This is a genomic window from Clostridium sp. BJN0013, from assembly GCF_040939125.1.
GTDB lineage: Bacteria > Bacillota > Clostridia > Clostridiales > Clostridiaceae > Clostridium_B.
In genome coordinates, this window is the sequence record NZ_CP162495.1 from 2,126,522 (window position 1) to 2,357,207 (window position 230,686).

At 31.2% G+C, this 230,686-nt stretch carries 205 protein-coding genes, 12 pseudogenes and 2 riboswitches (1 of these 219 only partly in view); of the genes and pseudogenes, 74 read left to right on the forward strand and 143 right to left on the reverse strand.

Annotated elements, in window-relative coordinates:
• Positions 1-76 precede the first annotated feature (76 nt).
• A pseudogene (locus tag AB3K27_RS10900) lies at positions 77-2,010 on the reverse strand (serine hydrolase domain-containing protein).
• Between the two features lie 308 nt (positions 2,011-2,318).
• Between AB3K27_RS10900 and AB3K27_RS10905 the strand changes: the two are divergent.
• Complete coding sequence (locus AB3K27_RS10905) at positions 2,319-3,029, forward strand: fibronectin type III domain-containing protein (protein ID WP_368487473.1); 711 nt, start codon at positions 2,319-2,321, stop codon at positions 3,027-3,029.
• Positions 3,030-3,153: 124 nt separating this feature from the next.
• Here the strand turns inward: AB3K27_RS10905 and AB3K27_RS10910 are convergent, their stop codons facing one another.
• Complete coding sequence (locus AB3K27_RS10910; protein ID WP_368487474.1) at positions 3,154-3,378, reverse strand: hypothetical protein; 225 nt, start codon at positions 3,376-3,378, stop codon at positions 3,154-3,156.
• A gap of 15 nt (positions 3,379-3,393) precedes the next feature.
• Positions 3,394-3,525: a hypothetical protein gene (locus AB3K27_RS10915; protein WP_368487475.1), complete on the reverse strand. Its 132-nt coding sequence runs from the start codon at positions 3,523-3,525 to the stop codon at positions 3,394-3,396.
• 327 nt (positions 3,526-3,852) lie between these two features.
• On the opposite strand from AB3K27_RS10915, the gene AB3K27_RS10920 reads away from it, so the two are divergent.
• Together AB3K27_RS10920 and AB3K27_RS10925 are read left to right on the forward strand one after the other, a co-directional pair.
• Positions 3,853-4,428 carry a PadR family transcriptional regulator gene (locus AB3K27_RS10920; protein ID WP_368487476.1) on the forward strand — a complete coding sequence of 192 codons (576 nt, stop codon included), beginning with the start codon at positions 3,853-3,855 and terminating at the stop codon, positions 4,426-4,428.
• A 5-nt stretch (positions 4,429-4,433) separates the two neighbouring features.
• Complete coding sequence (locus AB3K27_RS10925; protein WP_368487477.1) at positions 4,434-6,032, forward strand: hypothetical protein; 1,599 nt, start codon at positions 4,434-4,436, stop codon at positions 6,030-6,032.
• Between the two features lie 488 nt (positions 6,033-6,520).
• Here the strand turns inward: AB3K27_RS10925 and AB3K27_RS10930 are convergent, their stop codons facing one another.
• The 3 genes from AB3K27_RS10930 to AB3K27_RS10940 form a co-directional block, all read right to left on the reverse strand.
• Positions 6,521-7,705 carry an IS91 family transposase gene (locus AB3K27_RS10930; protein WP_368487478.1) on the reverse strand — a complete coding sequence of 395 codons (1,185 nt, stop codon included), beginning with the start codon at positions 7,703-7,705 and terminating at the stop codon, positions 6,521-6,523.
• Positions 7,698-8,546, reverse strand: coding sequence for a site-specific integrase (locus tag AB3K27_RS10935; protein WP_368487479.1), 849 nt, complete (start codon positions 8,544-8,546; stop codon positions 7,698-7,700). The genes AB3K27_RS10930 and AB3K27_RS10935 overlap by 8 nt, the downstream gene beginning before the upstream one ends.
• A 382-nt stretch (positions 8,547-8,928) precedes the next feature.
• Positions 8,929-9,867: a DMT family transporter gene (locus tag AB3K27_RS10940; protein WP_368487480.1), complete on the reverse strand. Its 939-nt coding sequence runs from the start codon at positions 9,865-9,867 to the stop codon at positions 8,929-8,931.
• Positions 9,868-10,425: 558 nt separating this feature from the next.
• Between AB3K27_RS10940 and AB3K27_RS10945 the strand changes: the two genes are divergently transcribed.
• The 3 genes from AB3K27_RS10945 (at position 10,426) to AB3K27_RS10955 (ending at position 13,293) form a co-directional block, all read left to right on the forward strand.
• The gene (locus AB3K27_RS10945) at positions 10,426-10,809 is read left to right on the forward strand and encodes a MerR family transcriptional regulator (RefSeq protein ID WP_368487481.1); all 384 of its coding nucleotides are present in this window, start codon (positions 10,426-10,428) and stop codon (positions 10,807-10,809) included.
• Between the two features lie 67 nt (positions 10,810-10,876).
• Entirely contained in the window at positions 10,877-11,710 is an 834-nt protein-coding gene (locus AB3K27_RS10950) for an EFR1 family ferrodoxin (RefSeq protein WP_368487482.1), read from the forward strand.
• A gap of 215 nt (positions 11,711-11,925) precedes the next feature.
• Complete coding sequence (locus AB3K27_RS10955; RefSeq protein WP_368487483.1) at positions 11,926-13,293, forward strand: PLP-dependent aminotransferase family protein; 1,368 nt, start codon at positions 11,926-11,928, stop codon at positions 13,291-13,293.
• A gap of 495 nt (positions 13,294-13,788) precedes the next feature.
• Here AB3K27_RS10955 and AB3K27_RS10960 read toward each other — a convergent pair whose 3' ends face one another.
• From AB3K27_RS10960 to AB3K27_RS10970, 3 genes and pseudogenes are all read right to left on the reverse strand, one after another.
• On the reverse strand, positions 13,789-14,244 hold the full coding sequence (locus tag AB3K27_RS10960) for a hypothetical protein (protein WP_368487484.1): 456 nt from the start codon (positions 14,242-14,244) through the stop codon (positions 13,789-13,791).
• A pseudogene (locus tag AB3K27_RS10965) lies at positions 14,126-14,850 on the reverse strand (IS5 family transposase). Before AB3K27_RS10965 ends, AB3K27_RS10960 begins: the two are co-directional and overlap by 119 nt.
• A 348-nt stretch (positions 14,851-15,198) precedes the next feature.
• Entirely contained in the window at positions 15,199-15,927 is a 729-nt protein-coding gene (locus AB3K27_RS10970; RefSeq protein ID WP_368487485.1) for an alpha/beta fold hydrolase, read from the reverse strand.
• A gap of 646 nt (positions 15,928-16,573) precedes the next feature.
• On the opposite strand from AB3K27_RS10970, the gene AB3K27_RS10975 reads away from it, so the two are divergent.
• Positions 16,574-17,176 (forward strand): dienelactone hydrolase family protein, encoded by a 603-nt coding sequence (locus AB3K27_RS10975; RefSeq protein ID WP_368487486.1) that lies wholly within the window; start codon positions 16,574-16,576, stop codon positions 17,174-17,176.
• Between the two features lie 337 nt (positions 17,177-17,513).
• Here the strand turns inward: AB3K27_RS10975 and AB3K27_RS10980 are convergent, their stop codons facing one another.
• From AB3K27_RS10980 to AB3K27_RS10995, 4 genes and pseudogenes are all read right to left on the reverse strand, one after another.
• Positions 17,514-18,074, reverse strand: a complete 561-nt coding sequence (locus AB3K27_RS10980; RefSeq protein ID WP_368487487.1) for a DUF6143 family protein — start codon at positions 18,072-18,074, stop codon at positions 17,514-17,516.
• 303 nt (positions 18,075-18,377) lie between these two features.
• Positions 18,378-19,142 (reverse strand): GNAT family N-acetyltransferase, encoded by a 765-nt coding sequence (locus AB3K27_RS10985; protein WP_368487488.1) that lies wholly within the window; start codon positions 19,140-19,142, stop codon positions 18,378-18,380.
• Between the two features lie 165 nt (positions 19,143-19,307).
• Positions 19,308-19,652 carry a DapH/DapD/GlmU-related protein gene (locus AB3K27_RS10990; RefSeq protein WP_368487489.1) on the reverse strand — a complete coding sequence of 115 codons (345 nt, stop codon included), beginning with the start codon at positions 19,650-19,652 and terminating at the stop codon, positions 19,308-19,310.
• Positions 19,653-19,757: 105 nt separating this feature from the next.
• Positions 19,758-19,895, reverse strand: a pseudogene (locus AB3K27_RS10995) (maltose acetyltransferase domain-containing protein); the annotation flags it as partial.
• Positions 19,896-20,181: 286 nt separating this feature from the next.
• On the opposite strand from AB3K27_RS10995, the gene AB3K27_RS11000 reads away from it, so the two are divergent.
• Positions 20,182-21,705 carry an IS1634 family transposase gene (locus AB3K27_RS11000; RefSeq protein ID WP_368487490.1) on the forward strand — a complete coding sequence of 508 codons (1,524 nt, stop codon included), beginning with the start codon at positions 20,182-20,184 and terminating at the stop codon, positions 21,703-21,705.
• Between the two features lie 635 nt (positions 21,706-22,340).
• On the opposite strand, the gene AB3K27_RS11005 is transcribed toward AB3K27_RS11000, so the two are convergent.
• Positions 22,341-22,688, reverse strand: coding sequence for a VanZ family protein (locus AB3K27_RS11005; protein ID WP_368487491.1), 348 nt, complete (start codon positions 22,686-22,688; stop codon positions 22,341-22,343).
• Positions 22,689-23,056: 368 nt separating this feature from the next.
• Between AB3K27_RS11005 and AB3K27_RS11010 the strand changes: the two genes are divergently transcribed.
• The gene (locus AB3K27_RS11010; protein WP_368487492.1) at positions 23,057-23,293 is read left to right on the forward strand and encodes a hypothetical protein; all 237 of its coding nucleotides are present in this window, start codon (positions 23,057-23,059) and stop codon (positions 23,291-23,293) included.
• 615 nt (positions 23,294-23,908) lie between these two features.
• Here the strand turns inward: AB3K27_RS11010 and AB3K27_RS11015 are convergent.
• Positions 23,909-24,178, reverse strand: a complete 270-nt coding sequence (locus AB3K27_RS11015) for a hypothetical protein (protein WP_368487493.1) — start codon at positions 24,176-24,178, stop codon at positions 23,909-23,911.
• Positions 24,179-24,744: 566 nt separating this feature from the next.
• Here AB3K27_RS11015 and AB3K27_RS11020 point away from each other — a divergent pair.
• A complete protein-coding gene (locus tag AB3K27_RS11020) occupies positions 24,745-24,885 on the forward strand; it encodes a hypothetical protein (protein WP_368487494.1) in 141 nt (46 codons plus the stop codon).
• 48 nt (positions 24,886-24,933) lie between these two features.
• On the opposite strand, the gene AB3K27_RS11025 is transcribed toward AB3K27_RS11020, so the two are convergent.
• From AB3K27_RS11025 to AB3K27_RS11095, 15 genes and pseudogenes are all read right to left on the reverse strand, one after another.
• Positions 24,934-25,335 carry an FMN-binding protein gene (locus AB3K27_RS11025; RefSeq protein WP_368487495.1) on the reverse strand — a complete coding sequence of 134 codons (402 nt, stop codon included), beginning with the start codon at positions 25,333-25,335 and terminating at the stop codon, positions 24,934-24,936.
• Positions 25,336-25,583: 248 nt separating this feature from the next.
• Positions 25,584-34,775, reverse strand: coding sequence for a beta-ketoacyl synthase N-terminal-like domain-containing protein (locus AB3K27_RS11030; RefSeq protein WP_368487496.1), 9,192 nt, complete (start codon positions 34,773-34,775; stop codon positions 25,584-25,586).
• Between the two features lie 12 nt (positions 34,776-34,787).
• On the reverse strand, positions 34,788-35,969 hold the full coding sequence (locus AB3K27_RS11035) for an MFS transporter (protein WP_368487497.1): 1,182 nt from the start codon (positions 35,967-35,969) through the stop codon (positions 34,788-34,790).
• Between the two features lie 6 nt (positions 35,970-35,975).
• Positions 35,976-41,660, reverse strand: a complete 5,685-nt coding sequence (locus AB3K27_RS11040; protein ID WP_368487498.1) for an amino acid adenylation domain-containing protein — start codon at positions 41,658-41,660, stop codon at positions 35,976-35,978.
• 250 nt (positions 41,661-41,910) lie between these two features.
• Positions 41,911-42,618, reverse strand: coding sequence for a thioesterase II family protein (locus AB3K27_RS11045; RefSeq protein ID WP_368487499.1), 708 nt, complete (start codon positions 42,616-42,618; stop codon positions 41,911-41,913).
• Between the two features lies 1 nt (position 42,619).
• The gene (locus tag AB3K27_RS11050; protein WP_368487500.1) at positions 42,620-43,321 is read right to left on the reverse strand and encodes a 4'-phosphopantetheinyl transferase superfamily protein; all 702 of its coding nucleotides are present in this window, start codon (positions 43,319-43,321) and stop codon (positions 42,620-42,622) included.
• Positions 43,322-43,639: 318 nt separating this feature from the next.
• A complete protein-coding gene (locus AB3K27_RS11055) occupies positions 43,640-45,271 on the reverse strand; it encodes a hypothetical protein (protein ID WP_368487501.1) in 1,632 nt (543 codons plus the stop codon).
• Between the two features lie 5 nt (positions 45,272-45,276).
• The gene (locus tag AB3K27_RS11060; RefSeq protein ID WP_368487502.1) at positions 45,277-46,065 is read right to left on the reverse strand and encodes an ABC transporter ATP-binding protein; all 789 of its coding nucleotides are present in this window, start codon (positions 46,063-46,065) and stop codon (positions 45,277-45,279) included.
• Positions 46,066-46,433: 368 nt separating this feature from the next.
• The gene (locus AB3K27_RS11065) at positions 46,434-46,694 is read right to left on the reverse strand and encodes a hypothetical protein (RefSeq protein ID WP_368487503.1); all 261 of its coding nucleotides are present in this window, start codon (positions 46,692-46,694) and stop codon (positions 46,434-46,436) included.
• Between the two features lie 20 nt (positions 46,695-46,714).
• The gene (locus AB3K27_RS11070; protein ID WP_368491215.1) at positions 46,715-47,041 is read right to left on the reverse strand and encodes a cupin domain-containing protein; all 327 of its coding nucleotides are present in this window, start codon (positions 47,039-47,041) and stop codon (positions 46,715-46,717) included.
• A 95-nt stretch (positions 47,042-47,136) separates the two neighbouring features.
• The gene (locus tag AB3K27_RS11075) at positions 47,137-47,814 is read right to left on the reverse strand and encodes a hypothetical protein (protein ID WP_368487504.1); all 678 of its coding nucleotides are present in this window, start codon (positions 47,812-47,814) and stop codon (positions 47,137-47,139) included.
• A 54-nt stretch (positions 47,815-47,868) separates the two neighbouring features.
• Positions 47,869-48,904, reverse strand: a pseudogene (locus tag AB3K27_RS11080) (PEP-utilizing enzyme); the annotation flags it as partial.
• A gap of 241 nt (positions 48,905-49,145) precedes the next feature.
• On the reverse strand, positions 49,146-50,267 hold the full coding sequence (locus AB3K27_RS11085) for an IS4 family transposase (RefSeq protein ID WP_368487505.1): 1,122 nt from the start codon (positions 50,265-50,267) through the stop codon (positions 49,146-49,148).
• 125 nt (positions 50,268-50,392) lie between these two features.
• Positions 50,393-52,027 carry a phosphoenolpyruvate synthase gene (locus tag AB3K27_RS11090; protein WP_368487506.1) on the reverse strand — a complete coding sequence of 545 codons (1,635 nt, stop codon included), beginning with the start codon at positions 52,025-52,027 and terminating at the stop codon, positions 50,393-50,395.
• A gap of 76 nt (positions 52,028-52,103) precedes the next feature.
• Complete coding sequence (locus AB3K27_RS11095; RefSeq protein WP_368487507.1) at positions 52,104-52,721, reverse strand: TetR/AcrR family transcriptional regulator; 618 nt, start codon at positions 52,719-52,721, stop codon at positions 52,104-52,106.
• Between the two features lie 338 nt (positions 52,722-53,059).
• Here AB3K27_RS11095 and AB3K27_RS11100 point away from each other — a divergent pair, with 338 nt between their 5' ends.
• Positions 53,060-53,284, forward strand: coding sequence for a hypothetical protein (locus AB3K27_RS11100; protein ID WP_368487508.1), 225 nt, complete (start codon positions 53,060-53,062; stop codon positions 53,282-53,284).
• A gap of 181 nt (positions 53,285-53,465) precedes the next feature.
• On the opposite strand, the gene AB3K27_RS11105 is transcribed toward AB3K27_RS11100, so the two are convergent.
• The 7 genes and pseudogenes from AB3K27_RS11105 to AB3K27_RS11135 all read right to left on the reverse strand — a co-directional run.
• A complete protein-coding gene (locus AB3K27_RS11105; protein ID WP_368491216.1) occupies positions 53,466-53,636 on the reverse strand; it encodes a cysteine-rich KTR domain-containing protein in 171 nt (56 codons plus the stop codon).
• A 77-nt stretch (positions 53,637-53,713) separates the two neighbouring features.
• A complete protein-coding gene (locus tag AB3K27_RS11110) occupies positions 53,714-54,484 on the reverse strand; it encodes an ABC transporter permease (RefSeq protein WP_368487509.1) in 771 nt (256 codons plus the stop codon).
• On the reverse strand, positions 54,485-55,243 hold the full coding sequence (locus AB3K27_RS11115; RefSeq protein ID WP_368487510.1) for an ABC transporter ATP-binding protein: 759 nt from the start codon (positions 55,241-55,243) through the stop codon (positions 54,485-54,487).
• Positions 55,227-55,601, reverse strand: a complete 375-nt coding sequence (locus AB3K27_RS11120) for a DUF1048 domain-containing protein (RefSeq protein ID WP_368487511.1) — start codon at positions 55,599-55,601, stop codon at positions 55,227-55,229. The genes AB3K27_RS11115 and AB3K27_RS11120 overlap by 17 nt, the downstream gene beginning before the upstream one ends.
• 9 nt (positions 55,602-55,610) lie before the next feature.
• On the reverse strand, positions 55,611-55,958 hold the full coding sequence (locus AB3K27_RS11125; protein ID WP_368487512.1) for a DUF1048 domain-containing protein: 348 nt from the start codon (positions 55,956-55,958) through the stop codon (positions 55,611-55,613).
• A complete protein-coding gene (locus tag AB3K27_RS11130) occupies positions 55,958-56,284 on the reverse strand; it encodes a PadR family transcriptional regulator (RefSeq protein WP_368487513.1) in 327 nt (108 codons plus the stop codon). Before AB3K27_RS11130 ends, AB3K27_RS11125 begins: the two co-directional genes overlap by 1 nt.
• A 355-nt stretch (positions 56,285-56,639) precedes the next feature.
• Positions 56,640-56,862, reverse strand: a pseudogene (locus tag AB3K27_RS11135) (relaxase/mobilization nuclease domain-containing protein); the annotation flags it as partial.
• 117 nt (positions 56,863-56,979) lie between these two features.
• Between AB3K27_RS11135 and AB3K27_RS11140 the strand changes: the two are divergent.
• The 5 genes and pseudogenes from AB3K27_RS11140 to AB3K27_RS11160 all read left to right on the forward strand — a co-directional run.
• Positions 56,980-57,119 (forward strand): annotated as a pseudogene (locus AB3K27_RS11140) (IS4/IS5 family transposase); the annotation flags it as partial.
• Between the two features lie 60 nt (positions 57,120-57,179).
• On the forward strand, positions 57,180-57,494 hold the full coding sequence (gene lepB, locus AB3K27_RS11145) for a signal peptidase I (protein WP_368487514.1): 315 nt from the start codon (positions 57,180-57,182) through the stop codon (positions 57,492-57,494).
• A 47-nt stretch (positions 57,495-57,541) separates the two neighbouring features.
• The gene (locus AB3K27_RS11150; RefSeq protein ID WP_368491217.1) at positions 57,542-57,718 is read left to right on the forward strand and encodes a S26 family signal peptidase; all 177 of its coding nucleotides are present in this window, start codon (positions 57,542-57,544) and stop codon (positions 57,716-57,718) included.
• A gap of 30 nt (positions 57,719-57,748) precedes the next feature.
• Positions 57,749-58,537, forward strand: a complete 789-nt coding sequence (locus AB3K27_RS11155) for a hypothetical protein (protein WP_368487515.1) — start codon at positions 57,749-57,751, stop codon at positions 58,535-58,537.
• Positions 58,538-59,143, forward strand: coding sequence for a hypothetical protein (locus tag AB3K27_RS11160; RefSeq protein WP_368487516.1), 606 nt, complete (start codon positions 58,538-58,540; stop codon positions 59,141-59,143). It begins immediately after the preceding gene.
• A gap of 429 nt (positions 59,144-59,572) precedes the next feature.
• On the opposite strand, the gene AB3K27_RS11165 is transcribed toward AB3K27_RS11160, so the two are convergent.
• From AB3K27_RS11165 to AB3K27_RS11225, 13 genes and pseudogenes are all read right to left on the reverse strand, one after another.
• Positions 59,573-60,199 carry a metal-dependent hydrolase gene (locus AB3K27_RS11165; protein ID WP_368487517.1) on the reverse strand — a complete coding sequence of 209 codons (627 nt, stop codon included), beginning with the start codon at positions 60,197-60,199 and terminating at the stop codon, positions 59,573-59,575.
• A gap of 160 nt (positions 60,200-60,359) precedes the next feature.
• Positions 60,360-62,663 carry a heavy metal translocating P-type ATPase gene (locus tag AB3K27_RS11170; RefSeq protein ID WP_368487518.1) on the reverse strand — a complete coding sequence of 768 codons (2,304 nt, stop codon included), beginning with the start codon at positions 62,661-62,663 and terminating at the stop codon, positions 60,360-60,362.
• Between the two features lie 32 nt (positions 62,664-62,695).
• The gene (locus AB3K27_RS11175) at positions 62,696-62,962 is read right to left on the reverse strand and encodes a metal-sensing transcriptional repressor (protein ID WP_368487519.1); all 267 of its coding nucleotides are present in this window, start codon (positions 62,960-62,962) and stop codon (positions 62,696-62,698) included.
• Positions 62,963-63,537: 575 nt separating this feature from the next.
• Positions 63,538-63,771 (reverse strand): SHOCT domain-containing protein, encoded by a 234-nt coding sequence (locus tag AB3K27_RS11180; RefSeq protein WP_368487520.1) that lies wholly within the window; start codon positions 63,769-63,771, stop codon positions 63,538-63,540.
• A 96-nt stretch (positions 63,772-63,867) separates the two neighbouring features.
• Positions 63,868-64,182 carry a hypothetical protein gene (locus tag AB3K27_RS11185; RefSeq protein WP_368487521.1) on the reverse strand — a complete coding sequence of 105 codons (315 nt, stop codon included), beginning with the start codon at positions 64,180-64,182 and terminating at the stop codon, positions 63,868-63,870.
• 370 nt (positions 64,183-64,552) lie between these two features.
• The gene (locus AB3K27_RS11190; RefSeq protein WP_368487522.1) at positions 64,553-65,017 is read right to left on the reverse strand and encodes a hypothetical protein; all 465 of its coding nucleotides are present in this window, start codon (positions 65,015-65,017) and stop codon (positions 64,553-64,555) included.
• Positions 65,018-65,153: 136 nt separating this feature from the next.
• A complete protein-coding gene (locus AB3K27_RS11195) occupies positions 65,154-66,581 on the reverse strand; it encodes a sensor histidine kinase (protein ID WP_368487523.1) in 1,428 nt (475 codons plus the stop codon).
• A complete protein-coding gene (locus tag AB3K27_RS11200) occupies positions 66,578-67,249 on the reverse strand; it encodes a response regulator transcription factor (protein WP_368487524.1) in 672 nt (223 codons plus the stop codon). Before AB3K27_RS11200 ends, AB3K27_RS11195 begins: the two co-directional genes overlap by 4 nt.
• 429 nt (positions 67,250-67,678) lie before the next feature.
• A complete protein-coding gene (locus AB3K27_RS11205) occupies positions 67,679-68,095 on the reverse strand; it encodes a hypothetical protein (RefSeq protein ID WP_368487525.1) in 417 nt (138 codons plus the stop codon).
• Positions 68,096-68,683: 588 nt separating this feature from the next.
• Positions 68,684-69,724 carry a cell wall-binding repeat-containing protein gene (locus AB3K27_RS11210; protein ID WP_368487526.1) on the reverse strand — a complete coding sequence of 347 codons (1,041 nt, stop codon included), beginning with the start codon at positions 69,722-69,724 and terminating at the stop codon, positions 68,684-68,686.
• A gap of 220 nt (positions 69,725-69,944) precedes the next feature.
• Complete coding sequence (locus AB3K27_RS11215) at positions 69,945-70,208, reverse strand: hypothetical protein (protein ID WP_368487527.1); 264 nt, start codon at positions 70,206-70,208, stop codon at positions 69,945-69,947.
• A 161-nt stretch (positions 70,209-70,369) separates the two neighbouring features.
• Positions 70,370-70,621 (reverse strand): annotated as a pseudogene (locus tag AB3K27_RS11220) (C40 family peptidase); the annotation flags it as partial.
• 80 nt (positions 70,622-70,701) lie between these two features.
• Positions 70,702-71,415, reverse strand: coding sequence for a coiled-coil domain-containing protein (locus tag AB3K27_RS11225; protein WP_368487528.1), 714 nt, complete (start codon positions 71,413-71,415; stop codon positions 70,702-70,704).
• A gap of 346 nt (positions 71,416-71,761) precedes the next feature.
• On the opposite strand from AB3K27_RS11225, the gene AB3K27_RS11230 reads away from it, so the two are divergent.
• The 9 genes from AB3K27_RS11230 (at position 71,762) to AB3K27_RS11270 (ending at position 77,235) form a co-directional block, all read left to right on the forward strand.
• Positions 71,762-71,944: a lipoate protein ligase C-terminal domain-containing protein gene (locus tag AB3K27_RS11230; RefSeq protein ID WP_368491218.1), complete on the forward strand. Its 183-nt coding sequence runs from the start codon at positions 71,762-71,764 to the stop codon at positions 71,942-71,944.
• Between the two features lie 69 nt (positions 71,945-72,013).
• Positions 72,014-72,865: a lipoyl synthase gene (gene lipA, locus AB3K27_RS11235; RefSeq protein WP_368487529.1), complete on the forward strand. Its 852-nt coding sequence runs from the start codon at positions 72,014-72,016 to the stop codon at positions 72,863-72,865.
• 252 nt (positions 72,866-73,117) lie between these two features.
• Positions 73,118-73,270, forward strand: coding sequence for a hypothetical protein (locus AB3K27_RS11240; RefSeq protein WP_368487530.1), 153 nt, complete (start codon positions 73,118-73,120; stop codon positions 73,268-73,270).
• Positions 73,271-73,410: 140 nt separating this feature from the next.
• Positions 73,411-73,506, forward strand: a riboswitch (guanidine-I (ykkC/yxkD leader).
• Between the two features lie 159 nt (positions 73,507-73,665).
• Positions 73,666-74,121, forward strand: a complete 456-nt coding sequence (gene tnpA, locus AB3K27_RS11245; RefSeq protein WP_368487531.1) for an IS200/IS605 family transposase — start codon at positions 73,666-73,668, stop codon at positions 74,119-74,121.
• A 185-nt stretch (positions 74,122-74,306) separates the two neighbouring features.
• Entirely contained in the window at positions 74,307-74,627 is a 321-nt protein-coding gene (locus AB3K27_RS11250; RefSeq protein WP_368487532.1) for a multidrug efflux SMR transporter, read from the forward strand.
• Between the two features lie 115 nt (positions 74,628-74,742).
• On the forward strand, positions 74,743-75,450 hold the full coding sequence (locus AB3K27_RS11255) for a B3/4 domain-containing protein (RefSeq protein ID WP_368487533.1): 708 nt from the start codon (positions 74,743-74,745) through the stop codon (positions 75,448-75,450).
• A gap of 19 nt (positions 75,451-75,469) precedes the next feature.
• Complete coding sequence (locus AB3K27_RS11260) at positions 75,470-76,159, forward strand: radical SAM protein (RefSeq protein ID WP_368487534.1); 690 nt, start codon at positions 75,470-75,472, stop codon at positions 76,157-76,159.
• 167 nt (positions 76,160-76,326) lie between these two features.
• Complete coding sequence (locus tag AB3K27_RS11265; protein WP_368487535.1) at positions 76,327-76,524, forward strand: hypothetical protein; 198 nt, start codon at positions 76,327-76,329, stop codon at positions 76,522-76,524.
• 531 nt (positions 76,525-77,055) lie between these two features.
• Positions 77,056-77,235 (forward strand): hypothetical protein, encoded by a 180-nt coding sequence (locus tag AB3K27_RS11270; protein WP_368487536.1) that lies wholly within the window; start codon positions 77,056-77,058, stop codon positions 77,233-77,235.
• Positions 77,236-77,322: 87 nt separating this feature from the next.
• Here the strand turns inward: AB3K27_RS11270 and tnpA (AB3K27_RS11275) are convergent, their stop codons facing one another.
• The 5 genes from tnpA (AB3K27_RS11275) to AB3K27_RS11295 form a co-directional block, all read right to left on the reverse strand.
• Positions 77,323-77,778, reverse strand: coding sequence for an IS200/IS605 family transposase (tnpA, locus tag AB3K27_RS11275; protein ID WP_368487531.1), 456 nt, complete (start codon positions 77,776-77,778; stop codon positions 77,323-77,325).
• Between the two features lie 81 nt (positions 77,779-77,859).
• Positions 77,860-78,087 (reverse strand): 4Fe-4S ferredoxin, encoded by a 228-nt coding sequence (locus tag AB3K27_RS11280; RefSeq protein ID WP_368487537.1) that lies wholly within the window; start codon positions 78,085-78,087, stop codon positions 77,860-77,862.
• The gene (locus tag AB3K27_RS11285) at positions 78,087-78,314 is read right to left on the reverse strand and encodes a hypothetical protein (protein ID WP_368487538.1); all 228 of its coding nucleotides are present in this window, start codon (positions 78,312-78,314) and stop codon (positions 78,087-78,089) included. The genes AB3K27_RS11280 and AB3K27_RS11285 overlap by 1 nt, the downstream gene beginning before the upstream one ends.
• Before the next feature lie 24 nt (positions 78,315-78,338).
• Complete coding sequence (locus tag AB3K27_RS11290) at positions 78,339-79,385, reverse strand: FAD-dependent oxidoreductase (RefSeq protein WP_368487539.1); 1,047 nt, start codon at positions 79,383-79,385, stop codon at positions 78,339-78,341.
• On the reverse strand, positions 79,378-80,676 hold the full coding sequence (locus AB3K27_RS11295) for an FAD-binding protein (RefSeq protein ID WP_368487540.1): 1,299 nt from the start codon (positions 80,674-80,676) through the stop codon (positions 79,378-79,380). Before AB3K27_RS11295 ends, AB3K27_RS11290 begins: the two co-directional genes overlap by 8 nt.
• Positions 80,677-81,110: 434 nt before the next feature.
• On the opposite strand from AB3K27_RS11295, the gene AB3K27_RS11300 reads away from it, so the two are divergent.
• Positions 81,111-82,409: an IS110 family transposase gene (locus AB3K27_RS11300; protein ID WP_368487541.1), complete on the forward strand. Its 1,299-nt coding sequence runs from the start codon at positions 81,111-81,113 to the stop codon at positions 82,407-82,409.
• A 162-nt stretch (positions 82,410-82,571) separates the two neighbouring features.
• Here the strand turns inward: AB3K27_RS11300 and AB3K27_RS11305 are convergent, their stop codons facing one another.
• Positions 82,572-83,363, reverse strand: a complete 792-nt coding sequence (locus AB3K27_RS11305) for an electron transfer flavoprotein subunit beta (RefSeq protein ID WP_368487542.1) — start codon at positions 83,361-83,363, stop codon at positions 82,572-82,574.
• Between the two features lie 313 nt (positions 83,364-83,676).
• Between AB3K27_RS11305 and AB3K27_RS11310 the strand changes: the two genes are divergently transcribed.
• From AB3K27_RS11310 to ubiE, 6 genes and pseudogenes are all read left to right on the forward strand, one after another.
• The gene (locus AB3K27_RS11310; protein ID WP_368487543.1) at positions 83,677-84,498 is read left to right on the forward strand and encodes a polyprenyl synthetase family protein; all 822 of its coding nucleotides are present in this window, start codon (positions 83,677-83,679) and stop codon (positions 84,496-84,498) included.
• A gap of 36 nt (positions 84,499-84,534) precedes the next feature.
• Positions 84,535-85,092, forward strand: coding sequence for a FixH family protein (locus AB3K27_RS11315; protein ID WP_368487544.1), 558 nt, complete (start codon positions 84,535-84,537; stop codon positions 85,090-85,092).
• A gap of 18 nt (positions 85,093-85,110) precedes the next feature.
• Positions 85,111-86,493 carry a 4Fe-4S binding protein gene (locus tag AB3K27_RS11320; protein WP_368487545.1) on the forward strand — a complete coding sequence of 461 codons (1,383 nt, stop codon included), beginning with the start codon at positions 85,111-85,113 and terminating at the stop codon, positions 86,491-86,493.
• A 71-nt stretch (positions 86,494-86,564) separates the two neighbouring features.
• Positions 86,565-87,476, forward strand: a complete 912-nt coding sequence (menA, locus tag AB3K27_RS11325) for a 1,4-dihydroxy-2-naphthoate octaprenyltransferase (protein WP_368487546.1) — start codon at positions 86,565-86,567, stop codon at positions 87,474-87,476.
• 4 nt (positions 87,477-87,480) lie between these two features.
• A complete protein-coding gene (locus AB3K27_RS11330; protein WP_368487547.1) occupies positions 87,481-88,101 on the forward strand; it encodes a lysostaphin resistance A-like protein in 621 nt (206 codons plus the stop codon).
• Positions 88,102-88,116: 15 nt separating this feature from the next.
• Positions 88,117-88,823, forward strand: a pseudogene (gene ubiE / locus AB3K27_RS11335) (bifunctional demethylmenaquinone methyltransferase/2-methoxy-6-polyprenyl-1,4-benzoquinol methylase UbiE).
• Positions 88,824-88,874: 51 nt separating this feature from the next.
• On the opposite strand, the gene AB3K27_RS11340 reads toward ubiE, so the two are convergent.
• The 5 genes from AB3K27_RS11340 to hprK all read right to left on the reverse strand — a co-directional run bounded on the left by AB3K27_RS11340 (position 88,875) and on the right by hprK (position 93,805).
• Positions 88,875-90,260, reverse strand: coding sequence for a sensor histidine kinase (locus AB3K27_RS11340; RefSeq protein WP_368487548.1), 1,386 nt, complete (start codon positions 90,258-90,260; stop codon positions 88,875-88,877).
• A 1-nt stretch (position 90,261) separates the two neighbouring features.
• Positions 90,262-90,957, reverse strand: a complete 696-nt coding sequence (locus tag AB3K27_RS11345; RefSeq protein ID WP_368487549.1) for a response regulator transcription factor — start codon at positions 90,955-90,957, stop codon at positions 90,262-90,264.
• Positions 90,958-91,192: 235 nt separating this feature from the next.
• Positions 91,193-92,035 (reverse strand): PrsW family intramembrane metalloprotease, encoded by an 843-nt coding sequence (locus tag AB3K27_RS11350; RefSeq protein WP_368487550.1) that lies wholly within the window; start codon positions 92,033-92,035, stop codon positions 91,193-91,195.
• Between the two features lie 305 nt (positions 92,036-92,340).
• Positions 92,341-92,895, reverse strand: a complete 555-nt coding sequence (locus AB3K27_RS11355) for a 5-formyltetrahydrofolate cyclo-ligase (RefSeq protein ID WP_368491219.1) — start codon at positions 92,893-92,895, stop codon at positions 92,341-92,343.
• Positions 92,879-93,805, reverse strand: coding sequence for an HPr(Ser) kinase/phosphatase (gene hprK / locus AB3K27_RS11360; protein WP_368487551.1), 927 nt, complete (start codon positions 93,803-93,805; stop codon positions 92,879-92,881). Before hprK ends, AB3K27_RS11355 begins: the two co-directional genes overlap by 17 nt.
• Positions 93,806-94,062: 257 nt before the next feature.
• Here hprK and AB3K27_RS11365 point away from each other — a divergent pair, with 257 nt between their 5' ends.
• A complete protein-coding gene (locus tag AB3K27_RS11365) occupies positions 94,063-94,233 on the forward strand; it encodes an aspartyl-phosphate phosphatase Spo0E family protein (protein ID WP_368487552.1) in 171 nt (56 codons plus the stop codon).
• Positions 94,234-94,310: 77 nt separating this feature from the next.
• Here the strand turns inward: AB3K27_RS11365 and AB3K27_RS11370 are convergent, their stop codons facing one another.
• From AB3K27_RS11370 to AB3K27_RS11390, 5 genes are all read right to left on the reverse strand, one after another.
• On the reverse strand, positions 94,311-94,808 hold the full coding sequence (locus AB3K27_RS11370) for an ECF transporter S component (protein WP_368487553.1): 498 nt from the start codon (positions 94,806-94,808) through the stop codon (positions 94,311-94,313).
• 71 nt (positions 94,809-94,879) lie between these two features.
• The gene (locus AB3K27_RS11375) at positions 94,880-96,592 is read right to left on the reverse strand and encodes a B12-binding domain-containing radical SAM protein (protein WP_368487554.1); all 1,713 of its coding nucleotides are present in this window, start codon (positions 96,590-96,592) and stop codon (positions 94,880-94,882) included.
• A gap of 63 nt (positions 96,593-96,655) precedes the next feature.
• Positions 96,656-97,165 (reverse strand): class I SAM-dependent methyltransferase, encoded by a 510-nt coding sequence (locus tag AB3K27_RS11380; RefSeq protein WP_368487555.1) that lies wholly within the window; start codon positions 97,163-97,165, stop codon positions 96,656-96,658.
• A gap of 80 nt (positions 97,166-97,245) precedes the next feature.
• Positions 97,246-97,962, reverse strand: a complete 717-nt coding sequence (locus AB3K27_RS11385) for a zinc dependent phospholipase C family protein (RefSeq protein ID WP_368487556.1) — start codon at positions 97,960-97,962, stop codon at positions 97,246-97,248.
• 43 nt (positions 97,963-98,005) lie between these two features.
• Complete coding sequence (locus AB3K27_RS11390) at positions 98,006-99,313, reverse strand: hypothetical protein (protein WP_368487557.1); 1,308 nt, start codon at positions 99,311-99,313, stop codon at positions 98,006-98,008.
• Between the two features lie 194 nt (positions 99,314-99,507).
• Here AB3K27_RS11390 and spoVB point away from each other — a divergent pair, with 194 nt between their 5' ends.
• Entirely contained in the window at positions 99,508-100,839 is a 1,332-nt protein-coding gene (spoVB, locus tag AB3K27_RS11395) for a stage V sporulation protein B (RefSeq protein ID WP_368487558.1), read from the forward strand.
• On the opposite strand, the gene AB3K27_RS11400 is transcribed toward spoVB, so the two are convergent.
• From AB3K27_RS11400 to AB3K27_RS11425, 6 genes and pseudogenes are all read right to left on the reverse strand, one after another.
• Positions 100,834-102,459 carry an oligosaccharide flippase family protein gene (locus AB3K27_RS11400; RefSeq protein ID WP_368487559.1) on the reverse strand — a complete coding sequence of 542 codons (1,626 nt, stop codon included), beginning with the start codon at positions 102,457-102,459 and terminating at the stop codon, positions 100,834-100,836. The two genes, spoVB and AB3K27_RS11400, sit on opposite strands and share 6 nt — an antisense overlap.
• Positions 102,460-102,502: 43 nt before the next feature.
• Entirely contained in the window at positions 102,503-103,462 is a 960-nt protein-coding gene (locus AB3K27_RS11405; RefSeq protein WP_368487560.1) for an RluA family pseudouridine synthase, read from the reverse strand.
• A gap of 243 nt (positions 103,463-103,705) precedes the next feature.
• Positions 103,706-104,878, reverse strand: a complete 1,173-nt coding sequence (locus AB3K27_RS11410; RefSeq protein ID WP_368487561.1) for a M20 family metallopeptidase — start codon at positions 104,876-104,878, stop codon at positions 103,706-103,708.
• 29 nt (positions 104,879-104,907) lie between these two features.
• Positions 104,908-106,989 carry a cell division protein FtsA gene (locus AB3K27_RS11415; protein ID WP_368487562.1) on the reverse strand — a complete coding sequence of 694 codons (2,082 nt, stop codon included), beginning with the start codon at positions 106,987-106,989 and terminating at the stop codon, positions 104,908-104,910.
• Positions 106,990-107,465: 476 nt separating this feature from the next.
• The gene (locus AB3K27_RS11420) at positions 107,466-108,257 is read right to left on the reverse strand and encodes a folate family ECF transporter S component (RefSeq protein ID WP_368487563.1); all 792 of its coding nucleotides are present in this window, start codon (positions 108,255-108,257) and stop codon (positions 107,466-107,468) included.
• 304 nt (positions 108,258-108,561) lie between these two features.
• Positions 108,562-109,107, reverse strand: a pseudogene (locus AB3K27_RS11425) (IS982 family transposase); the annotation flags it as partial.
• Between AB3K27_RS11425 and AB3K27_RS11430 the strand changes: the two are divergent.
• The 5 genes from AB3K27_RS11430 (at position 109,019) to AB3K27_RS11450 (ending at position 113,179) form a co-directional block, all read left to right on the forward strand.
• Positions 109,019-109,216 (forward strand): helix-turn-helix domain-containing protein, encoded by a 198-nt coding sequence (locus AB3K27_RS11430; protein WP_368487564.1) that lies wholly within the window; start codon positions 109,019-109,021, stop codon positions 109,214-109,216. The pseudogene AB3K27_RS11425 and the gene AB3K27_RS11430 sit on opposite strands and share 89 nt — an antisense overlap.
• Before the next feature lie 221 nt (positions 109,217-109,437).
• Positions 109,438-109,626 carry a hypothetical protein gene (locus AB3K27_RS11435; protein ID WP_368487565.1) on the forward strand — a complete coding sequence of 63 codons (189 nt, stop codon included), beginning with the start codon at positions 109,438-109,440 and terminating at the stop codon, positions 109,624-109,626.
• Positions 109,627-110,297: 671 nt separating this feature from the next.
• The gene (locus AB3K27_RS11440; RefSeq protein ID WP_368487566.1) at positions 110,298-110,558 is read left to right on the forward strand and encodes a hypothetical protein; all 261 of its coding nucleotides are present in this window, start codon (positions 110,298-110,300) and stop codon (positions 110,556-110,558) included.
• A 924-nt stretch (positions 110,559-111,482) separates the two neighbouring features.
• Entirely contained in the window at positions 111,483-111,866 is a 384-nt protein-coding gene (locus AB3K27_RS11445) for a hypothetical protein (protein ID WP_368487567.1), read from the forward strand.
• The gene (locus AB3K27_RS11450; RefSeq protein WP_368487568.1) at positions 111,863-113,179 is read left to right on the forward strand and encodes an arsenic transporter; all 1,317 of its coding nucleotides are present in this window, start codon (positions 111,863-111,865) and stop codon (positions 113,177-113,179) included. Before AB3K27_RS11445 ends, AB3K27_RS11450 begins: the two co-directional genes overlap by 4 nt.
• Positions 113,180-113,540: 361 nt before the next feature.
• On the opposite strand, the gene AB3K27_RS11455 is transcribed toward AB3K27_RS11450, so the two are convergent.
• The 4 genes from AB3K27_RS11455 to AB3K27_RS11470 form a co-directional block, all read right to left on the reverse strand.
• Entirely contained in the window at positions 113,541-113,666 is a 126-nt protein-coding gene (locus AB3K27_RS11455; protein ID WP_368487569.1) for a hypothetical protein, read from the reverse strand.
• Positions 113,667-113,867: 201 nt separating this feature from the next.
• Positions 113,868-114,749, reverse strand: a complete 882-nt coding sequence (locus AB3K27_RS11460) for a hypothetical protein (RefSeq protein WP_368487570.1) — start codon at positions 114,747-114,749, stop codon at positions 113,868-113,870.
• A 144-nt stretch (positions 114,750-114,893) separates the two neighbouring features.
• Complete coding sequence (locus tag AB3K27_RS11465) at positions 114,894-115,073, reverse strand: hypothetical protein (protein ID WP_368487571.1); 180 nt, start codon at positions 115,071-115,073, stop codon at positions 114,894-114,896.
• Between the two features lie 92 nt (positions 115,074-115,165).
• Positions 115,166-115,375, reverse strand: a complete 210-nt coding sequence (locus tag AB3K27_RS11470) for a hypothetical protein (protein ID WP_368487572.1) — start codon at positions 115,373-115,375, stop codon at positions 115,166-115,168.
• Positions 115,376-115,645: 270 nt separating this feature from the next.
• Here AB3K27_RS11470 and AB3K27_RS11475 point away from each other — a divergent pair, with 270 nt between their 5' ends.
• Positions 115,646-116,917, forward strand: coding sequence for an IS110 family transposase (locus AB3K27_RS11475; protein ID WP_368487573.1), 1,272 nt, complete (start codon positions 115,646-115,648; stop codon positions 116,915-116,917).
• A gap of 502 nt (positions 116,918-117,419) precedes the next feature.
• Positions 117,420-118,643, forward strand: coding sequence for an IS256 family transposase (locus AB3K27_RS11480; protein ID WP_368487574.1), 1,224 nt, complete (start codon positions 117,420-117,422; stop codon positions 118,641-118,643).
• Positions 118,644-119,076: 433 nt separating this feature from the next.
• Here the strand turns inward: AB3K27_RS11480 and AB3K27_RS11485 are convergent, their stop codons facing one another.
• From AB3K27_RS11485 to AB3K27_RS11495, 3 genes are all read right to left on the reverse strand, one after another.
• A complete protein-coding gene (locus tag AB3K27_RS11485) occupies positions 119,077-119,862 on the reverse strand; it encodes a hypothetical protein (RefSeq protein ID WP_368487575.1) in 786 nt (261 codons plus the stop codon).
• Positions 119,863-120,963: 1,101 nt separating this feature from the next.
• A complete protein-coding gene (locus tag AB3K27_RS11490; protein ID WP_368487576.1) occupies positions 120,964-121,929 on the reverse strand; it encodes a glycosyltransferase in 966 nt (321 codons plus the stop codon).
• A 38-nt stretch (positions 121,930-121,967) separates the two neighbouring features.
• The gene (locus AB3K27_RS11495; protein WP_368487577.1) at positions 121,968-122,219 is read right to left on the reverse strand and encodes a glycosyltransferase; all 252 of its coding nucleotides are present in this window, start codon (positions 122,217-122,219) and stop codon (positions 121,968-121,970) included.
• Between the two features lie 808 nt (positions 122,220-123,027).
• Here AB3K27_RS11495 and AB3K27_RS11500 point away from each other — a divergent pair.
• From AB3K27_RS11500 to AB3K27_RS11535, 8 genes and pseudogenes are all read left to right on the forward strand, one after another.
• Positions 123,028-123,183: a Spo0E family sporulation regulatory protein-aspartic acid phosphatase gene (locus AB3K27_RS11500; RefSeq protein WP_368487578.1), complete on the forward strand. Its 156-nt coding sequence runs from the start codon at positions 123,028-123,030 to the stop codon at positions 123,181-123,183.
• A 130-nt stretch (positions 123,184-123,313) separates the two neighbouring features.
• On the forward strand, positions 123,314-123,457 hold the full coding sequence (locus tag AB3K27_RS11505) for a cyclic lactone autoinducer peptide (RefSeq protein WP_368487579.1): 144 nt from the start codon (positions 123,314-123,316) through the stop codon (positions 123,455-123,457).
• A gap of 276 nt (positions 123,458-123,733) precedes the next feature.
• A complete protein-coding gene (locus AB3K27_RS11510; protein WP_368487580.1) occupies positions 123,734-124,900 on the forward strand; it encodes a sensor histidine kinase in 1,167 nt (388 codons plus the stop codon).
• Positions 124,893-125,300, forward strand: a pseudogene (locus tag AB3K27_RS11515) (accessory gene regulator B family protein). Before AB3K27_RS11510 ends, AB3K27_RS11515 begins: the two are co-directional and overlap by 8 nt.
• A 3-nt stretch (positions 125,301-125,303) precedes the next feature.
• Positions 125,304-125,477: a hypothetical protein gene (locus AB3K27_RS11520; RefSeq protein ID WP_368487581.1), complete on the forward strand. Its 174-nt coding sequence runs from the start codon at positions 125,304-125,306 to the stop codon at positions 125,475-125,477.
• Positions 125,478-125,610: 133 nt separating this feature from the next.
• Positions 125,611-125,799, forward strand: coding sequence for a hypothetical protein (locus AB3K27_RS11525; protein WP_368491220.1), 189 nt, complete (start codon positions 125,611-125,613; stop codon positions 125,797-125,799).
• A gap of 657 nt (positions 125,800-126,456) precedes the next feature.
• Positions 126,457-126,630, forward strand: coding sequence for a hypothetical protein (locus AB3K27_RS11530; protein WP_368487582.1), 174 nt, complete (start codon positions 126,457-126,459; stop codon positions 126,628-126,630).
• Between the two features lie 232 nt (positions 126,631-126,862).
• On the forward strand, positions 126,863-127,357 hold the full coding sequence (locus tag AB3K27_RS11535; RefSeq protein ID WP_368487583.1) for a four-helix bundle copper-binding protein: 495 nt from the start codon (positions 126,863-126,865) through the stop codon (positions 127,355-127,357).
• Positions 127,358-127,497: 140 nt separating this feature from the next.
• On the opposite strand, the gene AB3K27_RS11540 is transcribed toward AB3K27_RS11535, so the two are convergent.
• Both AB3K27_RS11540 and AB3K27_RS11545 read right to left on the reverse strand, forming a co-directional pair.
• Entirely contained in the window at positions 127,498-127,704 is a 207-nt protein-coding gene (locus AB3K27_RS11540) for a type II toxin-antitoxin system prevent-host-death family antitoxin (RefSeq protein WP_368487584.1), read from the reverse strand.
• A gap of 496 nt (positions 127,705-128,200) precedes the next feature.
• Positions 128,201-128,605 (reverse strand): hypothetical protein, encoded by a 405-nt coding sequence (locus AB3K27_RS11545; protein WP_368487585.1) that lies wholly within the window; start codon positions 128,603-128,605, stop codon positions 128,201-128,203.
• Positions 128,606-129,188: 583 nt separating this feature from the next.
• On the opposite strand from AB3K27_RS11545, the gene AB3K27_RS11550 reads away from it, so the two are divergent.
• Positions 129,189-129,734, forward strand: a complete 546-nt coding sequence (locus AB3K27_RS11550; protein ID WP_368487586.1) for a histidine phosphatase family protein — start codon at positions 129,189-129,191, stop codon at positions 129,732-129,734.
• A gap of 861 nt (positions 129,735-130,595) precedes the next feature.
• Here the strand turns inward: AB3K27_RS11550 and AB3K27_RS11555 are convergent.
• Complete coding sequence (locus AB3K27_RS11555; RefSeq protein ID WP_368487587.1) at positions 130,596-131,936, reverse strand: DUF2334 domain-containing protein; 1,341 nt, start codon at positions 131,934-131,936, stop codon at positions 130,596-130,598.
• A gap of 290 nt (positions 131,937-132,226) precedes the next feature.
• Here AB3K27_RS11555 and AB3K27_RS11560 point away from each other — a divergent pair, with 290 nt between their 5' ends.
• The 3 genes from AB3K27_RS11560 (at position 132,227) to AB3K27_RS11570 (ending at position 133,275) form a co-directional block, all read left to right on the forward strand.
• The gene (locus AB3K27_RS11560; RefSeq protein WP_368487588.1) at positions 132,227-132,376 is read left to right on the forward strand and encodes a hypothetical protein; all 150 of its coding nucleotides are present in this window, start codon (positions 132,227-132,229) and stop codon (positions 132,374-132,376) included.
• A gap of 362 nt (positions 132,377-132,738) precedes the next feature.
• The gene (locus AB3K27_RS11565) at positions 132,739-132,912 is read left to right on the forward strand and encodes a hypothetical protein (protein WP_368487589.1); all 174 of its coding nucleotides are present in this window, start codon (positions 132,739-132,741) and stop codon (positions 132,910-132,912) included.
• A 156-nt stretch (positions 132,913-133,068) separates the two neighbouring features.
• The gene (locus AB3K27_RS11570; protein WP_368491221.1) at positions 133,069-133,275 is read left to right on the forward strand and encodes a small, acid-soluble spore protein, alpha/beta type; all 207 of its coding nucleotides are present in this window, start codon (positions 133,069-133,071) and stop codon (positions 133,273-133,275) included.
• Positions 133,276-133,738: 463 nt separating this feature from the next.
• On the opposite strand, the gene AB3K27_RS11575 is transcribed toward AB3K27_RS11570, so the two are convergent.
• Entirely contained in the window at positions 133,739-134,338 is a 600-nt protein-coding gene (locus AB3K27_RS11575; protein ID WP_368487590.1) for a recombinase family protein, read from the reverse strand.
• A gap of 921 nt (positions 134,339-135,259) precedes the next feature.
• Here AB3K27_RS11575 and AB3K27_RS11580 point away from each other — a divergent pair.
• The 7 genes and pseudogenes from AB3K27_RS11580 (at position 135,260) to AB3K27_RS11610 (ending at position 141,098) form a co-directional block, all read left to right on the forward strand.
• Positions 135,260-136,420, forward strand: a complete 1,161-nt coding sequence (locus AB3K27_RS11580) for a sorbosone dehydrogenase family protein (protein WP_368487591.1) — start codon at positions 135,260-135,262, stop codon at positions 136,418-136,420.
• Between the two features lie 32 nt (positions 136,421-136,452).
• Positions 136,453-136,707, forward strand: coding sequence for a hypothetical protein (locus AB3K27_RS11585; RefSeq protein WP_368487592.1), 255 nt, complete (start codon positions 136,453-136,455; stop codon positions 136,705-136,707).
• Between the two features lie 306 nt (positions 136,708-137,013).
• Positions 137,014-137,229: pseudogene (locus AB3K27_RS11590) on the forward strand (helix-turn-helix transcriptional regulator).
• Positions 137,216-137,395, forward strand: a complete 180-nt coding sequence (locus AB3K27_RS11595) for a hypothetical protein (protein WP_368487593.1) — start codon at positions 137,216-137,218, stop codon at positions 137,393-137,395. The pseudogene AB3K27_RS11590 and the gene AB3K27_RS11595 overlap by 14 nt, the downstream one beginning before the upstream one ends.
• 769 nt (positions 137,396-138,164) lie before the next feature.
• Positions 138,165-139,064, forward strand: a complete 900-nt coding sequence (locus tag AB3K27_RS11600; RefSeq protein WP_368487594.1) for an acyl-CoA dehydratase activase-related protein — start codon at positions 138,165-138,167, stop codon at positions 139,062-139,064.
• Positions 139,061-140,158, forward strand: a complete 1,098-nt coding sequence (locus tag AB3K27_RS11605) for a 2-hydroxyglutaryl-CoA dehydratase (RefSeq protein WP_368487595.1) — start codon at positions 139,061-139,063, stop codon at positions 140,156-140,158. The genes AB3K27_RS11600 and AB3K27_RS11605 overlap by 4 nt, the downstream gene beginning before the upstream one ends.
• Positions 140,139-141,098, forward strand: a complete 960-nt coding sequence (locus AB3K27_RS11610) for an acyl-CoA dehydratase activase (protein ID WP_368487409.1) — start codon at positions 140,139-140,141, stop codon at positions 141,096-141,098. Before AB3K27_RS11605 ends, AB3K27_RS11610 begins: the two co-directional genes overlap by 20 nt.
• A gap of 763 nt (positions 141,099-141,861) precedes the next feature.
• Here AB3K27_RS11610 and AB3K27_RS11615 read toward each other — a convergent pair.
• On the reverse strand, positions 141,862-142,668 hold the full coding sequence (locus AB3K27_RS11615) for a hypothetical protein (protein WP_368487596.1): 807 nt from the start codon (positions 142,666-142,668) through the stop codon (positions 141,862-141,864).
• Positions 142,669-142,992: 324 nt separating this feature from the next.
• Here AB3K27_RS11615 and AB3K27_RS11620 point away from each other — a divergent pair, with 324 nt between their 5' ends.
• Both AB3K27_RS11620 and AB3K27_RS11625 read left to right on the forward strand, forming a co-directional pair.
• A complete protein-coding gene (locus AB3K27_RS11620; protein ID WP_368487597.1) occupies positions 142,993-143,751 on the forward strand; it encodes a hypothetical protein in 759 nt (252 codons plus the stop codon).
• 6 nt (positions 143,752-143,757) lie between these two features.
• Complete coding sequence (locus tag AB3K27_RS11625; RefSeq protein WP_368487598.1) at positions 143,758-144,285, forward strand: hypothetical protein; 528 nt, start codon at positions 143,758-143,760, stop codon at positions 144,283-144,285.
• A 495-nt stretch (positions 144,286-144,780) separates the two neighbouring features.
• Here the strand turns inward: AB3K27_RS11625 and AB3K27_RS11630 are convergent, their stop codons facing one another.
• The gene (locus AB3K27_RS11630; protein ID WP_368487599.1) at positions 144,781-144,993 is read right to left on the reverse strand and encodes a hypothetical protein; all 213 of its coding nucleotides are present in this window, start codon (positions 144,991-144,993) and stop codon (positions 144,781-144,783) included.
• 972 nt (positions 144,994-145,965) lie between these two features.
• Here AB3K27_RS11630 and AB3K27_RS11635 point away from each other — a divergent pair.
• Together AB3K27_RS11635 and AB3K27_RS11640 are read left to right on the forward strand one after the other, a co-directional pair.
• Entirely contained in the window at positions 145,966-146,529 is a 564-nt protein-coding gene (locus AB3K27_RS11635) for a sigma-70 family RNA polymerase sigma factor (RefSeq protein WP_368487600.1), read from the forward strand.
• A complete protein-coding gene (locus AB3K27_RS11640) occupies positions 146,526-147,986 on the forward strand; it encodes a DUF4179 domain-containing protein (RefSeq protein WP_368487601.1) in 1,461 nt (486 codons plus the stop codon). Before AB3K27_RS11635 ends, AB3K27_RS11640 begins: the two co-directional genes overlap by 4 nt.
• Positions 147,987-148,277: 291 nt before the next feature.
• Here the strand turns inward: AB3K27_RS11640 and AB3K27_RS11645 are convergent, their stop codons facing one another.
• From AB3K27_RS11645 to AB3K27_RS11670, 6 genes are all read right to left on the reverse strand, one after another.
• Positions 148,278-148,826: a hydrolase gene (locus AB3K27_RS11645; RefSeq protein ID WP_368487602.1), complete on the reverse strand. Its 549-nt coding sequence runs from the start codon at positions 148,824-148,826 to the stop codon at positions 148,278-148,280.
• Between the two features lie 236 nt (positions 148,827-149,062).
• Complete coding sequence (locus AB3K27_RS11650) at positions 149,063-150,229, reverse strand: iron-containing alcohol dehydrogenase (RefSeq protein ID WP_368487603.1); 1,167 nt, start codon at positions 150,227-150,229, stop codon at positions 149,063-149,065.
• A gap of 289 nt (positions 150,230-150,518) precedes the next feature.
• A complete protein-coding gene (locus tag AB3K27_RS11655) occupies positions 150,519-152,417 on the reverse strand; it encodes a sigma-54-dependent Fis family transcriptional regulator (RefSeq protein ID WP_368487604.1) in 1,899 nt (632 codons plus the stop codon).
• A gap of 509 nt (positions 152,418-152,926) precedes the next feature.
• The gene (locus AB3K27_RS11660; protein WP_368487605.1) at positions 152,927-154,567 is read right to left on the reverse strand and encodes a radical SAM protein; all 1,641 of its coding nucleotides are present in this window, start codon (positions 154,565-154,567) and stop codon (positions 152,927-152,929) included.
• 205 nt (positions 154,568-154,772) lie between these two features.
• Positions 154,773-154,878: riboswitch (SAM riboswitch) on the reverse strand.
• 247 nt (positions 154,879-155,125) lie between these two features.
• Positions 155,126-158,182 carry an efflux RND transporter permease subunit gene (locus AB3K27_RS11665; RefSeq protein ID WP_368487606.1) on the reverse strand — a complete coding sequence of 1,019 codons (3,057 nt, stop codon included), beginning with the start codon at positions 158,180-158,182 and terminating at the stop codon, positions 155,126-155,128.
• Positions 158,183-158,196: 14 nt separating this feature from the next.
• Complete coding sequence (locus AB3K27_RS11670) at positions 158,197-159,450, reverse strand: efflux RND transporter periplasmic adaptor subunit (protein ID WP_368487607.1); 1,254 nt, start codon at positions 159,448-159,450, stop codon at positions 158,197-158,199.
• A 192-nt stretch (positions 159,451-159,642) separates the two neighbouring features.
• Between AB3K27_RS11670 and AB3K27_RS11675 the strand changes: the two genes are divergently transcribed.
• The 3 genes from AB3K27_RS11675 to AB3K27_RS11685 all read left to right on the forward strand — a co-directional run bounded on the left by AB3K27_RS11675 (position 159,643) and on the right by AB3K27_RS11685 (position 161,484).
• Positions 159,643-160,308 (forward strand): TetR/AcrR family transcriptional regulator, encoded by a 666-nt coding sequence (locus AB3K27_RS11675; RefSeq protein WP_368491222.1) that lies wholly within the window; start codon positions 159,643-159,645, stop codon positions 160,306-160,308.
• 306 nt (positions 160,309-160,614) lie between these two features.
• A complete protein-coding gene (locus AB3K27_RS11680; protein WP_368487608.1) occupies positions 160,615-161,022 on the forward strand; it encodes a toll/interleukin-1 receptor domain-containing protein in 408 nt (135 codons plus the stop codon).
• 18 nt (positions 161,023-161,040) lie between these two features.
• Positions 161,041-161,484 carry a DUF4231 domain-containing protein gene (locus AB3K27_RS11685; protein WP_368487609.1) on the forward strand — a complete coding sequence of 148 codons (444 nt, stop codon included), beginning with the start codon at positions 161,041-161,043 and terminating at the stop codon, positions 161,482-161,484.
• 107 nt (positions 161,485-161,591) lie between these two features.
• Here AB3K27_RS11685 and AB3K27_RS11690 read toward each other — a convergent pair whose 3' ends face one another.
• Entirely contained in the window at positions 161,592-161,870 is a 279-nt protein-coding gene (locus AB3K27_RS11690; RefSeq protein WP_368487610.1) for a hypothetical protein, read from the reverse strand.
• A 221-nt stretch (positions 161,871-162,091) separates the two neighbouring features.
• On the opposite strand from AB3K27_RS11690, the gene AB3K27_RS11695 reads away from it, so the two are divergent.
• Positions 162,092-162,229 (forward strand): hypothetical protein, encoded by a 138-nt coding sequence (locus AB3K27_RS11695; RefSeq protein ID WP_368487611.1) that lies wholly within the window; start codon positions 162,092-162,094, stop codon positions 162,227-162,229.
• A 40-nt stretch (positions 162,230-162,269) separates the two neighbouring features.
• Here the strand turns inward: AB3K27_RS11695 and AB3K27_RS11700 are convergent, their stop codons facing one another.
• The 7 genes from AB3K27_RS11700 to AB3K27_RS11730 all read right to left on the reverse strand — a co-directional run bounded on the left by AB3K27_RS11700 (position 162,270) and on the right by AB3K27_RS11730 (position 172,989).
• Entirely contained in the window at positions 162,270-162,902 is a 633-nt protein-coding gene (locus AB3K27_RS11700; protein ID WP_368491223.1) for a K(+)-transporting ATPase subunit C, read from the reverse strand.
• 231 nt (positions 162,903-163,133) lie between these two features.
• Positions 163,134-165,188 (reverse strand): potassium-transporting ATPase subunit KdpB, encoded by a 2,055-nt coding sequence (gene kdpB, locus AB3K27_RS11705; RefSeq protein ID WP_368487612.1) that lies wholly within the window; start codon positions 165,186-165,188, stop codon positions 163,134-163,136.
• A 13-nt stretch (positions 165,189-165,201) separates the two neighbouring features.
• The gene (gene kdpA / locus AB3K27_RS11710; RefSeq protein WP_368487613.1) at positions 165,202-166,914 is read right to left on the reverse strand and encodes a potassium-transporting ATPase subunit KdpA; all 1,713 of its coding nucleotides are present in this window, start codon (positions 166,912-166,914) and stop codon (positions 165,202-165,204) included.
• 21 nt (positions 166,915-166,935) lie between these two features.
• On the reverse strand, positions 166,936-167,013 hold the full coding sequence (gene kdpF / locus AB3K27_RS11715; RefSeq protein WP_368491224.1) for a K(+)-transporting ATPase subunit F: 78 nt from the start codon (positions 167,011-167,013) through the stop codon (positions 166,936-166,938).
• Between the two features lie 331 nt (positions 167,014-167,344).
• Positions 167,345-168,061, reverse strand: coding sequence for a response regulator (locus AB3K27_RS11720; RefSeq protein WP_368487614.1), 717 nt, complete (start codon positions 168,059-168,061; stop codon positions 167,345-167,347).
• Positions 168,054-170,753: a DUF4118 domain-containing protein gene (locus AB3K27_RS11725; protein ID WP_368487615.1), complete on the reverse strand. Its 2,700-nt coding sequence runs from the start codon at positions 170,751-170,753 to the stop codon at positions 168,054-168,056. The genes AB3K27_RS11720 and AB3K27_RS11725 overlap by 8 nt, the downstream gene beginning before the upstream one ends.
• Positions 170,754-170,979: 226 nt before the next feature.
• A complete protein-coding gene (locus AB3K27_RS11730; RefSeq protein WP_368487616.1) occupies positions 170,980-172,989 on the reverse strand; it encodes an ATP-dependent helicase in 2,010 nt (669 codons plus the stop codon).
• A 140-nt stretch (positions 172,990-173,129) separates the two neighbouring features.
• Between AB3K27_RS11730 and AB3K27_RS11735 the strand changes: the two genes are divergently transcribed.
• Positions 173,130-174,611, forward strand: a complete 1,482-nt coding sequence (locus AB3K27_RS11735; protein WP_368487617.1) for a nicotinate phosphoribosyltransferase — start codon at positions 173,130-173,132, stop codon at positions 174,609-174,611.
• A gap of 134 nt (positions 174,612-174,745) precedes the next feature.
• Here AB3K27_RS11735 and AB3K27_RS11740 read toward each other — a convergent pair.
• A pseudogene (locus tag AB3K27_RS11740) lies at positions 174,746-175,108 on the reverse strand (histidine phosphatase family protein); the annotation flags it as partial.
• 177 nt (positions 175,109-175,285) lie between these two features.
• Complete coding sequence (locus AB3K27_RS11745) at positions 175,286-175,894, reverse strand: CoA pyrophosphatase (protein ID WP_368487618.1); 609 nt, start codon at positions 175,892-175,894, stop codon at positions 175,286-175,288.
• 254 nt (positions 175,895-176,148) lie between these two features.
• On the opposite strand from AB3K27_RS11745, the gene AB3K27_RS11750 reads away from it, so the two are divergent.
• Positions 176,149-177,411 carry a D-alanyl-D-alanine carboxypeptidase family protein gene (locus tag AB3K27_RS11750; protein WP_368487619.1) on the forward strand — a complete coding sequence of 421 codons (1,263 nt, stop codon included), beginning with the start codon at positions 176,149-176,151 and terminating at the stop codon, positions 177,409-177,411.
• 105 nt (positions 177,412-177,516) lie between these two features.
• Here the strand turns inward: AB3K27_RS11750 and gap are convergent, their stop codons facing one another.
• The gene (gene gap / locus AB3K27_RS11755; protein ID WP_368487620.1) at positions 177,517-178,572 is read right to left on the reverse strand and encodes a type I glyceraldehyde-3-phosphate dehydrogenase; all 1,056 of its coding nucleotides are present in this window, start codon (positions 178,570-178,572) and stop codon (positions 177,517-177,519) included.
• 445 nt (positions 178,573-179,017) lie between these two features.
• On the opposite strand from gap, the gene gltX reads away from it, so the two are divergent.
• Entirely contained in the window at positions 179,018-180,472 is a 1,455-nt protein-coding gene (gene gltX / locus AB3K27_RS11760; RefSeq protein ID WP_368487621.1) for a glutamate--tRNA ligase, read from the forward strand.
• Between the two features lie 108 nt (positions 180,473-180,580).
• Here gltX and AB3K27_RS11765 read toward each other — a convergent pair whose 3' ends face one another.
• Both AB3K27_RS11765 and purB read right to left on the reverse strand, forming a co-directional pair.
• Positions 180,581-181,672 carry a hypothetical protein gene (locus AB3K27_RS11765; RefSeq protein ID WP_368487622.1) on the reverse strand — a complete coding sequence of 364 codons (1,092 nt, stop codon included), beginning with the start codon at positions 181,670-181,672 and terminating at the stop codon, positions 180,581-180,583.
• A gap of 143 nt (positions 181,673-181,815) precedes the next feature.
• Positions 181,816-183,246 (reverse strand): adenylosuccinate lyase, encoded by a 1,431-nt coding sequence (gene purB / locus AB3K27_RS11770; RefSeq protein ID WP_368487623.1) that lies wholly within the window; start codon positions 183,244-183,246, stop codon positions 181,816-181,818.
• A 212-nt stretch (positions 183,247-183,458) separates the two neighbouring features.
• On the opposite strand from purB, the gene AB3K27_RS11775 reads away from it, so the two are divergent.
• On the forward strand, positions 183,459-183,674 hold the full coding sequence (locus AB3K27_RS11775; protein ID WP_368487624.1) for a DUF378 domain-containing protein: 216 nt from the start codon (positions 183,459-183,461) through the stop codon (positions 183,672-183,674).
• 71 nt (positions 183,675-183,745) lie between these two features.
• On the opposite strand, the gene AB3K27_RS11780 is transcribed toward AB3K27_RS11775, so the two are convergent.
• The 39 genes from AB3K27_RS11780 to dprA all read right to left on the reverse strand — a co-directional run bounded on the left by AB3K27_RS11780 (position 183,746) and on the right by dprA (position 228,078).
• A complete protein-coding gene (locus AB3K27_RS11780) occupies positions 183,746-184,006 on the reverse strand; it encodes an HPr family phosphocarrier protein (protein ID WP_368491225.1) in 261 nt (86 codons plus the stop codon).
• 19 nt (positions 184,007-184,025) lie between these two features.
• Positions 184,026-185,219, reverse strand: coding sequence for a pyridoxal phosphate-dependent aminotransferase (locus tag AB3K27_RS11785; protein WP_368487625.1), 1,194 nt, complete (start codon positions 185,217-185,219; stop codon positions 184,026-184,028).
• A 50-nt stretch (positions 185,220-185,269) separates the two neighbouring features.
• The gene (locus AB3K27_RS11790) at positions 185,270-185,626 is read right to left on the reverse strand and encodes an SMR family transporter (RefSeq protein WP_368487626.1); all 357 of its coding nucleotides are present in this window, start codon (positions 185,624-185,626) and stop codon (positions 185,270-185,272) included.
• Positions 185,627-185,630: 4 nt separating this feature from the next.
• The gene (locus AB3K27_RS11795; protein WP_368487627.1) at positions 185,631-186,914 is read right to left on the reverse strand and encodes a hypothetical protein; all 1,284 of its coding nucleotides are present in this window, start codon (positions 186,912-186,914) and stop codon (positions 185,631-185,633) included.
• A gap of 18 nt (positions 186,915-186,932) precedes the next feature.
• Positions 186,933-187,793, reverse strand: coding sequence for a decaprenyl-phosphate phosphoribosyltransferase (locus AB3K27_RS11800; RefSeq protein ID WP_368487628.1), 861 nt, complete (start codon positions 187,791-187,793; stop codon positions 186,933-186,935).
• Positions 187,794-188,015: 222 nt separating this feature from the next.
• Positions 188,016-188,276 (reverse strand): stage V sporulation protein SpoVS, encoded by a 261-nt coding sequence (gene spoVS, locus AB3K27_RS11805; RefSeq protein ID WP_012101836.1) that lies wholly within the window; start codon positions 188,274-188,276, stop codon positions 188,016-188,018.
• 154 nt (positions 188,277-188,430) lie between these two features.
• Positions 188,431-189,975, reverse strand: coding sequence for a ribonuclease Y (rny, locus tag AB3K27_RS11810; RefSeq protein ID WP_368487629.1), 1,545 nt, complete (start codon positions 189,973-189,975; stop codon positions 188,431-188,433).
• Positions 189,976-190,309: 334 nt separating this feature from the next.
• Positions 190,310-191,401 (reverse strand): recombinase RecA, encoded by a 1,092-nt coding sequence (gene recA / locus AB3K27_RS11815; RefSeq protein WP_368487630.1) that lies wholly within the window; start codon positions 191,399-191,401, stop codon positions 190,310-190,312.
• A 133-nt stretch (positions 191,402-191,534) separates the two neighbouring features.
• A complete protein-coding gene (pgsA, locus tag AB3K27_RS11820) occupies positions 191,535-192,122 on the reverse strand; it encodes a CDP-diacylglycerol--glycerol-3-phosphate 3-phosphatidyltransferase (RefSeq protein WP_368487631.1) in 588 nt (195 codons plus the stop codon).
• A complete protein-coding gene (rimO, locus tag AB3K27_RS11825; RefSeq protein ID WP_368487632.1) occupies positions 192,106-193,446 on the reverse strand; it encodes a 30S ribosomal protein S12 methylthiotransferase RimO in 1,341 nt (446 codons plus the stop codon). The genes pgsA and rimO overlap by 17 nt, the downstream gene beginning before the upstream one ends.
• 224 nt (positions 193,447-193,670) lie before the next feature.
• Positions 193,671-195,956 (reverse strand): DNA translocase FtsK, encoded by a 2,286-nt coding sequence (locus AB3K27_RS11830; protein ID WP_368487633.1) that lies wholly within the window; start codon positions 195,954-195,956, stop codon positions 193,671-193,673.
• 157 nt (positions 195,957-196,113) lie between these two features.
• On the reverse strand, positions 196,114-196,812 hold the full coding sequence (locus AB3K27_RS11835; RefSeq protein ID WP_368487634.1) for a ClpP family protease: 699 nt from the start codon (positions 196,810-196,812) through the stop codon (positions 196,114-196,116).
• Positions 196,813-196,869: 57 nt separating this feature from the next.
• Positions 196,870-198,069, reverse strand: a complete 1,200-nt coding sequence (dapG, locus tag AB3K27_RS11840) for an aspartate kinase (RefSeq protein ID WP_368487635.1) — start codon at positions 198,067-198,069, stop codon at positions 196,870-196,872.
• Between the two features lie 120 nt (positions 198,070-198,189).
• Entirely contained in the window at positions 198,190-198,462 is a 273-nt protein-coding gene (locus AB3K27_RS11845; protein ID WP_368487636.1) for a YlmC/YmxH family sporulation protein, read from the reverse strand.
• A 167-nt stretch (positions 198,463-198,629) separates the two neighbouring features.
• On the reverse strand, positions 198,630-199,928 hold the full coding sequence (locus AB3K27_RS11850) for a M16 family metallopeptidase (protein WP_368487637.1): 1,299 nt from the start codon (positions 199,926-199,928) through the stop codon (positions 198,630-198,632).
• A gap of 92 nt (positions 199,929-200,020) precedes the next feature.
• On the reverse strand, positions 200,021-202,147 hold the full coding sequence (locus AB3K27_RS11855) for a polyribonucleotide nucleotidyltransferase (RefSeq protein ID WP_368487638.1): 2,127 nt from the start codon (positions 202,145-202,147) through the stop codon (positions 200,021-200,023).
• A 71-nt stretch (positions 202,148-202,218) separates the two neighbouring features.
• Positions 202,219-202,482: a 30S ribosomal protein S15 gene (gene rpsO / locus AB3K27_RS11860; RefSeq protein WP_012101825.1), complete on the reverse strand. Its 264-nt coding sequence runs from the start codon at positions 202,480-202,482 to the stop codon at positions 202,219-202,221.
• 115 nt (positions 202,483-202,597) lie between these two features.
• Positions 202,598-203,536, reverse strand: coding sequence for a bifunctional riboflavin kinase/FAD synthetase (locus tag AB3K27_RS11865; protein WP_368487639.1), 939 nt, complete (start codon positions 203,534-203,536; stop codon positions 202,598-202,600).
• A gap of 11 nt (positions 203,537-203,547) precedes the next feature.
• Positions 203,548-204,417, reverse strand: coding sequence for a tRNA pseudouridine(55) synthase TruB (gene truB / locus AB3K27_RS11870; RefSeq protein WP_368491226.1), 870 nt, complete (start codon positions 204,415-204,417; stop codon positions 203,548-203,550).
• Positions 204,417-205,382: a bifunctional oligoribonuclease/PAP phosphatase NrnA gene (locus AB3K27_RS11875; RefSeq protein ID WP_368487640.1), complete on the reverse strand. Its 966-nt coding sequence runs from the start codon at positions 205,380-205,382 to the stop codon at positions 204,417-204,419. The genes truB and AB3K27_RS11875 overlap by 1 nt, the downstream gene beginning before the upstream one ends.
• Complete coding sequence (gene rbfA / locus AB3K27_RS11880; protein ID WP_368487641.1) at positions 205,369-205,734, reverse strand: 30S ribosome-binding factor RbfA; 366 nt, start codon at positions 205,732-205,734, stop codon at positions 205,369-205,371. The genes AB3K27_RS11875 and rbfA overlap by 14 nt, the downstream gene beginning before the upstream one ends.
• Positions 205,735-205,764: 30 nt before the next feature.
• Positions 205,765-207,849, reverse strand: coding sequence for a translation initiation factor IF-2 (infB, locus tag AB3K27_RS11885; protein WP_368487642.1), 2,085 nt, complete (start codon positions 207,847-207,849; stop codon positions 205,765-205,767).
• Between the two features lie 17 nt (positions 207,850-207,866).
• Positions 207,867-208,184: a ribosomal L7Ae/L30e/S12e/Gadd45 family protein gene (locus AB3K27_RS11890; RefSeq protein ID WP_368487643.1), complete on the reverse strand. Its 318-nt coding sequence runs from the start codon at positions 208,182-208,184 to the stop codon at positions 207,867-207,869.
• Complete coding sequence (gene rnpM, locus AB3K27_RS11895) at positions 208,174-208,443, reverse strand: RNase P modulator RnpM (protein WP_012101818.1); 270 nt, start codon at positions 208,441-208,443, stop codon at positions 208,174-208,176. Before rnpM ends, AB3K27_RS11890 begins: the two co-directional genes overlap by 11 nt.
• Before the next feature lie 12 nt (positions 208,444-208,455).
• Complete coding sequence (nusA, locus tag AB3K27_RS11900) at positions 208,456-209,523, reverse strand: transcription termination factor NusA (RefSeq protein WP_368487644.1); 1,068 nt, start codon at positions 209,521-209,523, stop codon at positions 208,456-208,458.
• A 17-nt stretch (positions 209,524-209,540) separates the two neighbouring features.
• On the reverse strand, positions 209,541-210,002 hold the full coding sequence (rimP, locus tag AB3K27_RS11905; protein WP_368487645.1) for a ribosome maturation factor RimP: 462 nt from the start codon (positions 210,000-210,002) through the stop codon (positions 209,541-209,543).
• 296 nt (positions 210,003-210,298) lie between these two features.
• Positions 210,299-214,621, reverse strand: coding sequence for a PolC-type DNA polymerase III (locus tag AB3K27_RS11910; protein ID WP_368487646.1), 4,323 nt, complete (start codon positions 214,619-214,621; stop codon positions 210,299-210,301).
• A 224-nt stretch (positions 214,622-214,845) separates the two neighbouring features.
• Entirely contained in the window at positions 214,846-215,895 is a 1,050-nt protein-coding gene (gene ispG / locus AB3K27_RS11915) for a flavodoxin-dependent (E)-4-hydroxy-3-methylbut-2-enyl-diphosphate synthase (RefSeq protein ID WP_368487647.1), read from the reverse strand.
• Between the two features lie 63 nt (positions 215,896-215,958).
• Complete coding sequence (gene rseP / locus AB3K27_RS11920) at positions 215,959-216,969, reverse strand: RIP metalloprotease RseP (protein ID WP_368487648.1); 1,011 nt, start codon at positions 216,967-216,969, stop codon at positions 215,959-215,961.
• Positions 216,970-216,994: 25 nt separating this feature from the next.
• Positions 216,995-218,152: a 1-deoxy-D-xylulose-5-phosphate reductoisomerase gene (locus tag AB3K27_RS11925; RefSeq protein ID WP_368487649.1), complete on the reverse strand. Its 1,158-nt coding sequence runs from the start codon at positions 218,150-218,152 to the stop codon at positions 216,995-216,997.
• A 236-nt stretch (positions 218,153-218,388) separates the two neighbouring features.
• Complete coding sequence (locus tag AB3K27_RS11930; protein WP_368487650.1) at positions 218,389-219,195, reverse strand: phosphatidate cytidylyltransferase; 807 nt, start codon at positions 219,193-219,195, stop codon at positions 218,389-218,391.
• A 67-nt stretch (positions 219,196-219,262) separates the two neighbouring features.
• Positions 219,263-220,027 (reverse strand): isoprenyl transferase, encoded by a 765-nt coding sequence (locus tag AB3K27_RS11935; RefSeq protein ID WP_368487651.1) that lies wholly within the window; start codon positions 220,025-220,027, stop codon positions 219,263-219,265.
• A 69-nt stretch (positions 220,028-220,096) separates the two neighbouring features.
• On the reverse strand, positions 220,097-220,654 hold the full coding sequence (gene frr, locus AB3K27_RS11940) for a ribosome recycling factor (RefSeq protein ID WP_368487652.1): 558 nt from the start codon (positions 220,652-220,654) through the stop codon (positions 220,097-220,099).
• A 19-nt stretch (positions 220,655-220,673) separates the two neighbouring features.
• Positions 220,674-221,387: a UMP kinase gene (gene pyrH, locus AB3K27_RS11945; protein WP_368487653.1), complete on the reverse strand. Its 714-nt coding sequence runs from the start codon at positions 221,385-221,387 to the stop codon at positions 220,674-220,676.
• A 97-nt stretch (positions 221,388-221,484) separates the two neighbouring features.
• On the reverse strand, positions 221,485-222,405 hold the full coding sequence (tsf, locus tag AB3K27_RS11950) for a translation elongation factor Ts (RefSeq protein WP_368487654.1): 921 nt from the start codon (positions 222,403-222,405) through the stop codon (positions 221,485-221,487).
• Positions 222,406-222,633: 228 nt separating this feature from the next.
• On the reverse strand, positions 222,634-223,338 hold the full coding sequence (gene rpsB, locus AB3K27_RS11955; RefSeq protein WP_368487655.1) for a 30S ribosomal protein S2: 705 nt from the start codon (positions 223,336-223,338) through the stop codon (positions 222,634-222,636).
• Positions 223,339-223,504: 166 nt separating this feature from the next.
• A complete protein-coding gene (gene codY / locus AB3K27_RS11960; protein ID WP_368487656.1) occupies positions 223,505-224,281 on the reverse strand; it encodes a GTP-sensing pleiotropic transcriptional regulator CodY in 777 nt (258 codons plus the stop codon).
• 338 nt (positions 224,282-224,619) lie between these two features.
• Positions 224,620-226,713, reverse strand: coding sequence for a type I DNA topoisomerase (gene topA / locus AB3K27_RS11965; RefSeq protein WP_368487657.1), 2,094 nt, complete (start codon positions 226,711-226,713; stop codon positions 224,620-224,622).
• 264 nt (positions 226,714-226,977) lie between these two features.
• Positions 226,978-228,078 carry a DNA-processing protein DprA gene (gene dprA / locus AB3K27_RS11970; RefSeq protein ID WP_368487658.1) on the reverse strand — a complete coding sequence of 367 codons (1,101 nt, stop codon included), beginning with the start codon at positions 228,076-228,078 and terminating at the stop codon, positions 226,978-226,980.
• A gap of 328 nt (positions 228,079-228,406) precedes the next feature.
• Here dprA and AB3K27_RS11975 point away from each other — a divergent pair, with 328 nt between their 5' ends.
• Both AB3K27_RS11975 and AB3K27_RS11980 read left to right on the forward strand, forming a co-directional pair.
• On the forward strand, positions 228,407-229,225 hold the full coding sequence (locus tag AB3K27_RS11975) for a TIM barrel protein (protein WP_368487659.1): 819 nt from the start codon (positions 228,407-228,409) through the stop codon (positions 229,223-229,225).
• Between the two features lie 69 nt (positions 229,226-229,294).
• Positions 229,295-230,686, forward strand: partial view of a YifB family Mg chelatase-like AAA ATPase gene (locus AB3K27_RS11980; RefSeq protein WP_368487660.1) — the 5' portion only. Its footprint extends 126 nt past the window's final position; the window shows 1,392 of its 1,518 coding nt (coding positions 1-1,392); it begins with the start codon at positions 229,295-229,297; the stop codon falls past the right edge of the window.

Below are 230,686 nucleotides of genomic sequence, written 5' to 3' on the forward strand. Positions count from 1 at the left end.
AATTTGTTTAAATTTTTCCAAACAATTTCACTCTAAGTCTTAAAAGCTACCCAAATATTAAATTCTAAATTAGATTTTAGTATTTAAATCCGAAAAAGTTCCAATAATTCAAAAACCATATATACAGCATTTCTGTAAAAGCTAAAACTAAGTAATATATTCTAGCAGATAATTTAATGTTTTTCTTCATCCAATCAATTATTATATAAACTAAAAACAATAAGTTTAAAATCAAGCTCAATATTGGCACACATAATAATAATTTAGCTTCCATGTTTATGCCACATCTGGTTGGTTCCCCCAGTACAAATAAAGCTGCTGCAAAGAAAAATACATTTAAAAAGCTAATTGTAAAAGACATAACCAAAAGATATTTTTCTATCTTGTTTAATTTATTATCTTTCCTTTTTATCATAATATAAGCTGATCTTCCAATAGAAAATATAATTGATGCTAAAAATACTATTAAGCAAAATATAATTATGGAAATCTGCACAGTTGAAAGCTCATACCATTTAAGTTTTTCATAAGTTCCGTGCCAGCTGTCCTGCTGCTGTGCTAGGTAATAAATTTGTCCACTCTTATTTTTCTTAAATACTACATACTTCCCCGTATCTACTCTTTTAAATACCAATGGTTCTATTTCTTTGAGGGTTGTTGTGTACTTTTTCCCTACAAAAACATCTTTCCCTGTCAATGATAATGTTTTTTTATCCTTTAAACTTACAGTTAAATCTTCACCTTCTGAAAATGCATCAGCTTTGTGAAAGATACTTTTGGGATTTTCACTAAACCTATAAGTTCCTACAAAATCTTTTAAATTGCTTTTTGATCTATAAGAAGTCTTGTTATCCTTTATTTCTTCTTTCTTTGGAAGATACTTTGCAGTCATTTCTGCCACAATTTCATCTGGTACATTGTTATTTCCTTGATTTACAGATATAAAGACTCCTAAATTTTCATTTGGAAATAATGTCATATCGCTGTATATGTTATCTGGTGAATATCCAAGATGTTCTATTGCTCTATATCCTTTTATGATTTTTTCATTAAATCCATAGGCCATTCCTGGAAGCCTGGTATCAAAGGTTGCATGCTGACTGTGCATATTAATAGCTGTACTTTCCTTTAATATTCTTTTATTTTCATATGCTCCATTATTTAACTGGGCTATCATAAATTTAGCCATATCATCAGAAGTTGATATTATACCTCCAATGGCATAGTTATTAAAATATCCTTCTACTTTCTTAGCCTTAAAAAGCTTACCATTTTCATATTCATAACCTGATTCTAATCCTTTTGGGTTCATATCTCTATTTAATGTTGAATTGTTCATTTCTAGTGGTTTAAATATCTTATTCTCAATAAAGCTATTAAGAGGTTTTCCTGAAATCTGTTCAATAATTCCCCCTGCCAGTGCTGTATCATAGCTGCTGTAGTTGATAGCAGTTCCAGGCTCTCTTACTACTTTAGGCAGATGTTTTTTTAAAAAATCATTCATAGGAACTAAATCTTTTTTGTCTTTTGACAAATCTGCTATTCTATTATCGTCTATGCCTGATGTATGTGTAAGAAGCTGTTCTACTGTTACTGGATTTGAATATTCATTTTTTAAACTGTAATCTTTTAAATATTTATTTACATCAGCTTTTAAATCTATCTTACCTTGTTCATAGAGTGCATCATTGCTGTATAAGTAAAAAGCTTTGAAACAGATGCTATTCTAATCAAAGTTTTATCAGCAGTCATAGGTATTTTATTTTCTAAATCAGAATACCCATAACCCTTACTAAAAACAATTTTTCCATCCTTAACAATAGTAATAGCTGCTCCCGGAATATGCTCTTCCTTCATCTTTTTTTGAAAAGTATTATCCATAAATACTTTCATATCATCTTTATTACCAAATAAGTTATCACTTGAATTAGATTCTGCAAAAACTGTAATGTTACTTGTAAAACACAATATAAATATTGACATGAATACAAATATCTTTTTATACCACATATCTAAGCTCCTCCATATTTTTAAGCATCTTCAGAAATTAACTGGTATTTTTCTTAAAATGCCTTATTTAAAACTTCAATTTATAACTAAATTATATAAAACGTCTATGATATCAGCCATTTATTTACCTTACAATATTCATTAACCAACATTACAATATTGTAAGATTTTATGACTTTAGTCCCTATATCAATGTGACTATAGAAATCTATTAATATACAAAAAAAAGCTTTATAATTAGATCATCAAAGGAGAGAAATATTAGATTTGCCAACCTAATTCAACAACAAATTTAAGGAGGGGTACAGATGACAATTAAAAAAAGCTTTCTAATACTTATTACAGCAATTATTTTCTTAATTTCCAACATACAATTTGCTGCAGCAAAAAATAATGGTTCTCCACCACCAGCTCCAACAGGATTAACTATTTCTAATATTAGTACAAGCTCTCTTACATTGAATTGGTCTTCAGTATATGGTGCATCGGGATATTATGTTTATATGGCTGCACCAAATGATACTAACTACACTAAAATTGCCACTGTCACTGGTATAAAATTACTAAAGTCCGGACTAGCTGCTAATGCCCAGTATTGGTTCTATGTTAAGGCTTATAATTGCTATGGTACCTCAGCAAGTTCAATTCATGTAACTGCTAATACCCTGCAAATTTCTATAATACCAACTACAGCTAAAAAGCAAGTTTTAGGCTTTACAACCTATTATTATTCGGGAGATCCATCCTCTTACAATTCAATGGTAGCTAATACTTTAACTATTGATAAAATAGCTACCCAAACCTATACTACAGACAGTCTTGGCAATATTTCAGGATTAGTTCCAACTAATCAAATTAGCTATGCAAACAGCAATGGAATTAAAACCTATGCAATGCTTCAAAATAATTTTGATGGTAATATTGCAAAAGTAGTATTGGGAAATCAAACTAACAGACAAAATTTAGAAAGTAATCTTCTAAATGCAGTAAAAGCAAATATCTATATTGGATTTAGTTAATTCTTATAAGTTAAACGGCATTGCTATTTGGAGATTGGGGCTTGAAAACGCAGATTATTGGACAAGCATAAAAACAAAATTTAATAGGTAAAAATAGCAATGACTGTTCATAGCATCTCAAATACTATGACTCCAAAGAACTCAATTTACAATAAAATTTAAAATGAATTAAATAGGATAATATTTGATTCTGTTCTAACTGTCTTATTTCTAATTCTTTTTTTGTATCAAGTTTAGTTTTATTCATATATACTGCTTGAACACATTCAAGGGTTTTAGTTAACCCTAATCTGTTTAATATATAATCTACCATATATTTTTGATGTACAAGGATAAGATTGCATTTCAATATACTATTTACCAGTTATCGTCCTTTTTCAAAACTATCTACAGATACCATATATGCATTGCTTTTTTGTTCTTTTATCAATACACCATCTGTTCCAGCATACAATATGTCTGCTGTATATCTACGTATGGACTGAATCATTCCCATATGTAATAATGAATTTTTTATTAAATATGCATTTGCTCTATTCTTGATTTTTCTCCACCTTTAAATTTACACGTTTAGGGGTAGAGGGAGCATCCGTGTCATGTACTGAAAAGCAAATGTAATAATATGGTGTTTTATACTTATACAAATGCAAATAAAAAGGCAGTACTGCCTTTTTGATGATGAACACTATACGAATAATGAGTAATTAGCATAAATGAGTAAATTCAGTCTTTTTATAAATGCTTAAAATGTTATTTATTTCAAAATTGATTATCTATTCTACTTATGCTATAGTAAATGTATAATAGTTTAAGGAGTGATTTCATGTCATTATCATACACCCTATTAGGTTTGCTAAATTATGCTTCTATGACTGGTTATGATTTGAAAAAGATTTTCGATGATTCTATTAACTTTTTTTGGTCGGCTCAAACAAGTCAAATTTATCGTGAATTAAAAACATTAGAGGAAAAAGGTTACATAGTTTCTGTAGTAAAACCAAGTGATAAGGGTCCATCTAAGCGTATATATAGCATTACTGAACAAGGGTTATCTTACCTGAAAGAATGGCTTACTAATGTCCCTGATGAAATAAACGAGGATAACCGTAATGCTTTTTTATCGAGAGTTTTTTTATCCTCAAATGTAGGTTTTGAAGAATTATTTTTTCAGCTTCAAGAAAGATTAAAAAAGTATAAAAGAGATTATGAAAGCCTTAAATCAGTTGAAAATAAACTTGGAGAATATCTACAAATGTTTGATAGAAAGGATGAAGTTTATTATTGGAAAATAGCACTTAGTAGAGGTTTTCATGATGTTGAATCTCACATTCATTGGGCTGAAGAAAGTTTAGATTATATTCGAGAAATAATTAATAATAAGAAAAGTGAGGATAGTTAAATATAATGAAAAAAAAACGTTTAATTACAATAATATCTATACTTGTAATGATAATTTTAATTTGTTTAGGAAGTTTTATTTATAAAAGTGTTACGTCAATTTCAGAAATATTTCGTTTAAACAGCAAACTTCAAGCTGAAGGCTACTATATGGGGCAATTTGAATTTAAAATGCTTGGATGTGCTTATTATCTCGACAAGGGACATTACATAACAGCATTTTCTAAATTGAATCAAATACATAAGCAGTTAGAGACTAAAGAAGGTTTAATAAAAGTTCCGAAATTCACTAGCAAAAAAGAGGAATTTGAGTTTTATATTGGTCTACAAAATCCTAAAACGGGGGCGTTTATGGATAACTCTTACCCACTTTTTACATATATTGGCTCAACTTTAAACATGATTAAGCATCTTGAATCTTTATCAGATGATACAGGTCAGCCTATAAAACTTAAATATCCAATTAAATTTTTGGATGAAATCAATTCACCTGAAAAGCTAAAGCCCTTTTTAGATGACTTATCTACAATTGGGTTTATAGCATCTAAACTTCCAAGAACACCTTATGTTGAAATAGCTGAACTATGCTATTATAACGACTTTGAACATACTAATTTATACACTTTTTCTCCTGAGTGGAAACAAGCACTCTTACAATGGCTATACAATAATCAAGATAGTAAAACAGGCTTTTGGGGTCCAAGATTAAGGAGCAACGGAAAGCTTTTAGATTCTGGGGACTTAGGATCTACTTTCCATATTATCAAGTTGTTTGTAAATGAAAATGGAGACAACATACATAGTGAGTTTCCTTTACGCTATAATAATGAGATAATAACAACAGCCATTAATAAACTTTCTCAGCCTGCACCTAAAGATGCAAATTTGAGTGAACTACATGACTGGAACTTAACAAGGTATCAAGGAATAAGCTTGATTACAAATTATTTGTGGCAAGGCATTTCCACTGAAAATAAAAATAAATCTAAGGAATTCATGGAGAATATCGTAAGAAATAAATTCGAAAAATATTATATTGAAAGTGAAGGAGGTTTCAGTTACTATCCTGGATTAGCAGAGGCTACTTTAGATGGTACTGGAGATGCATTATCTTTACTTAGAATTGTTGGTGCATTATCTCTGAACAGGCAAAAGCAATTATGGACAACTCCAACGAATAACATCATAGACTTAGGCGTGTACAAAATTTCAGAGTTAAAGGAAAATGACTTTACTTCAATTAAAAAATTCCAAGACATAAATTCATTACGTTTATATAGTAGTGAACCAGGTCCAGATGATTATTTATCTAATGTTGTTGGTATTATTTATCCTAAAAAGACATCAGTCCTTGATATTATGGACTTGTTGCTAAGAGTAACTCAATGGGTTAGTACAACATCACAGAGCATGGGAAACTGGACAACAAAAGAACAGATTATACAAGACCTTTCTACTGTAAAAATATCATCTGTTCAAGTTTTAAATAGAAATAATTTTCTTAAACAAGCAAATGGACTGCTAAATAATAACGGGAAATTGATCGTAATTGGATTTGATATTCTCCAAGTACCAAAATACAAAATAACATTTTATATTAAATAAACATTTAATATCTCTTAATAATTATATAAATTTAATATCCATTATTTAGATTAAACTTTAACAAGAACGGTTCATATTAATTGTTAATATGGACCATTTTATAATTTTGTAGAAACAAAAACTATATCATTAATGGTTCAATTCAGCATACTTAATTTTAATACTTCAATATAATTAAGTCGTCATATGAATAGATTCGTATTCGGATTTTGAGCTTATAAAAACTAACACCATAAGATGTATACTTAAATGGTGTTAGATGCTAAAGTTGCTCAATTTCCGAAACGAATTATAGGACGAAGCCACGGGGCAGTTACTATGGGGTTTCAATATCCCTTACGTATTCTTAAGTTTAATATTTTCTTATATTTTAGCACAGAATTTAGAGTAAAACTATAAAATACCCCTACAATTGTTGTATTTTTACTTAATCACATATGTACTTTCCCCCTCCCCATAGTTAATAAACTAATCACAATATCCATAATTTATGCCGTTTTAGTATTTTTATCTGGTGGTCCTGAAATTCTCGGTTCTATTTTCCTCATGGTTATCATTTTTCCACTACAGCGTGGACATTTATTTATATCTATTCCTGCAACTTTTAAAATAAACTCTGCTGTTGTTAAATTTAATTTAGCTTTGCTTTCACTCACCGGAGCTTTAAGAATCATCTTACATTTTTTAAGTTTTGTTCTACGGTTGCGATTACTTAAGATTCCATAATGTCTTATCTTAACAAATTTAGGTGGCAGCACATGCATTAAAAATCTACGTATGAATTCTTCAGCTGTAACTGTCATAACTTTTTCTTTATTATTATCCCGGTAATCTCTCCATTTAAAACTCACAAGTCCATTTTCAAGAGCAAGAATTCTGTTGTTTGAAATTGCAACCCTGTGTGTATATCTTCCTAAATATTCAAATACATGTTCACTGCTCTTAAATGGAGCTTTACAATAAACCACCCATTCTTTTTTATACAACTTGTCTAAAAAGCAGTGAAAGACATCCTTGTATTTTAAATCTTCAATACCGACAGTAAATTTTAATTTGGTATTGCTGTAGTATTCTTTTTTAAGATAGTATAAAAATTTTCCGCGAAATTTTGCAGACAGGACCTTAACAGGTATAAAAAAATCTTCCTTGGAATTAATCCACCTTACCCCATCAAAAGATATTCCGCCACCGGTAACTATACAATGAATATGGGGATGATTCATAAGATTTTGTCCCCAAGTATGCAGTATTGTTGTAAAACCTATTTCTGCACCAAGATACTTTGCATCCTTTGAAAGTTCCAGAAGAGTTTCTGATACAGACTTAAACAAAATAGAATACATCTCTTTCTGATTTGTAAGTACCAAAAAATTTAGTTCTTCAGGTATAGTAAATACAACATGAAAATATGGTACTGGTAATAAGTCATTTTTTCTATCTTCAATCCATTTTTCTTTTTTTAATGTCTGGCATTTAGGACAGTGTCTATCTCTACAAGAATTATAAGAAATTCTAATATGTCCGCATTCTTCACATTCATCTATGTGACCGCCTAACTTTGACGTCCTGCATGAGATAATATTCCAAATTACCTTTTTAATGTGGAATGGCAGTTTATGTTTTTGGCAATACTCGTCTCCATGCTTAATAAAAATATCCTGCAGCTCAATCATTTTCTATACCTATAAGTATATCCAGTGGACTCTTTATATTTAATAAATCCATTCTTCTGAGGTGTAGATATATGGTGGTAGTAGTTATCCTTGTATATCCTAAAAGTCTCTGAATATAGCAAATATCCGTTCCGGTATCTAAAAGATGTGTTGCAAAACTATGTCTCAGTGTATGTACTGTTGCAGGTTTAGTAATCTCTGCTTTTTCCTTTGACTTCTGAAATACCCTTTGAACGCTGCGTGGTGTTATGGCATCAGTCCTATATCTTCCTGAAAACAAATATTCTTTAGGTTTATATTCTTTCCAGTACTCCCTTAGAACTTGAAGATTTAATTCTGATAAAAGTGAATATCGATCTTTTTTACATTTACCCTGCCTTATAAATATTTGCATATTTTTACTGTCTATATCTGTTACTTTGAGATTGCAAACCTCACTTACTCTTAATCCTGCAGAATAAATTGTCATAAAAATTGCCTTGTGTTTAATATTTGGGGCAGCATCAAAAATAGCTTTTATCCCTTCAGGCGATAATACAACAGGTAACCTTCTACGTTCTTTTATTCTCGGGATTTTATTAATATCCCAGGTCCGGTTTAAAACTTTTGTATATAAAATTTTAAGGGCTGTATAAATTGAACCTACAGATCCTTCTGTCAAACATCTTTTTGTGATACAATAGTGTAAATACTCTTGTATTTCTTTTTCACCCAATAAATTAGGTGATTTTTTATGGTATTTTGCAAAATTGCCAACATGATTAATATAATATTTTGTAGTAATTGGACTGTACCCTTTCAAATCCATATAGATTTTCATTTGTTTTCTTAATTCTGACATGATAACACTCCTCAATTATTTTGATTTTTGTCCTAAAATAATAATAATTGAAGTGTTCATGATAATAAAGTGGTATTTAGATAAAAATAAATACCACTTTTAAAATACATGTCTTTAAATTTTACCAGAAAAGTTTAAATTACTTACAACGCAGCCACCACTTAATAGTGGTTTCGTTCATAATTACTATTCCGAATTAATACATAACCATCCATACCAAGATTATACTAAATATAGAAAAATAGTTAAACCGCAAACTCATTTACATTTTAAGGAATTGAGTTTGCGGTTTATCGTAGCTACCCTAGGATTACCCCATCAATTCGGATTTTTTGCGGGTATACCAGTATAGCTTGGAGTAGTAAGAATAGCTCTGATTCGTCTATGATTGTTCTTCTTTATTTCCGCATTCCTCTAACCACTTCTTTTTTGACCATGAATTCTTATACAGCTGTAAAAGAATTACTCCTCCCAAGGTCATTCCCATAAAAAAGATCATTCTTAAGCTAACCTTTTCGTTTAAAATCAAAGCTCCAAGGATGACAGCAACCACGGGAGTAACATAGTTGGACGAAGAAGCAATTGAAGCTGGCCACTTGCTAAGCACATAAATATTTGATGTATATCCGATGATTGAACCAAAGATCACAAGATAAACGAGGGAAAGTAATATACTATAGTTTAAGTGTACCTTTGCGCCTTCCCCAATCGCTATTCCGACACAAGATAATCCAATCCCTGCAGTTAGCATCTGGATTCCTACTTGAGGAAAAATGTCACTATTCACTTTAATTTTTTTCGAGCATACCATGCCGATGGACCCAAAAACTGCAGCCATAAGGACTATCACTCCACCTTTTATGTCAATTGATCCCACTCCCATACCAGTGAAAATTAACATGCTTACACCAACAAATCCCACGATTAGGCACAACCATCCTAACGGTCCAACTTTGCTTTCTTTTAAAACCATTGCTTCTATGCCCGCTGTAAACAAAGGGGTTGCTGCGATCAGTACAGCCGTGATTCCGGAGTGTACCCATTGCTCCGCCCACATGATAAGGCCATTTCCTAATAATAGCATTAATATTCCCGGTATAGACGCTTTGATGATTTCTGAGGATGATGAAGGGAATTTATACCTTTTGACTATGGAAAATCCCAGCATTATCAGCCCTGCCAAAATAAACCGAATTCCGGCAAACAATTCCGGAGGAAACTGGCTAGCGGCAACCCTCATAGCCAGATATGTTGAACCCCAAAAGATGCAGACAGCGGTATATGCTAAAACAACCTTTAATTCATCAGCTTTTTTTATCATTATTACTCCTTCCAGTTCCTATGCCATTAAATTTTATTAGCAGTATATCAACATACCGGTAATGAAAAAACTCCTATCTTCAATCAATCAGGCTTTTTTACATATACCCTTTGCAAGAACTCAACTGCTATGTATATATTAACCCTTACTCATTAATGGCTTCAATCTGGTTTTTACAAGGGTATACCGGTATAGATTGGAAAGTGCTGATAAAATCAATAATATGAAGTTAGCTGATAAAAGCTCACTATAGCAATGCCTCCCACCCGGAAAAAAGGATATAATTAGCTTTGTAAAGCAAGGGATGATTTAAGCCTATTGCATGTTCTCTTTTCACCAACTGTACATCATTTTGAGTATCGCTCCTTAAGCTGTGGCTCAACATCTTATAAGTGATTCCTATAATAAGCTTTTTTTCACCGCATCTTTTAACCTTATATACAATATTTACAGAACGACTTGAAATATTGTAATAGATATATATAATAAAAAGTAAGTAAGAGTTATTGCTGAAAAGGTAATTATGAATACAAAACAAATATGTAGGAGGTATAAAGTATGGATTATTATTTACGCGGAGAATTAGCAAAAGAAGCAGGTCTGAATTTTGAAACCTTAAGATATTATGAAAAAATAAATCTTATCCCGACTGCAGAAAGAAATAAAAGCGGTTACAGATTATATCCAAAGAAAACGCTGAATAGGCTTAAATTTATAAAGATGATGCAAAATTGCGGTTTTTCTATCAGTGAAATTAAGCATATATTATACATTATCGAGAACCCGGCAGAGTGTCATGAAATATGCGATGATATTATTAACAGAAAAATGTATGAAATTGAAGAGAAAATTAATGGAATAAATCATGTAAAGGATATGCTCCTAGGAATAAAGGAGAATCTAAAAGAACAGAATTGCTTGTATTTTACATCTCTTTTATAATAATCTCTTGACATTGTACTATACTACAAGCTTTATAATTAGTTTATAAAAGCTGGAGGTGGTAAATATGAGTGTTAAAATCTTTTATTTTTCAGGTACAGGAAATTCACTGCTGCTTGGCAGAAAAATTGCGGTCCAAGTAAAGGAAGCAGAATTATTACCGGCTATATCTTTATATGGCGGCACTTCAAAAAAGGTCGAAGCTGATGCTGTAGGATTTGTATTTCCTGTTTATTGTCTGGATATGCCGGATTTTATTAGAGAAATAATTGATAAAAATGATTTTAGCCGCGTAGAATATTTTTTCGCTGCCGTTACATGTGGAGGAACTCCAGGAAATGCGCTTAGTTCTCTTGACAGGAAGCTAAGAACAAAAGGGGAAAAATTAAACTGTGGCTTTGAAGTAAAGATGGGTGACAACAGTATTGTATATGTTACTTCACAGGAAAATCTGAAGCAGCGCATGGAAAGACTGGAAGATGTTTCATCGGAGATTGCCGCAATGGTAAATAAGAGGGAGACAACCGGGCAGGTATATGAATTCAAAGCTGATTCGGCTTTAATGAAGAATCAAATGAATAAAGCATTATCCATGGATTTTAAAATAAACATGAAAAGTGCTATAAAAGAAAAATGCAATCTGTGCGGTCTGTGCACAGAGGTATGCCCTGTAAGAAACATAAAGATAGTAAATGGAAATGTCGAGTGGGGTGATAACTGCAAACTATGCTTTGCCTGCCTTAACTGGTGTCCTCAAAGTGCCGTATGCTTTGGAAAAATCGAACCAGGCCCCAAACAGCAATATCGTTGTCCAGGAATAAGTGCATCGGATATAATTTGCAAGGGGGATGAAGTGCAGTTCTTCAACAAGCCTGATAATAATACAGAAAAGGTGTATTAATAATGAAAGCAGTAATTACAAAAGAATACAGTGCTCCGAATGTATTTAAATTAACGCATATTGTCTTCAATACTACAGCATAAATTGTTTAAAAATATAAGCAGAAAAAAGTTATCAGTTCAACTATATTTTGCAATATACAAGAGCTCATGTCCTAATTGGGAAATAAATATTGGGTACATAAGTATAAGTTTACACAAAATTGGAGAATGAGAATGGAAACGAAATATCAAAAGGTAAAAGATTTTATTAAACAGGAAGTAGCCATCAAGAATTTGAAGCCAGGCAGCAAACTCCCATCCATCCTTCAAGCTTCAGAAATGCTGCAGTGTAATAAGGCTACAGTTATACGCGCTTATAATGAATTGGAAAATGAGCATATCATATACTCTGTGCCCAAAAGCGGTTACTATCTGGTTTCAAAAGCAGAACAGGGTAAATGTACTCCAGGAACGGATTGCATTGACTTTTGTCCATTCATTTTCAACGATAAGGTAATTCCGGACATAGAACTGCAGCACTGCCTTCACCAGGCAATTAACCTGTATAAGGATAAAATGCTAACCACGGATGATGTATCGGGTGGAATTGTAAGCCTGCGGAAAACGATTCAAAAGCAGCTGCAGGATTTACAGGTGTTTACCTCTGCGGAAAACATTTTTGTAACGACGGGCTCGCAGCAGTCTCTTGCTATTTTGGTCAATACCCCACTGCCAAACGGGAAAAACAAGATCCTTGTCGAGCAACCTGCATGTTCGGAAATATTGAATGCTCTTGAGCTATGTAACGCAATGACCATAGGCATAGAGAGAAATTCAGAAGGCATAAATCTTGATGAACTCGAAAACATTTTCAGAAATGAAGATATCAAGTTTTTCTATACCATGCCAAGGTTTCATAATCCGACAGGGTATTCCTTTTCATCCGGACAGAAGAAAAAGATACTGAAGCTTGCCCAAAAATACAACATATATATTGTTGAAGACGATTGTTTTGCAGAGCTAGACCCAAATAAAAAAACAGATCCCATGTTTGTGGACGATGATTCTTCCAGAGTTATCTATATAAAAAGCTATTCGAAAATACTTTTTCCATGGCTGCGGCTTGGAATCATCGTATTCCCATCCCAACTTGCCGGTTTATTCAAAGACATGAAAATCTGCAGCGATATTATAGAGCAAGGTGCTCTTGAGCTTTATATTGAAAACGGTATGTATGACAAACATATAAAGAAGATGAAGCAAGTTTACCATGCAAGGATGAATGCATTGAAAAAAGCATGCGATAAGTATCTAAAATTTAGGATAAAAGCTCAAATACCGGATACAGGCTGCTTTACATGCCTTGAACTCCCGGAAAATATTAAAGCGCATACATTTGTCAACTCTTTAGAAATGCGAAACATAAAGATTGCAACAGCGGACAGTTCCTTCCTGCCCTCCTGTAAAAAGACAAATTGTATCTGCTTAAATATTCGTAATGTTAATGAAGAAAAAATAGAGCAGGGAATCAAAATCATATCAGAGGAACTTGAAAAATTATCAAATAACAGATTTGTAGATTTCATTAAATGGCATGGCTGATTTACGAATAACCTTCTACATAGGAAAATATTCACAGAAAGTAATACAGGCATTTTTACAGCTTTATCATATGAAATATCACCTACTAAATTGTTATCTATATATTATATATAATCAATTACTTGGTTTTGTTGCTTCAACTACTTCATATTTTCATCCTTTTTCAGGTGTAGCATAATAAAAAATTAATTTTTCTCTTTAATGTCCAGTTTTGCAACCTACTGCTCATATATTTTCGACAAACTTCTCACTGATCGGCATAGAAATTGTTGTTCTTTCTCTGCCGATTAAATACTCTTAGAGTGAGAGGTTCACCTACATGGTTGGCCTAATACCAGCGAAGCTGCTATTAGAAAAGGTATTAAATTTGGCAGAAAAAAATACCAATCGATGAAAATTTTAAAACTACTTATACTCAGTGGAAAGAAGGTAAAATAACAGCAGTAAAAGCTATGGAGCTTGTTTCTATGAAAAGTAATACTTTCTATAGAAGGGTTAAAGAATATGAATCAAGTTAGTAAACACAAAACCGGCGACTATGTAAATATATTCCATTAAATTACCGGTTTTTACACGTATCTCGGCTTCCACCCTATATGGTTCCATTGATTTATTACTACCTGAATACCAAATGAGTACCAGAATTGCATTGTCTTTTGATTCATTAAGTTCGCCGTAAGTTACATAAGCAAGTTTACACTCAGGTATTTTACCACCTTCCTCTAACTCAAAGTCACCAATATTATAAATTTTATAAGGACCGAGATTTTCTTGTGAGTAATATTCATTTATTATCAAATTAGAGTGTGTCTGAAAACAATGCAACAATAAATTACTTAGATAAAATAAAAATAGCAGCAATATAAACAAAAGCAAGGAAAGAATCAGCAAGCTTGTCATAACGAGTTGCAATTCTTCTAAAATGTTTGATTTTGTTAAAGAAACATTCAACTAAATGACGTTCCTTGTACAGCCACCAGTCACAATTCCATGGTTCTCTTACATTTGATTTTGGTGGAATAGTATATGAGGATTTCTTTGAAGTAATATATTCTCTAATTTCATTTGTGCCATATGCCTTATCTGCCAGGATATTGCTGCCTTCTATATCAACGTTGGAAAGAACATCTACGGCCTGTGTACTGTCGTGTAGATTGCCAGATGATAATTGAAAATGGATTGGATTGCCAAGTCCATCAACAACTGCATGAATTTTTGTTGTATGTCCGCCGCGACTCAGTCCAATATGCTGTTTTGTTTCGCTGTTTACAGCCCCTTTTTAGCACCAGCACTGTGCTGGTGGGCTTTTATACATGTTGAATCAATGCTTAAATTTTCATAATCTGCATCTGAGGTTAACTCTTTAAAAATTGTTAATAAAGTACCATCGTTACGCCACTTACAAAAACGACTGTATACAGTTTTCCATGAACCGAAGCGTTCTGGTAAATCACGCCATGCTGCACCACTTCTTGCAATCCATAGTATGGCATTAAATATAAGTCGGTTGTCTTTTGGAGATCGTCCTGTTTTTGCTATTGGAATTAAGTTTTTTATTTGATCTCATTGTTCATCTGATATTTCATAACGCTTCTGTGACATATTTGCACCCTCCAAGTTTTTTATCTTATTTTACCTAAAACTCCGTTCTTTCGCAATATTTAGTTTTCAGACACACCCTAATAACCACCTTTCAGAATAAATTTACTTACAATGTAATATATTTCAACAAAATAAAAAAATCCTTTATAAAACCAAATTTATTTTTTTATTATTTTCTATATATTAATCATTACATGAAAATTATTTAATATAACTCCCTGAAATAAATAATCAGGAATATCATGAATATTTCCCAATATAAAAAAGAAAGTATTGAAGTTTTAATTTTTATTCAGGGGAGCATCAATTTATAAATTCTTTAATTAAATCACATACATATTCTCTTTTGGCTATTGGTAACATATGTCTTGAATTAGGTACAACTACTAATTTTGAGTTTTTTACCTCTTGGTTTATTAATTGTGAATATTCAACTAAAGTTAGAATTTCATCTCCCCCGGTTACTATAAGTATGGGAATATCAATATTTTTTAGGCAAAAGGTTACATCTATAGACTCATCAATTATAAAATCCTTAATTATTATTTCTTCAGCTTCAAAAGTATCTATAGCCTCTTGCACCTGTTTATTATCAGAATGTCCGAGGCATTTAAGAAAATAATCAAAATCTATAATACCTTTGTGAATTTTAGTAGCAAATTCCTTGTTTAACTTTGGAAAAGCAGCCCCTGAATTTAGAATTATAGCTTTTTTTATTGTATCAATATTTTTAGAACTAGCTTCCAATACTATGGTTCCACCTAGTGAATGACCTATTAAAACAACATTATCTATGTCTCTTACAAAATTACATACTGCATCTACATAGCTATCTTTACTATAACTTCTATTCTTAGATTCTCCATGTCCAGGTAAGTCTATAAAAAAACAATTAAATTCTTGTAAGCAATTTTGCATAGCTTGTAAAAATTTCTTATTGCAACCTGAGCCATGAACAAAAACTAAATTTTCTTTTCGAGATCCATTGCCTTCAAACAATTCATATACAATTCCTTTTTTACTTAATATCATTCCAATTTCCTCCTGCAAATTTATAAATTATAAATTCTATAATATATTTAATTTTCCTGCTATATATTACAGAAAAATAAAACTTAAGAAAATTAAGACTTATTTTCCTAAAGTTTGAGTTAGTTTAAGAACTCTAAAATCCTTTAAAATTAAGTTCTCATAAAGTATTCTATTTACTTTTATTTTCAATAAAGAAAATGTTCCTATATTCCTTTCTGGTGATTTTTACCCTTATTTTTTAGTGCTAGTTTTATTTTTTTCTATAACTTCTGGTATTGGGAACTACATATCTAAAGTAACTATATTAGGGGGATGACAACAATTAATGATTTAAACAGCCATAAGACATATATTTACAATTGAACCCTGTCATATAAGTACCTTAAGCATTTTTGTGATATCACAAAATATAAAATTGATAGTTTTGTGACATAAAATAATGGCATCACAAAAGCCCTACTTTTTATGACAGTTTGCATATAAAGTACATCATTGGTAAAACTTATAGGTTTATAAAAATAATACCTATGGTATAATATTCCTAAGAATTAAGTCATAGAGGTAATTTTATACGTCATATATAATGTCCATTACTATATAATTGTAATTATAAAATTATACAGGGGCCTAATTCAAGGAGGATTTTATGATAACCCTTTCAAACAATTCTGATTCTATAATAGTAGTCTTACATGAAATATATGGTATTAACCAACATATAAGACAAGTCTGTAAATACTATAATCAGGCTGGATTTGATATTATTTGTCCTAACTTACTAAATTTAAATCAAGCTTTTGATTACGCTTATGAAGAAGATGCTTATAAATATTTCATAAATAATGTTGGTTTTAGTTTAGCATCTCAACAAGTTAAAAACCTTATATTACAGGTAAAGCCTAAATATAAACATATATTTATATTAGGATACAGTATAGGGGCAACAATCGCATGGTTATGTAGTGATATGGAGATTAGATGTAATGGTATAATTGGATATTATGGTTCACGAATAAGAGATTATTTATATATTACTCCAAAATGTAAAACATTATTAATATTTCCGAATGAGGAAAAGTCATTTAGCGTAAATAACTTACTATGCACTATTAAGAAAAAAACCAATGTGAATGCTTATATGTTAAGTGGTATTCATGGATTTAGTGATCCATTTTCCCGAAACTACTACGATAAATCATATCAAGATGCGGAAAAATTGGTAAATGATTTTTTAACACAAAATAAGTGATATTAAGTAAAAGATATATTATGACGACACATTCTTATGGCTGTTTTTCGCACGAATCGTTGCCGTATCCCAAGTTTACAGTAGACACCGAAGCAACGGGAAATTATTGGTAATAATTAAGATGTATAAAAAAATGCCATAAAATCTTTTTGGATAATACGGCATTCTATGAACTATCTATCATTGATGATTAACAAATTATATAAGATTATTTTTAGCTTTCTTGTGCTAAATTACTACATCTATATTTAAAGTTATCCTAGAACTTAATATTTTATTATTTAAAATTATTATCCTATAGCTAGAATATCTCCAACTGTTTAGTAAAATCTGTTTTTTAGTATATTGATTTTTCCCACCAGCCGAATGCAACTATCACTTTATCAAGTTTTGAAGCTGATGATTTTATAACTATGACATAGTTTCCACCTGGAGGCTCTATAAATTTTCCGTCTTCTTCACCTACTAATGTTGTATTAGGTGGCACTATTCTTTCGTATACATTAACACCATTTTCAGGAAGCATAGTAGTGGATTTTACAAATCGGATATCTACTTTGTTTTTTGGAAGTGGTCTTAAGGCTGTATTGGTTGGAGAAACTTTATGGGATACAATTCCTTTCTCAGGAAGATTAGTATTAAGCCATATTTCAGCAGTTAAATAGTCATCGGAAAAGTTTGAAATAGTAAATACATTTGCATATAAATTAACACCTGAATTACGAGGATTTACTAAACCAGCCCAAGCACTTAATCCATTGCCTACTCTCAAAATTTCTGTTTGACCTACAAAGTATTTTCCTTGCATTGATTTAAATAAAGAAATTGGAATACTAACTACTTGTTGTAGCTTAATATTTTTGTTGTTCACTATATAGTTACTGTTTTCTTGTAACATAAATTACATCTCCTAAGAATTGTTTATCATATATTTTAATAGAGATTGTCTTCTGATATATAATACTCAGTAGATGTTAAAGTGTTCGTGGACTATATATAAGGGGTAATGGGAGCATCCGTGACACCAGGGGCAAAATATTGTTAATTTATGGAATAAGCCCATGCTAGTATGGACTCTCTATATGGGATAATACCAGCGAACATGTCACCAGGAGCAAAACAAAAAGGCAATAAAGCCTTTTTATTGAACAATATAAGAAAAAAGCGAATTAACTTCTTAAATATCATATACATCATAGTATTAGAAAACAATTTTTATGTCATTATCATAAGGTGCTGTCCCATCAAAAGTATTTTTATATGAACACATCCACGTTGGAGTAAACCCACTTTTATATGCAACAGATTGTGATGCAATATTAGATGAAGCAGTTCCATAATAAGGTACAATCCCTCGTTCCATAATCATTGTTGCAAGATTACTTACTAAACTTGTAGCAAGTCCTTTATTTCTAAATCGTAGTAATACATCAATGCCTATTTGCCACATTAAATTACTATCGACTGATGCTCCTGCCATTGCCACGATTTCATTATCATACATTGCATATATTACAATTACATCTGGTCGAGGATGATTTATGTCGTATTGAATTGCATTTTCAAAACCTGAAATTTTATATAAATCATGTATTTCTTTTCCCTCTTTTATGTAAAAATTAAAACCATCAGGCATAGGTAACTTTTTTAGCCTATTACAATCAGGAATATAATAAAGAGAATGTCCGAATACAAATGGTGCTACAAATATATCTTCTCTTGTTTTATTTTCTAATAATGGTTTTACCTTTGCTAAAATATCACTATCTGCTGAAACAACTATACCTTTACCCATAGTTGTAATTTCAAGGAAAGGAGATTGCCTATCAAACATTCTTCTTCCTTTATTTAATTTTGCTTCACAAAATACTATACCGTCTTTAACAAAATCCTCTGTATTGCAATTCATATCTATTGCTAATTGTTTTCTTACAATTTCTAATATTTTAGATTTATTTAACTCCATAATTCCCACCCCTATAATTAACTTTTTGTAAGCCTATGTAAATAGCCTTTGTTTCGCATTTTTTACCATTGTTCAAATATCTCAGATTTACGATTAATAAACTATGTAAGAACATTATGACACATGTTATGTATAAAGATTATAACCATAATCTTGCTTTAATAATTACAGTAAGTCTAATTTTGAATCTTTTTCAGTAATCATTCGCACAGGTTTGCAAGGAACGCCATACGCAAGATAGCTAGCAGGAATATCCTCTGTTACTACACTGCCTGCTCCAATAACAGCATTATCGCCAATATGAACACCACCGATAATTACAACATTTGCTGCAATCCAAACATTATTTCCTATATGAATCTCTTCGGCATATTCAGACATTGAAATATGACCATCTGGATATTTCATAGTCGTTCTTTCCTCTGCGATCAGTGGGTGATTGGTAGCCATTAAAGATACGTTTGGACCAAACATAACATTATTACCTATATAAATTCTTGCATCATCCATAACCATAAGATTAAAATTAGCAAAGAAATTTTCACCAATAAAAGTATGACACCCGTAATTAAACTGTATTGGGCCTTGAAAATAGTATCTATCCCCTATATTACCAATAAACTCCTTGATTATCAATAAACGATTTTCATCATATTGATCAAGTGCATTAAATTTTTGGCAAAGAACATGTGCCTTGTGCTTAATATCTCGAAGTTCTTTTGTACGAGCATCAAATAACCTACCTGCAAATATTTTTTCTTCTTCTTACATAATTTACCTCCTAAAAACGATAGATTTAATTCGCAGAATACAAATGATTCTTACATCGTATTCTATAGTTACCTTAACATTTTCATTCTCCCTATGTATTGTTTAAAAATTGCACGTTATAAATGTTTTGTCCAGCTTTTATAAAAGGATGTTATTGAATCCCACATTCCGCATGTAAAAATTAGCAAATGATTAATTACATTTAGTACTCCACTAAGATATTAGAATATGTTATTATATTGTTCAAATATAGTACACGGAGGAAAAAATGAATATAAAAAATATAAAACCTGTTATAGATGGAGCTATACCATTAATTTTAAAATACTGCAGAAAGCTTAAGATTGCAGAATATATTAATGATAAGATAAATTTTGATAAAGAAAGACGACTAGTATCACCTGGAACTGCTATTGAAGCCATTATTGCTAATGTTTTAGTAGACAGACATCCTTTATCAAGATTAGATGAGTTTTATGAGAATACTGATGTTGAAAAGTTTTTTGGCAGTGGTATAAATTATAGACACCTAAATGATGATGCGCTTGGTAGGGCACTAGATGATTTCTATGAGATAAATCCTAAAGAATCTTTCTCAAACATAGCTCTCGAAGGAATTAAAACTTTTAACGTGGAAGTTAAAAGTTTTCATGCTGATACCACAAGCAAAAATGTCTATGGACAATACACTTCTCCATCATCAGATGATAATTGCATTAAAATAACCCATGGTCATAGCAAAGACAAAAGGCCTGATCTGAAACAAATTATGTTTGGAATTGCCTGCACTAATGACAAAACTATTGTTACTGGAGAAGTTTTGGATGGTAACACTAGTGATAAAACATGGAATACAGACTTCATAAAGAAAATAAGAACTACTGCCGATAGACTTGATGTTAATAATATGATATATGTTGCTGACAGTGCTGCACTTACAAAAGACAATCTTGATGCAGCTTTTGAGCATAATATAAGTCTTATTTCCTTACTGCCATCTACTTTTAATATTGAAAAAGAACTTAAGAGTAAGGCTTATGAAAATACAGAAAAGTGGACTGATGTAGGTAAAATCAGCAATAGAAAAGATTCTGCAAAGTACAAAATCCAAAGCTTTATTGATGAAATTAATGACCAGAAGTATAGGTTTATTGTATGTCATTCAAGTGCGTTAGATAATCGTAAAATTAATTCTTTAAAGAAAAAAAGAGATAAAGAAGAAATGAATATTAAAAAGATTATAAAGGACTTTGAGAAGAATGAGTATTATTATGAACAGGATGCAGTAAGCGAACTTAAACGATTTATTGGTGAGAATGAATTTAATTTTTATACTATAGATGGCACAGTCTACTCCAAGGATAAAAAAAAGAAAACAGAAAAAAGAGGGAAATTAAAGGCGGGAGAGAAAGTTCAAATGGAGACTAAATTTAAATTGTCTCTACAATACGATATAAACTATGATGCATTTGAAAGAGGTAAAAATGAAGCAGGAATGTTTGTACTTCTAACCAACATATTAGATACCCAGGCTATGTCTGATGAAGATATATTAAAGGAATACAAGGAACAAGTTTGCGTAGAAACAAACTTTAAGTCTCTTAAAAACTCTGACTTTATAGATGAAATTTATCTTAAAACACCTAAAAGGATAGAGTCTTTGGGATATGTTTTTCTGTTGGCACTAATGGTTTATACTACAATTGAAAGGGAAGTAAGAAATGCTTTAAAAAAAGAGAAGGAGCCTGTTATAATACCTGGTAAAGTTAAAAGTTACACTCCCTACGGCTAAAAATATTATGGAACTCCTGAAGAATATCATTGTATCTATTATCACGTTTAAAGACGGTAGTACTATGCGTATAATAAACAACATCAATGATAACACAAAGAGGATTTTAATTTTAGCTGGTTTTAGTGAAAAAATATATACAGAGGATTTTAGCTATTAATCTAGAAATATTAAAAGATTCCTATTTATACCACAAACTATTAATGGGTCTTTAACTTTTTGATTTTTGTGTGGTAAATATAACACATAATGCTTAATTAAAGTTGTAATGCTATGTAATGCTAGTCTATATTTTCTTTGTAGAATGTAAGAATCTCCAATAGACATGTCGGAAAATTCTACATGCGGAATATAGGTTGAATGATAAAATATAGTACTATACCTGTGTACAACTATATGTATTAAGATATATAATTTTCACTAACAGATGACTACAAAAATTTTTCTTAATGACCTTACCAGCTATTTAAGAGTTTTTTCAAGATTAGCTATGTGTTATTGTAAATTATATAGTACCTAAAAAATAAAATAAAGAGTAAAGAGCTGTTTAAAATTTAGACAAGCTCTTTACTGTATTGAAGGAATAAACATTTTGGTCAAAGACGTAGATTAAAATATGAGTTTATTTGAAAAAGTCACTTAAGTACCTTTTCTGATTTATTTTTATTTATAATTTTTTCAAACTTTATGAGCCTACAACCTATCATGAATCCTATTATGTTAAATATTATATCATCTATATCAAAAATATCTACTTTTAAAATATATTGAATTATTTCTATACAAAGAGAAATAATAAATGCGCTTACCAAAGAAAATGTAAAAGTTTTTTTTCTAAATAAATACCCTAATGGAACAAATATAAATATATTCATAATCACGGTGAATATAAATAAAGGATCTGCAGATATATTTTTGATAATATCAAGAGGATTAAGATTTATTCCTGTCATTCCAACCATTCTTATAAAGAAAATAAACATTAGAATACAAAAATAACATCTCCAAAGTATATATGCACATGGTTTACTAATCTTTTTATGTATAAGAAGATTAATAAGAGCAAATATAAATATTCCTTGACATATTATAGCTATTATATGTATCCAAGTATGTGAGTAAATTCCAGGAAAAAAATTCATTATTAAATCTGCTGTCAACATCCTGTGTAAAGAAAAACCTATTATTAAAGAAAATGTAAAAAACTAATATTTTTATATCAACAGTATGCTTAATTTTTATATTAGGTACTATAGTATTCGCTGCTAGTCTTATCACTTATAATGGTACAGGCATATGGAACAAGTATTCAGTAGGTACTTTTAGTCTTAATTCTGCTAGTAAAATCTATGTGGATCATACAACATCTTATTGTGGTATTCCAAATGGAAAGTTTCACATAGATGTAGTTAAACAAAATTCTGTAGGACAATATACTAATACTATAGCTGGACAAACAGTTTCAGGTACAGACTCATGGACCCTTACGTATTCAAATGTTCCTACTGGTGTTTTTAAATTACATTTTTATAGAGATGATGTTTATACCTCTGGAACTTGGGACATAAGCGGTACAGTACGTAAGTAATAATTGTCGATAATTTATAAACTAATATGATAAAATTTACAAATTAACTCCATGAAATTAAAACATATAACATTTTTTTAATCAAGCTAGAATCAACTTTGTACTTAAGTTTACTTGGCCTTCATTTTTTTTACTGATACTATAGTTATACCCTAGATAATTTTTTCTCCATTAAGTAACTGATATTTAGTTAATATTACTTAGCATATTTTATCATAGATTTCAGTAAAATCAAATGATACTTTATTGAAGTTACTTTAATAATAGATTTAAAACGTTTTGTAATTAAACGAATAAAATAGTTACTTTAGAAAAATACAGTAATAACAAGTATATTTTAGGATTAATAGAACCTAATATCAGTAGCCATATAATATACTAAAAAATAAATTCCATAATTTTGAAAATTTATTAAATATCTTATTATATTTAGACATTATAGATTATTAGTATTAAGTAACATTCAAATTAAGCTTTTCATATAAAATAGATAAAATCACTGATAACTAAAGAAAGCGAATGTTACAAAAGTGTGTTGTGTAACATTGAAAATACTCAGAACGACTATTAATAATTTACTTTGCCCCTGGTTACAGAGCTGCTGGTATTAAGCCATTAACTTGCTCCTCGTCTAATTAACGCTGATGTTCGTAATCCATATGCTAGAAGGGATTCTTTCATATCTATATGAGGCATAGATACATTATAATAAAATTCTGAACCCAAAGGATACTTATCAATTTGAGAATATTTTAAAACTCTACTTGTATTAAAACCTTCTTCAACAGCATTTTCATCAATTGTATAATCTATAAAAACTGTTTCGACATATGTATTTGTTTCCGTTTTGCTTTCATTATCCTTAGTTATTTTTAGTAATTGCACAGTTGAATAAGTTTTTTTTGTAACTGAATCAGGAACAGTATCATCTTCAGTTATACCTATAGATTTAATGTCTGAGGAATTAGGTACTAAAGATTTTAATGATTTGTCAAGTTTTAAATCATTATCATTAATATTATTTTTAGCTCTTTGAAAAAACTCATCTAGACTTTTTATTTCATTTTTTTGATATACGGTAACTGAACTTGAATTATCTTTAGAAGATAAAATTTGAGTTTGTACAATTGTTGTAGAAAAACTTAGTATTAAAATTGTAGATAATTATACAAAAGCCAATAACAAATGTATATTTTATAACTTATAAATGCAAAATAGACAGCTAAATCAATAAGATAGGCTGCCTATTTCACTTAAAAGTGAATTATAAAAGTAAATATCTAAATATGTGCAGTGAAATGCTTCCAATTAGTATGATAGTTAAAAATATGTGCGTATATAGCCAAAATGTTTTATGCCTTACATATATTTTTTTAAAATACTTCATAAGTATTCCAATTAATGTTACCAAAATCATTAATAGAAGGCTAATGTATCCGGTGGAAAACCTAATGTGGGTTAAGTTGTTTCCAGCATGGATAAAAGCTAAAATTGTTGCTATTATAGAAAAAATACAATGGAAATTTAATAAATTTTTAGCAGGTAAATTTATTTTGGGGCAAATACTTTTGAACCTTTTAAATAGACTATAGCTGCAGCCTAGGATAAAAAATACACATATCCACCAACCCAATAATTGATTATTCACCAGACTCTAATGCATTTTCAATGGCTTTTAAAATTACTTTACTGCTATTTGTTGCCCCTGAAATAGTATCTACCTGAAGACTTTGAGCTTTTAGCACCTTTTCTGGAATAACTTCTGCTGGCTTTCCTCTGTTATTTTTATGACTTAGCAGGGTTATATCTGCAATCTCATTATTCTTAACTGTAACTGCAACTTTCGCACCCACATACCCCACATCACAGGAACCTGTATATTTACCATCTGAAACCTTTGATAAATCCACATTACTAATTTTTAATTCTCTAATTGCTTTCTTATACTTCTGCACAGAAATTAAATATTTTCCCCCAATAATGCCCACAACTAGAATCACAATACAAACTGCACTAAATACTATCTTTTTTACATTTGACATGCCTAATCCCCCTTCGCATAATTTTTTACTATTTTTTTTATCCGAACACTACCATTGCTAATACTCCCATCTTCTTCAAAGTGGGAGATAAGCAATGCTATGCGCCTGGATAAGTTCTTCCTCTAAAGGATAACGTATTCTAAGTGCTAAAGACACTAAGAATACTGTTAATAAGGTTCAGATGGAGATAAGCAGTTCTCTAAAGCAAACTCCAGCTGAGCCTAAGAATCACTTGATAGTTATATTTTTTAAATAATTAACTTCTTTAAGTCATTGGCTAAGCCATTACAACTTGATTTTCTTTCCATATCAGAAAGTATATAATACCTATCCATCTTTAATAATCCTTTTTGTTCTGCAGCGGCTGAATTTACCTCTAAATCAACTGCCTTTTCTTGAAAAGATATTTTATAGGTTTCATTTTCAAAGGGATAGGTAGGAAGTGCCACCTTTTTCTCCTTACCTGTAGAGAATTTATTAGGATTGTACCTAGTTCCCAGTGTATACAGCTTGGCAAATGCTGTAATAATAGATTTCACAGCATTTTCACCTATATTCATCTCAACCCAGTTAAACAATCTATCATTATAAAATTCTTTATTCTTAATTTCATCAATTTTACCAGGATAAATAACTACCTGATCTTTATTTACAAATCCATCTAAACTTTTGATATTTTCTATAACCTTTATTGGAATATCCAAAAACTCTTCAATAGCTCCTGAAGGTGTTAATATAGGAGAATTTAAATACACGGCATTTTCATTGCTCTTAGAATAGTTACCATCTTCTATAATGCTAATATGAATAAGTTGCCCCAAAGCCTGGTCTAAATTTATTAAACCTGTTAAAACCGCTGCAGTTAAAATGCCCGTACCCTGTGCAATTATTCCGCAAATATTTAAATTAAAATCATTCAAAAAAATGCCAAGTGCATATTGAACTGCAAAAGAATGAATAAGTTCAATTTCTTCACTATATCCATTTTTCAACTCCTTATATCTATCCATGCATTCTCTGTATGCGGTATTAAATGCAGCAAAACGGGAACATAAATCATGTTTACAATCTTCAAAAATCTTCATGTTGCCATCCAGCATAAGGTAAGCTTGGGTTTCACGATTTGGGTGAGAACGTCCCTTATAAACTCCTTCAATGCTGCTGCCGTTTTCAAGTGAAGTAAGCACTTCTAGCAAATGTGCCCTTGATTTCACTACTGCTGCAGCCTTAGTGATTAATTCCTTTTGAGCACCATTTACAGTAAAGCAAATTGAAGCTGCACTTAAATTTTCATGCTGTTCTATGTGATTCTTTAAATTAGCAGCTATGCGTTTCACCACATTTTCATTTCTGCCAGTTAACTGTAACAGGTATGGAGATCTTTCTTCTTCATATTCCCTTATATCCGGAGCTTTTTCCAGAACTACATGAACGTTGGTTCCACCAAAGCCGAAAGCATTCACTCCTGCCCTTAGAGGAGTTATGTTACTACTTTTCCATTCCATTGGTTCTCCACTAACAACATAAAATGGAGAATTAGCAAAATCTATATTAGGATTACTTCTTGACTTATCATAGTTTACAGTATGTGGTATTTTTTTATTCTTAAGTGCAAGAACTACTTTTATTAAACTTGTAACTCCAGATGCGGATAACATATGTCCTATGGAAGATTTAACTGACCCAATAGCACAAAAAGCTTTTTCTGATGTAAAGGAACGAAAAGCGTGATTCATACCTTCGATTTCAATAGGATCACCTAAGGGTGTACCTGTACCGTGAGTTTCAATGTAAGATATGGTTTCTGGATTGATATTTGCTTCTAAATACGCTTTTCTTATAGCATCTGCCTGTCCCTGAGGTCTAGGAGCTGTTAAACCCTGAGAATGTCCATCATTATTCATGGCAGAACCTTTAATTACAGCCAGTATATTGTCTCTGTCTCTCATGGCATTTTCTAATGGTTTTAACAGTACTGCACTTGCCCCTTCTGAAAGTACCATACCATCTGCCCTGCTGTCAAAAGGGTAACAAACTCCTTTTTTAGATAAGGCCGTTACTCTGCTTAGTCCTATGAAGGGAGTAGGCGAAAGATTCAAATTCACACCTCCAACTATGGCCATTTCACTTTGCCCTGTTCTAATACTCTCACATGCTAGATGTAGTGCTGCCAGGGAAGATGAACATGCCGAATTAATTGTTAAACTTGGCCCAGTAAAATTCAGACAGTGACTTACCCGAGCTGCTACCTCATTTAAACTATTTCCTGCAACAAAATCAGGCACCATCTCTGCTGGTTTCAACACATTAAAAATACTATTCATTATTTCATCCTGTTCTACATGACCTATATTATTAAATATGTGATTACTTGATAAATAATTCTTTAGTTTCATGTAAGTTCTATAATTTGCAAAGTGTTCTGCATAGGTGTTTTGTTCACAGCCTACAAAAACTCCAATATTATTTGAGCCATATCTTCCTCCATAGCCAGCTTGCTGTAACGCTTCCCATGCAATCTCCAGAAAAATTCTCTGCTGCGGATCAGTAACAACAGCTTCACTTGGGGACAAACCAAAGAACATAGGATCAAACTCGTAGGGCTTATCTATAAACCCACCATACTTGGAATAAGAAGTATACAAAGAGTTTACATCTGTACTAAAATAATCCTTTAATGACCATCTTTCTGATGGCACTTCTCTTATCATACATTTGCCACTTTCAAGAATACTCCAGTATTCATCCAAAGTATTTGCACCTGGTATTCTAACACTGGCACCTATTATTGCAATATCCTTTATTTTTTCCATTGAAAAAGTATTTTTTTCTGAAATATCTATTTTTTGTGCTGTTACACCATCAGAATCTCCAGAATAAACTTTCTCAATATATTGTGCCAATGAATCAGGAGTTTGATATTCAAATATTAATGTAGGATACAATTCTATTCCAAGATTATGTCCTAACTTCTCCATAACCTTAACTGCTCCCAATGAATCCAAGCCTAGCTCGAGAAAATTCTGTCCTATATCTAGTTCTTCGTGATGAACTTGCAATTGGTCAGCAATAATTTTATAGACAGTCTCTCTAATATTTTGGGATTTTTTAAAGTCTAGTGTATTAACCTTAATTGAAAGAGGTTTCTTTTCCTGTGTTATTTCAAGCTTATCTAGAATGTGTATTACTCTTTGACTTCCATCTGACAATACCCTCATTAGTGCTTCCACAGCTTTCTGAGCAGGAAGAGGATTTAATCCTTGAACTTTTATTGCCATTGAAGCCATATTACCAAGATTAGCACCCATTCCAGTTTTAGCCCATAGAGAATAATTTAATGCAATAGTTTTTCCCGGTGCATTTTCAGATGCCCTATAAAAACTGTATGTTGACAAAAAGGAATTTGCTGCAGCGTAATCGCCAAGTCCTGCTGACCAAATCTTTTTCGAGGAAGATACTGATGAAAGCATAACAAAAAACTTTAAAGGCTCCTTTCTTGTAACATAATCAGTTATTACCGCTCCCTGCACCTTAGGTTCTATGACACTATTCACTGTATCAATGCTTTTATCTAAAAGTTTAAAGCTTGAAAAATCCCAGGTACCAGCTGCATGAATTACACCTTGAATAGAGCCATATATATTATTTACTTTCTCCATAAGAACTTTCATTTCATTAATTTTTGTCACATCTACAGCTTCATAAATAACATTTGCTCCAAGTTTTTCAAGGCTTAAAATTAACTCAATCTTTTTAGCACATTTAGCATTATTAGATATTTGTGTATTCCACTCTTCTCTTAATGGTAATTTTTCGCGGCCTGTTAAAACTAGGTTAACTTTAGCTTTTTTAGCAAATGCTTTGGCAATTTCACCTCCTACAGCACTTGCACCTCCCGTAATTAAATAGGTTTCGCCATCATTAAACTGGATTTTTGAAGATTTACTCAATTCACCTGTGTTGATTAAATCTCTTACATACCTTACTCCATCTCTGATAACTACTATACCCTCATCATTTATTTCCTTCCTTATCTCATTAAATAGTATTTCAGCAAGTTCTTTATTAGACTTATACTCTTTTTTATCTGTATCTATACAATATGAATTTATAAAAGTATTTTCCTGATCTAAAGCTAATGTCAGAGTTACAGCAATAGATTGATGTGGATTAAAAATTTTATAATTTTCAGTTACAGATATGCCGTTGTTTGTAGCCAGCAATAATCTGATATTTCCCGCATTAATTTCTTTTAAAGCCCTTCCAATACACAATATACTGTAAATATCCTCCTGGACCACTCTGTCATCAAATACAAATTCTGATTTCCAGGCTTCCCTTTTAAAATTCCATAAATGTATCACTGAAGCTATAGGTTCTGGAATGTTTTTAAAAAGCTCAACATAATCCCTCTCCACTAATGGATTAATTATAAAATTTTTATTGGAATCACAGCTGTATTCACTTCCTGAGCTAACAACATAAATTTTATTTTCTTTTTCATCAAACATTGATTTGAGTTCTTCTCCAATGCCATTTCCATCATCAAATATTACTACACTCCCTGCTGGTAATAAACTAAGGGAGTTGTCTGATTCAGCTTTCCAGTTCCAACTATAAAACCAGTTGTTTGGTACCTTTATATTTTCCATTCCAAAATCAGGCCTATATGTACTCCTGTGGAATGGATATGACGGTAATTGAACCTTATTGTAGGAAATACCCTGCTCAAATTTTTCCCAATTTATATTAATTCCTGAGCAAAAGAGTGAAGACAGTGTGCCTAAACAGGTATCCCAGGAATCCTTCTTGCGGTCTGAAGCTGTGAAAATTATTTTAGTATTGCTAGTTTTTATACCTCTTGCCATTCCTGATAATATCTTATCAGGGCCACACTCAATAAAGGTATCTACAGAGTTGTCTGATAAATATTTTAAACTTTGCTCGAACTTTACAGGTTGAAGAATATGCTTGATCCAGTATTCAGTATCAAAAGGTTTATTCATTATTTCTCCTGTGATATTTGATACTACAGGTATTTTAGGAGAATTAAAGGTTACCCCCTCTAATACTGCCTTAAAATCATCCAGCATTGGCTTCATAAGCGGCGTATGAAAAGCCTGGGAAACATTTAATTTTTTAAATCCCATTCCCTCTTTTAGCAGTACTTCACTAAATTTTTCTATTGCATTTACTTCCCCTGATATAACCTGATGGGTTCCATTGTATGCTGCAATCCAAACATTACCTTCAAAAGCTTGAAGTAACCCTTGGAGTTTGTCTCCGGAAGTAAACACTGCACACATACTGCCCGATGACTGCAGTTCTTCCATTAATTTGCCCCTGGCAGCTACTATTTTTGCAGCATCCTGTAGACTTACTATGCCCGAGAGACAAGCTGCTGACCACTCACCAATACTATGACCAAGTACATAGTCAGGTTTAACCCCTAAATCTGTAAAGAGCTTTCCAAAAGCATAGTCAATGGTAAATACCACCGGCTGTGTAATATTTGTCTTTGCAAGAAGTATTTCATCTGCTTTGTCACTATAAATCAAATCAGTTATTTTTTCATTAAGGTAAGGATAAAATACCTCCGAGCATTCATCAATATATCCACTGAAAATAGGCAGATTTTCATATAGCCGTTTTGCCATGCCAATATATTGTGATCCTTGACCAGTGAACATTAATGCTATTTTAGGAAATACTTTACCATCAATATGATCTAATTTCACTTCTTGAAGCTTATTCATTAAATCCTCACAGGAATCTGCAACTACACTACAGCGATATTTAAGCAGTGTTCTGGTGACATTTTCTGTATAACATATATCTTCCAAGGAACTTTTATTATTATTTTTAAGATATTCTACTAAATTTTTTATTTTTTGATTTAATGATTCTTTTGTATTTGCAGAAAGACACAGAACATGCTTAGATCGTTCATATATCTTTTCGGGTTTTGTTTTAGTTAACTCAGGAGTCTCTTCAATAACCATATGGCAATTAGTACCTCCAAATCCAAAGGAATTAATAGAAGCCCGTCTGGCTGTGTTTGGAGAAACCTCCCACTCCTTTGCCTTAAGAATAGTATAAAAAGGAGTTCTATCAAATTTAATAGAAGGATTAAGCTCATTTAAATTCACATTAGGAGGCATAATTTTATTATTTAAGGCTAATACCACTTTAATAAAGCTTGCTATGCCCGCACTGCTGAGAAGATGTCCAATATTTGATTTGACTGACCCTATAGCTATGGAATTAGCTTCAGGACTCCACCTTTTAAAAGCCCTGTCTAGAGCTCTAACTTCACTTAAATCCCCAATCTTTGTACCAGTGCCATGTGCTTCTACATATTGTATATCCTTAGGATTGAAACCATTATTTATATACAAGGATTCAATTACTTCACGCTGGCCATCAGGGTTGGGTGCCATAACTCCTATAGAGTGTCCATCATTATTTACTGCACTTGCCTTAATAACTGCAAGAACATTATCTTCATCTTTCAAAGCTTTTTTCAAAGGCTTCAGCAAAACTAGACCTGCACCTTCTCCTGGAACAAAACCATCAGCTTGAGAATCAAAAACTCTTGACAGTCCACTTGTTGACAGGGCACCTGCATTACTAAAATATATATATGGAGTGGGAGTGAGTAAAAGGTTAATTCCTCCTGCCAGGGCAAATTCACATTCACCTCTAAGAAGAGACTGGCAGGCCATATGAATAGTCACTATTGAGGATGAGCAGGCTGTATCTACCACCATACTAGGCCCTTTTAAATTAAATTCCTGAGAGGTTCTAGCTGCAACCATATTCAAAATATTATCCACAAGTAAATTAGGATGGAAATGGGTTATACCAAGCTTATTTTTCCATTCCTCAAGAATAGACTCTTGTTCTTCTTTTGCAAGTGAGGTGAAACTATCAAAACTTTTGAGATTTGACATATTTAAAGTATTTAAATGATATTCATAATAAGAATTTGTACCAGCTCCAATAAATAATCCCAAATTCTTTCCACTTATTTTTTTCTTACAATACCCTGCCCTCTCTAATATTTCAAATACTAATTCAAGCATAATTCGCTGCTGAGGGTCCATAACAGAGGCCTCCTCATCAGATATATTAAAGAATTCAGCATCAAAATCAAAAGGTTTATCTATAAAAGCACCTGTACGGCAATTTGTTTTTATTGGATCAACATCAGTACTATAGTATTTATCTATATCCCATCTATCTGCAGGTATTTCATCAATGCTGCACTTTCCATTCACAATATTATTCCAAAATTCTTCAGGAGTTGATGCATCCGGGAAACGGCAGGCCATTTCTATTACTGCTATGTCATCATCCTTATCCATTATAGGTGTGGTTGTTTTTGTCACACTAATTTCTGAAATATTTTCTTCATGCAACCTTCTAATATATTCATCCATATCACTTATAGTTTCACAATTGATAAGTATATCATGGCTTAAAGTTAATTCCAATTCATCTTCTAGCATACTTAAAATTTGAACTGCTTTTATTGAAGTTCCTCCTAATGATAAAAATGACTGATTATATCCTATACTTTCTGCAGGTCTGTCTAGTACTTTTGACCAAATTTCACGTATTTTATCCATATTTTGTCCTGATATTAAAGGCCTGGATGTTTCACTTTTCTCTGTTTTTTCTATCTCATTAAATAATAACTCATCTGAGGTAAATGTTTCACCCTCATACTCATTATTTAAAAATGACTGTACCAGCATAAAACGCTGTATTTTACCGCTGGTGGTTTTAGGAATAGATTTAATCAAAACAACATATTCAATGGCAATGCCAAAAATTTCATTTATTTTACTAAGTATATTTGCATAAAAGCTTTTTAAATTATCCTTATTAATGTGAAGTGCAGAAAATAAGGCAACTTTTTCTCTTCCTTCTTTTTCATCGTGCCACCCGCATACTACAACTTTGCCTGGTTTTACCCCTTCAAATTCTTCTAACTTAAACTCAATATCATGTGCAAAGAAATTTTGTCCATTAACAAAAATTATGTCCTTCATACGCCCTGTTACACATAACTTTCCATCAATCATAAAACCAATATCACCTGTTTTCAGCCACCCATCCTGAAAGGAATTAAGGGTCGCTTCTGGATTATTAATGTAACCTGAAGTAACATTGTCACCTTTTATTTGAATTTCCCCTAATTGTTTTTCTAAAACTACTTTTCCCTGCTCATCTACAATACGAACTCCCGTTCCAGGAACAGGATATCCTTCACTCGCCACCTGGAATGAATCAAAATTACCTTCATCAATTTCTTCAGCTATTGAATTATTTACAAGGCTATTTCTGCTGATACAATGGCTTTCCGGTTTAGTACCTGCAATTGGAAAAGTAACTGCTAGACAAGCCTCAGCCATTCCATACACCATATACATACTTGTTTCAGATAAATTACATACAGCTAATTTTTCCATGAATTCTTTAGCTAGGGGCACAAAAATAGGTTCTGCACCGTTAAAAATTAATCTTAGGGAACTTAGATCCCATGCTTCTAGATGTTTATCTGTAATTTTTCTAAGCAGTAATCTATAGCCAAAATTAGGGCTGGAAGTTACAGTAATTTTATGCTTGGAAATTGAATCAAACCAAAGAGCAGGTCTTCTTACAAACTTTACAGGATGCATGTTTATCTGAAATATACCTAAGGCAATTAATGTTAAATGATTGCCGATTAAACCCATATCATGATAATAAGGCATCCATGAAAAAAATCTATCCTCTGAAGTTAAACCCGCACCTTCAATGATTCCTTCTATATTAGTTAATAAATTTTTATGTGTTAAAATCACTCCCTTAGGTTTACTGGTAGTTCCTGAACTAAATTGTATAAAAGCAGGCTTTTCTGATGGTGACAGATTTATTGAACCTTTTACTGTACTCTGCCTTAAATTTGATACATCCAGCATTAACATATCTTTACAATCCTCATATAACTCATTATTTTTCATACTTCCAATCATGGAAGCATCACTTATTATTACAGGTTTTTCAAGGGTATTCCACACATTTATGAGCTTTTCTAAAGAAGCATTTTTTCTCTTGAAGGATGAAGGATAGGAAATTGGTGCAGGTATAATTCCGCCAAGTATACAAGCCCAAAAGCTGATGGCAAAGTCAATATTATTTTCAAAGGAAAGAATTGCAAAATCGTCTTGTTTTAAACCATTTTCTTGAAGCATTCCTAAACAGTAAACAGCCTTTTCAAGTATTTGTTTATAGGTTAAGAAAACTTCTGTATTATTATCTTGTATAAACAATATTCCTTTATCATTTTGATTTTCTGAAGCTTCTATTAATAAGTTACCAATATTTATTTTACTGCAATACTTGCCTGTTACAGGCTTTCCCCAGGCAATTGACATTTTTTCATTATTCATGTAATCATCCCCTTAATTATAGTTTCTCAAATTATACTCATATTTACCTCTTTTAATATAGACTGTAAAAAGAAATACAACAAAAATTAATAGACATACACTAAAAATATGGTCATTTCCAAACAAACTCATAGCTGTAGACGAGATTACCGGACCTATAGTAGATCCAATTCCATAGGAGAAAGTAAATAATGAGGTTCCAGAAGGTATATCTTCTTTATCTAAGTTTTCAACTGTAACTGCCAGAGATAATGGATATATGGGGCCAATAACAGCACCAGATAAAAATGAGAAAATTAATCTTAGAGCAAAATTATTGAAAATTATAATTCCTAAAACTGTAAATACAGAAATAAGAATGCTGCCTATCAAAGTTTTCTTTCTTCCCAGCTTATCCGAAATGTAAGTCATAGGTATAGTACCTACAATACTCCCCACTACAAATATTCCCAGAGCATATCCAAGATATGAAAGGCTATATTTTTCATGGAGAAGAAATATAGGATAGAGGGTAATTAGAGTGGTTTCTGTGAAACCATATAAAAACGCCCCCTGAAGTCCAACAAATACTTTTCCTAACACATTTCCCTCTGGCTTTTCTGGAAATATTAGTTTTTCCTTAAAATTGAACCCTATAATTATTGGACACAATATAAGGGCAGCTATAGGAATCATAAAAGGAAACCAGGTTCTATATATATATAGCTGTGGACCTGTAACAGAGCTAAATATAAAACCTACAGCAAAACAAAATGAATATAAGCCGCTGACTATACCTCTTGTATTATCCTCTGTTAAATCATGGAGCATTGTTTGTACTCCAACCATATCAGCACTTATGCCAAATCCCATAATTATCATTAAAAAAAGCCAGAGAAATAAGTTTGTAGCCAAAGGAAAAATACCACAGGCCACTGCAGCAGCTAATGCCCCTAGTAATATAACTCCTTTCATATCCCTATTTCTCATTTTTTTATCTATTAAAATAGAACCTATTGACATAAAAAGAAAAAAAGACGATGAAATTATCCCAATATATAAATTTCCTACATTATTTTTTTCTAAGTGAGTGGATGCAAGGGGATTTATGATCCCCATTGCAGTTCCTAAGAATAACCCTACAATATAAAGTACCCATTTTTTTTTTGAAGCAGCAAATATGCATTTTCTCTTAAATTCATAATAGTTTGTCATTCCTCCTTACCTTTTACTCAATGCAGCTCTGAGAGCGGGTATATGCTGAGATCCAAACCAGTACATATCCTGCTTTCCAAAAATTTTAATAGCTTCTCCAGTAATATAATCTGATTTATCTGAAGATAAGAATAAAACTAAATCGGCAACTTTTTTAGGTGACATAGCATTTTTCTTAAATGCACCTGGAGCCATATTTGTATCTACCATAGCCGGACAAATTGCATTTACCTGAATGTTATTAGCTTTGAACTCCTCTGCTAAAGATTTAGTTAATCCAATAATTCCATGCTTAGACGCTGAATAAGCACTCATCAAAGGATATCCTATAAAAGATGAATCAGAACCTAAATTAATAATTTTTCCTGATTTTTGTTTCACAAAATGAGGTATAGTCAAATAACACAGGTTATATGTTCCAAACAAATTAACTTCTACAATTCTCTTCCATTCCTCCTCTTTAATATCCGTAAAAGGAGCCATTTTTGTTATTCCTGCGTTATTTACAAGAACATCTATTTTGCCAAATTCAGAAACAATTTTTTTCACAGCATCACAGATATCATTATAACTGCTGATATCCGCTGTTATAGCTATAACTTTACTGCCAATTCTTTTAATCTCTGCTGCTGTTTCCTCCAATTCACCTGCTGTCCTTGATATAATAGCTACTTGAGCACCTTCTTTAGCCATTTCAATGGCAATAGTTTTTCCTATACCTCTTCCTCCACCGGTTACAATTACACTTTTGTTTGATAAAAAGCCCCCCTTTTTACTTCCATTTATCAATGATAGAGGCTTTAAAGTACTATTATTTTCAGGATTTTTTCGATTATTGATGTAGGAGATCATCTCCATAAAAGCTCTCATGTATTCACTTCCAAGATGCTTTATGGTAGATTCACTGTACATATTCTTAGAATATTCTATTTCCAAATTCAACTCACCATTTACTATAGAATAGAAAAATTCAATTGATGAAATTCTCTTTTGATCAGGATGGGAATATCTTCTGTCAATATCATCCTTTGAAAATTCAAATATATCGTATTGAGGCATATCCCTGTTTCCCAGATAATTTGACCTTATAGATGCTAAATTTAAATCAGGATATAAATATGAAGGCAAACTGTCTGAAATTAAATCATAACTTATACCGTTCATTGGAACTCCATTCATAGCATTTGTGATCTTGTGGACTGTTTCATTCCAATCTTCATTGTGTCCTATAGTAACTCCCAGTGGATAATTTATTGCAAAATTTCCTGCAGTCTGGAAAAATATATTATTCCCCAGATCCCTTCCATTCATTCTATGGCTTACTACTATCCATGATTTGTTATAGAGCCTTTGCAGCATTTTATAAAGCGGTGCCAGTAAAATTGGATATACACTTGTTCCGAAGCATTTCTTTGCAGTAGTTAATAACTGCTGTGTTTTAGCCTTATCTAAAATAAACATTTCTGAACTGGCAGACTGCTCAGTATTACTGCCCAGATTAAAATCCTCAGGAATCTTAAAAGAATAAAATTCTGAAGGAAATTGTTTTTTCCAATAATCTACAAATTCCAGGCCTTTATTCTTCTTTTCTTCATTAACTCGCAAAATAAAATCCCTATATGATTTAGATTTTTCAAGTTTAATATCTTCAGTCAAAATAAGTTGTCTATATATTTTCCATATATCCTTAAACAACAGTTGATTTGTTATAACATCAGAAATGAGGTGATGTCCAATTACAGAAATATCATAAAGAGAACCATTTACCCTTATAACAACCACTTTCCAGAGAGGCCATTTGTCTACTTTTAGATCTAGAATAATTTTATCAATTAAATTTTTCACCTCTCTGTCTCTCTCTTCATGCTCCATATGAGAACCATCATAAAAATCTGCTTTTACATTTTGTCCTAAAGGCAAAAATTTCTGCTGCCACTTTTCTCCTTTATTAACTAATACACTTCTTAAAACATCATGGTTATCAGTTAATATTGAAAGTGCTTTGTTAAACAAATTATAATCTAAAGGCTGTTTATATAAAAACCTTGTATATCCAGTCCACTGATATGGATAATCAAAATAATTCATTAGCCAATTCTGTGCAGGTGACAGTGGTATTTCACTGGTTAGTGCATCTTCAACCACATTACCCTTCAGTTTCCTTTGAGATAATTCATTCAAAACTTTTCTATCAAGCTTTCCATTAGGAGTCTTTGGCAAAACGGTCACCCATTCAAAGCGGTGGGGAATCATGTAATAAGGGAGCTTCTTTGATATACACTTTTTTAATTCACTATCATCTACTTTATTACCTGAAACCCAGGCAAATAATTGCTTCTGCCCCTGAATATAGTCCACTGCAATTACAGCAGTTTCATTTACACAAGGATGGGTTCCAAGCACTGCTTCAATTTCTCCCAGTTCAACTCTAAATCCCCTTATCTTCACCTGATTGTCTTTGCGTCCATGATACTCATAACTCCCATCTGGCCTTCTGGAGGTTAGATCTCCTGTTCGATACAAATAATCACCTGGAACATCTTTGAAAGGATTAGGCTTAAAGGCTTCCTCTGTTTTCTGCCTATTATTCATATAGCCACTTGAAAGCTGAACACCTCCAATCCAAAGTTCCCCCATTTCCCCATCTGGAAGTTCTTTCATATTTTCATCTAAATTTTTAATGAACACATTATCAATAGGTCTGCCTATTGGAATACTGTTTTCTCCATTAGTTCCAGGTCTTTTGTCAATTATGTGACAGGTAACATCAATGGATGCCTCAGTAGGTCCATAAAGATTTGCAAGCCCTATTGATAAACCATGCTTATCTATCCATTTTTGTATTGTGGCCATTGGCAGTGCCTCACCACTAAAAATTAACCATCTTAAATCCTTAAAGTTATAATCATCATCCTCTAAAGCATTTACAAATTCACCAAACAAGGATGGCACAAAATGCATTATATTTATCTTTGTATCTATCAGCCATTTTCCTAAACTCCATGGATTTTTTACAATTTCCTTACTAACAGGACATACTATACCTCCATACATTAAAGGCCAGAAAAGTTCCCAGACAGATATATCAAAACAACAAGATGTCTTCTGTGCCACCCGTTCTCCCGGCTTTAACTTAAAAGTATCCTGATGCCATTTTAACCTATTCATATAACCTCTATGCCCCAGCATGACCCCCTTAGGGTTTCCAGTTGAACCTGAAGTATAAAGAACTGTCATTAAATCATCAGGAGAATTTATAACTTCAAGCTCACCATCATGGGCAGCCATCCATTGTTCCTTTAAGATCTGCTTGTAGTTGTATATTGAATCCAAAGGAGTGCCATAGTCCAAATACATAAGGGCTTTTATGACAGAATCCTCCTTTATTAATTGTTCTAATGAAGTTTTTAACCCATGCTCAGCAAGTAAAATTTCTATACCTGAGTTATTTAGTATATATTGAACTCTTTCTGTTGGATAACTAGGATCCACTGGAACATAAGCTGCACCTGCTTTCATAATACCTATCATTCCAAATAACATCATAGGACCTGGAAGTACCATTATTCCAACAAGAGAACCTCTTTTAACACCCTGACTTTTTAAATAATTAGCAATCCTATTTGATATGTTGTCTAATTCCTTATAGGTTATATTCTCATCCTTATACATAATAGCTATTGCATCAGGCGTAGCCCTGCACTGTTTCACAATTTGTCTATATGGAATTTGTTCTTCTTCCCCAGAGTAGTTCTCTGTTAAGCTTTGATTTTTTTCAACTAATGAAGCCATTTCACTTAGAGTCCTGCATTCAAAAAGAGAGTTTTTATCAATTCCTTCATGAAGTTTACACAATCTTGTTATTATACGAATACGTTGTAAAGAATCGATCCCAAAATCTGCCTCCAGATCCTTATGTATATCCTGTTCACAGATAGCTGTACAGCAAATTTCCTCGGCTATTTTCTGTAGTTCTCCAAGTAACATTTTATCTTCCGAAACCTCTAGTCTTAGTACTTTATCCTGGTTTTCCATTTTATAATTTGCAAGAAAATGGAGATTATCTATAAATTTTTTAATTAACAAATTAATATTATCTTCATGAAAATGCAAACTATCATAATTGGATGAGATAAATATTTGATTTTGGAATAATTCAATAACATTATCTATAGCTCCTGCATTAGTTGATGTATATGCTTCATAATCAACTATTTTTAAGTTGCCATATCTTTCTTTTATGTGAGTATCTCCAACAAAAGAAAGATATAAGTTTGATTTTAAGCTGGAACGCACAAAAGCCGCTGTCGTTTTAGCCATCTTTCCATCTTCAAGCATATCCTCATCTTTTGCCATTTTAGCAGCAATGTAGGTTTGAGCCCTGTCTATTCCTGCAGATATTTTATCTTTTATTTCTTTATCCACCCTCATTACTAATGTCACCCAATCCTCATCAGCCTCTTTTGAATTAAAGCTTAGTGACATATTCTGAGCAAAGCACCCTATAAGTCCTGTTGCATCAATACTAGGATATACCTTCCCCCCAGTAGGTAAATTTAGTATAATTTGATCACTGTCCTCATCCAGCTGTGTTACAGATTTTAAATAAGCACTAACTATAATAGTAAACAAAGATACTCTCCATGCTCTTGATTTGTCCATAAGAAGCCTGGTAATATTTTCACTTATCCAGTATTTCTTAGTCTTAACCTGGGCAAATTCATTATCAGCATTACCCCTGCCAAAAGGATTAAAACTATACTTTGCCTTCCCGCAAACTCGAGAATAACTATCTAAATTTTTGTTTTCTTCAGGATCATTCCAATTATTCATCTCTGAAACTACTTCATTATAATCGCCGAGGGATACACTTTCCCATAATTTTACGCTGACACCCTGTATTTTTGCTGCATATATCTCAAGTATCTCTCTGAGGATTTGCTGATTTCCCAATCCATCTGAAACCAGATGATTATTTGCCAATATTAGTTCATATTCAGTGTCATTTATCTGAATCACCATAAATCTATGAAGCGGGTATACAAAAATATCAAAGGAATTGTTTAGAATTTCTTCAATAATCTGATTAATTCTCTGGCTTTTAGCTTGCACAGGCATGTGTCTTATATCCTGTACCTCTATTTCAGGTAAGGTAGGATTACTAAATACTTTAAGACTATAGTCTTTAAAACTTTTTGCTCCCTCACAAACATCAAATTCCCCTCGCAAACTAGGATGCCTCTTTACTAATTCAATCCAACTTTCCTGCAGCTGATTTAAATAAAGTGACCCCTCAATTTTTACACCTGAACAAATAGTTAATGTCCCCACCGACCAATAGGATACTAAAAATGGATATTGAGCATTCAAAATTACTAAATCATCTTTTTCACTTTGACTTAACTCCTCCACATTGTAAAACTCCTCAAATATAAGGACAATTTCACCTATTGTTTGCAATGACATGAGCCGTGCTATAGGATACATAGATGTAAACTCATCTAGTCGTTCAGCAGGTACAAGCTTCATTAGCTGGTTCATCAATGTTACCATTTTAATTGAATCAATTCCCAAATCACCTTCAAGAAACATTTCACAATCAAGATCTTCAATTTTATGCCCAGTTACATTTGATATAAGTTCATATACTTGCACTTTCATATCTGCTGCATTTATTTGATTAACACACACTTTAAATTCCCCTTCCATATGTTATTAAAGTATCTGACTTATGGACAATTATCCTGGTAAAATATACTTTCATTTCACAATTAAATTTTTTAGTTTTTTCAAGCCACATAGATAAAATTTTACATAGCATTTTTTCTAATTTTGGTGTAATATATTATTGGTTATTTGTCATAGTCAGCTCTTTATATAAGTCATTCATGAATCAACCTATATTTTAGAGTTTGGCTATGCATTTTTATAAATGAGTATTTTACAGACTTGCTATAACATGATTTATAGTTTCAACCACATTTTTCATATTATCATTTATGAAGAAATGTCCTCCCTGAAAGGCATATTTTTTACATTGTTTTCTTGTATAACCTGACCATTCATCTATTTTTTGGACATCCACCAATTTATCACGCATACCATAAAAAATAGTTATGGGACAATCAAATGGGTTTTCTCTATCATTATATTGATATGTTTCAAGAATCCTAAAATCAGCCCTGAGTATTGGAACAAAATAGCTGGCTAATACCCTATCTTCAAAAACTTCAGCAGGAGTAGCACCATATTCTAGGATAATATTTTTGAACTTATCTTCAGGTAGCCTATAACAAAGTTCTCTCTTACTTTTAACATGTGGAGCATTAGAACCTGAAAATATTATATTAAGAGGATTATTTAGACCGGATTGTTTAATTTTGCAGCTTAGTTCATAGGCAATTATACTCCCCATACTATGTCCAAATATTACATATGAAGAGTCATTTAAAAAATCTTTTATTGATAAAAAAACATCATTAACTGAGTCTTCAAGGGTTGTATATAAGGGTACGTTTTTTCTTCTTCCCCTTCCAGCCAGTTCAACTCTGTATATTTCAATAGATGTGTTAAGATATTTTGTCCATTTACTGTAAATCATCGATGATCCGCCAGCATAAGGCAAGCAGATTAATCTAATTTTATCCATTTTACCACCTCACAAGGGCCTTAAACATTTTATACAATTCCAAGTCACTCCATAGTATAATGTTATTTGAAAAATTGTTAGTTCTGGCACATACTGAAAGTTTGTAATTTTTATCTATATCATATTGCTTGAAATAATAATCCTCAAAACTACCTTCCCTTTCAACCCGTACATCATCATTACAAAGTTTTATATTAAATGAATTAAGTGCTATATACAGACCTTTTCCAACAGCTTTAATATAACTTTCTTTTAAAGTCCAAAATTCATAAAATAGAGACAATCTAGAACCTTCATCTGACATTAGAATACTGCCATATTCACTTTCAGAGAAAAAATGCTCAGCAATACTAAAATCAATAGGTTTAATTTGTTCAATATCAATACCCACTGGTAAATTATGTACTGCACACACTATCCAGTGTCCTGAATGAGAAACATTAAAATGAATACTTTTAGGATAACTTAACAATGGTTTTCCATAATAATTTTTTGTAATACTTAAATCTTTATTTCTCACATGAAAGTTTTTACATAGAATAAATCTTACTAATATTTCAGACATCACACCTCTTTTCAAATCTTCCAATTTATAAAATTTCTTTACTCTGTAGAGTTTCTCTTCAGAAATAAACGACATTAACTCATTTAATTCACAGCAATTCATATTGTCACTTATATTAATGGCATAGATATTGACCATATGGAACTCCTCCAGATACAAAACTTTCTAAAACTTACTTGAAGGCCGTAATTAGCTAGCCCCTCATCTTCTTTAAAGTAGGGATAAGCATGTTACCCCCTTGATAACTTCTTCTAAGATTCAGAGAAATACAACACATATATTATATATTTTTGGAAATATATAAGTCAATAATTCAACGTGTAAAATGACAAATATTAACACAGAATTAACGTATAATTAACTAATATGACTAATATTTACACAAAATTACATCAAATTAAATTTACATTTCAATATACGACATAAAATTTAGTTCTAGTTAATTATTATATTAAACTATAAAGACACATTAAAAGCTCTTTTCCATAAAACTGTGACTAATATAATTAATATGATTAAATATACACATATACCGTAATTTATAAAGGTACAGAAATAATGTATTCCCGCTAATACTCCTAATAATATCATAAGAGGAATAAAAATTAGTTTTTCCCCTTGTCCTGAAGTCTGAAATTTTTCTGAGAAAGGTAGTGATTTTTTCATAGATTTAAAACATATAACTGTAAACAGCAAAATATTAAAAAACAGTACAAATATATCCGGAATTATTCTAATACCAAATATAAATATAAACAGTATAGATTCCAGAATATATACCGGAAGCATAAGCTTTACAATAAAGGCCTTTAAAGTTCCTTTAAATATAGAGGCTGTGTTTTCAATTGGCATAGCTTTATAAATCCATGCACCTCTATAGTTTATGGAATATCTCATCATCATGACTATGGAAGGAATTATTAATGTGCAAAAATATATATTCAAATACATCTTGCTGGAAGCTATACTGGATAAGCTTTCATATCCTATATTATTGAATATAAATATAAATGGAAAAATCAATGAAAATCCTAGTGATGGATACACTTTAAGCTTAAATTCCCTTTCGTTTTTCATCATATAGGAGGCAAATTTAAAAAATATTCTTTCCTCTCTATTTGAACATATTATACTGGATAAAGCTATAGACAGCTTACCTTTAACCTTTTTTCCCCGGACACTATTATTGTTTAACTTCTGCAGATTTTTCTCAAAGGTTGGTATAAGCTTTACATATATAATTATGGAAACTATGGGCACAATTAATGCTAATACAGAAAATATCACAGTAAAATAACTGTAATTGTGCTTCAATATCAATTCAAAAGGAGCACTAAACCATACTGGTGGTAAAAAATACTGCCACCATCTGGGAGTTAATATTGCTTTTAAATCTACAATATTGAATAATCTCCCTATAAATTGATATCCTAAAGTTATAGTTATAGATAATATTATTTGAACATAATTTATTATATCCTTTAATTTTTCGCCATCAAAAAACTTTAATATGACCAGATACAATAAAGCAGTTATTATTACTATAAATAGATTAGATAAAATTATTTCAAGAAAAAATATTAGAAAAAATAAAAATCCTTGTTTTATCAAAGCTACCACCAAAGCTACCCCAGAAATTGAAATAGTTATTAAAAACATATATATGCATACATGAATTATTTTTGCAGTGTTTAAAGTTTTATTATCTACTGGTTTTGAATATATAATATTTTTATCCCTTATGTCTAAAAGCACAGAAGAAAAATCAGAAATTAAGGAAGTCATAAGCATAAACATAAGAATTCCAAATACAAAACTCATTTGAAACATAAAATTTCTATCAATAACAACAAAGGGAACCATAATTATTCCTATAATTACATAAAATAATAGAGACTTTTTAAGATTATTTCCGTTATTATTTTCACTTTTCTTTTTAGTGGAATTTTTTAATATTGTAGGTACCCGTCTTCCATCCATGAGAAGTTTCATCTGTAGTATCTTTCTCATTATAGTGTAATCTACGCCATATTTTTCAAATACACTCTGAAACTTATCCAAAAACTTTAATACTCTGAAATCTTTCATAACTGCTACCTCTCTTCAATTATAGATACAAATTTTTCAGCTATTGACTTGTGCTCACTAAACCCTACTAAGTCATTGAATATTCTTTCCAGAGATTTTTCCTCAGATTTATTTTTTAAATCCTCAAAAGTACCATCAGTTATAATTTCACCATTATTAAGAAGTACTATCCTGTTGCTTATCTTCTCTACTACATCCATTATATGAGATGAATAAAATATGGTTTTGCCCTGAAGTGCCAGTTGTGCAAGTATTTCTTTAACTACAATAACGCTGTTGGCATCCAATCCACTTAAAGGTTCATCATAAAACAGTATATCTGGATTGTGGAGTAAGCTTGATATTATAAGTACTTTTTGTTTCATTCCCTTGGAATAAGAAGTTATTCTTGAATTGTAAACTTCATCTATACCAAATAGCTTCATGAGTCTTTCTGCTTTCTTATCTACCTTATTATAATTTAAACCATAGAGTTCTCCTATAAAAGTCAGATATTCTCTAGCTGTAAGACTATCATATATTTCTGCTGTCTCCGGTACATAGCCTATTTTTCTTTTATATTCTATATTACCATCACTTATATCTTGTCCTAAAATTCTTATCTCTCCTTCATATCCCCCTATGAGTCCAAGTATTATTTTTACTGTAGTACTTTTTCCTGCACCATTAGGACCTATATATCCTATGATTTCACCTTTATATACCTGTAAATTCACCCCTTTTAATACCTGTTTTTCTCCGAAGCTAATTTTCAAATCTTTTATACTTATTAAAGGTAATTTTTCGTTTTCCAATAAGATCACTCCAGTCTGTTTTCTTCTAGGTAGATTTTATCATATTATTCTGTATAAGTCTGCTTTAATTATATTGTAACAGAGCTTTAAAAATTCAATAATATCATAATACATATATGGTAATTATTTGAACGTAAAAAGACAGAAAGTTAGACTTTCTATCCTTTTACGTTATGGTTCTTCAAACAAGTTTAACAAGCTTTATTATACCTTGAAATTGCATCTGTTATAGCTGTTCTTTCTATACCCGTAACTTATCCATGTTTATCAAAATATTTATTTGTTTTCTTATATTTAATGCAAATACACCTGCCCATACATAACTCTTTTTATAATTTTTATTTTATTAGGGAAGATATAAAACTTTTCTATTCCGTTCCTGATTTTAAGGCTTCACTCATAGAAACTGCATTGACTTTTCTTCTGCACAGCAGCTTCGACAGCTCATAGGAGAGCATGACAACGACAAATCCAAATATGATGTAAAGCGGAGTGATCGTCACGGGCATTGAAAAAGTGACGCTATTTTCAAGTGCTTTTATCAATCCTACCAGCCTATCCCCTATCCCCCTATTGTATATACTTCTCGTATTCTCCCTGCAACAGGGCTCTGTCGATAAGGCTGCCATCTTACACTATACAGTTCTCATTACTCAATAAAGGTCAGCAGCATTTTAAACCGTTCTTTTGCTGCCAAGGCATGCGGCACATTTGCCGGCATGACCACAGATTCCCCTTTTTTGACGGTGAGGATTTTCTCACCGATAGTGAGCTCCGCAGCTCCGTCCAGGATCTGTAACAGGGCGTCCCCCGGAGCGCTGTGAGCGTTAATTGCTTCCCCCTGAGCCCCTTGGTCAATAGCAAACAATATAATGTTGATGTTGGGCAATTGGGCAATGGTCAGGCTAACCAACTGTCCGCTTTGATACTCCACCAAACTTTCCAGGTTCACGCTCTCCGCATTAGGAATATTCATGATAAACTGGTTTTTCTCCAAATTAGCTCAGTCCTTTCTTGCGTTTTAAAATATTGTGGCATGCCAGTTGGTGTTCTTCAACTTTGTTATAAACGTCATCCCAACGAGGCCTTGTGTTCCACTACTTTCTTGTAAACGTCATCCCAAGTTTTACAGGGAATAATGTTCAGATCGCTTTTGGGGTAATCCGTTTGACCATATAAAAAAATGGTTCCCTTATAACTGCCTGGTAAATAGTTGAAAATATCAAGGGTATCGTCAATCAAGCCTATTACTTGAGGATAGAGATAAGCTAATGTATCTGCTTTCCATTTCATTCCTTCCTCAAGCTTTAAATTGTTAGGCCTGGTTATTACCGGTGCATCGGGAAAACCATGTTTCTTCAGCCATCTCTTTGTAGCATCTCTGATTGACGTCTGTCTTAAAGTAAGGTAACCTACTACAAGGATAACATGATCTATTTTCTCAACCGCTTTATCAGAACCTTCAATGATCGGATACTCTTCCGTCATTTCTTCCGATTCCAGGGCGAGCAGCCCCCACTTTCGAATTTCTTCAACATTCCAAAAGGGGACATCATGAGCAATCATTCTTTCGCGTAATTCTTCTACTGATAGATTTTGGGGATTTCCATAGCGCTTCGCAAGTTCGCCGGCCATGTAATGGATTGTCCATGAAAGTGTCTCATCAAGGTCTATTACTAATCCTTTCGTTCCACTATTCTCCAGTTGTTTCTTAAAAGCAACAATGTTAGAGTTCATTTGTTCAATCATTTTTTCCATCCTTTCTTCCGAGATTCTCGGACCTTAAAATATCATTTCAGCACCTTAAAGGATTTCTATATACCCTTCCGTTCCGTTCACCCGAATTCTTTGCCCATCTTGAATCCGCTTAGTGGCGTTTTCCACACCGGCTACGGAAGGCAGACCATATTCCCTTGCAACAAACGGCACCATGGGTCATCATTCCACCCACTTCCGTCACCAAGCCTTTGATCGTTACAAACACCGGCGTCCAGCTTGGGTCGGTAAATACGGTGACCAAAATATCGCCGTCCTCCATGTGAGCATCCTCCATTTTCAGAACGACCCGCGCCCGCCCCTCGATGGTCCCGGAGGAAACGGGTATACCCGCCAAAGCGCCTTTCGGTATGTTACCGGTGTCGTATTCGCCGGATATGATCTCGCCCTCGGACGTCATCACCCGTGGCGGCGTCAGCTTCTCATAGGTCTCGTATTCCTGTTTTCGCTTCGTTATGATGCCGTAATCCACCCGGTTTGTACGGATGGCCTCGCGGAGTTCCTCAAAAGACAAATAGTAGATATCCTCCTTCTCCCGGATAACCCCCTTTTGCACGAGCCGAGCGGCCTCCTTCATCAGGGCCTGCTTGATGATCCAGTAATGCTCGACCATGATATATTTCGGGTATTCCCGATAGCCGACAAAGTTGCGCAAAACGCTGATCTTCTTCCTTGCCTTCTTGGCCTTCTGTTTTCCACCGGGCAATTGTTCCAGACGATTCAGGAGATTCTGTTCTTTCTGTTTTGCTTCCAGCAGGCCCCGCTCAAACAAGGCGTTATGGGCATTCGGTTCAAGATTCTTGATATTGCTGAGAATCATGGGGACGAGTGCGGTAGGCTGTTCGCTAAAGCGGGGCCTGGTGATATCGATCTCGCCGGGGCAACGCATGCCGTATTTTCCAAGATACGCCCGTATGGATTTGCTTACAGCATTGCCGCCTTCCAACTTAGCCAAATTCTCAAAAAAAGTTTCATCATTGGCATGTTGAAAATACTCCAACACTGCAGGATATTGCCGGACGACATCCGCCACATCCAGCAACTCCAGTCCCATTTCGGCTGACGTATGGACATATATATGGTTATAACAAGTTAATCTTCTAAAAATTTCAATAAATACTTTCATAAAGTGCTGCTTAGTTCTAATTTTCATAGTATTTTCATCCTGATAATATACTGCATTAACCTTATATAGTTATATATTAATATAATTCAATATTATGGACATATAAAGGTATAGACTATTACCCTGGATTAACCGACACTATAAATATCCAAATTATTACTATAATGTTTGGTTATAATTACTTCTCATGTAGAATAAAATCAAAATTAAGCCTGTACTTTTTTCTATAATCATTGTAGCATCTCTTAAACCATTTCAAACCCGCCCTAAACAGACTGTATACCCTTATTGTCTTTTTATTCTTGTTAATCCTTACAGCTCCCAGCTCTTTATTTTTCTTATTCTTTGTGCAGATTTTTCCTAATATTATAAGCCAAGTATAGGCTATGGAAAGACATAAATATAAGTTCTTAAAATAAGTTATTCCTTTTGACCAGCTATCCTCCATATTAAATCCATTGCTCTTTAAATCTCTGAATGCTTCCTCAATATCAAATCTTTTTTGATATTCATTTATAGCTTTTTGGGGCTTCATGTTTGTTGCAATATACCATACATCATTATCTTCTGCTAAGGCAACTCCCAGATTGCATTCATATTTTTCCTCTGTTAACAGCACTTTCTCAAAGGATTTTCGCTTATTTGCTTTTATCTTTATGTCACTCAATTTTTTGATTCCAGGCTTGTTTGAAATTCTAACATTTGTAGTTGATATACATCTTATTGCATATTTCCATTTTAATTCTTCATCAATAAACTTAAACAATTCAACACTTCTAAAGCCTCTATCAGCTAAAAGAATTACATCAAAATTATAAGGGGATAAGAGTTCATGAACCACTTTTAATCCTTCATAGACATGCTCAAATTCTTTGTTTTTCTTATCTTGATACTCAAATATTTTATGCCACAATGGAATCACTCTGTTATCAACCCTTAGTGAAAATTGAAGAATAGTAAATACATCCTCTTTTGTGGTATGGTCAAAAATTATATGAACCTTTCCTGAATGATTCTTATATTTCTTCAGAAGAGTCCTTGCAAAATGGTATTGAACTATATCAGTATTTATTTTATCATTTGTTAAGAATCTGAAAATCCTTTTTACTTTACTTGCTTCAGTTGCCTCACTGAAGTCGCTCTTTAATTCTTGTGCAATTTTTGATAGCACAACTGATCCTGAGTCTATAATTCCTATTATAATTGCTACTAAAATTCTTAATCTAGGTGCTGTCAAAAAAATCATAGATTCTAGGCTTTTTTTCAGTTCTGTGATAATATATTCTTGAGTATTTAACATACTTGTTAACCGCCTTCCTATTTATATTGGTTGCAACTATATTTTATAGGGTTTTAAGGCGGTTTTCTATATAATTTTATCCTGCAAATGTTTTATACATTAATTTACATTAAACTGTCCATACGTCAGCCCATTTCGGAGGTAACATCGTTGGCAACGGATTTGGTAAGCGAATCCGCCGCGCTCTTTTCGCCCAGCCACTTTTCCATGTTCTTATTGATCCAATTCAGCGCTAATGATCCGGCATAAACCACTCCCATACTTTTGGGGTCATACATCGCTTTTTTTAAGCGCTTGAGTTCTTCTATAACGGCGGCAAACAGTTCTTCTCCGGACAGATTTGCGATCCTGCGTTGCAGCTCTCTGATAGATGCCTCATTTTGGGACATTAAAGTTTGAACGATGAATGCGTCGTTGTTGCGGGATATCTTGATTGACTGAACGACCAGCCCCCAGGAAAAATACCCTGTGCCCATGCTGAAGAACCCTTTCCCGCTGCGCGCCAATGATTTCATGAAGGTCTTCCGTTTCATCAGGCTCTTGAGTGCGTTAAGCATAAGAGGATCGATCTTGCCCATAGAAGCGAGCACTATTTTTCGTCCCACGGGAGAAGACAAATCGTGGGCCAGATCGAAGAAAAACCTCCCACCGATCGGAACGAGAAGGGCTTCCTTGGACTTTTCCTCTGGCTTATCTTGAAACCCCAACTCAAAAAAGGATAGCCCCAATGTTTTCATGGCGTCGGTCATCATCTGCTGATGGCTGAAAGACATATACACATGGTTTTTCCCATCCTGTACGTCCGGTATGGGATATAAGGTAGTGATAGAGCGGCTCTGGACAACAAAGAATTTATTTTCATACAGGCACCATTCGATATCCTGCGGACGGCCGAAATAGGCCTCAATCGTTCTGCCTGTTTTCTCAAGCTCCAAAATCTGTTCGTCCATCAGCGTCTGCCTGTTCTGACGTTCAGCCTCGATCTTCTTCTCCTCCGTTCCACCTTCTTTTAAGGCATAGATAGCCAGCTTCTTAGTGGATATCTTCTTATCAACGATTCTGCCATCACGTATCTTATAGTTATCTGCGTTTACCAGTCCGGAAACCAGAGCTTCACCGAGCCCAAAGCTTGCGTCGATGGATACAACCTTCCTGTTGGAAGTGATGGGGTCGGCAGTAAACATGATTCCCGCCGCCTCCGGGAAAACCATCCGCTGGATGACCACGGACAGATGGACCTTGCGGTGGTCGAAGCCGTTTTGGATGCGGTAGGTTACAGCATGGTCGGTAAACAGCGATGCCCAGCATTTGCTGATATGTCTCAGGATAGCTTCTTTTCCGATGATATTCAGATACGTATCCTGCTGTCCCACGAAAGAGGCTGTCGGCAGATCCTCCGCCGTAGCACTGGAACGTACGGCATAGGCATTTTTTTCACCAAGCTGGGCAAGATGACCGGTAATCTCATTATCGATGCCTTTCGGAATAGCTGTTCCTTCGATGACCTTTCGGATTTTCGCGCTGATTTCACCAATACCTTCCCTGTTGTCCGCTTTTAGAAGGGACAACTGATCCAGCAGTGAATTAAACTCCTCGTTATTCCCAATAATTTCTTTATATGATTCGGTAGTAACGCAAAAGCCCTCTGGCACTTGTATCCCCTCAATCCTGGATAATTCCCCCAGGTTGGCGCCTTTGCCCCCGACTATCGCAAGCTTGGTTTTATCGATTTCCTGAAAATCAAGTACATAGGAATTCATACATATTCTCCTTTCTAATTTTCGCGTTTTTATTTCTTATTAATAAAAAGCATTTTTGAGCAAATCAGACTATACGTTATAAATATTTCTCCTTATAAAAATTTTTTTTAAAAAGATTTATATATTCATCAAATTCTTCACATAAAGCATCAAGATCAATCTCTGTTTTAGGCATTTTACTTAAATACCCATCGGTAAGCAAAGTTAGTATTTTCATGACCAGCTTTGGATCAATGTCATCTTTAAATTTTGAAGTGTCAGTGCCTTCAAAAGCAACTTTGCTCCTCAAACTTTCACTTTCACTATTTGCAAGTATAGCTTTTATATCCGCTTTAACCTCATCATCATTTTCAAAATACACATTGTCTAGAAAGGAAAGGATGGCAGGGTGTTTTTTCATAACCGAAATTTCAATGCTGGCTGCAAGCTTAATTCTGTCAAAAAAATCAGTAACGGCATTATCAAACTTTTCATGGAGTTCATTCATGATAATATGGGTGCATAAATCAATTAGGTATAAATACAAAGCCTTTTTTGTGCCAAAGTAATGAAATACCAATGCTTTTGAAATCCCCGCTACAGCAGCGATATCGCTTATAGATGCTTTTTTGTAACCGTTAGTGCCAAAGCATGTAAGGGCAGCATCAATAATTATATTTTGCTTCTCTACGGGTAAACTTAAAAATTTCTCCAAAAGACTCACCTCGTAAATAGTATTAACCAATTCGGTTAATACTATTATAACATCTTTAACCGCTTCGGTCAATAATATTTAAAGCTTCTTAACGACCACAATAATACAGCATGCTCAATGGTTTATATCCAATAGTCGGTTTGCTCATACCCAAAAAGATATCCCTCAGAATTCTTACTTTACGGTTAGCTCAGCAGGGGGAATGGAAGGCTTTATGATCTGGCTACTATAAGCCATTATAAAAATTATGAAGCTATTCAACGGTCAGAGCAGTTTAGTAAAATAATCAAACAATATTAGCATAAAATAAAACCTGATTAGCTAATCCATATAGTAGAGTGACTATACGATTAGAGAAATTACTAAAAGAACTAGCTTTTTCAGTTAGTGCAGAACAAGCCTCTAGACTAGCTATATATGTAGGTACATCTAAAAGTTCACATTATTTTTTAAGACTTATAAGAAAATTAGATGCAAACAACTTAAACACTAAAGAACATGTCAACATAGGTATAGATGACTTTGCTTTTAAAAAAGGCCGCCGCTACTGGAACATGAGGTAAAAAAGAGCGCACTTGCCACGCCCTCTGCAATTTGCTTTTTTCGATAAGGAGAAGCAGCGGCTTTGACTTTTAGTTCAAAGCCGCCATTACCGTCAAAACAACGGTTTTGTATTCGCTTTAAAATGTTGGCATCCAGCGTACCATAAAAGAAAGAGCCGGTAACTGTGAGAAATCTCACATGTTATCGGCTCTGCGCCTTGGCGTCCGGCTCTTTGATAACTGACAGATTCAGTTGTTTTACATTGATCAGCGTTTGCTGTTTACACTTTGGACAAAATAGCGGGAAGTTTTCAAGCACCGTATCACCGCATATCCTGACCCGTGTTTTGTTGCCACAAACCGGGCATAATATTCACTCGTATTTACACACTCTACCATCCCTTTTTACTTGATGTTTTTGTTGACCACTAATTTTAATGCCTGTAAACATTAAGCCGCTTTCCGTTTATAGGCCCTCATTGCGAATATATACGCGACAATAAGGATACCCAGGCACCATGCGAGCGCAATCCAGATGTCGCTGTCGACGGACTGCCCCGCGAGCAGTGAACGGATAGCATCCACGATCGAAGTAACCGGCTGATTTTCGGCAAAGGCGCGAACGGGTCCCGGCATGGACGCCGTAGGCACAAAGGCCGAGCTGATAAACGGTAAGAAAATAAGCGGATAGGAAAAGGCGCTCGCTCCGTCCACCGATTTTGCGATCAGTCCAGGAATCACCGCGATCCAAGTCAGGGCCAGCGTAAACAGCGCGAGGATGCCGGCCACGGCGAGCCATGACAGCACCCCTGCCGACGAGCGAAAGCCCATAATCAAAGCTACAAGAATGATGACGATGACCGAAATGGTGTTGGATACCAGCGAGGTCAGCACGTGCCCCCACAGCATGGATGAACGTGCGATCGGCATGGAATGGAACCGCTCGAAGATGCCCCCCTGCACATCCATAAACAGACGGACAGCCGTATAGGCGATGCCGCTTGCAATCGCAATCAGCAGAATGCCGGGGAGCAGATAATTCACATAATTGTCCGTACCGGCTTGAATTGCGCCGCCCAACACATATACAAACAGCAGCATCATTGCAATCGGAGTAATGCAGACCGTGATAATGGTATCCATGCTGCGGAAAATATGGCGCATGGAACGTCCAAGCATAACGCCCATATCGCTGAAAAAGTGTTTCTTTACGGTTTCCATTTACTTTTCCTCCTTCTTGCCAATGATTGCGAGGAATATCTCCTCCAATGTCGGCTGTTTTTCCACATACTCCACCTTTGCGGGCGGGAACAGCTTTTTCAGTTCCGCGAGCGTACCGCTCACGATAATCCTTCCCTCATGCAAAATGGCGATACAGTCGGCGAGTTGCTCGGCTTCCTCCAAATATTGCGTGGTCAGGAACACCGTCGTGCCGCCGTCAGCAAGCTCTTTGACCGTCCTCCAAACCTCGATGCGCGCCTCGGGGTCAAGCCCGGTGGTCGGCTCGTCGAGAAAAATAACTTGCGGTTTTCCTATAAGGCTCATGGCGATGTCGAGCCTACGGCGCATACCGCCCGAATAGGTGGAAACCCTGCGGTCGGCGGTCTCGGTCAAACCGAAGTGTTTCAGTAAATCATCGGCGACCTGACGCGGATTTTGGAGGTGCCTCAGCTTGGCGATCATGATAAGGTTTTCTCGCCCGGTCAATATCTCGTCTACAGCGGCGAATTGCCCTGTCAGGCTGATTGACTGGCGCACATAGTCGGGCTTTGCCACAACATCGATGCCGTTTACAGCGGCGGTTCCGCCATCCTGTTTAAGCAGCGTGGTGAGGATTTTAACAATAGTCGTCTTGCCCGCGCCGTTGGAGCCGAGTAGGGCGAAAATCTCACCTCGCTTCACTTCAAAATCGACGCCCTTTAGGACTTCTGTGTCCTTGAAAGACTTTCGCAGACCTTTCACTTCAATTGCTTTTTCCATCCCGACATCCCCCTTTTTTATCCGTAATCTTTTTCATGGCCTTGTTAACTTCTTGGTCAACAGATTCTTGATAGATGTCAGCGTAAGTTTTTGAATCTTTGATTAGATCGTCGCAGAAAGTCGCTACGTCACTGCCCGTCACTTCGAGTACGCCTTTCCCCAAGGCCGCGTCCTCTTCAAAAAGATCGATAATCCCCGAGAGCAAACCCGTCCCGTCGGTTAGCTCAACAGGGCCGACCTTAAAGAGATATTTTTGAATCTCTTTATAAACAATCTGATAATCTTGCGGGAGCGCTTTGATACGTGCCACGTGCGCTCGCCACTCTTTTTTGCCTTCGATAATATCTTGTATTCTCATTTTATCCTCCTATTCACCTAATTTTTTAGCGATATTATTGTTGAGTTGCTTGCGCCACTTGTCGCGATAAGACTTTGCCCCTTCTTCGCCGGCCAGCGCTGAACAGAAGCCTTTGATATCGTCACCCAAAACCTCTTGGACACTCTGACCGTCCGCCGCCGTTTCTTCAAGCAGACCAAGCACACCGTCAAGAATTGGCATGAGGTTGCGACCGGTGAAATCTGAGTATGACCAAAGATTGGCATTAATTTTTTCCCATGCCGCTTGATAATCAGCAGGCAGTTTTTTGACTCGCGATTCAAAAGTTTTCAATTCTTTAGTCATGTCACTGCCTGTGATTTTTTTCCAAAAATTCATTATTTTTTCTCCTTTAACTCGTTGATTTTTGACGTGACAAATTCCCATTTTTCCCAGAACTTCCGCAGTTCCTCGCGCCCCGCGTCGTTGAGCGCGAAAAACTTTCGCGGCGGTCCCATGTTGGAGGGCTTCTTGGTGATCTCCACCAACTTGTTTTTTTCAAGCCGTATCAGGATGGTGTACACCGTTCCCTCCACAACATCTGTGAAACCGAGGGCGTTCAGCCGCCGCGTGATTTCGTAGCCGTAGGTTTCTTTGCGGCTTATAATTTCAAGGACGCAGCCCTCAAGCACACCTTTGAGCATTTCCGTTAGATCTTCCAGCATAATCACCTCTTACTATTCTGTATGACTGATATTCAGTATTGCTTACTACCACTATATAGTAACACGTAGTAGTTGGTTTGTCAATAGCGGTTGTTCTGATAATGGATTTCAACTAAAACGCAAGATGCTATCCGGCAAGCAGGGCAACTGTGGCCACAGTCGCATATTTTTTGTAGGATGAACCTACAAAAAATTGCTTATTGAGGTCAGCCCCAAACCCTGCCCCTCCGCTTCTTTGTTGCGTCATGTCGCTATCGCTCCATTTCCTTGTTTTTCTGTACGTCCGTCAGGCCGAGCAGATGGTCAATGTTGACCTGTATATCCTCCTGCCCATAACCTTTGCCAAGTGTGGAGGAGTGGAATTGCAGTAAATGTAATTATGAAAATGCTTGCGGTCAACATGTGTAGCTACAAAAAAAGCGTGCTTGCCTTTAGTCCAGCGCATAGCCTGTTTCATAGCCTATCCAGTTGGCTTCCTCCGGAGTTATCTCACCGGAAACAAAGGACTGGCGGATCTGATAGTACAAAACGTCCGCATCCCTTTTTTGTTTTCGGCCCGTGATAGCCTTATACTTGGCTGTCACAGTAAAATATTATTAGGCAGAAAAATAAGAAAATATATTTCATCCAAAGGGGCATCGTACACGATTCCTCCGAAGTCCAATACTCAAAATCCATGGAAATGTGATCGCTGACTCTATAAAGAACGTCACTTAGTAGAATGCTCTTTTAATAAAATCAAGCATTTTCGTAGGATTGCAACTCGGTACGATAAGCTGGCATCTTCTTTTTTACCTTTGTTTACTGTGCTTCGATATTTATCTTGTGCAAATAGTATAGGAATTGTACATTTTCAGACATACCCTAAGCATTTTTTTATTTTAGGAGGAAAAATATGACTTTGAATCTTAAAAACTTGATTAAAATATTTATGTTATCTATAGTTCTACCAATGGCAATAGTACTAATAATAAACAAATTATTAGTTTTTCAGATCATTGTGCCTTCAGACTCTATGTATCCTACAATAAAAGAAGGGGATAGAATCCTTGTTACAAGAGTATATGATACAACAAAGTTAATGAGAGGCGATATAATAGTATTATATTCAGATGAATTAAAAACCACTATAGTAAAAAGATTAGTAGGAATGCCAGGAGATTTTGTTTCTATGAAAGATGGACAAGTATTCATAAATAAAAAAAATTAGATGAACCTTACATAGTGTGTAGAAGTGATTCCAGTAAAAATTTAAAAGTGCCATCTAACCGCTTTTTATTTTTAGGAGATAACCGTTTTTCATCATATGACTCAAGATATTGGAAAGAACCATACATAGAATCCACTTGTATAAAAGGAAAAGCCCGATTTATACTATATCCATTTAAAAGATTTGGAAAATTTACTATTGGGCAAGACGTACTAAAAAACTAATAAATTTTTTTAAAATAGGAGTGAAAACCAATGATACCATTTAATAAGATATTTAAAAATAATTATCTAAAAAACAACGATATTTTTTATCTATTTATAATAACTTGTCTAGGTATATTTATACGAACCTTTTTTATAATTACTGTAAGTAATTATCCAAAATCTGATTTTTACACATACCAAGATATTGCAACTAATATTTTTTTACATAAAGGACATTCCTACTTAGGCAAACCCATAGCTTTCCAACCTATGGGTTACACTATGTCATTAGGATACTTTTATAGCCTCTTTGGATTAAATAATATTCTTCTAGGTAAAATATTTAATGTTATATTGTCATCAATTACATTAATAATATTCTTATTAATTTTATTAAAACTAATGCATAATAGACTTTCTATATATTTATCATGTATCATTATTACGTTTATTCCAAATTATATAGCATATAATAACGTTTTAGGAGCTGAAGTTTTAATAACTTTTCTGTTTTCTATTGTAATTTATCTACAGATATGTGACTTTAATAACACACTTAAATATATTATTATCGGCATTTTTACAGGAGTTGCCGCTTTAACTAAACCTTTTTTTCTCATGTACCCTTTTATATTAACATTAATTAATTGGATAAATTACAAAAATATAAAAAGTTCCATTAAAGTATTACTTAGTACCTTTGTATTCTTATGTCTAGTTATTGCTCCATGGACATATAGAAATTATAAAGCTTACGGGCTATTTATACCTGTTTCTTATAATGGAGGATATGTATTGTTTATTAACAATAATCAGAATAATACAACCGGAGCTTAGATGCCTCTTTCTTCAATACATGTACCAGAAGATGTAAATGCTAAACTTTTAAGACTTAATTTTGATTATAAAAATTCCTATAAGCAAAACGAAATTCTATTAAATCCTAATCTAGAACCTGTATTCAAAGATGAAGCCAAAAAATGGATATTAAATCACCCGGATAAATTTTTTAAACTTGGTATTATTAGAGTACGTAATACATTTTTTAAGGGTGCTGCAGATATATATGAATGGGCAATAGATAGTGTATCACCAAAAAGAGCCAATAAACTTTTGAGAACTAATTTTATTCATTTAGTTTTCGATAGGTATATCTATATATTAAGCTTTGGTGGTTTTATTTACGTATTATTTAACTTGAAAAATGTACTACTTAGCTTATTCTTTAATAAATATAAACTTAATTATGAAATATCTATACCATTTTTTAATATAGCATTTTTCATACTAATACCTTTTGTATTTGAAGGTCAACCAAGGTATAACTTTCCTGTATTATTTTTACTTGCAATATGTACAACTAATTATATAGAAAAAATATTTAACTTTATAAAAAACAATCAACTTATAACAAATTTAATTGGAAGACTCTGTTTAAATTGATATACTCAGCAGAAACTTCATGGGGTAATGAATGAAATGCCTCCAAGATTTGAAGCTGGAGGCTAACTTTTATCATAAATTTTTCCCTGTAAATACATAACTACTTTGCCCCTGATTACAGAGCTGCTGGTATTACCCCTATTAAGAAGCTAAGTGAAAAATCCCAAAATAATGCTTGATTTTTTATGCTTACAGGTGGGGAATTTTTATTCCGATAAACGGGACTTTTTTCTTGACAATAACACCATTATGATTTAAAGGAAATCTCTGAAGTTGAAGGAAGTGTTTGGGCAGCATATAACTAGGTAATTCTTTTTTTATATTTTGTTTTAATATCTCAATACCCATTTCAGACAAATATTCATATTATTTTTCAAAAAACAAACACAAAATAGACAGCTAACCCACAAGATAAGCTGCCTGTTCTGTTTAAAAATACATATGAAAATATTTTAAGTTGTATATATATATTATTTTACACAAAAAACCCGTATAACTAATAACAGATATAACAGTATTTGCTATGCCTCTGGAACTGACAAGTGAAAGGCAGAAACCTCCCACAGGTAATGGAAACAATAGATATTCTGGTTTTTCATTTAATAAATCCAATACCATGTGCAGTGCATATCCAAGTCCAAACCAAATGACAAACTTCCCTGCGATGAGCCATACTCCTATATTCATAGTTGCAAAACCCAGCAAACTATGCATATATTTTCTATGCCCTGTTATTCTTCCAAAAACAATTGAACTAACTACAAATAAAATGCCTATCACCTTCAGCTGTCCCGGCATATTTTTACTTATTAACTTCATAACATTGTAATGGAACAAATATGTATCTGCCAAATACAAGCCTAATAACAAGATAGTCATGTGAATAATATCACTTATAACATGGCCAGCTTTAGACATTTTCAGATCTGCATCTGTGGCATATGATCCCAGTACCACGAAACCCAAACCTATAATAGAAGTTTCTATACTTGCTTTAGGAACTAATAAAAACGCCGCTCCGCAAAGTCCCACCGCTGCATGTGTCTTTCCCGTCATAATTTACCTCCAAAAAATCATTTCATTTTCTATTAAGTTTCTTTTCTTGTTCTTAAGAAGCAAGCTTAAAAACTTCGATCTATTTAATTTAGCTTGAAGTACCTCTCAATTAAATTATCGAATAAATTTAATTCATAAATATATATTTTATATAATGTTTTTAGTTTATTAACATTGTATATATGATATTTCTCATATTCCAAATGCTATAACATACAAAAAATGAAAAGACTGCTGCTTTAAATCTTTTTAATCTTAAAGCATTAGCTAAAACCGATACAGAACTAAGGCTCATTGCAGCTCCTGCTATCATAGGATTTAATAGTGGGCCTCCAAATATGTGTAAGATTCCCATTGCAACTGGTATTCCAACTGTATTATAAGCAAATGCCCAGAATAAATTTTGTTTAATATTTCTTATAGTACTTTTACTTAATTGCACAGCCGTGGGAACATCCATTAAATCGCTTCTCATAAGAACTATATCTGCTGATTCCATAGCAACGTCTGTTCCCGAACCTATAGCTATACCAATATCAGCTTGTGCTAGTGCTGGAGCATCATTTATACCATCACCAACCATTGCAACTTTCTTACTTTCATCCTGAAGTTTCTTTACTTCACTCGCTTTGTCTTGCGGTAAAACTTCTGCTAGAATTCTATCTATTCCTACCTGTTTAGCAATAGCTTCGGCAGTTCTTTTATTGTCTCCGGTTATCATTGCTACTTCAATTCCCATATTATGAAGCTTTTCTATTGCTTTTCTACTATTTTCCTTAACAGTATCTGCAACAGCTATGATTCCTGCTATTTTTTCACCTACAGCTATATACATTGGAGTTTTACCTTCTTCTGCTAAGTTATCTGAAGCCTTTTCTAATCCTGTTAATGATATTTTGCTTTCAACCATGAGTTTTCTGTTTCCGAGTAATATATTTTTACCATCTATCTTGACTTCAATCCCATGACCAGGAATAGCTCTAAAGAAATCAAGCTTCTTAAATTCTAGTCCTTTTTCTTCTGCACCTTTGACAATCGCCTCACCAAGGGGATGTTCTGAACCTTTTTCTGCTGATGCAGCTAATTGTAATAAATCATTTTGAGTTATACCACTTACAGTAACTATATCCGTAACCTTTGGTTTTCCTTCTGTTATAGTACCTGTCTTATCAAATACTATAGTTTGTATCTTATGGGCAGTTTCCAGTGCTACACCACTTTTTATTAAAACACCGTATTCTGCTCCTTTACCTGTACCTACCATAATTGCTGTTGGGGTAGCTAGCCCCAGGGCACATGGACAAGCAATTACTAAAACGGATATAAATATTGTAAGTGAGAATATTCCTGATTCTCCACCAAAGAAGTACCATGCTAAACCTGAAATAACTGCTAAGGATATGACTATAGGAACAAAGTACCCTGAAATAACGTCTGCAAGTTTTGCAATTGGAGCTTTGGAACCTTGAGCATCCTCTACTAACTTTATAATTTGGGCAAGTGCTGTATCTTTACCAACTTTAGTAGCTTTATATTTTATAGTTCCATTTTTATTTATACTTGCCCCAATAATTTTATCTCCGGCATTTTTTTCTACCGGAATACTTTCACCTGTTAACATTGATTCATCTACTGAAGTAATACCCTCAATCACTTCCCCATCTACAGGTATCTTTTCTCCTGGTTTAACTACTATTACATCTCCTACTTCTACTTCTGCAATAGTAATTTCTGTTTCTTTTTCGTCTCTTATAACTATAGCTGTTTTAGGAGCAAGTCCCATAAGTTTCTTGATAGCTTCAGAAGTCTTTCCTTTAGAAACAGATTCTAAATATTTACCAAGAGTTATTAAAGTAATAATTACTGCTGCTGACTCAAAATATAAGTCTTTAGTATAACTTATATCTCCACCGATAATCTTAACTGTTGAAAATATACCATAAAGAACTGCTGCGGATGTGCCTATTGCAATAAGTGAGTCCATATTAGGACTTCCTTTAAATAGTGTTTTAAATCCAATTGTGTAATATCTATTACCTGCAATTATAACAGGTATAATTAAGAATAATTGTGTTAAAGCAAACACTTCTGGATTCATCATGGGATTAACAAAACCAGGTAGTGGAAGTCCTAGCATATGACCCATTGCCATATAAAGTATCGGTACTGTAAATATAGTAGATATAATGAAATTCTTCCATAAGAGTTCTATTTCTTTTTCTTTTCTCTCTTTATCCATATCTACTGTAGCTTCTTCTTCAATTGCCTTATAGCCAGCTTTTTCTACTGCATTCTTTATATCTATAACTCTTATCTTTGAATGCTCATAGCTTATAGTTAATTTTTCAGTGGCTAAATTAACACTTGATTCTATAACACCATCAAGCTTTTTTGTAGCTCTTTCTACTGCTTTAGCACAAGATGCACATGTCATCCCTTCTATTTTAAATGATTTAGCTTCCATATATTTCTCCTCCCTATAAACATAAACAAGTACTATTTAACAATTATTTTTGATAAAAATTCTATAATTTCATCTATCTTCTCGCTTCCTCTGTTATGTTCAAAGGCTTCCACAACACAATGGTTCATATGCTGTTTTAAGATGAGCAAATTAGCTTTTTTTAAAAGTCCTTGAGCTGCAATAATTTGATTAGATATATCAACACAATACCTCCCATCTTCAAGCATCTTTATAATACCTTCAATTTGCCCTTTTGCTGTCTTTAATGATACCAACGCTTTATTTTTTTCTTCGTTCATGCTTTACCTCCTCCCCGTGTAGGAGTATACTCGGTATAATACTTATAATTTATAATGTCAATATAAATTTTATTATTACCCCACCGATGTGGGGTGATAGATTAATAAATTCATACATAATTATATTTTACTAACTGATTCATACTACAAAAATATAAAGATAAGTATCGCTTCTATACTTTTATTCACATATATATTAACCAAACTTTATAAAGACTATACGGCATCTTGACAACATTTCCCACAAGACTGACACTAATACATATATTACCGATACGTAGTGTTGATATCAAATGAACTTTTAAAATAGTTCTCATATTTTGACAGTTTTTACATACCTAATTTGCTCAATTGTATTTATAAAATTTAACTCTCCCAAGGTAATAAATATAATATATTATTTTGTAACATTGAACGACTTTAAATTAATACAATCTCTTTCAATCCCCATTATTAAGCCATTCTAAATGTTACAAAGGCACAAGGAAATCCGATAAACAGTAAATGTGTTATATCAGACTTCCTATTTTATGATGTTCTACTTTACGAGTGATCATGATTTTGTTTGTCTATAACTATTTATCAATGTCATATTTTTCAGTTAATATTTGCTTTTTTCTTTTATATTCTTCTTCACTTATTTCACCGGATGCTAATTTTTCGTTCAATATTTCAATTGGTTTTCTATCATGCCGGTAACCGCTTCTACCATTAAATGATCTCATGAAAAATACTACTATAGCGATTATAAGTAAAAAACATACAATCATCATAGGCATCATTCCCCATCCCCAATATCCGTACATCATATTAATCCCTCCTCCTAAAATTCTTGTTCACTCTATATACTTATCTATTTTTACAAATAAAATATCTTATTATACTTGCTTTACTAATTCTTGAATTTAATACATAACTTCTTTTTTCATTACATATTTTCTTTCAAACCTATCGGCACAGTTCTGACTGCAAAAATAATATGTCCTGTTATTTATTACTCGGCATATGGAATCCTTTTTGGACACATACATACCACACACAGGATCTCGTGCCATATCTACTGAATTCTCAATATATCCTGCACCGTGTTCTTCATAATCCTTCTTCATATTTTTATGATTCACATGCCCATCTCCGCAGCATCCGCCTCCTTTGGACATCATATATATCATTACTCCAAATATTAAAAAGTAGAACCAGTTATTTGCTAAGAATTCCAAACTAAACACCTCTTTTCAATATTAAAAACATGTTAAATTTCTTAATTCTTATTATTTGTATATAGTATATAGTAGAGTTATGTAGATAAAATGAAGATTTATCAACTTACCTTAAAATTTATTTACTAGACCTTTTAACTGTGAGCATAAAGTGGATTAGATCAAAAACTGAAAAAACCTGAGATAAATATGAATGTGTAAAAAAGCAAAATTGTCTATATTCATAAAGATGAAAAACTATCTAAGAGATATTTTTGAAGAAATGTAAAAATGCACAAAAAAAAACACATAAGCACCTAATATCGAATAAGAAATTAGGTGCTTTTTATGCTTGAAAATAGTAAATTAGAATTTTTAAATTACTACATTATTAGTTATTAAGAAAGTTGTTCGCTTGTTCCTGTGTTATTTTTCCTGATTTTACAGCCGCATCAATTTTACTTTTCACATCTGCTTTTTTCTCATTAAGTTTTGCCAGTATTTTATCTGCTCGTTCTTGTGTTATTTTTCCTTCCTTCACTGCAGTATTCAGTCTTTCTGTCAATTTTCCCATGTCTTCATTAAAAAAAGCCTGAAGCTTAGATTTTGTTTGGGAACTACTCAGTCTTTCTCTTATTTTATCCGCCTGCTCCTGTGTGATCTTGCCTGATGACACTGCTTCTCCAATTCTTGTATTCAATTTTTCAGTAAGCTGTGAAGATGAGCTGTTCGCCTGCTGCACTGCAGTTATCCCATCACCTTGTGATTGTTTTTGATTGTCAGCCGCAAATACTGCTGTACTGCTTAAAAACAGTGCACTTGCTAATACCCCTGATAAAAATTTTACCTTCTTCATAATTAAAACCTCCTTGTGCTTCTGGCACGCTTTTTATTTTTGTAAAATCTTTTTTTAATTTTACAATTTCAGTATAGGACAGCAGTATGAAACTTTTATGAAAGTAATACTGTATTTTATATTATTTTTATAAAAATTAACGTCCCAGTTGAAACCAGAATACAACTCCTCTATTTTGATTTACAACTCCATATTCACAATTGTGCAATTCCATTATTGCAGAAACAATAGAAAGACCTAAACCACTCCCTTTATATCCATCTTTATGTTCAAGTTTATAAAAGCTCTGCCAGATATTTTCCATTTCCTCTAGAGGAATATTTTTTCCAGAATTATAGACCTCAATTCGTATATAATTTTTATATATATTTTCAGAAATGCTTATTTCCTTATTTTCGTCTACATGATGGATGGCATTGGTTAGATAGTTAGATACAACATCAGAAATCAGATTTCTATCAGCATAAGCAAAAATTTTATCAGAATGAATAAATTTAGGTGTTATCTGACCTTGTTCAAATAGTGGAGCATACCTTTCAATGACCTCATTAATAAGTTTATTTATGTCAAAACGCTCTAATTTTAGGTTATAATCATCTGTTTCAAGACGGGCAAGAGATAGGATTTTCATAACCAATTCCTCCATGTTTTCCGCTTCTTTATATATTGTGGATGCATAATTTATTCTGCTTTCCTCATCATCCGCTACATTATCCATAAGGCCCTCCGCATAGCCCTTTACAATGGCAATAGGCGTCTTCAACTGATGTGAGGCATTTTGCAAAAACTTTTTACGCATTTTTTCGATCCTATCTTTTTGATGAATATCAAGTGCAAGACGATTGTTTTTATTTTTAAGCTCCGTTATGGTATTGTCTAATATTTTGGAAAGTACATTCATATTTTCTCCCAAATCCTGTATTTCATCTTTTCTATTTCCCTTATACCTGCCGGTGAAATCTAGTAATTTCATATTCTCAGACATTCTAGAAATTTCAGTTATTGGCTTGGTTAACTTTTCTGCCATAATAATTGAAATTACTATACCCATTATTAATGCAACTAGTGCTACATATAACAAAAATTCATTAAAAATTTCCGCACTGCTGCTAATTGATGCTACTGGGAGATACATTATTAATTTCTCATTGCCTTTTAAGTTTCCAGCAAATAAAATAATTTCGGAAGACATTTTCTTAAGGGATATTTTTCTAATGGTATAATCTTCAGTCTGTTTTAATACACTACTTCTTTGTATCAATGCTTGGCTGTTCAGAAGTGTAAGAATCCTTGGGAATATTCTGGATGTCATATCTTCCTGAGGATATACAAAAATATTTATATTATGATCGTAGATAAGGGTATTTAATTCTTCTTTAAAAGCATTGTTGTTATTACTGTATAGCTGGTGTAGATGCTCATAATTGCTTGTCATGAAACTTATTTTTTTATACGTATAATATTTTTCAAGAAATACTGCATTAGTTATATAGTACAAAAGCACCATTACCAAAATAAGACCACTGAGAACGAAAAACATACTCATCTTAATAGATCGTTTCATTCTTGCGCCTCAAATTCATAACCTACGCCTCTTATGGTCTTTATATAATCAGCTTTATTAGTCAGCTTTTTCCTAAGTTCTTTTATATATACATCTACTGTTCGAATGTCTCCCTCATAATTAAATCCCCAGACATTATTTAAAATTTTTTCTCTGGTTAAAACAATCCCTTGATTTATAAATAAATATGTAAACAATTCAAACTCCCTTTTAGTCAGGTTCAATGGCTTATTATCCAATATGATATCATACTTGCTCTTATTATATTCTAGAACTCCTATCCTTTCATGCTCCCCTTCTTTTAAATAACGCCTGAAAACCGCTTCTATTCTTGCCATAAGAGCTTTTGCTGAAAAGGGTTTAGTTACATAATCATCGGCTTTCAGATTAAAACCTAATATTTCACTTTCCTCATCATCTTTTGCGGTGAGCATGATTACAGGAACATCTGTGTGTTTTCTAATCTCTGTTAACACCTCATAACCATTCATTCCAGGCATCATTATATCAAGTATGATTAAATCAATTTTTTGATTGAAAAATACTTCTACAGCATCTTCTCCATTTGCAGCTTCTGAGACGCTGTAGTTTGCCTTTATAAGATAATCTCGTATTAAACTTCGCAGCGCTTTTTCATCATCAACTACTAAAATATGTTTTTTATCCACTGTATCACCTTCCCTAAATAAAAATTTAAATTTTTATTATATCACTATATTGTAAAAGTTTTATGAAAATTACCATATATCAGCATCTATTGTTTCTAAGTCTCCAACGAATCAATTGCTTATAAGCTCATTAAGTGGTTATTAGAACCCTTAGAACAAAACCATAAGCCTCTGGCATATTACGGTTTCACAGGTAAGAGAACCTGAATGTGATCCTACAAAACCGAGAATAGACCTATAAAATTCCAAATGCTATAACATACAAAAATGAAAAGGCTGTTATTAAAATTCTTACCAACAGCCTTAATCTAAATTAACACAATATTAATTCTTAAAAATCAAATACACTATGCCATTCAAAAAAGAAATCTGATAAACAGTAAATATATTACATCAGATCAGCAGGGTTGTTTATTTGATAAGATATTATTAAGCTGTGATACCTTTGATTCCAAATATAGGTTTCATAAAAGGTATTTTTGCTTTCTGATAAATATTTATATCCCCAACAATCTTTAAATCTTTTAAAACAAATACTTTAATATTATTATATTTATAAATATCATATAACTCCTCGTCTATTATGTCAGTTTCAAATAAAACCTTAATTTTAACAGTTTTCACATCATTATGAATGTTACCACAATCGCAATCTATTGATGTATTTTTAATGAATACCATAAAACATAGATTTTTACTCTGAACATAATTCAGAGCCTTATCGTCGATTTTTACCATAGTTATTCCCTTCCTGTTTATTATATTCTCATTTATCCTGCTGAACATCAAATAATAACTTCTACTTAAAGAACATATTACCGGTACAAAGATTAGTAATTTATTCATTAATCTATCGCATTTAATTTTTGCATTATTATAATTCTTGTTTAAATTGAAATGTGAATATTTGTTTAAATTACTGAAATAATATCAATTATATATAATTAATATGTAGATTTTATGAAGATTCTAATAGATTATACATAATTTAAAATATATAATAGAGATATATGGTAAAAGCAGTGAGAAAACAATGTTACTGGTTTAAGAAACAATATATATTTTTGTTTTTCGGTACACTTTAAAATAATACTATCTTGCTTGTATAGATATTGATTTTTCAAAATTAATCTTAAACTGAGGCTATTTATAGTATTAAGACTCAATAGTTATGTTATTTATTCAAAAATAAAAAAGAGTATTTCTGTTCTTAATGTTTCACAATAATATTTTCAAAATAAGGAGCATACATAGATTCGTGTAAATCAAATCTATGTATGCTCTTTTTTATAGTGAGTCCAGTGAAGTTAGACCATGCTTATTGGAGCAATATCAATATCTAGTTAATGTAATTGCCAAGAAGCCTTGTAGCCAATCACTATGTGTAGTAGAAATATTGGGTATGAAGTGCGAACGCAATGCAGACTCATATTATTACATCGAATCTATTGAAAGTAAACTACCTAATTCAAATTGGCAATTTTTAGTTATATAGCTGGTACATCCTATAATAAATCCATGCATGAACGGTGGACGAGGCGTAGCTGGCATCAAAGGCTTTATACTTTTAATATACTGTTTAACTACTTCAGGAACTGAGTTTTGGTTTACTAATAATAAAGGTGTATGTTTACCCATATGAGCTAATACTACTCCTGCAGCAACTTCCATTGCATTGTTTAGAGTACCAAAAGTGAAGGCATGACCGTCTCTATAGCTTCTTCCCCATCCAAAGTTATTATTAGAGTCTATATATTTGGAGAAATTAACTGCAAGTGTATATGGATCCATGCCATCTATTCTTTGGACAGATGATATATTAGGCAACTTACCTATGGTTTGTTCAACAAGATTAGATATATTTTTACTTGAACCAATAATATAAACATTTACCCCTGTGATCTTTTTTATACGTTCTAATGTACAATAGGGAATTTTGTTATTATTAACAAATAAAATAGAATCTCCATGATGAGCTGAAAAGTAAGCTACCGGGAGTATTTCCTGATAGTTTTCCCCGGAAACAATTAAGATATTTTTTGTATCATGTTTGAAATCAAATATGTTGCATGCAGTTTCATAATGATTACGTCCAAAAATATGGTACGTATTTAATCCAGCATAATTAAGTTGACGTTGTATATTCCTAGAAAGGTTTCCTACTAGGATTACATCTATTTCATTATATCCTTTTGGTTTTAATCTTAATATTTCATCTAAAGTTTTTCTGTTTAATTCGAATCTTTCTGTAAATAAAATTGGAGCATTTATTGGGTGATGTAGCAGTGAAGAAGCTGTAATTGCATCAAAAATTTCATTTTTGTTTAATAAAATAACTGCTCCTGGATTTGAATGAGCAAATATTAATTGTGCAAGTTTTATTGATGTATCAATAGAGTTAACACCACATATACGTGATGTATCTGGAGTTAAAAGACATTGATTACTTGTAAATGGAACTACATTATCTAACAAACTAGCAAACCTCCAAAAATATATATTCATTATATAATAGTCTTAATTAATTAATATGGTTAAATAAAAATACACTTTAAGTTAATCTTTATAACATCTTCATAACTATTGATCTAGAAGAGAATTAATAAAAAATAATAGATGTATATTCTCATTTGGAAGGACAACATAACTGCGTTTAAATTGTATCAAACAATAGATTTTTAAAAAAGTGATTTTGCTACTTATGTTTTTCTCTTTTTTCAGATATAGACATCATCTTCATATGGCTTAAAGGACATAATAAGAATAAGAAGTAAACTAGATATCTATTTCCAATATTAAAATAGTTAATAGCAATAATCCCTACTAAGGGAAGCAGACAACACACAATCATAAGTATTAAATGATAGTTTTTATGATTGTGATTATTACTGTATATATTATTAGCATCAAAATTTTCACTACTGTCATGTAAATGATTGCCGTGATTTAAGTAACGCATATTTTTACCTCCAAATAGGTAGTTTATTATTTGTATTAATAATACTAAAAACATATATAGATCTTATGGAGAAATAAAATTTAAAGTAAAAATTATAATTAAAAAGATACTATGTAAGATATTTCATACATAAGTTTAACTTCATAATTCCTACATATACATTATTTAACTCTGCGAGCTGTTATATAGTCCCTCCTATCAACTGGTGAAATCTTAACCACATCTCCAGTACGAGGAGCATGTATCATTGCACCGTTACCTACGTACATCCCCATATGAGTAGGGTTACCACCTTTACCAAAGAAAACTAAGTCCCCCGGTTGTAATTGTTCTCTTGATACACCTACTCCATCATTTATCTGATCATATGTAGTTCTTCCTATAGAAATTCCAAAGTGTTTATATACATATTGAGTAAAACCAGAACAATCAAATCCACTAGGTGTAGTTCCACCCCATAAATACGGTGTTCCTAGAAAATTTGAAGCATACGCTACAACATTATCATTATTATAGGCGAACTACCCCTAGATAGAGTTATCTTAGGTGCTTCACTTCTTATATTAGCAACCTGATTTACAGCTGCACTCACAGCATTTTGTTCAACCAGTGCATATTGTCTCTGCTGCTGTTTAGCTTCTTCTATTAGCTTTTCTTGATCACTTTTATTTTTATTAAGTTCATTTAATTTATTCTCATTCTCAGATTTTAACGCTAATAATTTTTTGTCTTCTACTTTTAACTTGTCTACTTTATCTGCAATATATTTTTGTTTTGTTTTATAATTTGAAATAACCTTAGTATCATAACTCATAATTCTGCTAATCGTGTCCACTCTCGAAATAAAGTCCCCTAGTCCTCTGGAGTCTAAAAGTATATCTAAATATCCACTAAAACCATTTATATAAAATGCTCTTATTCTATCGTTAAATAATTTCTTTTGCTTTTTCATATCAGTTTCAACTTTTTTTAATTCATTCTCTGAATTCTTAATATCTTGTTCTTTTACCATTATTTGCTTTTTATTATCAGCAATTTTATCCATTGTCCCTTCTATCTGGTTGTCCAAGTTTTCTATACTTGCTTCAAGTTCTTGAAGCTTTGAATATGAATTACTACTATTTAATGCCGGTTGTGCAAAAACTACACTATTGATTGCTACTGTAAGCGTTAATGCCATTAAGAACTGCTTTAATCTTTTATTCAATACTCCCTCTCCTAACTTTAATACTCATTTAGTGTAAATGAATAAAGCAATACATTTATACTAAATAATGTATTTTAGTGAATTAATGTAATATTTATATTAAACACTTTAGCAAAATGTCTAAAGATATAGAACATCACACTTATTCCAATTTGTCGAATTATATGTTTTTTGCATTATACAAGAATTTTATGTAGATTTTATGAAGATTTTATTATCAATAGACGTTTTTTATAATTTTCTACTTTAAATGAAACATTAGATTACTTCTATGCAATTAATAAATATATAAATGTAGTGATGTATAATTAATTTATGTGGTGTTTAATTCATACTTAAGGGTATTATAAGTAATATAAAGTTTTTTGGAGATTTTTTTAGCAGTTGTGAAATTGCTGAATTGGAAAATAAGTTTTTAGGAATTAAGTATGAAAAGGAAGAAATGTTGAAAACACTTGAAAACGTAGACATTGAAAGGTATATGCATAACATAAACCAAAAAGATATTATGGAGGTTATGTTTAAATAGTCGTATACTAACTTTATGGAGATGTGTTAAAAAATTGGCATATCAAAAAGGAAACGAGGATTGCATTTTATGTATAAGAGAAAACCTGAATGGCTAAAAATAAAAATAAGAGGAGGACAAGTCTCTCAAGATGTAAAAGAAATACTTAAAAACTATTCCTTAAATACTGTATGTAGTGAGGCAAATTGTCCTAATAGAATGGAATGTTTTAATAAGAGCAGGGCAACTTTTATGATACTGGGAAAGAATTGTACTAGGAACTGTACATTTTGTAATGTAACTAAAGGCAAACCTGAAAACGTTGATGAAAAGGAACCCTTTAATGTAGCTCAAGCAGTTGATAAATTAAACTTGAAACATGCAGTAATAACCTCTGTTACAAGAGATGACCTAGAAGATGGAGGGGCTTCTCACTTTGCCAGTGTTGTAAAGGAAATAAGAAAGCTTAATAAAAATATAACGGTAGAAGTTCTAATACCTGATTTTAAAGGAAGTGAAACTGCTCTTAAAAAAGTGGTGGATTCAAAACCTAATGTAATAAACCACAATGTAGAGACAACACCTGCTTTATATAAGGAAGTAAGACCAATGGCAGTTTATAAGCGCTCATTAGAACTTTTAAAAAGAGTTAAGATTATGGACAACTCAATTTTAACAAAATCAGGATTTATGTTGGGACTTGGAGAAAAGGAAAAAGATATTATAGAAGTATTAAAAGATTTGAGAAAAGTAGATTGTGACATTGTTACAATAGGTCAGTACTTGTCGCCTTCTTCAAAACACCATGCTGTTGTAGAATACGTTCATCCTGATGTATTTAAAAAGTATAAAGAAATAGCTTTAGATCTAGGTTTTAAATTTGTCTCATCTTCACCATTAGTAAGAAGTTCTTATCATGCAGATGAAATGATTAAAAATTAGTATCAAAATGAGATAAAGCTAAATGTATAATAATGTATAACCTCGAGATGATATTAATTTAGTATCATTTTGAGACTCGCAGACTTTGAAAAATTTCTAAGCACAAAATTTTAAAATTAAGTATTAGATATTATACGGCTATTTGTATATATAAGAGAGCTATTTAAAAGCACATGGGAAATCGGCACGTAAATTGCTGTATATTTAGTGAAATATAAATTTGGATATTTTTTAATCTTAGGAGGTTTTATTATGCATATTCCAGAGAATTATTTAAGTCTATCAACTTGTGCTGTTATGGGAGCGATAATTATAGACTTACTTAAAGAATTTTCTATTGCTCTTGGTTTGGCTTTTGGTATTAATTTTGTTGATATTACATTTTTAAAAAAGAAAGTGAATTAGAGTAATTTGAGATACATTATTCTTTGGAAGTGTCACAAGTTGTAAATTTTTCCAAAGGAAAGCATATAGTTGATTTAATCTTAATATTATGCTAAAGTTAGTTTATAATTTTAAACTTATAAATCATAACTTAATTATATATTTAAGTTTTCTAGGGTTCCGCAGTTTGTAACTGGCAGGTCCGAGAGAAAACACACAGTTGACTGTGTACACGGAAGGATAAAAGCCTGGGAGATATTTTTATAATATTTCCTTAGGCCTTTTTTGTCTATATGAAAACCACCTGCTATGCAGGTGTGTTCAGAATAGCTTAAGCGGTGAACAAAAAACCTCACTTTGATAAAATAGAAGAGGTCTCGTCAACCAAATCTATAATCAAAGGAGGTTTGCCCTAAATGGACAGTAATAGTTTATCACATACTAAATGGAGATGTAAATATCATGTAGTATTTTCACCCAAATATAGAAGAAAAGAAATATATGGAGAAAAAAGAAAAGAGATAGGAAAAATATTAAGGAAACTTTGTGAATGGAAAGGTGTAGAAATAATAGAGGCGAATGCATGTGAAGATCATATACATATGCTTTTATCGATACCACCAAAGACAAGTGTTTCAAGTTTTATGGGATTCTTGAAGGGAAAAAGTAGTCTAATGATATTTGAGAGATTTTCAAATTTAAAATATAAATATGGAAATAGGCACTTTTGGTGCAGAGGATTCTATGTAGACACAGTTGGAAAAAATAAAAAAGCAATAGAAGAATATATAAGAAATCAACAGAAAGAAGATATGATCGCCGACCAAGTAAGTATGAAGGAATACATGGACCCTTTTAAGGGTAGCAAGTAACATAAATTGCGGCTGGCGAGATCTTTAAGATGCCTTGAGGCATAATGCTGGTAATGTGCCCTTATAGGGCTTAGGAAAAACCACCAGCTAAGCTGGTGGATATTTATTATTTTTATTTTCTTTTAAAATAAGCTGTGAAATATTACTATACTGATTTTAACTACTAATTTAAGGGGGTAAAGTTTATGGAATGGATTTATTTAGTTACAGCAGGTTTTTTTGAAGTAAGTTGGGCAATAGGGCTTAAATATTCTCAAGGATTTACAAAAATATTACCTAGCATATTAACTATTATAGGAATGATTGCAAGTTTCTATTTTTTATCATTGTCTTTAAAAAGCTTACCTCTAAGTACTGCATATGCAATTTGGACAGGTATAGGAACTGTTGGTACCGTAATCTTAGGTATTATTTTATTCAAAGAACCAATTAATGCAATGCGTACAATTTGTATTGTATTTATAGTTCTTGGAATCGTTGGTTTAAAATTAATACCAATGGACTAATAATCATATATGATTTAGAAATAACAAAAAAATAAGTTAAGTATAGTTTTACTGAAAGAAAGTGATAAGAAGAAAATACGTAGCTATCTAATTTTAATATGAAGGAGGAATTTTAATGACGAAGTTTGTCATTGAAAATGATTTTTGGAGTCTATTTCCAGGTGCAAGGATTGGAGTTGTTGTTTGTCATGTGATAGACAATTCTATAAAAGATGAAGAACAATACAAGGATATGATTTATAATTCAGAAAAGGAGGCCTTAAAATATTTGAAAAATACGGAATTCAGTAGTAACGAAGTTATAAGAGTATGGAGAGAAGCCTTTCAAAAATTCAAAACAAAGAAAGGTGCGAGATCATCTATTGAAGCATTATTAAAACGAGTTCATAAAGGAAATCACATAGGAACTATTAATCCGCTAGTTGATATTTATAATTCTATTTCTTTAAGATATGCCATGCCTTGTGGTGGCGAAGATATTGATACATTCGTTGGAAATATAAGATTAACTAAGGCAGGTGGAAATGAAAATTTTATTACATTAGGAACGGATAAAAACGAACCACCATATGAAGGTGAAATAGTATATAAAGATGATGAGGGAGCAATTTGTAGGTGCTTTAATTGGCGGGAATCAATAAGAACAATGCTTACCGAAAATACAAAGAATGCTTTTTTGTGCATTGAATTAATTGATGAAGGAAGATTAAAAGAGTTTAAAAATGCTTTAAAAGATTTAGCAAAAATAGTACAGGATAATTTAGGTGGAACATATAAGATTTCAATTCTTGATATTAACAATAAAAAAGTATCAATAAATTAATTTGAGGAGGATACCGTCAATGGGTTATTTCAGTTATAAAGATATTTATATTGAAGATGGAAGAAGGGTACTGGAAGTTAACATACTTCCAGAAAAGCATTGTAACTTTGATTGCATATTTTGTCCTATTGGGAGGTCGCAAAATAAGGTAGATACCCAAAGGTCATTTGATAAAATAGAAAGTTCATTGATTGAACTAGAAAGCATGATAGAAAATACAAAACCAGAATTAATTTTTATTAACTCAAAAGGAGAAGCCTTAGTAAATGATAAAATTGATGATATTATTGATTTTATCAAATCCGAAGGTTTACCTATAAGACTGCTTTCTAATGGATATTTACTAGGTAGAGATGAATATATGCAAATTGCTAATAAATGTGATGAAGTTGTTGGAGAGCTAAAAGTAATAACAGAAGGAGATTTCCAAAGAATCCAAAGACCGATTGAAGAATATACATTATCAGAATATATTTCAAATATGATTGCTTTTAATAAACAATACAAAGGAAAATTTATATTTGAAATTACTATCATTAATGGCTATAACGATGATGAAGAATCAATTCAGAAGATAAAAAATATTATTAAGGAAATATCTCCTAACAAGATAATTATTGCAAGAATGGAAGATGAAAGATTTAAGAAAAAACTTGGTATAACTGATGAAAGATTTGAGAAAATTTCAAATGCATTACTAAATATTTAGTAATTCTAATACATAATATTCTTATATAATCCACTAACCATAATTCTATTACAAGCAATAGTAAATTTTTGTAGATAACAAAAGATTAAAGGAGGAGGTGTGTACACATTAATATTGAAAAAGAGAAAAAAGTTTTAGGTATTGAACAGAATATTTTTTTTGCTGGCATGACTAGCTTTTTAACTGATACAACTACAAAAATGATATATGCTATTATGCCATTATTTCTAATGTCTATAGGTACTTCAAAGATAGAAGTATCACTTATTAAAGGAATTGCAGAGAGTACAGAGCATCAGTTCTCAAAGCTTTGTCAGGCTGGTGGAGTGATAAAATTGGCAAAAATAAACCTTTCATGGTTATAGGCAAAGGCAATACTTATAAATTATAAAAGATCAATAGTATTCTAAAAGTTAATTAAACAGTTTTGAAAAGCACATCTATTTGATTATATGGTTAATACATATTATTCTTATTTTGTTTATTAAACTAGAGTAAAAAACGCTCTGGTTTTATTTTTTAGCAAGTAGATTAATTAGACTTTATAAACGTTCTGTCTGATATACAATAAGACATCTAATGCAAACACCTGGATTGTGGAATATATTTTGCCCCTAGTGTAACAGATGCTCCCATTATCCCTAAATGAGAAAATTCGAATACAAATATTTACATTATATAATTACATTACACCCATACAATTTTCATAGTCTTAAAAATAATTTCAAATGGTATCTTTTATATAGTTTAATTCAAATCACATAAATTTCACATAAAAATCTGATTGTTATCACAAAGTTTTCAGTTAACATTCTAACTAACACATAGATAAACTTTAGAAAACTCTAATAAATATAAGTTTTTAGAGTTAATAACCATAATAGAAGGTGATCATTATGATTCTAAAAGAGACAATTTACAATAAGAAATATGAAAAAACATTTTTTGCACTGGGAACTATAAATACAATAGTTGTTTATGGTTCAAGCTGTGAAGATGCTCTGAATAGTGCTTGTAGTAGAGTTCTGGAAATTGACTATAGAATGTCTGCCTTTAATAAATATCCACCAGCTTAGCTGGTGGTTTTTCCTAAGCCCTATAAGGGCACATTACCAGCATTATGCCTCAAGGCATCTTAAAGATCTCGCCAGCCGCAATTTATGTTACTTGCTACCCTTAAAAGGGTCCATGTATTCCTTCATACTTACTTGGTCGGCGATCATATCTTCTTTCTGTTGATTTCTTATATATTCTTCTATTGCTTTTTTATTTTTTCCAACTGTGTCTACATAGAATCCTCTGCACCAAAAGTGCCTATTTCCATATTTATATTTTAAATTTGAAAATCTCTCAAATATCATTAGACTACTTTTTCCCTTCAAGAATCCCATAAAACTTGAAACACTTGTCTTTGGTGGTATCGATAAAAGCATATGTATATGATCTTCACATGCATTCGCCTCTATTATTTCTACACCTTTCCATTCACAAAGTTTCCTTAATATTTTTCCTATCTCTTTTCTTTTTTCTCCATATATTTCTTTTCTTCTATATTTGGGTGAAAATACTACATGATATTTACATCTCCATTTAGTATGTGATAAACTATTACTGTCCATTTAGGGCAAACCTCCTTTGATTATAGATTTGGTTGACGAGACCTCTTCTATTTTATCAAAGTGAGGTTTTTTGTTCACCGCTTAAGCTATTCTGAACACACCTGCATAGCAGGTGGTTTTCATATAGACAATAATATGTCCATCTTTCCACTGGTAAACATGAGCTGGACATATATTAGTGCAGATTTTCTCCCTGCAATTTTCACATATCTTAGCATCCCTAATGGCAAGGTGTGATGTAGTATCAACATTATAGGTATTTAAAAACAATTTATCATCAATATTTACTTTATTTTTAGTATCACTCATTATTTCACCGCCCTAAATAGTTTAAACCCATCTTTAGTTAATCCCCATAATGAACTTCCTTTAGTCATTTGTTTAATAATGAGTTTTTGTTTATCTTTTTTGGATACTCCATCTACTGTAAGCATCTCACTCATTGCTTTATTAGCTGCTGGTATATAATGATTAAAAAAATGTGGATTCTCTTCAAGCACATGAGAAGCATTTTTGTACTTTTTTAAATCTTTCATAATAAAACTGTCTTTAATCAGCTTTTAATAATAAGAAAGTGTACGTTCACTAAATTCATCAAGTTCCTTTGCACGTATTATAGTTTCTGCAGCAAAACGTCCGGATGTCATCCCAAGATTTGAACCCTCCCGATGAATACCATTTACAAACTGGGCAGCATCACCTACCAGTATGACACCATCTCCTACTAATTTAGGTATACTTTTATATCCACCTTCCGGAATTAGATGTGCATAGTATTCGCAGGACTCCCCCCCCCCGGCAATTAAAGGTTTTATCATTGGATGCTGTTTTATATATTCAAGCAGCTCATAGGGCTTTACTTGTTTATTAGCCATCTGGGAAAGCAAGGCACCACAACCAATTGATATATGTTCCTTATTAGTATATATAAAAGCTGTACCTACCATTTCTAACGTACCATCACCAAATATTTCTATAGTTGCTCCCATACCCTTATTAAGATTAAAACGTTCTTCAATTTTCTCTGAAGGTATTTTTAATTCTTCCATAACTGCAAGAACTACTTCATCCTTTCTCCATTCACCATGGAATCCAAGACTCTTAGAAAGCAGTGAATTTACTCCATCTGCAAGAACCACTACATCAGCATAAATTTTCCCATCAGGTCTGTCTGTGGAAACACCAACTACCTTATTACTTTCCACTATACATTCTTTTACAACAGTTTCATTGATAATAAGCGCCCCAGCTTCAATGCATTTTTTTGCAAACCACTGATCAAATTTTCCCCTAAAAACTGTAAAATTATTATAGGGAGGTTTAGACCATTCCATATCTCTGTAACCAGTTTGCACTGCAGAATTCTCATCCATCAACCAGAAGCGCTGTTCAACAACAGGCCTTTCTAGTGGAGCTTCTTTCCAAAAATCAGGAATAATTTCATCCATCATATGACGATATAATACTCCGCCCATTACATTTTTTGCTCCAGGGTACTTTCCCTTTTCAATAACTATAACATCAAGTCCTGCTTTAGCCATTACATAAGCCGCTGAAAGTCCCGCAACACCCGCCCCTACAACAATAGCATCAAATTTTTCAGACAATATGGCCACCTCCCTTTATACCTATATTATCAATCTCTTTATCAAGTAATGCTTGCTTAAACTCTTGAATTAATTTAGGTAATATTTCAAATGCATCCCCTAAAATACTGTATGTGGCAAGCTTCATCATAGCACAATCTGGATCTGTATTTATAGCAATTATAGTTTCAGCTCCCTGAATTCCAACAATATGCTGAACTGCACCTGAAATTCCTACTGCAAAATATAATTTGGGAGCTACAGTCTGCCCAGTCTGTCCAACTTGATATTTATAATCTATCAGCCCTTTCTCTACAGCCCCGCGACTTCCTGCTACCACACCTCCACATACCTTTGCAAGTTCCTTTAACAGTCGAAACCCTTGTTCATTTTGCATTCCCCGGCCACCACTTATAATAATTTTAGCATCCTCCAGTTTCGTATCTTCTGCCTGTTCTTTAATAATTCTAAGAACTTTAGTCTTAAGCCGCTCCTCTTTAATTTTAAATTTCTCTTTTACAAGAATACCTTCCCTACCTGGATCTGGAGCAAGCATCTTCATAACTCTTGGACGTACAGTAGCCATTTGCGGGCGATGATTTTCACATACTATTGTTGCCATAATATTACCTCCAAAAGCAGGACGGCTAGCAAGAAGTACCCCTTTTTGTAAATCAATATCCAGTGCAGTACAATCTGCTGTCAGTCCTGTCCTCAAATGGGTAGCCACAGCACCGGCTAAATCCCTGCCTGTAGTAGTTGCCCCCATTAGTAATATTTCTGGTTTATATTTTTCTATCAAATAACAAAAAGTTTTGTAGTAGGTTTCTGCCCTGTAAAAGTGAAATACTGAATCATCTATAAGATACACTTTATCAGCTCCATACTCAAAAAGTGTCCCTGATATGGATTCAACCTTATCTCCCAGCAAAACAGCAGATACTTGCACATTCAATTTTGAAGCAAGTTTTTTTGCCTCACCTATAAGTTCAAGGGTAACAGGGGCAAGCTTACCCTCAAGCTGTTCGGCGAAAACCCATACACCCCCGTTATATTTATCAAACTTAGTATTTTTATTTAAAAATATCTTATCTTTTTCATTATCAATGTGTATTGTTTTTTGTACACTCTTTTTATTACCTAATATACTTAGTGCAGACACCGGACATACAGAAACACAATTTCCACATTCATTGCATTTTTCTTTGTCAACTGCTAATTTGCCCTGAGAATCAATTTTCAAAGCATTATTTGAGCAATTTGGAATGCAGCCTCCGCAACCTATATAAAAATCTGCAATTATAACTGACATTTAATTATTTCCTCCTCGTATAATATAGTTGTACCAATCAATAGAGATTAGATCATCTCTACTAACGGATATTTATAAATATAAATTAATTATTGTTCGTACATCTCAAGTTCCGTTCTGGAAATTGCAATATCCTTTAGTAAGTCTAAAAATAATAAGAGTGTATCTTCCACAAGGGTAACTTGATTAATAGTTAAATCATTGTATAATATCTTCTGAATAGAGGTTAGATGTATTCCTCCTGGGAGGACTCCTTCGGAGTTCCTATACCCGTGAAAAAGCGTATCATTCCATCAGTGAGATTAGATGTTTAGCTGGTTGAGTTTCTTCCCTTGCGGAAGAATTACTCGTGTCACAAACGAGGTTGTTAGCTCACTGTTAGGTATGGATACTCTGTTCTATCTTCAAAAATATATGAAAAGGAGATATTTACAATGTCAAAATTTTTTAATTTACCTGTAGTAGGTATCGATGTTTCTGCTGATTATTCTATGGTTGCAATACTAGCCCCTGATGGAGCAGTTTATAGAAAGGCTTTCAAGATAATGCACACTTCTGATGGTTTCTCTTATCTTCTCAAAGAAATGAGAAAAGTGGAAAAAGAGTTCTCCATGAAACCATCACTTTTCATGGAATCAACTGGTGTTTACCATTTAACTCTTTTCCACTTCCTAAAGAATAACGAATTAGAAACTTTCGTTATAAATCCTCTTATTACTAATAGTAACAAAAATTTAGGAATAAGAAAAGTGAAAAATGATAAAATGGATGCCTTAACTATTGCAAACATAGCAAAATTTCAAAATATAAAAATGTCTGATTATTTAGATATCCCAATATTTGCTGTAAGATCACTTTGTCGTGATTACTACAGCCTTATAGATAACCGTTCCCAGTTCAAGAAAAAGTTATCTTCTGATCTTAGAACGTTTTTTCCTGGATATCATAATGTTTTTTCTGACGTAGCTGGTGTTACTTCATTAGCAGTTTTAAGTAAATTTTCATCCCCTAAAGCAATTGTTGATGCACCAAAAGATGATTTAATTGCTTTACTAAAGGAAAATTCTTGTAAATCAATTGACTGGTGTACAAACACATATAACAAACTTTTAAACGCTGCACTAAGTGCTGTACAAATAGGAATAACCAATAATTCCTTTAAAGTAACTATAGGCATAAATATAAAGCTTTTAAACATCATTAATGAACAAATTGAAACTCTAGTAAATGAAATAGAATCAGCAGTTAAAAATGACTCAACACCTGCTTCATTTAAGAACAACATAGCATTGCTTCTTTCTTTCAAAGGTATAGGCTTTATTACAGCTGTAACCATAATGAGTGAAATAGGCGATCCTACAAGGTTCAAGCATCCAAAAGAAATGGTTGCTTTCTTTGGAATTGACCCTTCAGTTAGTCAATCCGGGAAATTTAATAGTGACCAAAATAAAATGTCCAAGCGTGGTACACGCTTTGGTAGAAGAGCACTTTATGCTGCTGCTCTTGCATCAATAAGAAAATCCAAAACTGGTAAACCAATTAACAGTGTTCTTTACCAGTATCGCAATAAAAACTTAAATGGTAAGAAGAAGAAAGTTGCTCTTTGTGCAATTATGCACAAACTTGTAAAGTACATATTTGCAGTTCTTAGAGATCAAAAGCCTTATGAAATTCGTGAACCAAAACTGCACAACCAAATGTATGTTACTAATTTTTCAAGATCAGTTTCTTAACCACTTAGACAAATTAATTATGGTCCAAATTGGATAAATTATTTCCAATTTAGTTTTAGTAAAAATTTGCCATAGTTCGTATTTTTTTATGGTTTGTTTGCCATGCTCTTTTTTGCTCTTAAATTTAGTAAATAAATTTTTTAAATTAACTATTGACTTTTACTAGCTGGTCTTTAATTTATCTACCAGCGTTTTTACTACTTGTTCTGTACTTCCATGGAGCAGCTCACCACCTGCTCTCTTTGGCGGAGGGAATATGCGGCGAACTGAAGTTGGAGATCCCTTAAGCCCCAATTGAGTCAAATCAGCCTTAAGGTAATCAATCCCCCAGACTTTTGATTTATAACGTGCTGCTCTAATCATATTTGGCAATGGTGAAAAGCTTAACTGATTAATATTTTTTTCAATAGTAATCAGGCAGGGCATTTCAGATTGAACAACTTCATACCCATTATCAATTTTTCTATATATTACAATATTGTTTTTATTAATATTTAAAGATTCTATTTTCTCAACATAAGTTAACTGAGGTATTCCTAACCGGCTGGCAATTCCAGGACCAACCTGGGCAGTATCACCATCTATAGCTTGTTTACCGCAAAATACCATGTCAATTTTTTCTATATTCATTATTCTCTTTATACCCATTGCAAGTATATAACTAGTAGACAGTGTATCTGATCCTGCAAATGAACGATCTGAGAGAAGGTATCCTTCATCTGCCCCCATTTCTATACATTTTTTAATCACTTCCTGTGCCTGAGGTGGACCCATAGATATAATTGAAACTTTACCTCCAAATTTATTTTTAATTCTAACTGCTTCTTCAACTGCATGAGCATCATATGGATTAATAATGGTAGGTGCACTAGATCTATCCAGAGTATTGGTTTTAGGATCTATTTTAATTTCTGTAGTATCAGGCACTTGTTTCACACAAACTAAAATATTCAAGAATCATCAGCTCCTTATTTTATAACTTAAATCAAGTAATTTATTTTCAGATACCTTATTCAATATCTCCTGTCTTACGGGTATATAATATAAATTCGATGTGAAGATGATATGAAGATCTAAATAAAACTTTAAAAAACTAGAAAACCTGAAAACCAACGCTTTTCTAGTTTTTTATATATTTTTTTCAGTTCTTCATATTATCTTCACACTAAGTTTATATTATATAGGCGTTGATACAGTCTATCATTAAAACCTTAATTAAAGCTAGTAATTATTAAGTATTTTAAATAAAAAGGTGGTGAAATTATAATTGAAATTCGAAGAAATGTATATACCCATAAATAAAGAAATATCCTCTGTAGAACAGGAATTAACAAATATATGTAAAAACTTTAAAGCAGGTTCTTTACAAGAGATTTTAAATCATTTTTTTAAAATTCCAGGCAAAAAGCTACGTCCTACTTTAGTACTATTATCCTCAAAAATAATTAACGAACAATTGCCGCCAAAAACTTATCATCAATTAATTCAATTATCTGTTGCCCTTGAATTAATTCACAGTGCAAGTTTAATTCACGATGACATAATTGATGATGATTTCCTGCGGCGTGGACAAAAAACTTTAAATAAAGTATATGGAAGGAAAATAGCAGTACTAGCTGGTGATGTTATTTACTCCCATGCCTTCTATATTGTCACTAACTCATTACCAAAAGAATATGGAAGAGAAATAGTTAAATTAGCAGAAAACATGTGTTCTGCAGAAATACTGCAAGCAAAAAATACTATTTCTACAAAGGAAGTATATTTAGAAATTATTAAAGGTAAAACAGCATTATTCATGGCAATATGCTGCAAGCTAGGAGCTGCTTTGGCTGGAACTTCAGGTGAAGCAGCTGCATTACTAGAAAACTATGGTTTCAACCTAGGTATGGCCTATCAAATAGTAGATGATTATATAGATGGGGACCAGGATACTGCTCTAAATGTAACTCTTGAGGATGCACATAATTTTGCTAAAAATTCACTAGATTTAGTTAAACCATTTAAAAACTCTTGTTATAAAGAAACTTTAATAAATCTAGTAAACTACATCATGAATTTTTCACATTCCAAAGTAAGTAATGCTTAAGGTGATTTGAGATAATTACAAAAATAATCAATAAAATTGAATGAAAGAGGAGATTATAAAATGAATCAAAAAATAACTAGAAGTGTAATTTTAACCTTAATTTTCAGTTTGACATTTTCAGTACTTGTATTTGCAAGTAGTGGAGGTAAACAAATCCATAAACAAGTTGATAGTATAAATGCTTCAATTATGTTTAATAGTGAAGAAGTAAAGACAGGAAATAATGATTTTACAATAATGTTAAAAGATAAAGATAATCAACCAATAAGTAATGCTGATGTAAAAGTTACAGTTGGAATGGATGGCTCAATGGACATGAGTTCACACGACATGGGAGACTCTAAAACAATGTCTACCGAATTAAAAGAAGGCAGTGAAAAAGAAGAATATGTGGGAAGTGCTAATTTTACTGATAAAGGCACATGGAATGTAAAAACCATGTTTACTGCAAATGGACAAGATAAAAATACAATTTTTAATGTTGATGTTGTTAGCAGCGGACCTAATTGGTTTATAATTGGAGGCTTCTTAGGAGCAATTGTACTTATTATTGTTATTGCAGCTTTAAAAAAGAAAAAAGCAAAAAGTGCATAACTCCAAAGGAGGTATATTATGTCAAGTCATAATGATTGCCAAAATAAATCAGGCAAACAAGACAATATAAATTTGCTGAATAATAAGACATTTACTAGGTTTATAAAAAGTAAATGGTATCCAGGAATATTTCAGCTACCGGTAGCACTAATCTTTGCATTTATTGTATTTGAACTCATTGTCGGTCCAGCAGAAGCACATGACAATTTCGGTACTGCAGGAACATGGGTATTATGGTGGCCTTTACTACCTATAATTTTACTTTTTTTAGGTAGATTTTGGTGCACAATTTGTCCTTTTGGAACTTTAAATGATGTGGTACAAAAATTCGTTGGAAGTAACAAACCTGTTCCAAAATTCTTAAAAAAATATGGCATATGGATTATTGACGGAATATTTCTTATGATTACCTGGAGTGATCATATTTGGGGCATTGTAGAATCACCACGGGGTTCCGGAGTTCTTCTTTTGATGATTACCACAGCTGTTGTACTTTCTGGTGCACTCTTTGAAAGAAGAACATGGTGCAGATATTTATGCTTTCTAGGAGGTTTATCTGGTAACTATTCCAGAACAGGTATGCTCGAACTGCGCGGTACTCCAGAAAAATGTTCAAAATGTAATGTTGCAGCTTGCTATAAAGGAGGAAAGTCAGCTCCAGGTTGTCCTATGTTTGAGTTTCCAAGAACTATGGACACCAGTGCCCAATGCAATTTATGCGGACACTGTATAAAAAATTGCCCTAATAATTCAATCAGGATAACCCCGCGTGTTCCAACCAAAGAATTATGGTTGGTTAAAAAACCAAAGTTAGAGGTTTCTTTCCTGGCAATCGTAATTATGGGTATTGTATTTGTACAAAATATAACCATGCTTAATATATGGAATAGCATCTTAAAATGGCTGGAAAATGTCACTGGCACAACAAGCTATTATGTAACATTCACTGTAACTTTCATTATAGCAATGTTAATACCTATTTTACTACTTGCTTTTACTAGTTTATTAGCAAAAAAATTTAATGGTGCTTCACTTAAGGATAATTTCACCAAATTCGGATATGCTATTATTCCTTTAGATATGACCGGACATATTGCACATAACCTATTTCACTTACTTGATGAAGGTAAATCAATTGTTTACACAGCAATGGGTGTTTTAGGAATGCAGATTCCCAATTCCTCTGCAGCAATGCTAGATACTTCAACTATTCAAGCGCTTCAGTATATATTAATTTTCCTAGGAACTATAGGTTCAATCTATACTGCATATAAAATGCCAAAAAATAGCAAAGGTGATAAAAAGCCCCTAGGCACTTCTGCTGTTTATACAATACTAATGTTATTCTTAGCGGTTATAAATATAATTTTATTCTCAATGCCTATGGCAATGCGTATGTAATTTGATTTTCATTTGGAGAAGATTATATCTTCTCCAAAACCTATCAAGGAATATTAGAAAGAAGGGAAAAAATGTTAGTAACAAAATTTAAAATATGGTTTAAAGCTGTAAGACCCTTTTCCTTCACTGGTTCCATAATTCCCGTAACCTTAGGAGCCATATTTGCAATAAAAGAATCAAAATTTCAATTGGGATATTTTATCTTATCACTAATTGCTATTGTTTTATTACAAGCAAGTGCCAATTTACTTAGTGACCATGATGATTTTAAAAATAGAGTTGATACAAAAGATTCTTATGGTTCAAGTGGTGTTATACTTAAAAATCTATTGACGTCAAAAAAGGTATATACAGGTGGATTTACTTTATTAGCCTTAGGAGCTTTTATAGGAATATTTCTATCATATAAAAGAGGATTATTGGTTTTGTTAATAGGGTTAATAGGTACTCTAGCTGTATATTCATATACTGGAAAACCTTTATCTTTGAAGTATAGAGGCTTAGGTGCTCCCCTTGTATTTTTAACATTTGGTCCTTTAATGTTAATAGGCTCCTATTATGTACAAGCACAAAATATAAGTATGGAAGCATTTTTTATTTCCATACCTGTCGGTTTATTAACTACCGCAATTTTACATGCTAATGATATAAGAGATATACGTTACGATAAAAAAGCGGGAATAAAAACTTTATCTATAATAGTTGGAAAAAGCAGTGCCCAAAATATTTATTACAGTTTTGTAATTTTATCATATGTTTCTATAATAATAATGTGTTTTTATAAAATACTTCCAATTTGGAGTCTATTTTGTTTAATTACTATACCTACAGCCTATAAAAATATAAGAAAGTTATACTCTGTGTCAGATTCGCCTTCAGGTATAGTATCCCTTGATAAAGATACCGCACAGCTTCAAGGACAATTTGGTATTATACTTATTCTTTCGCTGTTAATACCTTTCATTGTAAATTTAAGGGGGTAAAATTTTGGAGAGAAATAATACTAAATATTTATTTATCACAATATTGATTGCCGCTATTTTATGGTATGTAATGTTTGTAATAAAACCTATTAACTTCTGGCTGGAGATGAGTTTATCTATTACTTTTTTAGTATTTATATCGTTAATTATAGATAAAAAAATTGCTAGAGTAGATAAAATAACATTAAAAAATATTGTAATTGGAGTTTTATCAGCTATATGTTTGTATATGGTATTTTATATAGGCAACATTATATCTGGTTATATTTTTCCATTTAAGAATGCACAAGTGTTATCCATATATAGCATTAAAACACAAGGAAATCTTTTATGGATTAGTTTATTACTTATCTTTATAATTGGACCATGTGAAGAAATTTACTGGCGTGGATTTATTCAAAATACACTATCAAAAAAATTGGGAGAAAATAAAGGGTATATTCTAACTGCACTTCTGTATGCAGGAGTTCATGTTATTACTGGAAACATTATGCTTGTCATAGCTGCCCTTGTCTGTGGAATATACTGGGGATGGATGTACAAAAAGCAAAAGAGTCTCTCCAGTGTAATTATATCTCATGCCATTTGGGATTTAACCATATTTGTTTTACTTCCTATTATGTAAAAGAAGGGATACCTTATGAATAATAACACTAATGTATATAATATTTTCTCATCTATTGCAGATAACTATGATAAGCTTAATACTATATTAACATTAAATATTGACAGCTATTGGAGAAAAAAGCCATTAGACTATGTAATCTAAATAAAAACCATAAAATATTAGATGTATGCTGCGGAACAGGTAAAATGATAAAATACGCCTGTAAAACTGTAGGTAAAAATACAGAAGTTATTGGATTGGATTTTAACAAGAAAATGCTTAGTGTGGCAAATACCAAGCTTAATCAATCTATTAAAGATTACAAATTCAAATTAGTTAAAGGAGATATGTTAGAGCTTCCCTTTGAGGATTTAAGTTTTGATTGTATCACTGTTGCCTTTGGCTTAAGAAACGCAAAAAATAAATTAAAAGCCTTATCTGAAATTTATAGAGTTTTGAAATCAAATGGAAGGTTGGTTTGTCTGGAACTGTCAAATTCATCACTTCCTGTTTTCAATAGTCTGTATGCAGTATATTTTAATTATATGCTGCCCATTATGGGATATTTAGGTACAGGAGACAAAACTGCCTACTATTATCTTAGGGATTCAGTAAATAGCTTTATGTCAAAAACTGAACTTCAATCTGCTTTCCAACAGATTGGTTTCATTGATACTGGTTATTTATCCCTTACAGGGGGTATTGCTGCAATTCACTACGGAAACAAAAAATTACTGTAAAGACATCTCTAAAAAAAGGTTACAATATTTTGGGATATTGTAACCTTTTTATTACTTCACAGGTATGGATACTTTAAAAGTTGTACCCTTATTCAATTCACTTTCAACGGTTATTTTACCTTTATGTACCTCTACTAAGGATTTAGTTATTGTAAGCCCTATTCCTGCTCCCCCTGTAAGTCTGTTTCGTGATTTATCAGCTCTGTAAAATCTTTCAAAAATATATGGAAGATCTTCCTTTGGTATTCCCTGTCCATTATCTTGAACTATCAGTTCAAGATAATCATTTTTATTATGGGCTTGAATTAAAACCTTACCGCCCTGTTTTGTATACTTTAAAGCATTTGAAACTAAATTTATTATTATTTGGCTTATCTTATCTTTATCAGCACAAATGAATATATCTTTACTATTAAAAATAAAGTCAATTTTCTTACTTGCATATTCATTTTGAAAATTAAGCATAATATTTCCAACTACTTCACTTATATTGAATTTAGATTTATTTAATATGAGATTCTCTCCTTCATACTCAGCAAGTTTTTCCAAATCACTTACCATACGATTTATCCTCATTATTTCTCCATGACAGCTGTTAATTCTATCTTGTGTGGGCTCCCATACTCCATCTAATATAGCTTCCATGTGACTTTGCAGTGTAGTAAGAGGTGTTCTAAGTTCATGAGATACATCTGCAGTAAGCCTTTTTCTCAAATTTTCTTGGTTTTGCAGTGTTTTTGCAAGATTATTTATTGTAGATGTAAGATTATTTATTTCAATAATGTTAGAGTTTTCATTAATCCTGGTACTGTAATCACCTTTTGATATTTCTTCAGCAGTTTCTATAACACGTAAAATTGGCCTGCTCAAACCTCCTGCCATAATTACACCTAGTATTAAAGCAAAGGATAATGAAATAATTCCCACGCTTATCAGTATTTTATTTAAAGTACTTAAAAACATCAAATCCCTATCACTATAGTAAAAAGGGCCATAGTACCCAATTATGGCAGTACCTATTTTTTGAGAATTTTTCATTAAAGGGTATTCATCTTGTTTATAGCTTCCTTTCCAATTTGGATAAAGCTTTATCATATTTTGTGACATATGATCAAGCATTGCCTGACACATACCGTTATTATATGATGTTGCGTTCCAAATTGTTTTGCCTGATAAATCTTTTACAGTGAGTATGATTCCATTTTCAAGTGCATTTATACCAGTGCTTTCTATTACATCTTTGTTCCATCCATGGCTGCTGTACAGCTGAACTAGAGAATTTATTATATTCTGGCTCGTATGTTCATGGGTCTGTATAACGTAATTTTTAAATTGTTTCTCTAAGAAAAAGTTGGCCAGTATACTAATTAAAACTACACAAATTAGTGCTACAAGCATATATGAAAAAGACAATTTTCTTCTCAGGCTTCTTTGCATACTATTCACCGCCAAACCTATAACCAACTTTATATACGGTTAAAATGTATTTAGGTTCTCTAGAATTATCTTCAATTTTTTGTCTTAAATTTTTAACATGAGCATCTATAATTCTGTCAAATCCATTGAAATCTTCCTCAAGAGCTAAATTTACTAATTCCTCTCTAGTGAAAGTCTTTTGAGGATATTTTACCAGTGTCATTAATATATTATACTCACTAGACGTTAAATTCACAGTTATTCCATTTTTCTTTACTTCATGTTTGGTGTCATTTAATACTAAGTCTCCATTATTAAATGATAAAATATTTGAAAGTGGTATTGCCTCTTCTTCAGTTCTTCTTAAATGCGCCATAACCCTAGCTACCAGCTGTTTAGGACTAAAAGGCTTAGTTACATAATCATCAGCTCCAATATTAAAACCTTCCAATACAGTTTTTTCATCAACTTTAGCAGTTAACATAATTATTGGAACCCTGGATTTTTTCCTTAACATTTTGCATATATCTTCACCAGATATATCTGGCAGCATTAAATCCAATACAATTAATGCAGGACTAATCTTTTCAAATAATTTCACCGCATCAGTACCATTATAAGCTGTATGGACTTCATATCCCGCCTTCTCCAAATATGCTTTTATAACATCTACTATTTTTTGTTCATCATCTACCACAAGAATTTTCTTTGGAGACATCACATTACCACCTTCCTCAAATCAAGTGATTCTTAGGTTCAGGTGGAGTTTGCTCATGAGAAATGCTTTTCTCCACCTGAATCTTATTAACAGTATTCTTAGTGTCTTTAGCACTTAGATATCCAGGCGCGTAGCAGTGCTTATCCCCCCACTTTAAAGAAACTGGGGGTGTTAGCAATGGTAGCGTTCGGATAAAAGATTAATATAATAATTATATTAATTTTTTATGTAGAAATTATGAAGTTAAATCATTCATATAATATAATTGCTTTTTACCCTTCCGCCACATGATATAAAGTATCAAAACACTTACCATACCTACAATAACATCTCCTGTTAAAAAAGCAATATTAGATGATGTAAATATTGACATTATATATGGGATACCATCCCAAAGTGCATGGAGTATAACTACAGTTATATATGCTTCAATTACCCTTATATTTATTTTAGTATTTCCACGAGAACATTGACTTACAATAGTGCCCCCTAATATTGCTGTCCATGTACCATGACCTAGTGGAGATAATATTCCTCTTAGCAAAGTGGTATATACAACCAAAGATAAACTACCTCCACCTCGTAAAAAAGTTGTAAAAACATATCCTGAACTTTCTAAAGCTGCAAAGCCCATGCCAGCAGCAGCACCCAGAATAATTCCATCTATCCTCAAACTATTACATCTATGTCTTATTAAAATCAGAACACCAATAATTTTTGTAAATTCCTCAATGATGCCAACTATAAGTACAGATTTTAAATCAAGACTATTTATAAAAATCGGTTCTATTATTCCTGCTGAAAAAGTTCCTAAGAACCCTCCATAAAAAAAGCTTACTAAAATGTCTATCATCCTTACCCTACTAAAATAGCGTCTTTCATAAAAGAATGCCACATAAGTCACTGGTATAAGAAAATTTCCCAGTATAACTATAGCCGGAAATATATTGAGATTATCTGTAAATATCAAAACTGCTAATCCAATGATATAGGTTACAAAACCCACCAAAAGTAATTTATACCAATTATATCGTTTTTTAATTTTTTTATCTCCATTTATTGGTACATGTTTCTTCATGTTAGTATATCTCCTTTATTTTTATTCCCCAGTATACTTTCTTTTTTAATATAATAAAATTATTATCTACTTTCATAGAGAGAATATACTAAATTACTTTAAACAACTTATATATAATATTATATTATACTTTCTTCATATCCATTATTATACTGCCAAAGGTTTTCTTTGGAGATATCACATTAACACCTTCCTAAAATAAAAGATTAATATAATAATTATATTAATCTTTTATGTAGAAATTATGAAGGTAATCTTCACCTGAACCTAAAAATCACGTTTTTTAATCACATATTACTAGTACCTTAATTAGAAATAAACCCATCCATGCATACATCATATTTTCCCATAGGAACCTCATCTAAAATCTGAAAACTATAGGCAAGTCCAATTTTTTTTGAATCAGTTCTAAGTTTTTTTAAAAATCTATCATAATATCCCCCGCCATACCCTACCCTGCCGCCGTTTTTATCAAAAGCCAGCCCAGGTACATAACAAATATCAATAGATGTTTCTTTCACTTTTAAATCTATATTTTGGGGTTCTAATATTTTATAGGCTCCCTCTTTTAATTCATTGAAATCATATATTCTAACAGCTTCCATATAGCCCTCTTTATATATTACTTTAGGGACACAAATCAACTTTCCATCTTCTAAAGCCGTCTTTATTATATTATGGGTATTCACTTCACTTTTATAACTTACAAATATAAATATACTTTTTGCTTTATCATATTCTTCACTTTTTATAACTTTTTCAAATATTATACTATCCAACTTTTCTTTTTTCTGATTACATAGATTATCTCTTTTTTCCATCATAATTTTTCTTATATAAAACTTATTCATCTCCACCATCTTCTTTTCTAAGTTCTTGTATTCTTTCACTTATTACATCTACTGGAGTTACATTAGATACAAGACTATACCTATAATTTGCTGCTGCAGCCTCTATTATAACAGCTAAATTTCTTCCCGGTCTTATAGGAATTTTCAATTTTCTCACAGGCACATTTAATATATTCATATATTCCTTATCTATACCCAATCTATCATAATTTTCATCTTTTTTCCATTGTTCCAAAGATATCACCAAACCAATATTCTTTGTTTTAAGCACAGAACTTAATCCATAAAGGGCAGAAATATCAATTATGCCCATACCTCTAACCTCTATCATACCCGAGGTGATGTATGGGGAAGTTCCATTTAGCACTCCATCTATTTGTTTTACATCTACTGCATCATCAGCAACCAGCCTATGTCCTCTCTTTATAAGTTCTAGGGCAGTTTCACTTTTTCCTATACCGCTTTCTCCTGTTATAAGTATACCTATACCGTACACATCCATTAAAACACCGTGAAGTCTGGTTTCAGGAGCCAACTTAACATCCAGATAATTCATAAGTCTGTTTATAAATCTTGTAGAGATATTATTAGTTCTAAGTATCCATCTTTTATTTTTAATAGCACTTTCTAAAAATTCCTTGTGAGGTATTAGCCCTCTAGTAATTATAGTACCTGGATTATCAAATTCAAAATATTTTTCCAATCTTTTTTTTCTAAGCTCTGGCTGCATAGCATCTAAAAAACTCCATTCAGCTTTTCCTACTATCTGAACTCTCTCATTGGCATAGTAATTATAAAATCCACTAAATTGAAGTCCCGGTCTATTTATATCACTTACATTTATTTCATTTACATTTTTCCCCTTATTTATAACCTCTAGTTCTAAATCCTTTATAATATCTTCTATTGTTACTGACATATTTTCACCTCTTAGTTCAGTTATTAATTTAACTTTATTTTGTATAAATTATTTTATATTGTCAACCTTTTTATAGATTCCAATATTAAAATATAACTAAAACTTGATAAAAGCTTTACATTTTTTATGTGAATACTCATTGTTGATTTTTGTATTATATTGTATATTAATGACTAATAAAAGATGCGTTTATTTATCTATTATCTGTTAAAATATATAGAAGTAGCAAAGTTTTTTCCTGGGGGAGTAATGTAACAATGAAAACTTATTTAAAAAATTTAGACATAGAAATAAATGAACTAAAACAAGCTTTATACATATTAATGAAAACAAGAGAGCTTACCGATGATATAGTTGTTAAATGTAGTAAAAAATTAGACAAGTTAATTTTAGAGTACCAAAAAAATAATTTAAAAAATAAAACATAGCACCTACAAGAATAAAAGAACAGCATAAAAACCATACTGTTCTTTAATTACATCTACACTATATTATATACATTATATTATATTTCCTTTAAATTTAAGCTTAAACTTCTAGTAAGTATCCCCACAATAACTGCAGCAATAATTCCATCTACCATATGATGAATCAACGTACCTGCTCCTACTACTACAAGTACTTTATACATAGTAAATCCAAAAGGTATTACAGCTATGGCTTCAAGTACGGCATGAATAGGGGAAGTAAGCACTACTACTTTTCCAAAAGAAACTCCTTTTTTCAACATATAGGCACCTGCTAGTCCAACAAATATATGACTGCAAGCTCTAGCCGCTATTACAGCCGGTGAGGTTATTAAGAACCCAATAGCAGAGCCTATACCTACCATTACTGCCGCAAAAGGGCCTAAAAACATAGATAAAAACATAGGTACATGAGAAGCTAATGTGGCACTAAAAGGAGGTATTTGTATCTTTAAGAATCCAAAAGTAGTAGGAATTATAATAGCTAAAGCAGTTAAAAGCCCTGCATAAGTAAGTTTTTTTATATTGTTATTCATTTTTTCTCCTCCGCAATAAATGTATATACACTAGTATACTCTACTTCATTGCATATGTAAATAAAAACACCTCAAAATTTATTAAATAAATATACTTCCTTATTTCCCATACCGTCAAATATTACATATCCCTCTGTTTTTTCCAATACAGATGAAAGCAGTAGTTTTTCTATGTTTATAAAAAATTTTTCCATATGATATTTTTCCGATACCTTTATACTCCCCTTTCCAATTTTTTCTTTTATATACTTTTCTTCCTTCTTACTCCTTTCTCTTATTAAAAAATCAGGAAGCCATTTTTTCTTATTAAATTTTAAATAATCATATTTTATTATTTCCTTAAGTTCCATACTACTTTCATTAAAATATTCTTCCTGAAATTCCAAAAATATTTTATAATAATCTGTGGAGGATATACTCCTATTAAAATACCCTTTATTATGAAAAAACATTGCAAGACTATAATAAAAATCAAAGGCTTCTTCAAATTTAGAAATAAAATACTTTATTATATTTGCAAATTTTCCAGAATTATAATATTTATCTACTATATGTTCTACTTTTTTCAAAATTACAATTTCTCTATAAGTTATATGATTGGTTTTAAGAATCTCATAAGGGGCATAAGGCGAATACACCATTTTCCACTTTTTGGCCTCTTCTCTCATAGGGGAACCTTTTAATAATTTTAAAAATCCCATTTGAATCTCCTCTGGCTGCAGGGAATACACCTCATTAAAGGATTTTTTAAAAGATTGAAAATTTTCTCCTGGAAGTCCTGCTATCAAATCCAAATGCTGTTTTATATTATTATTTATTTTGATTTTTTTTACTTTCTCTTTTATATCTTTAAATTTAACATATCTGCTTATATTATTTAACACATTTTCATTAGTAGTTTGAACTCCAATTTCAAATTGAATTCTTCCCTTTGGGGATTCTTTCAATAGCGCTATTTCTTCTTCTGTAAGAATGTCTGCAGAAATTTCAAAATGGAAGGTAGTTTGTGTATCACATTTTATTATAAATCTCCAGAGTTCCAGGGTAAATTCAGGATTGCAGTTAAAGGTTCTATCTACAAATTTTATAAGAGCTATATTTTTATCCATTAAAAACTTAATTTCTCTCTTTACTCTTTCTATATCTAAAAATCTAACTTTATGAATAGTGGAAGAAAGACAGTATTTGCACGAGAAAGGACATCCTCTACTGGCTTCGTAATATACAATTTTATTTTTTAAATTATCCCCTTTCTCATAGGGAAATATTATTTTATTCATATCCATCAGTTCTCTTTCTTTATTTAAAAACACTTTATCTTGCCATTTAAAACAAAGACCTGGTATTTTCCTTAAAACTAAAAAAATTTGGGAATCATTATATTCTTTTTTATTAAAATACTTTATCTGAAACTCTACAAATTCATGGTAGGTATCTTCTCCTTCTCCTATTATTATGTATTCTCCAGCCATATTCTTTAAAACATTACAGCTGTCATAGGATACTTCAGGTCCCCCATACAATATTTTAATGAAGGGATTTACAAGTTTAATAAGTACAGCTAGTGATTTAATATATTCTATATTCCATATATAACAGGAGAAGGCCACTATATCAGGTTTCTCCTCTATAATTTCCTCTAGTATTTTTTCTCTCCTGTCATTTATGGTAAATTCTCTTATAACACAATTATAAGGAAGTTCTCTAGTATAGGCTTTTAAATATCTTACTGCCAGGTTACTGTGAATAAATTTTGAATTAAGTGCTGTTAACAGTATTTTCATATGTATTTTTCATTTCCTTTCTCCACGCAGGTTAAAAACATGAATATTTAAGTAAAAATCATGCTAAACCAGATTTTTCTTTTGTGCCTTTATATAATAAAGTCCATCTGAATTTTTCAAATCTAAAATTTTAAAATATTTATCTAATAATTTTACTGTATTTTCTTTGGAATTATTTTTTAAAATATTAAAATCTCTTATTTTTATTTTTTTTATTTTTCCCCCTGGAATTAATATTTTTACATATCCATTAAAAATTTTACTATAGCCTTTATCCACATCCCATATATAAAGCAAACCATCTTTCTTTAAATACTTATAAATATCTTTAATAAAATTTTTCTTTTTAAAATTAAGCCATAGTTTATTAAAGGAAAATAACAATATACAATTGTGGTAATAATCCTTCTTTATATTTTCCTCTTCTTCTTTTCCATTTATATATTCTACATTTACATCATCATTGAATTCCTTGTATATATTATATACTATACCTTCATTGTGAAGCCCCACATCTAATAAATTTCCTCTAAATATTTGATTTTCCATATTTATGAATATAGTTTTACTCATTTATATCACTATCCTTTATCAATATAGGGAAGCACCGCCTCATTATATATGTTCTTGAAAAATAAAAAAAATCCTCCCTTTTATGGGAGAATTTTAAAGTTTTTTACTTTTTCATAGTATTTAATCATGAAGCCTGCAGTAGTTCTCTGGGCTTCTTTTAAAATAACTGAAGCTATTTTACCATACTTTTCATTTATAGACTCTATATTGCTATTTTTTATATAAATACTATTTGCCATTATAGCATTATTTTTTATGAAATCTTCTAATTTTTCATATATTATAACTCCATCTTCTGCTACAAAAGAATAATCTGTCATAAGTCTGCTTATTATCCAGAGTTCAAATTTTCTATGACTGTTTAAAAGCCTATTATTTACATGATGCGGAACTGTAACATCCTGAACAAGGTGGCAGGATGCACCAAAGTAAAATAGAGCCTTTTCTAGTTGACCAAGACTCAAAAGTTGTAGGGATTGACTATAATATTTTCTACATTCTGTAAGTGCATCTGAAAATCCATATAATCCTTTTTCTCTGTTTACATGATAAAAATGATTGGAGCTTTTAAAATCTTGATCCGCCCAGGTAACTCCTGCATTTAAAGCTCTTATATATTTCCTAAAAAAATTATATTCTTCCTGGTATCCATCATTTTGTAATATTGCAATGGACTGTAACATTATAAACTTATGAACAGTACAATTGGTCTTCATAAGTTTTTTCTTAAGGGGATTTACTGCAAAAAATATCCCCTTTACAGCATTTCCATAGGTTCTTTCAATTTCATGTTTCATCTAAAAAACAATCTCCTCTTTAAAATAGAATATACATACCACATTATTGGATTTGAATCTTCAAAATTAATATAACACACAGTATTGATACAAAGATTATATATGGATAAATATTCTTGTCTGATTTTATGTGTTCATTAATTTTACCTTTGTTTATACTATATAAATAACCTTTATTTTCGTCAAGTGCTAATAATTCTTTGTTAAATATTCTCATACTTGAAATTTCAACTTTACCATTAAGCTTAATTTTCTCCATAGGTGATCCTATTCCTCTAAAGCTATATATTATACTATCTGACTTATCCCAAAAAAATATACAATTTTTTTGGGATAAGACTCCTTCTCTATCTATAGCCAGTGGCCCCATAGTCCCTACAGTTTTATGCTGATATAAAGGTGCTGGAGGATCGACATTGGGGTGGATAGCCAGTATAAATTGCAGAGGAGAATTTTTAACACTTTTAAATTTAGGTGAAGTAACAGGATCTCCCCCGCTGTAATCTGGCCATCCATACCATACACCCTTTTTAATTTCATATATATAATCCGTATCTCCTATAACTGGTCTGCTCCCTCTATTTTCCATCCCCCCCAGGGTGCATATAAATTTACCTTCACTGGTAAAATCCATTCCTTTTACATTTCTTATTCCCCAGGCAAAGGTTTCACTACTGCCCTGTGTTAAATTATATCTGATAATAGAAGCATTTCCCGGAAAATGTTTTGGAATTACTTGTCCCTGTACACTTTGGGTATTATAGCTTTGAAAAGCTCCTCTCTTTTCTTTCCCAAAATTTATACCTTTTAAAGTTATATCTACTGGAGCAACATCATGAGCATAAAGGTTATTTTTTACCCATACATTATCTTCTCCCACTACCGCTGAATTGGTTGCAGCCCCTATGGATATGTATATATATCCATCTTTTACCCTTACTAAACTATCTTTATAATCTCCATAATTAGGCATACCACTTACAAGTACAGAATTTCTACCTTTTTCTATATAGTAACAGTATACTTTATCTCCGGAGGAATAATACAAATTCCCTTTATAATAATCCAGACTATAAATATTTAAATTCGAGTCTTTTAATATATCATAGCTTTCTCCATCACTTTTTATGATTTGTATTCTATTTTTATATGCTATGTAATAATTATCTTTTTCATCCTTCACAAAGTCCACCGCACCTTTTAATCCTCTATATTTTAAGTTACAGCTTAAAGTAACATCTTTTATTTCAATTTTAATTTTTGAATGAGTTTTATAGAAATAATATTTAAGCATACTACCTGACAGAATTACAACTGCAATTATAGATAAAAATTTTAGTAACTTTTTCATATATAGTACTCTCCTTAAAATATACATCACACTAAATATATATTAGAAAAATCCACACATATGAGTAAGTATTTAAAAATCCTTCTCCCCTCTTAATTATTAATTTAAGAAGAATATACTGCATGTTATCATCATAACTATTAATATTAAATAATTCTATCTAAAAATACTATAATTTGAAAACAGGAGTTTTTATGAAAAGAGACCGATTTTTAAAAAGTTCACTTATTTTAATTTTCGCAAATTTAATCACCTCTGTATTTGCATTTATATTTTCTATAATATTATCTAGGAAATTAGGTGCAGAGGGAATGGGGCTTTATGGGCTTATAATGCCTGTATACGACTTATTTGTATGTCTGCTGTCAGGAGGTATGGTAACAGCCATATCTAAAGTAGCTGCTGTATATTTTAGCAAAGACGATTTTAACAATTTAAATAATTCCATAGATGTATCTCTTACCTTTAATTCCATATTAGCTACATTTATAGTATGTATAATATTCATAAATGCCCCTTATATAGGAATAAAAATAATAAAAGACCCAAGAGCTATACACGCCATTCAAGTTATGTGTCCCGGTATATTTTTTATATCCCTTTCCTCCATACTTAAAGGTTATTTTTACGGAATATCAGAGGTAAAAATACCAGCTATTATAGATATATCTGAAAAATTTTTAAGAATTACCTTAATAGTAACTATAATATCCTTATTTTCCTTAAAGGATATAAGGAGCACTGTAACTGCAGCCTATATAACCTTAGCCATTGGAGAATTTATAAGCTTTGCTGTTTTATATATAATGTATAAAATCAAAAAGAAAGGATTAAAATTTAATTCTTCCTACTGTGAAGATAAAATACAACTTTTATTTAATGTACTTGTTATATCTTTTCCTCTCTGTCTAAATGGATTTTTAACTACAACACTTTCTGCAATTTCCACTTTAATAGTACCAAGAAGACTTGTAGCCTCAGGTATAGAATATAATTTAGCCCTTAGCATGATAGGTAAGTTTGACGGTATGGCCCTTAATATAATCTTTCTTCCTATTACCATCATAAATTCCATGTCCATAGTGCTTATTCCAGATTTATCTGAAAAAATGAGTAACAGAGATTATTGGGCTATAGAACACAGAGTATCACAAATAATAAAGATATCTCTTCTTTTAGGTATTGTCACTATGATAATCTGTATTACCCTGTCTGGATATTTGGGAGAATTGTTTTATAAAAGGTATGATCTTGACTCTTACATAAAATTTGCCGCCTTGTCTGCCCCTGTAGTATTTGTTTCCATTTCCACCTTGGGCATTTTAAATGGCATTGGAAAACAAAATATAATACTTAGAAACTCCCTCATTTCTGCTGTTATAGAGCTTATATTAATATACATACTTACAGGCATACCATGGATAAATATATATGGATGCGGTATAAGTTTAATTATAACTTATTTTACTACTTTAATTTTAAATATGCATGAAATTATAAAGGAAAACTTCTATGGTCATTCATAGAAGTTTTCTCTTCAGGAATGCTTTTCTTAATATAAATTTTGGAATTAACCTGGTTACCCTAGCGGGCATTGACTGTATGTCTCTGCTGTCTATACCTCCCACCAGAACTAATACAAAAGCATATGTTACTATTCCAACTAGTATGGATATTATAGTCGACAGAGCATTTGATATATATTGAAATTTTATAAATAGAGTTATATAATTTATAGAAGAATATACGAAGAACACCACAATCCCCATTACTACAGAAGCCAGTGCAGGTCTGACTGCATGACTTATGAGACTCACCTTTACCCCTAAGGATTTTTTAATAATTCTATGATTTAAGGTTATAGGTATAATAAACCCTAGAATGCTTCCAGCCACCGCTCCTAATATATTTATTTCAGGTATTGAAATCAAGTAGTAATTTATACATATTTTTATAGCTATACCTATTATGGAATAAAAAGTAGCTGTAAAAAGTTTTCCTATACTCTGCAGGATAGTAGTCTGTATTTGCATAATAGACATAAATACAAGTACAATAGAACCCCATGTCATAATATAAGAGCCTTTTCCAAATTTAAGTATAGAAAATACAGGTTCACTTAAAACCGAAAGTCCTACCGCACAAGGTATTGCAATTAGAAAACAAAGTCTTAAAGAATAATTTATATTATTTTTTATCTTTTTTCCATCTTTAACAGCCACTGCTGCAGATATAGCCGGAAGTATTGCCATAGACAGTGAAGATATTATAGAGATTGGAACATTTAAAAGCTGTTGATATTTTGTAAGATAGCCATAGAGTATAGTTGCCCTGGGTTCACTTATTCCTCCAGCCATAAGTCTTATTTTTGTATTCCATAAATCAACTATATTTCCAGCATAGGTCATGCCTACGCATAGTGTTATGGGCAGTCCATATATTATAATTTTCCTTACAAGTTCCCGGGTAGTAAGTCTCACGTTATCTACCTTTAATGCACCCTCTGGAGCTTTAAATTTATTATTTCTTCCATAACACATAATTAAAAAGCTGGCAGAAGCTAAAGCTCCTATAGATGTTCCCATGGTCCCTCCTGCACAGCCTGCCTCCACTCCATATCTCATTAAATATGTAGCAAATACAAGGGTAAATATTGTATTTAATATTTGTTCTATTACCTGGGATACTGCAGTAGGAGTCATATTTCCCCGTCCCTGAAAATACCCCCTATAAGCTGAGGCAATAGAGGTAAATAATATGGCCGGTGCCAGATTTATAAGGGATAAATACACCCCTTTGTAATGAGTTGCCTTAGCTAAAGGTAATGCAAAAATCATAAGAAATGTGGCCATTACTATACCTATGATTATTAAAATAAATCGTGCTATCTTAAATGCTTTAACTGCATCTTTATAATTTCCCACTGCAGCTAGTTCAGATATGAGTTTTGATATGGCTACAGGTATGCCTGAATTGGCAAGTACAAAGATAAAAGCATATATCTGATAGGATGCACCATATAATCCGTAGCCTTCTTCTCCAATTATTTTCATCAATATTGGAATGTATAATACAGATAATATCTTTACTAACATCCCAGCCATAGAAAGTATGGCAAACCCTTTAGTTGTTGATTGTTCTTTCATAATTTAAAACTCCCTGTCAAAAAACTCATAAAACAATAAATATTTAAAATTTATTAAATATATCATTTTTTATCTTTTTAAATATAGGTGGAAGCTTTTCAGATATAGTCTTGTTGTTCATATAACTTAACTTTCCTGTACAATTTCTAAAAGTTATCTTATAGGCATATAAATACTGATAAGTTAATCCATACTTGTTATAAAAAAAACTATTTATTTTAGATATACCATATTTAGTATCTCCTATTATGGGATTTCCTAAATATGCTAAATGAGTCCTTAATTGATGACTTCTACCTGTAATCAACTCCAATTCCACTAAAGAATAAGTACCACAGGTATGAAGAGTTTTCACATCCATGGATATTTTTTTCGTATTCTTTTTAGGTGAATTATATATGCTGGAAATATTATTTTTTCTGTCTTTTAATATATATCCTTCATAAACACCTTCATTTATTCTTCCCTTCACCAGAGCCTGATAATATTTCCTTATATTTCTCTCCCTTATTATTTCGTTTAACAATTTTAACGATTCATAATTTTTACCATATATTACTATACCTGAAGTGTTTCTATCCAACCTATTACAAGGAGAAGGAGTAAAGGTAACTTCTATTTCTGGTTTAAAATCTCCCTTGTCATATAAATAAGATAATACATAATCTGTTAAAGTCACATCATCAGTCTTTTTATCTGAATGCACTAACACTCCCGGCCACTTTTCCACCAGAATCATATTTTCATCTTCATAGGTTATCTTCAAAAAATTACTGTTTACCTTATTAAACTCAAAATTTTTCCCCTTGGAAACTATATATTGAGCTTCTACTATATCCTTATCCATAAGAAAATACTTCTCTTTAGTCTTTTTTCCGTTTACTTTAATATCACCTTTTCTTATAGCCTTGTATATGCCGCTTATAGGTACATCTCGAAGCCATTTTCTTAAAAATTTATCCAATCGCTGACCTGATTCATTACTTCCTATTTCTACTTTCATTTTATCTCTCCTGGTATCTTAAATATTTTTTATTTTAAAACTTTATACCAACAATATTTAATTATATAATACTATTATTGCATAAAGCAATATATAAAATTTATTATATCAAAATCCATATGAATGTAAGAATAACTTCAGATGGATTTTTTCAAAAATATACCTAAAGTTTAATCATATCTGCAATGAAAACTTTAGGTATAATTTATCCAATATACTATTTAACCATATTAATAATACCGCTTATTTCAAAAAATCATAGACCGCCCTGCACTGTATGGAGACTCCAATGGGAAGGCATTCTTCATCTATATCAAATAAGCTTCCATGAGCTGGATATATTATATTTTTACTTTCATTTCTGCAACCTAAATAATAAAATGCAGAAGGTCTCTCCATAGAAAAATAGGCAAAACTTTCCACGCCCATACTTGGACTTTCCAGCATTTTTACATGTTCTTCTCCTATTTCCTCGTAAGCTGCTTTTAAAATATCTTTAATTACATCATCGTCATTGTACAAACAAGGATAGCTCTCTTCTATATTTATTTCACACTTTCCTCTCATAGAGTTTACAACACCAGAAGTTATATCACGAAGCCTCTCTTTAACATATTCTCTATGTTCAGTTCTCATAGTTCTCATGGTACCAGCTATTACAACCTCTTCTGGTATTATATTTTGAGCAGTTCCTCCATGTATTGAACCTACTGTAATAACTGCCGGATCAGTTGGAGGAAGTTCCCTACTTATAATTTCTTGAAGGGATAATATTACATGGCTGCTTATAACTATAGGATCCACTCCCATATGGGGTCTTGCACCATGGGCTCCCACTCCTTTGATTTTTATGGTAAATGGATTAGAAGCTGCATTTACCACCCCCAATTTTACACCTATATTTCCTACTTCTATATTCTCATCCACATGAAGTCCTATCACCCTATCTACTCTGGGATTTTCAAGTACTCCTTCCTTTACCATTAGTTTAGCTCCTCCTGTAGTTTCCTCTGCAGGCTCAAAAAACAGCTTTACAGTTCCTTTTAATTCATCTTTTATACCATTTAAAATTTTAGCTACTCCTAAAAGTATAGTGGTATGTGCATCGTGTCCGCAGGCATGCATTTTTCCTTTTACTTGAGAAGAATAGCTACAGTTTTTATTATCTTCCAGAGGAAGCCCGTCTATATCAGCCCTTATACCTATAGTCTTGTTTCCTTTTCCCCTTATTATTCCACAAACCCCTGTACTAGCAGTTTCTACATACTCTACACCTATTTTTTTTAAAAATTCTTTTATTTTAAGAGAAGTTCTTTTCTCTTCATATCCCAGTTCAGGATGTCTATGAAGATCTCTTCTTATGTCAATTAATTCTTTCTTTATAGACTGTGCCATCTTAAAAAAATCCCTATCCATATTTCTACCTCCAATTATTTATAACACTTCTACTCCCATCCTAATTCTATTATATCTCCCTGAGACAGTTTATCATAATATCCTGCATTATTACCATTTAAACGTAAATATAATTTCCCCTTTACCCTGCTTAAATCAAATTCCACATAATTAAATATATCTACAAATATATACTCTTTTTTCCCTTTAAGTATTATATTTTTTCCATTTACAGTAACAGTTATTTCTTCTTTATCATCTTCTTTGACTTTATTTATTTCGTTAAAATCCTCCTTATCCTCTTTTGTAATTTTATATACTTCATCATCTATTGATTTTTCTTCCATATTATCGATATTTTGCTGTTTTTCTTCGTGATTTTTTAATACTCTGTAAATTCTATCTCCTTCTTTTATTATGTAATCTTTATCTAATTGCTTTCCATTTAAATAGTATAGAAATTTCTCACTATCTTGATTATGAGGAGAAAAATATTTTTCATAATCTCTCAAAGTTTCCGGAAAAATTATCACTACATTATCTTCCTGGTTTATATTACTGTCCAAACTTACCTTATTCTTATTTATGTAGGCAATAGGTTCTAAATTTTCTATTATATCATTTATAAAAAAACTTATAGAGTATATTTTATGTATATAATCCTTAATTTTAGGTGAAGCTACCTTCCCATTAAGGGCATATTTTATTTCTATGTTATCTCCTTCCTTCACTTCCTCATCTATACTTTTTGGAAATCCATTTACAGTTATTTTTGCACTAGAAGCTAATGTTCCAAAAGCAACTCTTTTTATTCCATTTAGGGTAAATCTTATATTGTCTCCATTTTTTGCTATCAATACACCAGGACTTATACCCGCATGCAGCATTGCATCCATAACCGTATGCGTGTGGGAATCAAAAAGACTTACTACCTTTCCATTTAACATTATATCAATAAAACCATGTCCTAACCTTTTTATGCAAATTAAAGCTATACCTAAAACTGTAACTCCCATGCTCCCTAAGGAATTATCAGGACAAACACAATCCACCACGGCTTCTCTTCCTTTTATGGCAATTCTCTTAAGTGGTATATTTAACCTTTTAGCTAAAAACTCTTTTAATTTAGGAGTATGGGCTCCACCTCCTACCAAAAAAATAGCATTAGGGGATTTATCCCCATTCAACTCTATTATTTTACTGCCAATTTTATCTGTTATTTTTTTCACAGCGGGAGTTATAAGTTTTATTACATCTTCTGATGATATTTCATTTTCTATACCTAAAACATCTGTATAAGTTATATTTTTATGCTGGTCACACTGTTTTTTTATACTTTCTGCAGTATTAAAATCCACTAAATAATTTTGTGCTATAACTTCAGTTATTTCATCTCCCGCTTCTGGCACCATACCATAGGCACTTATACTATCCCTGTTACTTAATGCTATATCTGAAGTTCCTGCTCCTATATCAATTAGAGCTAAATTTAACAATCTTAAATTTTGTGGAACAGCAGCTTCCATGGCAGCAATGGGTTCCAAAGTTAAATTTACAACGTTAAGACCCACCTTTTCCATAACAGAATATAAACTATCTACTACAGATCTTGGAAGAAAGGTTGCTATAACCTCTGCAGATACATTATTCCCTTTATGACTTAACAAATTACTTATAACATATCCATTTAAATAATAGTTTTTTACACTATATCCCACACAATATAATCTTCCTTTAACACTTTCATTTATTTTTTTTTCAGCAGACTTTACCGCAGTTAATTCCAAACTTCTAATAATGTCCCTATCTATTTCTCTTGTATAATCTACTTCTATTTTTTCTTTTACTACTATAGTTCTAAGAAATCTTCCCGCAGCGGCAATAGCCACATCTTTTATTTTCATATTTAAATCTTTTTCAAGTTCACTTTTTATGGTATTTACCACATTTGCCACAAGAGCCACATCATGTATTTGACCATCAATCATCGCCCTTTCTTCATGTTCTATGCACCTTTCTGCTATTACACGGAATTTTTTATCCCTTAATATCCCTACAGTGCCTATTACAGATCTTGTTCCTATATCCAATGAAAATATTATATCTTGTGAACTAAGATTAGTAATTTCCATAATATTACCTCTTTTTCTATGCTTATTAGGCTCATATTGTTAAAATATGAGCCTAATAAAATTATATAATAATATAGTTAAACATTCAATCAAGTGAATTCTAAGGTTCAGGTGAAATTTGCTCATAAGAAATACTTTTCTGCATCTGAACCTTATTTGAATAAAAACTATATTTGGAATTTCTGTATTATTTTATTAAGATCTGGTTTCCTGTATACCGAAAGTTATATCTTTTACTGCATTATTTATATTCTCTGAATTTAATTATAATTCTTCCACTGCTCCAGAAAGCCCTTCATCTGATATATTAACTTTTTGTACATTTTCTATAATTGATTTTATCAAATTTTATTTTATGTACTGAGTTTGTTATTTGAGATTTATATGTTTACATTGATTTTTATATACATAATATTTATAATGTATACAAGAATTTCATTTCACATGTTTTGTTTATCGGATAAACTCAATTCTTTTTAAGCCTTTTTAACTACTCTACTATAAAATAAATTATATGAATATAGAATTATGCATACTATATAAGAGTTAATTGCAGTCATAAGTAAAGTTTCAATTATTCTAGGTATCCATAAAAACATAAATCCTTTAGCCATAAGAGCTGGAGTTAATATCAGTAGAATGTAGGTATTTATAGTGCATATAAAAATTCCAGAAATACCTAAAACAATTACCATCTTAAAATAGTAATTGTTTATAAAACTATAGAACTTGCCTAAATTTTTATTAATAAATAGATTTATAAGCAAAATTAAAATACCTATGATACCTATTAGCATAAATCCATAACTAAAGTATTGAGATTTTTTGCCTAAAAACATTAATAGTCTACTTAAAGTAGTATTAGACATAAATTTTATTATAATAAAATTTATAAAACCTATTAGAAACAGCAATATAAAAAATATACTGTAATAATTTCTAATTTTGTACTTGCTTTTATTTATTATACTCCTCCACAGTATAGCAGGTAAAATACCTGCTATTATATTAGTTATGGTGAACAAAGGAATATATCCACCCATAGGTTTCATTATATATCCAAATATATCTATTAATCCCCCTGCAATTCCCCCATATAATGGACCAAAAATAAGTCCCGGTACTATGTAACATATAGCATCAAAGCTTATTCTTATGGTTAATATACCACCTGCAGCCACAGTTATAGCAAAGGGTCTTAAAACAATTGCAATTGCAATAAAAACTGCTGTAATAACAAGAAATCTTAAATTCATTCTGCTTTTCACATATTTTACCTCCAGTATGTTATAATTTAAATCTAGTTTACACTTATAGTTGAGAAAATTTGATAACATATATTTACAGTCACAAAAATTTATAAAAAAATGGAGACAAACTTCACATTTTGTTGTATAAATTAGTTTGCCAACAGATTTTAACGACAGGAGTGAAGAAAATGTCTCATAGAAGTATTTTAGCAGAAAAATCACCGATAATCCAATTTTTGTTTGAACTTAGATTTTTCGTATACTTCTCTAAACCTGTGTTAAAACATATTGAAGAGTTCATAAAAAATTCCACACAAATTGGAAATTGATTTGTATCTTTCTTTCTCTTTATTGTAACAAGATTGATATTTCTGTCAGATTTTAATTCTGAAGCAAATTTATTTCCCATATATCCTTTATCCCCTATTATAGTTGATGGAGATAAAGGATAAGTTAACTCCCATACTGCGGCTCTATCATCAACATTGGCAGGAGTCAAAACAAAATCAGTAACATATCCATCAAATGTTGTTAGAGTATGCAGCTTAAATCCATAATATGTTTCTTTCTTGGAGACACATTTGCCGTAGGCAGCCTTCGGTCTAAAGGATTTATGAAAATGGGCTCTTCCAAATTCACATACAGGGATTGGCATACTGTCGATTATCCCATATTTTTCCTGGGTATAGTCAAGGAATCGGGTTAGTTCTTGACGAATTTGCTTCATAACCTCATAAAGAGATTTTCTTGTCCTATGAAATCTTGTTCTTGTACAAAACTTGGGTGGTATAGGTGAAAAAGTTAAAGAAGAAAGATTAAAGAAAGGATTAAAACAATGTGAATTGGCACATGAAGCTGGTATTTCCAATACATATCTTTCAGATGTTGAAGTTGGAAGGACAATTCCATCAATAAAAACACTGGACAAGATATCAAAAGCATTAAAAGTTGATATGAAAGTGTTTTTATGGTACTAATTAATTTTTGGAGTTGAGAAGAAATATAATTAATTTTGTAGTGTAAATACATCTAATGGTGGCAGTTAATAAAATAATGTAAATAACTTTTTTAATTTTACTTTCTATTATTTTTTACTTTCATCATACCAATATATTTTTAAAACTATCCTCCATCTTTTGTGTCAAAAATAAAGAAATAATAAATGCAGATAGTAACAAGATGTTAGGAGCGATATACTTTGAATAAAATAAAAAATACATTAACAATTGAGGAAAAGATGGAATACCTAAGAGAAAAACTTAATAATCATATTATTAATAATTTAGGAAATAATGGGGTGGAAGCAAAAAAGTCTATATTAGCTATAAGTGAAGAACTTGATAAAGTCATATTTAGCTATATTAAAAATTTTAATAAAAAGACTTAATGTTAATTATAAATCTTAGGAGTTGTGGTATAGGTGATATTTAGTTTTTTTAGGTTTTATCTTCTTCACTATCAACATCAACAGTAATGCTATCTTTAAAGCTGTTCTTATATTTTAGAACGGCTTTCTCTTTCAAGTCTACAAGTCTAAAGCCTTGGTGTTAAAGGGCTTTAGGCTTTTTTGTTTAATGGAACGTTACTAATAAAAGTTGAAAAAACTACAGTTTTCCAAAACAAACAAATAAGTCAATACCGCTTTGAGCCTTGATATTAGTAGGTTTATAGCGGTTTTGTGAATAGCAACGCTGCACCCTTTTCGGAACGTTACCATTCATAAAATAAGTTGTAGCCATATTGATTTATAACGGTTTAGAGGGATTGGAGTAGTGCAACTTTATTTTGTGTGCAATTATATTATTGTGTGCCTGTTAGCTTTGCTTGGTAGATAAGAATTTAGAATAAAGATTAGTTAGAGGATTAAATATGTTGTTAGGGTTGATAGAAAGGGCAGAAAATCATTTTGTAGGCAATACCTTAGATGGAGCATATATTAAAGTGAGTAATTTTGCATTGGATGAAAAAATACAGGGGTACCTTTATTAGTACTTAGTAACCATATAAATAACCTGACATAGTATGTTAATAACAACAGATAAAATGGGGGGAGTACAGATGAAAGAACTATTATCAAAATTAATTAAAAATCGTGTTGATATTGTTTTTAAATCAGGGGATAAAATAGAAAAAGCAATTATAGTAGCTGCAATCAGAAATGCACTTGTAGTTGATTATAATGGTGGCATAGCAGTGATAGAAATACCTCATATTGCTTATGTTCTAGCGGAAACAGGAACTGTTGAATTAATGGACAGTATATTAAGTGATGAAGAAAGCAAAGATAATGATGAGAAGAATCATAAAAAACATCCTTAATAGTTAGTTAATTATTTTTAGAGTTTAAACTAACTATGTTTTATTAATTTGCATTTTATGTATGTCAAATTATATAAACTAAGGAAATAAATCTATCGATTTATTAAGTCAAAATAGAATTAAAATTATAAAGTTTAATAACAAGTAAGAATAAGGGTATAAAATAATTATATGTAAACAAGTATCACTTTACAAGTAATTTTAAATTTTAATAGATAGATGCATCAAATACCTTTTAAAAATATATCAACTATATATCAAGGTTGCAAAAATTAATATGAGTTAGAGGATATTTGGTATTATAATTAGTGTTGCTCAAAAGTCAATAATTGAAACTATAGTAGATTATTTAAACGAGTATTGCACTTTTTTTTTAAAAAAAGTACAATTTTCATGTATTTGTTTCAATTATTACAGCTATATTTATAGTTATTTTAGTACCACTAAAATTCTTACTTTATTAAGAAAAATATATAATGAAAACTTTGTTTTTATAAAGTTAATAAAATGATCATATAAAGTATTTTATTTGTAAGTAAGTTGCATTGTTCTTATATATTGTAAAATAGCTGAGATTTAGGTTTTGATAGTTCTGCTTTATTACATAACTTTATGGAGAAGGGGATAACTAATTTTGACAATAATAATTATATAGCAGCGTGTATTTATAAATTTTAACAAAACTTAATGGTGATAATTACATACTAAGAGATTCCTGACTACAAAAATTGTGATTAAATCATAGCTTCAAATTTATAGCAAACAGGAAGAGGAATAATTATGAGCAATACAGGTATCGTAATCTTAGTAATAGTATATGCTATTTCGTGTCATAAGCATGAATATAAACCATCAAATTAACCACAAAAATTTGTGGCTAAAACATAACTTTAAATTTATAAAAACACAGGAGGATGAATAATTATGACCAATTTAGTTATCATAATTTTAGTAATGTTATGTATTATTTGGTGTTGTAAGCATGAAGATAAACCATTTAAAAATTTTGATGATTATTTAATAAATTTTTATAGAGGACCTAAACCCCCACACAGAGGGATACCGAAACCACCACATAAAAGGTTACCAAAACCACCACCACTTTCTAAGCACCACGAGCAACAAAGACGTCTATATGATAAACATCTAGAATATCAGGATAAAAATGATTCAGGGTACTTCTCACTATCATCAGGTAAGTTTTGGCACAATCATAAATTGATTTCTTCTTTTATTATATTAATAGTCGGAAGTTTTACTATATCTTTTCTCAGTATAACTATAGCAACTATTTTTGTGTTATTATGACAATTATAATTATTTTCTTTTCACCAAGAGAATTGAATGAAGCATATCCTGCTGCAATAGGGGCTATTATGGTACTATTCATAGGAGTTGTGACTTATCCTAATCTAGTAGATATTGCGCATAAAGTTAGTGGTGCTTCTCTCACTATCATTGCAACTATTGTCATGGCAATTATTTTAGAAAGCTTTGGATTTTTTCATTGGATGGCAGCTAGGTTATCAGGGTTAGCAAAGGGATCTGGTTATAGATTATTTTGGTATATACAATTATTATGCTTTCTCATGACTTTACTTTTTAACAATGATGGAAGTATTTTGATCACTACACCTATTCTTATTTTATTACTAAAAAATTTGCAATTAAATACTCGTGAACAGATACCTTATTTATTGAGTGGTGCATTAATTGCTACTGGCTCAAGTACACCTATAGGTGTAAGTAACATTACAAATTTAATTTCATTAAATATAATTAATATGACACTTTATAAGTATACAGAAATGATGTTTATTCCTGGCACATTGGGACTTCTATTCATGTCACTTTTGATGTTTTTGTTACTAAAAAAAAGACTCCCACGTACTCTTCCAAGATCAGTAACAGAACTAGATGAAATATTTTTTACAAAGGAGTTTCATCCATTTAAAGTAAATTTCTCTCTCAATACGAAAAAAAAACGTACAAGCTTTATGTTAAAGATTTTAATATTCGTATTTGGAATACGCTGTCTATTATTTGTTGCATCCTATTTTAGCATTCCTATAGAAATTGTTGCAATTATTGGGTCATTTGTATTAATATTGGTTAGATGGTACTATTTAAGAATGAGTCCATTGGATATTCTAAATAAAACACCATGGCATATTCTATTGTTTGCTTTTTCAATGTATGTGATTATTTATGGATTAAATAATGTTGGATTAACAAAGCAGATCATAAACTTAATTGAACCAATTTCAAAGCAAGGTTTGTTTTATGCAAATTTTACAATGGGAGGATTAACTTCTATTTTATCTAATATCTTTAATAATCATCCCGCATTAATGATAGGTACAATTGCATTATCTAATATGGGATTAGATAATCTCACTTTAAAAGCAATTTACTTGGCTAATATTATTGGAAGTGATATGGGATCTCTTCTTCTTCCTATTGGGACACTAGCTTCATTAATGTGGATGCATATATTAAAGAAAAATAAAATTAAGATATCATGGAAAGAATATTTAAACGTAACAAGTATCGTTGTTCCTTTAACAGTTATGTTTACTTTATGTATTTTATATTGGTGGATTAAAACAATGTTTGGTTAGAGCTTATCATTAAATAATTTCAGTTTTTCTAAAAACAATAAAAGCATATGCAAATTTAACAAGCCTAAAATAGGAAGAATGTGACTTCTTAAATATTGTTAATGCCTGAATAGTTATATCTAATAAATAACTTTCTAAAGCGATTCATCCATGAGTTGCAAGCTTTTACTGCCCGATGGTGTTTGGATTTTTTTCTTTACTTTTTTCTCTCATAATGGAGGAACTAAATGGTGTGTACAACCGCTAAATATTATACCTTCTTTGGTTTCAGTTTTTCCTTAGTCTGTTGGACTTTTGCCAGCAGACTCTTGTGCAAGGGGAGATTTTATCATGTTTCTATCTATGCTAAGTCATTTCTAATCTACACCTTTAATTCCGTCATATCCTTTAAGTTACCGTTTCCACATGCTTTCAAATACTCCCGCATTACACCATTATTTAATCTGAATACATAAAATATAGTTTTTAATATTTTTTTTAGATTCATAGGTGGTCTTCCATTAATAACAATATATTTGTACTTTTTCTTTTTGATGTTAAACCTTTTACTAATTTTTATAATTGCTTACTTATTTCTGTTGATCATTTTTCTGCCGTTTTCATTTATCCTCGTCTTTTCTGATTATTATATAATATCAGAATTTCTTTATGATAAGTTCTTAATAATAACTTAGATTCCATTTGAAATTTAATAAAAGTAGGCAATTTGCTCAGGATTGATATAATAAGTCTGTTCATCTGATTTTAGAATAATTAAACGGTTATAGTTAAAAATAACTTCTCCTGATATGACTTGGGTGGAAGTAGTATAAATTGTTAAATGCACACCCTGAAAATTACCGTTTATAAATGCTGCTAGAGAAGAACTTAGAATATTCTTCTTATAGTTATCTTTATGATTATATTTCTGTATAACTTTGTCACAGTTGTGATCTTTTTTATAATCAGTAATGATTTCATCATTATTAAGTTCTGAATATGTCGTATAACTAATATCACGTTCATCTGAAATTACAGCATTATTAATAAGCTCCAATGATAATGATGCATTAGATTTATTTTTACTCTCTGATAGTATACTGTTATTCTCTTGTAAATTATCATAAATAGTACTTTCACTTGGTATCAAAGCTGTATTTTCTTTAGGAAAATTTGCAGAATGAGACTCAGTGATTTTCTCATTACTTAAAAGTTTTACGGCGTGTAATTTGGCATTAGGAATATTTGTTTTAGGTGGTGTAGTTTCTTTATCGTGTGTTTTCTCTAATAATAAATCTTCGCTCTCAGCAACTGGATCAGATTCAATATGTTTAGTGTTTGACTTGTAAGCATCTTGATTTTCAGTGAGGCTATCCTTATACTTTGCTGTCCAGTATATAATTTTATTACAATTCATATGGTAAATTGTATTATTATGTGTTTTTAATATAATAAATTTTTCTTTTGAATCTTTTTTAGAACATTGAAGTAATTTACAATGAAGTTTTTTACACTTAGAACCACAATCATAAATAACAGTAATATGCTTTCCTATAAATTTATTATAATCGTTAAAATGATAATCAGACATTGCATAAATCCTCCTAATAAGATATTGATATATTATACTTACGGGTAATTTATAAGTAAAAGAGGTACCATTAAGGTAGCCTCCAAATTATTTATATTTATTTAAACCTATAATCATAAACTATTATGATTATAAGTTTGAATTTTAATATATACTTTCTATAGCAGTATAATTGACAAATACTATACCTTTTTCAGTTTTCAGTTTTAATACATCGGCATCTTCATCGTTTTTTAAGATAGCACCTTGTATTTTATTACCGTTTATTGTAACAACTGTTACGTTATAACCAAGTTCACCTTGATTTATTCTATTAATATTCATCAAATTTTCCCCCTCTTACGAATATTGTTATAGTATTATAAAAAAATGCTGTATCTGCAAAAAATAGTTTTACAGTTGAATTTGTATGAGGGCTAATATATACTTTCAATTGCATTAGTACTAACCATTGTTACTCCATTCTCAGTTTTAAGTTTTATAAAGGTAGAGTCTTCGTCAGTTTTTAAAATTTCGCCTTGTATTTTATTACCACTTTTTGTTACAATTGTCATTTTTGTCCCCAGATAATTTTGTTCTATAATTTTAATGTTCATAATAACATTCATTCCTTTCGCTGTGCTCAAGGCACAAAAATTAATGAAAGAGTGATTAAAATTACCAATTACTGTGAATAATATAGACAAGTATACAGGTGTACTACAGAGCACGGCGGGGTGAGTGTGATTGCACTTCACTGTAATCCGTATAATAACATGTGCCGATTACTCTTTTAAGTACAAATAAGTGTGCCCTAGGGCACGTAAGTTAATCTTTGTTTAAACAAAGACCGTTTAAAAGTATGAGTATTCAGTCAACACCTGTGTACTTTATTTTTTTATTTGTAGGTGATATAAATGTTAAAAATCGTTTATCCTATTTGTTGCGGTATTGATGTTCACAAAAAATTTGTAGTTGCAACTGTAACATCAACCAATGAGAATAACATCACTACCTATGCAACCAAACAATTCAGTACTTACTCAAAGAATCTTTTCCATTTAAAAGAGTGGTTATCTGAGCATAACTGTAAAGAAGTTTGTATGGAAAGCACCGGAAAGTACTGGATACCTATCTATAACATACTTGAAGATTCCTGTAATATTACTCTGGCTAACCCAAAGTACGTTAAAAACATTCCCGGCAAAAAAACTGATAAAAAAGATTCTCTATGGCTTGCAGACTTACATAAGCATGGATTAGTTAAAGGAAGTTTTATTCCTCCAAAGGCCATAAGAGAACTACGAGACCTTATGCGCTATCGCTTTAAACTTACAAATTTCCGTTCAAGTGAGAAAAACAGATTCCAAAATTCATTAACAGTTTCAAATATCATGATTTCAAGCGTAGTATCAGATACCTTTGGTAAATCATCATCAGCTATAATTAAATATGCCATGGAGCATCCTGATAAATTAGATATAGACTATACTCAATTTCTACACAAGAGTATGTTATCTAAGGCTGACGAAATTAAGATTGCTATGCAAGGAAGCATCTCTAAAAATCAAACAGCAAAGATGTCTGTATGCTTGAATCATTATGATTATATTAACAATTGTATTTCTCAACTTGATACTGCCATTTCATTAATTTCAAGTGAATTTAAGTCACAAATTGAGCTTATTGCTTCTGCCCCTGGGATAACTACACAATCTGCTACAACTATAATTTCTGAAATTGGAGTGGATATGTCAGTCTTTCCAGATGCTAAACATCTGTGTTCTTGGGCAGGTCTTACACCACAAAATAATGAAAGTGCTGGCAAAAAGAAAAGTGTTCGTATAAGCCGTGCCGGAGCTTATTTAAAGCCAATACTTATTCAGTGTGCTAATGCAGCAATAAAAAACAAGTCCTGCCCATACTTTAAATATCGTTATGAAAGTATAAAGAAAAGACGTGGGCACAAAAGAGCAATTATTGCTATAGCAAGAATGCTTTTAACCTGTATTTATAATATGCTTTTAAAAAATGAAGCCTTTGATAATTCTATTTATGAAAAATATCTAAAAAGAGAAAACACTTCTCGACATTTTCAACCTGATATAGATAGAATTATTTTATTTCTTCAAGCTCAAGGCTTTGAAGTAACAAAAGTAAGTCAAGAGATATCACCGAAAATAAGTTGATTTTTAATTATAAATAATATAAGTCTCTTTTTTTGACCTCATTTTAATAGGTCTTTTTGTCATGTTCAAAAACACCTGAATTTCTTTCAAGTTAATGACCTCCTTATAATATTTAGAAATCTTTAGTATACTTACTGTTAATATATATTTAATTGAAAAAATTAGTTTCTTCACTATATATTATTAAATTTTGATCAATAATGTTACGAAGCTACTAGAGATTTAACACTTAAATTCTAGTGGGAATTTTATTTTTACTAGAATTGTATTTACTTCAACGAATGGAAGGCTTTTTATTAGGAGGCTGCAGTGACACTAATAAGGGTAATACCAGCGAACGTGTCACTAGGGGCAAAGTAGTAAAACTATGGCAATTAATATAAACAAAAGGCGTATCAACCGTTGATACGCCTTTTAAGAAAAATCTCGAGTCTATAGAAAAAAGTCTGTAAAATGAAGTTTTCTATGATAAAATCAAAATATCATAGAAGGCTATTTTATTATGAGAAAAAGAAGAGAAACAATGAGTGAGGGAAAAAAGAACATCATAGCTGCACTGATTAATGAGTATGATATCAAATCTGCTGAGGACATTCAGGATGCACTAAAGGATCTCCTTGGAGGAACAATCCAGTCAATGCTTGAGGCAGAACTTGATGAACACCTGGGATATGAGCCATATGAACGTACAGAAAATACCAACTCGAGGAATGGTAAAAAGAGCAAGACTATAAGAAGTAAATATGGGGAAATGGATATAAATGTACCACAAGATAGGGAAAGTACATTTAAACCTAAAATCGCACAAAAATGTCAGAAGAATATTTCAAGTATAGAGAGGAAAATAATTGCCATGTATGCCAGGGGATTGACTACAAGACAGATTTCTGACCAGGTTGAAGATATTTATGGTTTTGAAGTTAGTGAAAGCATGGTTTCAAATATCACAAACAAACTCCTGCCTGAGATTGAAGCATGGCAGCAGAGACCACTTTTGAGCGTCTATCCAATTATATTTATTGATGCAGTACACTTTTCTGTGAGGGACAATAATGTCATACGTAAATTGGCTGCCTATGTTATTCTTGGTATAAATGAGGAGGGAAGAAAAGAAGTGCTTTCCATCCAGATTGGTGAGAATGAGAGTAGTAAATACTGGCTCAGTGTACTAAATGAACTTAAAAACAGAGGGTTGGAAGATGTTCTCATACTATGTGCAGATGGACTTACTGGAATAAAAGAATCAATATCAACAGCATTTCCAAATACGGAATACCAAAGATGCATAGTGCACCAGGTAAGAAATACATTAAAATATGTATCCTATAAGGATAAGAAAGAATTTGCAAGTGATCTAAAAACAATATATCATGCACCATCAGAAGAAATAGGAAAAGAGTTTATGGAAAAGGTAACAGAAAAGTGGGATAAGCATTATCCAAATGCCATGAAAAGCTGGAAGGTCAACTGGGATGCCATAGTTCCAATTTTCAAGTTTTCAGCTGATGTACGTAAGATTATTTATACTACAAATTCCATAGAAAGTTTAAACAGCATATATCGTAAGTTAAACAGGCAGAGAAGTGTATTTCCAAGTGACAAATCCCTACTTAAGGCACTTTATCTTTCTACTTTTGAGGCAACTAAAAAATGGCACCTTCCTATTAAAAACTGGGGAAAAGCATATGGGGAATTTTCCATAATGTATAAAGGACGACTTAAGTAGTAAAAAATAACATGTCATAAATATCCTTTTTTAAGGGTATTCTTGACATGCTTATAATTAATTATTATATTATACTAAAGAGATTAAAGTAGTTTGATATTCTTTAATTCTCTAAAACAATTATCATAGTTAGCTATTTACAGAAAAAATTCTATACTCTCACAAATTAGTAAAAGTTATACACTAAGAGATTAAAAATTGCTCAATTAAAAGAGCCTAATACCAGCAAACGTGTAATGTACTTAAAAATAAATTCTATTATTTTGAATTTGTTTTAATTTTTTTATTTAGCTAAAAAATCCTTTTGACCAGTTTTAGAATATCAAATCTTTATTTTAGGGTAAATTTTACTTTTCAGCACATTACAATACTACCAATATTAACCATGATAAATTTTATTTATAAATAGTATACTAATTAATTTATATACTATTTATAAATAATTTTTAACAACTACATCTAACCTGCTGTGTTCAAGATTTTCAGACGTTACACTAAGGGCACTCTTGTTGAATCTCCTGCCACTACCATCCCTACAAATATAATCTAGCTTTATGGGGATACATTTTTCCTTCTCACATTTTATAGGATATATTATCCTACCCCTGCCACCTTTAGTCATTACTCGATATTCTTTTTTAGATTTAAAATCAAGTATCAATTTTTCATTTTGATAGTTTATTTGTTCAGGACTTATGTTCTTTAATTCACTTCGCCTTAGTCCTGTGGCTTTACAAAAATCTTCCAAATCTTTGTTGTTTTCCTTTGAAAAATGTTTATCGTAAGCCACATCATTTCTGCTCCTTTTAATGTAAGATCTATCTCTTCTTTTAGATGGTAATTTCACTCCAAAATCATATGTATGGCAACCCATAACCTTAGCTAATGCAGCAGCTTTAAGTCTTGTGGTATATCCACTTTCTTCTTTCTCTATGCCTTCTTTAAGCCACTCTCCAACATGTTCCCTTGGTATATTATAAAGTATCTTAAATTCTTTTTCAGGATGTTTTTCTCTTTCCCATGCAGCAAAATTTAAGCTGTGTTTTTTATAGTTATCACAGGTACTTTTACTATAGATTCCTGCAGCTCTTAAAGAATTTTCTTTTACCCCAAGTATATAATCATTAAATTTCTGTTCTTTTTTAGCTGCCTCCTTGGATTGGCCAAAACGCTTCAAAGAATCTATCCTTTTCAGAATTTGAAATTTAAGACTTGCCATGATATCAACCTCCTAAAATAAATTGCTTGTAGAGACCAGACCCCTTTATACTCATTCACATTCTTCATGTAAAGAGTCACAGTTAATAGACATCTTTCTCAAGGATGCCATCTGCAATTATAACTTAGGTTATGAAATAGCTCTGTATCCAGCTTTCGCCTTATGTGCCTCAGTTACCACATACCATATTAAAAAAATAAAGTTATTTATTTGAACAGTGATATATAAAAGTCTTGTACTAAGCAGAATACAAGCCAACCCCATCACTGGAAAAAAGAATTTATTTGGTGAAAAATGTCAGATATTTTATGTCCTAATGTACCAAAAATTTATTACTGCGGTTTACTCCCACATTATTATATGAGGAGTAAACCGCAGTTTCTATATATGGAATATCCGATATACTCACGATACGTTTCAAACGTATATCAAAAATATTCCCATGTAAAATTTAAATTGAATAATCCTTCTAAAATTTTAGTAATATACCTTTCTAAAAATGTTAGCCATTGTAGGCCGAAGTTTTATTTGTCACCCTAACATAAGAGCAAAATAAAAATATCTCTATAATTATTATGTGCTATTTTAATCAGCAACTTCTTAACTTCAAAAAAAATTAACAAAATAAATAATGCAAATTCTTAAGAATTTGTAAGAATGTTTACTGACTTTTCTGGTATAAGTATTAAAAATGTCATCATTCAGTCATGTTTAAACGCTACAGTAAATTTTCAATAAATTAGATAAATAAACGACCATATTATTTACTTTGCTCTCTAAATTTCTTTTTCTATAGTTTTAAGCCATTTAATGAGTAAATATATACGGTAAATAATTCAAAGTAAAGATATTATTGCTTTTCAATCTTTTGTTTACTGTAAATATATTCTATATTAACTAATTTGTATTAAATATATATTAATTTATGGTACATACTTTTCAGTACATGACAAAGCTGCTGGTATTACCCCATGTTATAAGACTTTCTATTACAATGACAAGTGAAATTAAAATAAGCTGTCAGCTCATAATCTAATGAACTGACAGCCTTAAAGACTGGCAAGTTAGGTGAATATAAATGCCACCAGTTAGCTGTATCCTCTATTTAAGTATTGTATCATACAAGGCGCTCTTAAAATCCTCAAGCTGCATTTTTTCGGAAATACTCTGCGCATTTGTTTTATAAGTTTGATTATTATATAAATCCAAAATTTTCGGTTCAAGGCTTTGTCTTGATAGCTTTCTCACAGCGATCCCCTTCGGACCGGCCCCTAATTCGCTCACCAGATTATCCCATAACGGCTGGTCGGCGGTGTGGGGGATCACCATTGTGGCGCAGCCGTATTTTAGGGAGGAATGGGTAGTACCCGCCCCGCCGTGATGAATTACGCCATACACCTTTGGAAAAATCCAATCATACGGTATGGAAGTCACGAATTTAATCAGGTCATTGTTGTACTGTGACGGTTCGGCAAATCCCCCGCCAGAAATATTGAATATTGCTGGTATGTTATGCTTTTCGAGAATGTCTATAAACAGCTTTGATTTCTCCAACGGTTTGGGATTTGTCATGCTGCCGAAAGTGATTAGCAATATTTTTTCGTGTCTGACAATAAATTCGGCAAGCTCTGCGTCTGGCGACCAATTTGTGGTTTTATCCCTCTCCAGATACCCAAGCACCAATGCGTTTGGAGGCCAATAATCAGGACGCGGGAAAACAGCCGGAGAAATCGCATAAATGATGTTGAGAGACATCAAAGCCTTTTTGACTTGTTTGCGTGATAGGTGAAGATCTTTGAAATATTTCTTCGCCGTACCGAGATTTGTCTGAGCAAATCCAAAGTTTGCAAGATTGTAAGTCAGTTTATTGATGACCAGTCCGAAATCCTCATTAAAGGCAACATGGGAGTGATTTTTCACATAATGCACCATACAAGGAATCGGGCTTACAAGAATGACCTTGGTAGAGTTTTTAATTCCCCATGCTAATGGGTATGTGACTTTTGCGTTGAATATAATCCGATCAGGTTTTTCTCTTTCTATAATTTTATGCTGTAGGTCTATCATATCATTTTGTATCGGAATGGATTTGATTGAAAGATCTACTATCGCTTTTGCTTTTTTATAAAAGACCTGGCTCCTCCCATAGAAAGTTTACCTACATCATTGTCAAGCAAGTCTATGAACGCGGAGCCGAGAGAGAAAAACCTAATATTTGCTTCGTGAGCAATATTTCTGTATTGTTCCGGAAACGCGCAGATGACCTCATGCCCTTTTTCCTTGAGCATTTCCGCAATCGTCAAAAAGGGTTCAACATCTCCACGCGTTCCGATTGATATTGCCAATATCTTCATCATCTACACCTCCAGACAAAATTGCATATAACAAAGGTTTTGTTCCTTATTTTAATATCTTAATTATAACACTAAAGACTACAGACATGGCCATTTTATATTATTTTGAAAATTAGCTCCGTCTCTTTTGGCTTTTTAAAGAAAGGCACGAAGCTCTAACCTATGAACAACTAATTTAATAAATATGTAAATTTAGGTTTTATTTAAAACAAACAACTTTAAATTTACATATTGTAAAAACTCCATTCAATTGAATCTAAAAGCATTTTTAATATTATATGGATATTAAATTGCAAATAAACCCGTTAAAGTCCTTAATTTATTGTAAAATTTTAACTATTAGCCTAATTCTCATACAAAACCGGGTACAGCTGAGATACGTGTAAAAATAGGCCACATACTGGATATAAGTTCCGAAATGTAGCCTATTCTTATTTCATTAGTATTTGATTAACATTATAAGAATATTACAAATTAACTCAACAACATATTATGCTCATATTTTGAACAAACTTTTTATAAAAAGCACTAAATCCAGAAGGGAATTGTAAAGGCAATTAAAATTACTTTTTCCCTCATAGCTCTACCATAGAAGAAGAAATAATAGTTTAAATCGGGTCTACCCTTTACAAGGAATGAATGGATAGTATAATTCTCCCTGCCCAAACACACCCTTCAATATCTATAAAATCCTTATACGTTTTTAAAATTTATAATAAATCCAAAAATTGTTTTGAATAATTGCTATTTTTATAATATAATATCTAAGTTATTGTAAATTAATGATAAATTTAGTGAGGATGTAAATTACATGAAGGAAATGTTAGAAAAAGTAAGAGATAAATTAAATTTTATGTTAGATTCAAACAAATTTACTAATGAGGAAATATTGGCTGTAAACCAAGAACTGGACAGGCTTATTCTTGCTTATTATGAGCTTAATTCACCAAACCTTCCTGAAAACTAGCCAAAACTTTAGGAAAATAAAACTTAATTTTCTTAAGTTTTATTTTTTTGTAAAATATAGCAGAAAAATTCAAAACATTGTAGAATTTATAAATTAAAACGTTTTAATTAGGAATAGGAGGATATAAAAAATGAAATTTTTAAAAGAAGAACTATTTAAAAAAAGCATGAAAATGATAAGTTCTATATCTTTGTTTTTTGCAAAGGGATTTATACTTTCAACATGTATAGGTTGTGGACACCAGCCAAAATGCCCTGATGAATTCTTAAAGTAATTACTTAGTTTTTTATAAATGCTTAGGTTAAAAATTTCACAAAAAACATAGAAACATTAATTTTTAATCTACAGCATTTATAAAAATAAAAAAACAAAGGAGAGATTATATGGATACTGCTATGACAAAAATAATAATAGCCTCTATAGAAACGTTACTTTTTTTGGGATCTTTCAAGCATTATATAACAAAAAAGAATTTGTAATACAGAATAAAGTTAAAATAGCACTATTTTTTATATTGTCTGTTTTTTTAGCTTATTGGAGTAAATTACATATGTCAAATATTTATAACACACTGTTCCTTGTAGTGTTGTATATCTTATTACTTACCTTAATTACAAAGATAAAAGTTTTTGATTCTACAATTATAGTTTCTTTATTCTTTACAATAATTTTAACTACAGAATCCTTTATTCAAATCATTGAAATGTTTATACTTAACATAAATTTAAATCAAACTATCTCTAATCCTAGATATTTTTGGATTACCTTAATAGTCTCCAAAATTTTACAAATACTCATTGTAGCATTAATCTTTAAGTTTAACTCATATTTTACTAAACTTAAATTATTTGAAAAAGAGGGGAGTATTTTTGCTAATTTAATAATTGAATTAGGTGTATTTACTCTTTTTATATTTTGTGTTAACTATGGTATTTTTAATATAAAAAATATCCAAACCTATAACATTATTATTTTTATTATTTATTTTATATTTTTAATAGCAAAATTTAGAAACTTAAGAGAAAAACAAACACTTGTAACTATAAATATTAATTACAAAATTCAAAAACATCAAATTAAAAATATGGAAGAAATAATTAATATAATCAGGCAGGAAAAACATGATTTTGCCAACCATATTAATGTTATACAGGGTTTATGTTTGTTAAATAAGCCTACTACCGTAGAGAAGATAAACAATTACGTAAAGAAAATATCAGATACAATACATTCATCATTTAGGTATTTAGATATGGGAAACGATTACATAGGCGGACTATTATCTATAAAAAACAACTATGCAGTAAAAAATAACATAGATTTCAAGGTAATAATTAATGAACCCTTTAGTTTAATAAAAATTAGGCAGGATGAATTAATAAGCATTGTTAGTAATCTTATAGATAATGCATTTGAGGCATTTGAACTCAAAGCAGATGTTGAACATAAAGAAATATCCATTACTACTTTTACGGAATACGAAAACTTTTGTATTGAGGTAGCTGATAATGGAGATGTTATTCCTGAAAATATAATAGAAAAAGTTTTCAATAAAGGCTTTTCTACAAAAACTAAACAAAAGGATATTCATGGATTTGGATTATGTATTACTAAACAATTAGTTGAAAAAAATAATGGGACTATATCTGTAGAAAGTGTTCCAGAGAGAACTAAATTTTTGATAAAGTTTAAAATGGAGAAAAACATAAATGAGTAAAGTCATAAGTTGTTTAGTAAATCAAATTTCCAAAACAAATCCTGAATTTTCTGATTTAGATCTAAAGAAAATAGAATACGGACTAATTTGTATTTTTGATGAAATTATAAAAATTATTCTTTATTTTATAATATTTTGGTTATTTTCACTTTAAAAATACTATCTGGTTATTCTTATGTTTTTCTGCCCTATTAGGTTATTTTCAGGTGGATATCACGCAAAAACTTACTGGGGATGTTTCTTTATTAGTTTTATTATATTTTTAGGAATGATTATTATGGGTAAGTATATTTCATTTAATAGCATTATTTCAATAACATCATTAATTATTTCATTTATACTTGTTTGCATTTTTTCTCCTGTAGATGACATTAATAAGAGAATAAAAAGTAAAGAATGAAGGATGAATCTTAAATATACTTCTATAATAATTACTTTTTTATTAAGTGTAGCATGTTATTTCATACTGCATAGATTCTTAAATACTGCTGTAATCTCAATTGTTGGTGCAGCAGTAATAATGATGATGATGGGAAAAATAAATAATGAGGATATTCCTAGTAATCAGGAAACATAAAAATATATATTCCTGAATTATATCTAAAATATGGTATAATGTTACCAAGAGAATAAAATGTTTTTAGTTAGTCACCCTCCAGTATTTTATCTCTTTCAAAGAGGTCGTTGTGGTTAATCTGACAACAGAGGGGGTGGCAAATTTGAGTGAAACTGTTACTGCGTTGGGATTTATATGTGTTACAACACTTGGCTTAACAGCTATGGTGATTGTAGGAACATATTTAAAAGATAGACTTAAAATTAAAGGTAAATCTTCAGTTGGAAAGTTAACAGAAAATGAAATATCTATAACTGCTGAAGAAAAAAACTCAAAAAACTAAAATGCACCTATTCCACAAGTGCATTTTAGATAACTATTAACTTGTAACCACAAAAACCACAACGGCTTCTTTTAAATATATTATATCACAATTACATTAATATTAAACCTAAAATAATTATTTAAAGTCTATATATTTTCGCTGTTATTAATATTTTTATACTAAATTTATAATTATTTACCATTTTTCTCTAGTAACAGTTACTTGTTATTAAGCAAGTTTATTACTTCATCAGTCTCAATTTTTCCGGATTTAAAACTCTGGTAGGTGTTATAAAGTCTTTTGCTCTCCTGTGGATTTATATATCTTAAGCTTATCATTTTTTTATACAATAATCTTTTTATCATGTTTTTGAATTACTTACTTTCTATATCCCCTTTAATTGCATTTAGAGCTTCTATGACGTTGTTTAATGTTCTAATGTATAAACATTTAAAACGCTCTAAATGACACCTCTATGGCTCTTGAATTTTTGCTATATTCATTTATTCACCACAGTAACATTTATTTGTCTCATTAATATTATAAAGGTATATAACAAAAGATAATAAGGACAACTTTTTATGTCAAGATATAGTTGTAAATATTATAGTGGTTGTGGCAGATTCGGACAAGGAAAAGGAGTAATAGTTATAATAATACTTTTATTATTATGTTGTGGATGCGGATGCGGATATTAAGACTGTGTTTGCTAAAATAGATTATCCAAGGGAAATGAAATTCTTCGTTTCCCTTGGATATGTATTTTTAAAATGGGATATATTCCAAGTGGCTTTGCCACTTGGATGTGACTTTATGGCGGTACCGACCTTATCCTGCCTTAAAAAATAAACACTAAAACTTTCGTTTGTTTTATCCAATTTATTGAAGATACTTTGCACTTCATAACACAGCTGCTGGTATTAGGCCAATTTGTTATGGTGTTAGTTTTTATCAGCTCAAATCCCAATACAAATCTATTCATATTATTGCGTAGATCTATATTATTTTTACTATTATAAATCACAATAAAGCAGTAGATCGCATATTGTAATTATGTAGTTAGTTTGAAAGGAGAATTTTATTGGCCGAAAACTTATCAAATGATACTAATGAAATTCGTGATGAAATGGACTACCATTATCATGAAAATAAATCTTTAGGGATAATGTGTCCTTATCTTGCAGGATATGATGTCCCTATGAGAATGCACCCTCTATATCCAGCAAAAGATATGAAAGGGATGATGCATCATCATAAGGACTTAATTGAGACTGTTCAGGAGTGTGAGGTCACTTGCGAGCATATGACAACCATGATAATTGATAAGCATAATGTTCATATGAGAAAAAAACAGCTCAAATTATTACGCGACTGTGCAGATGTCTGCACATTAATGGCAAAATTCCTTGCTCGTTATAGTGTATTTTCAAAGTCTCTTGCTAAGTTCTGTGCAATTGTGTGTGAAACTTGCGGAAATGAGTGTAAAAAATTTCCTGACGAAGAGTCTCAACGATGTGCTCAAATATGCTTTAATTGTGCAAAAGAATGCAGAGAATTTGCAGTTTCAATGATGTAAAAAGGGTACGGCAACAATTAATGATTTAAACAGCCATAAGACAGTTATTACAATTTTGATAAACTATAAAGCAAAAATGGTACTACTGTTTTGTGGTTGTTAAAACGTGAAATAAGGATAATTCGTATTATAGAAAATTTTTATATTTCGTCATTTAAGCGTTTTTCAGCTTCAAGTAATTTATCATTTAAATTTTCGAATGCATCAATTTGTTTATTATATTCTTCAACGGACGTAATAACTTTAAAAGGATGATTATTTTTCATTATGAATATTTCTTTATCTGTATCAAGTACTCTTGATGTGTTTCTCTGTAAATCAGTATATAGATACAAATTGACTATCATCAATTTTTTCCTTTATCACAGCTACACCCTCCTTATATATTATTATACTTATTGTTTAATTTTAATTGATTTATTAGTAGAATATTTTATCATTTTAAATTATACATAAGAATTATATTGTTTACTAACTAAGGTCACATACTGGATATTAATTCTAGCATGTGGCCTATTTTTATAAATATGTAGGCTATAACTTTTAGTTTCCTTTATATGGTATATGCTTTTCAGTACATGACACTGCTGATATTACCACTATATGTAAAAGAAAAAAATAATGTAAAATATTAAAAATAATGTAAATGTAGTATAATATTCAGATGTAAAGTATAAAATGCACATGTATGTACAGAGCTCTCTAAATTAAAGTTATAATTAATATAAAAAAGGCATAGAAATTCTATGCCTTTTTTATATTATCTTTTTATTTAACTCCTTAGTATAATTTAAATACTTTTGAACTACACTTTTATTAGGGGTAATTAGAATATATCATTATTTACATCTGGTACATTATATAGTGCATGAGTGACATTTCAACAACTTTACTTAAATACTGTCTTGCTTGCTCCATTGATATCCCGCAATTCGTTAATGTCTTTAACATACTAGGGTGATGCTGCTCAAACATTCTTACAATCTCTTGTGTATCTGATTTTATTTTTTCCATATCTTTTTTTGACATATCCATCATATCTGACATTTCCTGTTTCATGTCTGGTTTCTTCTCAGCAGGTGGTATTGTGCTTCCTTTATGAACTTTGTCCTCTTCAAATTCTTCTTTTCCCTTAAACAAAGATTTAGGTTTCACACGCATTACAGGCGGATATATATTTCTATTAACCATCATGTAATAGCAACGCATTGGTGTTATTTCTAATGGCGGATACATGTATTTATACATAAAAACCTCCAATAAAATTTTTCTCACAATAGTATATACTATTCAGAAGGCTTATATTTGGTATATTTGGAGTATCTCCATCATTATGCGGATTTACAACGTTAACCTTAAAATTATACATTTTTATCAAAAATCCTGGCTTATAATAACCTGTAATTTTAGTTCAGATAATAGCCTGAAACGTGATAAGTTCTTTATCAAAACTATTATCAGAATGAACTTTTCTTAAATAACCCTTTTTGAAAGCATAACGACATTTATTAATAATTGAACATAGTATTTTCAATAGTTTATTATCTTAACGTTGTAAATCTGCGTTTTACTGAAGGTACCCCATATATAAATAACACCATGAACAAATTATTATTTAGGCAAGTAATTATGTGTTATATGAACTAACTTGTGATACTAGAATACAACCATATAGTATCTGAAATGGAAAATGTCTAAAAGGTTGGTGTAGTTTCATGTGTATTGATTAAATGTGCAAGATTTAAATATTATTGTTCATAGTTTAACAATTCAACGTAAGTATCATACACTATTAATAACTTAAAAAAGTATATGTAGAGGAGAAGTTATTTTGAAAAGACCATTACTTGATTTACTTAGAAATGGAGGATATGTACTGTATACTAGGCACGGGGAAGCAACAGTTGGAGTAGATCAACCTAATTTGAATTTTCAATACTGTTTTACTCAAAGAAACCTTTCAGAAATGGGAAGGAGACAAGCGATGTACTATGGAGAAATTCTTCGTAGTTTGCGAATTCCTATTAATTATCCTATTCTAACTAGTCCCTTTTGCAGAACTATAGAAACGGCACAATTGGCTTTTGGAAGGGAGAATGTTCAAATCGATTCATTTTGGTTTGAAGTTTATAGGTTAAGTGGAAATTTATCAAGCGTAGAACAAAATAGGATATTAGTTTCCCTTCAGTCAGAATTAGAAACCAAACCCCCTCAAGGAGGTAACAAGGTCATTATTGCTCACAGTTTTCCACAAGGGATTGGGTTGGGGCAAATTCCAAATATGGGAACAGTTATTGTTAAGCCGCTTGGACAAGGAAAAGGTTATGAAATCATTAGTAAATTATCATTAGCTGATTTAGCGAATTTGTTAAGGTAGTTTAAAGAGAGAGATAATCGAAAAAATCTTATTTTATTATAAATTAAGAGAAACTGTATCCCACATATTAGACCTAATAGTTCTGTCACTTAAAAATACTTATAAATAAGCTATTCTCAATATTTTAAAGAAAATCCCAAAAACGAATGTTTATAGAATATTATAAAAGATAGAATAAGCCTACCCAAAATATATAGAATATTAATTCTATATATTTTTGAAAAATGTTATAATAAGTAAGCCCCTAACAAAAATATGATAAGGGAAGTATATGAAAATCCTCCTAAGAACATATTGTGTCTATTTGTTAGGGGTTTATTATGAAGCTGTTTTGTGCTTTATAATACGGAAGCTGATATTATACTTATATAATAAAACTCCATAAAACGGATTCAGTGCTTAATTATTATTGCTTTATAAATAGAACATTTCCATATATAATTCATATAATATATTGACACATAGCTATAATAACAATGAAATCACTTACTTTACACTATCCCTGTGCTAACTCTATAGTTGTTTTTTATCACAAAATGAATAGGAGAATGGATAAGTATTATTATAAGGTACTTAAAATTCTATTTAAGTACCTTAAAAATATTTTACAAAAATAAAAACAATAGTCCTATTTATGATATTTTAGTTTTGAAAAAAGAAGAAAGTAACTACAGCTAAAGTTAAAGGGTACAGTTTTGAAAACTCTTACATGGAGTCTATTTTATTGCTGTGTATTCATTATGAATTCTTTAACAGTTATCTATTTTATTTTTTTTAACATTGGCCTTTAAATTACAACTTGAGATATAGGGATTTGTAAAGATCAATTAAATAGACTTTCAATATAAAATCATTGTAGAACTATCTCAAATTCATGATAGATATAAAATTATAACCCTTTTTATAAAAAGTCCTTATAATATGATGAAGTACAGAATTTTCATCATATTTGTAAGCTGGATAATCGTCATCTTTTCCATAAAGCTTTATAAATTCAAATTCAATATTAGGGTGATAAAAGAAACTTCCTAGAATACCAGGTTTTAAATTATTTATTTTATTAATCATATTATTCAAGTCTTCTTTACCATCAACATAATTAAGTGGAGTAGGAACATAAATAGTTTTACTTGCTTTTGATTTCACATCGTCTTTTGGCTCATAAATATACTTAAAATATTGTTCCATTATTTTGTGTTGATAATCAGTAGCTTCATAGTGTGGAGTTTCAAAAAAAGTGTACGGCAAATCTAAATCATTTGCACATTTTATAGCGAGATCTAGTCTTTCACGAATACTTTTTTCATCAGTATTGTATTTTTTACTAAATTCAATTCCATCTATACTTACTTCATCTTTAAACTGGTGTGTATAACCATGAATACCAATAATACCATTTTTATTAATTAAATAATCCATAGTAAAAATAAAATCTGCATTATACATGTTATAAATTTTTGATGGATCATTATCAATGTTTTTAGTTTTATCTATATAACGAGGCACCCATGCAATATGAAAAGGGATTCCTGATGAATATAAATAATCACCTACTATTCTCAATTTTTCTAAATGCTCTGCCGTATTATATCTTTGTGCGGCCACTATGTCTTCTAACCTTATTAGTGCATGCTTTGGGCTAGATTGATTTTTTGCTGATGGTATTATCTTTTCTTTGTTCCAAAATAAATTAATTTTTCTTTTCTCAATATTCCATTTAGTTTTTAAATCTAATATGGTAGTTAAATCAAATAAAGACATATACATAACGTCACCATTTTTAATAATATTTTTTTTTAGATTGAATTTTACATTAGGATTATTATAGAACCAGTATTTTTTGTCTTTATTGCTAATAAATATATTTTTGTTCTTAACATTAATATTTATTAAGTCATTTGTTAATACCAATCTACCATTAATCCTATCGATTAATCCAGAAAGTGGAATATATAATCTGTTTTTGTCATTATATATTGGTAATACTAATTGTAGTGGTTTTCCTTGAAAATTAATTTTAATCTCTTCTTTTGGTAATTTTAAGTCTGGTAAATTGGTAAATTTATAATTATTTTTTAATTGGAGTTTTGTTTGACTTTCAAATTTTTTAGTAGTATTTGAAAGTTCATTATTATTACAGTTTGTACAAATAATAAGTGTGCTAACTATAATAAATATAAAATATCTTTTTAATTTTGACATTAACATCATCCTTACTATATTCAATAATAAAAAATTATTATTAAAGGCAAATAGCTATAAAGCATTTACTTTGTAACAATCTTTTCCCTTAATATGTGTTATTATTGTAAAAATCATACACTATATATCTATTGAGTAAGGATTTATATTATCTTAAATTCACTATTATACTTATTTGAGTAGATTCCTTACAAGGGTATCTCGTCACTTAACTGAAAACACATTAGTTTTTAGGTCGATATTTTTTTGACTTTTACATACAATTTAAGGAAAATAATTCAAGAAAATGCATGATAGTTAATAAGAATATATCACAGCCTGTAATGCCTATGGAATCTGAACCCATGCTTAAGGGAGAAGAAGAATTTGAAGAAAATAGAATTGATAAGGAAAGCACAATACCACCTGTGAAGCAGATGAAAAATATAGAACATAAGTAAAGTTGTTGAAATGTCATTCATGCACTATATAATGTATCAGATGTAAAGTTATTATAAAATAAATAATCAATTTGTAGGAATGGTATTGGAGAACACCAATGACATTCGTTAGGCTGCAATTAAATGATGTATTATAGTCGTAAGAGTTTTTCCAGCATCACGTTGATCCAAATGACTAATGTAAAAATATCTTCATTTTTCTTGAAAGACATATGCAAATAGTGATTCAGCAAAGCCCAAAAAGCCAAATATACCATTCAAAAATGAAGAAGAATCAAAATGAATTTCAACTGAGAAGGTAAGTAGTAAAAAGATCTTATTTTTACTACTTACCTTTTAGTTTTGGTAATAAGTGGAAAAATATGAATAAATTAGTAATAGTAAAAAAGCATTTAAAAATATTGATAAAATTTTTAAGAACAATGAAAAAGGATACAGAGATACTTAATAAGTGTATTATTATAGGTTCTTTAGTATCAATTGTGCTTTTAATTTTATCCAATTTAGTATTTTCTACAGTATTTAAAATACTGTAAAGTATAAGGATTTATCGGTGTAAAGATTTTTATTAATATTATAGTCACTTTAACTTATTTTTATAACTATTTCCAAATATTCACGCAATAACTTAGAGTATTCTTTATAAAAATGCAAAAACTTTAAGATAGCATTAAAGATTGCTATATAAAGGGATATTTATTATAACACATAACAGTAATAAATTAGTAGTACCACAAGCTAGGGAAGCTTTAAATAAGTTTAAGATGAAATCAGCTCAGGAAATTGGAGTAAACTTAAAAGATGGTTATAATGGGGATTTAACTGCCAGGGAAGCTGGCTCTATAGGCGGAAACATGGTTAAGAAAATGATTGAAGTTTATGAACAGGATTTAAAGTAAAGTATGATAATAAAAGACCTGGTGGGAAGAATTTCACTAGCTTTTATTAGCTTTTATTTTTTATATAAAATTAAAAGCAATTATTTCGTGTTGTATAATATTTTTATAAAACGAAAACAATAAAATCAATGTAAAATTCCCATGGAAAATAATGTATTGGTTATTAATTAATAATTGATATTAACTAATAATGTGTATTTAGCGCTCCATGAAAAATAAGTGCCTGTCATGTAAGGTGCTTATTTTTAGTTTTTTAAAAGTACAACTAAAATAACTAGCATCATTAAAAACCACAATTATATTTATGATACATTATTAAAGTTAAATTTATTTAGATATACAAACTAAAAATGCACCTCTGTTACAAAATGCATTCTTTCCATATTGATTAATTAAAGGAAATGATGTTATTAGATACATTATATCACAGTACATCTAAAATTAAACTATTTAAATATAAAAATTAATTACATTCATATTTTTTAACTAGTCTATAAAATGTAGGCTTTGTTAAATCAAGTTTTTTCATAGCTTCTACAGCTTTAATCTTTCCTGTCTTCCATTCATTATAAACCTTTAACCACTGCTCAGGATATTTTATAGCAGGTCTACCAAACCTAACTCCTTTTTTCTTTGCAATTGCGATTCCCTCAGCCTGTCTGGTCTTGATGGTTATTCTCTCTTGTTGGGCTATGGTACTCAAAACCTCTAAGAGAAGATTATTAATCATGTCCATTATCCACTCTTGACCTTCTGGTATATCTATCATTGTAGTAGGTAAATCAAGTATTTTAATTCTAACACCTTTATTTTTAAAATACTCAAGCTCTTCTTTAATTTGTTTTTTATTCCTGCCTAATCTATCTAAGTTTTTAATATATATGACATCACCTTTATCTGCAACATTTTTTAATAATTGATATTGGGGTCTATCAAAATTTTTACCACTTTGTTTGTCAGTCAGCACAAGTCCTTTATTACCAATATAATGGTCTAATTGGTTTATCTGTCTATCTAAGTTTTGATCCTTGGCACTAACTCGTGCATAACCATATATTTTCATTCTTTTACCTCCGCATCATATATAAACTTAACTATAATTATACTAGAATAGTATCAAAACATCAATGCAATATATGAAACGTTTCAAAATAAATCTTATTAGTTATTGATACGTAATAAAGACTTAATTTACGGTTAGCTATTATTTGTATCAAAAGGTATACCTTTTGATACGAGACTTATCCATAAGCAAATTTTCATACCATCCCATAATTAAATAACATACGTTTTTACCCTAAATAATTAATGTTATACTATATAAGTTATCTTAAACTAAAAAAATATAGCAGAATAATTAATTACTCTACTATACTTTTAATTATAACAAATGAATACCACTAATATTTAATTATAATGATTTTCGAGGTTTTACAAATACATTTATATATTATGTAAAATGATATAAATTATTCAATTAAAATATATCAATGTTACTTATCCTATTAATGTTAAAATTATGAAAATGGTAAACTATTCATACACCCTACTATTACTAATAATCCTCTCTTCCTTCGGTGGCTACTGTAAATTTCACATTGACCTGGATGTCAGAATTACATACTGCTTTATTCCAATTGATAATTATTATAGAATTATTTGCTTATAATTTATTTATATATAGTTAAGTCGTACAGGTAAAATATTGTGTATTAAACTATTAAGAAAAATGGAGGAGTGGTAATGTCTGCTTACATTTACATACAATGTTTCACCAAGTATAGAGAAAAAACCTTTGATTACTTGATAAAAACTTTGGATTAGTTTTACAGGATTTAGGCTTTGATGAAAACTACTTAACAAGTTATGTTGATAATCTGGTGTTAGATGCGTAAAACCAGGTACGTTCCCAATTTGGTACTAATAGAACAGTTCTAATCATATTCTTATATAAAGAAAAGAATACGAAGGAGTGTAAAGTTAGTTGTTAAAAAAAGTTAAAGTTAGTTTACGGCCCATTGTTAGTAAGGTAAATTTACCTACTGTTTTGAAAACAGCTGTGCTTCCGGGTGGCTCAATCGAAAGATTATTTATTGCAACCCAGGTAGGAGAGATCTTTTACACTGGAAACGGAGTTATAAAAACTTTTTTAGATATTCGCCCGCAAATCATAAAACTAGGTTTTTCTGGTGGTAGATATGATGAACGGGGATTGGTAGGGTTAGCGTTTCATCCCCAATTTTATTATAACGGTCTGTTTTATCTTCATTATTCAGTAGCTGGAACACAAGGCCCAGGTGCTCTTCCTAGTTCAGAAGTTTCAAGACAAGGTCTTCCCAAATTTTTTAGGCCTAACCCATGTGATCCCAGAACCTTAAACCTAAAGTGGATAAATAGAGAAATTCAATATGATCATATTGATACAGTTGAAGAATGGATTTTGCAATCGAATGGTCAAGCGCGAAAACGGAGGACATTACTTAATTTAAGAAGACCATTTTTTAATCATAATGGTGTCAATAGCTTAAACTTTTCACCTGAAACAGGAAAACTTGTTTTAACAACCGGAGATGGTGGATCAGGCTATGATCCATTTAATTTAAGCCAGGATGATATGGAAATTGCTGGTAAAATAATTGAAATTGATGTAGTTAAGAATACATTTATCAATAATCCACCTGTAGTCACACGTTTTAATGAACTTCCCGCACCTATTCAGGAAACGCTTACGGTAATTGCCAAAGGGGTTCGCAATATACTTGGCATTTCATTTCAAAGATTTTATAACCAGTATATCAAATATGTAGGAATTGTCGGACAGGATCTGGTAGAGTCAATTTTTTCATTTGTTCATTATAAACCAATACCGGTTGCTCAGCTTATTCAAGCTTCTTTAATGGAATCTGAACCTGACCAAGAAAGATTTATTAACTTTGGCTGGCGAGGGTGGGAAGGTGCTTTTCCTACTTCAATTATAAGGGACTGCTCTGCAAATTCAACTTTGGATGAGGAAACACTTGCTTATTACAATGATGCAGTAAAAACTTCAGTGCAGCGTCTTCAGCCTCTAACTAGTTATTTCCATAAAGACCCCGACCCGATAAGTTTGGAGGAACTGCACTTACAGGAGTCCAATCATATATAGGGAATAAAATTCCCGATTTAACTGGAAGTGTTGTGTTTACCGATTTTGCCCGGGATGAAGGATCTCAACCTCCGATTAGAGGGGTTTTAGCTTATACTAGGATAAAAACAGATTGTAAACTAAATGATTTTAGCGTTATTGAAACTGATTATAATTTTGGGTCTCAAGCAGCTTATTATGCTAGTTTGGGAACGAATCTCAATCAAACCAGACTATATTTAGGGGTTTATGGCTCTATGAATGTGACTGATTTTAACCAAGGTACTGTTTTTGAAATCGTTCCATGATTCATAACTATAAAATTCTACTTAATACCATATAAATCCCTTTCTTGGATTTATTGAATCGAAGTATAAAACAAACAATAGAGAGCAATCATGCTCCCTCGTTTGTTTATTTTTCCGGGAATTTAATAAAATAAAATGCCAACAAACATTAAGACACATTATTCTTATATTGCTCATCAATTAAAATAATACTTAAATAAAAGCAAGAAAAGTACTTTTTCTAATTTATTAGATATTTAGAAGAGTACTTTTTTGTAACAATAATAATAGAAAGTAAACTTTCCATTATTAGTTGGAGGTATTGAGTTGAAGAATAGACTTGCAGAAATTAGAAAACAGCATGGCATTACATAAGAAGAACTTGCAGAGAAACTTGAAGTGTCAAGACAGACAATCGGCTCACTTGAAAATGGACGATATAATCCATCTATAATACTAGCTTTCAAAATCTCTAAATTTTTTAAAGTCAGTATTGAGGAAATATTTATTTATGAGGAGAGTTCAGAAAATGAAAACTTTTAATTACGTATTTATTGCAATAGTAGTTGTACTATTAATTAGTTCATCAGTCGGTATGTTTTTTGTAGGTGGATATACGTCAAAAACTATATCTATGATTTTTATGTCAGCATCTATATATTCAGTCACAAGTGGGATATATCACAATTTTTTTGTAAAAAACAGATAAAGATGAACGAAACATTAGTATTGAAAATAAAGCCAAAGCAAAAGCTTTTGATTTTATGGGAATAGTATTTGGTATTCTTGTAATTATATATGTTTTTTAAATAGGGGGGTTCTATGCGTAAAACCTCGAAATTTTTGACAGCATAATATTTATTCTATTTTAAAGGGTAATTGAAGCATCTTACCATGCTCCAATTACCCTTATTAAGTAAGATTGAAATTAAAATATGGCAGCACCATATAAAAGTAATGTTTCATAAACGATCATTTTTTGAAACATCATATAGCAAACGAATTTATCATATCCATAAGTGCTATTTAAGTTTCAAAAAATGTACCATTATCTATTTATATTTTGGCACGTTTATGGTATTAGGCCCATTAAATAAATAATGTACATAGGTATAAACTCTTTAAAGCCATTTAAACACATAAAACATTTTTGATTTAAACCCTACCTACCTAGCTATTAATTCTCTGTTACAAAAGTTTAAATCGCTTTATTAAGCTTAAAATTCAAGTATTATAATAAAATACTTGAATTATTATATTTAGATATGCTAATTAATATCTAATCCTATAATTTAACAATATCATAAAGATAGTTATTTATATATAATGGGAATTTCTGTAACGTCAAAAATTTCTGGGTTTTGCACATAGAACCCCTTACTGAATAATTTTCTTTATTTAAGGTAAAATATAGAAATGATATATTAAATACTAAAAAAGATTGGAGGTATTGCTGTACTAAACAGCTTAATAAATGTATGAAAATAGGACTTCCAAAAGGATTATTGTACTGCAAATATCATATTTTTGCAGAAACTTTTTTTCAAGAATTAGGAGCAGAAATAATAACTTCTCCTGATACTAACAGATATATACTAGATATGGGCGTAAAGTATTGCGTAGATGAAGCTTGCCTTCCAATAAAAGTATTTCACGGTCACGTAGCTGCTATAAAAGACAAATGTGATATAATTCTTATTCCTAGAATAATGCAACTAAATAAAGATGAATTTATCTGTCCTAAATTTTGCGGGCTTCCGGAAATGGTATTAAACAACATACCTAATATGCCAGAGGCATTAACTTATCCTTTATATGCCTTTTCTAAAAATAAACTTAGAAACTGGATTTTAAATGCAGGCTTAAAATTTAGTAAAAATCTTTTAGAAATAAATAGAGTCTATAAAAAGGCCCTAAAAGCACAAGAATCCTATAATTTACCATTAAATAATATGAGTTTTTCTAGAAATATAGCCTTAGTTGGTCATCCTTATAACTTATACGATAGTTTTACCAATATGAATATAATCAAAAAATTAAATAAATTGAACATAGGCATACTTACTGAGGAAGATATAGATAAAACTCAAATAAATGATGAAATAAAACACTTGTTCAAAAAACCTTTTTGGACCTTTGCTAGAAATTCCTATGGTTTTTCCACTTATCTTGCAGAAACTAAAAAAGTAGATGGAATAATATATGTATCTTCCTTTGCTTGTGGCATAGACTCTGTAGTAATAGAACTTATCAAGGATAGATTAAAAAATTTCCCCTTCTTAGTTTTAAAAATAGATGAACAAACTGGAGAAGCTGGTTTTGATACTAGAATTGAAGCTTTCTCAGATATGCTTGAAAGGAGATGTGAAAATTTATGAAGATAACTTTTCCACATTTAGGGAATACATATTTTGCAGCAAAAGCTTTATTTGATGGATTAGGAATTGACTATATAATACCACCCTTAAGTAATAAAAAGGCTTTGGAAATAGGCTCATTATATTCCCCTGAAGAGATATGTCTTCCTTTTAAAATAATGATTGGTAACTATATTCAAAGTATAGAAAAAGGGGCAGATACAATTTTAATAGTAGGCAGCTGTGGTCCTTGCAGATTTGGAGAATACTGTGAACTTCAAATAAATTTACTTAAAAATCTAGGCTATAATTTAAATTTTATAGTTATAGATTATCCCAAGGATATAGGTATAAAAGAATTTATGCGCAGAATAAATCTAATTACATCAAATAGTAAGAAAACTACTGGAGAAAAGCTTAAAGTAGTATCCATAGCGTTAAAAATAATTAATTTAATAGATAAAATAGAAAGCAAGGCAAAATTGTTAGCTGGTTATGAAGTCAAAAAAGGTGAATGCAAAAATATTTTAAAAGAATGTAAACAAAAAGCTTTTAAAAGTACTTCTCCAAAAGAAATGCTCCATATATTAAAAGAATATATGGAAAAATTAAATGAAGTTTCTATATGCAAAAGTAAAAATCCTTTGAGGATTTCTATAATAGGTGAAATATATACCACCATAGAACCTTTTTCAAATTTATTTATAGAAGATAAACTTATGGACTATGGTGTGTCTACATCTAGATATATCACTCCAAGTTGGTGGGTTAAAAATGCAGCTTTATCTACATTGAAATTAAATTCACTTAATATAAGAAGAGCTTCTAAAGAATACCTGCATCTGTATATAGGCGGCCATGCCCGTGAATGTATAGGTGAAGCCCTTTTATCTCATAAGCATGGATTTGATGGTGCAATTCAAATTTTTCCTGTAGGCTGTATGCCTGAAATTGTATCAAAATCTATACTTCCTACTATATCAAAGGATAAAAACTTTCCTATACTAACTTTAATAGTAGATGAAATGACTGGAGAAGCTGGGTATATCACTAGAATTGAAGCTTTTTTAGATTTACTTGAAAGGAGAAAAAACAATGTATTATATGGGAGTTGATGTAGGTTCTGTAAGTACAGATATAGTAATAGTAGATGAAAATATAAATGTACTAGATTCTCTATATCTTAGAACAAAAGGAAGACCTATAAATGCAATTCAAGAAGGCTTTAGATTACTAAAAAATAAATATAAGAATAAGGATATAAAGGCTGTAGGTACTACAGGCAGTGGTCGACAAATTGCATCCTCTATTATAGGAGCTGACGTAACAAAAAACGAAATAACTTCTCATGCTATAGCAGCCTTAAATTTAAACAACTCTGTAAAAACTATAATAGAAATAGGAGGTCAGGATTCTAAAATAATAATTTTAGAAAATGGTATTGTTTCAGACTTTGCGATGAATACCGTATGTGCAGCTGGAACTGGTTCTTTTCTTGATAGGCAGGCAGAAAGGTTAGAAATTCCTATTGAAGAATTTGGAAATTATGCTTTAAAGTCCAGCTATCCTGCCAGAATAGCTGGAAGGTGTGCTGTATTCGCAGAATCTGATATGATACACAAACAGCAAATGGGATATAGTAATCTAGATATAATAAAAGGACTTTGTAATGCTCTAGTTAGAAATTATTTAAATAATGTGGCAAAAGGAAAAGATATAAAATCCGAAATATTTTTTCAAGGTGGAGTTGCTGCAAACGTAGGAATGAAAGCTTCCTTCGAAGAAATATTAGGAAAAGAAATAATAATTCCTAAAAATTTTAAAGTAATGGGTGCTATAGGAGCTGCTATTTTAGCAAAAGAAGCTTTAGAAAAAAATAATTCTCTTACTAATTTTAGAGGATTTGATCTTGCAAACATAAATTTTGTATCTAAAAGTTTTGAATGTACAGGATGTTCTAATAGATGTGAAGTAGTGAAAATATTGAATAAGGAAAAAACAGTAGGTTTCTTCGGAGGAAGATGCGAAAAGTGGAATAAAATTATTTCAGCATAGAAAATTTCTGTGCTGAAATAATTTTATTCCACTTTTCATAATATATTTGGGGTAGTATGAGCGAAGCTGTCACCAGGGGCAAAGTAACTTATTAATAGTCATTTTGAATGTTACTTAATACTAATAATTTATATTGTTATGTAACATACTTTCTACTTTGCCCCTGATTACACGTTTGCTGGTATTAGGCCTAATATGATATTCTTATAACCCCAAATTGCTTTATTTCTTTAAACATATCAAAGTCTTTCATAATTTCCATAAGTCTTGTTTTAGACTGAAATCGAATTTATCTATATCATTAGTTTTTTATTGGTTCATCATGATTTCTTACAATAGTTATAATAATTTTTTGGGGTATAAAATATACATGCACTAATCCTTCAAGTTGTATATTTCCAATACCATGTCTATAACTTTTATATCCACTAGGAGTTGTTAGCATCAGGAATCTAATTAATCGTATAGGTAAATTTTCTTGTAGTATCCATATATCCTAGGCTTTCATTTACTTTTTTTACTGTTCCCTTTGATAAAAATATTTGTAATATACCAAATATAGTAGTAGTGTTTTTATAAGGATATTCTCATCAGTATTATTTTGGCTTGCGTTTTCATATTACTACAAAGGTCTTATTTTTTATAAATCTTTTTTAGAAACTTAAGCTAATGACATTAGCAACAAACCACCCGTGTTTTAAGGGTGGTTCTGAATACATAAAAATATTTCATTTACTTTTTATACTTTATTATAAATGCCGTATTAATTTTCAGCATATCTTTTTATATCAACAGTAAGTTCAATTAAGGTTTTATTAACAATTCCTTTTATAAATTTCTGTTCTTCTTCACCGCGCATTATAGAGATAGTTGATTCTTCATCATCCTCTTTTTCATAAATTGGATTTGTAGTAATTGATTTCAAGTTATTTAAAACAGATGAAGATGTAACTGAGCAAATATCTTGTTCTTGAACTTGTGGAGCAGGTATAAATGATTTAAATGGTATCGAAACAGTTGTATGGCGAATAACACCGTCTAAAGCGATGCTACTATCTACAACACCGCAGCTTGGTTTAGCTTGCTCCTTCTTATTCTTATTTGTATTATTATTATCACTATTCTTATTATTATTATCACTATTCTTATTATTATTATCACTACTTTTATTATTTTGCATACTTATATAGCCATGGTCTTGTGAGTTATTTGAATTCTCGTTATTATTTTGCTCATTATTGTTTTCAACTTGTGGTCGTTTCATAGTAGTATATATAATACAACTATTTAAATAACCGCTTACTAAAATAGTTCCAGTGGCTACGTTTGTATCTTTTATCTCAATTTCGTTTAGTATATTAATCACTTTTAACACTACGTCTTTCTTAGGAGCATCAAAGATAATTTCTCTTTCGATTAATTCCTGACGTGTTACACTTCCGATTGATTTAAGCTGAATGTTTTTATCCTGTGGATTTAAATTTCTTTTCATTGGAATATTTTTATCCTCTGGATTTGGATTTATTTCCATATAGATATTTTCATCTTGTGGATTTAAATTTCTTTTCATAAAAATACCTCCCTTAGTAGTGTGTTAGTGTAAAGTTTTTCACACTATTTTTCAAATTTTCTCTTTATATATCAAGGGTTACAAAGTTTTTTTGAAATAAAAAACAATCACCCCCTAATTTCATGTTATAATTGAATATCCCACCAAACAAAAATCACATGAAAGGATGTCATTGTCTTGGATTCAATTATAACTTATTTATTTTTATATAATCAATATCTTTTGAAAATAATTTATCAATTACTCTTGTTTATTGCTAAATATATTTCCCTTAAGCAGTGGGCTTTTGATGATTCCCATAGTCCCTAATACCAGAAATTCAAAGTGGATAAACTCCCTAAAATTGTTCGTTTTGAGAAGGTAGACTATCAACTTCTTCTAGCTTACTATAAACATAAATATAATAAACTAATTATGCCTGTTAAAAGACGTAATGGAAAGTCTATTCCTGAAAATATTGTATGTCCTAGATGTGATGCACCCCACCACTATATCTACGATAATAATGGTAATAGAGGACAGTTTCAGTGTAAAATTTGTGGCCAAAATTTCAACGAAAGCAATTACGCTGCTAAACCTATAGTATTTGTCTGCCCTTATTGTGGGCATACTCTTTCACCAAAGAAAGATAGAAAGCATTTTCGTATACATAAATGTGTCAATCCAAAATGCTCTTACTATCAAAGCAATCTTGCCAATTTACCTAAAGGCTTAAATACTTCTGATAAACATAAATATAAGCTCCACTATATCTATCGTGAATTTACTATAGATTTTTTTAAGATGGACTTATATAAACTTCCTAAAAATGCTATAAACTTCAAGTATAAGAAGTTCAATGCCCACATCATGGGACTCTGTCTTACTTATCACGTAAATCTTAAGTTATCCACCAGACAGACTTCTCATGCTCTAAAAGAAGTTCATGGCATAAATATTTCACACACAATGGTTGCTAATTATGCCATGACTGCTGCTGCAGTTATTAAACCTTTTACAGATACCTTTGATTATAAACCTTCAAACATTCTTTCTGCTGATGAAACTTATATTAAAGTAAAAGGCATAAAGCATTATGTTTGAATTGTCATGGATGCCTGTAAAAAGTCTATTCTTGGCTACCAAGTGTCTGATACCCGTGCTGTAGGTCCATGTATTCTTGCTATGCGCATGGCTTTTGAAAAGTTCAAAGAGTTTCCAAATAAATTCCTAAAGTTTATTGCAGATGGTTACAGTGCCTATCCTCTTGCCAGCCAACAATTCAAGCTGACAAATAGATGGGATTTTGATGTTACCCAGGTCATAGGACTTACTAATGATGATGCAGTATCAGCTGAGTTTCGTTGGGTAAAACAAGTAGTAGAACGGCTTAACCGCACCTTTAAGTCTTCCTACCGTGTTACTGGTGGTTACGGAAGTGAAAATGGTGCCCTTTATGGTGTTTCTCTTTGGGTTGCCTATTATAACTTTCTACGTCCACACCCTTATAACTACTGGAAGCCACTAAATGAGTTAGACATTTTAAGCAATGCAGGCAATATGCCTGCCAAATGGCAACTGCTTATTTATCTCGGTCAACAAACCATTCTAAATATGCAGAAAAACCCGGTGGCTTAATTCCTTTTTGTTTTTAGATTTTTGAGCCAGAGGTAAATACCAAGCCACCCTTCGGGCTTGCCCTTGATGGCATTATAAATAAATGCTAAAATGCTGTGAATAAGACGGTGAAATTCATCTGTTTTTGAGTTTCTTCGCCGTCGGTGGCAATTTCAGAGCATTTATTTCTGATGCAGTCAAGGGTGGCGATTATAACAATCAATCCCCATTTTGGAAAAAATTTATAACCATCTCAATTCTTATGAACATATTTTTTAAAATTATTTTTTTCATATCTCACTTTACACTACCTATAATCTTCTTAGTATATAGTTTTTGCACTATTTAATAATATCTATAATAGTTCCATTTGTTACATTGTCTTTGCTACATTTGGAATTTTCATCTAATTATAATATATTTTCAAATTTTTAAAATGTTCATTGTGATTAAGAAAATTTCATATGCTCATAAATAAAATTATAAAATTTATACTTGATAATACTGAGTATAAATCTAATTTTCTTTAAATATATGACATATTATTTTATTTTTATGAATATAAGTAATTTTATTTTTACTATCTTTCACTATGAAATGATCGTTAGTCTCTCCTAAAAATGTTCCATTGATGTAAGAATGTCTATGACCGTATTCAATCATTACTAAAACATATTTTCCTATAGCATCTATTTTTTTGTCTGTATTTTCGTCTAAATGTTCTGACATTGATTTCCTCCCTTCTATGACTAATGCTTCTCACAAGTTTGAAAGTATCAGAATTTTTACAATGTTATAAATTACATTAGTGTAGGTTTAATACATTATACTGACTTCATGAATAAAATGTTCAACTAAATTGTTTAATGAAAAATTATTTTTAGCTATATGAAATTTCCTAAAGATTTAGAGCTTAATACAGTAAGTTTATTGGGACTAATATGATTAAATATTCCGAGGGTATTTTCTTAATGTTATTTCTTGCTCTTTTTTATTGAATTTATCTATTAGGCGTGGCATATGAGTACATTTAATATGACGTTCATAACGCTTTTGATATAGAGTCTTGGGTTTTATATACGTCTTTAAGTACAGAAAATAATTGTTTCATGAGCAGAGCTGAAATCTGGTTATCATGGATATTTTCAGTGGTTAAGTAAAATGAGAATGACAGTATACCTTACAGATGCTTTATATAATAATTTTGAATTTATAAGGGAACTAAGGTATAGGTTTATTGTATCTATAAGGTTTGATTTATTGATATAAAATAGATAAACTATGAATAATTTGATATAATACAGCAGGATATACTACACATATCAATGTAGAAACTCCGATAACTAAATAGTATGGCAAGTTTATTCTTTGCCATACTAAGATAAAAAACTGTATTTTTACATATTTTTATTTCATAAAACATATATTACCGTAAGTCAAGGTGTACCAATGCTTGTTAAAGATTTATTTGAACTTAGGTTTATATATTTTTACTACATAAATATAATACAGAACTCGGCTTATAGACTTATCTGTCCGTTTAAAATATTATTTGAGATATTTCCTCCTTTTAGGAGGTTTTTTTTGTTTTTGGGAGAAATAAAATTCAACAACCTAACTTAGATTTGACAAAGATTAATGTCAGAAAACAGATTGTATCTTCGTATTAGTATATGAGAAGCTTCTTAGGGAGGTAAAAATGTGAAGATAAATGAAAATAATTTTATAGAACAGATAAAAAATAAAAATGAAAGAGCCCTTGAATTTGTAGTGGACAATTATAGTAATTTAGTATTTAAAATTGTACGTACTACATTGACCTCAACATTTCAAGCACAACATACGGAAGAATGTGTCAATGATGTGTTTTGGGCTGTATGGAATAATGTTGAAAGTTTTGATAGTGAAAAGGGAAATTTTAAATACTGGATTACAGCTATAGCAAAATATAAGTCAATAGATTATAAAAGAAAACTTTTTAACCAAAGTAAAGACAAATATGTGGATGATTATAGCATTGAAGATAGAATTGATGTAGAAAATTTAATAATATCAAAGGAAAATAAAGAAGAGCTTTTAGAGGCAATAAGTAAAATGAATTCTTGTGATAAAGAAATATTTATAAGAAGATATTTTTTATATGAAGGAATAGAAAACATAGCAAAGAGCTTTGGAGTTGACAGAGGATTAGTTGATAAGAGACTTTCAAGGGGACGTAAATTTTTGAAAGAAAAACTTATAATCTTGAGAGGAGAAGTATTATGAATATTAATGATTTTAATATGGAAGAAAAAGATATATATATATTATTTAATAGTGTAAAGATTGAAGAAAGCGAGTTTGATTCTATGGATGAAGAAGTAACTGATGCAGAAAAGAAGAGAATAAAGAAAAATCTAAAGAGGAGGATAAAAGCTAAAGGTAAGTTTAAATTATTAAAGTATGGTTCTATAGCAGCAATTTTGAGCTTGATAAGTATAATAGGCATAGGTTGTGTTTCTCCGACTCTTGCAGAAAATATTCCTGTCTTGAATTCAATAACGCAAAAATTAAATGATAAATTTGGATTCCATGGAGAATATGAAAAGTATTCTCAAATTATAAATAGACCTGTTACAAGCAATGGAGTAACACTTACGATAAATGAAATAATAGCAGATGATTCAAAACTTATGATAGGATATACTATAAAAAGTGACAATAAAATTGAAAATTTAGAGATATTTGGTTTGAGTAAGTTTTTACAAATTAATGGGGAAAGATCCGCTTCAAGTGGAAGTTCTACAGGAAATTATACTGATGACCACACATATGTTGGAAGTGAGGAAATTCACACTGATTTATTAAAGAATACTTCAAATAAAATAAATATAACTTTAAATGTGGATGAAATATTAAATGTAAAAGGAAAATGGAATTTTTCTTTTAGTGCGTCAAAAGATGAATTGGTCAAAGATAGTGTTGTATTTAAGCCAAATATTAAGCTTGATTTTCCAAATAGTATTACAAATGTAGACAAAGTTGTGTTCTCGCCTATAGATACTTCTATTTTTGTAAGTGGAAATTATAAAGACAAGGAAAAGGTTAAAAATGATGTAGAAGTAAACCATGATGGTAGCTTAATGGATTATGATTACTGGATTGCTTATGATGATAAAGGAGTTGAACTCATGACTAAAAGCACAGGAGGTGGAGGCAGTGATATTAATAAAGGAACATTTAATGTTGAAATGCAGTACAATAAACTTGATAAAATTCCAAAATATTTAACTATTGTTCCATGTAAGATTATCCCTTCAGGTGGAGGAGGTGTATATACCGATAAGAATGGCAAAGAAATACGCTATACTGTTAAAGGTAAAAAGCCTATAGAAATAAATAACACAATTGATGGGGTATACCCCATAGAACTTTCTCAAGGAAAAATGGGAAAAATTATAATAGAAAAAATAGAAACAAAGAACGACAGTACAATAGTTGAATACAGGGTAGAAGGTAAAGCACCATATTTTGAGGCAGAAAGCTTATGGATAAAAGATTCTCTTGGAAAAATAGTTGATTATAAAAGTTATGATATAAGAAAAGATGAGAACAAGCCAAATGAATTTGTAAGACAATTTGAGAAACTTGACCCCAATAAAAAATATACTATATACACCAATGATTTTAGCAATGTGGAGTTCAGAGAGGATTTAAAGTTTAAAATCAGTTTAAATAAATAAAGTCTAATAAATTTAATATATGTATGTATAGTGTACCAGGCAAGAAATACATTAAAATATGTACCATTGGAAATTTTTTCATAATGTATGAAGGGCTACTTAAGCAGTAAAAAATAACATGTTAAGAATATCCTTTTTCAAGGGTATTCTTGACATGCTTATAATTAATTATTACATTATACTAAAGAGATTAAAGTAGTTTGATATTCTTTAATGCTCTAAAATAATTATAATAGTTAGCTATTTACAGAAAAAATTCTATACTCTCGATTGATTACAAACCACTTTGTTTTACTTGATTAACTTCGACAGCTCCCTAAATAACTGTGTTCCTGCCATTTTCAACAAATCGAAGAGTACCGTTTCAGTGTTACTTACCACAGCTCCCATTGCCGACATTTGAGACAAACCGTTTAAGTAATTTTCTTTTGTACGAGAACATACAGCGTCACCTACCACAAACACCTGATAATTACGAGCAAGTAGATCTCTAACTGTTTGAAAAACACATACATGGGTTTCCATTCCTGTAATAATGATTTTCTTTTTTCCTGACTGTTCTAAGGTATTAATTACTTTATCATTGCAGCCGGAAAACGTAATTTTTTCATAGACTGATACTTCATTAATATTGTAGTGTATTTCTGGAACTGTTTTTCCAAGACCCTTTGGATATTGTTCGGTGATAATTGCCGAAATCCCTAACTTATTGGAGACAGATAGTAAGGTATTGGTATTTTGAATTACTTTTTGGGAAGTGGGCATCGCCGGAACTAGCCTTTCTTGAATATCAATGACTATTAGTGCTGATTCTTCTTGAATTAAAGTAAATTTATCCATTAAATAATCTCTCCTCAAAATATCTAGTATATATATCGTATACATATATTTTTAGCTTACTGAATAACAGTAATTGTAAAATTAAATAAGTCATTACTTTATGATATAATGTTTTTGCTAAAAAATATACATAAAAATGGTATTAGTTATCTTAAAATTAAACCTTTATTTTGAGATTTGTTAGGTTTCTTCAAAATAAAGGTTATAAAATTCATTTGATGACATAAATATTTAAGTTAAAAGTTAACCTTTTGTCCACTATACATACATTGTAAGAGCTTTTTTATCTCTTCTTCAGTTATTTCTCTAGGATTGGAACCAGTGCAAGCATCTATTATAGCATTGTGAGCTATAAAATCTAGGTTTTCATTAAAATCGCTTTCACTTATACCATAATCCTTTATTGTTAGAGGAATATCCATCTTTTTATTCATATCACGAATCATTTCAGTTAATGAATCTATTAATTCATCTTCATTATTTCCTGGGAGTTTGAGTCTTTTAGCTATTTCAGCGTATTTTTCTGAACAAACCTTCTTGTTAAAATCTATAACATAAGGTAAGTATATAGCATTAGCACACCCATGAGGTATGTGAAATACTGCACCAGTTTTGTGTGCTATACTATGAGTTATTCCAAGAAGTGCATTTGAAAATGCCATTCCAGCCAGACATTGGGCTATATGCATGTGTCCCCTAGCTTCTTTATCTTCTTCATAGGATTTCAATAAATATTTATGAATCATGATTATAGCGTGCATAGCAAGTGGGTCTGAAAAATCTGAATGCGAATTAGCAACATATGCCTCTATTGCATGAGTAAGTGCATCCATTCCAGTATGTGCTGTAAGCTTTTTGGGCATTGTTTCTGCAAGAGCTGGGTCTATTATAGCCACATCAGGAGTAAGGTTAAAATCTGCAAGAGGATATTTAATCTTAGATTTATAATCTGTTATTACAGAAAATGATGTTACTTCAGTTCCAGTTCCACTTGTAGAGGATATAGCAACAAATCGTGCCTTTTGTCTTAATTTAGGAATACCAAAAGGAACTACTGCCTTTTCGAATGTAAAATCAGGGTATTCATAAAATATCCACATTGCTTTGGCAGCATCGATAGGTGATCCTCCTCCTATAGATACTATCCAATCTGGTTTAAAGTCTCTCATTATTTCAGCACCATTCATAACAGTATCAACAGATGGGTCAGACTCAACACCTTCTATCAATTTAACTTCAATACCAGCTTCTTTTAAGTATTCCTCAACTTTAGCTAAGAATCCGAATCTTTTCATGGATCCTCCACCTACAACAACTACTGCCCTATTTCCTTCTAGACTTTTTAAATTTTCTAAAGCATTTTCGCCAAAGTAAATATCCCTAGGTAAAGTAAATCTTCCCATTTTTTCCTCCTTATTATTAAATTGCATTACTTTACAAATTTTCAATTTTTTAATTATATAAAAAATCACCACAAATTAAGAAATTGATTATTTAACGATAATAGATGATATTTTTTCCAATTAAATATATCAGCAAATACTATGCCAGTATATTTTTTATTATGAAAAGGCTGAATATAGGTAGGTATTTTATAAAATCCAAATAATCATTAAAAACACTGTTGTAAAAAACAACATTTTTAAAGAAAATAATGTTGTTTTTTACAACAGTGTTGCTTTTACATACACCTTAACAAAAATTAATTTGATATTTTTTTATCTTTGTGTACAATGTACTTCTATTTATTCCTAAAATTTTAGAGGCTTTTGATATATTACCATTACAATTATTTATACAATTTATTATTGCTTTCTTTTCCCATTCTTTTAATGAGCACATATCGTATTGGAAATCTGTAGTATAAGAACTACTTTGCTTGTTTTCTGGAAGATTATTCTGGAAAACAAAAGATGTATTTCCATTCATGTTTACAATGTTTTCAATACAATTTTCTAATTCTCTAACATTTCCAGGCCAATTATAATTTAAAAGCTTTTGATATATATTAGGTTTTATTGTTGGAACAGGTTTTTTAAGTTTAAATGCTTTGATCTCCAAAAAATAATCTATCAGTATTTTAATATCTATATCTCTTTCTCTTAATGGTGGTACATATATAGGTATTACATTTAATCTGTAATATAAGTCTTCACGAAAGATTCCTTTTTTTACTTCTTTCCTTAAGTTTTTGTTGGTAGCTGCGATGATTCTCACATCTACTTTGATATATTTGTTTCCACCTATTCTCGTGACACAGTTTTCCTGAAGAACTCTTAAAAGATTTACCTGCATATCTAAAGGCATTTCCCCAATTTCATCTAAAAATAAAGTACCGCCATTTGCAAGTTCAAATTTTCCTGCGCGCCCTCCATGTTTTGCACCGGTAAATGATCCGTCTTCATATCCAAACAATTCACTTTCTATTAAGTTCTTTGGTATAGCACCACAATTTATCGCTATAAAACTTTTATTTTTTCTATTGCTGTTATTGTGGATTGACTGAGCAATAAGTTCTTTTCCTGTACCGCTTTCTCCTTGAATTAATACAGTAGAAGGACTGTTAGATATGTTTTTTAACTGTTCTTTTAAATTTATCATTTTTTCACTTTGGGCAATTATATCATCAAATGTATAAAGAGCAGATCCACTTATGTATTTATTAACTAAATTATATACATTTTGAATATCTTTGAATATAACTACCATTCCAGTTATAATATTACTTTTATCTTTTATGGGATATACATTTAAATTAAACCGTTTCTTTTCATCCGAATATAAAATTTCTTTATCCGTGTATACATTTCCTGATTTAAGTTCATCAAGTATATATTGCCAATTATATAAAACTTGATGTACATTTTTATCTATAATATATTTTCTATTTATTCCAAGCATACCACAGGCACTATTATTTATAGCTTTAACCATTCCATTATTATCTACAGCTAAAATTCCAAAATCCATGGAATTCATAACTTTATTCAAGTATTGGTATGCTTTAAACAATTCATTTTGAGATTTATGTAATTTCAAGTCATTTTCAATAGATTTTACTGCTGATACAACAAGTCCCAATGTATGAGGATGGGCAAGCTTCCGTTTTCCAGTCAGATTTAAACATCCTATTATATTTCCTTGCTCATTGTGTATAACAGAAGCACAACAGGTATAAATCTGAAAAATGTTTATGAAATGTTCCTCACCTGAAATTTGAACTGATGAATCTTCAAAAAGAGCAGTTCCCATTGCATTTGTACCTGCACTTTTTTCGCTCATATCAGCACCTTCTACTATCCCAGCTTTTGCTTGCTCTATTACTATATCTTTGTCACCTATAATAGTTAATACGATCCCATTCTTATCCCCAAGATACAATGAAAAACCTGATTTTTTTAAAAAATCATAAAGTATTTCCATAAACGGTCTTGCTATTTTTATAATCTCATTATTTTTCTTTATTAATTTTTCTAATTCTCTGCTGCTAAGTATTCGTTTGGGCTTGAGTATACCCTTTTCCATGTGATATTTAATGCACCTATTAAAAGATCTACTGATCATGTCACTGTGAGTAGATGGTTTAAACATTTCAAATTACCCCCTTTGTACATCAAGTGATTCTTAGGTTCAGCTGGAGTTTGCTTATGAGAAATGCTTTTCTCCATCTGAACATTAGAAGAACTTATCCAGGTCCGTTATCTGTGCTTATCTTCCACTTTGAAGAAAATGGGAGTATTAGCTAATTACCGCATTTGGATAAATAACTCTATCTTAGTGTATTGATTATATTTATTTTATAACATTAGTTTTCATTCTTCAACATGCCTTTGTATATTAATATTAAGATTGTTTTGGCCCTTTCCAAATTCATTTACAGTTTCAAATTTATAATTGTGGAATTTACTCAATTAACAAAAGGTGTCTTATTTATTTCAATTTAAAATTTTATGTATATAATAAAGAACTTTTGACTGTCTAGGAACTACATAAATTAGTTGAAGCCCCTTCAATAAGAATCCACAGCTTCAATTGGCTGGTGATTCTCATCATACAGAAAAAGTTAAAGTTTTTCATTCCAGGAAACTTTCAGTTCCTCTTTATTTTTTTAATCTATCTAAATGCCTGAAAAATGGTCTTGTTCTTTCCTGTTCTTGAAATTTTTCCTTTGGATCCTGATTTTTTACGTATTCTGGAATTATAATCACTATAGCTGCAATATCAAAGCCTTTTTGTTCTAAAATATCTGTATAGGCTTTTTCATAATGTTTACCTGAAATATATATATTTTCAGTTTTACCAATTATCTCATAACTTTCTTTATTTTCACCATATATTAAAATTGAAACTTTTTTATCATACCAGACACTTGCTGTTAAATTTCTATAACTTTGGGATGATTCAAAAAGCTCTATATATTCAATATTTCCATCCTCATTTATATGAAGAGTCTGTTTCACAGCTGTATGGGGTATTCCATCAATTCCGACAGTTGCAAGTACTTTTAATGTTTTAGAATTGTTAATAATATGTTTTATATCATTAAAATCTATTGTTGACCCATATTTTATCCTAAGAGTGTTGAGCCCCTCAGTTAACTTAACATAATACTCTAAAGATGCATTTTTCTGATCTTTAAAGAATGACAGTGGCCTTGGAACCCATACAATATAAACCACCGATACACCTTTACTTATCAAATCTTCCGCTTCTTCTAATGTATGTTTGAGCCCCTCTTCTTCCGTCTTGAATCCATTTGGTTTTGCCAATTCTACACCACCGACAATGCCTGAGTTAACATTACCTTTTCCAAATATATCAACTGCTGCTACAAGACGTCTTTTCCACTCCTTATATCCAACCCATTCTTCTTTACCTGGACAAATCCATTTGAACAAATCCTCATTTAACACCTCTATATCGGAAGTGTAACTTGTTAAACCCGTTTCATTATATAAACGTACAAGTTGTTCTTCGTTTAATGCAGTAGTTATCACCTGACTAGGAAATCTCTTTTCTTTGAAGTTTTGCCCTATAGCTTTCAAAATTTCTATATAGTAGTCAACCTCCGCATCAAAAGGTGTAGCACCGTTGGTATCTGAACCCATGGTCATACATATATTAGTAAATCTTCCTTTTTGCTTCAGTGCTTCTCTCACCGTTTCATAAGCATCTTGTGGGGTTAATCTTTGCTTTATAACTCCATCTTCTTTAAAATGAGGTACTAGATCACAATATTTGCACCCCCTTTGATTTTTCCAAAAATGGCAATATGATGTTGGTGTGATATTTAATCTTTGAGGTCTGGCAAACACTATTGAATCCATTGATACCCCACTGCTTGTTAATTCGCCATAATAGTCTGGTTTCTCCCAAAAGTTAACTTCTTCGATTATTTTATTATTATCAACTAATACAGATTTTCCATCACGATAATCAACAATATAAGGATTCTGTGCTAACGGAGTTGGATCAGTTATTATAGTTGTCCCGTCTCTCAGAATTAATGACTCTGGGACTGCTCGTGTTTTTTGATCTCTTGCTCCCAATGAAGCAAAAAATACATTAGCTCCTGTTAGCTGATATATGTTGGGATCTATTTTATCCAGTACCTTTTGAGTATAATGTACTCCCCTGCGCTGAACATCTATTTTTAAAATTATGAGCCTTGGAATTTGAGGATATTTTTCAACAATACTTTCAAATGACAGCTCATTTTCACGATTATTTATAATTGTCATCATCTTACCTCTTTTCTATTAATATTTTTTACCGATTTAGCAATAAGTGTATGTAATAAATAAAAGGTCAAGCTTCAATAAACATAGAAAATTCATCAAAATAAAAAGTATTTTCTAGTTTAAATGAAACTTGACCTCTAGTCTTCTAGTCAGCCAAAACAAAAAACTTCCTGTAAAGAAACTACAGCAAGTTATATTCTTTAGTTTCTCATCTTTCAGGGTATTCCTGCTGGAATTAGCACCATTAAATGTAATTACATCCAGGTTGCCGGGCATCATCGGGCCAGTCCCTCTACCTCTCTTGATAAGAGTATACGATATTAAATTTTCAAAACCCAATACATCTACATAAAATCATTATAATACTGTATAATTTGATATGTCAATAATTAATACTGATTTTCAGAAATTTAGCAGACAAATCTCCGCTATAGCTTAAAATATATTAACAAGAAATAAGCAAGAACTGGACCGTCTCAAAATAGAAATTATTTTTCTATTTTGAGACAGCCCTATATAATTACATTGAACCTTTCTTTAATATATGACATGGTATTTCTAGTTAGTAATGATCTCTTTGTTTTTTGTCATTCTTTCCAATTTAGTATTTACCATGGAATAAACCACAGGTACTACTACAAAAGTCAGGAATGTAGCTGTCAAAAGTCCACACATCATGGCAACTGACATAGGTCCAAACAGTGCACTCCCAGAAAAAGCCAATGGTATAAGTGCTGTAATGGTCGCCGTGGAACTCAATATTATAGGTCTAAATCTTTGGCTTACAGCATATATACAAGCATCATTTATAGAAAGTCCCTCTTCTCTGCCATTGTTTATATATTCAATAAGAAGTATAGCATTTCTTATAACAACTCCAATTAAACTTATTATTCCCATAAAAGCTGTAAGCGACAGGTTCATTCCAAAAGCATGAAGCCCTATTGAAACTCCTATCAGCGACAGTGGCAGAGAACACATTATTATAAGCGGTTGTACAAATGATTTAAATTGAATAAACAAAAGTACATATATTATTACCAAAATGAGTACACCTGCTACGCCAAGACTTGTAAAGTACTTACTTATCTGAGCCTTTTCACCGTCATATATAACTTTTACTGGATCCAAATTCATCCCTTCTATTTTTTGCTTCAATGCATTCTCTATATTAACAGAATTATATCCACTTTTAACATCACTATAAACGGTTATGGTCCTATCTTCTTTATAGTGGGTTATTTTATCTATCTCTGAATTAAGTTTAACAGATGCAACCTCGTATAAAGGTATTTTATTCTTAGTAACACTTGATTCAATATATAAATTTTTCAAGTCTCCTACAGATGAAATATTTGTTTTGACCATAATATCATATTCATTACCATTTTTTCTATAAGTAGAAGCCTTATACCCTTTAAGTGCAATATTAATTTGCTGTAGAACATCCGACTTTAATAAGCCAAGTTGTGATGCTCTATTTTCATCTATATTTACCTCATATTCATAAGTCTTTTTAGCAGCATCATCTCTTACATTCATAGTCCCGGGCATATTTTTTAACTGCTGTTGTATTTTTTCAGAAGCATTCTGCATCTGATCTAAGTCATCTCCAGTAAGTCTCAAACGTATCGGTGCACCTATAGGCATTGCTTCCTCAAGTTGCTTTACTGTAGCTGTACCTCCGGAAATCTTATTATCCATTTGATTCTGTATGTATTCTACTAATTCCCCCCTTGTTTTAAACCTCTTTGTCTTATTTAAATCTACTTTTACCATGATTTCAGCTGTATCATCAGCAGATGCAATTGTAGGCAATGTTACATAAAATTTAGGCATGCCGCCACCTATAGCTGAAGTATAACTTATAACCTCTTTTTGCTGCTTTAATATACCTTCTATTTGTTTCACTAATTTGCTGGTACTTTTTATATCCGCAACCTTTTCATTTGAAACATCTATATATACTATATCTTTATCCACATAAGGGAAAAGCTGCATTCCAAGGGTTTTAATTAAAATCAGTGCTACCGCAAAAACAGCTAAAGCTGCTGTAATAATAGTCTTCTTATGCTTAAGGCCATATTTTAAAAGGCTCTCAAACATCATACGAACTGGATTTCTACGTTTGCTTTCTTTGCTCTTTTTAAAAAACAAGGAAGACATAGCTGGAGTTACAAACAACGCGCATAGATAAGAACATATTACACATATTATAACAACCTGCGGCAGACTCTTTAAAAACTTGCCAACTACTCCTGATATTGATAGCAAAGGTAAAAAAGCTCCTACAATGATTAGAGTGGAAGTAAATACTGGTATAAACAGCTTCTTTATGCCATTAAATGCCGCTTCATTCCTTTCCAAGCCATCATCTATTCCAACTTGTATAACATCACCTATTACTATAGCATCATCAACAAGTATTCCAAGAGCTATAATAAGTGCTGTAGTTGACATCTGCTCAACTTTAATTCCAAGTGCGTACATAATAACAAAGGTCATACATATTGATATAGGTATAACTGTAGATACTACCATTGAATTTCTAAAACCCATACCTATAAGAACAGTTATAACTACAAGTATTATTCCATCTCTAAGATTTTTCATAAAAAATGAGATAGAATCACTTACATCCTTAGGCTGAAAAGTAACTTCATCTATCTTAAGATCACTTGGCATTCCCTTTTTTATTGTATCCAATTTTTCCTTTATATCATTTCCTATTGGAATTATATTTTTATTTTTTTGAAAATATGTTACAAGTAATACTGCATTTTGACCATTGTTAGTAAACATATAGTTTGAATCATTATCATAGTCCATATATACTTTTGCTATATCCTTAATTCTTATGGTTTCACCGGTACTGCTTGAAACTCCTACAACAGTATTTTCTATATCATGCAGTGAACTAAACATACCTGGCGTATTTACTTTTATCTTACCCGTAGCCAAATTTAAAGACCCCGATGGTATATCCACATTTTGTGCACTTAATACAGTACATATATCTTTTAAGGATACGTCATACTTATTTACCTTGTTCCAATCCACCTGTACATTTACCTGTCTGTCCTGATCACCTTTAACGTCTATCCTGGAAACGCCATCAGTGTCACGGAGCTGCTTTTTTATGTCATCAGCATAATCTCCCAACTGCTGATAAGAATAGTTATTACCCGATATACTTATTATTGTACCAGCTGTTTCTGTAAGATTAGTATTAATATCACTATCATTACATCCACTTGGGAGGTCAGACTTTAAATCTTTTATCTTGTCCCTTAAATCTCTCCAAGCCTTATCTTCATCAGCGTCATTATTTAAATAGAGGATAACTATTGATGCATTGCTTTCCGAATAAGATTGTACATAGTCACATCCATCAACTTCTTCAGCCTTCTGTTCAACCTTTTTAGTAACCAACTTTTCTATATCGCTAGGTGAAGCACCTGCATAAACTGTAGTAATCATAGCTGCAGGAGATGCAACATCTGGGGTTTCCTGTTTTGAGATATTACCATAACAGTAAAAGCCACTAACTATAATTATAGCTACTAGAAATAATACAATTTTTTTATTTTTTATAGCTGCTTTAATTAATCCCATATTATATTCTCCTTCTATTTAACTATAACTTTGTATCCTGATTTTAGGTTCTTCATTCCTTCAACTACAAGTTCATCTCCATCTTTTAAACCCTCTATTAAAACTTTATCCTCATCAGTATCACCTAAAGTTATATTTTTCTTAACAGCATGTCCATTTTCAACTACATAAACATAATCTTCTCCATCATTTAAAACTGAACTAATTGGAATAGATATAGAATTCGTTTCACCCATATCTATGTAAACTGTTGAAGTTTCACCTACATAATATTTGCTGGCATCTATAGGAGTAGAAATCTTAATTTCAGTACTATATGTTCCAGACGTACTATCTGCTGATTGAACTATATTTATAATTTCACCCTGTGCTTTATCATCTCCAATGTTTACCTGTGCCTTTGTCCCAACTTTTACTTTCTTTACGTCATCCTCTGACAGACCTACTGTAATGACTTGATTTTCGCTTCTAAACAATATTACAGGGTTACCTGCCTGCTGCATTTCCCCCTCTTTACCTAATATATCAACAACATAACCATCCATATCTGCGGTCATAGTAGCATCATTAAGTAAACTTTCTTCTAAATCATAATTTGCTTTTGCTGTATTTAACTGATTTAAAGCTACTTGTTTATCTTCTGATCTAGATCCATTTTGGAGCTGTTGCAGACTTTGCTGGGCACTATTTAATGCATTCTGGCTGCTGTCCAGCTGAAGTTTTATGTTTTGCAATTCTTGATTTGAAATAGCTCCCGACTGATTTAATTTAAGATTTTTGTCATATAAGTCTTTATAATAATTATTGCTATCCTGTGCATTTTGTACTGCTATTTGAGCCTTATTTATATCTTCCTGCTGTGCCCCATTTACTGCTTTATTATATTGTGCTGAAGCTGTGTCCATTTGAGATTTAGAGGCTTCTGCAGCAAACTTTAAATCAGTTTTATCAAGTTCAGCTAATTTTTCACCTTTTTTCACATGTTGACCTTTTGATACATATATTTTTGAAATTTTAGCTGAACTTTTAAAAGATAATTTTCTAACCTCACTGCCCCCTGTTAACCCCTCATATTGAAGTGTTATAGGGAAACTTCCACTTTTAACTTCCATAGTTTTTACCGGATAACTTTTGGTAGTAGTAGTAGTCTCTTTTCCCTCACTTTTTGGGGAAACTGTAAAATACGCCACCAATAAAAAAATAACTACAATAGCTAAACAAATAATAAGTGCTTTTTTTTTTATAATATTAAGAACTTTGTTTGGCATAGTGAACCTCCTAATATAAGAATGATAAGTCGCGACCATATAGTTAATCTAACAGATTATATCATTATATTTTATATATTGTCAATACTACAAAACTCACTCATAAATGGTATAATTATTATGTTAAGGACATTACATAATTTAGAAATTTATACTTTAATCTTTATTGATTATAAAACTATGAAATTAGGGGTGATAACTTTGCCTAATAAAACTTTTTGCAATTTGCCTAAAGAAAGGCAGGAAGAAATTATAAAAATATCTATTGAGGAATTTGCAACTCACGATTTTGATTCAGCTTCCTTAAATCGAATTATAACTAACCTAAAAATTGCTAAGGGAAGCTTTTACAGATATTTTAATAATAAAACAGACTTGTACATCTTTCTTATTGAACATACTTTAAATAAGCAATTAACATATATAACCAATTTCAATCCAGCAGAAGAGCACTTAGATGATATAGCACTATCGAAAAAGCTTGTACTTCATTTATTACAATTTGATTTTATATATTACAACTATGCTAATTTTCTTTTTCATGCTTGTAAAAGCCAGCAGTTTAAATCATACTTACCAATGAATCGAAAAGAATTTGTACGTATAGTAGATATACTTCAGGATAAAAAATTAATACGCAAAGATTTAGATAAAAATATTTTAACATTTTACATATTTAGGAATATGATACTTCTCAGAGATTTCGTTATGGAAAAACTCAATATACCAGAGGAAGAATTTTCTAAAGGATATGCCACATATAAAAAACATGAAAAATCTATAAGTGAAATTACGGAAGAATACTGTGATTTACTACTAAATGGCATAAAAAAAGTGACTTATAGAATAAATATATAAGCCATTTTGTATGATTCCATATAGCTTGAGAACGTACTAGATTTGTGTAAATCAAATCTAGTACGTTATTTTTATGTATGTATATCTGGTAATAATTAAGAATCTTTCCTTAATACTATAAATTTTTTTAAATTTTAGAACAATTAAATTTAAATTGATCATTCTTATCCTACATATTGCCACTAATATCTTAACAAATTAAGCATGAAATTATATGAAAAATATCCATAATATCAATTATATAACATGTATATCTCTAACATAGCATAAAATATATTATTATTATTGTATATGAGGTAAATATCAGTGGTAGAAATTTTTTTATCTTATAGTAGAGCAGATAAAAATTATATAGACACTATTATTGATAATTTAAATTTACCATCTTCTCGATATAATTTATGGTACTATAATCCAGATTTCAAATTGTCTATGGACGAAGTCTTAAGAAAAATACTACCAGCATCCCACTTATTTATTTTAATTGTATCTAATAATTCTTTAAACAGCCTTAATGTTCAAGAAGAACTGACATTAGCCATTGAACTAACAAAGAAAGGACAAATAAAAGGTCTTTATCCCATTCTAATTGATAGTAATATTAATATAGGACTTGATAGGAGAATTCCTCAATACATAGAAAACAGAATTTATTCTGCAAATTCCCCATTTGAAGTTGCTAAATTAATTGAAAAAATTATAAAAAAATATTAAATTAAAGAGGTGAACCTAATGGGTGATAGTAATAAATGTAGTCCAGAAGAATATTTAGAAAGTTATTATAATTACTATGATATAAAGGCTATTTCATATAAAAAGTGGTACACTATTCTAATTATATTTTATACCACCATATCAGCACTTATTCCGTTTACAACCCTGTATTTTGACACTTTTTTTTCAGCTAAGTATATAATTGCATTTATGGGTTCTATTGCTACAATTGTATCATCATTAAGTGCAACTTTTGGATTTCACAAAAAGTGGATTGAATATCGAACTACAGCGGAAATACTCAAATTCCATATGTGCCTCTATATAAATAAATTCGCTCCATATAATGGAGAACACAGAGGAAATATTCTTGTATCAAACGTTCGTTCAATTGTGGAAACAGAAAATAAAATTTGGAGAGCAATTTCATATAATAACAAAAAAACAAATAGTGAAAAATAAACTATGTAAATTTTAAACACCTCTTTACACATTATTTTACGACTTGGTATTAACTTTGTGTAAAGAGGATTGATGTAGTTCTATAAAAAACCAAGGAAACCTAAAGTCTATTGTTTAAACAAAGTATAGGTTCTTAAAAATATTTCCTTTTTACATGGATATCTTTCTCCATCAACTCCAGTTATTATATAGTCACCATTACTAATATAGTGCTTTCCCTCTAAAGTTTTAATAAATGGAACTTTATCTGTATTGACTGGGTTTGTATAACTCTCAATATCTAATCCAGAATTAACAGCAACTTCAACCTCATCAAAACCATCTTCTAATCCACATTTATATTCTTCAGCCTCAACTGGTATTGGATTCTTAATATATTTTGGCATAATAGCAGTCACCTCATATATATTATTGTACATTTTTGGATTCTTTAAACAAATGAACTATCGTTCTTCATATATCATATGCACTACAGTCTACTACTGCTATCTTTAATTACTTATAGCCTGTTGAATAACATTAATTGTAAAATTAAATAAGTCATCACTTTATGATATAATGTTTTCGCTAAAAAACAGAAAAATATCAGTAAAGGATGACTTTAATTATGATTATAGCACCAAATATTGACAGTAAAAACACTTATTATAAAATTTATAAAGCAGTTGAAATTGCATTTTCCAAATTTGAAATTCAAAAGTCTAAAACTAAAGGCAGACCAAAAAATATTCTGACCAGCAGATAGTTGCATGCATGATATATGGAGTAAAAAATCAACATTTTGCCTATTTTCCCTTAAACAGCCCCAGTTCCTTTGCAATATCCAGATTTACCTTCAGTACATTTACTGTCTCACTTCCAAAAATGCCCAAAGCTTTGCCCTGAGTATTATCTTTAACAATTGTCTCCAGCTTATCCTTTGATAAACCAGTGTTTTCCACTAAAGCTGGAATTTGAACAGCAGCGGACTCAGGACTTATATGTGGATCAAGGCCAGAGCCAGATGCCGTCAATAAATCAGTAGGAATATTCTCTTTTTTAATAGAAGGATTTGCCTTTAAAAATTCATCTATGTCCTTCTGTACACGTTTAGCCAGTTCAGGATTGCTAGGTGCATAGTTATTCGACCCAGATCCAACGCTAACGTAATGGCCACTATTTTTATCTTCCTCGGTATAGGTATTATAATTCACTGCAGATGGACGGCTTTTCATAAATCTATCATCTGTAAAGCTCTGACCTATAAGAGCCGAGCCAACAGCCTTGTCGTTTACCATCACCAAGCTTCCATTGGCCTGCTTTGGGAATATTACCTGACTGATGCCTGTGAAAAGCAGCGGGTACACTAGCCCACATACTAATAGTAACACCAGAGTAACCAAAAATGGTTTTTTTATTCCTTTAAAAAATGTACTCATTTTATCACCTCCTATTCTAAAACTAAGTGTATTATGGTAAGGTATTTCTTTATCAACTTTTTTAATGGATCCACACTCCTTGCCACATTCAAGAGATTCCAATTGTTCAAAATCATAGTAGTCTAATATCTTTTTATAGATATAGACCACTAGAAAGCCAATTGCCGTAATACCTACATTTTTTAAAAAACTTTCCATAAAGACACCCTCCTTTTCCCCCGAAAGAATTTTTTATAGGCCAAAGGCCGTAAGCAGCGGAGTAATAATAAGATCAATCACTTTGATTCCTACAAAGGGTGCTATAATTCCCCCTAGACCATAAATCAACATATTACGGGTTAGCAGCTTTTCAGAACGCTGTGGTTTATATTTAACCCCCTTCATGGCAAGTGGAATCAGAGATGGAATAATAACAGCGTTAAAAATCAACGCAGCCAAAATCGCACTATAAGGTGTGGATAATGACATAATATTCAATATATTCATCTGCGGAATGACTCCCATAAATATAGCAGGTATAATTGCAAAATACTTTGCTACATCGTTAGCAATACTAAATGTAGTTAATGAACCACGTGTAATTAAAAGCTGTTTCCCAATTTCTACAACATACAATATCTTCGTAGGATCGGAATCCAAATCAACCATATTGGCCGCTTCTTTTGCGGCAGAAGTTCCACTGTTCATTGCAATGCCCACATCTGCCTGTGCCAATGCAGGAGCATCATTGGTACCATCACCTGTCATGGCAACCACCTTACCCTCAGCCTGCTCAGCCTTAATGGCTTTAATCTTATCCTCCGGCTTGCATTCTGCAATAAAGCTGTCTACGCCGGCTTCCTGTGCGATGGTAGCTGCTGTCAAAGGATTATCACCGGTACACATTACAGTTTTAATTCCTATGGCCCGGAGTCTTGCAAAACGCTCCACAAGTCCAGATTTGATGGTATCCTTCAAATAAATAACTCCTAAAATCCTATCATCTACACAAACCACCAGCGGAGTGCCACCAAGTTTCGATACTTCATTTACCTGTATGCTTAAATCTTTTGGAATTGTACCACCCAGTTCCTGAACATATTTTTGAATTGCATCAGAAGCACCTTTGCGAATTCTTGTGCCATCTTGGAGCTTCACACCGCTCATACGCGTTTGTGCAGTAAATTCCATAAACTCCATGGCGGGTATTTCTTCATGTTGTATTCCACTAAGCTGCCCGCCAAGCTCTACAATAGACTTTCCCTCCGGGGTATTGTCTTTTAAAGAGCTGATAACAGAATAATGAATTAACTCCTGTTCTTTCACATTTCCTACAGGGATGAATTTTGATGCCATACGATTTCCATAAGTTATGGTTCCAGTTTTATCTAGAATCATGGTATCCACATCTCCACAAGCTTCTACTGCTCTACCAGACATAGCAATTACATTAAAGCGAGTGACACGATCCATACCTGCGATACCAATTGCAGACAGCAGTCCACCAATAGTTGTAGGAATTAGGCATACAGTTAGTGCAATAAGTGTGGAAATAGGAATACGCACCCCACTATATACTGCTATAGGATAAAGGGTAACTATAACAATCAGAAAAATAATTGTCAAACTGACCAATAGTGTATTTAATGCAATCTCATTTGGTGTTTTTTTGCGGGATGCACCCTCTACCATGGCAATCATTCTATCAAGGAAGGACTGTCCGGGATCGGAAGTAATCTGTATCTTTAGCCAGTCACTTACTACTGTAGTACCGCCGGTCACGGAGGCAAAATCGCCTCCGCTTTCTTTTACTACCGGAGCAGATTCACCAGTAATCGCTGATTCATCTACAGAGGCGATTCCTTCAATAACTTCACCATCATTTGGGATAAACTCTCCTGCCTTCACTAAAATAACATGGCCTTTTTTTAACATATTGGCATTGACAATAGTTTCTTTTCCGCCATCATTCAAAATACGAGCCTGCATGTCTTTTTGCGTTTTTTTCAAGCTTTGGGCCTGTGCTTTGCCGCGGCCTTCAGCAATGGATTCTGCAAAGTTTGAAAACAACACTGTAATGAGTAAAATGACAGATACTACTATGTTGTATAAACGCAGATTATTTCCCTTATCTCCAAAAATATCCGGGAAGAATGAAAGGAGAAGAGTGACCACAAAACCCACTTCTACTACAAACATAACAGGATTTTTCATCATATATTTGGGATTGAGTTTCTTAAAGGCTCCAAAAATGGAGGTTTTAAGAATATCTTTTGTAATAAATTTTGTTTTTGTATGTTTACTCATGAAAGATTCCTCCTTAACTCCATAAAGTCAAATGTTCTGCGATGGGACCAAGTGCCAATACTGGAAAAAATGTAAGTGCAGCAATAATAAGTACAACCATGAGCAATGCTACCGCGAAGGTTCCTGTATCTGTTTTCAGTGTACCCACAGACTCACTGACCGGATGCTTCAACATTAGCGAACTTGCAATGGCAAGCTGAATTATAATGGATAGGTAACGTCCAAAGAACATAGCAAGCCCTGTGGTGATATTCCAAAAATAAGTGTTGTCAGCCAATCCCTCAAAGCCTGAACCATTATTTGCAGCTGAAGATGCATATTCATATACAACCTGTGTTAGACCATGAAAACCGGGATTGGTTACTCCTTGCAAACCCGCTGGAACTGTTATTGCCAATGCAGTAAAGGCTAGAATAAGCAGAGGATGTACGATGATGCCGAGTGCTGTCAGTTTCATTTCTTTTCCTTCAATTTTTTTACCTAGATATTCCGGTGTACGGCCAATCATCAGTCCACAGATGAAGACTGCAAGAATTGCATAAAGGATCATATTCATTAATCCCACACCTTTACCACCAAATACCACATTGAGCATCATAAACAACAAAGCAACAAATCCACCCATAGGTGTTAGGGTGTCATGCATATTGTTAATTGAGCCCGTAGTGAAGGCAGTTGTAACTGTTGTGAAAAGTGAGGATTGGGCAATGCCAAACCGTACTTCCTTGCCTTCCATGCTACCCATGCTTTGATTCAATCCAGCTTGTGCCAATAAAGGATTCCCGGCACTCTCAGATATGAAACAGACAACAAGCCCCATCACAAAGATAATGGCCATAACGGCAAAAATTGTTCTTCCTTCTCTTCCCAAAAAAATTCTCTTTGATTTTTCATTTTCTTTTGTACGATTGTGGACCATATGGCCAAATGCAACTACACAAGCCCCTGGCAAAATCATCATGGAAATTATTTCTATTATATTTGTAAATATATTAGGATTTTCAAATGGCGTCGATGAATTTGCACCGAGAAATCCACCACCATTTGTTCCTAAATGTTTAATTATCTCCAGCGAAGCAATTGGTCCCACGGCAATATCTTGAAATTTTCCCTCAATTGTTTGAATGGTCACACTGGCCGACAAAGTTTGAGGAACTCCCAGATAAACAAGAAGTAGTCCAACCAATATAGAAATAGGAAGTAAAACACGGGTTGTAATGCGAATTAAATCCATATAAAAGTTGCCCATGGTTTTTGTCTTTCCCGTAAGACCGCGAATAAACGCCATAGCAGCAGAAAATCCGCTAGCAGCGGAGGCAAACATCATAAAAGTAATTACCATCATCTGGCTCAAATACGAAAGTCCGGATTCTCCGGAGTAATGCTGAATATTTGTATTCGTCATGAAACTGATAATGGTATTAAATGACAGAGTAGGTTCCATCCCACCGATGCCATTAGGGTTAAAAATTGGAAGTGCCTGAAGCCTTAGAATCAGATATCCAACCAATACCATGAATGCATTGGTCGCAAGCAATGCTATAATATATTGCTTCCAATTCATTTCTTTTTTGTCAATACCGCATATGCGGTAAACCACATTGTCAATTCGGTCAAATACCGGATCGCCAAAGGTATGCTTTCCAGCTGCAATGTGGTATAAATATTTTCCCATTGGAATAACAAGAGCAATAAAGATTGTCAGTGTTAAAATGATTTGCAACATAAGTTTTCCTCCAATCTCCAATTAAAATTTTTCAGGATTTACTAGAGCGTATACCAAGTATGCTCCCAATACCAAAATGATAATTCCAAGTAATAGCATAAAAAGCCCTCCTCTTGTACTATTTTTCTACCTGACGACCGCACCAATCAACCAATAATTTAACCAATATAAAACACACTCCTAAAATGCCAAGCATTAAAAAATCCATTTCGACTCCCTCCTTCACCTTGAATATGCTTTAGTGTATCACATTTCTTATTAATCCAGTGTTAGAGTTTTTTTAATCACATTAATACTTCATTAAGATGATCTTTTGGAAATATTCTCCTAAAAATTGAACAACAAAAATAACCTGCACTTTTATAAAGAAATAGTACAGAGTTATTATTTGTATTTATTAAATTTATTATGCCTTTCTACAAAATACAGCTTAAATGATCTCGTTATCATCTACAGCCCGCAGCATGCGATAGCCAACCCCAATATGGGTTTGAATATATTTAGGTCTTGAGGGCTCTTTTTCTATTTTTTTTCGTAGGGTCGCCATAAAAACACGCAAAGCAGAAACATCACTGGCATAGTTGCCCCAGATTTCATGCAAAATAAAATTATGTGTCAGAACCTTACCTACATTCTTAGCCAATAGACAAATTAATTTATATTCAATTGGGGTAAGATGGATCTCCTCTCCCTCCAACCATACACAACCGGCTGCATAGTCGATTTTTAAACTGCCATTGATGAAAATAGTGGCATCCTTGAGAAGCTTCTTACTATCATAGCGAATACGGCGCAAACTAACCCGAAGTCTTGCTAAAAGCTCTTCAACACTGAAAGGCTTCATTAAATAATCATCTGCACCAGCATCCAGCGAATCAATTTTATCTCTATCCTCACTTCGGGCGCTGACAACAATGATCGGTATATTAGACCATGCCCGAATCTTTTTAATAATCTCAATACCATCCATATCCGGTAATCCTAAATCCAAAATCATAATATCCGGCTGCCTGGAAACTGCCTCTAAGATAGATGCACTGCCAGTTTCGGCAGTATGATATCGGTATCCCTGTGTCTCCAGTGTGGTGGTAATCAGCTTGCGGATGGCTTTATCGTCCTCCACTACGAGAATCAACGGTTTATTCATGATAATTTACCTCCTGTGCCTGCAAGGTAAAGCAAAATACTGTACCATGCGGAATATTATCTTTTACATAAATTGTACCGCCATGAGCATGAATAATAGACTTGCATAAAGAAAGTCCCAAGCCCAGTCCGCGGCGGCTATCTCCACGAATGTTGTCTGCAGTATAAAACATGTCAAACAGCCTGGTCTTTGCCTCATCTTCAATACCAGGACCATCATCTTCTATTTCTACTAAGATGAATTGTTTTTTCCGTTTTGCTGAGATTGTAATGTGAGAACCAGGCTGCGTGTATTTAATGGCATTATCCACAATATTGATAATGACCTGGATAATGAGACGAGAATCCATTTTTGCCATAATCAGTTCATCATCTACTATTGTTTCAATATGGTGGTTCACGCTATTGCGGTTGATATGGCACAGCGCTTCTGTAATAACTTCTTCTAAAAGTTCCGGCTGCAAATTCAAGTTTATTTTACCGTCTTCAATTCGGGTGATAGACAAAAGATTTTCAACCAAATTGATTAGCCACATGGAATCATCATAAATGTCTGCATAAAGTCCCTTCTTTTGTGCTTCACTCAGCACTGTAGAATTTCCCATGAGAATACCAGCATTGCCCGATATACTTGTAAGGGGTGTGCGTAAATCATGGGAGATTGTTCTGAGCAAATTGGCACGGAGCTGTTCCTGCTGTATCTGCATGGAAATCTGTTTTTGCCTTTCATTGAGTTTTTCTTTTTCCAAAGACAGAGCACAATCACCTAACATAGCAATCATCAGGCTTTTTTCAAAAACCTCCAACGGTACTTTCTTATCCATGACAATTCCAACAACAGCCAATACCATATCACTGCTGCGCACCGCAAGATATAAACATTTGGCAGCAGAAAGGGTATTCGTTGTAGCACCAGCACGTTTATTATTTTTATACACCCACTCAGCTACTGCACGTTCATCCGTTTTCAGGTAGGTCTTAAAATTACCTTCCCATCCATCCTTTGTGAAAACAAGTGGTTCAGATAATGTATTTTTCTGTTCAGGATAAAAGATCACAGTTCTGTCAAGAAGTTTTACCAATTGATGTGCCGTCTCGCTGAAAATTTCAGATTTATCCTTTGCCTGCTGTAATTTCCGGTTGGTTTCCAAAAGCACTTCCGTACGATAAGCTTTTTGTGCAGAATAACGAGCCTGTTCCTTTACCCGTTTTGTCAATGTACTAGCTATAAAAGAAGCCAACAGCATAACCAAAAAGGTAACAGGGTATCCCGGATCATATGCTAAAAAAGAAAAATAAGGATAAGTAAATAAATAATTGAACAGCAGTACACTTAATATAGATGCCACTGCGCTGTATATTTTCCCCTTTGTAACCATAGCATTGAACAAAACACCTAAAATATATACCATAATAATGTTTGATTCACTGAATCCAAGAGAGTCAAACCACAACCCAATCAAAGTACATACAAATAAAATACCTGCAGATTTAAAAATATCAGACAGCGATAACTCCAGGGGTTTTGTAAACTTATAAGTTCTAACATAAAAAGATGACTGTGTATCCGGAATAATATAAATATCAAGATTAGGTGCTAACGTAATCAACCTATCTACAAAATTGGTTTTTGCAAACCATTTTTTAACATGATTAGAACGTCCTATGACAATCTTTGATACCCTACTTGCTGTAGCATATTCTGCAATCTGTAAAGGAATATCTTCACCATACACTGTGGCAATCTGTGCGCTCAGCTGTTCAGCCAGCCGCAGATTTTCTCTCAGATTTGTCTTGTTTTTCGCCGATAATTCTTTGATTTCCGGTGTTTCCACAAGTAGTGCTGTAAATGTGCCGTGAAAAGCATCCGACATTCTCGCTGCTGTACGGATGACCTTAGCGTTGGAGGGCGCCGATGATAAACAGACTAAAATATGCTCATTGGCATAATGACTATTGTTTTTTAATTGTTCATTGTTTGATACCGCAACCCGGTTGACTTGATCTGCCGTCCGGCGTAAAGCAATCTCCCGTAAGGCAACCAACTTCTCTTTCGTAAAAAAATTGACAAGTGCTCTCTGTGCCTGTTCTTTCCGGTATACCTTCCCCTTATTAAGCCTATCAATCAAATCATCCGGTTCTATATCTACCAATTCCACTTGATCGGCGCTGTCGAACACACTATCTGGAATGCGTTCACGTACTGAAATCCCAGTAATGGACGCAACAACATCATTTAAACTTTCTATATGCTGAACATTAATCGTGGTATACACATCAATACCAGCACGAAGTAATTCCTCCACATCCTGATAGCGCTTTTTATGACGACATCCTAATGCATTTGAATGTGCCAGCTCATCAACTAAAATGAGCTGAGGCCTTCTCTTAAGTGCACCATCAAGATCGAATTCTTTCAGTACAATGCCATTATAAGATACTTCCAGTGGTGGCAAAAGCTCCAGACCACCTAATAGAGCCATCGTTTCCGGACGGGCATGTGGTTCAATGTATCCGGCAACTACATCAATTCCATCTTTCTGCACCTCATGGGCATCATTCAACATCGCACAGGTTTTGCCGACACCTGCCGCATAACCGAAATATATTCTCAGTTTTCCTTGTTTTCTTTCTGCCGACATATTTAAAAGCTGTTCCATCAATGATCTTGAATCCGTTTGCTGGATACCCATTAAAACACTTCCTTGTATAAAAATTCTTTTTATTTTAATTGTAGCATGGTAAAAATCAATATAGTATTACAATCTCTGCTATAATATTAAGATTACATTAAGACATAAAATTATATAGAAATAAAGCAGATATATCTCGTTTTTTAATGCAACAATATCAATGACCAATTTAACCTATTTCTTAAAAAGTATCTGTTATAATTACTACAAATTTTTCATATCAATCTTATTGCTTCCCCTGAATTAACAGCTGTCCACTATAAAGTAGAGAATTACAAAAACTTCTTTCAATATTATCTGAAAATAGTACACTCACCTCTTTGTCCTGCCTTTCAGTTATTTTTCCATGTCCGAAAACTTTATGAAATACTAAATCCCCTACTTTAGGATTAAACAATGAATTAACCCCTTCTAAATCAGTCAGATTACATTCCCTTATGAATCTGGACACTTCTACTGCCCTGCCTTTTATGGTACTTGTAGAACATAAATATAAATTATCTATAGCCCTGGTGATACCTACATAAAAAAGTCGCCTTTCCTCTTCTAAATTATTTAAAATACTGTTTGAATGGGGAATTGACCCTTCATTACAGTTTATTATAAATACATTTTTAAACTCCATTCCTTTAACTCCGTGGAGAGTACTTAATATAACTGCATCTTCTTCCTGTAAATTTCTATGTAAAAATTCTTCTGTAACTTCAATATGTTTTAAAAATTCGTAAATACTAGTAAAATCTTCACATATCTGTTTAAATTGATCTATAACATAATAGTACTCTTCCATATTAGAGCCTAATTCTTTACAATATTTGTGTAGATAATCTCTATATTCTAATTTATCTAATATAAATTCTATCCTCTGTTTAGGTTTTATCCTTCTTAGCTTTTTTATGTTTCTTTGGAGTTTATCTATGGCTTTAACTTGAAAAATAGGTATTTCTTCTATATTTTTTAAAATTTCAAAACAATTTTCTTTTACTCTATTATTTCTTACTTTTTCTATATTTATTTTTCCTATATACCTAAAAGGCTTATTTACTATGCTTATAAAACTATCTTTATCACACATATCCACTGCTAGTTTAAAATAGGATATTAAATCCCTGCAGATAAAATGACTATAAAAATTATACTTTCCATGTAAAAATTTAAATTTTACTTTACATTTTAATAAACTGTCTATTATACTTACACATTCTATATTAGTACGGTATAAAAGGACTATATCTCTACAACTGTATTTTCCTTCCTCTATAATTTCTTTTATAAAGCCAGCTAAGTAGCACGCCTGTTCCTTCTCACTTTCAAAAATTTTAAAACTGATATTTCCTCTGTTTGTTCTACTGCTTTCAACATATTTAAAATTTCTATTTTTATTGTTATATATCAAATTTTGAGACATTTTAACTATATTACATACACTTCTATAGTTTTTCTTTAAGAACAATTTTTTACCCTCTTTAAAATGACCACTAAAATCCACCATACATATGGGATCAGAACCTCTAAAGTCGTATATACACTGATCCTCATCTCCCACTGCAAATATAGAACTGTTTTTGCCAATTAATTTTAGAATATCTATTTGAAGTTTATCACAATCTTGAAATTCATCTACTAATATGTGTGTAAATAGATTATTATAATATTTAAGGATACTCTTATCCGTTTCTAAAATATTTTTTACCTCTAGTTGCAGATCATCAAAATCCATTAAATTATTTTTAAACTTATAGTCTTCATATTCCCTAATACAATACATAAACACAGTTTTGTCAATTTTACTATTAAAATCTTCCATACTTTTATTGCTATTTTTAAAAAGTGATATATCATTTAAAACTTCCCTTATTTTTTCTTCTTCTATAAATCCTACATAATGCATAAGCACAGACTTAATCAAATTATAGGTTTTAAAAGATTCTACTATGTTTATTTTGCCTTTATATCTTTTCAACATATTATAAAATAAAGAATGAAAGGTACCGAAAAAAGGCAATAAACTCTTATGCATCATTGACATATATCTATATTTCATATCAAGAGCGGAGGCTCTGGTAAAAGTTATTACCACTATATTTTTAGGATCTATATTTTTTTCAGTTATTAAATAACGTATTCTATTTATAATAACTGTAGTCTTGCCAGAACCCGGAGGGGCACAAATTACTACATTTTTTAAATCAGTATTAACTGCCTTTATTTGATTTACATCTAAATTATTTATCATATTAAAATCTCCCAAATATGCTCAATAAGCTGTTGAACTCCAGTCTTGTAATATTTTCTTTTAAGTATTACAATATTTATATATACTTAATTTTTGTCACAATTGTGTGAATTAAAACATAAATAGAGGAGATTTTTATTATGGAGAACGCAAAGAACTTCGACGTAAGAAATGGAAGGAATCTTACTATGCTGGTAGATTTTTATGAGTTTACCATGAACAATGGGTATTTCGAAAATAACATAGGCACTAAAATTGCCTATTTTGACATGTTTTTTAGAAGTGTTCCAGATGGAGGAGGATACTGTATTATGGCAGGTGTCCAACAGGTAATTGAATATCTATCCAATTTAAAATTTACAAAAGACGATATAGAATATCTGCGCGGTAAAAAGCAATTTTCAGAAGAATTTTTAAATTATTTGGAAAATTTTGAATTCTGTTGTGATGTATGGGCAATACCAGAAGGTACCCCTGTATTCCCAAATGAACCCCTGCTAACTGTAAGAGGTCCTGCTATTCAAGCTCAGTTTATTGAAACCATGATACTTTTAACTATAAACCATCAGACTCTAATTGCGACAAAGGCAAGCAGAATCTGTAAAGCAGCTTCTGGCAAACCTGTAATGGAATTTGGCTCAAGACGTGCCCAAGGTTATGACGGTGCTGTATATGGTGCAAGAGCTGCAGTAATAGGAGGATGTAGTTCTACTGCTTGTACTATAGCAGAGCAGATGTTTGGTATACCTGCAGTAGGTACCATGGCCCATAGTTGGATACAGCTATTTCCTTCTGAATATGAATCTTTTAAGGCCTGGGCAAAGGTATATCCGGATAACTGTATACTTTTAATAGATACATATAATGTGTTGAAGTCTGGTCTGCCCAATGCTATAAAGGTTTTCAAAGAAATTTTAATTCCGAATGGACATAAGCCTAAAGGCATAAGAATAGACAGTGGAGACATAACCTATTTAACTAAAAAATGTAGAAAAGTATTGGACGCAGCTGGCCTTGAAGAGGTAGACATTGTTATTTCAAATTCTCTAGACGAATTTATTATAAGAGATGTATTAAGTCAAGGTGCTTGTATTGATTCTTTCGGGGTAGGTGAAAGATTAATAACTGCAAAATCAGAACCTGTATTTGGTGGAGTATATAAATTGGTTGCCGTAGAAGGTGAAGATGAAAGCATAATACCTAAAATAAAGATAAGTGAAAATGAAGAGAAAATAACTAACCCTGGTTTTAAAAAGATATATAGAATTTTTAGCAAAAAAGAAGATAAAGCCATAGGAGACTTAATTGCCTTAAGTAATGAAAATATCAATATAGGCGAACCTATAGAATTATTTGATCCTACTTTTACCTGGAAAAAGAAAAGGTTAAAAAATTATTATGCAAAAGAATTGCTGATAAAAATATTTGATAAAGGAAAACTTGTATATGAAAGTCCGGATGTAATGGATATAAGAAATAAAGCACAAGAAGAAATAACTAAATTCTGGCCTGAAGTATTAAGATTTGAAAATCCTCATCACTACTATGTAGATTTATCTCAAAATCTATGGAATTTAAAACAACAATTACTTCATAAGTATTCTGCTACTTACGAGGAATAATATTATTTAAATAACTGAAGGAATTGTAAATTAAAAAATAATTCCTTCAGTACAAACCTTATTTAAAACTGTATTATATTTTAGTTATCTCGAAATTCTATATCATTTAAAAACAATGTCCTTAGATATTAATATCATATTCCATTCTTAGGTTTCTTTATGTCTTGTCCACTAAAACCTCTTCTTTTTAGCTCTTTTTGTAGTTCATGCATGAAAAAGCCATGACAAACAATTAATATATTCATACTTGATTCATTTATTATAATATCTAAGAATTCTTTTGCTCGTTTTTTGGTATCTTCTACAGTTTCCATTTGTGATTTATTATTAAGAAACCAGGCAATTCTTCCACTTATACACCAAAATATGTATGGTAATCTTATATTACTTTTAAGTATTGGAGTAATAAGTACTTCTCTTAATAAATTAGTTTTAATTATTTCTCCTTTAAATATAATTTCAGCAGTTCTAACAGCTCTATATAAATCACTGGAAAAACACTTGTCCCATTAAACCTAATTTATCCCATAAAAATAGAGTCAAGGTTTTGCCCTCAGCTCTAGGTTACTTGTTGGTTTTTTATTCCTTTTTGGACTGTGGCTAATTCTATCCCTTGCGAGGATTTCATCAAGTTTTGGTAGGAATCATCAGTGTTTAGTGGGAATTACTATGGATTATTCCTTTGACACAATTATATCCACAAATCTTTTTATAATAAGGGCAGTGAATCCCCATATTGTATATTTTTCATAATTATAGAAATACTGTTTTACCGTTCCTCTTCTAAATTTATACTTTCTGCCATTTCTTATAAGCCTATAAGGGAATCTCTTTCCTGGTTGTGAAACTATTGGGATCTCATAAAGCAAAGGTTTATTTTCTATAAAAAACTGAAGAGGGACCTTAAAAATATGGTCTACTTCACTTTGGCTTGGAAATATATCTTCTCTATTTAATTTACATACAAAAGGATACATTATAAAATTATAGGGTGTCACAACATAGTCCATTTCCCCTATAAGTTTTATATCTTCTCTATTTAAATTTAGCTCCTCCATAGTTTCTCTTATAGCTGCACATACTGGAATTTCACCCTCTTCTAATCCACCTCCCGGAAAACATATATCTCCAGGCTGATGCTTTAAGTTTAGTGCCCTCACTTCAAAGAGTACACTTACCTCTTCTCCAGATTCACATAAGGGAATCATCACAGCATTTTTACTGAATTCTCCCATAATATGTGGTTTTCTTTCTTTAAATATATTTTCTATTCTTTTTATCACCTTACTACCTCCTAAAATCTAACTGTAAAATGCCCTTTTTATATGGTATACTGTAAAATGTTATAATTAATTATAATATTTTTATCCGAACACTACCAGTGCTTATCTCCCATCTTCTTCAAAGTGGGAAATAAGCACAGATAACGTGCCTGGATAAGTTCTTCTAAAATTCAGATGGAGATAAACTCCACCTGAACCTAAGAATCGCTTGATAACACATGTGCATAAATTTTCAGCAAATGGAGTGATGTTTTTTGAAGAGAAAAAATAATATCATATTATTTGTACTTATGTTTACAATTTGTTTAAATTTTAATGTATCTGCCTCAGATGCATCTTACGATACACTTCCTGAAATATATGGCAGTTCAGCTATAACAGTGGACATGCAAACAAATGAAATAATATATGAAAAAAATCCAGATACTAAAATATATCCTGCAAGTACTACAAAACTTTTAACAGCTATTCTACTTGAAAAGAATAAAAAAGAAACAGACATGCTAACTTATACAGCAGGAGCTAAAGCTCAACCTGAATCTTCTCTAAATACTGTCACACATCCCATAGAGGTAGGAGATTCTATGTCTGCAAAGGATGTTATGGATGCACTTTTAATATTTTCTGCCAATGATATGGCATACGTTATTGCAGAGAATCTATCTAAAGATGTATCTGAATTTGCAAACAAAATGAATGAAGAAGTACAAAATTTAAACTTAAAAAACACTCATTTTGTCACTCCAAATGGCTTACATAATCCGGAACACTATACTACCTCCTATGATATGAGTATTATCGCTAGAGAAGCTTTTAAAAATTCCTGGATAAGAAATACCATATATAAGTCTACCAGTACAATAACAACTTCTAAAGGTGCTACTTTTTCCATCATAAACACCAATAAATTGCTGGGTAAAGATGGCTGTATAGGCGGAAAAACTGGTTATACAGTACCTGCTGGAAGATGTCTGGTCGCAATTTATGAAAGAGATAATAGAAAAATACTTGGAATTGTAATGAATTCCATATATGATGCAAATGACACCTATGTATTTAACGATATAGAAAAAATAATAAACTGGAGCTATAATAAAGCCCCTTATGTTCTTCATAAAAAAGATTCTATAATTAGTAAAAAAAATGTAGACTTTAAATTTTTGCCTTTTGTAAATTTAAAAAAATCCATAGAGGTTCCTATTAAAACAGAAGAAGATATAAACTACTATGATAATGATCTTAATAAAAAAGAATTACAGCAAAAAATCACTATTACAAATGTAAATATAAAATCCTTGAAAGGTAAAATTCCTATAGGAATCCTTACAGTGAAACAAAGAGATTTTTCTAAAAGTTATAAAATTTATTCTGCACTTTCAAAATATTCTTTTTCAAAGCAGATATTTTCTATATACAGCATACTATTTATGCCTTTATTTATATTAATTCTAATCTTCTTATTTATGAAAAATAAACCTAGAAAGTATAAAAAGCATAAAAAATATAGCTATCATTAAACTTAAAATATGTAAAAAAGTATTTCTATAAATATTTATAGAAATACTTTTTTATTATAGTGTATATCTACACATTCCCATGATTAATTTATATTAAAGATTTATCTATGCCTTATTAACAACTACTTTATCAGACTGTTCATTATTTTTTTCCATCTGTAATGAAACATAATTTACAAGATCTACTGTTCTACATGAATAAGCCCATTCATTGTCATACCAAGACACCACTTTAACCATATTATCTCCCATTATTAAAGTTGAAAGTCCATCTATTATGGAAGACCTATTGTCACCCTTGTAATCTATAGATACCAGTGGTTCTTCTGAGTATCCAAGTATTCCTTCCATAGGACCTTGAGCTGCCCTTTTAAATGCTTTATTTATTTCTTCTACTGTAGCAGATTTTGAAAGCTCACAAACTAAATCCGTAATAGACACTGTAACTGTAGGTACTCTAAGAGCAAAACCATTTAATTTTCCCTCTAGATTCGGAAGTACCTTTGCCACTGCCTTTGCTGCTCCTGTAGTAGTTGGAATTATAGATTCCCCTGCAGCTCTTGCCCTTCTTAAATCCTTATGACTCTTATCTACCAATCTTTGATCTCCTGTATAGGCATGAATTGTAGTCATAAGTCCTTTTACAATACCAAAATTTTCATCTAAAACTTTAGCAAATGGTGCTAGACAATTAGTTGTACAGGATGCATTTGAAATAATATTATGGGAATTTACATCAAATTTTTCTTCATTTACACCCATAACTATAGTTATATCTTCATCTTTAGCAGGGGCTGTAATTATAACTTTTTTGGCACCAGCCTCTATATGCTTGTATAAATTTTTTCTATCTTTAAATTTTCCTGTAGATTCTACTACGATATCTACATTTAATTTACCCCAAGGTAAATTTTCTGGTTCACTTTCTCTAAATATTTTTATTTCAGAATCATTTATAATTATTGAGTCTTCTGTAGCTTTTACGTTGCCTTGAAATTTTCCGTAACAAGAATCATATTTAAAAAGATGTGCAAGGGTTTCATTGTCTGCTCTTGCATTAATTGCTACAATTTCCACGTCTTTCCGTAATCTTTCCTGAGCAATTCTTAAAAATAACCTTCCTATTCTTCCAAAACCATTAATTGCAACTTTCATAGACATTATTTTTCCCCCTATAAAATATTTATAAATTTATATAAAAGCTTATTATACATATTAGCTTCATCATTCAAAGATATATGTGATATAAATAATATATATGCTATATTATTTATATCAATAGCACATATATATGTCAAATTTATTTTTGTACCCCTATATTATGATATACTTAATTTTTCTTACATATGTTCTTTATTACGTTTATTTAATCTATTTTTCTCTTTTTTATCCGAAGACAGCAATTAGCTAATAACTTCACCATCTTCAAAGTGGAAGATAAGCACTGTTACGCCTCTGGATAATTTCCTATTTATAAAAACCTCCTTGACACAATCTTGACACAATATTTTTATTATTATATCATTTAAAGGTAATAGCAAATTCGTAGCCTTTCGTCTAAAAAGGATGAGAGGTTTTTACTTTAAAATAAATGGGAGTGAAAAAAATGACTAAAGTCAGAACAAGATTTGCACCAAGCCCAACTGGATATATGCACGTTGGTAATTTAAGAACTGCACTATATACATATTTAATAGCCAAACATGAAGGCGGAGATTTTATACTAAGAATTGAAGATACTGACCAGGGAAGATTTATAGAAGATGCACTGGATATAATTTACCATACATTGGAGATTACAGGACTCAAGCACGACGAAGGTCCTGATATAGGTGGCCCTGTAGGTCCTTATATACAAAGCCTGAGAACTGATATATATTTAAAATATGCTAAAGAACTTATAAATAAAGGAAAAGCTTATTATTGTTTTTGCACCAAAGAACGTATGGATAGCCTTAAGAACAATGATGATAACGAAAAAGAATTTTATAAGTATGATAAGCACTGCCTTAAACTTTCAAAAGAAGAAATAAATGAAAAGCTAGCATCAAATATACCTTATGTTATAAGGCAAAATAATCCTGAAACTGGATTTACAACTTTTCATGATGAAATTTATGGAGATATTTCTGTGGATAATTCAGAATTAGATGATATGATACTTATAAAATCTGATGGTTATCCTACCTATAACTTTGCAAATGTAGTGGACGATCACCTTATGGGAATTACCCATGTAGTCAGAGGTAGTGAGTATTTATCCTCTGCTCCAAAGTACAACAGACTCTACGATGCCTTTGGCTGGGAAGTTCCTGTATACATTCATTGTCCCCCAATAATGAAGGATGCACACCAAAAGCTCAGTAAAAGAAATGGAGATGCCTCCTTTCAGGATTTAATAAAAAAAGGTTATTTAAAAGAGGCTGTACTTAATTATATAGCCCTTTTAGGATGGAATCCTGGGAATGAACAGGAATTATTCGACCTAGATGAACTAGTGAAACTATTTGACTACAGAAATATAAATAAATCTCCAGCTATCTTTGACAATGTAAAGCTGAAATGGATGAATGGAGAATATATAAAAAAGATGCCTTTGGAAGAATTTAATAAACTGGCCCTTCCTTATTATAAAAAAGTAATTTCAAAAGATTTGGACTTTTTAAAGATAAGTGAATTACTCAAAATAAGAGTTGAAGTATTAAGTGAGATACCTGACATGTTAGATTTTTTCAATGAACTTCCAGATTATCCTGCAGAATTATATATACATAAAAAGATGAAAACAAACTTAGAAAATTCACTCTTAACTCTTGAAAAAATTCTTCCTAGATTTAAAGAACTTTCCCCTTGGACTTTTGAAAATATAGAAAAATGCTGTATGGATTTAATATCAGAATTGCAGGTTAAAAATGGAATAGTACTTTGGCCTGTACGAATTGCTCTGTCAGGCAAAAAATCTACCCCTGGTGGTGCCTTTGAAATTGCAGATATTATAGGCAAAGATGAATCCTTAAAAAGAATAAAATATGGAATTGAAAAATTAAAACTTGAAATCTAAAATAATTAAAATTCCATTTTATTGAAAAATTAGTTTTTCTCAAAATATAAATATACTAAAAATATTTTTAGTATATTTATATTTTTATCTATACATGTGTGTTGATGTTTACATCTCTTTTTCACTCTGAGTATTTTTCAATTCCCTTATAAGTACTATACTTGAAAATACAACCATCATACTATTATCAACTACTATAAATCCTAAACCCACTTCAGTAATAGTTTTATTATATATATATGCAAATTTTCCCTGTCCCACTGTTTGTATTATTACCTTTTTACCAATAAGGGAATTAAAATAATCTTCCATCCTTTTTTCAAATATACAATAATATCCCTTTGATACTTGTTTTAAAGATTTGTCCAAAGAAGAGAGTTTGTTTGATTGTAAACCAACTATATTTTTCATAGGTATTATAATTTTCTCTCCTGATTCATTGGTAAGCTTAATTAATATTTCATCTGAATGTATTAAATTCACTTCATTAAGTATACTCATTTTATCATCTTTAACACATACATCTAATTTTTCTCCAATTAACTTATTCATTACATACGATATACCTTTATTACAAGTAATACAATACTTACTGCCAGATAATATATTATATCTTTTTTTAACAATTCCATTTGGTTTTGTTATCTGTTCTTTCTCTTCTTTTTCATTAGGAGCCTTTTTTTCAACATTATTATGATTATGCTCCTCATTTTTCTTGGAAATTTGTCCTTTATTTTCTTCTTCCTCTTCCTTAGAAGTTTGCCCTTTATTTTCTTCTTCCTTCTTATCCTTATTTTCAGATGCTTTTTTACCTTCAGATTCTTTCTTGTTGTCAATCTCTATTTTCTTATCAGGTTCTTTTTTATCATGGTTTTCTGGCTTTTTTTCCACTTTGTCTTTTATCTTTTTAACTATATTACTATCTAACACGCTTTCTGTTTTTTCATTTTCTGTTTTTTTAGGCTTCTCCTTATCTCTTTTTCCTGTCAAAATACCTTCCTGTCTAAGAATATTTTTTTCTATAAACTCAATAAGTTCCTTATTGTCAATATATTGCTCTTTATAATACTCCTTATCATGATCATTCCCTGAATCCTTATAACGCCTTCTATTGTATCTATCAATTCTTTTCATATACTTAGGTATCATATATAAAGCCAGCTGCATTAAATCATCTATACTATTTCCTGTCCTTTTCATTTAATACCTCCATAATTCTAAATGCTATACTATCAGAATATGAAGGCTTTATTTTATAGTTACCCTAGGGACTCTAAAGCATTTTTCCTAAATTTGAAAAAGCTGGGGAGAAAGTGTATGGAGTAGATAGCCTTTAGATAAATTTAAACACTTATTTCAGCTTCTTCCCCTAAAAATTCTTTATTTTTCTCTAGTAAAGGCTTTATCTTACATTCTATAAAATCCACTACTTGCCCTGGTGCTCTTCCTATGAATTTTTTAGCATCTACAAGAGACATTATCTCCTCTTTGGTCATTTTGAAGAAAGGATCTTTTATAATCCTCTCTAAAAGATCATTTTCCATTCCATGCTCTTTTACCATTTTAGCTGCTTCCATAGAATGAACTCTAATTCTTTCATGGAGTTCTTGCCTGTCTCCCCCCCTTTTAACCGCTTCCATTATTATATTTTCCGTACACATAAAAGGAAGCTCCATAGCTATATGGGATTCTATTACCTTTGGATATACTACCATATTCTCAGATACATTCATATATAAGTTCAATACACCATCTAAGGCTAAAAATGCCTCTGGTATGGCTATTCTTTTATTGGCAGAATCATCTAAAGTTCTTTCAAACCACTGTGTGGCAGCAGTAATAGCTGGATTTAAAGTGTTTACTATTACATACCTTGCAAGGGCTCCAATTCTTTCACATCTCATAGGATTTCTCTTATAAGCCATAGCAGAAGACCCTATTTGATTTTTCTCAAAAGGTTCCTCCATTTCCTTCATATTCTGCAATAATCTTAAATCATTACTAAACTTATAAGCACTTTGGGAAATTTCAGAAAGAGTGTTTAATATTATGGAATCCAATTTTCTCGTGTATGTCTGACCTGTAACCATAAATTCTTCCTTAAAGTTCATTCTTTCAGTCACCATTTTATCTAATTTTTTTACTTTTTCTTCATCTCCATTAAATAATTCCATAAAACTGGCCTGAGTTCCAGTAGTCCCTTTTACTCCTCTAAATCTCATCTTATCTATTACAAATTCAATATTTTCAATATCCAAATATAAGTCCTGTATCCAAAGTGTTGCTCTTTTTCCTACTGTAGTGAGCTGTGCTGGCTGTAGATGAGTAAATCCAAGAGTAGGTAAATCTTTATATTTTAAAGCAAACTCAGTAAGATAATTTATAATATTTAATATTTTTCTTTTCAATATGTAAAGTGCTTTTCTCATAATTATTAAATCCGTATTATCTACTACATAACAACTTGTTGCCCCTAAATGTATTATTCCTTTTGCTTTAGGACATTGTAGTCCATAAGCATACACATGACTCATAACATCATGACGCACTTCTTTTTCTCTTTTCTTTGCATCTTCATAATTTATATTTTCCATATTAGCTTTTAACTCATCTATCTGTTCAGAAGTTATATTAAGTCCTAACTCTTTTTCACATTCTGCAAGAACTACCCAGAGTTTTCTCCAGGTCTTGAACTTTACTTCATCTGAAAATATATAACTCATTTCTTTAGATGCATACCTGGTATTCAAAGGTGTATTGTATATATCTCTCATGTAAAAATTCCTCCATTTATATGTAATTAAATTTTTTCATTCACATTATAACACAATAATCAAATTATTGTGTATTTTATACATGTTAAATTATAAAACTTAGGTTCTATTCTACCAGATTATTAATATATTTTAATTAATGATTATTTAACAAAGGTAGGTGGGTTTTTATTGAGTGCGAGACACCCAGTTCCTCTCAATAAATAAAAAATATGTATAAATTCAGTATCATAGACAAAGTTTCTTTAATCCTAATGGTTGTAGGTGCACTAAATTGGGGACTTATAGGTCTATTTAATTTTAATATAATAGGAATTATATTTGGAGAACCGATAAACTTAATAGGAAGAATAATATACATACTTATAGGAGTAGCGGGATTAAATATGATCATACTATTTTTTAAGACCAAAAATAGCTGCAAATAATATAAATTGAAATAGAAGACCTTCTAAAAATCAAGGTCTTCTATTTCTTTACTCCACATAGTTGAATTACTTTATTCCTCCAGGGATTTTATCAATCTGACTACCTCTTCTACTGCCAGAGATTCATCATCACCACATGCAGTAATTTTTACATTGGCCCCTTTGATTACACCTAATGATAGTACTCCAATCAAACTCTTTATATTGGCTCTTTTCCCTTTAAATTCTATATATAATTCTGATTTAAATGAAGAGGCTTTTTTAACTAAAAGAGTTGCCGGTCTTGCATGTAATCCTGTGGGACTTTTAACTATAACTTCTCTAGAAACCACATAATTCACCTCTACTTTTTTATTTTAAATTTAATATAAATCTCTCTATTCTATCTAGCCCTTCTTTTATATTTTCCATAGATGTAGCATAAGACAATCTTACATATCCATCTATTCCAAAACCCAGTCCAGGCACTACTGCAACTTTTTCTTTTTCTAGAAGCTGTTCTGAAAAACTCAACGAATTATCTATGGTAACTCCATCTATATTCTTTCCAAAAGTTTCTGATATGTTTAACATTACATAAAAAGCTCCCTGAGGATTTAGATATGAGACACCTGGTATTCTACTTATTTTATCTACCATGCAATCCCGTCTTCTTTTAAATTCCCTAACCATATCCTCTATCTGAGATTCTTCTCCTTCTATAGCTGCCACAGAGGCATATTGAGCTATGGAATTAGGATTACCAGTAGTATGACTTTGAACATTTGACATAAGTTTAATTATATCCTTATCTGCTGCAGCATATCCTATCCTCCATCCAGTCATGGCATAGGTTTTAGAAACTCCATTTATAACAATGGTCCTTTTATAAGCATCTTCAGATAGGCTGGCTATACTAACATGTTTCATAGTACCATATATCAATTTTTCATATATCTCATCTGATAAAATAAGGATATCTTTTTCTCTTGCAAAATCTGCAATCTTTTCAAGTTCCTCCTTCGAATAAATAGTACCTGTAGGGTTATTAGGATTGTTTATTATAATCATTTTAGTTTTTTCACTATATACTGACTTTAAATCTTCTACAGTATATTTAAAGTCATTTTCTTTTTTAGTATCTACAAATACCGGTACTCCATCTGAAAGTTTTACTAGTTCAGGATAGCTTACCCAATAAGGTATGGCTATAACAACCTCATCTCCAGGATTTAAGGTTGCTGTTAATACATTTGTAAGACATTGTTTTGCTCCAGTAGATATTATAATCTGACTATCATCGTAATTTAAACCATTATCTTTTTTAAATTTTTTAACAATAACTTTTTTAAGTTCTGCAATACCGGATGCAGGAGTATATTTCGTATATCCCTTTTTCATAGCATCTATGGCAGCTTGTTGAATATTTTCTGGTGTATTAAAATCAGGCTCTCCTGCCCCAAATCCTATTACATCAATTCCTTCTGATTTCATTTTTTTAGCCTTAGCAGTTATGGCCAAAGTTATAGATGGTTGAATTTCTTCAGCTTTTTTTGAAAGTATCATTTTTATTCCTCCATTACAGTTTAAATTTAAATTATGTAACATTTTTATTTTTAACTTCTTGAAATCAATATTACCCCAAATATTATAAAAACTACTCCCAATATCCTTACAAAAGATATGTTTTCCTTAAATACAAAATAGGAAAATAGCATGGTTATTACATATCCCAAACTCACCATTGGATAAGCATAACTTAATTCTACTTTACTTAAAATCTTTATCCAAAGCAAAAAACTTAACCCATAGGATATAATTCCAAGCATTACAGGCATGTTTTTTAATATGTTGAAAATACTGGGAATCAAATATTTTATAGTAAAACTTAATTCTAAATTTGCCGCACCATATTTTACAAGCACCTGTCCCATTGCTCCTAAAAAAACTGACATAAGTATTAGTGGAATCATAGGTCTATCCCCTAACTCTCTGAAATAAATTCTTCAAAAAAAAGTAGAAACAATATATCATTATAAATATTTCCGGGAAAGAATATCTTCCTTGTCCTTCTGTTATAAAATATATAGAAGTAAACATGAAAAATACTACAACTGAATATACAGTAAATTTATCCAGCAGTTGAGACTTGCCTTGAAATATATAGATAAGCACTTTTAAAGAATATATTAAAATATACAAAATAGCTGGCAAAAATACAACTATTTTTATAATGTTTGTAACTTCAAATAGAATCTTATTATAATAAGCACTTACACCACTATTATAGGTACTATATAGAACATCATCACCCCAAAAATATGTATTATAAAGTCTTTTAAACCCTAGTTCTATAAATTGCACCGGATGATTTCTTATCCATTTTTTTGCTGCATCACTTAACATTTTGTTTTGCTCTGTCTTATTGGCTTCTTTATATTTTTCAGTGTTTACAATAGAATTTTCAACTTTAGAAGCTGCCATCCATCTTCCTGAATGATTTTGAGAATTATTATTTATGTAAAGAACTATTCCTCCATTATTGGATACATAGGTAAATTGGCCCATTAATTTCGTATTCCTATATACCCAGGGTGAAATTACAATAACAGATATTATAAGTACGGTCAAGGAATTTAATACAGCCTTTAAAAATTTTTTATATTTTATAATATCAACTAAAAATAAAGCAAGAAAAAATATTATAAAAAATGGTTTTATAATTGTATTTAGTCCAGTAAGTATACCTATAAAAAGATATTTATACTTGATATTACTAAAATAAAAATAAGTACTTATAAAAAGTATAGCTGTAAAAAGTAATTCTGTACCCAAAATATTATTATAAAATATATTATTAGGAAACAATACAAATATTGTAAATATAATTTTCTTGTCTCTTTCCTTTAAGTTTATCTTAGATAAAATAGCTTTAAAACATAAATAATTTATAAGAGTTATACATAGATTGAATACTTTTGCTTTAAATATACTTGCTCCAAAAAGTTTAAATATTCCCCCTAACACTATAGGATATCCTACAGAGGTATAAGTATTTCCCCAAGAACCTCCATTAGCTATGTTTACAGCTAAAGTATAATAATAGTCAAAATCCGAAAATGGTTTTGCATCTATAAATGTTATCCATAATATGGATAAGATCATTCCAATGGCTATGATTATATTATAGTAATTATTATTTTCAGTTATACCGTGTTTTTGTTGGGCATAATTTTTATGCCAGAAACTCCTAATTTCCATGTTTAATTTATGTCCTTTCTATAGTTTTAAATATATTATAATTATAACAGCTATAATCCACAATAATATATTTATTAAAAAAGGTATATCTTTTTCAAATACATCTTCTGGTTTACCCCCTATATTTTTTCTGTCCATTAAATATTCATATCTAAATATACCGTATAAAACAAAAGGTATGGTAAATATCATTGTATTACTTTGTATAGAGCCAAAGGTGTATAAGCAATAGGCCATCAATATAGATGGATTTACTATAGTGAGCATTTTATTAATATTCTCAACAGAGTATTTTTCCAATATGGTTCTAGAAGAACTACTTCTATCTTTTAAAGCTATAAGTTCACTTTTTCTCTTGTTCAAAGCCAAAAATAAAGATAAAAGCATTGTACATAAAAACAGCCAGGGTGATACCTCTGCTCCTGTAGCAATACTTCCACTTTCGACTCTAAGTACGAATCCCAAAGCAATGGTCATAACATCTATTATAACTAAATTTTTAAGTTTAAACGTATAGCATACATTTACTATAATATATAATAATATTATAAATAAAATCCTTATATCCAATAAGATATATGAAAAACATAATACTAGAACAAATAATATACCAGCTAAGATAAAAGCTGTATTTTTAGACACACGACCACTTGGAAGAGGTCTATTCTTTTTATCAGGATGGCACCTATCTTTTTCAATATCAACTATATCATTTAATATATAAACTATAGAAGACCCTATACAAAATAGAACAAATGTAAATAAATTATTTTTTAATAATTGTAATTTTAAAAAATTTCCCGAAAATATAATTGCTGCAAATACAAAAAAATTCTTGATCCACTGTTTAGGTCTCATTAGTTCAATTATTGCTATCATAAATTTCCCTCCAGTATACTTTGTAAGGCCTACTACTTAACTAAACATCTTTTTACATTTTATCACAGTATATGATATAGTCAACATAACTTTACAAAGTAATACTTTATAATTAATATAATTATAAAATTTCATATTAAATTATGTTTAAATTTAATATAATATCAATAAGGACTTGAGATACCCTTCACAAGTCCTTTAATAAACATTAATTAATTATTACTATCTTGGTTGTACTATTAATTTAATAGCTGTTCTTTCTTCCCCATCTATTTCAATGTCCGTAAATGCCGGTATACATATTAAATCGATTCCACTAGGTGCTACAAAGCCCCTAGCAATCGCTACAGCTTTAATAGCCTGATTCAATGCACCTGCCCCTATAGCTTGTATCTCCGCTGCTCCTCTCTCTCTCAAAACTCCTGCTAACGCTCCTGCCACTGAATTTGGACTTGATTTTGCTGAAACCTTTAATACCTCCATAATAAACCTCCTATTAATATTATATTAACTTTATTTGATACTACTACTATATACTATTCTACATAAAATCAAAAATTCCTTTTAGGTTTTGTAAAGGCAAAATCTAAAAGGAATACTTTTCTATGTTATATATAATTTATACTTACTACTTAAATTATTTTGCATATTCAATTGCACGAGTTTCTCTAATAACATTCACCTTAATCTGGCCAGGATACTCTAGTTCTTCTTCAATTTTCTTTACTATGTTCCTTGCCATTTCAAGGGCTCCTGCATCATCAATATCTTCTGGTTTAACCATAATTCTAAGTTCTCTTCCCGCTTGAATGGCATATGACTTTTCTACGCCTTCACATGTATTTGCTATTTTTTCTAATTTTTCCAAACGTTTAATATATGCTTCTAATGTTTCTCTTCTAGCTCCAGGCCTTGCTGCGGAAATAGCATCTGCTGCCTGAACAAGTATATCTTCTAAAGATTGGAATTCTAAATCTCCATGGTGAGCTCCAATAGCATTTACAACTATTGGTGATTCTCTGTACTTCTTAGCGATTTCTGCACCTATAATAGCATGTGGTCCTTCAACTTCATGATCTACTGCTTTACCTATATCATGAAGTAATCCTGCTCTTTTCGCTATGGTTGGATCTATTCCAAGCTCTGATGCCATAAGTCCAGCTAGATATGCAACTTCTACTGAGTGTTTTAAAACATTCTGACCATAACTAGTTCTATATTTCAACCTTCCTAGCAATTTTATTAATTCCATATGAAGACCATGTACACCAGTTTCAAAAGTTGCTTGTTCTCCTTCTTCTTTAATGTCACTTTCTAATTCCTTTTCAGCTTTTTCAACCATTTCTTCAATTCTTGCCGGATGTATCCTTCCATCAATTATAAGTTTTTCTAGTGCTATTCTAGCAACTTCTCTTCTTATAGGATCAAAACCTGACAATATTACAGCTTCAGGCGTATCATCTATTATTAAATCTACACCCGTCAAAGTTTCAAGGGTTCTTATATTTCTACCTTCTCTACCTATTATCCTTCCCTTCATTTCATCATTAGGAAGTGTTACAACATGCACTGTAGTTTCTGCTACATGATCTGCTGCACATCTTTGAATAGCACAGGTTATAATTTCCCTTGCCTTTTTATCGGCTTCTTCTTTAGCTTTTGTTTCAACTTCTTTAATCATCATAGCAGATTCATGTTTTATTTCTTTATTAACTTCTTCCAACAGGATATCTTTAGCCTCTTCAGAACTCAAACCTGACAGCCTTTCAAGTTCTCCTCTCTGCTTCTGATATAATTCTTCTACTTTTGCCTGCAATTTATCAACTTCTTGTTGTTTTTTATCCAGGCTATTTTCTCTTTTTTCAAGGACATCGTTCTTTTTATCTAATAATTCTTCTCTTTGCAATAATCTTTTTTCTAGTCTTTGAATCTCAATTCTTCTATCTCTAGATTCTCTTTCTAAATCATTTCTTAATTTATGAACTTCCTCTTTAGCTTCCAGTATAGCTTCTTTTTTTTGGGATTGAGCTTCTTTTTTTGCCTCTTCCTTCAATCTATTAGACTCATAAATAGTCTGTGATTTTATAGCAGCTACTTTATTTTTCATTATGTTAAAATGAATTAATATAGCAACAACTATTAGTATACCAGCAATAATTTCATATATTATCATGTAATCCACATGAACACCTCCTTTGCTCTTATTATGTAAATCTATATTTCAGTTAAATATGCAAGCATAGAAAAGGTGTCATATTATTCAATTGGTAATTCCTAAATACATGATAAACCAGAATTTGTATTAATTTTATATTATATTTGAATTATTGTCAAGTTATATGATTTTATTCAATATACTAATAATCACCTGTTATTTTTCTTATTTTACCTTTAAAAATCATACTCCTAAAACATATAACAGATAAAACAAAAAACTAAAACTCATTTCATTTAAACCTTAATTATGATAATTAACCATTATTTGTATCATTGCTGAATATCACTTTAAGAATATCCTATTTTGATAAATTTTTGTTTTCCTGTTTTTTACTATCTTCTTTAGTATTTTTTTCATTTTTATCTTTAATATCTGATAAATTGTGTTTATCTATAGGAAGATTATATTTTTCTCTTATTTTATTTTCAATCTCAAATAAAATATCTGGATTTTCTCTTAAAAACTGTTTTGCATTTTCTCTACCTTGTCCAAGCCTTATTTCCTTATATGAAAACCAAGCTCCACTTTTTTGAACAAAATCCTCCCTAACTCCTACATCCAGCACATTTCCCTCTCTTGAAATCCCCTGATTATACATTATGTCAAACTCAGCTTGCTTAAAAGGAGGTGCCACTTTATTTTTAATTACTTTTACCTTCGTTCTGTTTCCCACCATGGTATCTCCCTGTTTTATGGAATCTACTCTTCTCACGTCCATTCTCACAGAAGAATAAAATTTCAATGCCCTTCCTCCAGGAGTAACCTCAGGATTTCCAAACATAATCCCTACTTTTTCTCTTAATTGATTTATGAATATAGTAACACATCTTGACTTATTTATAGAAGATGTAAGCTTTCTAAGCGCCTGAGACATAAGTCTGGCCTGTAATCCTACATGTGAATCCCCCATCTCTCCCTCTATTTCAGCTTTTGGTACTAATGCAGCTACTGAATCCACTACCAATACATCTATGGCATTAGATCTAACCAGTGCTTCTGTTATTTCCAGTGCCTGTTCTCCAGTATCTGGCTGAGATACAATTAAGTTTTCTATATCTACTCCTAAGTTTTTTGCATAAGATGGATCAAGTGCATGTTCTGCATCTATAAAAGCTGCCGCTCCACCGGTTTTTTGAGCTTCTGCAATTATATGGAGTGCCACTGTGGTTTTACCTGAAGATTCCGGTCCAAATATTTCTATTACTCTTCCTCGTGGTACTCCACCAATGCCCAGTGCTATGTCCAAATCAAGGCAACCCGTTGAAACAACATCAACATTTAAAATACTATTTTCTCCCAGTTTCATTATTGCACCTTTCCCAAATTGTTTTTCTATCTGTAACATAGCAGATTCTATAGCCTGTAGTTTTTCATTATTTAAATTTGCCAAAAGAACACTTCCCTTCTCATCAGAACATATGTTCTACATAAATTATATATCATATTATTCATACAGTCAATAACTTAATCTAAATTATATTTTAATTATAAACCTATAGATATTTTTTAATCAACGTTACATACTATTTATCTGGATTTAATACATCCTTATTTTTTATAAAATAATCTACCCCGGAAATTAAAGTAACTGCTATTGCTAAAAACATGGCAATACCTGTAATCCAATTCAACATTTTATGAGGATGACTTATAACAGTTTTTATAAAACCCAAAGATACGTGATTATAATTTAAATTTATTAAAGCCAGTATTATAGCAACTATTTGAGTTACAGTTTTAGCTTTTCCCCAGGGACTTGCCGCTATCACTATACCTTCTGAAGCTGCCACTGCTCTGAGACCCGTTACTGCAAATTCCCTGGCTATTATTATCATTGCAACCCAGCTAGGTATTATATGGTATTCCACCAGGGATATAAGTGCTGCAGTAACTAAAAGCTTATCTGCCAGCGGATCCATGAACTTGCCAAAACGAGTTATTTGATTTCTACTTCTAGCTATGTATCCATCCAATTTATCGGTTATAGATGCAAGTATAAAAATAACTATTGCAATAATTTTCCCATAAGTTAAACCCTCTAAAGTTATAAAAATCAAAAAAAATGGAATCAATAAAATTCTAATTATTGTAAGTTTATTTGCTAGATTCATCACATACAACTCCTACTAAATCATATTCAACACTATCTGTAATTTTTATGTAAATTATGGCACCTATTTTTAAATCTTTTTTACTTTTTATGTATATAACCCCATCTATATCTGGAGCCATTGCATAGTTTCTTCCATACCATATGCCTTCTTTTTTTCCCTCTACAAGTACTTTATACCTATGTCCAATTTTATATTTTTGCATGGAATGAACAATATGTTTTTGGAGCAGCATAAGCTCTCCTTCTCTTACGGTTTTTAATTCTTCCGAAATTTGATCTTTCATTTCACAAGCTATGGTTCCCTCTTCTCTGGAATATTTAAATACTCCCAAATTATCAAATTTAATATTTTCTATAAAATCCTTTAATTCTTTAAAATCTGCTTCAGTCTCTCCTGGAAATCCAACTATTATAGTAGTTCTAATTGCAATATCCTTTATTCTTTTCCTAAGTTCATTTATACTTGTTAATATATCTTTTTTCCTACCACGTCTACCCATAAGCTTTAATATATTATCACTTACATGCTGCAGGGGCATATCTATGTAATTACATACTTTATCATTTAAAGCTATTTCATCTATAATATCTTCTGTTATTTCCTCCGGATAACAATAAAGCAGTCTAATCCACTCTATACCTTGGACTTTAGATATTCTTCTCATAAGTTCAGGAAGCATTTTTTTATTATATAAATCTATTCCATATCTTGTAGTATCCTGTGCAATAAGTATTACTTCCTTAACTCCCTGAAGAGATAATTCATTGCATTCTTGTAATATATTTTCAATACTTCTACTCCTATATTTTCCTCTTATTTTAGGAATTATACAATAAGTACAACAATTATCACATCCTTCTGCAATTCTTAAATAGGCAGTGTGAGACTTTGTAGTGAGTATTCTTTTGCCTTCATTTATATTAAAATCACTATATTCACAATTATAAATTTTATTTTGTTTATTATTGATAAAATTGCTTATACTTTCTTCCAGCTTATTATAATCATTTACCCCCATCATTATGTCTATTTCAGGTAACAGTTCCATAAGTTCTCTCCCATATCTTTGTGCAAGACATCCCGTTACTATAATACCCTTGCAATTATATTTTCCCTTGTACTGTGACATTTCAAGTATAGTATCTATAGACTCTTGTTTTGCTGATTCTATAAAACCACAGGTATTTATAATTATAATATCTGCTAACTTAGGATCTGTAATTATTTTATAGGCTGACTTTAAATTACCTAATATTATCTCAGAATCCACTCTATTTTTATCACATCCTAAACTTATTAGTCCAACTTTTAATTTATTCACTAAGTCTCCTCCCATTTAGTTATTTTTAAATAACACATAAATACTTTCATATAATATACAACCTACATAAAAAATTTTCAACATTTAATTTTACATATTATTTACCCCAAGACTAATATTTTTAATACCCTCAGTTTTTTGAAATGGAAATGAGTGCCTCTACATCTTTTATAAGTTCTTGTAAGATAGAGAGAAAATCATTCCTAAGAAAACTCTCCTTAGATCTAAGAAGAACTTGGTATATCATCTTTTCCATGAATTAAAATCTGTCTTGGTTTAGCACCATCCTTTTTTGATATTATTTTTCTACTTTCCATTTCTTCTATTATTCTAGCTGCCCTATTATATCCTATTCTCAATCGTCTTTGAAGTAGAGATGTAGATACTTGTCCCTCATTTAGCACAATTTCAATGGCCTTATCTAAAAATTCATCATGGTCATTACTGACATTGGAACTAGGTATACCCTGATCTATTTGTTCCATTATCTTATCTTCGTATTTAATTTCCACTTCACTATTTTTTATATAATGTACTACTTTTTCAACCTCTGCTTCTGATATAAAAGCTCCTTGTATTCTAACCGGTTTTGAAGTACCTACAGGATAAAATAGCATATCCCCTTTCCCAAGTAATCGTTCTGCTCCACTACTATCTAATATGGTTCTAGAATCGATTTGACTGGACACTGCGAAAGATATTCTTGATGGTATATTGGCCTTAATCACTCCTGTAATTACATCTACAGAAGGTCTCTGAGTTGCTATAACCAGGTGCATTCCTGCAGCTCTAGCCATTTGTGCGAGACGTCCTATATAATCTTCAACTTCATTTGGGCAAACCATCATTAAGTCTGAAAGCTCATCAATTATTATGACCACAAAAGGAATTTTCCCTTCTGTTATGCCCCTATCAAATAAATCATTGTATCCTTCTATATTTCTAACACCATTACTTGCAAATAATTTATATCTTCTGTTCATTTCCTGTACAGCCCAATTTAAAGCCCCTGCTGCTTTTTTAGGATCTGTAACCACCGGTGTTAACAAATGGGGTATTCCGTTATATATACTAAGTTCAACTACTTTGGGATCTATCATTAAAAGTTTAACATTCTCTGGAGAATATTTGTAAAGTAAACTTACTATAAGACTATTTATACATACACTTTTACCAGAGCCTGTAGCACCTGCTATAAGCATGTGGGGCATTTTTGTAAGGTCAGATACTACACAGTTTCCTCCTATATCTTTGCCTAAACAATAGGCCAATTTATGCTGGGAATTTACAAACTCTTCCGACTCAACCACTTCTCTTAAGTAAACAGATGTAAGTTCCCTATTTGGAACTTCTATCCCAATAACAGATTTTCCGGGTATCGGAGCTTCTATTCTAACTGCAGAAGCAGCAAGTCCTAGGGCAATATCATCGGATAAATTTACAATTTTACTCACTTTAATTCCAGAACCTGGTTGAAGTTCAAATCTAGTTACAGAAGGTCCTCTGCTAACTTGAAGTATTTTTACATCCACCCCGAAACTTGCAAGGGTCTCTTCCAGTTTACTGGCACTATTTATTAATTCTTTTTTATCCTGTTTATTTAACTTTACCTGTACATTTTGATTCAATAAATTCAGAGGTGGAAAATTATATAGGAAAACTGAATTCTTTCCACTTTGTATCACTTTTTCTTCAATTTCCATACTTATAGGCTCTATGTTTATAGGATCAAACTTTTTTTCATAGGAAATATCTTTTTTAGATTCTATAGGACATTTTAAATCTTCATTACTTTTCGCCTTGTGATTTGACTGATCTTTTTTATCCATATTTCCATATTTCATAAAATCTAATATTTTAATTTTGTTTAAGCCTTTAACAAAATTTTTATTTTTAACTTCATTACTCTGGTCATTGTTTTCGTCCAACACTTTTTCCTCTATTTTAGTATTTTCTGCTTTATTTTTTTGAGCCAATAATTTTCTAAACTTATTCAGTATGTCATAAATAGTAAATTTACTCATTATTATAAAAGATATTATATAAATAGAGAAAAAAATAACATAACAACCAACAGTTCCAAATAATCTAAATAATGGTATATCTATCAAGAATCCTATTATACCACCATGAAATACATTATCAGAATTATATAATGTCTTTATAGCCAAAAATAAATTATATTCCATATTATAATCAAACATTACTATCATATGTACAACTAACAGGGTATTAACTATAAAAAGTAAAATACCATAGAATTTATTATTAAAAGTTATTTTGTTCCTTTTTATAATATAACAAATTCCAATAAATATTATCAATATGGGAAATATAAAAGCTCCTATTCCAAATATTATTATTAAAATTTTCTTCATAAGTTTTCCAGCTATGCCAGAAGAAGAGGGAGAAAATACACTTATTATCATAAGTATTCCCAATGTAGTTAACAATATACCTTTTATATCCTCATCTAATGAGTACTTTTTTTTTTGTCTAATTCTAGACATATATGCCATCACCTCCAGTATATTATTAAGTATATCCTATATAAAAAATATTCTACAATACTTTTGTTTTTCCTTTAATATTTCTTAAAAGATAATTTGTGTTCGAATCATTGATTTTACACAATTAAAGTACCATAGGATTACCCTATGGCGATTTTCAATGTTCTATTTTTTTTTCTAGCATAGTATTTAGCTTTTTAATAGCGTCACTTATTCCTCCTACCTTATCTATTAATCCCTGCTCTACAGCTTGTTTTCCAATCAATATAGTTCCCATGTCATTTAATAGATCATCTGATTGGAGCATTAGATTACTCAACTTTTCTCTAGTTATCCTTGATGTTCTCACTATAAACTCATTTATTCTCTCCTGCATTTTATTAAAATACTCAAAGGTTTGAGGTACTCCAATAATTAGTCCATTCATTCTTATTGGATGCACAATCATAGTAGCCGTAGGAGATATAAAAGAATAATCTGAAGCCGTAGCAAGAGGAACCCCAATAGAGTGGCCTCCCCCTATAACCAGAGATACTGTAGGTTTACTTAAACTCCTTATCATCTCTGCTATAGCAAGCCCTGCTTCTACATCTCCACCTACAGTATTTAAAACTACCAGTACCCCTTCAACTCTAGGATCATTTTCCATGAGAATTAAATTAGGTATTACATGTTCATATTTAGTTGCTTTGGTTTCAGGCGGAAGGGTTACATGCCCCTCTATTTGGCCTATTATAGGAAGTATTTGAATTTTATTATTTTCCTCTGCTATGTTAGGCATACCCAACTCTTTTATATTATTTAACTTTTCATTGGCACGATTATCTACTATTTCCTTATTCATCCTCTGCGGCATTTTAATCTCCTCCTTAAATAAATTTATTTTATGCATTTATGGAGGTTGCTATACCTTTTACTTCACATGTGATAAAAATTCTTTATGAAGTGCATTTATGGCCTTTCCCATTTCACTGCTTTTAACAAGACACCATATAGTAGTATGTGAATCCGCTGTCTGCAATACTTCTATACCCTCTTCATGCAATATCTTCAATATTCTAGCCATAACTCCTGGTATACCTCTCATGCCACTTCCTATAAGAGCTATTTTGCTGCAGTTTTCTATTAAGGAATATACAAGCTCTAAATTCTTAGCTATTACCTTAAACTTATCTATATCTTTACTATCTATAGTAAAAATCTGCTTACTTGGAAATACATTTATTAAATCTATACTTATTGAATTATTGGCCAGCTTTTCTAGTAAAGTATTATATATTTTATTACTTTCATCATAATTTACTGTGACTTGAACTCTATTATCCATAGAAGTTATACCATTTATTATCTCATCTGACTCCCCTATAACAGAATTAGTTATTATCGTACCTTTACAATTATTTAAGGTGTTTTTTACAACAAGGGGTATATTACCACTCATAGCTATTTTTACTGCTCTTGGATGTATTACTTTCGCTCCTTGATCTGCAAACTGAAACACCTCATTATAACTTATTTGTTCAATTAGAAAAGCTTCTGATACTATTCCCGGATCTGCCGTCATTATTCCATCTACATCTGTATATATTTCTATTACTTCAGAATTCAAGGCAACTCCTAAAATTGACGCAGTAACATCACTGCCACCCCTGCCTAAAGTAGTTACATATCCATTTTCACTTATTCCTTGAAATCCTGCAACTATAGGAATTTTCCCTTGGTTAACTAAATTTAATAATCTTTCTTTTTTTACTTTTAAAATGGAAGCATTGTTATAATTATCATCAGTAATTATACCTGCTTGTCCCCCAGTTAAAGGCACTGCTTTTAAACCTTTCCTCAAAAGTTCATCTGCTAAAACTATAGTGCTTATGATTTCACCACAACTCATAAGTAAATCTACTCCTAAAGGATTTTTAAGCTTAAAATCTTCTTTTATTAGTGAAAGCAGTGTATCTGTGGCATAAGGTTGACCTTTCCTTCCCATAGCAGATACCACTACAACTGGACAAAATCCTTTATCTTTTGCTTTTAATATTTTATTTACTACCTGCTCTCTTCTTTCATGAGTAGAAACAGAAGTACCTCCAAATTTCTGAATCACTATTTTCATATTAATCCTCCATTACACAGCTTATTATAAATACATAAATTTCTAAAAATATGTGTTGAATTGCAGTTTACTAATATACAATATGTTAATAGTGGATAATATGTTAATTAGCGTATACTATTAACGTACTTTTTTAAGGGATTTTTCATCTACATCTATTATAATAGTTTTGGTACCTATTTTCTTTACATATTCCCAGGGTACTTCTATAAATTCTCCTTTTCCAAAAATACTAAATCTTGATCTACCGTCATTTAAAATAAGCATTTTTAAAACTCCCTCTGAATCCACTATTATATCGTTATTGCCCAAAAAATTAAATTTGTTACCATCATTTACATTTATAATTTCATATCTTTCCATCTCGCTATAAAATTTTATATTCTCATCCATACTTACATCCCCCTATATTTTATCTGTTACATTATACTATGAGTAATATAATGTACTTATTACAGGGTTTGGGTATCCAGGAACAAATAATAATTTGAATTATCTACCAAGACATACCTTAGCTATATGAATAAAAATTTTTATAAGATTATTAATGATTATAACTCTTAAATTAAACTTTTCTTTGATTTTTCAAAAGAAATACTATCTTTTTCCAATAAATTTTCTATAACAGATATATCTATTTCTTTTCCTACAAAGGATGAATTTACTATACCTTTATAAAATGTATTTTTCATCACCCTTTCAATGCTTTCTTCATCTATCTTATTTATCTTGTCTATAATATCTTCTGGTATATTTAACCTATTTAAAAGTAAAAGGGATTTTCCATTATTGAACATTCTGCTGCTTATACTTTCAAGTCCCAATATATAATTTCCCTTTAACTGTTCTTTTAATTTTTTTAATTTATCCTTTGTTATAACTGAAGTTGAGAATTTTAACATTTCATCTTTTATTCTAGCTATTACATCATAAGCATATTTAGCATTCAACCCTGCATAAACAGTTATTGCCCCTATATTATTAAAAGTGGTTATATAAGAATAGATTGAATAACAAAGCCCTCTTTCCTCTCTTATTTTCTGAAATAATATAGAAGAAGCCACCCCTCCATACATGTTGTTTAAAATCAAAAGAGTATAAAGATCATTACTTCCATTTTCCACTCCTGGTATACCTAAACTGAGATGCAGTTGTTCTATATTCTTCTTTTTAAAAAAATGATTACTTAAAAATTCTGGTTTAGAATAATTGGTTACTTTTTTATTCAATATATTCCATGTACCAAAATATTTTTCTATTAACCTTTCAACTTTATTTAGATCTACATTACCTGCTATGGAAATCACAGAATTCTCCGGTATATAATAAGATGATATGTACTCCATCAAATGTTCTTTTGTAAAGGATTTTACAGTATCTATACTTCCTAATATAGGAAAGGATATAGAGTCCTTTCCCCACATAGCCTTACTGTGAAGATCAGAAAGTACATCTTCCGGAGAGTCCTCACTCATATTTATCTCCTCAATTATAACTCCCTTTTCTTTTTCTATATCTTCTGGTAAAAATTTACTATTAAATAACATATCCGATATAACATCTATAGCTAAATCCAAATGCGAATTTAACACCTTTACATAAAAACATGTAGCTTCCTTACCAGTAAATGCGTTTATTTGTCCTCCTATATCTTCTATACATTCTGCTATTTCAAGGGCAGTTCTATTAGTGGTTCCTTTAAAAAACATATGTTCAATAAAATGAGAGATCCCATTGTTTTTATCATTTTCATTTCTTGAGCCATTTTTTACCCACAATCCCACACTTACAGAATTTACATAATCTATATCCTCTACAACTATTCTAAGACCATTATCCAGTTTAAATACATTATACAATAAAAACAGTCACCTCTTTCAATTAACAATTCTTAATCTATAAAAATAGTTTAATTTAAAAAATAAAAAGGCACCTAAGCCCTTCTATTTTGCTACTTTTTTTGTATGTCCTTCTCATTTAAATCTTTCTTCTCTGAATCCTTTATAGCATCCTTCCTGGAAAGATTTATTCTTCCCTGGCTATCTATTTCAATTACTTTAACTAATATTTCATCTCCCACAGAAACTACATCTTCTACTTTATTTACTCTTGTAAAGTCTAGCTTTGATATGTGAACTAATCCTTCTTTTCCCTTATGTATTTCCACAAAAGCTCCAAAATTAGTTATCTTAGTAACCTTACCCAAATATATTTCTCCTACTAATATTTCTCTAGTAAGATCATCTATTATTTTCAATGCTTTTTTAGCACTTTCACTATTTTCCGACATAACAAATATCTTGCCATCTTCTTTTATATCTATTTTAACTCCAGTTTCTGCTATTATTTTATTGATAACTTTTCCCCCAGCTCCTATTACATCTCTTATTTTATCAGGAGGTATAGACATTATATAGGTCTTTGGTGCATATTTTGACACTTCTGCCCTATGCTCTGGGATACACTGCTTCATTTTATCCAGTATATATAATCTAGCTGTTCTTGCTTTTTCAAGGGTTTCTTTTATACATTTATTTGACAGTCCATGAATTTTAGTGTCAAATTGGATAGCTGTAATACCTTTTTCCGTTCCACCTACTTTAAAATCCATATCACCAAAAAAATCTTCTAACCCCTGTATATCTGTTAATATTTCTTCCTGGGATAAGTCTTCACTAGTTACAAGCCCCATAGCTATTCCAGCTGCAGGTCTTTTTATTGGAACACCTGCATCCAAAAGTGCCAGTGTACTTCCACATATACTAGCCTGAGATGTGGAACCATTGGAACTCAGAACCTCTGATACAAGTCTTATGGTATAAGGAAACTGTTCCTCCATAGGTATAAGTGGTTCCAGTGCTTTTTCAGCTAATGCACCATGGCCTATTTCTCTTCTTCCAGGTCCTCTTAAAGGTCTAACTTCTCCTGTACTATAAGATGGAAAATTATAATGATGCATATATCTTTTAGAATCCTCAAGACCTACTCCATCAAGTATTTGTACATCACCTAAAGATCCCAATGTAGCAACAGTCATTACTTGAGTTAATCCTCTAGTAAACAGCCCGGTACCGTGAGCTCTTGGAAGAAACCCTACCTCACAACTTATAGGACGTACTTCATCAAATGCCCTTCCATCCACTCTTCTATGCTCATTTAAAAGCATATTTCTAACTATTTCCTTTTTTATCCTGTATACTACATCTGATATATCACTTTTATTATCTACATACTTTTCAGAAAATTGTTCCTCCAATTTTTCATCAATATCTTTTAAAACTTCATTTCTCTCATTTCTATCTACTATATACATGGCACTTTTTATCATATCAAAAGCAAATTCCCTTACTTCATTTTCTAAATCCTCATCTACTTTATAAAGCTCAGGTTCATCTTTTCTCTTGCCATATTTTTTCATAACTTCTTCCTGAAATAAGGCTATTTTCTTGCATTCTTCAAAACCAAAAATTATAGCATCATACATAATACCTTCTGGTACTTCGCATGCTCCAGCTTCTACCATCATAACCCTCTCTTTAGTAGCACATACAGTAAGATTCAAAGTGCTTTTCTCTCTATCCTCTAAATTAGGATTTATTATAAAATTTCCATCTACTAAACCTACGGATACAGATCCCACAGGGGTTGTAAAAGGAATACTTGACATACATAAGGCCAAAGATGCCCCATTCATAGCCACTATATTAGGTAAATTATCTTGATCTACAGATAATACTGTACATACTACTTGAACATCATTTCTATATCCTTTGGGAAATAATGGTCTAAGAGGCCTATCTATTGCCCTTGCATTTAATATTGCCTTCTCTGAGGGCTTACCTTCCCTTTTTATAAATCCTCCTGGAATTTTTCCAACAGAATATAGTCTTTCTTCATACTCTATACTTAAAGGAAAAAAATCTATTCCTTCTCTTGGTTTATCTGAAGCATTTGTATTAATTAAAACTACTGTATCTCCATAACTTATAAACATACCACAATTAGATAGCATACCTACTTTTTCACAGTCAACTTTTAAAGTTCTGCCTGCCACAGTAGTTTGAATAAATTCTTTCATTAAAAATTTCCCTCCTCTCAATAAATTACAATTTTTTTAAAACAATGGAGCGGTAAAAGCCGCTCCAAAAATTATTTTCTTAAATTTAATGCTTTAATAATAGCACGATATCTTTCAATGTCTTGCTTAATTAAATAATTAAGAAGTCCCCTTCTTTTACCAACCATCATTAAAAGTCCTCTTCTTGAATGGTGGTCTTTTTTATGAATCTTCAAATGTTCATTCAGATGATTAATTCTTGTAGTAAGCAATGCTATTTGAACCTCTGGAGATCCTGTATCTCCCTCATGTCTTGCATATTTTTCCATTATTTCTTGTTTAACTGCCTTTTCCATTATGTTACACCTCCAATTGTTATTCCCCTCTATCCCAAGAATACCGTCGGCAAATCGAAATTCTTAGCATAAGGATCACGCCTGTAATTATAACAAATAAAATTCTTATTGTAAATTAATTTTTAAAATTAATTTGTAATTTTTTCTTACTGGCATACAATTTGTCTTTTTTTAGCTGATGAGCTAATTCCGATAAACTATTAAACTTTAATTCATCTCTAATTCTTTCTATAAAGTGTATTTTTGCATTTTTGCCATACACATCCTCATTAAAATTTAATATATGAGTTTCAATACTCAGTTTATTATCACAGGTAGTAGGATTGTACCCTACATTTGTTATACCTTTAAATATACCATCATCTAACTGTACCATAGTATAATAAACTCCACCCTTTGGTATTACAAATTTTTTATCGTAATTTAAATTTATTGTAGGAAAACCTAGTTTTCTCCCGAGATGTTTTCCATGTATTACCTTTCCCTGTATTGCAAAAGGACGTGTTAAAAGCTTATTAACTTTTTTCATATCCCCTTCATCTGATATAAGTGTCCTTATAATTGAGCTGCTGACTACTTGCCCTTTATATTTCACAGAATCTATTACACTTAGAGAAAATTTATAATTTTTACTCATTTTTTTAAGTAAACTTACATCTCCAAGATTTTTATATCCAAATCTATAATTAAATCCTACTATAATTCCTTTAGCTCTATAATTATTTAAAAGGTGAATTACAAAATCTTCGGGGTGGATTTTCATAAATTCCTTATTAAAGTTCACCATATTTATTATATCCAATCCAGCATTTCTTAATACATTTACCTTACATTCATTATCCATTAAGATTTTAGGTGCCAAATCCGGGTTTATAATATTGAGAGGATGATCCTTGAAGGTAACTATCATACTTTTTGCACCATTATTTTTAGCAAGTTTAATAGTTTTATTTATCAAACTCATATGCCCCAAATGAAGTCCATCAAAACTTCCTAAAGCAATATATGTACTCTTCATAAAATGCTTTTTAAAATTATCTTCTATAATTATCATATCTAATTACCTCAAACAAACAATTTTACTATTTTAAATTGAAAATCTTTATTCATTCCCATACCTATAAATTTATTACCTTCTATATAAACTCTATATAATTGACCTTTTATTGTTCTATTTAAAAATTTTTCATCTTTTATACTTATTCCATTTAATACTTTTTTTACATATTTGTGTTCTATTAAAATTTCAGGATATCTATAAAGAGCTTTATCTATGGGTATAATATAGTTTAATATATTCTCACTGTCTAAATCTTCAAGAGCAATGGAATCTGCAATATTAAAATTGCCCGTAGACAATCTCTTTAAATTCCACATAGTACCCCCACAATTTAGCTTATTCCCTATATCATTACATAAACTCCTAATATAAGTACCCTTTGAACAAGTTACTTCAAATAATACATAAGGTAAATCTATATTTACAATATCTATAGAATATATGGTTATTTTCCTTTTTTTTCTCTCTACTTCTATACCTTTTCTTGCCAGATCATAAAGCCTCTTGCCATTTACTTTCAATGCAGAATACATAGGTGGCACCTGTTCTATTTCCCCCTGAAAACTTAAGATTTCATCTATTATATCCTTTTCTTTTAAATCAATATTTTTAATATTTACTATATTTCCTTCTCTATCATAAGTTTCCGTAGTAATTCCAAGCCTTAACTGAGCCAAGTATATTTTTTTACTTTCAACTATATAATCTGCAAATTTTGTAGCCCTGCCTATACAAACTGGAAGTACTCCTGATGCAATGGGATCAAGGGTACCTGTATGACCTACTTTTTTATCTTTCAACATAAACTTTACTTTTCTAACCACATCAAAAGAGGTCATACCCTCAGGTTTATTTATATTTAAAATTCCATCCATCATAAAAACTCTTTTTCAACTTCCGCTAGTATTATATCTTTTACCTCTGCAATAGATTTATCTGAAATAACAAGCCCACTAGCCCTCAAATGTCCTCCTCCACCAAAAGTTTCTGCTATTTTTCTCACATCTACCTTGGATTTAGATCTAAGACTTACCTTTACTCCTTCTTCAACTTCCTTTAATAGAATTCCCACTTCCACAGTGTCTATTTTCATCCCTATATTAATAATATCTGAAGTATCTGTATCTTTTATTATACCTAAATTAAAGAGCATATCTTTTGTAATTTCTATAGTACAGATCTTATCCCCTGCTGCTAATTTCATAGATTCTATGGCTTTTCCATATAGCTTAATTCTCTGAAATTTTTTATTTTCAAAAATCACTCTGTGTATTTCACTAAAATCTATGCCCGTGTTAATTAAATCTCCTGCTATAGTATGGGTTACAGAAGTAGTGGAAGGATATCTAAAAGAACCACTGTCTGTAATTATAGAAGTATAAAGGCACTCTGCTATATCCTTATCCATATCAATTCCCATAAGTTTAATCATCTGATATATTATCTCTGATACTGCTGCTGCATTCGTGTCAACGTAATTCAAATCTCCATAGAGTTCATTTGATAAATGGTGATCTATATTTATTATGGTATAGCCTCTGTTTTCAAAATTTAACTCTGCATTTATTCTCTTTACGTCTCCACAATCTAACACTATTACACATTCAGTATCCGTGCTTACCTTAAATTTCTTGTGGTTTATATTTTCACTGCCGCATAAAAATTTAAAATCTTCTAGCATTTCTTCTTTGGAAAGTATTTCAACTTCTTTTCCAAATTTTTTTAAACCCTGAAATAATGCAAGTGAACTTCCAATGGCATCTCCATCTGGAGAAGAATGAAAAGTTATTGCAATTTTGTTGCAATGCTTTATTTTATTTATTATATCATTCATTATCATTTTTTTCATTCTCCTTTATTTTATGGAGAAGTTCATTTATATGCATACCATATTCTATAGTATTATCCATTTCTATAATTATTTCCGGGGTATTTCTGAGTTTTACTCTATGCCCTACTTCCCTCCTTATAAAACCTTCTGAATTTTTAAGTGCCTGAAATGTATCTTCTTTGGACTTATCTTCTCCATAAATACTTACAAATACTTTTGCATACTTTTGATCTTTTGTTACATCCACCTTTGTAACACTTACCATAGCACTGAGCCTTGGATCCTTTATGTCATTTCTAATTATATTGCTTATCTCTCTCTTCATCTCTTCATTTATTCTTCCACTTCTGTAATTAGTCATAAATTATCACCTCTCCATTTATAACTCTTTTTATAACTCTTTCTTCTTAATCTCTTCTATATCATAAGCTTCTATAATATCCCCTTCTTTTATATCGTTAAATTTCTCAATTGAAAGTCCACATTCATATCCTTCTGCCGCTTCTTTTACATCATCTTTAAATCTCTTTAAAGATGCAAGTTCGGATTCAAATATAACTATTCCATCTCTTATTATTCTAACCTTACAATTTCTAACCATTTTACCTTCTAGTACATAGCATCCTGCAATAGTACCTACGTTGGATATTTTGTAAATCTGCCTTATTTCTGCTTTTCCAAGTATAACTTCTTTGTAATCCGGCTCAAGCATTCCTACCATAGCAGCCTTTATATCCTCTATGGCATTATATATAACCCTATAAGTCTTTACATCTACAGATTCTTTTTCTGCAGCCGCCTGTGCATTACTATCAGGTCTTACATTAAATCCTATTATTATAGCATTTGAAGCTGATGCTAGGGTCACATCTGTTTCTGTTATAGCGCCTACTGCACCATGTATTACTCTAACTTTTACTTCTTCATTGGAAAGTTTTTGAAGAGATTGTTTTAATGCCTCTATAGAGCCCTGAACATCTGCTTTTACTATTATATTCAGTTCTTTTACTTTTCCCTCTTTTATCTGATTATATAAGTCTTCCAGTGAAACTTTATGAGTGGACTGCAGGTACTCTTCCCTTATTTTTTGTTTTCTCTTTTCTGCTATATCCCTTGCAGTTTTTTCATCCTTAACCTGATGAAATCTATCTCCTGCTGCAGGTACCTCAGATAATCCAAGTATTTCTACAGGTATGGAAGGTCCTGCTGATTTAATTTTATTTCCTTTATCATCAAACATGGCTCTAATTCTGCCATAAGTACTTCCAACTATTATGGAATCTCCCACATTAAGCGTTCCATTTTGAATAAGAAGTGTTGCAACTGCTCCTCTACCCTTATCCAATTTAGCTTCTACCACCGTACCTTTACCATTTCTATTTGAGTTTGCCTTCAATTCCTGCATTTCTGCCGTTAAAAGAACCATCTCCAGCAGCGTATCAATTCCTTCTTTAGTATGTGCAGATACAGGAATACATATAGTATCTCCTCCCCAATCTTCCGGTACAAGTTCATACTCTGTAAGCTCCTGTTTTACTTTATCTACATTGGCGCCAGGTCTATCTATTTTATTTATAGCTACAACTATAGGAACATTTGCTGCCTTACAGTGATTTATTGCCTCAGCAGTTTGTGGCATTATTCCGTCATCTGCAGCTACCACCAAGATAACTATATCTGTTATTTGAGCTCCTCTGGCTCTCATGGCAGTAAAAGCTTCATGTCCTGGAGTATCTAAGAAGGTTATTTTTTCTCCATTTATAGTAACAGTGTAAGCACCTATATGTTGCGTTATTCCTCCTGCTTCTGTAGCAGTTACTTTAGATTTTCTTATAGCATCTAATAAAGATGTCTTTCCATGGTCTACATGCCCCATAACAGTTACAACAGGTGGTCTTTTCTCTAAATTAATATCTTCATCTTCATCCTCATCTTGTTCTACTACACCTTTATCAATATCCTCTTCCTTTTTTAATACGGTAATATCGAATTTTTCCCCTAACTTTTCCGCAGTACTAAAATCTATTTCCTGATTTATGGCTGCCATTACCCCCATAAATATAAGTTGTTTGATAACTTCAGTAGTTGGTCTACCTATTTTTTCAGAAAATTCTTTTACTGTTATGGTATCTTCTATTTCCACTTCATGATTTTCTTTGGAAACTCTTTCTTTTAAATTTTTTTCGGCTTTATACTGTTTACCCTTATTTTTATCTGCGAATTTAGCCGTATTTTCAGTAATTTTTTTAGATTTTTCAGATTTTTCTTCTGTTAAATTTTTATATTTATCCTCTAAATATTCTTCCTTGCCTTCATTTTCTTCCATAAACTCCTTAATTAAATCTGCATCTTCTTCCTCTATTACACTCATATGATTTTTTACTTCTATTCCAAATTCTTCCAAAAGTAGTGCAATCAACTTTTTACTTGATATATTTAATTCTTTGGCTAATTCATAAATTCTTATTTTTGACAAACTATTCACCCCCGAGACTAAAGTTTTTCCTCTTGCTGCCATAGAGCATATAATTTTTTTCCCATGTTTTTATCTGCAACCCCTACAACTTTTATCTCCCTTATTCCTATTGCATTCCCAAGTTCTTCTTTACTATATGGCAACTTTGCAATTGGTATTTTATATTTATTACTGTAATTTAAAAATTTATTCCATGTATTTCCAGAAATATCATGACACATTACAATAAAATAGACTTTATTTTTTTTTATTTTTTCTTCACATATATTATATCCTTCTAACAGTTTTCCTGCACGCTTTATCAACCCTAAAAAACTCAAAAATTTATTTTTCATTTTCTATTTGTTCCTTTAAACTATCATATAATGCTTCATCTATTTGTATTTCAAGATTCTTTTGAATTCTTTTATTCTTAAAAGCCTTTTCAAGACACTCACTATCTCTACATATATAGGCACCTCTTCCATTCTTCTTGCCTGTGGGATCTACAAAGACTTCTCCTTCTTTATTTTTTACTATTCTTATAAGTTCTTTTTTGGGTTTCATTTCCATGCACCCTGTGCACATTCTCTGCGGTATCTTCTTTTTTTTCATACAAACACCACCTTAATCAATTTTTTCATCTTTTATATCACTTTGTGACTTACTTTTTATGTCTATTTTCCAACCTGTAAGTTTTGCTGCTAATCTTACATTCTGCCCCTCTTTACCTATAGCCAGAGACAGCTGACTGTCATCCACCACAATTTGAGCAAATTTAATTTCTTCATCCAAAGTAACATCTAAGACCTTAGCAGGACTAAGGGCATTGGCTATATATTCTTCTGGAAGTTTACTCCATTTTATTATATCTATTTTTTCACTTTTTAACTCATTTACTATGTTTTGAACCCTTACACCTTTAGGCCCAACACAAGCTCCCATAGGATCTACATTTTCGTCATTTGAATGTACTGCAATTTTTGTTCTAGAACCTGCTTCTCTTGCTATGGATTTTATATCAACTGTTCCATCAAATACTTCTGGCACCTCAAGTTCAAATAACCTTTTTATAAGACCTGGATGAGTTCTTGATATTACAATTTGAGCTCCCTTAGTAGTATTTTTAACTTCTACAATATATAATTTCAGTTTATCATTGAAATTATATTTTTCTCCAGGTATTTGTTCATTAGGTCCAAGAACCGCTTCGGTTTTTCCCAGGTTCACCAGTATATTGTTTTTATCTTTTCTAATTACAGTACCTGTTATTATATCATCTTCTTTTTCAACAAAGTCATTATATATAATTCTTCTCTCTTCCTCTTTTATTCTCTGTATAACTACCTGTTTTGCAGCCTGAGCAGCTACCCTTCCAAATTTTCTAGGAGTAACTTCTATATTTACTATATCTCCTATATTATAATTTGGATCTATTTCTTTCGCATCTTCCAAACTTATTTCACTTACATCATCCACTACATTATCTACTATACTTTTCTGTGAATAAACATGAATTTCTCCATTTTCTCTATTCATAGTAACCTTAACATTTTGGTTGCTTACTCCATGTCCTATATAATTTTTTTTATACGCAGCAACTAATGCATCTTCTATAGTTGTAAACAATAAATCTCCACTTATACCTTTTTCTTTAACTATTTCTTTTAAGGCTTCTATAAACTCCTGATTCATTTTAAAATATACCTCCCCTAAAAATCACCTTTTAAATTTACAGCTGAAATTTTACTTCTTGGAATAACAATCTCTTCTCCTTCACAACTAACTCTTAATGCATCTTCATCAAAAGATAAAAGTTCTCCTTGGTACTTTTTCTTTCCCTTTAAAAGTCCCTGTATATTAACTACCACATTACATCCTATATATTTTTTGAAATGTTCATTGTTATAAAGTGTTCTCTCTATACCTGGTGATGAAACCTCCAAATAATAAGGGTCTTTTATAGGATCTTCTCTATCTAACATATCACTAACTGCCCTACTTACATTTTCACAATCTTCCAGTGATATATTTCCTTCTTCTTTATCTATATATATTCTTAAATAATTATTGTTTCCTTCTCTTTTAAATTCTAAATGATACAATTCAAAATTTAAATTATCAACTATGGGTTTTATAAATTTTACTATTTTTTTTATTAATATATTATCCATTTTGTACCCTCCTTACCTATTAATGTTACATACTCTTTTAAAAAATGTTATCAATTATTAATAACTTAAAAACGCAACTTTCGCTGCGTTTTTAACAAATAGAAAGAGCGGGTTCAAACCCACTCCTACATACTTAAACAAATTGCTGTAGATTTACCACTTTTATTTTAACACACCCTACATTGTATTTCAAGAAAAATTATACAGAACTTTAAATTACTGATTCTTCACGTATCTACCAATTGAAATTTAGAAAACTCTAAAATATATTAAGATGCTTATCGGATATACCAATTCTACATAAACAAAGATAATTGATTGGTCTCTGGAAGATTACCCAAACACCCGTGGTTATTTAAAGTATCTATTACTGTCTTAGAAATTTTGGCCCTTATTCTTAAATCTTCTTTAGATATAAATTCTCCCTCTTCTCTAGCTTTTACTATATTCTTAGCTGCATTTTCCCCTAACCCTGCCAGAGAATTTATTGGAACTCTTATGCCACTTTCTTCTATTAAAAATTTTGTTGCATGAGACTTATATAGATCTACCTTTAAAAATTTTATTCCTCTTTTATTCATCTCATAACATAATTCTAATATAGTAAGAAGGCCTTTATCCTTTTGTGTTAAATTATTACCTTGGGCATAGAGTTCATCCATTTTTTTCTTTATAGCCCCTTCTCCTTGAATTACTATATCTGCATCAAACTCATTTGCTCTTACAGTAAAATAGGCAGCATAATATGCCTTTGGATAGTATACTTTAAAATATGCTATTCTAACTGCCATCATTACATAGGCCACCGCATGACCTTTTGGAAACATGTATTTTATTTTTTTACAGGATTCAATATACCAATTAGGTACATTATGTTCTCTCATTATAGCTTCATGTTCCTCTTTGAGCCCTTTTCCTTTTCTTACCATTTCCATTATTGTAAAAGCTACTTTAGGTGGAAGTTCTTTGTGAATTAAATATATCATTATATCATCTCTGCAAGCTATACAATCTTGCAAGGTAGTGTAACCTTCCTTTATATAATACTGGGCATTGTTAAGCCAAACATCCGTACCATGGGATAGCCCTGAAATTCTCACTAAATCTGCAAAAGTTTTTGGATGGGTATCCATCAGCATCTGTCTTACAAACTTTGTTCCAAATTCAGGAAGCCCATAAGTTCCCACAGGACAGCCAATTTCCTTTTCAGTAACTCCAAGAGCCTCTGGAGAAGTAAATAAACTCATAACTTTTGGATCTCCAAGGGGTATAGTTTTAGGGTCAACTCCTGTTAAATCCTGAAGCATTCTAAGTACAGTGGGATCATCATGTCCAAGTATATCAAGTTTTAACAACCTTCCGCTTATAGAGTGATAATCAAAATGTGTAGTTATTATTTCCGTACCGTTATCATCTGCTGGATGCTGTACCGGTGTAAAATTATGTATATCATTGTCGTCTGGAACTACCATAACTCCTCCAGGATGCTGTCCTGTAGTTCTCTTTATTCCAGTACATCCCTTTGTGAGTCTTTCTATTTCAGCCTGAGGCAGCACCATATTTTTCTCTGTTATGTATTTTTTAACATATCCATAAGCGGTTTTTTCTGCTATAGTACCTATAGTACCTGCCCTAAATACATGATCTTTTCCAAATAAAACTTCTGTATACTTGTGTACTACAGGTTGATATTCACCTGAAAAGTTCAAATCTATATCTGGCTCTTTATCCCCTGCAAATCCCAAAAAAGTTTCAAAAGGTATATCGTGACCATCCTTTATAAGTTTTTCACCGCACTTAGGACAACTTTTATCTGGTAAATCCGCTCCAGATCCTATAGAACCATCTGTAAAAAACTCACTATATTTACAATTCGGACATACATAATGAGGAGGCAACCCATTAACTTCTGTAATATTAGACATAGTTGCCACAAAAGAAGATCCTACAGAACCTCTGGAACCTACCAAATATCCATCCTTATAAGATTTTTCCACTAATTTTTGTGCAATAAGATAAAGCACAGCATATCCATTGTTTATTATAGAATTCAACTCTTTATCCAATCTTTCTTGTACAATTTCCGGCAGATTATTCCCATATACAGAATGCACTTTTTTAAGAGTCATATTTTTAATTTCTTCTTCTGCCCCTTCTATTTTGGGGGTAAAAGTTTCATCAGGTATAGGTTTTACTTCTTCTATCATATCTGCAATCTTATTAGTATTTTCAACCACCACTTCTCTGGCCTTTTTTTTACCTAAATATTGAAATTCAGAAAGCATCTCCTGGGTAGTTCTAAAGTATAGAGGAGGCTGGTTATCTGCATCTGAATATCCCTGGCCTGCCATTATTATACGTCTAAATATTTCATCTTTGGGATCCATAAAGTGTACATCTCCTGTAGCCACTATAGGGATATTATTAACGCTTCCAAGCTCACATATTCTTCTATTTATATCTCTTAGCTGTTCTATATCTTTTACCAGACCATTCCTCACCATAAACAAATTATTTTCTACAGGTTGTATTTCTAAATAGTCATAAAAGTCTAGTATATCTTTTAATTCATTATCACTTTTACCTCCTAACACCTCTCTATACACCTGCCCTGCTTCACAAGCTCCCCCTATTATAAGTCCTTCTCTATGCTTGGTTATAATGCTTTTAGGCATCCTAGGTTTTTTAAAAAAATAATTCAAATTAGACTGAGATACCATTTTATATAAATTTTTTAGCCCCATCTGATTTCTAACCAATATTATGAGGTGGTACATAGGTTGTTTTTTAACATCTATATTACTTAAAAATTCTTTATTTAAATCTCCAAGATTCAAAATATTTTTTTCTTTAAGTATTTTAAAACATTTTAAAAGTATCTCGCAGGTAGCTCCAGCATCATCTACAGCCCTATGATGATTTTCTAGGGATATATTTAAATGTTTTGCAACTATATTCAATTTAAATTTTTTAAGCTCTGGAAATAAAAATTTACAAAGAGGTATGGTATCCATAACTGGATTTTTAAATTTTAGATTCAAGTCACTACAGTTCTTTTTTATAAATCCCACATCAAAATTAGCATTATGAGCCACTACCACAGAATCCTCTATAAATTCCATAAATCTAGGCAGAATGGATTTTATATTTTCACAATTCTCTACCATTTCATCTGTGATACCTGTAAGTTCTATAATAGATAAGGGTATTGGCCTTTCTGGATTTACAAATTCGCTGAACTTACCTATTACTTTTCCTTCTCTTATCTTGACGGCACCTATTTCTATTATATTATTATTTGTCATAGAAAAACCTGTAGTTTCAATATCAAAAATTACAAAGACATCATCCAATGTTTTTTGGTCTCCATTTACAGCAATAGGAACTCCATCATCTACCATATATGCCTCTATACCATATATAACCTTAATGTTGTTTTTTTTAGCTGCATCCATAGCTTCTGGAAATGCCTGAACTACACCGTGATCTGTTATTGCAATAGCCCTATGTCCCCATAAAGCCGCTCTTTTAATGAGATTCGATGCAGAACTAACTGCATCCATAGCACTCATTTGAGTATGCAAATGAAGTTCCACTCTTTTTTCTTCTGAAGTATCCATTTTTTCTTTCTTGTGAATTTTTACTATATCCTTAGCCATTATAACTAATTCTCTTGCATAAATATCATTTACAGCTTCCCCTTTTACCACACAATAAAGCCCTTCTTTTATTTCCTCTATTATTCTATCTACATCTTTAGGCTTTGGAAAAAATTTCACTGTAATAGAACTTGTATAGTCAGTTATATAAAAAGTAACTATTTTTCTTCCCGTCTTGGTTTCTATAATTTCTTTTTTAAATATCTCCCCTTCTATTATAACTGTCTTAGATATATCAGTTATACTTACAATCTCCGTAGGAGTCCCGTTTATAGTTTTTCCTATTATCACAGGTCCTCTTTCAGAACAATTTTCTTTTCCATTTAATGTTTTATGTTCTTTACTTTCTTTTGCTGCAGAAGACATATTATTGGTTTCTTTAAATTTTTCATCTTTACATTTAAAAATATTTTCTATATATTTTTTTTCTTCTCTTTCACTTTCTTCCAAATAATCTTTAATATTCAATGCCTTGTCATAACTTACAGCTACAGAACATTTAACTCCAAACAGATCTCTTATAGTTCTACACATAAGTTTTTCTATATTTTTATTCTTAAGCAAATTACATATAAACTCATTTCCAGTAGAAATTTTAAGTATGTCACCCTCTACTTTTCTAGAACATTTTTCTAAAAACTCTCTACAAACAGGAATATATGAAGCCATTATATCTGTAAGTTCAATCCAGTAAATTTCACTTATATCTTTTAAACACACACTAGATATATCCTTATAACATATAAGTTCAATACTGCAGAAGCCTTGTAATTTTTTATTAATTATATCCCGTATTTTACTTTGTATACGGGAATCTAAACTTTCTGTCGATTTCAATATCACTTTTAATTTATTACTCTTTTTAAGATACTGAATTTTTAAAAGTTTTATATTTTCTGTCATAGTATTACTGTCTAAATCCAGATCCTCTTGCAGCATCTTTACAATATCCACACCCATTTTTTACCTCCTTAACCTATCAAGTGATTCTTAGGTTCAGGTGGAGTTTGCTTATAAGGAATACCTTTCTCCATCTGAGCCTTAGAAGAACTTATCCAGGGGCGTTATCTGTGCTTATCCTCCACTTTGAAGAAGATGGGGGTGTTAGCTAATTGCCGCCTTCGGATAACTTTAAAAGATAGTATATGAGAGTAAATTTTTTAAATAATATATTATTTAAAAAATTAAATATTTTTCACTTCCTCCATAAGTGCCTCTACTAAATCCTCTTCCTTCACCTTTCTTAATATTTTTCCTTTTTTAAATATAAGACCCTCCCCCATACCTCCAGCTATACCAATATCCGCTTCTTTTGCCTCTCCCGGTCCATTTACTACACAGCCCATAACAGCTACTTTTATATTTTTATCTATATTAGAAAGTTTCTTTTCTACTTCCTCAGCTATCTTAATCAAATCAATCTTTGTTCTGCCGCAGGTAGGACAGGATATAAATTCTATTCCTTCTTTTAAATGTCCGCATGCTTTTAATATTTCTCTGCCTACTCTAACTTCTTCTACAGGATTTCCCGTAAGAGAAACTCTTATAGTATCTCCTATTCCCTCCATTAAAAGAGTACCTATACCTACACTGGACTTTATAGTACCCCTCCATATAGTTCCTGCTTCTGTTACTCCAAGATGAAGTGGGTAATTTACTATTTTAGATATTTGTCTATAACTTTCTACCATATCATTTACATTTGAAGATTTTATAGATATAACTATGTTATAAAATCCTATATCCTCTAATATCCTAACATGCTCTAAAGCACTTTCTACTAGTGCTTCAGCACACACCCTGCCATACTTATTTAAAATATCTTTTTTCAAAGAACCTGAATTGACTCCTATTCTAATTGGAATATTCCTCTCTCCTGCTGATTTTACCACCATCTTTACTCTATCTATGTTCCCAATATTTCCTGGATTTATTCTAAGGGCTGAAGCCCCATTTTCTATGGATTTAAGAGCTAATTTATAATCAAAGTGTATATCTGCCACTAGTGGTATAGACACTTCTTTTAAGATGGTCTTTAAAGCATCACAAGCATCTACATCTGGCACTGCACACCTTACTATGTCACATCCCGCCTTCTCTAGTTTATGTATTTGTTCTATAGTAGCCTTTGTATCCTTTGTATCTGTGTTAGTCATAGACTGCACAGCTATAGGAGCATTGCCTCCTATAACCACCTTTCCTACTTTTATTTTCGTAGTGTTTGACCTTTTCACCTTTTCACCTTCTTCAAAATAGTAGATAATTATATTATCAGCATAACAGCCTTGGGATAAAAACTAAAATTTTATAGGATAAAATATATCTTTTACAGTTACTAACACCATTAAACCCATAAGGATAGCAAAACCTACATAGTTTATTATTCCTACCTTGTTATCATCTACTTTCCTACCTGTTATTATTTCAAATAAAAATAACAGTATATAACCCCCATCTAAAGCGGGAAAGGGTATTATATTAAATATAGCAAGCTGTATGCTTATATAGGCTGAAAAGGCCAGTAAACTCAATATGCCTGCTTTGGCCGCTGCACCAGAAATTTTTATTATGGTCAAAGGTCCACCTACATCATTCATAGATGCCTTCCCTCTAAATAGCGTCTTAAAAAAGCTAAATGTCTGTTTTATTAATGATTTAGTTTCTATAAATCCATAGGATATAGATTGGGTTAGAGTAGGATTAGTTACCTGAGTACCTTCGATTCCTACAATATACCTATTTTCTTTTTCATCCTTTACCGGAATTACATTTACCCGATTTGTCACCCCTTCACGCTCATAACTTATATTAATTGAATTTCCACCGGCAGTATATATTTCTGTTACAAAATCTTCCCAGGTTGATATTTTTGAATTATTGGCTTTAGTTATTTTATCTCCAGACTTAATTCCTGCTATAGCTGCAGGTTCACCTGGAAGGGTTTTACTTACTACAGGGGATAGGTATCCTCTGGCAGAAGCTATAATAGAAAATAATATTATGCCCAGTATAAAATTCATTATAGGTCCTGCTGCTACAATACTAAGTTTTCTAGCAGAACTCTTATTATTAAATGCCTTTGGATCTTCACTTTTTCCTTCATCCCCAAGCATCTTAACATAACCTCCAATAGGGAGAAGTTTTATGAGATACTCAGTTTCTTTTCCTTTTATTCCAAAGAGCTTAGGTCCCATGCCTATAGAAAATTCCTCTACTTTTACTCCATTTAATTTTGCTAATATAAAATGTCCTAATTCATGAATTATAATTAATACACCAAAAGCTATTATAGCTGCTATTATATACAAATGGTATTCCTCCTAATCATATTTCTTATTTATTAAATCTATCTTTTACATATTCCTTCACTTTTATTTCTATATTGAGCAAATCTTCTAGAGTGTATTTATTCAAATATGTGAATTTATTCATACACTCTTCTAATATATAACTTATATCTAAAAATTTTATTTTGTTAAAAAGGAATAATTCTACTGCTGCTTCATTGGCACAATTTAATATAGCCGGCATTGTACCTCCAATTTTTCCTGCCTCATAGGCTAATTTAAGAGGTTTAAAAGTATTTGTGTCAGGTTTTTCAAAACTTAATTTTTTCATATTGTAAAAATCCAACCTATTTACTAAAGCTTTCTTTCTTTCAGCATAATTCAATGCATATTGTATTGGAAGTCTCATATCCGTACTGGCAAGTTGTGCCATAACACTCCCATCTTTATATTCTACCATAGAGTGAACTATACTTTCAGGATGAACTACTACTTTTATTTTTTCATAAGGCATATCAAAAAGAAAATGAGCCTCTATAACTTCCAATCCTTTATTCATAAGAGTAGCAGAATCTATGGTAAGCTTTTTGCCCATTTTCCAACTAGGATGATTTAATGCTTCTTTTACAGTAACATCTAAAAGCTGTTCTTTAGTCTTTCCTCTAAAGGGTCCCCCGGAAGCAGTAAGATACAGTCTCTCTATATCCTGAAAATCATTTCCTTTAATACATTGAAAAATAGCACTATGCTCAGAATCCACAGGAAATATTTTTATTTTATTTTTTTTTGCTAATTTTATAACCAGTTCTCCTCCTACTACCAGTGTTTCCTTATTAGCTAATGCTATATCTTTACCTGATTCTATGGCCTTTATGGTAGGAACCAGTCCTACCATTCCCACTACAGAAGTAACTACCATGTCAATATCCGGCAAAGTAGCTATGGTATTTAAACCATCTATTCCAAATAATATTTTGGCATTTACATTTTTATTACTACAATAATCCTTAAATTTTAAATAAGCATTTTTTTCAGTTAATACTACATAGGAAGGATTAAATTCATTCACTATATCTAAAAGTTTATTTACACTGTCATGTGAAGATACTGCCACAAGCTTAAAGTTTTCCCTATCCTTTCTCAATATGTCTAAGGTCTGAGTGCCTATAGAACCGGTAACACCAAGTATGGAAATTTTTTTCATTGTAACAACTCCTTATTCTAATACAACTGCAAATTAAACATAATTTTAATATGATTAACTATACCATATTTATGTTATAAAATAAATAACCTTATTATTTACATATAATTTACAATATTTTATTATACTTTTAAAATAAGACTGGGATATTAGCAGAGTGGTAACTTTTGAATATAGTCTAAAAACAAAAATGGAGATATTCGATATATACCGAATATCTCCCTAAATAGTAAATTTTAATATACATAAATAACTGCAACAAACATTAAATAATAATACACTACAACTCCAGAAAAAAGTATGCTGTCAAATCTATCCAAAATACCTCCATGTCCTGGTATTAGATTACCATAATCTTTTACTTTTGCATATCTTTTTATTGAAGAAGCAGCTAAATCTCCAAATTGGCAAAATACGCCACACAATACACCTAATATTATGTAGTGGTATAAAGGCATAGGTACCCCCATAATAATGGCAAAACAGCCGAATAAACTACAAGCTATGGTACTTCCAATCACTCCTCCAATAGCACCTTCCACAGTTTTTTTAGGACTTACCCTAGGACAAAGCTTTTTTTTCCCAAAAAACTTACCTGTATAATAGGCTGCAGTATCGCAGCACCACGCAGATATAACTATGAGCCACACTAGATAATTTCCATATAATCCTTTATTTACCAGAACTATTGTACTAAAGAATAAGGCTATATATAAAAATCCAAATAAAGTGCTGACTATATCTAAAAAATTATATTCTATATCCATAACCAGAATACACAAAAGCATAAAAATCGATATTATAATAGTAAAAAATAAAAATTTATAATTTACTTCTGATCTTAAACTTATATAATAAATTATACATAATAGATATCCTATTATATTTATTGGATTTAAATGTTTAGTTTTTATTACTTTATAAAATTCATACATTCCTATAAGAGAAATTATCATAATACCATATTTTAAATAAACGCCTCCTAAAAATAATATAAGAATAAAAGGTATTAATGTAAAAGCTCCTAAATATCTACTATTCACTACTTCACCTCCATAATAAAGTATGTAAAAATATTAATAGATGAAAAACTATAAATATATCTATATACTATACAGTTCCAAATCTCCTATCCCTATTTTGATAATCAAAAATAGCTTTATGAAGGTGCCAAACTTTAAAGTCCGGCCAATTTATATCAGAATACCAAAACTCAGAATATGCACACTGCCATAAAAGAAAATTACTTAAACGCTGTTCTCCGCTTGGTCTTATTATTAGATCAGGATCAGGCATATTTTTTGTATACAAATACCTAGATACAGTATCTTCAGTTATATTATCTTTACTAATTTTCCCCAGTTCTATATCCTCATACATAAGTTTAAACGCCCTAACTATTTCATCTCTCCCACCATAGTTTAATGCTAAATTTAAAGTTAATCCAGTATTATTTTTTGTGTTTTTATTAGATGTAATCAATTCTTTTTCACACAAAGGAGGTAATTTATGTATATTGCCTATGTAATTTATTATAACATTATTATCATGTAATTCTTTGAATTCTTTCCTCAAATATTCTACAAGAAGATCCATGAGAGAATTCACTTCTTCTTTAGGTCTTTTCCAATTTTCTGTAGAAAAAGCATATAGAGTTAAATACCTTACTTTCAGATTACTACATTCTTTTACAATTGCCCTTATGGCCTCCACTCCTGCTCTATGTCCCATAATTCTTGGAAAATTTCTTTTTTTGGCCCATCTTCCATTTCCATCCATTATAATGGCTATATGTTGTGGAATATTATTTAAATCAATATATATCTTTTCATCTTCATTTTTTTTATTCTTACGAGAATTAAAAAACTTTAACATGAATATATCTCCATTCATTAAAATTTATATTTAATAAAAACCTGCAAATTGGCAGGTTTTAAAATTTAATTATAATGACATAATTTCCTTTTCTTTCTTTTCAAGTATTTCATCTATATTCTTTATAAAACTGTCAGTTTTTTTCTGTATTTGTTCCTCACCCTTTTTAATTTCATCCTCAGAAATATCACTTTTCTTTTTTAAAGCTTTAAATTTGTCATTACATTCTCTCCTTATTCCTCTTATAGCAACTTTTGAATCTTCACCGGTTTTTTTTATGTTCTTAACTATATTTTTTCTTGTTTCCTCTGTAAGTTCAGGTATTATAAGTCTTATTATCTCTCCATCATTTGATGGATTTATGCCCAAGTCAGATTTCAATATTGCTTTTTCTATGGATTTCAATGCACTTTTATCCCATGGTTGTATAGCTAGTATTCTAGCCTCTGGAATAGATATACCTGCCAATTGACTTATAGGAGTCATTGTACCATAATACTCCACTTCTATCTTATCCAATATGGCAGGATTAGCTCTGCCCGCTTTCATAGAAGCTAGTTCTTTTATTAAAATATCCACAGTCTTATTCATTCTTTCATCTGCCTTACTTAAAATATCCTTAATCATAAAAAATACCTCCTTATTTCTATTCTTTACAAACAAGTGTACCAATTTTTTCTCCAAGAACAATTTTACTTATATTCTCCGGTTTATCAAGTCCAAACACTAAAATAGGTATGTCATTATCCATACAAAGCGATGTAGCTGTAGAATCCATAACCTGAAGTCCCTTTTCAAGTACTTCAATATAAGTTAACTTGTCAAATTTTTTAGCATCACTATATTTGTGAGGATCTTTATCGTAAACACCGTCTACTTTTTTGGCAAGTAATATAATTTCTGCTTCTATTTCTGCTGCTCTAAGGGATGCAGTAGTATCTGTAGAAAAATAAGGGTTTCCTGTGCCTGCTGCAAATATTACTACTCTATTCTTTTCCAAATGTCTCATGGCTCTTCTTCTTATAAAAGGTTCTGCCACTTCTTTCATTTCAATAGCTGTCTGTACTCTTGTATTTATGCCTAGATTTTCAAGTGAATCCTGAAGTGCCAAAGCATTTATGCATGTAGCAAGCATTCCCATATAATCTGCTGTTGTCCTATCCATCCCCTTGCCACTTCTTCCTCTCCATATATTTCCTCCGCCAACCACAATTCCTACTGACACTCTCATTGATATCAACTTTTTTATTTCAACGGCTATACTTTTTGTTATGTCGAAATCTATTCCATATCCAATATCCCCTGAAAGAGCTTCTCCTGAAAGTTTCAGCATTACTCTCTTGTATATAGGATTACACATTATATTATACCTCCAAACTATAGTAAAGTGAAACTACAATAAAAAATATTTTTTGACACCCCAAAAAAGAGAACACGCAGTGTCCTCTTTTAAGTTACTATTTACCCTCTATCTGCTTTCTAACCTCTTCAGCAAAGTCTTCTTCTTTTTTCTCTATACCTTCACCTTTTTCAAATCTTATAAAATTAGATATTTTTATAGGTGCTCCCACCTCTTTTGACTTACTTTTTAAGTATTTATCAATAGTTAAATCAGAGTCTTTTACCCATAATTGCTCAATTAAACAATTCTCTTTATAGTATTTTTGAACTCTTCCCATAATTATTTTTTCAGCAATTTTTTCAGGTTTACCTTCATTTAATGCCTGAACTTTAAATATCTCTTTTTCTTTATCTAAAGTAGCACTATCCACTGTATCCTTACTTAAAAACAGTGGATTAGTCGCAGCAACCTGCATAGCTACATCTTTTGCAACTTCTTTTAGAATTTCATTTTCCCTTTCACATTCAAGTTTAACAAGAACTCCTATTCTTCCGCCACCATGTATATAACTTTCAATTAAACCCTTTGAAACAGCCAGTCTTTCAAATCTTCTTACTGCCATATTTTCTCCAAGCTTTGAAATTAAATTTACTAATGTTTCTTTTACAGTTTTACTATCATCTGATATATACTTCTCCTCATTTAATTCTTCTACTGTAGTGGATTTAGACAAAGAAATCTGTCTTGCTAAATCATCCACAAAATTTACAAAATCCGCATTTACCGCTACAAAATCCGTTTCACAGTTTACCTCTACTATAGAAGCAACTTTTCCATCTTCTGAAACATATGTTTTAACTAATCCTTCAGAAGCTATTCTGCCAGATTTTTTAGCTGCAGCTGCCAATCCTTTTTCTCTTAATATCTCAATAGCCTTTTCTGAATCTCCCCCTGCTTCATTTAAAGCTTTCTTACAGTCCATCATCCCTGCTCCAGTTCTCTCTCTAAGTTCCTTTACCATCTGTGCAGTTATCATAAATATATCCGTTATGTAATGTAAGACTTTTAAAAGTTAAAAATCTTACATTTACTTCCCTGTTCATAGTATTTTAAAGCTGTGCTTTCTATTGGTCCTGTACTCCCAGGGCTTAAATTCGGATGCATAACACCCTACCTAGTAATTATAAAAATTACCAATAACGGTTTTTCAACTCCTCTCCTAACTTGTATTTGACCCTAATATATAAATGCTTCTATAAGTTAACTATTCCTCAGCTAATTGTTCTCCTTGTCTTCCTTCAATTACTGCATCTGCTACTTTAGATGTAATTAATTTTACTGCCCTTATTGCATCATCATTGCCAGGTATAACATAATCCACTTCATCTGGATCACAATTTGTATCTACTATAGCAACTACTGGTATACCCAAAATTTTAGCTTCTGAAATAGCATTTTTTTCTTTTCTCGGATCAACTACGAACAGTGCACCTACATTTTCTGCATTCATAGCTTTGATTCCACCTAAATTTCTCTCTAATTTTTGTTTTTCATTTCTTAATTTTATAACTTCTTTTTTTGAAAGAATCTCGAATGTTCCATTATCTTCCATTTTTTCTAATTCTTCCAATTTTCTAATTCTATTCTTTATGGTTAGAAAATTAGTAAGCATACCTCCAAGCCATCTATTGTTTACATAATGCATATTGCTTCTCTTTGCCTCTTCTCTAATTGCTTCCTGTGCCTGCTTCTTAGTACCTATAAATAATATGTCTTTCCCTTCAGATGCAATTTTCTTTACAAATTCATAAGCTTCTTCAATTTTTTTTACTGTCTTTTGTAAGTCTATTATATAGATCCCATTTCTTTCAGTAAAAATGTATGAAGCCATTTTAGGGTTCCATCTTCTAGTTTGATGACCAAAATGAACACCTGATTCTAATAATTGTTTCATTGAAATAATTGACATTATATTTCCCTCCTAGGTTTTTCCTCCATTATCTTCATATTTATAAATCAACCTAATACGGCACCTACTTATAAATTAGATAATGTGTGTATTTTAATACCTTATGTAGTATACCATATGGCATACATCTATTCAATAAAAATTACAATATTTAACCACAATAAAATTATTTTATCTTTTTTAATTCATCCATCAATTTATCATTTAATATTTTAATATGAGTTCCCTTCATTCCAAGGGATCTGGATTCTATTACTCCTGCACTTTCAAATTTTCTAAGTGCATTAACTATTACGGATCTTGTTATTCCAACCTTATCGGCTATTTTGGATGCCACAAGCAATCCTTCTTTTCCATCTAATTCATTAAATATATGTTCCACAGCTTCTAATTCAGAATAAGATAAAGTTCCAATTGCCAATTGAACTACAGCTTTTTTTCTAGCTTCTTCTTCAATTTCATCATTTTTAGACTTTAATATTTCAAGACCTACTATAGTTGCACTATATTCTCCCAATACTAGATCTTCATCTGTAAACTTTTCTCCAAAACTTGCCAATAATAAAGTACCTAATCTTTCTCTATTTCCTATTATAGGAACTATAGTTGTAATTTTATCATCCAAATCACAAGGAGTTCCATCTTCAAAAACACAAATTCCATGATTTGATAAGTTTGCAAGAGTTTCATGAGAATTCAACAATTTATTATTGTACTGTTCTGGAAATCTCATTTCACCTATTATGTTATCTTTTACTGTACTACATTCAAAACCATCTGGAAAATTATATCCCAACACTTTTCCTTTTCTGCTTATAATATAGACATTACAGCCTAAAACTTCACTCAATATTTTACATATATCATCAAAAACTACCGGTTCTACTCCTGACTTTTGTAATATCTTATTGAGTTTTCTTGTTTTATCTAATAATGTTGACATTTATATCCTCCTTATTGCCACTAGAATTTATTTAATACACATTAAACACTTAATCAATAAAACCCTACTTAAAAATATTTAAAAAATGGTATCCTTTGCCAATGCTGATAAAAAGAAATTTTTAATCCATAGTGCTAATAATTTTGACTTTTTAAAATATTTAGAATTATGTTTTATCCATTAATTATGATAACATAATAATTATCATAATTCAACTATGATTATTGACATATACCGATTAGAAATTTAAAAATCCTAGAAACTATTTAAACATATGCCAAGGCTTTTACATGATTCTTATTTATATATTATTGAGAAAAATTTAAAAATAAAATATATTATTTATTATCTTCTAACTCCTTGTATTCTTTATGTTTGCATTCTGAATTAGAACATTCTAAGTAATTTCCTTTTGATTTACTATACTTTTTAACCATATAACTGTGACATAGAGGACATTGCTCATTTGTAGGTTCCAGCCAGCTTACAAAATCGCAGTCTGGATAAGAACTACATCCATAAAATTTTCTACCTTTTCTGCTCTTTTTTACTAAAATTTTTCCTCCGCATTTAGGACACTTAACATCCAGTTCTTCTACTATAGGTTTTGTATTTTTACATTCCGGGTAACCTGGACATGCTAAGAAATCTCCAAATCTTCCATGTTTTATTACCATATTTCTTCCACACTTATCACACTTTATATCCGTAACCTTATCTTCTATGGTAATTCTGGCAACTTCTTTTTCTGCTATTTCAATAGCTTTTTTCAAAGGTTCATAAAATTTTCCTACTACTTCAGTCCAGTTATCCTTTCCCTCCTCAATGCTATCTAGCTTAGATTCTATTTCAGCAGTAAATTCCACATCTACTACCTGTTTAAAGTATTCACTAACTATATTATTTACTATATTCCCTAGTTCTGTTGGAATTAAAGTTTTCTTTTCCCTTTGTATATATTTTCTATCTAAAAGAGTAGATAAAATAGGAGCATAGGTACTAGGCCTCCCTATACCATTTTCTTCAAGAGTTTTTACCAAGGATGCTTCTGAAAATCTAGCTGGTGGCTGTGTAAAATGTTGTTTTCCATCTATGGATTTTTTTAAGAGAAGTTCTCCTTCCTCTAGTTTGGGTAGGACTATATCTAATTTTTCTTCCTCTGTTATATACCGATATACTTTCATAAAACCACAAAATTTTATCTTAGAACCTCCAACTTTTAATCCATAATTATTATTAACTATATCTATAGATGTAACATCAATTTTTGCAGAAGCCATTTGGCTGGCCACAAATCTATCCCATATCAATTTGTATACCTTATACTGCTCTGGTTTTAAGTCCGATTTAGCTTTATCTGGTGTTATCTCTACATTAGTAGGTCTTATGGCTTCATGGGCATCTTGTATATTTTTCTTACTTTTAAAATCCCTAGGCTTGGATTCAACATATTCTTTTCCAAATTGATTCACTATAAAATCTCTACAGACTTGTTGAGCTTCTTTAGAAATTCTTACAGAATCAGTTCTCATATAAGTTATAAGTCCTACAGTACCATGGCCTTTTATATCCACTCCTTCATAGAGCTGTTGGGCTATGGACATAGTTCTTTTAGTTGAAAAATTTAATTTTTTATATGCATCCTGCTGAAGAGTACTTGTAATAAATGGAGGGAGAGGATTTTTATTTTTACAAGTATTTTTAATGGATTTTACAATAAAATCCCCACTTTCCAGTTCCTTAATAATCTTATCCACTTCATCTTTATTAGAAATTTCAATCTTTTTTTTATTTAAAGTGGTGAGTCTTACATTAAAACATTTGGTTTCATTTTTCTTATGAAGCATACATTCTATAGTCCAATATTCTTCAGGTACAAAACTTAGTATTTTCTTTTCTCTCTCACATATCATGTTAAGTGCCACAGATTGTACTCTACCTGCACTTAATCCCCATTTAACTTTTCTCCAGAGTATTGGACTTATTTTATATCCCACTAGCCTATCCAGTATTCTTCTTGCCTGCTGTGCATTGACTAGATTTATATTTATTGCTCTGGCAGATTTTATAGAATTTTTTACAGCATTTTTAGTAATTTCATGAAATTCTATTCTACACTTTTCATTTTCATCCAACTTCAGAACATGAGATAAGTGCCATGAAATAGCCTCTCCCTCTCTATCAGGGTCTGTAGCTAAATATATTTTTTCACTTTTTTTGGCTTGTTTTCTAAGTTTATCTAAAATTTCCCCTTTTCCTCTTATAGTTATATATTTAGGGTTATACCCATTATCTATATCAACCCCAAATTGACTTTTGGGAAGATCTCTAACATGGCCCATTGAAGCTTCTACTACATAATTTTTACCTAAATACTTTCTTATTGTCTTAGCTTTTGCCGGTGATTCAACTATAACTAATTTTTGTCCCATTTTATGCTCTGGTTATTGTAAAAATCTAATCCAGAGTACTGCACCCCCTTATTTTACCCATTAATATTTATCCAAAGACGGCAAGTTAGTTAACACCCCAGCTTCTTCAAAATGTGGGATGAGCACTGCTATGCCACTGGATAGGTGATTCTAAGGTTTATATGAAAAAAATATTCCTTACAATCAGACTCCACCTAAACCTCTGAATCATTTTATAGTCTCTTTAATTAACTAAATATTATTCTTCATTTAAATAAATATACCTTAATCCATAATACTTTTGCTACTTTCAATTTTTACATAGTAATTACCAGAAAGACATATTATTTTATTTTTTAACTGCAATTCAAATAATAACTCATATAATTGTTTTATGTCAACATTAGTAATTCTACATATTTCATCTATATGTTTAGGAATTTGTCCTATAATTTTAAGTATTTTTTCCTCTTTATCATTTAATATATCCTCTTTTATACAATCTTTATTCACATATTGCAGGGATAATAATTGAAATAAATCCTGTAAACATGTAAATACATGAGCCCCATCTCTTATGAGTTTATTTGTTCCCTTACTTTTAGAGGAAAATATAGACCCTGGTACTGCCATAACATCCTTACCTTGCTCCAATGCACAACTAGCCGTTATTAAAGCTCCACTTTTCTCTCCTGCCTCCACAATAATTACAACATCACTAAGTCCACTTATAATTCTATTTCTTAATGGGAAATTATAAGCATAGGGTTTTGTTCTTGGAATAAATTGAGATAATATACATCCCTCTTGTAAAATATCTTCATATAATTTCTTATTTTTTACAGGGTATATTACATCTATTCCCGAGCCAAGCACCCCACAGGTATATCCTCTATTTTCTATGGAAGCTCTATGAGCATAACTGTCAATTCCTCTTGCCATGCCACTTATTACATTGATATTATTTATAGAAACTTCTTTGCTTATTAATGAAGCTATATTTTCTCCATAAAAACTACAATCTCTAGCACCTACCAGTGCAACATTTAAATTACTATTTAAATTTTTAATATTTCCCTTATAAAATAAAACTGGTGGAGAATCATTATAATTTTTTAACCTTTCAGGGTAGTCTTCTTCATAAAAATTTATAGTTTTAATGCCTTCTTTAAAACAATATTCCATTAGAGCTCGTAATTTCTCTCTATTCCACGCATTTTTTAGCTCCATATATATTTTGTCATATTTTTTAACAGAATATATATAACTATCATTACAAATATTTTCTTCATATATTTCCTGCATATTAGAAAATCTCTTTACAATATCAATTTTCATTTTATTAGATATTTTTACAGAGGCAAACCACAGATCATATATATTCATATATTATTCACATCCTCTATGTATAATCATGTAAAAATTATGCTCACAATTTAAATATTTTATTCCTAAATAATAAAATATGGCTCACAATATATTTTAAAACATTTAACTCAAGTTTACATATGAAGTTTATATATGTTATATTATCTAGTAAACAATAGATTTTATCCGAAGGCGGCAATTAGCTAATACTCTCATCTTCTTCAAAGTGGGAGATAAGCAGGTCTACACGCCTGGATAAGTTCTTTTAAGGTTCAGCTGGAGATAAGCATTTCTCATAAGAAAACTCCAACTGAACCTAAAAATCACTTGATTGAGGAGATTAAATATGAATAAATTATTATTTGGAATATCAGGACTTCCTCTTGGAGATGGCAACACTAAGTTCAATTATTCCTCTGCCATAGATTATCTGGCTTCCTTGGGCCTTGATGCCATGGAACTGCCTTTTGTTCGTTCTATAAATGTAACGGATAAAAATAAAGATTCCATATTAAATAAAAAAATAGAGCATAATTTTTATCTCTCAGCTCACGGGTCATATTTCATAAATTTAAATGCAGATGAGGAAGAAAAACAACTGAAATCGCTAGAAAGAATTATAAAAGGTGCTTCTGCACTATCTAAAATTCAAGGAAGAAGCTTGGTATTTCACCCTGGATTTTATTTAAAAGATTCTAAAGAAGATACTTATAATACCATAAAAGAAAATTTACTTAAACTTCCCCATGAAAATGTAGATTATCGTCTGGAAACCACCGGTAAAGGCAGCCAATTTGGAAGTTTAGAAGAATTAGTTTCTCTATGTCTAGAAGTACCTTCCTGTAAACTTTGCATAGATTTTGCCCATATTCATGCTAGATATAATGGTGCATTAAAAAATTATAACGATTTTAAAAAGATTCTCCAATATGTAGAAGAAAGACTTGGACAGGAAGCTTTAAATGATATGCATATACATATATCTGGCATTCGTTATAGTGAAAAAGGGGAGAGGAATCATCTACCCTTTCTTGAAAGTGATTTCAATTATGTAGAATGTTTAAGAAGTCTAAAAAAATTCAAAGCAAAAGGATGCATAATCTGTGAAAGCCCTATGCTGGAAAAGGATGCTTTGATACTAAAAAATACCTATGAAAAATTATAATATTTTTTACATCTAGGAGATTAAAATGCTAAGTTATTGTCAAGAATTAGCCAGAGGTGATAACATAAAATGGCTATTAAAATAAATACAGCTTCTTTTTTAGGTATAGATGGAAATATTATATCAGTTGAAGTAGACGTGAAAAGGGGATTTCCATCTTTTAATATAGTAGGTCTTGCAGATACTTCAGTAAAGGAATCCAAAGAAAGAGTAAGAGCTTCTATTATAAATTCAGGATTTGAATTTCCTGTAAAAAAAATAACAGTTAATCTAGCTCCTGCAGACATAAAAAAAGTAGGTTCCCTATTTGATTTACCTATAGCTCTCGGAATACTAATTGCTACAAATCAAATAGATTTTCATGATTCACAAAAATTTTTAATAATGGGAGAGCTTTCACTATGTGGGGACTTGAATAAGATAAGAGGAGTGCTTCCAATAACAATGGAAGGCATAAAAAATAATATAATAAATTTTATAGTTCCTATGAATAATGCAGAAGAATGCTCTTCGATAAAGGGAAGTAACTGTTATGCCTTTAAAAATTTAAAGGAAGTAGTCTACTTTATAAAACACAGAGATTTACTTCCCTACAATTACAAAAAAGTATATTCTAGAAAACAATTTTCACTTGACTTCTCAGACATATTAGGACAGGAAAGCTGTAAACGTGCTCTGGAAATTGCTGCTGCTGGAAATCACAATATAATTATCTCAGGTGCCCCTGGTTCAGGTAAAACCATGTTGGCTAAAAGAATGCCCTCTATATTACCTGATCTAAGCTATAAGGAGGCTTTAGAAGTTACTAAGATATATAGTATAAGTGGGAATTTACCACAAAAAGAAGGCCTGCTTACAAATCCTCCTTTTAGAAGTCCTCATCACACCAGTACTTCTATTTCTCTAGTAGGTGGAGGAAAAAATCTAATGCCTGGTGAAATATCCCTTGCCCACAATGGAGTACTATTTTTGGATGAAATATTAGAATTTAAAAAAAATGTACTGGAAGCCTTAAGACAGCCCTTAGAAGATAAAAAAATAACTATAACCAGATCTTCTGGTACCGTTACTTTTCCATGTAATTTTATGACTATTTTGGCCACTAATCTATGCCCCTGCGGAAATTTTTCTTCCAATAGGCCTTGTACTTGTACTGAACATGAAAGAAAAAGATACATATCAAAATTATCCAGACCCTTTTTAGATAGAATAGATCTATTTACATATGTAAATCCCATTGATTTTAAGTATATTGAAAATTATTCCAAAGGAGAAAGTTCCATAAATATAAAAAAAAGAGTAGAAAATGCCCGAGATATCCAAAAAGAAAGATTTAAAAAAGAAAATATATACTATAATTCAGATATGAACAGCTCACTTATAAGAAAATATTGTAAACTTAATAAAAAATCCATGGAATTAATAAAAAAAATTTATACTAAATATAACCTAACTACTAGA

Bases quoted from the DNA above. Each gene is read 5' to 3' on its own strand.
- AB3K27_RS11405 (WP_368487560.1), bottom strand. From the start codon at position 103,462: ATGAAAGTAGAAATAGGAAGTAATGAATCAGGTCAGCGATTGGATAAA.
- AB3K27_RS11175 (WP_368487519.1), bottom strand. From the start codon at position 62,962: ATGAACGAAGAAAAAAATAAAGCGTTGGTATCATTAAAGACAGCAAAA.
- AB3K27_RS11600 (WP_368487594.1), top strand. From the start codon at position 138,165: ATGAAAATAGGACTTCCAAAAGGATTATTGTACTGCAAATATCATATT.
- tnpA (WP_368487531.1), bottom strand. From the start codon at position 77,778: ATGGACAGTAATAGTTTATCACATACTAAATGGAGATGTAAATATCAT.
- AB3K27_RS11490 (WP_368487576.1), bottom strand. From the start codon at position 121,929: ATGATAGACCTACAGCATAAAATTATAGAAAGAGAAAAACCTGATCGG.
- AB3K27_RS11045 (WP_368487499.1), bottom strand. From the start codon at position 42,618: ATGGATAAAATTAGATTAATCTGCTTGCCTTATGCTGGCGGATCATCG.
- AB3K27_RS11000 (WP_368487490.1), top strand. From the start codon at position 20,182: ATGAATATAAAAAATATAAAACCTGTTATAGATGGAGCTATACCATTA.
- AB3K27_RS10950 (WP_368487482.1), top strand. From the start codon at position 10,877: ATGAGTGTTAAAATCTTTTATTTTTCAGGTACAGGAAATTCACTGCTG.
- gap (WP_368487620.1), bottom strand. From the start codon at position 178,572: ATGTCTATGAAAGTTGCAATTAATGGTTTTGGAAGAATAGGAAGGTTA.
- AB3K27_RS11365 (WP_368487552.1), top strand. From the start codon at position 94,063: ATGAAAACTTATTTAAAAAATTTAGACATAGAAATAAATGAACTAAAA.
- rpsO (WP_012101825.1), bottom strand. From the start codon at position 202,482: ATGGAAAAGGCAGTTAAACAAGAAATAATGGAAAAATATGCAAGACAT.
- AB3K27_RS11345 (WP_368487549.1), bottom strand. From the start codon at position 90,957: ATGTCTCCAAAGAAAATTCTTGTGGTAGATGATGAACAAAAAATAGTA.
- kdpF (WP_368491224.1), bottom strand. From the start codon at position 167,013: ATGCTATTACTTGGAATTATCATTTTGGTATTGGGAGCATACTTGGTA.
- AB3K27_RS11455 (WP_368487569.1), bottom strand. From the start codon at position 113,666: ATGAATCTAAAAAAAATATTAAAAACTATATTTTATGTATTCAGATTA.
- AB3K27_RS11160 (WP_368487516.1), top strand. From the start codon at position 58,538: ATGCCTCTTTCTTCAATACATGTACCAGAAGATGTAAATGCTAAACTT.
- AB3K27_RS10945 (WP_368487481.1), top strand. From the start codon at position 10,426: ATGGATTATTATTTACGCGGAGAATTAGCAAAAGAAGCAGGTCTGAAT.
- AB3K27_RS11035 (WP_368487497.1), bottom strand. From the start codon at position 35,969: ATGACAAACTATTATGAATTTAAGAGAAAATGCATATTTGCTGCTTCA.
- AB3K27_RS11320 (WP_368487545.1), top strand. From the start codon at position 85,111: ATGTCAAGTCATAATGATTGCCAAAATAAATCAGGCAAACAAGACAAT.
- AB3K27_RS11735 (WP_368487617.1), top strand. From the start codon at position 173,130: ATGGAGAACGCAAAGAACTTCGACGTAAGAAATGGAAGGAATCTTACT.
- frr (WP_368487652.1), bottom strand. From the start codon at position 220,654: ATGATTAAGGATATTTTAAGTAAGGCAGATGAAAGAATGAATAAGACT.
- AB3K27_RS11280 (WP_368487537.1), bottom strand. From the start codon at position 78,087: ATGAGTGATACTAAAAATAAAGTAAATATTGATGATAAATTGTTTTTA.
- AB3K27_RS11240 (WP_368487530.1), top strand. From the start codon at position 73,118: ATGCATATTCCAGAGAATTATTTAAGTCTATCAACTTGTGCTGTTATG.
- AB3K27_RS10925 (WP_368487477.1), top strand. From the start codon at position 4,434: ATGAAAAAAAAACGTTTAATTACAATAATATCTATACTTGTAATGATA.
- AB3K27_RS11415 (WP_368487562.1), bottom strand. From the start codon at position 106,989: ATGGAAATTACTAATCTTAGTTCACAAGATATAATATTTTCATTGGAT.
- AB3K27_RS11765 (WP_368487622.1), bottom strand. From the start codon at position 181,672: ATGAAAAGGACAGGAAATAGTATAGATGATTTAATGCAGCTGGCTTTA.
- AB3K27_RS11480 (WP_368487574.1), top strand. From the start codon at position 117,420: ATGAGAAAAAGAAGAGAAACAATGAGTGAGGGAAAAAAGAACATCATA.
- AB3K27_RS11450 (WP_368487568.1), top strand. From the start codon at position 111,863: ATGACAATTATAATTATTTTCTTTTCACCAAGAGAATTGAATGAAGCA.
- AB3K27_RS11540 (WP_368487584.1), bottom strand. From the start codon at position 127,704: ATGATAGTCAATTTGTATCTATATACTGATTTACAGAGAAACACATCA.
- AB3K27_RS11215 (WP_368487527.1), bottom strand. From the start codon at position 70,208: ATGCGTTACTTAAATCACGGCAATCATTTACATGACAGTAGTGAAAAT.
- AB3K27_RS11460 (WP_368487570.1), bottom strand. From the start codon at position 114,749: ATGTCTGATTATCATTTTAACGATTATAATAAATTTATAGGAAAGCAT.
- AB3K27_RS11855 (WP_368487638.1), bottom strand. From the start codon at position 202,147: ATGAAAGAATTTATTCAAACTACTGTGGCAGGCAGAACTTTAAAAGTT.
- AB3K27_RS11935 (WP_368487651.1), bottom strand. From the start codon at position 220,027: ATGTTAAAGTTTTTTAATTCTCGTAAGAATAAAAAAAATGAAGATGAA.
- dapG (WP_368487635.1), bottom strand. From the start codon at position 198,069: ATGAAAATAGTGATTCAGAAATTTGGAGGTACTTCTGTTTCTACTCAT.
- AB3K27_RS11380 (WP_368487555.1), bottom strand. From the start codon at position 97,165: ATGAGTAAAACTATATTCATAAATATGGAAAATCAAATATTTAGAGGA.
- AB3K27_RS11565 (WP_368487589.1), top strand. From the start codon at position 132,739: ATGAATAAATTAGTAATAGTAAAAAAGCATTTAAAAATATTGATAAAA.
- AB3K27_RS11180 (WP_368487520.1), bottom strand. From the start codon at position 63,771: ATGATGTACGGATATTGGGGATGGGGAATGATGCCTATGATGATTGTA.
- AB3K27_RS11055 (WP_368487501.1), bottom strand. From the start codon at position 45,271: ATGAAAGATTTCAGAGTATTAAAGTTTTTGGATAAGTTTCAGAGTGTA.
- AB3K27_RS10930 (WP_368487478.1), bottom strand. From the start codon at position 7,705: ATGATTGAGCTGCAGGATATTTTTATTAAGCATGGAGACGAGTATTGC.
- AB3K27_RS11795 (WP_368487627.1), bottom strand. From the start codon at position 186,914: ATGGAAATTAGGAGTTTCTGGCATAAAAATTATGCCCAACAAAAACAC.
- AB3K27_RS11720 (WP_368487614.1), bottom strand. From the start codon at position 168,061: ATGAATAAACCGTTGATTCTCGTAGTGGAGGACGATAAAGCCATCCGC.
- AB3K27_RS11875 (WP_368487640.1), bottom strand. From the start codon at position 205,382: ATGATAATGAATGATATAATAAATAAAATAAAGCATTGCAACAAAATT.
- AB3K27_RS10955 (WP_368487483.1), top strand. From the start codon at position 11,926: ATGGAAACGAAATATCAAAAGGTAAAAGATTTTATTAAACAGGAAGTA.
- AB3K27_RS11390 (WP_368487557.1), bottom strand. From the start codon at position 99,313: ATGAAAAAGTTACTAAAATTTTTATCTATAATTGCAGTTGTAATTCTG.
- topA (WP_368487657.1), bottom strand. From the start codon at position 226,713: ATGGGACAAAAATTAGTTATAGTTGAATCACCGGCAAAAGCTAAGACA.
- AB3K27_RS11655 (WP_368487604.1), bottom strand. From the start codon at position 152,417: ATGTTTAAACCATCTACTCACAGTGACATGATCAGTAGATCTTTTAAT.
- dprA (WP_368487658.1), bottom strand. From the start codon at position 228,078: ATGAATATATATGATCTGTGGTTTGCCTCTGTAAAAATATCTAATAAA.
- rimP (WP_368487645.1), bottom strand. From the start codon at position 210,002: ATGGATAATATATTAATAAAAAAAATAGTAAAATTTATAAAACCCATA.
- truB (WP_368491226.1), bottom strand. From the start codon at position 204,417: ATGGATGGAATTTTAAATATAAATAAACCTGAGGGTATGACCTCTTTT.
- AB3K27_RS10940 (WP_368487480.1), bottom strand. From the start codon at position 9,867: ATGATAAAAAAAGCTGATGAATTAAAGGTTGTTTTAGCATATACCGCT.
- AB3K27_RS11630 (WP_368487599.1), bottom strand. From the start codon at position 144,993: ATGTCAGAACATTTAGACGAAAATACAGACAAAAAAATAGATGCTATA.
- AB3K27_RS11165 (WP_368487517.1), bottom strand. From the start codon at position 60,199: ATGACGGGAAAGACACATGCAGCGGTGGGACTTTGCGGAGCGGCGTTT.
- AB3K27_RS11260 (WP_368487534.1), top strand. From the start codon at position 75,470: ATGGGTTATTTCAGTTATAAAGATATTTATATTGAAGATGGAAGAAGG.
- AB3K27_RS10980 (WP_368487487.1), bottom strand. From the start codon at position 18,074: ATGTTACAAGAAAACAGTAACTATATAGTGAACAACAAAAATATTAAG.
- AB3K27_RS11350 (WP_368487550.1), bottom strand. From the start codon at position 92,035: ATGAAGAAACATGTACCAATAAATGGAGATAAAAAAATTAAAAAACGA.
- AB3K27_RS10970 (WP_368487485.1), bottom strand. From the start codon at position 15,927: ATGATATTAAGTAAAAAAGGAATTGTATATGAATTGTTTGAAGGCAAT.
- AB3K27_RS11030 (WP_368487496.1), bottom strand. From the start codon at position 34,775: ATGAATAATGAAAAAATGTCAATTGCCTGGGGAAAGCCTGTAACAGGC.
- purB (WP_368487623.1), bottom strand. From the start codon at position 183,246: ATGAGAGATATATACAATACACCTTTGAATACCAGGTATGCATCTAAA.
- AB3K27_RS11115 (WP_368487510.1), bottom strand. From the start codon at position 55,243: ATGGAAAAAGCAATTGAAGTGAAAGGTCTGCGAAAGTCTTTCAAGGAC.
- AB3K27_RS11155 (WP_368487515.1), top strand. From the start codon at position 57,749: ATGATACCATTTAATAAGATATTTAAAAATAATTATCTAAAAAACAAC.
- AB3K27_RS11465 (WP_368487571.1), bottom strand. From the start codon at position 115,073: ATGAATATTAATAGAATAAATCAAGGTGAACTTGGTTATAACGTAACA.
- spoVS (WP_012101836.1), bottom strand. From the start codon at position 188,276: ATGGAGGTATTAAAGGTTTCAGCAAAATCAAGTCCAAATTCAGTGGCA.
- AB3K27_RS11475 (WP_368487573.1), top strand. From the start codon at position 115,646: ATGTTAAAAATCGTTTATCCTATTTGTTGCGGTATTGATGTTCACAAA.
- AB3K27_RS11700 (WP_368491223.1), bottom strand. From the start codon at position 162,902: ATGAGTACATTTTTTAAAGGAATAAAAAAACCATTTTTGGTTACTCTG.
- AB3K27_RS11830 (WP_368487633.1), bottom strand. From the start codon at position 195,956: ATGTCTAGAATTAGACAAAAAAAAAAGTACTCATTAGATGAGGATATA.
- AB3K27_RS11385 (WP_368487556.1), bottom strand. From the start codon at position 97,962: ATGAAACATGAAATTGAAAGAACCTATGGAAATGCTGTAAAGGGGATA.
- AB3K27_RS11255 (WP_368487533.1), top strand. From the start codon at position 74,743: ATGACGAAGTTTGTCATTGAAAATGATTTTTGGAGTCTATTTCCAGGT.
- AB3K27_RS11485 (WP_368487575.1), bottom strand. From the start codon at position 119,862: ATGGCAAGTCTTAAATTTCAAATTCTGAAAAGGATAGATTCTTTGAAG.
- AB3K27_RS11170 (WP_368487518.1), bottom strand. From the start codon at position 62,663: ATGGAAGCTAAATCATTTAAAATAGAAGGGATGACATGTGCATCTTGT.
- AB3K27_RS11725 (WP_368487615.1), bottom strand. From the start codon at position 170,753: ATGGGTATCCAGCAAACGGATTCAAGATCATTGATGGAACAGCTTTTA.
- AB3K27_RS11270 (WP_368487536.1), top strand. From the start codon at position 77,056: ATGATTCTAAAAGAGACAATTTACAATAAGAAATATGAAAAAACATTT.
- AB3K27_RS11575 (WP_368487590.1), bottom strand. From the start codon at position 134,338: ATGAAAATATATGGTTATGCACGAGTTAGTGCCAAGGATCAAAACTTA.
- AB3K27_RS11685 (WP_368487609.1), top strand. From the start codon at position 161,041: ATGGGTGATAGTAATAAATGTAGTCCAGAAGAATATTTAGAAAGTTAT.
- rnpM (WP_012101818.1), bottom strand. From the start codon at position 208,443: ATGAAAAAAAAGAAGATACCGCAGAGAATGTGCACAGGGTGCATGGAA.
- AB3K27_RS11595 (WP_368487593.1), top strand. From the start codon at position 137,216: ATGAAAACTTTTAATTACGTATTTATTGCAATAGTAGTTGTACTATTA.
- AB3K27_RS11370 (WP_368487553.1), bottom strand. From the start codon at position 94,808: ATGAATAACAATATAAAAAAACTTACTTATGCAGGGCTTTTAACTGCT.
- lipA (WP_368487529.1), top strand. From the start codon at position 72,014: ATGTATAAGAGAAAACCTGAATGGCTAAAAATAAAAATAAGAGGAGGA.
- AB3K27_RS11615 (WP_368487596.1), bottom strand. From the start codon at position 142,668: ATGAAAAGAAATTTAAATCCACAAGATGAAAATATCTATATGGAAATA.
- nusA (WP_368487644.1), bottom strand. From the start codon at position 209,523: ATGAATCAGGAGTTTATAGAAGCCTTAAAAGAAATAGTTAAAGAAAAA.
- tsf (WP_368487654.1), bottom strand. From the start codon at position 222,405: ATGATAACTGCACAGATGGTAAAGGAACTTAGAGAGAGAACTGGAGCA.
- AB3K27_RS11790 (WP_368487626.1), bottom strand. From the start codon at position 185,626: ATGATTCCACTAATACTTATGTCAGTTTTTTTAGGAGCAATGGGACAG.
- AB3K27_RS11605 (WP_368487595.1), top strand. From the start codon at position 139,061: ATGAAGATAACTTTTCCACATTTAGGGAATACATATTTTGCAGCAAAA.
- AB3K27_RS11410 (WP_368487561.1), bottom strand. From the start codon at position 104,878: ATGGATAGGGATTTTTTTAAGATGGCACAGTCTATAAAGAAAGAATTA.
- AB3K27_RS11400 (WP_368487559.1), bottom strand. From the start codon at position 102,459: ATGAAAGAACAATCAACAACTAAAGGGTTTGCCATACTTTCTATGGCT.
- AB3K27_RS11025 (WP_368487495.1), bottom strand. From the start codon at position 25,335: ATGTCAAATGTAAAAAAGATAGTATTTAGTGCAGTTTGTATTGTGATT.
- AB3K27_RS11625 (WP_368487598.1), top strand. From the start codon at position 143,758: ATGGATGCCTGTAAAAAGTCTATTCTTGGCTACCAAGTGTCTGATACC.
- menA (WP_368487546.1), top strand. From the start codon at position 86,565: ATGTTAGTAACAAAATTTAAAATATGGTTTAAAGCTGTAAGACCCTTT.
- kdpA (WP_368487613.1), bottom strand. From the start codon at position 166,914: ATGTTGCAAATCATTTTAACACTGACAATCTTTATTGCTCTTGTTATT.
- AB3K27_RS11075 (WP_368487504.1), bottom strand. From the start codon at position 47,814: ATGATTGAACAAATGAACTCTAACATTGTTGCTTTTAAGAAACAACTG.
- gltX (WP_368487621.1), top strand. From the start codon at position 179,018: ATGACTAAAGTCAGAACAAGATTTGCACCAAGCCCAACTGGATATATG.
- AB3K27_RS11440 (WP_368487566.1), top strand. From the start codon at position 110,298: ATGAAAGAACTATTATCAAAATTAATTAAAAATCGTGTTGATATTGTT.
- AB3K27_RS11670 (WP_368487607.1), bottom strand. From the start codon at position 159,450: ATGCCAAACAAAGTTCTTAATATTATAAAAAAAAAAGCACTTATTATT.
- AB3K27_RS11910 (WP_368487646.1), bottom strand. From the start codon at position 214,621: ATGGGTGTGGATATTGTAAAGATGCTGCAAGAGGATCTGGATTTAGAC.
- AB3K27_RS10905 (WP_368487473.1), top strand. From the start codon at position 2,319: ATGACAATTAAAAAAAGCTTTCTAATACTTATTACAGCAATTATTTTC.
- AB3K27_RS11295 (WP_368487540.1), bottom strand. From the start codon at position 80,676: ATGTCAGTTATAATTGCAGATTTTTATATAGGTTGCGGAGGCTGCATT.
- AB3K27_RS11975 (WP_368487659.1), top strand. From the start codon at position 228,407: ATGAATAAATTATTATTTGGAATATCAGGACTTCCTCTTGGAGATGGC.
- pyrH (WP_368487653.1), bottom strand. From the start codon at position 221,387: ATGTGTAATCCTATATACAAGAGAGTAATGCTGAAACTTTCAGGAGAA.
- AB3K27_RS11835 (WP_368487634.1), bottom strand. From the start codon at position 196,812: ATGCCGCAGAGGATGAATAAGGAAATAGTAGATAATCGTGCCAATGAA.
- AB3K27_RS11190 (WP_368487522.1), bottom strand. From the start codon at position 65,017: ATGAAGAAGGTAAAATTTTTATCAGGGGTATTAGCAAGTGCACTGTTT.
- lepB (WP_368487514.1), top strand. From the start codon at position 57,180: ATGACTTTGAATCTTAAAAACTTGATTAAAATATTTATGTTATCTATA.
- AB3K27_RS11785 (WP_368487625.1), bottom strand. From the start codon at position 185,219: ATGATACTTTCAAAAAAAGCTGAAGAAATTCAACCATCTATAACTTTG.
- AB3K27_RS10990 (WP_368487489.1), bottom strand. From the start codon at position 19,652: ATGGATGATGCAAGAATTTATATAGGTAATAATGTTATGTTTGGTCCA.
- AB3K27_RS11130 (WP_368487513.1), bottom strand. From the start codon at position 56,284: ATGCTGGAAGATCTAACGGAAATGCTCAAAGGTGTGCTTGAGGGCTGC.
- AB3K27_RS11085 (WP_368487505.1), bottom strand. From the start codon at position 50,267: ATGTTAAATACTCAAGAATATATTATCACAGAACTGAAAAAAAGCCTA.
- AB3K27_RS11775 (WP_368487624.1), top strand. From the start codon at position 183,459: ATGTATAAATTCAGTATCATAGACAAAGTTTCTTTAATCCTAATGGTT.
- AB3K27_RS10935 (WP_368487479.1), bottom strand. From the start codon at position 8,546: ATGTCAGAATTAAGAAAACAAATGAAAATCTATATGGATTTGAAAGGG.
- AB3K27_RS11265 (WP_368487535.1), top strand. From the start codon at position 76,327: ATGACTAGCTTTTTAACTGATACAACTACAAAAATGATATATGCTATT.
- AB3K27_RS11510 (WP_368487580.1), top strand. From the start codon at position 123,734: ATGTCAAATATTTATAACACACTGTTCCTTGTAGTGTTGTATATCTTA.
- hprK (WP_368487551.1), bottom strand. From the start codon at position 93,805: ATGTCAGTAACAATAGAAGATATTATAAAGGATTTAGAACTAGAGGTT.
- AB3K27_RS11505 (WP_368487579.1), top strand. From the start codon at position 123,314: ATGAAATTTTTAAAAGAAGAACTATTTAAAAAAAGCATGAAAATGATA.
- AB3K27_RS11495 (WP_368487577.1), bottom strand. From the start codon at position 122,219: ATGATGAAGATATTGGCAATATCAATCGGAACGCGTGGAGATGTTGAA.
- codY (WP_368487656.1), bottom strand. From the start codon at position 224,281: ATGTCAACATTATTAGATAAAACAAGAAAACTCAATAAGATATTACAA.
- AB3K27_RS11640 (WP_368487601.1), top strand. From the start codon at position 146,526: ATGAATATTAATGATTTTAATATGGAAGAAAAAGATATATATATATTA.
- AB3K27_RS11865 (WP_368487639.1), bottom strand. From the start codon at position 203,536: ATGATAATTATAGAAGATAATTTTAAAAAGCATTTTATGAAGAGTACA.
- AB3K27_RS11650 (WP_368487603.1), bottom strand. From the start codon at position 150,229: ATGGGAAGATTTACTTTACCTAGGGATATTTACTTTGGCGAAAATGCT.
- AB3K27_RS11020 (WP_368487494.1), top strand. From the start codon at position 24,745: ATGTGGGTTAAGTTGTTTCCAGCATGGATAAAAGCTAAAATTGTTGCT.
- AB3K27_RS11285 (WP_368487538.1), bottom strand. From the start codon at position 78,314: ATGAAAGATTTAAAAAAGTACAAAAATGCTTCTCATGTGCTTGAAGAG.
- AB3K27_RS11375 (WP_368487554.1), bottom strand. From the start codon at position 96,592: ATGAAAATACTGTTAACAGCACTTAATTCAAAATTTATTCACAGTAAC.
- spoVB (WP_368487558.1), top strand. From the start codon at position 99,508: ATGAAAAGAGACCGATTTTTAAAAAGTTCACTTATTTTAATTTTCGCA.
- AB3K27_RS10920 (WP_368487476.1), top strand. From the start codon at position 3,853: ATGTCATTATCATACACCCTATTAGGTTTGCTAAATTATGCTTCTATG.
- AB3K27_RS11610 (WP_368487409.1), top strand. From the start codon at position 140,139: ATGTATTATATGGGAGTTGATGTAGGTTCTGTAAGTACAGATATAGTA.
- kdpB (WP_368487612.1), bottom strand. From the start codon at position 165,188: ATGAGTAAACATACAAAAACAAAATTTATTACAAAAGATATTCTTAAA.
- AB3K27_RS11090 (WP_368487506.1), bottom strand. From the start codon at position 52,027: ATGAATTCCTATGTACTTGATTTTCAGGAAATCGATAAAACCAAGCTT.
- tnpA (WP_368487531.1), top strand. From the start codon at position 73,666: ATGGACAGTAATAGTTTATCACATACTAAATGGAGATGTAAATATCAT.
- AB3K27_RS11660 (WP_368487605.1), bottom strand. From the start codon at position 154,567: ATGACAATTATAAATAATCGTGAAAATGAGCTGTCATTTGAAAGTATT.
- AB3K27_RS11665 (WP_368487606.1), bottom strand. From the start codon at position 158,182: ATGGGATTAATTAAAGCAGCTATAAAAAATAAAAAAATTGTATTATTT.
- AB3K27_RS11250 (WP_368487532.1), top strand. From the start codon at position 74,307: ATGGAATGGATTTATTTAGTTACAGCAGGTTTTTTTGAAGTAAGTTGG.
- AB3K27_RS11355 (WP_368491219.1), bottom strand. From the start codon at position 92,895: ATGGTGGAGATGAATAAGTTTTATATAAGAAAAATTATGATGGAAAAA.
- AB3K27_RS11545 (WP_368487585.1), bottom strand. From the start codon at position 128,605: ATGTATAAATACATGTATCCGCCATTAGAAATAACACCAATGCGTTGC.
- AB3K27_RS11110 (WP_368487509.1), bottom strand. From the start codon at position 54,484: ATGGAAACCGTAAAGAAACACTTTTTCAGCGATATGGGCGTTATGCTT.
- AB3K27_RS11645 (WP_368487602.1), bottom strand. From the start codon at position 148,826: ATGGATAAATTTACTTTAATTCAAGAAGAATCAGCACTAATAGTCATT.
- AB3K27_RS11890 (WP_368487643.1), bottom strand. From the start codon at position 208,184: ATGAAAAATAAATTTTTGAGTTTTTTAGGGTTGATAAAGCGTGCAGGA.
- AB3K27_RS11065 (WP_368487503.1), bottom strand. From the start codon at position 46,694: ATGGCAGCCTTATCGACAGAGCCCTGTTGCAGGGAGAATACGAGAAGT.
- AB3K27_RS11560 (WP_368487588.1), top strand. From the start codon at position 132,227: ATGATAGTTAATAAGAATATATCACAGCCTGTAATGCCTATGGAATCT.
- AB3K27_RS11205 (WP_368487525.1), bottom strand. From the start codon at position 68,095: ATGAATAAATTACTAATCTTTGTACCGGTAATATGTTCTTTAAGTAGA.
- AB3K27_RS11300 (WP_368487541.1), top strand. From the start codon at position 81,111: ATGTCAAAATTTTTTAATTTACCTGTAGTAGGTATCGATGTTTCTGCT.
- AB3K27_RS11445 (WP_368487567.1), top strand. From the start codon at position 111,483: ATGACCAATTTAGTTATCATAATTTTAGTAATGTTATGTATTATTTGG.
- AB3K27_RS11730 (WP_368487616.1), bottom strand. From the start codon at position 172,989: ATGATAAATAATTTAGATGTAAATCAAATAAAGGCAGTTAATACTGAT.
- AB3K27_RS11125 (WP_368487512.1), bottom strand. From the start codon at position 55,958: ATGAATTTTTGGAAAAAAATCACAGGCAGTGACATGACTAAAGAATTG.
- AB3K27_RS11500 (WP_368487578.1), top strand. From the start codon at position 123,028: ATGAAGGAAATGTTAGAAAAAGTAAGAGATAAATTAAATTTTATGTTA.
- AB3K27_RS11695 (WP_368487611.1), top strand. From the start codon at position 162,092: ATGATTATAGCACCAAATATTGACAGTAAAAACACTTATTATAAAATT.
- AB3K27_RS11195 (WP_368487523.1), bottom strand. From the start codon at position 66,581: ATGAAACGATCTATTAAGATGAGTATGTTTTTCGTTCTCAGTGGTCTT.
- AB3K27_RS11690 (WP_368487610.1), bottom strand. From the start codon at position 161,870: ATGCCAAAATATATTAAGAATCCAATACCAGTTGAGGCTGAAGAATAT.
- AB3K27_RS11070 (WP_368491215.1), bottom strand. From the start codon at position 47,041: ATGAATATTCCTAATGCGGAGAGCGTGAACCTGGAAAGTTTGGTGGAG.
- AB3K27_RS11005 (WP_368487491.1), bottom strand. From the start codon at position 22,688: ATGTTTATTTTCTTTATAAGAATGGTTGGAATGACAGGAATAAATCTT.
- rbfA (WP_368487641.1), bottom strand. From the start codon at position 205,734: ATGACTAATTACAGAAGTGGAAGAATAAATGAAGAGATGAAGAGAGAG.
- AB3K27_RS11555 (WP_368487587.1), bottom strand. From the start codon at position 131,936: ATGTCAAAATTAAAAAGATATTTTATATTTATTATAGTTAGCACACTT.
- AB3K27_RS10985 (WP_368487488.1), bottom strand. From the start codon at position 19,142: ATGGAGTTAAATAAATCTAAAATATTAGAAATTGTAAGAAAACAATTA.
- AB3K27_RS11845 (WP_368487636.1), bottom strand. From the start codon at position 198,462: ATGGATGAGAATATAAAATTTTATAGCGAGATGGAAAGATATGAAATT.
- rpsB (WP_368487655.1), bottom strand. From the start codon at position 223,338: ATGTCAATTATTTCAATGAAACAATTATTAGAATCAGGTGTTCATTTT.
- AB3K27_RS11800 (WP_368487628.1), bottom strand. From the start codon at position 187,793: ATGATAGCAATAATTGAACTAATGAGACCTAAACAGTGGATCAAGAAT.
- pgsA (WP_368487631.1), bottom strand. From the start codon at position 192,122: ATGAATCTAGCAAATAAACTTACAATAATTAGAATTTTATTGATTCCA.
- AB3K27_RS10975 (WP_368487486.1), top strand. From the start codon at position 16,574: ATGATAACCCTTTCAAACAATTCTGATTCTATAATAGTAGTCTTACAT.
- AB3K27_RS11120 (WP_368487511.1), bottom strand. From the start codon at position 55,601: ATGAGAATACAAGATATTATCGAAGGCAAAAAAGAGTGGCGAGCGCAC.
- AB3K27_RS11520 (WP_368487581.1), top strand. From the start codon at position 125,304: ATGAATCTTAAATATACTTCTATAATAATTACTTTTTTATTAAGTGTA.
- AB3K27_RS11925 (WP_368487649.1), bottom strand. From the start codon at position 218,152: ATGAAAAAAATTTCCATACTTGGTGTTACCGGTTCTATAGGCACTCAG.
- AB3K27_RS11050 (WP_368487500.1), bottom strand. From the start codon at position 43,321: ATGGTCAATATCTATGCCATTAATATAAGTGACAATATGAATTGCTGT.
- AB3K27_RS11340 (WP_368487548.1), bottom strand. From the start codon at position 90,260: ATGCAAAGAAGCCTGAGAAGAAAATTGTCTTTTTCATATATGCTTGTA.
- AB3K27_RS10915 (WP_368487475.1), bottom strand. From the start codon at position 3,525: ATGGGAATGATTCAGTCCATACGTAGATATACAGCAGACATATTGTAT.